The following is a 230,686-nucleotide window of genomic DNA, read 5'->3' as shown; positions in this document are numbered from 1 at the left end:
TTTGTATTGGCGCAATAAGTGCCACTGGCTTAAACCCGCCATCTGCGCCAAATCAGCCAATTGATGCTCTTTTTCAGGTTCTGCAGCCAAAAACTCCTGTATCAGCTGAATTTTTTGCTCCGCCTCAGGTAATGATTTTAAATTTTGTTTTTCCCGCGCATGTTTAGTAAATAAATAGGCCAGTGTAGAAAGGTATAAACTTTGCTTAAATAATGCATTTTTAGGCTGCAGCAATAAGTCAAACAGCATATGCAGCTGCTGCGCCAGCCCCTCATCATGCACCACCGCTTGCGGAAACCATGGGGCAGCGCCAGTTTCTCTAAAAAAACCGACGCTAATTTCCCCCATCATTTCTGGAGTCGGATAAATCGCCCGATAGCGCCAGCCAGTCTCAACAGCTGAAGAGCCGGTATGCACCTCATCCGCATTCACCAGAATAATATCCCCTTTGGGGGCAATATGCTGACTCCCCATGGTTAAAAATGATTGAGCACCTTCATCAATTAAACCAATGCAATAACCTTCATGCGTATGTTTTGAAAACTGAGTTTGCTGATAGGATGCTTTCAGCAATTCCAGTCCGCCCAACTCCTGAACGTGCCAATAATCTGCAAATTCAAGCCTTTTATTCTCTTGCATGACTGCTCCTGTCTGATCAGCACCTAACATAGCTATTTTTCAATGCATGCATAGAACAAAATTGCTTATATTGAGTTTTATCCAATCATGGCAAGATTACTGATAAATTTTCCCATCATGCTTTAGCCAGCCATCCGCATGACGCTGCTGCGGATCATGATGCGTCCAATGTATCACACCGCCCTGCGCTGAATATTCATACTCACCATAGAATTCTACGCGGTCACCTTTTTGTATATTTTCAATACGAGGCGCTAAATCGATATTGTGCGCAACCAATACCGTTTGACCGTTTTGCAGCTGTAAAATAAATTTTTGATGCCGCGAACCTTCATTATCATCCTGCAGCACAGCCTTTACACGTCCACCCGCCTGTACCTGAACATTGCTTTGCTTACGTTCAAAAGCCTGCTGAATAATAGAAACATTATTTTGCGTATCAGAAGCTGCAGGAGTATTTGATTTCTCATCACCCGCATGCTGCTGAAAAGCCTGCTCATGCGGAGCTAAACTTTGTGACGACGGCGGCTGCAGTTTGTCTTGCTGAATATCCAAACCCAGATAAGCCGCTGCTAACAGGATAATGACTGAACCGATACCTATATTTGTTTTATTTGCCATAATCTGTGTATTTATCAATGATCTGAAATTATTGTAGGTGAAAACAATCCGCTGATATTTATATGTTTTGTGATCCTCAAATAACATGAAGCCCAAACCTAATAAATCTCTCAAATACTTCCTAAAAATCAGGTAAAAAAAAAGCCCCAATGAAGGGACTTTTTTTTGCACATAATTTTAGCCTAAAGGCAAAAATTATTGAGCAGCAGCAGCCTGAGCAGCAGCAACTTCATCAGCGAAGCTCATTTCTGCTTTCTTCTCAATACCTTCACCTACTTCGAAGCGAACGAATTGAGCAACTGCAGTACCAGTTGATTTAAGAATTTCAGCTACTTTCTTGTCGTTGTCGATAACGTACATTTGACGCTCAAGAACAACTTCGTTCAAGTATTTCTCTACTGAACCAGTAACCATTTTCTCAACGATGTTTGCTGGCTTGCCAGATTCGATCGCTTTCGCTTCAGCAATTTCTTTCTCTTTCGCGATAAGCTCAGCAGAAACGCCTTCAGCTGTAACAGCAACTGGATTGAACGCAGCAACGTGCATTGCAATACCTTTACCAGTAGCATCGTCACCAGCGTAAGCAACTACAACACCGATTTTTAAACCGTGTTTGTAAACAGCAAGATTTTCGCCTTCAACGATTGTTGCGCGGCGAACTTGGATGTTTTCACCGATTTTTTGAACTAGAGCAATACGCGCTTCTTCAACAGTAGCGCCATCTTCTAATTTAAGTTCAGCAATTTGAGCAGCATCAGTTACGCCAGCAGCAAGAGCAGCAGCAGCAACTTTAGCAGAGAAACCAGCAAAGTTTTCGTCTTTAGCAACGAAGTCAGTTTGGCAGTTAACTTCTAAAAGAAGCGCTTTATTGCCTTCTTTAACAATAGTAATCGCGCCGTCAGCAGCAATATTGCCTGCTTTTTTAGCAGCTTTTGCTTGGCCTGATTTACGAAGGTTGTCAATTGCTAGTTCGATGTCGCCGCCAGCTTCTGTCAACGCTTTTTTGCATTCCATCATTGCCAAACCAGTACGGTCGCGCAGTTCTTTAACCATGCTTGCAGTAATAGCAGTCATGTGAATCTCCTAAATTCGGTAGAAAATGAATTCTTTTTAGAACAGAAACGGCCCAGAGGTATCTCATGGGCCGCCTGCATACATAACGCTTACTTTGCCACCATTACATGGTGCAAAAATGACAAGCTCGCGTCAAACGCATTAAGCCTCAGAAGCAGGAGCTTCTTCGCCTTTAGCTTGTGCATTTGCTTGTGATTGAGCATATTCTTTACCAGCAAGAATCGCGTCAGCCATAGCAGAAGCATAAAGAGTAACTGCACGGATCGCATCGTCGTTACCAGGAATAACGTAGTCCACGTTGTCTGGGTTAGAGTTTGTATCAACGATACCGATTACAGGAATACCAAGGTTTTTAGCTTCTTTAATTGCAATTGCTTCGTGATCAACGTCGATTACGAATAATGCGTCAGGTAAACCACCCATGTTCTTAACGCCGCCAAGAGCGCGTTCAAGTTTTTCCATCTCACGAGTACGCTCTAGAGCTTCACGTTTAGTAAGCTTAGCGAAAGTACCGTCAGTAGATTGAGTTTGAAGGTCTTTTAAACGGCTGATTGACTGACGAAGAGTTTTCCAGTTAGTCAACATACCGCCTAACCAGCGGTGGTCTACATATGGCTGACCAGCGCGTTGAGCTTGTTCACGGATGATTGCAGAAGCTGCACGTTTTGTACCAACGAACAAAACTTTGTTCTTTTTGCTAGCCAAGTTGTTAGCAAAGTTCAAAGCATCATTTAACGCAGGAACAGTGTGCTCAAGGTTGATGATGTGAATTTTGTTGCGCGCGCCAAAGATGTAGTCGCGCATTTTTGGATTCCAAAAACGTGTTTGGTGACCGAAGTGAGCGCCTGCAGTAAGTAGGTCGCGCATGCTTACGTTGTAATCTGCCATTTTCTTTACCTTAAAGTTTGGGTTAGGCCTCCATATATCCGCATTCTCCACCCTTGCGGGCACCCAGAGAAATGTGTCGATATATGTGCGGATTTTATTGCCCCATCGCACAAAGCCCGTGAAAGATATTCACGAAAAAGCATTTGATAAAATGGGCGGCTATTTATACCATAGTCACATACAAATTTCCAAAAGTTTTTAAAGATCATGAACAGTACTTACGAAGCTCCCCGCCGTTTAATTAAAACTCCAGACGAAATTGAAAAAATGCGTGTGGCTGGCCGGCTGGCAGCAGAAGTTTTGGATATGATCAAACCGCATATTGTTCCAGGTGTGACAACCTTAGAGCTTGATACGATTTGTCATGACTATATTGTTAACAAACAGGATGCGATTCCTGCATGTTTAGGTTATGGCGCTGCCCCTGGCCGTCCGGCTTTCCAGCACGTAATCTGCACATCTGTTAACCATGTTGTATGCCACGGCATTCCATCGGAATCTAAAGTACTTAAAAAAGGCGACATCTTAAATATTGATGTGACTGTGATTAAAGACGGTTACCATGGTGACACCAATATGATGTACATCGTTGGCGGTGAAACCTCTATTCTCGCAAATCGTTTATGTAAAGTTGCACAAGAAGCCATGTACCGCGGCATCGAAACTGTTAAACCAGGCTCAACAATTGGCGATATTGGCTATGCAATTCAAAAATATGTTGAATCTGAACGTTTTGGCGTTGTGCGTGAATATTGCGGTCACGGGATTGGCACTGTTTTCCATGACGAACCGCAAGTGCTTCACTATGGTCAAGGCAACTCAGGCATGATTTTAGAAGAAGGCATGACCTTTACCATTGAGCCAATGGTAAACGGCGGCGACTGGAAGACTAAACTGCTTGGCGACAAATGGACAGTAGTGACTAAAGACCATAGCTTGTCTGCACAGTATGAACACACGCTTCTAGTGACAAAAAATGGTGTTGAAGTATTAACTGCACGTCCAGAAGAAGACTTATCACGCTTCCAGCAATAAGCCTTAAGAAAACATTAAAAAAGCTGCCTAAGGCAGCTTTTTTATTCATAAGATTTATTTTATCAAACTCTAAACAATCATCACATTTATAAATATATGCGCAGCCCATCTATCCTTTTTTCCAGCGCAAATAAAGAAAAGCCGCCCTTAAGCTGCGCTTTTTTGAAGATTGGCAGAATTCATTCTCCCCTTTATGCGCCATTTTAGGCTAAAATACTGTGCTTTTTAATTTTTAATCCCTATAAGAAGGAATACTGCCGTGGACGTACGTCTCTCTGATCGTGTAAATGCCATCAAACCGTCCCCAACTCTTGCTGTAACGAACAAAGCAGCTGAATTGAAAGCTGCGGGTAAAAACGTTATTGGTTTGGGCGCTGGCGAACCTGATTTCGACACACCGCAACACATCAAAGATGCAGCAATTGCAGCGATTAACAATGGCTTCACAAAATATACAGCTGTTGACGGTACTCCAGGCCTTAAAAAAGCAATTATCGCGAAATTCAAACGCGACAATAACCTTGACTATGCAGCAAACCAAATCTTGGTTTCTTGCGGTGGTAAGCAGTCATTCTTCAACTTAGCGCTTGCTTTGTTAAACAAAGGCGATGAAGTGATTATTCCTGCTCCTTTCTGGGTAAGCTACCCAGATATGGTGATCATCGCTGAAGGCGTGCCTGTAATCGTGAAATGCGGTGAAGAACAGCGCTTCAAAATTACTCCAGAACAATTAGAAGCAGCAATCACTGACAAAACTCGCTTAGTGGTATTAAACAGCCCGTCTAACCCGACTGGCATGATCTACACTAAAGCTGAATTAGAAGCTTTAGCAGAAGTATTACGCAAATATCCAGAAGTTTATATCGCTTCTGATGATATGTATGAGCCAATCCGCTGGGATGATGAGTTCTACAACATTGCAACTGTTGCTCCAGATCTTTATGACCGCACTATCGTTCTTAACGGCGTGTCTAAAGCATACGCAATGACTGGCTGGCGTATTGGCTATGCAGCGGGTCCTGCTAAGCTTATTGGCGCAATGAAAAAAATTCAGTCTCAATCAACTTCAAACCCAACTTCTATTTCACAAGTTGCTGCTGAAGCTGCATTGAATGGCCCACAAGATGTACTTGAGCCAATGATTGAAGCATTTAAACGCCGTCACGACTTAGTCGTAAAAGGCTTGAATGACATCAACGGCATTACTTGCCTTCCAGCTGACGGCGCATTCTATGCATATGCAAACATCCGTCCATTAATTCGTGCAAAAGGCTTAAAATCTTGTACAGAATTCTCTGCATGGTTATTGGAAGAAACTGGTGTTGCAGTTGTTCCTGGTGATGCATTCGGTCTAGGCGGCTACATGCGTATTTCTTATGCAACTGCTGATGAAGTACTTGTCGATGCACTTGCGCGTATCAAAAAAGCTGCTGACTCAATCGAAGGCGTAGACGCTGCGATTGCTTCAATTGCTGCTGAAAAATAATTTGATTTAAATATCAAATTTAAAAAACCCGCGAAATTCGCGGGTTTTTTATGCATACAGCTTTCATAAGCTGCAATTTTTTATATACGGTCAATATAAATACAGCATAAAAGCATTCAATCAATAAACCAGTTTCTAACATCCTCCTCCTAGCTACAACATACACCAAGCAGTATGTGATGAATTGTGTATCTAATAAAAAATAAGTTTTTCATTTACCTTAAAGAATTGACGCGCAAACATTTTTTTGTTTTATTAATAATCAAGTTCCAAAAAGGAACTCAAAAATATAAAAAGGACAATATCATGAATCCCAAAGAAATGACCGGACTGCAGCTGCTTCAAGCCATGTGCGCTGGGAAAATTCCGCCCGCAAGCATTAGCGAGACTATTCCTATGCAGCCATTTGAAGTATCTGAGGGCAATATCAGCTTTAAGGCCAAAGCAGACCAACGCCATTTGAACCCGCTTGGCGGCGTCCATGGCGGTTTTGCAGCGACAGTGCTGGATTCCGTCACAGGCTGCGCTGTACACAGCATGCTTGAAGCTGGCGTAGGTTATGGCACCATTGATCTAAATATTAAAATGTGCCGCCCCATCCCGCAGAACAAAGAACTTTTAGCTGTGGGCACACTGATTAATATCAGTAAAAATTTAGGTATATCCGAGGGAAAAATTATTGATGAAGATGGCAAGCTATATGCTCATGCGACAGCAACCTGCATGATTATCCGCCCTTAAAAACAGTGCTGCCAGACAGAAGTTTACTGTAAAATTCTGTCTGGCTTCACACTAAAACTTAAATAGATTGCTAAACAACACGCTGCAGCGTATCCAATTTCACCTGCGGGCGATTAAGGCTTTTCCAAATACAATAAAATTGAAACAGTGAATTCACTGAAGTCAATTCTGACTGCGCCGCATCATTCAACCATGCATTTGCTTTATTTTGCCCTGTCAGCAAATTCCCTTCTATCGCAAAAACAAAACGGTTAAATTGAGGCTTTAAATCCGCTTTAGCACGGAAAACTGAATTAATTAATGGTGCCTTTTCAGTATTCACAACCCATTTATCACCCAGCCACAACTGCAATAAATCACCTAAAAATAACTGCTGCGGTGCTGCAGGCCAGATCTGTACATATGCATCAGCCACAGGCGTATAGTAGCGTTCTGGATCATCTAAGATAGAAAGATACTGATCTTGATATAGTTTGAAATTTGAGAACAATTGAGAAATAGTAAGCGTATTCATTCGCTTTCTCCTGTTTAGCCATTTAGTGCTGGCAAGTTGGTTTAAATCCACACTGTTCGGGCTTAAGCCTGAACATTCTGTTGTTAAATTCAGACTATCAAGTGAAATTTCAATTTACAAGGTGCAGCCAAACTAATTTTGCTATTTGACACCTCTTTGTCTAAATAAAAAGCATATAGATTAAAAATGATAGAAACATGACAGTTTTTACTTGACCCTCTTATAAATCCCCTTATAATCAGCTTCAGATTCTCCCATAGCTCAGTCGGTAGAGCGACGGACTGTTAATCCGCAGGTCCCTGGTTCGAGCCCAGGTGGGAGAGCCAAATTTTTTAAAGAACCCGTTCATTATGAAACGGGTTTTTTATTGCCTGAATATTTTATAGCTACCAATAACAAACAGCACAAACTAGGCTTTTGACTTAAAACCCAATCAATCACAACTAAAAGCCAAGGTATATTTTCTACTGACTTGCCGTTCACCTCAAATACCTACGCATCATCCACCTGCTCTCCCAAAACACAACTGCTTAATGCTCCAGCATTAGACCAGTCTGCATCAATAAGACAAGTTTTCATCTTTTGGGATTGAGATAATGCAATTTAAGACCCTAAATACAGTCTCTTATGAAAATGAGCTGTGATAAAAACCTGACACCATAGCCGTATAATTATGAAAAACTTGATAGTGCATTGGTACAGCATAGAAATAATGCGCCAATGAGAACATCGAAATACTGCCTAAAGGACAATGACCGCCGATTAGTTTAAAAATTTCATCTCTCCCCAATAAATAAATTATAAAAATTCATAGCAGCTAGATTACACAATCATATAAATAATTTTTATTCAAAAATCCCACACACTCAACACTCAGCTTCAGCAACATAGGCAAAAAAAATCCCCCTTAACGGAGGATTTTTATACCTAGGCAGCCTGTGCCGGCACACCGCTATGAAAGCGGAATAGCTCATCAGGTGCTAGAATTAAATTTTTCTCTACTTCACGGATATGCTCAATACGCTCCTGAATATCCTCTTTAGGATTTTTCAGCTTAGCCGTTTTCGCCACATCCATCGCCAGCGTCAGATAGTCCTCAAAATGACGAGATTCCGACTTAAGCAGATATCGGTAATAACGGCCCAAATCCTCATCAACAACAGGCGCCAGCGCATAGAAACGTTCACAAGAGCGGGCTTCTACAAAAGCGCCAATGATTAAAATATCAATTAAAGCTTCTGGCTCATAAGTACGCACCTCTTTACGCAGGCCTCCTGCATAACGTCCCGCACTAATTGCAGTCCATTCCTGCCCGCGCTTTTTCATCAACTCCAGCACTTGCTCATAATGCAGCATTTCTTCACGCACAAGCTGTGCCAGCCGAACTTGCAAATCTGCATAGAAGTTGTAGCGAAACATCAGATTCATTGCTGTACTGGCAGCTTTTTTTTCACAATTTGCATGATCCTGCATCAGGATATCCAAGCTGTTTACCGCCTCATCCAGCCATTCTTTAGGTGTCTCACAGCCTAAGAAGCCAATGACTGGCTTCATTAATGCATCATAATCAATATTTGACATAAATTTAAATCACTTAACGGGCAGCTTTAATTACAGCTTTCATTTCTTGCACTGCTTGAGCCAAACCGACAAACACAGCATCTGCAATTAAAGAATGACCAATATTCAGCTCATGAATTTGCGGGATTTTAGCAATCGGGGTCACATTATCCAAATTCAGACCATGGCCGGCATTCACCACCAAGCCTTTCGCTGCCGCATATTCAGCGCCTTTAACAATACGCTCGAGTTCACGCTGCTGCGCTTCAGGTGTATGAGCATCTGCATAAGCGCCAGTATGAATCTCAATGGTCGGCGCACCGCATGCAACCGCAGCATCAATTTGCGCTAAGTCTGCATCAATAAATAAAGAAACATCACAGCCAATTGCTGAAAGTTCTTGTGTGGCCGCCTTGACCGCTTCAAAGTTAGCAACAACATCCAAACCGCCTTCAGTTGTTACTTCTTGACGTTTTTCAGGTACAAAACAAACATGATGCGGCTGAATTTCTTTTGCAAACGCAACCATTTCATCCGTCACCGCCAACTCTAAGTTCATACGGGTTTTTAAAGCTGGGCGCATGCGGCGCACATCATCATCTTGAATATGACGGCGGTCCTCTCGCAAGTGCAGTGTAATACCTTCTGCGCCAGCCTGTTCACAAATTAGCGCCGCGTTTACAGGATCTGGGTAAGCGGTACCACGCGCTTGGCGCAATGTCGCCACATGGTCAATATTTACACCAAGTAAAGCAGCCATAATATATTCCTAACTTACGATTTTGATTGAGAGTTTTGCACCCAAAGCTGACGGCTTTTCAACGACCGCTCACCCAGCAAAGAAGTAATCATTTGCCGGTAAAGCTTCGTGAGCAATTGTAACTGTTCTGGACTAAAATCCATACCCTTTTCATATTCAGACATAGACAGCACCTGCTGTCCAGTCATAGATACCCGACTGGCTTGAATAACAGGCATGAAGCCATCATTCAGTTGAAATTGATAATTTTGCAGCGCCATTATAGGCTCTTGATTTGAGTCCACAGTGAAATCCAAGGGATAGCCCAGCTCCTCAAGCAGCTCATGCTCAAAACGCCTGAGTATTTGCCTTAATTCAACATCTGGCGAAACATGGGAGGCCAGTGACTGCAAATGATGTAAAGTTTCTGCATATTGCGCAAATGTTTGCGGCATCTCAACCTCTGGCGGGCAAAGACGCAGCAAAATTTCATTAAGATAGAAGCCAGAAAAAAAGGCATCACCAAAAAAGAAAATTGGCTGATTGATGATTTCCAGCTTTGTAAAGTTTTTAAGGTCCGACTTACCAGAAGCCTGCAAACAAATAGGCTGATATTGAGGAGGAGGAGTTTGACGCAATATACCATCCACTCGCCCATGTTCCTGCGTAAATAGATGCACAATATGACTGCGTTCACGGTATTTGCGGTGATGGATTAAGTAACCATGCAGAATTTCATTACGCATGAATTAAAACATCAATCCTTATCTTTTTTCTCTTTTTGATCTTCTTCGTCATCGCCATCAGGAATGACTGCACCCACAACTGCTGCCGTGCCCTTCACAACACCCTTTGTGGTTTTATAGGCTACTTTTACAGGAACAGTCACCAGTTTATGTACACAGCCTTGTAAAAACAAAATACAAGCAAGTATTGCTGCCACTTTCAACATGATCTATTCCTATAAAAGTTAGTCTTTTACTGCTGCTTAGATATCGCTATATCCTAAGCTTTTTAATGCGCGCTCATCATCAGACCAGCCGCCTTTCACTTTAACCCAAAGTGTCAGCATGATTTTTTGCTCGAACATTTTTTCCATGTCCACACGCGCATCCATACCGATCTTCTTCAGTTTTGTGCCTTTTTCACCAATCACAATCGCTTTTTGGCCTGGACGGTCGACAAAAATTGTTGCATCAATATAAGTACATGCAGGCTTAGGACGGCCAGTTTTTTCATTAATCGTTGCTTCTTCAGTCTTAAATGACTCAATTTGCACCGTTAAATCATAAGGCAGCTCTTCACCCAGCTGACGCATAATTTTTTCACGGATTACCTCTGACGCTAAGAAGCGCTCAGAACGGTCCGTCAGCTGCTCTAAAGAATATAGCGGCGGCTGGAAAGGAAGATAGTTTTCAATCGTATCGCGCAAGTGATCTAAGTTCGCGCCGCGTAAAGCCGATACAGGAACAATTTCTGCGAAATTCATGAGTTTTGCACGTGACTGAATCAATGGCAATGCATGGTTTTTATTTTCCAGCGTATCAATTTTATTGATCACAAGAATCACCGGCATATCTGCATTTTTCAGCTTCTCCAAAACAAGTTCATCGTTTTGAGTCCACTTATCTGCATCAAGCACAAATAAAACCAAGTTTACGTCACGAAGTGCTGAATGCGCTGCGCGGTTCATCATTTTATTGATAGCGCGCACTTCTTTTTTATGCATCCCTGGCGTATCCACAAATACGGCCTGAGATTTTTCACGCGAATCAATACCCACGATTTTATGACGTGTCGTTTGCGGCTTACGTGAAGTAATCGAAAGTTTTTGTCCTAAAATATGGTTCATCAACGTTGATTTACCAACGTTTGGACGGCCCACAATCGCAACAAAACCGCTCTTATAATCAGAAGGAATGGTTGTTCCTTGTGAACTGAAGAACTGATTAATTAAGTCATTGCCGCTGTCTTGCGGCTCGTGATCAGCATCGATGTGATCGGAATGAGTAGTCATTAAGACTTTTGCTCCAAAATTTTTAAGATATCTGCCGCTACTGCCTGCTCAGCAAAGCGGCGGCTTGATCCCTCACCATAGCATACTGGCAAGCCTGCAACCGTACATTCCACTTTGAAATGCTGATTTGGCGCATCACCTTGAATATCAATCACTTCGTAAACCGGGAGAGGTTTTTTACGCGCTTGAAGATATTCCTGTAAACGTGATTTGGGGTCTTTAAGCTGGTCTGTAGGCTCAATATTATCTAAATATGGCGCATACCATTTAAGTACAACGGGCTCCAGAATTTTTAAATCCTGACAATCGACATAGATTGCGCCAATAATTGATTCTACAGTATCTGCGAGTATAGACTCGCGATGATGACCGCCTGATTTCAACTCACCCGTACTTAAAATTAAGTTTTGGCTGAGCTTTAAATCATTTGCAATTTTACCCAATGCTTCCTGACGCACCAATGTTGCGCGCATACGCGTTAGACGGCCTTCATTTTCATGAGGGTAAGCATGGTATAAATAATTTGCGATAATCATACCTAACAATGAATCGCCTAGATATTCTAGACGCTCATAGTTATGTTTATGGCTCACCGATCGGTGGGTCAAGGCCAGCTGCAGCAGCTCTGGCTGCTTAAACTGATAACCGATACGGCTGGCTAAACGAACTTCATTTAGCTTTGACTGAGCTTTGATCAAAATCTTTCTCGAACTTTAACACAATATCTATATTCAATAAGAATGGCTTTCTTATCTCATAATTTTTTTTGACTTGAAGGCCATCCACATTTAACACCTTCGCAATTTCCTCAAACTTCAAATCACGGACATTATTCATCTCTAAACGCTGCGACATCTGAGAATTAAATTTTTCAGGTGTAATATTTTTCGGACTGCTTTGTATTAACTCTTCAATCTGAGAATCTACAACACGGTCATCCCAATAAGGCCCCCACACTGCAATAAGAACTTTAGCAATAAGCGCTAAACCAATGACTGCAAATAATATCGCGATATACGATGCCCCTTTTTGATTGCGCATTTTTTATTTTCCTAATGATGCATTAATCAATTGTACCGTTACGGCTAAATGACGGCAATTTAAAACCAGGCTCTTTATGCATCCACTTATAGAAAGCACGGCCTGTCAGGTTTTCTTCAGGCACAAATCCCCAGAAACGGCTGTCAGCACTTTGATCACGGTTATCTCCCATCGCGAAGTAATGACCTTCTGGAACTTTGACTTCCCAATATAAACCATTTTCATTAGCATATTTTCCATTTTCAACATAGTTGATAAATGGCGCCTGACGGGCGACATTTACCCCTTCAAGCTCACGCATGGTAAACGTATGTTTGCCTAACGTTTCCTTATGATAAATCGAAGCCGGTGTATCTAAAATATCTTTTTCACGGCTGAATTCAGCTGGAACTTTAGCAACTTTTTGACCATTAATAATCAGCTGCCCATGATCATAAACAATATGATCACCCGGCAAACCTACAATACGCTTAATATAGCTGATTGTCGGCTGCGGCGGGTAACGGAACACTGCAACATCACCGCGCTCAGGCTCACCTGTATCAATAATTTTTGTATTGATGATTGGCAAACGTACACCATATTCAAATTTATTGACCAAAATAAAATCCCCAGTCTCCAAAGTCGGAACCATAGAGTCTGAAGGAATATTAAACGGCTCATACAAAAATGAACGCAGGATTAAAACAACAGCCAATACAGGCCAGAAATCATATGCCCATGCGATAATGACATTTTCATTCCCCTTGCCTTTGGTTTGTCTTTGTCTCCAGACAAGTTTATCCAACAGCCACACAATAAAGAACACCAATGTGACTGGTACAAGGATTAAATTAAAATCAAAATCCATGAGCTAAATGACCTCAGTATTTATTATCTTTCTACTTTCAATACAGCAAGGAACGCTTCTTGCGGGATTTCTACACTGCCCACTTGTTTCATACGTTTCTTACCTTCTTTTTGTTTCGACAGAAGTTTCTTCTTACGAGACACGTCGCCGCCATAACATTTAGCCAATACGTTTTTACGCATTGCTTTAACTGTTGAACGGGCAATAATTTGCGCACCAATTGCTGCCTGAATCGCAACATCAAACATTTGACGCGGAATCAAATCTTTCATTTTCTCTACCAGCGCGATACCGCGATGGCGTGCATCCTGACGGTGGCAGATCATTGCTAGCGCATCCACCTTATCACCATTAATCAGCACATCAACTTTAACTAAAGACGAAGATTCAAAACGGACAAAGTTATAGTCAAGCGATGCAAAACCGCGCGAGCATGACTTCAATTTATCAAAGAAGTCCATGACAACTTCAGCCATTGGGATTTCAAATGTAATTGACACTTGGTTTGCCATGAACTTCATGTCTTTTTGCACACCGCGGCGCTCAACACATAAAGTCATTACATTACCGAGGTATTCCTGAGGAACAAGAATATGGCATTCCGCAATCGGTTCACGCAAATCTTCTACAGTTGAACCGTCTGGCATTTTTGACGGGCTGTCAATGTAAATGGTTTGACCGCTCTTCATTACAGCTTCATAAATAACCGTTGGCGCAGAAGAAATCAGGTCTAAATCGTACTCGCGCTCTAAACGCTCCTGTACGATTTCCATATGCAGCATACCCAAGAAGCCGCAGCGGAAACCAAAACCTAATGCATCTGAGCTTTCTGGTTCAAAAAATAATGCAGAGTCATTAATTTGCAACTTATGAAGCGCTTCACGGAACGGTTCAAAATCACTCGCATCAATTGGGAACAAGCCTGCATAAACTTGCGGTTTCACCTTTTTAAAACCTGGCAATGTCGCAACTTCAGGTGTTGTTGCTAAGGTAATGGTATCACCGACTGGCGCGCCAAAAATATCCTTAATGCCTGCAATGACGAAACCGACTTCACCCGCTTCCAGCATGCCAGTTTCTGTATGTTTCGGATTAAAAATACCCACAGAGGTAATAATGTGCGTTTGGCCTGTTGATTTCATCAACATTTTGTCGCCTTTGCGCACTCGGCCTTGCTTAACGCGCACTAAAGAGACAACGCCTAAATAGTTATCAAACCAAGAGTCGACAATCAAAGCCTGCAATGGCGCATCACGGTCACCTGCAGGTGCAGGAATCACATCAACCAAGCGCTCAAGCACACCCTCAATACCTAAACCTGTTTTTGCTGAACACGTCGGCGCATCAGTCGCTTCAACACCAATGATATCTTCAATTTCTTGAATAACACGTTCTGGCTCAGCCTGCGGCAAGTCAATTTTATTTAGAATAGGTAAAACTTCTAGGCCTTGCTCAATTGCGGTATAGCAGTTCGCAACAGATTGCGCTTCTACGCCCTGTGCGGCATCAACAACCAGTAAAGCGCCTTCACAAGCAGCTAAAGAGCGTGATACTTCATAAGAAAAGTCAACGTGCCCCGGCGTATCAATAAAGTTCAGCTGATACTCTTCACCATTTGGATGCGTGTAGTACAAGGTGACTGAAGTAGCTTTGATAGTAATACCGCGCTCACGCTCCAGCTCCATAGAGTCAAGAACCTGAGCCTGCATTTCACGATCCTGCAAACCGCCGCACGTTTGAATAAAACGGTCAGCTAGTGTCGACTTGCCATGATCGATGTGCGCAATGATCGAAAAGTTACGAATGTTTTTTATATCAACAGATTTTTTAGCTTGCGCCATGGGCTACCTTGAACAAAATAAAGCGTTATGCAAACAAAGAACGATGCACAACAAAAGCCGAATTGAAATTGCTGAGGATTATAGCAGATGGTTTTTTTAAAGTATCGAAAATAATGAACTCCTTTACGGCTTTATTCTTTCGATATTTTCATATGCTATTTCCTCAATAGCATCATGCTTCAACAACGGGATGATATTGACTGAAATCCATAGGATTTTCAGCTGCCGAGATTGGCTGATAGGCCTGCGTAAAACTTGGCGACATGCGTTTAGGGCGGCCCGTTGCAATCTCAACACATGCCCACTGCGTATTTCCCATAAACAATACCGTTTGGTCCTTAAGCCGGTAGAAAACATATTGGCGGTATGAATACAGCGCATTGATGTCGCTCAGCCAAGTCCGCAAGATGATTTCCTCTCCTTCAAAAGCTGCTTTACGGTATTGCACATGATGCTCAACAGCCACCATGGCATGTTTCAGTTCAATATATTGCGCCAACCCTAAACCCAAATGTTCTATATGCGCTGTGGCCACATCCTGCATCCAGCTGACATAGACCACATTATTTACATGTCCCAGCACATCGATATGCTCTGGCTGCACAGTTAGCTTTAAATCAAATACGCTGCTCATTCTTTCCTTGGAAATATCTTTCATATTTGGCTTAGTCTAAGCCAATTTCAGCTCAGGTAAATTGCAAAATCTGAACATTAAATAAAAAACCGCTTCATCTGAAGCGGTTTAATACATTCAAATCCCTTAAACTATTGAATGCGCATACCGACAATTGCACGCTGGCCTTCACGAATAATTGCAACACGGGCAATCGTGCCTTTTTTCAGCTCAGATACTGCCGCAATAAATTCATTCGAATTATTGACAGTTTTATTATTAATTTGCGTAACAATATCGCCCGGTAAAATTTTTGCTTGAGCAGCAATACCGTCACGGCGCACATCTTCAATCAATACACCGCCTTTAATTTCTAAGCGGCTGAGCTCATTTGGGCTCAAATTCCGGATACTTACCCCCAGCACTGGGCCTTTTGCCCCCTGTGCCTGCACCTCTGCTTTTGCTGGAGTATCATCCGGCGCAGTAGACAGCTGAGCGCTGATATTGCGGCGCGCATCATCACGCAGCACTTCCAGCTGAATACTCTGATTAGGTACAGCACGGTTCAAGTAGTTCAACAATTCTGCTGTACGTGAAATCGGCGACCCATTAAATTTCAAAATAACATCACCAGCTTTAAATCCAGCTTTTGCTGCAGGTGAATTCGGCACTACCTGCGTAATGAGTGAGCCTTCTGGCTTAGGCAAATGATATGATTCGGCTAAATTACGGTCGATATCCTGCAAACTCACGCCCAAATATGCACGGGTGACTTTACCCGTCTTTTTCAGCTGATCCGCCACATCCATTGCCACATCAATTGGAATAGAAAATGACAAGCCCATATAACCGCCGGTACCGCTGAAAATGCGCGAGTTCACTCCGACAACCTCACCGCGCTGATTAAACAGCGGTCCGCCAGAGTTGCCCGGATTTAAAGCAACATCGGTTTGAATAAACGGTACGGATGTCTCTCCCATCATATTGCGCATTTTTGCGCTGACAATACCTGCTGAAGCAGAATAGTCAAAACCGAATGGTGAGCCGATCGCCAATACAGGCTCACCGACTTTCAGCTGATCAACATTGCCAGTACGCAGTTCGGGGAAATTGCCGCCTGTCACTTTCAGCAATGCAACATCTGTGCGTTCATCACTGCCCACAACTTTGGCATCAATTTCACGGCGGTCATTCAGCACAATCGTCACTTTTGAAGCATCTTCCACCACATGGTGATTCGTTAGCAAATAACCATCTTTACTAATGAAAAATGCGCTGCCGAACGCCGTTTTTTCCTGCGGCATACGCTGCTGAGGAATAATGACCTGATTGCCAAAAAAGCGTTTTAAAATTTCAGGCACCTGCTGCTGCAGCAATTCTTCCTGAGTCATTTTCTTCACAACATTCACGCTGACCACAGCAGGGCTGACCTGCTCCACCAAATTTGAAAAATCCACTGGAGCAGCTGCATTCACCTGAACTGAAGCTGCTGTAAAAACAGCAGCATATAAACCTTTTTGTAGATATTGATTTTTCATACCAAGTATTTACCCTGATTTTGATATTTTGAAATACGTTAGTTTTTATCACAAAGCTCGTTATTCATGCGTAATAAAATGTTTAATTAATTTCTTATAAACAACAATTTAATTATTCCTTAAAAATACACGGTCTATGAATAATATTCATCATTTAAACATGCACTAAGGCTTGCGTTTTAATTGAAAAACCGCTGTTATTATCAAACTTTTTTCAAATTAGCTCGATGGATATGCCTAATTTAGAAACAACGCATCATTTTGATGTGATTATTGTCGGCAGCGGCGGTGCTGGCCTGAGCTTAGCACTGTCATTGCCAAACCATTTCAACATTGCTGTATTAGCTAAATCCACGCTCACCGATGCCAGCACTTTTTATGCCCAAGGCGGTGTCGCAGCAGTTTTAGATGAAACGGATTCGATTGAACAGCATATCGATGACACGATGATCGCAGGCGCTCATTTATGTGAATTGAGCGCTGTTAAACAAACAGTAGAAGGCGGCAAGCCTTCGGTTGATTTCCTGCTGAATCATGGCGTTCAATTCACACTTGATGAAGATGCTCAGCTGCATTTAACCCGTGAGGGCGGACACTCCCAGCGCCGTATTATTCACGCTGCAGATGCAACAGGCCGCGCCATCTCCACCACCTTAGTACAGCGTGCGCAAGAAAAAGAAAATATTACAATTTTTGAAAATTATATTGCGATCGATCTGATCACATCCCAAAAACTTGGCTTAGATGAAACCAACCGCACCATAGGCCTCTATGCTTTAGATGAGCATACAGATCAAGTCCATACTTTCCTTGCCCCCTTTACCGCACTTGCTTGCGGCGGCGCAATGAAAGCGTATTTATATACATCAAACCCTGACATTGCTACGGGTGACGGCATTGCTATGGCATACCGTGCGGGCTGCCGTGTTGCCAATATGGAATTCAACCAATTCCATCCCACTTGCCTCTACCACCCTCAAGCGCGCTCATTTTTAATTACCGAAGCGATGCGCGGCGAAGGCGCTTATTTACGTTTGCCTGACGGTGAGCGCTTTATGCTGCGTTTTGATGACCGCGCAGAACTTGCACCTCGTGATATTGTGGCCCGCGCAATTGACTATGAAATAAAACGGCTGGGCATTCGTCATGTCTGGCTGGACATCACGCACAAACCTGAAAGCTTTGTTAAAGAGCACTTCCCTACACTTTATGCACGCTTGCTGGAGCTGGGCATCGACATCACCAAAGAAATGATACCTGTCGTACCTGCAGCGCATTATACCTGCGGCGGCGTTGTCGTCGATGAGCACAGCGAAACCGATATTGCCGGCCTGTATGCAATTGGTGAAACCTCCTATACCGGCCTGCATGGCGCAAACCGAATGGCAAGCAACTCACTTTTAGAATGCTTTGTATATGGCATGAGTGCAGCTAAACATATTCAGGACAGCTATCATGCGGACTACTCATCGCCTGCTGTACCTGCATGGGATGATTCGCAAGTAACAAATCCAGATGAGGATGTCGTCATTCTGCAGAACTGGGATGAACTGCGTCAAACCATGTGGAACTATGTGGGGATTGTCCGCACTACAAAACGTTTGCAGCGGGCATTGCACCGCATAGAAATGCTGAAGCGTGAAATTACGGAATATTATCAAGATTATCAGGTCAGTAAGAACCTAATCGAACTGCGCAATTTAGTGCTTGTCTCTGAAATGATTGTCCGCTGCGCCATGGAGCGTAAAGAATCACGCGGCTTACACTTTACTTTAGACTATCCGGACTTAGCTCCTGAACTGCGTAAAACTGTGCTGACACCGCCCGACTTTCAAACACAATGCCCTCTGGTGAATATTGTGGAAATTACAGGCTAAAACCAGCCCAAAATACAAAAAACCGAATCAATATGACTCGGTTTTTTGTATGGCAATCTCTATGAGTCCAAATAATATACCTGTAACGCCGCACGAAAGCTTGAAACATGCAGGCTTACCAAATCATCCAGCTTCTGATAGCCTCCTGCCAATACAAACATCAGCGGTATCTGGCTCCTTTTTGCCAGCTTAAAGACCATCTCCTCACGTTTTTGAATCAATTCACTGCTGAACCAGCTGGAGCCGAATGGATCTGCCTGATGACAATCCATGCCTGCCTGATACACAATTAAATCTGCACCCCAATCTTCTGCTTTTTGAAAAGCCTCATGTACAGCTAAAGTATACTGAGCAAAGTTACCTTTATCTTTATGGATATGCCGTGTGATTGAACGCTCATAGGTCGGACAGCCAAAAGCCAAGCCATAAATGCTGAAGTTGAATAAATTGTCCAGCTGTTTAGTAAATTCCGCTGTGCCATTTCCCCCATGCTGATCACAATCCAAAACAAAAATTTTTTTATCTGGAAAATGCTGCGCAATCAGCGCCAAACCGTTAAAAGTACAAAATGCCCCGCCAAATTCATGCACTGCATGATGAAAGCCTTGCGCAATATTCGCAGATATGCCCTTTTGCCAAGCCAGTTCAGCAGCCAAAATCTGCCCAGCGTTAATCCGCAGCACAGCATCACGCAGCTGTGTATTCCATGGCTTAAAACCAGCAAAAGTTGCCAGTTTCTCAGGTGTACCTGTTAAAAATGCATCGACATAATTTACTGCATGCAGCTGTTTTAAAATATCTATATTCAGCGGTTCAGGTTCATGAAACTGAATTTGACCCAGCTCACTTAAAGCATCAGCAACTGCTTTAAGCTTTTCCATACTATTGGTATGCGTTTTTGCAAAATAGGATGGTGAATAACAAACATCAAGCATAAGGACTAATCCAGTTGTGAAAGCGCGACATTAATCAATTGCTGCATTTCAGTCGTTCCCGGACTGAATAAACCATTTGCAACCTGCTGTTCAAAGTGCGTACTGAAAGCGCGTTTACGGTTTTCAGGTGAGACCGCCAGTGTTGTCAGCCTTAAAAACCAAAAACCGTTAATGGCTGTATGATGCATAACATAACCTTTAAACTCCTTATTTGGCCTTTTATCTGCCACTTCGGCACGGTCATAATTTACAGAAAAAAGCGAACCGACTGGCAAGCGGATACCATTCATAATGAGCGGTTTTAAGCTAATGCAGGAGTGATCATCTCCCATATTCATTTTTTCCATCAGCAAAGGCTGGCCATCATCATCTACAAAAATATTGATTTCACCCTGACGCAGCAATTGGCGATGGGCAATTTTTAAAAAGAAATTTTCCGCCATCGGGCAAGATCCGACTTTGGGCTTGTCACTGATATTATTCAACTCAACCAGTCCCGTATTGGCGGCTGACTTTGGCAATAGAACGTCTTCAATCAGACTGCAAATTAACTTACTTTCTTCTAAAGTCGCTTTTTGGCTTAAATTACGCAGCGCAGCCTGTCTTCGGTATTCTGTATCTAATGCTGTTTTATATTCACCATCATCTGCTACAGCCAAATACGCCTGCACTTGCGTATTTTGATCCAGATTATGCCAATCCGATAAATCTAAATGATGCGTTGCACTGTGCTCTATAATTTTACGCAGCTGCTTCGTTTCCCAGTTTTCAAATAATTTTAAATCTTGAAAATCTTCGCTGTCGCGGGCGCTATTTACATACTCTGCCAATACTCGCGTAGCTTGGGTATAACCGCAGCCGCGGCGTTCCGTCTGATGTGAATAGTGCTCATTCAGCATTTCACTTAGCTTGACTGAAAGCGGCTGGACACTATTTTTTAATAACCCCAAAACTTCATGATCTGCGGATGTCATGACTATTCTCTCTGTATCTCTGTTTTTATTATATTTTTTTATTTATTTTTCGAAGTTTACATTTTGTGACAACACGCTTGCTCTTGCAAAAAAGCTGTCAATAATTTAATAAATAACGACGCAGCGCACATTAAAATCAGACGAAAGGTAAAATGCCGCGCTGCTGAAATATTAGAGAACTGACCGTACGGGAGGAATCGAATAGGTTCCTGTCACATGCGCCACAGGCTCATCCAGATCAACTGAATAAATCCAGACCTCTCCCACAACCAGTACTTTACCCACCTTTATAAGCCGGCACTCACCGCGCAGGTTTTGATTGCCTGAGGGCTTACGTAAAAAATTGATATTCATATTGGTTGTCACCGCTAGGCCCTGCAAACCTATTTCCCCCAATATAGCAACATACATTGCTAAATCTGCCAGCGCCATCATTGTCGGCCCTGAAATTGTGCCTCCTGGACGCAGATCAATGCTGCTGACTTTCCAAAGCATCACTGCGCTTTTATCACTTACTTCAACAATTTCCGCATTTTCTAAGCTTGGCGGAAATGACTGCTGTAAAAATTGAATAATGTCCTGCTTTGAGCTAGGCATAAAAACCATCCCTAATTTAAATATGCATGATTTTTTTAAATCAAATTAACCGCTATAACCATGACTTTATAGACAATTTTTTAAATATTTTTGTTTATATTTACAGCTTTTTAATATAAACAGAACCGCAAACGGCATATCAGCAACAATATTTTCAGACCTAATTCAAAACAAAAACAGAGCTTAAAGCTCTGTTTTTGTTATATAAAAATTCAAAAAAATCAACCAAAACGGCCTGTAATATAAGCCTCAGTCAGCTGATGATCTGGCTGAGTAAAGACTTTTTCAGTTGAATTCACTTCAATCAAATCACCTAAATGGAAGTAAGCTGTACGGTCAGAAACACGCGCCGCCTGCTGCATTGAGTGCGTCACAATCGCAATTGTATATTGCTTTGACAGCTCTGAAATCAGCTCTTCTACTTTTGCTGTTGCAATCGGATCCAGCGCAGAACACGGTTCATCCATCAGAATCACTTCTGGGCTGACTGCAATGGTACGCGCAATACATAGGCGCTGCTGCTGACCGCCTGAAAGACCTGTACCAGGCTGGCTTAAACGGTCTTTCACTTCATCCCACAGACCCGCCTTACGCAGACTGTTTTCTACAATTTCTTCCATGTCATATTTGTCACGCGCTAAACCGTGCAGTTTCGGGCCATAAGCAACGTTGTCAAAAATAGACTTTGGAAATGGGTTCGGCTTTTGGAAGACCATACCCACTTGTGCACGAAGCAATACCACATCCAAGTTCGGATCATAGATATCTTGATTATCCAGCATGACTTTACCTGTCACACGGCATGAATCAATCGTGTCATTCATACGGTTAAGTGTACGCAAGAAGGTTGATTTACCGCAGCCAGACGGGCCAATAAAAGCAATCACTTCATTTTCATAAATGTTCAGATCAATGCCTTTAATGGCCTCTGCTTCGCCATAATACACATGTACATCTGAAGTGCTCAGTTTGACATTTGAAGTTTGCTGATCTTTCTTTGCAGCAGCTTGGGTATCAAACTGCGAAACAAAAGAAGTCGCAGGCTGTGATGCTGTTTGTTCAAACGATGTAAATTGCGTTTCTTTTTGATTCACTGACTTATCCTGATCTAAGGAATTTTCAACAGCTGTATTCATAATCATATCCTCTTACCAGCGAACTTCAAATTTCTTACGTAACCAGATGGCTAAGCTGTTTAAGCCAATCATTAACGCAAGAAGTACAATAATTGCCGCTGCTGTACGCCCTTCAAAGAAGTTGCGCAATTCATTACCCTGCCATAAGAAAATTTGTACAGGCAATGCCGTCGACTGATCCAGCGGCGTCGCAGGTACGCTGGCAACAAAGGCACTCATACCAATTAATAAAAGCGGCGCTGTTTCACCCAGTGCTTGCGCGACGCCAATAATCGCGCCAGTCAAAATACCCGGCAGCGCCAGCGGCAGCACATGATGAAAAACCGTTTGCAAACGAGATGCGCCTAAACCTAAAGCTGCTTGGCGAATAGATGGCGGCACAGCTTTCAGTGATGCACGTGTTGTAATGATGACTGTCGGCAAGGTCATTAAGCTCAGCACTAAACCGCCGACCAATGGTGCAGAAAGCGGCATGTGCATCCAGCCAATAAAAATGGCAGCGCCTAAAAGACCAAATACGATCGATGGAACAGCAGCCAAGTTGTTAATGTTGACTTCAATTACATCTGTCAGCCAGTTCTTTGGCGCAAACTCTTCAAGATAAATGGCAGATGCAACGCCTACAGGGATCGAGATCAAAATCACGATCATCATCATGAAGAGTGAACCCATAAATGCGCCAGCCAAACCTGACGTTGCAGGTGAACTGCGCGAATCCGGGCTTGCAAAAATATTCGTATTGAATGTGCTTTCAATAATACCGTTGGCTTCCAGCTTATCTGCAAGCTGACGCACTTCAGGACTTAACTGCTGCTGCTCATCAGGCAGCGAGCGGTCAATATTGCCTGCCAGCCACACATCAACATTGGCGTCAGCAAGCACTTTAATATCTTTGGTTTTACCAATCAGCGATGGATCTGCAAAGACCATGTCACGCAAACGGTAAGACTCCGAACTGGTATACATCGTACTTAAATCATCACGGTTCGCTTCAAGCGATTTATCTTTAGCTATAATGCCGTTGATAATTAATGCATCCCAGTCCACCATTCCCATATTCATTTGCCATTCAATAAAACGCTGTTCATATTGCGCCGGTGATTCACCTTGACGCTGTACAGGTTTCGCCCCAGCATTAATTATTGAAGGGTCAAAATAAACAGGGACGCTGATGCTGCTTTGCCAAAAAGCAGGCAAGCCTTTCGCTAAAATGCTGCTGAATAACAGCACAACAAAAAGCAAGCCGATGACTACGGAACTAAAGCCAAAAATACGGAATGATTTTTCTTTGCGGTGGCGTTTAGCCAGCGAGCTTTCAATGACTTTCTTACGTTTTTCACGCTGCTCAGCCGCTGCTCGCGGATCTGCTTGAAGATCCAAAGGTGAAGTGTTTGAAGTAGTCATTATTCGTATTGCTCACGATATTTACGCACAATGTAAAGTGCAATAATGTTCAGACCTAATGTAATTACAAACAGCGTTAAACCTAATGCAAATGCCACCAATGCCTGCGGGCTGGCGAAGTCTGTATCACCTGTCAATTGATTCACAATGGTGATGGTAACTGTTGATACCGCTTCTAAAGGGTTAATGTGCAGCAATGGACTGTTGCCGGCAGCCAGCACCACAATCATAGTTTCACCAATCGCACGAGATGCTGCCAATAAGAAAGCGCCGATAATACCCGGCAGCGCCGCAGGTAACACCACTTGGCGGATCGTTTCAGATTTGGTTGCACCCAAGCCCAAAGAGCCGTCACGCAATGCACGAGGAACCTGAGTAATAATGTCATCTGAAAGCGATGATACAAATGGAATGATCATAATGCCCATCACGAAACCAGCTGTTAACGCGCTGGTTGCATTGATGTCTAGACCAATCATAGCGCCTAAATTTTTGGCATAAGGGCCAATGACCATTAAAGCAAATACACCATAAACAATGGTTGGAATACCCGCCAGAACCTCAATGGTCGGCTTTGCCCAAGAGCGGAATTTTGGCGATGCATATTCAGCAAGATAAATTGCAATCATGAGTCCCAGCGGCACCGCAACCAGCAGTGCAATACCGCTGACCATAAGGGTTCCCCACAGCAATGGCAGCAAGCCATAACTGCCTTCAGCTGAGCCTGAAGTGCTGAATCCAGGATTCCACTCTGTTCCCAAAAAGAAGTCGATTGGATTTACAAAGCTAAAGAAACGCATTGCCTCACTAAACATAGACATTACAATGCCAATTGTTGTGAGAATAGCAACACCAGAACATAGCGCTAAGGCGACGTTAATGATTTTTTCAACTTGGTTACGCGCACGGAACTGTGAAGCAATACGTTTTTTCGCAATCACTAAACCTATTAATGCAGCACTGATCACCACCGCCACTTTCGCAAAAGTACCAATCGTCTGTACCTTACTTAACTGCTCCGCTGCCGCAACTTCATAAGCCGCAGGAGTATCTGTTACACCAAAACCTGAAGCAATGGCGCGAACACGGTCCATCAGCACATTAGTGCTTGCTGGATCTAAATGAGAAGCGACATCTGCAGGAACACTGCTTAAAATCAGATGACGTAAAATATTCGGTTCGACCAAGTTCCAAACAATCAAAATTAAAAAAGCAGGGATACCGCACCACAGCGCAACCAACGCTCCGTAATAACCCGGACGTGAGTGCAGCATTGCAGAATTTTGCCCCTTACCTGCTAGGTTGCGGCTCTTGGTTAAGCCAATTTGGTAAGCGACGGCGATAATCGCCAGCAACACACCCAAAAGTAGCAGATTCATGTGTTCTCCACTGTTTTTCCAATTGTCATTGTTTGAAAAAACGATCTATGCAAAAAAGCCGATGGCAAGTTCAACTTGCCACCAGCTGATTCATTCATTTTATTTAACAGCTTTGCCAGCCTTAAAGTTAGCCAGAACTGCAGCACGCTCTTTATCAGATAAAGAGATCAAGCCTGCACGGTCTAATTTTGAACCTTTGCCAGAAACTTTCTTGCTTAAGAAAAATTCTGTGTACTGCTGTAAGCCTTTAATTGATTTAAGGTGCTCACCTTTCACGTAGAAGAACAGCGGACGTGATACAGGGTAAGAACCATTTAAAATCGTTTGCTCAGATGGCGCTACATTATTTACTGTTGCAACACGCAGCTTGTCACGGTTTTGATCATAGAAACCTAAACCGAATACGCCCACTGCATTTGGTGAGGTTTTCAAGCGAGCCAATGTTTCAGTGTAATCACCTGAAATCTCGACAACACGGCCATCTTTACGGAAAGTTGAACATGCTTTTTTCTTCGCATCTTTATCTAAAGACTTAATTGCAGCATAAGTTTCACAGCCTGCATCCACCATTTTCTCCTGGAACACTTCGCGCGTACCATGATTCGAAGCTGGAATTACAAGAGTGATCGCCTCATTCGGCAGTGATTTATCAATTTGACTCCAACGGGTGTACGGGTTTTTTACCATTTTACCGTTAGAAGGTAGCTCTGCAGCCAAAGCAGCAAAGACATGCTGCGGACGCAGTTTATAAGCGGCTTTCGTTGAGTTAGAAGCAAATACAATACCGTCGTAGCCAATTTTAATTTCTAATACTTGGTTTACGCCATTCTTTTTACATTCAGCTAATTCTGTATCTTTAATTTCACGTGAAGAGTTTGCAATATCAATTGTGTTGTCGCCAACACCGTTACAAAATTGCTTTAGGCCGCCTGAAGAACCGCCTGAACCCACTACGGGTGTTTTAAACTGCGGGAATGTATTGCCAAACTCTTCTGCAACAATACTTGCGTATGGAAGCACTGTAGAAGAACCAGCAATTTGTACTGTGTCGCGTGCTGCGTTTGCAGTTGCTGCAGCAGCCGCCCCTGTTAATGCCAATGCAAGTGCAATCTTATTAAAGCGCATTCTGATCTCTCTTAGTTCATGCTTTTTGGAGTACGCCACTTGTTGTTTGAAGTTTTGTACTTATTTCGATAGTTGCATTTTGATTTTAGATTATGACAATCAGGTTACAGCTTTATGACGATTTTATGATGTATGAAAATATCGAAATTAAGAATTATTGTGAAAATATCACAAGCAACCCGCAGAACAAGTTACCCGCCTCGATCATCTCATTTTAAGAAAAATAAGCTCTTTGCCATAGACAGTACATTTTATCGCAAGCTATGGCGTTAGTGACCCTACTTTAACTGTACTTTTCATATAAACAATCAATTAAAAATCAAAAAAAATACTATTCCATAGTTTCCAATTCATAATACTTCAAGCTGCTACACACCCATTTTTCATTGCATTGCGCCAAAACAATAATGTTCCTAAATTAAATAAATGAACATTGCATAGATCCAAATACAAATGTATGAAATACATACATTGTAGGTTTATTCATTCCAAAATTAGATTGCTGAAGAAAATTTTGAGCACAGCTTTATGCAGCAAAGCTTCTTTTCACGATCCTATTTAATAGTGCTTTTTTCTCATTTTAAGAATGATTTTTTCTATTCAGTTCAACGAATATAAATACAATAAAAAAGGAGCTCTAATGAGCTCCTTTTTCTACAACAACAAAATGACGCTTAGTCAATTGCAGGTGTATAGGTACCGTCAGCGATTGGGCCTTTGATACGATCCGCTTCTGCAAGTACAAGAGCAAGCAAATTCTTAACGTTGTCTAAAGTCGCTACTGGGCTTAAAGTCGTCATTTTCAAAGATTGAACCTGGCCTACTTTAGTTACACCAATGTTCGCTTCACCGCGCGCAAACAATTCGTCTGCTACGTTTTGGTTCAATGTATCTAACAATTCAGCTGGGTAGCCTTCAGGGATCACACGGAACAATACTGATGCAAATTGAGGATCAACCAGCATCTCTAAACCGTCAGTCGCAGTAATATATTCAGCGACATCACGTGTTAAAGTTACACCATGGTCAATCATCGAACCGTACAGCTCTTCACCTAGCGCTTCAACCGTCATCCACAATTTCAAAGCATCAAAACGGCGAGTAGTTTGCAGTGACTTAGATACAAGATTAGGTACACCATGCTCTTCATCATACGCAGAGTTTAAGTACTCAGCCTCAAAATGCATGAAACGGTAGTTTGCTTCATCTTTAAGCAAGAATGCGCCGCATGAAATCGTTTGGAAGTAATGCTTATGGAAATCAAGCGTGATTGAATCAGAAAGTTCAATACCGTCTAACATGTCACGGAAATCATTCGATAAAATTAAAGCACCGCCCCATGCTGCATCAATATGCATCCATGCGCCATACTTATTGGTAATTTCACGAACAGTTTTCAACGGATCTATCGCGCCAGCGTCAGTTGTACCTGCCGTCGCAACAACACAAGCAACAATTTTACCTTCAGCTTGAAGGTGAGCCATCATCTTCTCAAGTGCGTCCATATCCATGCGTGCATTCGCATCTACAGGAACAGTCACAACAGACTGGAAGCCCATACCCATCATCGCCATGTTCTTTTGCACAGAGAAATGCGCATTTTCAGAACAAATCACTTTCACGTTACGCATAGCTTCCGCAGGCACGCCATCACGCTGAACAGACCACGGATTGCCGTTTTCATCTTTCCAGTTTTTCGCGATGCACGCATCACGCGCAAGCAAGACACCCATGAGGTTCGACTGCGTACCGCCAGAGGTAAATACACCTGCTTGACCTGCACCATAGCCTACTTTTTGGCGAAGCCAGTCAATTAACTGAACTTCCATCAATGAACCCGCAGGGCTTTGGTCCCATGAGTCCATCGATTGGTTAGTCGCATTGATTAACACTTCCGCGATTTGACTTGTCACCATTGTTGGGCAGTGCAAATGCGCTAAAGAATGCGGATGATGCACTTTTAAGCTTTTATTTAAGAAAAGCTCAACCATGCGGTCCAATGACTTTTGAACGCCCATACCTTCTTTTGAAGGATTGAACGCAATTGCGCCGCGAAGCTCTTTAATGCTTCCGCCAGTATACATTTTGTCATTTTGCAACCATGCAGAAACGGCTTTCACCGCTTCGCCCATTGCTGACTGATAGTCAGCAATGGATTGTGCATCATTGCAGAATAACGCCTTACGGTGTTCTGCAAAATCAACCATTATTAAGCGCCTCGAACAGCTACTAGAGCTTCAGCAATTGCTTTCTTAAAGCGGACAATTACTTCTTCACATTCAGCTTGAGTAATGATCAGCGGGCAAAGCAGACGGATAACAGTACCGTTACGGCCGCCTTTTTCTAACAATAATTTATTGTTAAAGCATGCTGCTTGAATCGCCGCTGCAAGTTGACCGTCAGCAGGTAAAGAACCCATGTGGTCTGCTGCTTTACGCTCATCAACAATTTCAACACCAATCATCAAACCGCGGCCGCGTACGTTGCCGATGCATGGGAATTCTGCAGCTAATTTTTTCATTTCAGCTTGTAAGAAATCACCGCGCTCTTGGGCATTTTGCGCCAAGTTTTGTTCTTTGATTGTTTTGATTGTTGCAAGGCCAGTACCCATAGCTAACTGGTTACCGCGGAAAGTGCCCGTGTGGCCCGCTGGCTGCCATGCATCAAACTTGCGTTTAATACCCAGTACAGCTAGAGGCAGACTGCCGCCAACTGCTTTAGACATAACGACTACGTCCGGTTCAATACCAGCGTGTTCGAATGCGAACATTTTACCTGAACGCGCAAAGCCTGCTTGAACTTCGTCAAGAATCAACACAATGTTATGTTTTTCAGTTACTTCGCGGATTTTCTTTAACCATTTTACAGGTGCAGTAACTACACCGCCTTCGCCTTGAATCGCTTCAAGGATCACAGCTGCAGGCTTAGTTACACCGCTTTCTACATCTTCAATGAAGTTTTCAAAGAAATAAGTTAAAGCGTCAACACCAGCCTCACCGCCTAAGCCTAACGGGCAGCGGTATTCATGCGGGTAAGGCATAAACTGAACGCCTGGCATTAAGCCATTTACAGCATTTTTAGCAGACAAGTTGCCTGTCATTGCTAAAGAACCGTGCGTCATGCCGTGGTAACCGCCAGAAAAGCTGATAACTGAACTTCGGCCAGTATATGTTTTTGCGAGTTTAATTGCTGCTTCTGTACCGTCTGCACCAGATGGACCGCAGAACTGCAGGCAATATTCTTCTTTACCGCCAGGCAATTGCTCTAGCAGCGCTTCAGTGAACGCATCTTTTAATGGAGTTGTTAAATCTAAAGTATGCAATGGCAGACCGCTCGCAAGCGTATCTTGAATACTTTGAATAACAGCAGGATGGTTATGGCCTAGAGCCAATGTGCCCGCCCCAGCTAAACAGTCAAGGTACTCTGTACCTTCAACATCGGTAACCCAGCAGCCTGAAGCTTTTGCTATCGCAAGTGGAAGTTTACGTGGATAGCTACGAACATTGGATTCCATTTGACTTTGGCGAGTTAAATAGTATTCGTTTGTAGACTCAGTGGCAGTGTTTACGGAAGTAACGCTCATATCGAATTACCATCTCTGATATGGGTTGAAAGAAATAAGTCGGGTGACTTTTGGTCCTTTGACTCGGCGCTTTATGAATTTCCAGTTAGCTCTTCAGCTTAATGTATTGGCTAACTAGGAGGCGGATGATACAGATTTTTTCAAGAAAATAAATAACTTTTGTACGCAATTATCCACTTTCATAATTGAAAAAAGGGATCAAACCGACCATTAGAGTGAATTATCATCTTACATTGTGACAAGTGAAAGAAAATAGTCCATTTTGGCAATATATCAAAGTTCAATATCCAATCAAGTAAAGAAACTTTAAAAACACACCTAAGTAAATGTTATTTAAATAATTTAATAAAATTAAATTTTATTCAAAAAACATCTGTTTTTTACAAAGCCGCCACAATTTTTTCTTTAATTACACACGTTTCACCCTTACTATTTTACACAATGTATTTAGATTAAAAAATACTCAAAAAAAGGTTAAACATGCATAAACTCGCCCTTAGCGCTTTACTGGCAAGCGCCGCATTCAGCACAGCAGCTTTTGCGCAAAATAATGAAACGCTCAACTACAACTTGATTAACATTCAAGCCGAGGCGGTCCGCCAAGTCTCCAATGATGAAATGCATGCCGTTTTGTTCATTGAAAAATCACATAAACAGCCCGCAGAACTTGCCAGCCAAATTAACCAGCTGATGAGCCAAGCTGTGACAACAGGACGCAAATATCCAACCGTTAAAGTTGAAACAGGTTCTCAATCAACCTACCCCATTTATGACAACGACAGCCGAAAGCTGAAAGAATGGCGCGGCCGCGCAGAAATCCGCATTGAAAGTACAGACTTTAAAGCTGCCAGCCAGCTGGTCAGTGAACTGCAGCAAAACTTTCAAACCCAATCGATTAACTTTAGCGTATCCGACACACAGCGCAAAAAAGTTGAAAATGAGCTGATGGTTGAAGCCTCGAAAAACTTCCAGCAGCGCGCGCAAACCCTCGCTCAGGCTTGGAATAAAAGCGGCTACAATCTTGTAAACCTGAACTTGAATACCAATAATTATGGCGGCCAGCCTGCTCCGCGTATGGCAATGATGAAAGCAGCTATGGCTGATGCTGTTCCTGAACAGGAAATGGCATCTGGCGAATCTAGAATCTCAGTCAATGCCAATGGCTCAATTCAATTAAAATAAAACCCTCCAAAACAGATAAGGCGTTTAAGCAAATTCAGTTTGCTTAAACGCCTTTTTTATGCAGAAAGCACAGCTGCAATACTATTTTAAATACAGATATTTTCATTTATTTACATTCATTTTTTCTGCTTTTGTTAAATTCACTCACTCACTAAAATTCTTTCTCATACTTATGTCTATTGAGCAGCTGAATTTATCAGCTTTTTATCTTTTAAATGTCCCAGACAATGCTTCAGCTTTCATGATGAATTATGCTATTTTCATTGCTCATGATCTCATTTATATCCTGCTGTTTATATTTATTCTATGCTGGCTGCGCGGCAGCAGCACTACAAAAAAATATATTTTCAAAGCATTTATATTTACATTCTTCTCCCTTTCGATTGGTGAAATTTTATCTTTAGCTTTTAATACACCGCGCCCTTTTGTCATGGATGTAGGCCAAACTTTAATTGCGCACTCACCTACGGGTTCTTTTCCCAGCAACCATATGGCTATTTTCAGCAGTATTGCATTTTCATATTATTTTTCTGCACGGCGGGATATCGGGCGCCTGCTTTTGGCAGTCGCTTGGCTGGTCGCGTGGTCACGGGTATATGTCGGCGTACATTTCCCTATTGATATGTTAGGCGGCTTCTTTATTGCATGGGCGGTCAACTATTCAGGGCTGAATGTCTGGAATAAATATAAAGAACAAATTATGGCTTGGGTGATGGCTATCTACCAAAAAATATTTAGATTATTTATAGAAAAAGGCATTATCAAATAAGCCTTTTGATTGATAACGCCTGCGTTAAGACAGGTTTTACTCACTTATTTTTGCTGGCCCAATTTCAAAATAAATGAACCGCGGCGCCAAAAATTCAACGTTATTGGCAGCTTTATGTTTTGAAACTCCTCTTGCTGTACAAAAAAGGAATAAAAAAACAGCTCCGAAGAGCTGTTTTTTAACTTGAATCAGTAAATTGACATGTGATTGCGGTGAATCATCTCAAGCGAGCGCGCCTCACCCAGCACTTGATGTACCTTATCGGATGCTAAGCCCTTTACAATTTCCGCAGAACGCGAACTGAAATTGACACGCCCCACTGCAACGCGGTGTCCTTGTATGTCCACACATTCAACCACATCACCGCGCTCAAAATGCCCTTCAACGTCTTTTACGCCTACAGGCAATAAGCTGCGGTGATTATCACGAATAGCTTTTACCGCGCCATCATCAATGACTAAACGGCCTGCAGTCTGTAAATGCGCTGCCAGCCATTGCTGGTGCGCTGTTACGCGGTCATTATCTGTAATGAATAATGTTCCCAGCAACTCGCCAGCCATTACACGTGACAGCACATGATCACTGTCACCGCTGGCTATCACTGTCGGACAGCCAGACTTGGCAGCCAGACGCGCTGCGCGCACTTTGGTCAGCATGCCGCCGCGGCCAAACTTGCCGCCGCCGCCTGCCATATCAAACAGTGACTCATCCATTGCACGTACTGTATGGAACAGTTTTGCATTTGGATTATTGCGCGGGTCTGAATCAAACATGCCTTCTTGGTCAGTTAAAATCACCAAAAGGTCTGCATGTACCTGACCTGCCACCATCGCAGCCAACGTATCGTTATCGCCAAAACGGATTTCGTCTGTAGAAACAGTGTCATTTTCATTGATGACAGGAATCACACGCCACTCAATCAAGTTTTGCAAAGCATCACATGAGTTCAAATAACGGCGGCGATCAGCAAGGTCATCATGAGTTAACAGCACTTGTGCTGTGCGGATAGAGCGCTGCTCTAACACACTTGACCAAGTATGAATTAACCCCATTTGACCAATAGCGGCGCAAGCCTGAAGACTTGGCAGATCTGTGGGCCGGCTGTCCAGATTCATTCGAACCATACCTTCAGCTACAGCTCCAGAAGACACGAGAATAATCTCATGTCCTGCATTGTGCAGTTCTGCAATTTGTCCCGCCCAATGCGAGATTGCATCCAGATCTAAACCTTTACCGTTTGCTGTGAGTAATGCAGATCCGATTTTAACAACGATCCTTTTGCAATTCTTAAACTGCCGCTGTCCATCTGCCACTTCTATCATGTTGTCCTCAGTTACTCTTATTCAAGCAATTAACGCACGTAGTACGATTCTGCCTCATCTTCGCCATCGTCATCATCTTCGTCATCGCCCAGCAAACCTGCCAGACGCTGTTGACGGCGCATTTCACGATACGCTTCTTTCGCAGCAAGCGTCTGTTCACGCGTTTCAGCTTCAAGCTGATCACGGAAGGCTTTCATTTCTGCTGCGTATTCTGGATCTTCCTCTTCACGCTGACGCTGTTCATCAATCGTGTCCATGAGGTAGTACACAACATCTTTGGTACCTTCAAAGGTTAAACCAGAAGTCTTAAATACTGGTCCTTTCCACTGAAGCTCATCCAAAATGTGCTGGCACCATTCATCACGCGTATCTTCAGCCAGCTGGTCTACTTTATTCAATACCAATACAACCGGCAACTTCGAAAGCGTTGGGGAAAATTTCAACAGCTCATTTAAAATTGCTTTTGCATTGTATGCTGGGTCTGAACCGTCGATTGGCTGTACATCTACAATGTGCAGCAAAATACGGGTGCGCGCCAAATGCTTTAAGAAACGGATACCTAAACCAGCACCTTCTGCAGCGCCTTCAATTAGGCCTGGAATGTCCGCCATCACAAATGAACGGTAACGGTCAGCATCGACAACGCCTAAATTCGGCACCATCGTTGTGAACGGATAATCCGCAACTTTTGGCTTTGCCGCAGATACAGCACGGATAAAAGTAGATTTACCCGCATTAGGCATACCCAATAAGCCAACATCGGCAAGCACTTTAAGCTCTAGACGGATTTCACGGAACTCACCTTTACTGCCGTGCGTACACTGGCGCGGAGAACGGTTCGTCGATGATTTAAAATGCGTATTGCCCAAGCCGCCGTCGCCGCCTGCAGCAACCAGCACACGCTGACCGCTGGAAATTAAATCGCCAATAATATCGCCAGATTCAGTGTCTACAATCGTTGTGCCCACCGGTACCAAAAGTACAGTATCTGCACCGCCGCGGCCTGAACAGTTCGCACCGTGGCCATTTTTAGCGCGTTCCGCACGGAAACGGCGCGTGTAGCGGTAGTCTACGAGCGTACTTGTATTTTCATCTGCTTGAATATAAACACTGCCGCCACGGCCGCCGTCACCGCCGTCAGGGCCGCCGAACGGTACGAATTTTTCACGGCGAAAACTGGCTACGCCATTGCCACCGTCGCCAGCCTCTACGGTAATGACTGCTTCATCAACAAAGCGCATATTGCCAATCCTCTAAAAACTTTAAAACCGCCTATTCTGCCATATTTTAAAGTATTTCTCGAATAGAATTATTCAGCATTCACTGAGTATTTCTCATTTATATTGCAAAATATGCACTTCTTATTCTCTGCTCTCCTCATTTTTACTCTTTGCTTTTTCAGGCGCTGTACTTATTGCTGCCGTATATGATGTGATCGCTTTATGTTATTTGTTTTAGCTCAAACACCCCGCTATAGTTCAGCCACGCTGCTCTAGGGATATTCGATGCATCAACCGCTTGCAGGCAACGCTCAGCCTGAACTTTCTTCGCAATTTGTCCTGCTCATGGCTTTAGCCTGCGGCTTATGTGCAGGTTCTGCCTATTTTAATCAGCCCTTAATTTATTCTATTCAGCACAGCCTAAGCCTCACAACAGACCAAGCTGGCTTATCTGTCGTGCTGGCGCAAATCGGCTATGGCTTAGGCCTGCTGCTTTTAGTTCCTCTGGGTGATTTACTGAATAAAAGAAAGCTAATTGTTTTTCTGATGGTGTTTGCAGGTTTTTCTCAAATACTGCTTTCATTTAGTTTCAGCCTAATTTGGCTCTACAGTTTTACACTGTGTTCAACTTTTGGCGCAATTTCTGCACAAATTTTAATTCCTTTTGCATCCAGTATCAGCACGCCCGCACAAAGCGCTGCCACTGTGGGAAAACTCATGAGCGGCCTTGTCATGGGCATTATTTTATCGCGCACCTATGCAGGCTTTATTTCAACTTTTTGGTCTTGGAATATGGTGTATTTCAGCAGCGGCATAGCCACGCTTTTATTCGCCCTGCTCATGTGGAATAAGCTGCCTGCAACAAAACCGAATACCGAACTGACTGTTGCAAAGATTTACCGTTCACTGTTTCAGCTGGCAGCAGACGAACCGCATTTAATACGGCGGGCCTGCGCAGGCGCTTTAGGCTTTGCTATTTTATCGATGATTTTCACCTCAATGACTTTTGTTTTAGCCAACCCGCCCTATTACTTTAGCGACTTTCAAATTGGCCTATTCGGCCTATTGGGTGTGATTGGCATTTACTCATCCAGCTGGTCAGGGCGCACCGTCGGCCAAGGTAAAGAAAATAAAGTAGCTATTCTTTGCATCAGCCTCATGCTGCTGTCCTGTATTCCGCTGGCCTTTGCACAGCAGAATATTGCAGCTTATGCCCTTGGCGTGCTGATGAGTTATTTTGGGCTGACGGCTTTTCATGTATTGAATCAAAATCTGGTTTACCGCATTAATCCAACTGCGCGCTCACGCATTAATGCCGTGTATATGACCATTTATTTTTCAGGCGCGGCTTTGGGTTCATTAACTGCTGTTTATGCATGGCAGTACTGGGGCTGGTACGGCTGTGTCAGTTCTGCCCTTGTTTTTGCTTTGGGTATTCTGCTGATTGACCGCTATGATTTTAAAACCATGAAACCAGTATAAAAAATTTAGGGCATATGCATGCAATATGAATCTGCCCTATAACGCTAAATTACTGAGGATTAACAGCTGCAGTTTTATGCTCCAAAATCTCTGGGAGTTTAGTTTCGATCCAAGTAATTAAATAAATCACTTTTTCTGCTGCTTGTGAACCAGTCAATGTCAGCTGATACTCCACTTTAGGCGGTACAACTGGATAGACCGTACGCAAAATAAAACCGTCGTTTTCCAGCATTTTCAGCGTCTGCGCCAGCATTTTCTCACTAATGCCTTCAATTCGCTGCTTCAGCTCACTGAAACGGTGTACACCATCATTTAAGCAGCGTAATACCAATACTGACCATTTATTGGTGAGATGCTCCAAAATTCCTCTAGATGGACACTCACTGGACAAAACTTGACCTAACAATTTACTTGAAGCATAAGCACTCATTAAATCTCACCTCTGGGTAATAAGCTTACTTTTTGGTACGTACTTTCATTTAGTAAGTTAACAGAATATGATTTAGCCATCAAGTTTATTTTTTATACAAATTCACAGAGGGCTTTAAGATGAAAATTGCAATTACTGGCGCAACAGGCCAGCTTGGTCAACTGGTGATCCAAGCATTATTAAAACGGGTACCTGCCGACAAAATTATCGCCTTAATCCGAAATAAAAACAAAGCTGCTGATTTAGCAGCTCAAGGTATTGAACTGCGCCATTTTGACTATGATGCGCCTGAAACTTTAGTCTCAGCACTTGAAGGCATAGACAAACTGCTGCTCATTTCTGCCAATGAAATTGGACGCCGCCTGCCGCAGCATCAAGCCGTCATTCAAGCCGCGCAAACAGCCCGCGTGCCATACATTGCTTATACCAGCTTATTACGCGCAGATACCAATCCATTAGGCTTAGCACAAGAACATCGCGATACAGAGGCCTTAATTCAAGCCAGCGGGCTGAACTACACTCTCTTACGCAACAATTGGTATAGCGAAAACTATTTAGCTGGGCTTGAACAATACATTGCTTCTGGAAAATTATTGAGCGCAGCTAAAAATGGTCAAATCAGTTCTGCTTCACGTGCAGACTATGCAGAAGCTGCTGCTGCAGTACTCACATCTGCAGGTCATGAACAAAAAATCTATGAGCTGGCTGGTTCTGAAAGCTTCAGTAAAGCTGATTTAGCTGCTTTTATTACTCAAGTTTCTGGACAGCCTGTTGAATATCTAGAAATTGGCGGCGCGGCGCTCGCTCAAGGCCTAACAGCAGCAGGATTGCCTGAAGGTTTAGTGAACTTAATTACTGAAGCGGATATAGAAACAGCCAATGGCGTCATGTTCAGTGACAGCAAAGACTTGGAACAGCTGATTGGCCATAAGACCATATCTATCCAGTCTCAAATCAAAAGTTTAGTGCACAGCGCAAATATTGCATCACTCTAATTGAAGGAAAACCCGCTCAAACTGAGCGGGTTTTCTGTTTAAGGATGAATATTCTTTAACGGCACATTCATTTGCATGTCCAAATTCGCTTTGCTGTTACGTTCGGTGTTATACATCGTGGCATGAAAGGCTGCGACTTTACGCATAGTCATCGGATCATTAATATTCAGCTGCGGTGAAATTGCATGACGCACGTGTAAATGTACAGGCTCATTAAAATCAAAATATACAGGGCCATTAAATACAATCTTGACTGGCACGGTATATTGCCGCTGAATACGAAAAGGCACTTCTAAATCAATAGGAATATTCAGCTTCAGCGGAAACTTCGGCAACAGCTTGTTTTGATAAATCAAGTCAGTCGTCGCTTCCAGCGGCATATTTTGCTTAATACGCAGCGGTGTTTCGTAGTCTAAATTTACTGTAATTGGCACTTCCACACTAAAGGCCAAATTGGCTAAATATTTACCCTGCAAAGGCAAACTCAGCTTGCGGTCTAAAGCGATGGATGTATTTAAGCCGCCCTTTGCATGCGTTTCCAAATAATTACCGACATGAATGACCGTAGGCAATGAATGCGACAGCTCTATATCCGCTTGCTGTGCTGATACTTTCAGTGATGCCTGAATATTCAGATACAGCCAAAATAAGACCGCAATTAAAACAGCAGTGCCTGTAAAAGCAATCAGCCAATGCCAGTATGAACGGAAGATCCGCATGATTACTGCCCCGCTTGATGTGCGCTGCGCTGAGAAAGTGACATATCTTTTAATGGAATGATCAATTCACCGCGCTTAATTTTCACAGGCAAAGTATTTTTGACATCTACAGTTGCCTTTAACGCTGTTTTAATTGGCACATTCAGTTTGCCTTCAATGGGAATATTGGTTTTTAACGTTGTTTCCAGCGGTATATGCAGATTTTCTTTCAGCTGTGTACGTACAGGCGCATCAAACTTAAGATGAATTTTTTGTTCCAAAGGCACATCTATTTGAATAGGTACATCCAACTGAATTGGAATCATCCCTTTCAAAGGCAGTGTAATCTCCTTACCCATTACATTAACCTGCACCTTTGTATCAATCGGCATGTTTTGATTGACTTTTAGTGTCTCACGTACAGGTATAACGGTTTTAATCGGCACTTGGTTATCAAAAAATACCCGCGGTGTCAGAGTTTGAGTTAAAGGAATATTTAAATTTTCCCGAATTGGAATTTCTGCATTGACCCGCCCTGTAACATCGACATTCAGCGCGTCATGAATTTTCACCTTTGCTTGCAGCGGTTCCTGCAAATCAATACGGACACTTTGATTTTCCAATGGAATATTAATATTAAAATGCTTAAATACCCAGATTGCGAGCAATACACCACAGATTGCTGCAAACACGATAAAGATCAATCCACCCAGCATATGTTTTATTTGCAAAGTTATTCCTTAACTTCTTTTATCTTTTTTATATTATTTCAAATCCAAGTATTTTAGTCTGCTTAAAATCGTCAACTTTATGTAGCATTTTTTTAAATTATTTCATGTACTTATTTTTAATAATTTAAGCAACAAGCTTTGCTTTAATCACCTAACTGATCGTGCTGGCTAAGCTTCCCTCTGCTGGGCTGAATATTTTGATCCACAGCAGGCAACATGTTAAACATAAAAAAGAGCCTCATATGAGGCTCTTTTTTATTCCGTACTGACTAATTATGCATTAGTTTCAGCAGGGATTTTAGGGTAGCTTACGCCGCCCATTTGTTCAGCAATACGCAATACTTGACAGCTATAGCCAACTTCGTTGTCATACCAAACGTATGCAGTTAAACGATTGCCAGAAGTAATCGTTGCTTGCGCATCAAATACACCTGCAGTGCGTGAACCGATAAAGTCAGACGATACAACTTCAGTAGAGTTTGTATAGCCGATCTGACCTTGAAGGCTTGAGCTGATCGAAATTTGACGAATGTATTCGTTCACTTCTTCACGCTCTACTTCTTTCTCAAGTGTTAAGTTAAGAATAGCAAGAGATACGTTTGGAGTCGGGACACGTACAGAGTTACCAGTCAATTTGCCTTTAAGGCCCGGAAGCGCTTTAGCAACAGCTTTAGCCGCACCAGTTTCAGTAATTACCATGTTCAGTGTCGCAGCACGGCCACGGCGGTCAGCTTTATGGTAGTTGTCAATTAAGTTCTGGTCGTTTGTGAACGAGTGAACCGTTTCAACGTGACCATTTAATACTTTGTATTTGTCATCTAACACTTTAAGTGTTGGAGTGATCGCATTCGTTGTACAGCTTGCAGCAGAGATAATTGCATCTTCATCAAGAATGTCGCCTTGGTTAACACCATAAACAACGTTCTTCATGTCACCTTTACCAGGTGCAGTCAAGATTACACGTGAAGCGCCTGGGCAGTTAAGGTGCTGAGAAAGACCTTCTGCATCACGCCATTTACCCGTGTTATCGATTACAAGCGCATCGCTGATGCCATAAGCTGTGTAGTCAACTTCTGCAGGGCTAGAAGCATAAATAACTTTGATGAATTGACCGTTTGCAATAATTGCTTCGTTTTCTTCATCTACAGAAATTGTACCTGAGAATGAACCATGAATAGAGTCACGGCGAAGTAAAGAAGCACGTTTTTCCAAGTCACCGTCAGATGATTTACGCACAACAATTGCTTTTAGGTTCAGACCGCGGCCTAAACCGGATTGAGCAATCATAAGGCGCGCTAAGATGCGGCCAATACGGCCAAAACCGTAAAGAACAACGTCTTTGCCTTCTACAGCAGTCGGACGGCCTTGTGCTGACTGAACAGATTCAGCAACAAATGCGTCGATATCGCCGCCTTTTGCTTTAAATTCTACAGCAAGTTTGCCTAGGTCAATTTCAGCTGTGCCAATGTTTTCAATTTTCGCCAATGCTTCAAGAATTGGGAAAGTGTTTACAACAGAAAGCTCAACGTCCATCATGCGTGTGAAACGGTGCGCTTTAAGAATTTGGATAACCGAACGGTTAACTAAAGAACGGCCGTAAATAGTCGTTGCGATGTTTTTCTCACGATATAGCTTACCGATCAAAGCAATCATTTGTTCCGCAATTTCTTCACGGTTTTTCCAGCGACCTTGGTGCTCTGCATGTAGGGCGATAATAGTCTCTTTGCTCACAGATACGTCCTCTAATTAATTGTATATCTAGGCATTAAATTCAAAACCCGACAATTGTAATGGAATTATCTAAAATATAGAATCCATAAGCAGATTTTGATGAGACTATTTTCCTATATATTCACTATAAATTAGAAAAATAGTTGTAATTATTTTGATGATTTTATTTTTAAAACATTTAAATATACATTTTACAGCAAAAAAATAATTAATTTTTAATTGCTTATTTATCACGCGCTATTAAGTTCTAAATTCGTCACAGCCTATATCAAATTGTTAAATCAGGTCGAGTAATTCAGTTCATAGCTCATTTTCTCTGCTTTAGATGCTACAGAAAAATTCAAATCAAAATGAATAGACGCATTGAAGTTTTCTACGTCAAAATCAGTATAATTATCTGGCAAGCGCAATAAAATAGGCAAACGTGTCAGGCCATTATCACCGCAAGGAAAAGCATAGTGGCGCTCATTGTCGCTAAAGTTATGCAAGCTTTCAAATTCTAAGAAAACTGAACATCTAGGACTCATCCGCGGCGCCTGCAGAATACTCATAAACATTTTATGTTTCAGCTGCTGCCCTGCTTTCTGCGCTTCCAGCAAATCACGCTCCGCTTGCTGGCCTTTAGTCATGCGCTTTAAGAAAGAGGCTTTTTCTGCACTTTGGCGTTTCAGCTTGTTGGTATAGATGGTCAGTTCACGGAAATCCAGCAAACTTTCCGTAATCACAAAACGGATATCCTGCAGCGGTTTCAGCGAACGCTGATGCATCACATCCCATTCTGCCTGATTCAGCGGCACAAAAGTATCTTGTCTGCGTTTTTCCATCAGCTTTAAAAAGCCAACCAGTTTATATTCAAACTGCTGTACATTCGGATTAAATACCAGCGCAGGCTGTTCTTTAAACTCACGATAATATGCAAGCAATTCAGAATATAAGCGGTGGGCATTTAAATATAAATAATCAAATTCCTCAATATGTGACAAATGGGTTTTAACCGCTTCATGCACAGGTTTGAAAAAGTCACTGGTTAATGCATTTTCAAATTTTTTCAAATGCATCTGCGCAACCACATCAGCATTTTTAGCAACAAATTGAATCGGTTCAATCAGCATTGGAATTAAAGTATTTTCACATACTTCTTCCAGCTGAATGACCAAGTCCATCACATCGACATGAATTTGACTTTGAATGGTCACCATACACTCAATTTGCGCTTTAAAACGATCGATATAATCATTTTCGCCAGCTTGGGCCAAATCCAGCACAATGACATTCAAAAAAACTTGATCTGGTATCGCGCCTTTTTCTTCGGCTAAAAAACGGCGTACAGAATACGGGTTATGTTCGACCTGCATAACAGGCGCTGTCACAAAGATGAACTCTGAGGTTTTAACCAACTCAAAATGGCGGATTTTTTGCTGTTTGCTTAAATAGTATCTGAAAATCGGCAGCTTCATAAACGGTGAATTACGTTTCAGCAATGGCTTGAACCAATACCCCAGCAGCTGCTGCTTTATATACACTTCAATAATAAAACATTTAATTTGCGCTTCGCTCAGCTGACGGACACCCTGCGGCGGCGTAATCTGCATACGGCGGATGACTTTCGCTGCGTTGAGCAAAAATGTACGGCGGATCAGCAGTTTTTCCCGCTGCAGCAGAAAATTTTCGTCCACTTGGATTTGATCAATCTGCTCGATTGCATTTTCTAAATAATCTGCAATTTGAGCGCTGTCATCTAATGTTTTTAAATCTTCAAGCGATTCACTTAGGGTTTTAGCAATTGCGCGCATCCGCTCATTGCTTAAACCATGTTTTAAAATTGCAAGACTGGACTGTGCTTTAAACTCAAAAGTGTTTGTCATTCTGTTCCAGACAATTTCTTTAGATCTTAAAATTTGACTGTCAATTTCTTCACGAAGCGCCATATCTACATCATTAAAAATGGCGGTTAAACGCTCGTTCCAATCCACATCCAGACTAGGTTCTAGCTGTAATAATGCGGCGCGTATTTGATACGGAATACTGCTGTTTTGCATCGTCTAGCCCTCAAAAAATTATTTTTTGAAATATGAATGGTTTTTTTTAATGTTTTGCAAATGTTAAACAGTTATCATTTTTTAATCAATACCGAGAAACCATCTATGAATGAAAAATTACGTTTTTTTTATTTTTTGAGTAAAATCAAAATTCAATTATGAACGATTAATATAAATTTAATGTTTCACATCTCAAATAGCGCTGGAATCACAATTGATCTTCCAGCCTTTTTTGCATACCTTCAATATTTTTAGCCAACGCCTTTTTATGCTTCTGCTGCTTCAGCAAATGCAGTGTCCCTTCTATAACCAAAAGCAGTACAGCCAGCCAAATTGGTATATACGTCAGCCATTCTCCCGCTTCTACACGCTCCCCAAGCATAATCGATGCAAAAGCCAGCAGGACAGGTTCTAAATAGCTGAGCAGGCCAAAAATCACAAAAGGCAGCATACGGCTGGCCAAGATATAGCTTCCAAGCCCTAAAGCGCTTAAAAACCCGAGCCCAATCACGGCCCAAATCAAATGCGGCAATTGCAGAATAAGCGGCATGCTGTCGCTATAGTAAAAGCCTAGATAAATTGCAGCGGGGATAATCAGCATCAAATCCCACCAAAAACCGCCTAAATTGTCCGTTTGAAATACGCGGCGCAAAAAGAAATACAAAGGATATGCCACGGCAACATAAGCTGTTTCCCAAGCAATGCTGCCAATACGCCAGATTTCATGCCCAACACCCAGCACAGCTAAAATAACCGCCGCTATCTGCCAATGCGACAGCTTTTCTTTATAAAGTACGCATCCCACCAGAACCATGACCAAAGGCAATAAAAAATAGCCCAAGGAAACTTGCAGCCCGCGGCCGTTAATCGGCCCCCATAAAAATAGCCACAATTGCGTTGTACAAAGCAAAGAGCTGAAAATCAGCCAAATAAGAAATACTGGCTGACGTACACTGCGCTTAAAAATTTCTGCTGCATGCTTTAAGTCACCCGTAAAATACATAAAAAGAGTGAGGAAAGGCAAAGTTGCCAGCATACGCCAAGCAAAGGTTTGTTCGCTGTCCAGCGGCTGCAGGAACTGCGTATAAAAATACAGCACCCCAAAAGTGACTGATGCCAATACAGACAAAGCAACGCCTTTATACATCATTCACCTCAAGTTGATTAATTAAGCAGCCTCTGCAGCATGCAGAATAAAGCTTTAATATTCTAGCAAATAAAAAACCATGCTTAAGCATGGTTTTTTACATCTGTTATAAATTCAGCATTATTTTCCAGTTTGTTTTGTCCGAATCAAATCGGATAAATCATATCCTACTGATTTTGCATATTCTAAATATTCATGAATGACCTGCTGTTCAGGATGCGGTGTCCGTGAAAGCACCCACATATATTTACGCCTAGGCTCACCCACTAAAACGGTCTGATAGTCATCATCTAATTTGAGTATCCAGTAATTAGCGCGGCCCGCAGGCAGCCAGCGGATCGCATCAGGTAAAAAGCTGACTTTCAATTTGCTGTTAAATGGCGCATTTTCTACAAATGCCTCACCTAAAGACGATGCCGGTGTGCCGTCTTTCATAACACAGCTGTTTTCTACCTGCACATTGCCATTTTCATTCAAGGTATAAACTGCGGTGACATCCCGTGCACATTTATTTTGAAACGACAGCGGTTTGCGGGCTACTTCATACCAAACACCCAAATAGCGGTCTAACTCTACCCGCTCTACGACACTTAAGGGCTTAGTTTGCGCATAAGCCATTGTTACAGCACCCAGCCCCGCCAGTACAGCGCCGCCCGCAAGAATTTTAGCCAGTCTAAAGCCAGCTTTAGGGAGATTATTATTGATCATCAAGTTTTACCTGCATCTTTAAAACCGTATTTCATTCACAATTGCTTATTTACAATAACGCGTAAAACCCATGCCTCTGTCTAGGTTGTGTAAAAATTAATCAATCTCTTATTTCTGACTTACTGCAGCATTTGCGCTTTCAAACGCAGAATTTCATCACGTAAGCGGGCCGCCTGTTCAAATTGAAGCTCCTTCGAAGCTTTCAGCATTTCTTTTTCCAATTTGCTCATATGCTTTGCCAGCAGCTTCGGATCTGACAGCAAATGCATTTCATCTGCGCTTAATGCTTTAGCTTGATCCTCTGCGCCTGCTTCAATTTGGTCATCCGTCAGAACTTCACCGTCATCCAAATCTTTTACGACCTGACGTACTGCGCTGCGCGGCGTAATACCATGCAGCTGGTTAAATTCAAGCTGTTTTAAACGGCGGCGCTCCGTTTCATCCATCGCCTTTTGCATGGAGTCTGTTATACGGTCTGCATATAAAATGGCTTTGCCGTTTAAGTTACGCGCTGCACGGCCAATGGTTTGGATCAGAGAACGTTCAGAACGCAAAAAACCCTCTTTATCGGCATCTAAAATTGCGACCAATGAGACTTCAGGCATGTCTAAGCCTTCACGCAGCAGGTTAATTCCGACCAGAGCATCATAAATACCTGAACGCAGCTCATGAATAATTTTGGTCCGTTCAACCGTATCAATGTCTGAATGCAGATAAGCCACTTTTACGCCATATTCTTTTAAATATGAAGTGAGGTCTTCTGCCATACGTTTGGTCAATGTCGTGATGAGAACACGTTCGTTCAGCTCTTTACGGTTATTAATTTCAGACAGCACATCATCCACTTGTGTCAGTACAGGTCGGATTTCTATTTCCGGATCAACTAAGCCTGTCGGGCGCACCACCTGTTCGACAATCTGTTCGGACTTTTCCAGCTCATAACGTGCTGGCGTTGCGCTGACATATATCGTGGCAGGAACAATACGCTCCCACTCCTCAAATTTCATTGGCCGGTTATCCAGCGCGCTAGGCAGACGGAAACCATAATTCACCAAGTTTTCTTTACGTGAACGGTCACCTTTATACATTGCGCCTATCTGCGGCACAGTCACGTGCGACTCATCAATAATCAGCAGCGCATCATCCGGTATATAGTCAAACAGTGTCGGCGGCGCTTCACCTGCAGGACGGCCTGATAAATGACGTGAATAGTTTTCAATACCGTTGGTATAACCCAGCTGCTGCATCATTTCCAAATCATAGCGGGTACGCTGTTCAATACGCTGCGCTTCCAGCAGCTTGTCATTGGCGCGGAAAAAGCCTAGACGTTCTGCCAGCTCTTCACGGATGGTATCAATTGCACGGCGCAAATTATCTTTCGGCGTCACATAGTGGCTTTTCGGATAAATCGTCACACGGGGCACTTTACGCACCAATTTGCCCGTTAAAGGATCAAACCAGCGGATCGAATCTACTTCATCATCAAACAGCTCAATACGGATTGCATGCTGATCCGATTCGGCAGGGAAAATATCGATAATTTCACCGCGGATACGGTAAGTACCGCGCAAGAACTCTAACTCATTGCGGGTGTACTGCATTTCGACCAAACGGCGGATGATGTCATCACGGTTAATACGGTCACCCTGCACAATATGCAGCAGCATGCTCATATAAGCATTCGGATCACCCAAACCATAAATAGCAGAAACGGATGCAATAATAATGGCGTCTTTACGTTCTAACAGCGCACGCGTAGCGGATAAACGCATTTGATCAATATGATCATTAATGGATGAGTCTTTTTCAATAAAGGTATCTGAAGACGGCACATAGGCTTCAGGCTGATAGTAGTCATAATAACTGACAAAATATTCCACGGCATTGTGCGGGAAAAAAGCTTTGAATTCTCCATACAGCTGCGCTGCCAGTGTTTTGTTATGCGCCATAATAATGGTCGGGCGCTGTGTCTGCGCAATCACATTCGCCATGGTGTAGGTTTTGCCTGAACCCGTAACCCCAAGCAGCAGCTGATCGCGATAGCCTTGCTCCACACCCAGCACAAGCTTTTGAATGGCTTGAGGCTGATCACCCGCTGGCTCAAAGTGGGTGACTAATTCGAAAGGCTGGCTATCACTCATAATATTCGGCTATTTCACGCTATAAATTTCATGTTCAATTATGAGGGCAAATGAAAGCGATACAATGCTTAATCTGCATTTGTTTTAATCTGGCAGCCGCTTTATGACGCAGCGCAATCTTTCATCAGCCTCATGACTTCACTACACCCGCTTGCAGCCCGCTGATTTCAGGCTATTTATAAAATGATGGATAAAAATGCGCTTTAAATCAGAAAAATAAATATGCACATGACTTGACCCAGCGCTCCAGCAATTGCACCATGGATAATAACTCTAAGTTCAAGTGAATCAGCATGACTTATCATTACCATGACGAAAGCATAATCAAAGCCTTACCGGAAGATACTGTCTTTGTATTTGGCAGCAACATGGCTGGCACGCATGCTGGCGGCGCTGCCCGTACCGCAATGGAGCACTTTGGCGCACTTAAAGGTGTTGGACGCGGCTGGTCAGGTCAAAGTTTTGCCATACCAACCATGAATGAACACTTGCAGCAGATGCCGCTGTCGCAAATTCAGCACTATGTCGATGACTTTAAAATTTATACAAAAAATCATCCAAAGCAGCAATACTTTTTAACCTCTATTGGCTGCGGCGTTGCAGGCTACAAAGTTGAAGAAATCGCCCCGATGTTTAAAGGTATTTCCCACAATGTTATTTTTCCTGCCTCTTTTCGGCCTTTTGTGGAAAAGCCGCTGCCAAAACTGACTCAAAAACTGCTTCATACGATTTACCGAGACTCTGTTATTTTCACACCAGTGACAGATGAGCTGATTGATGTCCTGGCCCTGTCTGAAAATGAAAAAAGCCTTGCAAAAATTGTGCTGAATACACAAATGTATCCAACTGACAGCAATGGCCGTGACCGTGAGTTTGAAGTTGCAGATATTTTGCATAATCTAAACGGCAAAATTTTTGAATTCCAAAATAACTCAGAAGGCCCAATGATTTTTGGCGGTGTAATTTTAGCGCTGCTTGAGCTATACGGCATTAATGAAAAAGATTTTGCCGATGTCTGGCTGGGCAACCGCGAAATTCAGCCCCCAAAACCCGCCAATAAAGCCAAAAAATAAATGCTCAAAAAGCCAGTCTGCAAAGATTGGCTTTTTTTATTTTTTTCAGTTATTTTGTGAAATGCAGCACACTTTATAAATATAAGAGCATTTCGCATCTGCATGTGAAATATATACTCTCCCGAGAATAGATCATGATTCAGCTAGACAATCCTGTTTTTAATATGTCCCCTATCCCGCTTTGGCTAGAAGACTTCAGCGCTGTTAAACTGCAGCTGCAAAGCTGGCGTGCGCAAGGCATACAGGATTTACGTGAGTATCTGCAAAATAACCCTTTAGAAGTAGAGCAAAGCGCAAGAAAGATCAATATCTTACAAGTTAACCCGCAAACACTGAAACTATATGAAGCCTCTAACCTAGAAGAACTTAGAGAGAACTTGAAACATATCTTCCGTGAAGACATGCTTCATACGCATGTTGAAGAATTGGTGCATTTATGGGAAGGCAGGACACAATTTACCAACACTGCCGTCAACTATACACTTTCCGGTGAACGGCTGGATATACAGCTGCGATGTGCAATATTGCCTGAGTATCTGCATGATTGGTCACAAGTGCTGATTACGACAGAAAATATTACGCCTTTTCAAAATGCGCGCCGTCTGGAAGAAAAAAACCGCATGCTGGCGGAAGCGCGTTTCGTATATTCGCCTACCTCTTTATGGGTAGAGGATTTCAGCAGCATTAAAAAACGGCTGGATCAGCTGCGCGCGATCGGCATTGAAGATTTCAATACTTTTTTAGACGTGCATCCAGACTTTATCCAGCAATGCATTAAAGACATTGTGATTATCGATGTGAACCAGGCAACCCTTGATTTGTTTGGCGCAGCAGATAAGTCAATCTTGCTGAAAAATACGCATAAAATTTTCAGCAATGAAATGTCACAAACCTTCCGTCAGCAGCTGCTGGACTTATGGGAAGGCAAAACCCGCCATCAGCATGAGGCGGTGAATTATGCTTTAGATGGCAGTATCCGCCATGTTTTGCTTCAATTTACGGTTTTCCCCGGTGCGGAACAAACATGGGATACGGTTCAAGTCGCATTAGTCGATATTACTGCGCGTAAAAAAGCAGAAAATTATTTGGAATATTTAGGCAAGCATGATGCGCTGACCAAACTGTATAACCGTATTTTTTATATCGATGAAGTCAACCGCTTAGAACGCAGCATGCAGCGCCCAGTTTCCTGTATTTTTATTGACTTAAATGGCCTGAAAAATATCAATGACCAATTTGGCCATGATGCAGGTGATGAATTGCTGCGACGTATGGGGCATGTTTTAGAGCAGCTGATTAAAAATACTCAATACAGCGCGTCAAGAATTGGCGGATATGAATTTGTCATCCTGCTGCCAAATGCTGACCTCACTTCACTGAACAATTGCCTGCATAGCCTAAATGAACTCATGCTGATCGATAACCAATTTCATGCTGCGCACCCCATCAGCCTGTCTATTGGTCATGCCTGCTCCCAGCCGAACGAGCGGCTGGAAGACACCTTAAAACGCGCCGATGCGGTTATGTATCATCAGAAAAGAGCATATTACGCAGCGCAGCAATGACATAAAAAAACCTGCAAAAATGCAGGTTTTTTTATTAACGCTTGCCCATTGAGCGGCGTGTACCGCGAGGCGGCATCCACGTGCGGTCTGCATAGCGCTGCGGTTTTGGACGCAAATCTTCCAATACTTCATCTGCAGCATTTTCATCTGCTTTTTTCATTGGAAAAGGCAGCTGAACCAAAGCCTTTTTCTTGGGAGGAGTCTGGGTGCTCATGTGATTCACTCAATAATTTCTGCGCCTATTGTACAAAAAAATCCAACTGCTTGCGAAAATCTTTCATCATCCCGCCAAAACGATCTAAATTTCCATCCAAACTCAGCCCTTACAGCGTAAATCGATGCCGCCCGACACCTGCGAGTCCAAACGGTCACATAGTCGAATATTAAACACGGCACACCTCTTCCAAATGTGTGCAGAAATTTCATAAAATGAGATCCATTCCCGCATTTTAAACTGCATCATTTTGCCAAATGCTTTTAATACGGCGCACCAATTAAGCGCAAAATCAGACAGAAATAAAAAGTAAACTTGACTAAATACAGAAAAATGAACAATATTTACCCAATAACATTTAAATGTAAAACCCTTGTTAAAAAGGTTACATAAATACCCACATAACAACATTTAAATAATACAAAACTTTATAAAATTAACATGAGCACTACTTAATACATTGTTTTTATGAACAATCATTAAGCAGTTTAATTTCCATAATGACAGCCTAGAAAAATTATTAGCTACATTCGGACATGGAGTCCCCAAAATGAAAAAAACTTTACTCTGCGTAGCAGCATCTGTTGCTGCTTTACCTGTACTTAGTCATGCTGATTCACCTTATTTCAGCCTAAAGGACGGGGATGGTTTTAAACGCTTCTCTATTTCTGTAGGCGCATTGCATGTTATGCCTCAAGGGAAAGCACAACCATTTAAAGTGAATACTGCTGTAAAGAATGGCGAGGTTGCTAAAAATGGCGACATTCAAGTTGATACCGTTCTAAATAATTTAAATGACAAAAAGCAGCAAGGTGCTTTGGCCGCTGCGCTTAAGCTTGCAGGTATTTTTACTGGCGGCACATTAGGTTCTGGCCTCAGCGGTTCATCTTCCATATCTGGTCTAGAAAGCTGGGACAACCCCGGTACAGGCTTAGAAGCGGATAATGTCACTACACTGGGCATTATGACCAACTACTTTTTTACAGATAACATTTCATTTGAAATGAAAGCTGGTATTCCGCCAAAAGTAGACTTAAATGGCTCAGGTAAAATTTATGCGCCTTTTGCCGCAATTGCGACACCGCAAATTGGTAAACTTCCGCTAGAGTTTTTAAATATTGATTTAAAAAATGATATTGAAATTACAGACTTAGGCGCTCATGGCGCTGCCGCTTCTGCACGCGCATGGACACCGGCTTTTGAGTTCCAATATCACTTTGGCAAAACTGGAGTAAATAAATTCCGCCCTTATGTGGGTATAGGCATGATGTATGCTTATTTCAATGAGCTTGAGATGAATCCGCGCATTGAACAGGATTTGATTGCTGCAGGCCACATGATTGCCAACATTAAAGAAGGCAATGCAGGCGCTGCGCTAGAGGGTAAAAAGAGTAAAGCGAATCCTCAAGTGGACTTAGAAGCATCTGATGCATTTGCTCCAGTTGTAACTGCCGGCTTCACTTATGACTTTAATGACAAATGGTTTGCTGTCGGTTCAGTTTCCTATGCTCACCTAAGCAATGACACGACCATTACGGTCACAGATGCTACGCATGGTGAACTGATCCGCTCTAAAGCAGATATTGAGATCAACCCAATTCTAGCGTATGCAGGTGTCGGTTACCGCTTCTAATATTCAAATGATTCTTTAAAAAAGACAGCACCTGCTGTCTTTTTTTATTTTTATTAAATTTATGATTGCTGTTACATAACTTAATTTTATCGTTAGGTGAAATTTTATTAATCGTATTCAGCAGCGGCTTGACTTAAAATAACTGTAAATTTCTCGCAGTATGACACTTATGACAGATACCCGCTTCTCCAAACCTCTGATTTATATGTTAATTGGAAGCGCTATTATTTTGGCGCTATCACTGGGTGTCCGTCATGCATTTGGCCTGTATTTAGTACCCATGAGTCATGAGTTTGGCTGGGGGCACAATGTATTCAGCCTTGCAATTGCCATGCAAAACCTAATCTGGGGCGCTGTACAGCCGATTACAGGCGCTTTTGCAGATAAGTACGGCAGTAAAGTTGTCGTTGCTGTTGGCGGCGTTTTATATACTATTGGCCTGCTGCTTATGGCCTTCAGTTCTACAGGATTATTGCTTAATTTAAGCGTTGGCTTAATCTTAGGCCTTGCTCTTTCTGCTACGTCCTTTCCTGTCTTGCTTTCTGCTGTTGGCCGTGCAGCGCATCCTGAAAAACGCAGCCTTGCCATGGGTATTGCCAGCGCAGCAGGTTCATTCGGCCAATTTATTATGCTGCCGTCGACCTTGCTGCTGCTGCAAAATATCGGCTGGTCTGCAGCATTAATTGTCAGCGCCATTTTAGTCGCACTGATTGTGCCTTTAGCTTGGATGCTAAAAGCGCCGATGTATATCAACCCTAATGCTAAAACAGCTTCAAATGCGCCAAGTTTAAGTTTTAAACAAATTTTAGTGATTGTGAAAAACCATAAACCCTTTTGGTTTTTAGCCCTAGGCTTTTTAGTTTGCGGCTTCCAAGTTGTCTTTATCGGCATCCATTTGCCGGGTTATCTCATTGACCATGGCTTTAATGCAACCACTGGAACAATTTTTCTAGCGCTTGTCGGCCTATTTAATATTATTGGCACCTACGGCGCTGGCTGGCTGGGCGGAAAATACTCTAAACCTCACTTGTTGATGCTGCTGTACGGTTTACGCGGCATTGCTATTATTGCTTTCCTTATGCTGCCTTTAAGCACATGGACAATTTACGCTTTTGGGATCAGTATGGGGTTATTATGGCTTTCTACTGTTCCGCTCACTAACGGCATTGTGGCAAATATGTTTGGTGTAAAGTATTTAACGATGCTCAGCGGCATTGTGTTCTTTACCCATCAAATTGGGTCATTCTTTGGCGGATGGCTGGGCGGTGTTAACCACGATATGACTGGCAACTACAATATCATTTGGGGCGTATCTATTGCCTTGAGCGTATTGGGCGTACTGGTACATTTCTGGGTAAATGAGGATAACGTAGTCAATGAATAATTCTATGTTTTGGCTTAAATTTTCCATAGCATTCGGTATTTCTATGCTGCTGTTACTGTCTGCCGTCTTATGGATGCAAACCCCTGCATTATTTAATGATTTTCAGCAGGCTTTTTGCGCCCACTAACGTTGTTGATGCAATACGGTTAAATTGGCTTTTCAATACTGTCATTCACATAAAATATAGCTGAAGAGTGTCAAAACTTTGACAGTTTCCAGTAGGTTTTATGCTTAAACACGCCAAATCAGCCCAAAGAAATCGAATCACACACTTATAAAAAAAAATAAAACAAAAACTTAGCTGATTTCCTTGTTTTCCAGACCTTTCAGCTTAACAGGAGGCCACCCCTTCTAAATCACATACTGTAAAAAGTATTTGAAAACCACAAAAGCATCCTTACGCAAATCAGCACCATGTAAAATTATAACAATATCATCATACCCAGCTCTTAAGCGTGTACGTTATAAATATGCTTATTCAAAGCGCCAACTGACAATTTCACACCCAAATATGTCATTGAGCTGAAACATTTTACAGCTAGAATAAAAAAATCTAATTCATCCATATTTAAACCTAAGCTCCTCATTTCAGTATTCAATAGCAGTTTTTACTATGCACGACTTACCCTCACAACAGCCAAATACTGCAGGGCATGAACTAAGTCTGCTTCATCTATTTATCATATTTTTTCAGCTGGGCTGCACTGCTTTTGGCGGACCTGCTGCTCATTTAGTCATTTTTTATCAATACTTTGTACAGCACAAAAAATGGTTAAGTGAACAGCAATATGCATATTTGCTGTCTTTAGCCCAAGTATTGCCTGGCCCAAGCAGCAGCCAGCTAGGCATAAGCATTGGTTATACACTCAAGGGATATTGGGGAGGCGCAGCAGCATGGTTAGGCTTTACATTGCCATCTGTATTGCTGATGACTTTAACTGCTGTTTTAGGCATTCAGGTATTTGACGCCTTAGATCCTGCTTTTTTCCATGTAATACAGTTGCTGGTACTGTCTGTTGCAGCATGGGCTTTTTGGCAAATGATGCAGAGCTTCTGCCAAAATATTGGCCATTATGCCCTAATGCTCGCTGCGGCCTTGTTTGTTTACATTGTGCAGCTGCCGATCAATCAAATTTTAGTCATTGTACTTGCTGCCTTGTGCGGACTATTCTTTTCAAAAAAACCTGCTTTAGATCAAGAAAAAAATACTCAATATAAATCCCCTGAAAATCCAGCAGCATTGCAAAAAAGTAACCATACACGCTGGGCTTTTATATGGCTCATCCTTTTTGCCCTGCCATTTTTATATTTTGCATTATTTGACACTGAAAGCAGCCCGCTTTTATATGCTGTAGAAAGCTTTTACCGTACCTCTTCTTTAGTATTTGGCGGAGGTCATATTATTCTGCCATTTCTTCATCAGGACTTTGTCTCAAACGGCATGCTTTCTGGCGCAAGCTTTAATGCAGGCTATGCATTTGCTCAGCTCATGCCAGGTCCGCTTTTTAGTTTTGCCAGTTATATTGGCGCTCTATTGCCTATGACACCCTCACTTACATTAAATGCAGCCATTTCTGCTATTGCCATATTTTTGCCGTCATTCCTGCTCCTGTATGGGCTGCTGCCCTATTGGGCTAAGCTTATGCAAAGCCAATTACTGTTTAAAGCAGTCAGTACGATTAATGCTGCGGTTACAGGCTTACTGCTCTGCCTGATTGTTCAAATGGGAGAAAAATACATTGTGCAGTGGCTGGATTGGCTATTTACCGCAGCGGTTATCTTGTTATTAAAAAGCAAATTGCCTGTTTGGTTGAGCCTGATTGCCAGCGGCGCTGCTTACTACTCTTTGCTTCACGCATTAAACTAATGAGCCCATTAGCCACATCCATCCAGCTGAAAAATTTTAAGAACCCCAGCATAATCAAGAACCTTAGCTTAGCATTTAAGTTTAAGCTTTCCAGATACAATAAAAAATTGGCAATAAAAAACCTGCAAGCCTTAGCCTGCAGGTTTTTTATCTAAGCATTTTTAAAACTTAGAACAAACGGTTCATACCATTCAACGTCGCCACGCGGTAAGCTTCCGCCATAGTTGGATAGTTGAATGTTGTTTCCACAAAATACTTAATCGTATTGTTCGGGCTATTCATCACTGCTTGACCAATATGAATAATCTCAGCCGCATTATTACCAAAGCAATGTACGCCCAAAACTTCTAGAGTTTCACGGTGGAATAAAATTTTCAATTCACCTACCGTATCACCTGTAATCTGCGCGCGCGCTAAGTAACGGAAAGATGCCTGACCCACTTCATACGGAATTTTTTCTTCAGTCAGCTGCTGTTCAGTCTTACCAATCGACGAAATTTCCGGAATTGTATAAATACCTGTAGGAATAGACGTTACAGGTTTTAAGCCTTCTTCACCGCTCATATTGCCGCCAGCATTACGCCCTTGGTCATAGGCAGCTGAAGCAAGGGATGGCCAGCCAATCACGTCACCGGCAGCATAGATATTGTCTACTTCTGTCTGGTATTGTTCATTCACCGTCAATTGACCGCGGCTGTTTGGTTTCAAGCCTACATTTTCTAAGCCTAAGCCATCTGTGTTGCCTGAGCGGCCATTACACCACAAAATCGCATCCGCTTTAATTTTCTTGCCGCTTTGCGTATGCATCACAACATGATCATCAAAAGTTTCTAAGAAATCAATTTGCTCGTTATGGCGAATCAATACCCCTTGTTCTCGCAAGTGATAAGACAGCGCGTCAGAAATTTCATCATCCAAATAGCTAAGAAGCTTATGCTGCGTGTTGATCAAATCAACTTTATGGTCTAAACCAATGAAAATAGATGCATATTCACAGCCGATCACACCCGCGCCATAAATAATGATTTTCTTAATTGAGAAATCCAGATCCAAAATTTTGTCTGAATCAAATACACGCGGATGATTAAAATCTAAAATTTCAGGACGGTATGGACGCGAACCTGTTGCAATGACTAACTGCTGAAACACTAATGTTTCAGTCATACCGTCTGCACTGAATACCAAGACTGTATTTTTGTCTTGTACATAAGCGCGGCCATGATAGATATCAATTTTGTTGCGGTCATAAAAACGTGAATGCGTATCTACTTGCAGCTGAATCACTTTATGCGCATTGCGAAGCACTTGCTTCATGGTGAACTGTTTCCATTCACCCACTTTTTGGAACATTGGGTCACGCTGGTAGCGGATAATGCTCGATACCGTTTGACGCAATGCTTTACTTGGAATTGTGCCCACATGCGTACAGTTACCGCCAAGCTGTTCACGCATATCCACAATTGCTACGCGCTTGCCGGATTTTGCCAGCTTCATTGCAGCGCCTTCACCCGCAGGGCCTGAACCGAGAACTACCGCATCGTATTTCACGAAATTCCCACTAACGACCTCTTTCTTACGTGGCATTCAAGGCTCCTTAATAAAATCAGAAATTCAAAATAGCTTTATATGGACTATATTATGACGCAATTATTGCATTTTTGCTGTATTTAGCTCACACATATTGGATGATAACAACATTTTTTAAATGAATACCGTTTTTACCCTATTCCAGCCCAAGTCAGCTATAATAATGCCAGTAATTTTCGTATCTCTCCCCGTCTAAAACAGTGGAAAAGTTGAATATGTCTGAAAACCGTAAACCTGAACAGGGTGTTAAACTTCGTGGCGCAGAAAAAGTCGCTCGTATACCTGTAAAAGTTATCCCTACGGTTGAAACGCCACGTAAACCAGACTGGATCCGTGTAAAAATGTCTGCACCGGAAGAAGTGCAGCGCATTAAAACGACATTGCGTGCACAAAAGCTGCATACCGTATGTGAAGAGGCTGCTTGTCCAAACCTGCCTGAATGCTTTGGCGGCGGTACGGCAACATTCATGATCATGGGCGACATCTGTACTCGCCGCTGCCCATTCTGCGACGTTGCCCACGGCCGCCCAAATGCGCTTGATCCTGATGAGCCTCGCCACATGGCAGAAACCATTTCAAACTTAGGTTTGAAATATGCCGTTATTACGTCTGTAGACCGTGATGACTTGCTTGATGGCGGTGCGCAGCATTTTGTAGACTGTATTAAAGAAACCCGTGAACTGAGCCCCAAAACACTCTTAGAAATTTTGGTGCCGGACTTCCGCGGCCGTATGGATATTGCGCTTCGCATTATGACCGAGTGCCCGCCTGATGTGTTTAACCACAACATCGAAACCGTACCTCGTCTATATAAAGCAATGCGTCCAGGTTCTGACTATCAGCACTCTTTGGACTTGTTAAAAATGTTTAAAGAATACTGCCCAGATGTGCCGACAAAATGCGGTCTCATGGTTGGTATTGGTGAAACTGAAGAAGAAGTGATTGCTCTGCTGGATGACCTTCGCGCACACGATGTTGATTATGTAACAATTGGTCAGTATTTACAGCCTTCAAAAGAACACGCGCCGATTGACCGTTTCGTCACACCTGAAGAATTTGAACGCTATACAGCGCACGGACAAAAGTTAGGCTTTAAGAATATCTGGGCGGCGCCAATGGTTCGTTCAAGTTATTTTGCAGACCGTCAATACTATGGCGAACCTGTACCTGCTGTACGCCGTAAAGCAGATCCTGCGAAAAAAATTGCGGTTCAAACCATTGAAGCTTAAGTCTAAATTGCTTTGAACTGTACAAAAGCCCTCATTAATGAGGGCTTTTTATTTTTGAAGAAAATCCCGTCTTGAGCCGACTTATCACACCTATTTCATCTGAATTCTATACTTACCTAATAAAACATTTCTTAGCTTTATTCAGGTTGTTTTTAGACCAATTATTAATCAATCTAAAGTAAGCTATTTAATTTCTTCATTTTTATCATACATACATTTCACTCGGCACAGGCGCTCATTGCAACATAATAGGGAGCAGCCAACTCCCGTAAAACACCGCAAATTGCTGACATAAAGCCTGTGCTCTCAACACTGGAGCTATCACGAATGCTTTTCATCCTCAGTGTCATTTTACTTATTTTAGCCTTATGGGCTGTATTTTACTTCGAGCTATCTTTATTCGCAGGCGCAGCAGCGCTTATCGCTGTATCTATTGCCCTTGCCTTTCTAAGCCCTTGGTCATTGCTGCTGGGTATTCCGCTGATGCTCATCAGCTTAATTGTGCTCATTGAACCTTTGCGAATGCAGTTTATTAGCAAGCCTGCATACCGCACTTTGGCAAAAGCTATGCCCAGCATGAGCAGTACCGAACGAGAAGCCCTAGATGCCGGCACCAGCTGGTGGGAAAAAGAGCTGTTTATGGGAGCGCCTGACTGGGCAAAGTTTGATGCTTATCCTTATCCGCAGCTAAGCGTAGAAGAGCAAAGTTTCTTGGATAATGAAGTTGAGCAACTATGCAAAATGGTGAATGAATGGGAGATCCACCATAGGCACAAAGACTTACCGCCCGAAGCTTGGCAGTTTATTAAAGACAATGGTTTTTTAGGGCTCATTATTCCCAAAGAGTTTGGCGGACGCGAATTCAGCTCTTTTGCGCAAAGCCGCATCATGAGCAAAATTGCATCCCGTTCGCTCACAACAGCCGTAAGCTGTATGGTGCCAAACTCACTTGGCCCAGGTGAACTGCTGCTCAACTATGGAACAGAAGAACAAAAGACCCGTTATTTACCCGGCTTAGCTAAGGGTGAAGAAATCCCCTGCTTTGGCCTGACTAGCCCTGAAGCTGGCTCAGATGCAGGTGCAATACCTGATACAGGCGTAGTGTGCTATGGCGAATACGAAAGCCAGCAAGTCCTGGGCTTAAACATGAATTTCTCTAAACGCTGGATTACCTTAGCACCAGTAGCCACCGTTATTGGTTTAGCTTTTAAACTGTATGACCCTGAACATTTGCTGGGAGATACGCAGAAAACAGATTACGGCATTACTTGCGCCTTGCTGCCAGCCAGTCATAAGGGTGTGATAACTGGTGCAAGACACAATCCCGGCTCCCCTTTTATGAATGGCACCGTAGAAGGTAAAGATGTATTTATACCGCTGGATTGGATTATCGGCGGGGTAAAAAATGCAGGTAAAGGCTGGCGCATGCTCATGGAATGCCTAGCGGTTGGCCGCGGGATTTCCCTGCCGGCCTTATCGACTGCTGCCAGTGAAATGAGTTATTTAAATGTTGGCGCTTTTGCCAAAGTCCGCCAGCAGTTTAAATTGTCTGTCGGCAAGTTCGAAGGTGTGCAGGAAGCATCCAGCGACATTGCCAGTGATGCCTATATGCTAGAAGCTTTTCGCTACATGGTGACTTGCGGCTTAAACCAAGGCGGCAAACCTGCCGTCATGACCGCTATGGCCAAATACTATGCGACTGAAACCATGCGCCGCGTAGTGAATCATGGCATGGATATTGTTGGCGGCCGCGCTGTACAGCATGGCCCACGCAACTTTCTTGCGCTGAGCTATCAAGCCATACCTGTTTCTATTACCGTAGAAGGCGCAAATATTCTCAGCCGCTCACTGATGATATTTGGACAAGGCTCTATGCGCTGTCATCCTTATTTATATGAAGAACTGCAGCTGCTGCAAGCTGACGATAAATCCTCGGCGCTAAAAACCTTCAATACAATGCTATTTCAGCACCTTGCATATACTTTTAACCGTACTGCTCGCGCCTTTGCTTATGGTTTTACAGGCGGATCAGGGCAAGCTTCTGAATATGCCGACAAGTTCACAGCACCTTATTACAAAATCATTAACCGCTTAAGTGCAGACTTTGCGCTCACAGCAGATATGTGTCTGGGCTTACTGGCAGGTGATATTAAGCGCAAAGAAATGCTCTCTGGACGTTTAGCCGATATACATGCCTATATGTTTATTGCAACTTCAATCTTAAAATTTTATGAACATGGTTCAAAAACAGAAGATGAACAATTACACGCTCAATTGGCTTTAGATAAGGCGCTTTATCAAGCTCAAGAAGCATTTTATGGCTTGTTTAATAATTTTCCGAGCCGCCCAGCCGCTGTACTGGTGAAATTCATTTGCTTCCCCTTTGGCTGCCCGCTGAAAAAACCAAGCGACCAGCTGAAACGTCAAGTTGCCGAATCATTTATGCAGGACAATGCTTTCCGTCAGCAGTTAAAGCAACATGTACACTATTCTGTACAGCCGCATGATGTAAATGGCCGAATGGAAGCAGCATTTTTACAGCTGCTGAACATTGAACCGCTTTGGGACAAATTTAAAAAAGCTGAATCTAAAGGACAATTTAAAGGTTTGAACTTTGAAGAGCACCTTAACGATGCGCTCAATAGCAACTTTATTACCCCTGAAGAAGCCGAACAGCTGAAAAGCTACAACATTCAGCGATATGACAGTATGCTGACTGATATTTTTGATACACAGCTGGAAGATGAATTAGAACTGGACAATCCGCATGCACAGCTTAGTGTTACACAAAATTCTGCTGTAACGCACAAGGATGGTCCTGAAGCATTTCTGAGATTCTAGTCAAACGGTAAGCCTTTCAAATTCAGCAGTCCAAAAGGCTGTTGAATTTGCAGCTGTACGACCTTCAGCCAATAGCGCTGCGCAATGATAGGTATAGGCTATAGCAGAAAAATAAAGTATTGAGGGTAAAAATGTCTCAGCAAGATTATGAAAATGGACTGAAAGTACGAACAGAGGTTATGGGTGAAAGCTTTGTAAAACGCGCACAGGACAATACTGTACCATTTACCCAGCCTTTGCAGGACTGGATTAATGAACATGCTTGGGGTTCGACTTGGCAGCGTGAAGGTGTTTTACCGCGTAAATACCGTTCACTTATTACCATTGCATTTTTAACGGCGCAAAAAAGTCCAACAGAGCTGAAAGGCCATGTCCGCGGCGCATTAAACAATGGCGCAACCGTAGAAGAAATTCAGGAAGTCCTGCTGCACAGCCTACCATACTGCGGCGCGCCTGCAACACAAGAAGCTTTCCGCGCAGCTTTAGAGGTCATTAACGAATACCAAAAAGCAGAATAAAACACTGCTCTAAGAAATAAAAAAACCGCTGCTGACTGCGGTTTTTTTATGAGTTCTTAGATTTTCAAATCTGTAACGTTCATTTAGAAAAAACATGCCTGTTTAAATACTATGTTCCCTTTTAGCTTCAAACTAAAGCAGCTAAATCCAATACACATTAAAACTATAAAAAAATTCATTGACCTCAAAACGCACTTGATAGCCCAGCTGTGTAAGCTCCGCTGAAATCGCTCGAATTTCTTCTAATGGCAAATGCTTTGGCAGCACTGTAAATACAGCAGTATTGCCTTGTTTTGCATTTTGCTCAATTAATTCAGCCAATCTCAACTTATACAGCTCGATATTTAAATTAACATTTGCTGAATATTCTTTGGCTGTTTCTGCTGTTATAAATGTCATCATTTTCTCATTTTCACTTATTTCATTCAGCATATCTGAAACTTAGCGTTAACTTCAGCAGTACATTTGCAGCAAAGCATTAAGAAATCCGTCTACAACCGCTCCTTCAGCATTGCAATTTTTTCACTGCTATTCACCGCCAATAAAAAAGCCCTCAATATTGAAGGCGTTTTTACACATCAAATGAAGCGCTAAGCCCTAACGCGGCAACGGAATAAATTGCGCGTCATTACTATGATTTTGAACCTTACGTTCTGCGACAACAACACTCAGCATCATTGGCTTGCCATTACGCTCAATAGACACATGTACCGTGCTGTTTGGCGCTTGCATCGCAACATAGTTAATCAAATGAGAAGCCGAACTAATCACTTCATTATCTACTTTTAAAACCTTGTCGCCTTTTTGGAAGCCCGCTTTGGCTGCTGGCCCATTAGCCTCAACCTTTGCCACAATTACGCCCTGCTGTTTCGCCTCAAAAATATCATCTTGCGAAACAGGCATCACACTAATGCCCATATAACCGCGCACTACACGGCCATCTTTTAAAATAGCATTCATAATTTGCTGGCAAATTTTTGCAGGAATCGCAAAGCCAATACCTAAGGAACCGCCCGACTGCGAGAAGATCGCGGTATTTACACCGATCAGATTGCCCGCAACATCAATCAGTGCACCGCCCGAGTTTCCAGGATTAATTGCGGCATCCGTTTGAATAAAGTCTTCATAGGTATTAATCCCTAAATCTGAACGCCCAGTAGCAGAAATAATACCCTGAGTCACGGTTTGACCTACGCCAAATGGGTTGCCAATCGCCAAGACCACATCACCGACTTCATTGCCGCTGAGTTTAAATGGCAAAACAGGTAAATTATTCAGCTCAACTTTAATTACCGCCAAATCTGTGTCTGGATCTGTACCAATGACGGCTGCAGAAGCGCGGCGGCCATCGTGCAGCGCGACAATAATCTGATCTGCTTGGGCAATAACGTGGTTATTCGTCAAAATATAACCGTCTGGACGCACAATGACACCAGAACCTAAACTGTTTTCGTTCGGCTCTTGACGCAGCTGATCTGGCACTTGGTTGCCAAAAAATTCACGGAAAGCAGGATCATTTAATAGCGGATGATCCAGCTGTTTCACTTTTTGCGTTGTGAAAATATTGACTACGGCTGGCGCGGCAACTTTAACAGCAGCGCTATAAGACACCACTCCGCCAGTACGTGAAGTATTGATTAAAGGTTCTACTTTTTCAGCAGGCATTTTTACGCCATCTGGCGCAACTGGCGCTTTGGGTTTCTGCAGCTGCTGCCATCCAAGAAATCCTGCAATGACTAAAATAAGTAGTACCCACGGTAACCAGGTAAACGTCCTGCGCACGCTTCATTCCTCTAAAAATATTTTAATTGTCTGATGACTCAGTTATTTATGACATATTGTAATGCAAAACCCTGAATCAGCACGAAAATAAACACAGAGTTTTGTCATGCTTTAGTTACAATTAAAAGCATGTTTAGATATTCATTATCCCTGTTTTACTAAAGAGATCTGTATGGCGCAATTAAATGACATTATTCAGTGGTGCAATCAAACTTTAAAATCACACGAATTTAAAGACTACGCGCCCAATGGCCTGCAAATTGAAGGCAAAACTGAGGTTCGTAGAATTTTGGCTGCCGTGACTGCCTCTCAAGATGCCATTGATGCTGCTATTGCTGCTGGTGCAGATATGCTTTTAGTCCATCATGGATATTTTTGGAAAGGTGAAGCCTACCCAATTACCGGTATGCGCGGAAAACGCATCAAAAGCCTGATTCAGCATGATATTTCACTGGTCGGCTACCACCTCCCGCTAGATAGCCATCCGACACTTGGCAATAATGCAGCCATTGCAGACATTTTAGAATTGCAAAATATTGAAGCGCTTGACCCAACTGAGCGTAACCCAATTGGCAATATTGGTTATCTTGCAGAAGCGATGTCGCCTGAAGCATTTAAAGCACTTTTGTCAGAGCACTTAGGTTTTGATGCCATTCACCTGCCTGCTGACAAAACCAGTATTCAAAAAGTCGGTTTCTGTACGGGCGGCGCGCAAGACTATATTTCTAAAGCTTTTGAGCAAGGCTGTGATGCGTATATTTCAGGTGAAGTCAGTGAACGCACCTTCTATGAAGCCAAAGAGTTAGGTGTGCATTATTATGCCTGCGGCCACCATGCGACAGAGCGTTATGGCGTCCAGCGCCTTGGAAAGGCTATTTCAGAACATTTCAATATTGAGTATAGTTATTTCGAATTAAACAATCCGATTTAATTTTTCAAATAAGCCTGTTTTTGACATTTGGCCTTATACGTTTAATTTCGAGCTTTATTCTGTATTCTTATTTATAAGCAATGCGCAATTTGGCTCGATTATCTATTACAATAAGCGCACTTAATGTCAAAACCCAGCAAAATGCAAGGAATTGAAAACATGACAACGATTACTTTACCAGCGTTACCATACGGTTACGAAGATCTTGCTCCGCACATCAGCAAAGAAACTTTAGAATTCCACCACGACAAGCATCACAACACTTATGTTGTTAACTTGAACAACCTAATTGCTGGTACGGATCTTGAAGGCAAATCTTTAGAAGAAATCATCACAGCTGTAGCTGGCGATGCTTCTAAAGCTGGCGTATTCAACAACGCTGCGCAAGTTTGGAACCACACATTCTACTGGAACTGTATGGCTAAAAACGGCGGCGGTAAAGCTACTGGCGCTTTGGCTGCTAAAATTGACGAAGCTTTCGGTTCTTACGAAAAATTCGCTGAAGAATTTGCAGCTGCTGCTACAACTCAATTCGGTTCAGGCTGGGCTTGGTTAGTTGCTGACGAAGTGAATGGTAACCTATCTATCCTTAAAACTTCAAATGCTGACACGCCGCTTGCTCACGGTAAAGTTGCTGTGTTGACGATTGACGTTTGGGAACACGCTTACTACATCGATTTCCGTAATGCTCGTCCTAAGTACATCTCTACTTTCCTAGAAAGCCTAGTGAACTGGGACTATGCAAATGCTAAATACGCTGGCCAAGCTGCTGGTGTTGAAAAATAAGATCTTCTGATTTTATTTCAGCATAAAAAATCACCCTGAATGGGTGATTTTTTTATGGGTATTCAATTTTAAATTTAGAAAAAGCAATTGACGATACTGTTTTTAGTTTAAAAAAAACATCAAACATAATATGCATATAATTCGTTGAATATGATAAATCCTCAAAAGCTCCAACCACTATAACTTGACTTACAAAAAACCATAAATCCATGATTTAAATATAAAATATTTTATATACGCTGTATTATATAAATCATAGATAGTTTCAAAAAAGAGTAATGCTTAGTGGACGATCAATACAAAGAAATTATGCGAATTAATGATACATACACTGAAGATACTATTTTTTACCATTACTGCTCACCTGAGACATTTTTGGCAATATGTAGTGGTAAAAAATTAAGATTTTCAAGCTTATATCAAATGAATGACCACATGGAAAAACAATGGGGATACAACATTTGGGTTGAAGTTATAAATCAATTAGAGCATGAAAAAAGTATTGATCTTGCGTTTCTAAAAGAAATTACAAAAATTATTTTCCAAGAAAGTTATTTTACTTTAAGTCTAGCCTGCTGCTTTTCTAAGGATGGGGATGTTTTAAGTCAATGGAGAGCTTATGCTCTAGATGCCTCAGGCTATAGTATAGGATTTTCTGCCAAATATTTGAGCAAACTTCCGACTAGATTCATTGAGGTTTGTTACAACAAAGAAGAACAAAAACAGATCGTTGAAAATTTTATTTGGTATATGTACAAGAGAAGAATTGATAATCCGAATGAAAGTAAAGGTCATGACAGTTTTATTGATCTCTGTGTGGATTTTTCAGTTAGGTTATCTGGCTTTAAAAACTCCGCATTCAAAGAAGAACAAGAAATACGGATGGTTCATGTAATTCAAATAGATAGATCAGATTCAAAAAATCCTCGATATACATTTGGTGGCGGGATTGAGAATGGCGAGAAATGCAAAGAATATAAAATCAATTTTCGTATGAATGGATCAACCCCTACGCCTTTCATAGATATAGACTTCTATCATGATATAAATCCAATCAAAGAAATTATTTTAGGCCCTAAAAACAATTCTAGAGAAATTGATGTCTCCCTTGCAATAAACTCACTAGACTTTAAAAATGTTAAGGTTAAAAAATCAGAAGCAAGCTATCGTTAAAGCACAAGTGGTCTCACCACTAAAGATATCTTCGACTAAGTGGTGAGATGTACTTTTATTCACTCTTCCAACCAAAAATATCAATTTCAATCATACCTATAGGTACTTCTGGCGGACTAGTTTTTAAAAGATTTTCTTTTAAGTTTACTTCTTGTGTCCAACCATTAATTTCAAATTCACAACACACATCATCTCCATTAATTGAACGAACAATCATTATTGGAGATGAAAAAGGTGTCTTTAAGACTACTTTATCACCTAACTTCATACAAAACCTCATATCAATAATTAACATATAAAAATAATAATTCATAAGTAATACTAATAACAAGTAGTCTGGTTAAATTTTCTTAAAATAATTTTTCCATTACTTCCTGTTTATGATTCATCCTATATAAGATCAAAAAATTACTTTATTTAAGTTAAAATCTTGCGCATAGAATTTCGGCACGCAGTGCTTTCCGCATGTTTGGAATAGAATAGCAATCTAACGTAACCCAACTCTCAACCCCATCCATCACTCATCTAACTATAAAAGCTGAAGTATTCTGACAACTTTTAACCCTACCAAAAGCCCAAAAGAATCAATTAATAAGCAATAAATCTCACTTTGGATAATAAAAAAACATTTAAGTGCTTAATCTTCCATTTTCACTTGACCGCCTTAGCTTTCATCCCTAAAATGCGCATCAGATTCTCCAATAGCTCAGTCGGTAGAGCGACGGACTGTTAATCCGCAGGTCCCTGGTTCGAGCCCAGGTTGGAGAGCCATCTATTCTTCCATAGCTCAGTCGGTAGAGCGACGGACTGTTAATCCGCAGGTCCCTGGTTCGAGCCCAGGTGGAAGAGCCAAGATTCTAAAAAGCCCAAGCACTATGACTTGGGCTTTTTTTATAGCCGCTGCTTTAACCTCAAGCTCATCTTGCTTTAAAATAATTAAGTTCCGTATAGCACAGTAAAAAACTGGTTTCGCTGCTTAAACTCTATTTATTGCCCTTTTTTAAATCAATTAATAGTAAAAAGTATATTTTTTCCATTCTTATACTTGACCACAACGCTTGAGACACATAGAATGCCTTCCAGATTCTCCCATAGCTCAGTCGGTAGAGCGACGGACTGTTAATCCGCAGGTCCCTGGTTCGAGCCCAGGTGGGAGAGCCAAAATTCTAAAAAAGCCCATGCATTATGACATGGGCTTTTTTTCGTCTATACCCCCCATCCAATCATTTACAACAGCCAGCTAAGCCCCCGCTCTATTCAAAATAATTTACTTACAGTATGTTAAATAAGTTGTGTATTGGTCATAAATAACTGTAAGGAAATAAAAAAAATAGATTGACCATAGCTGAAATATTTAATTTTTTAGATCACTTTAATTTTTGCAGTCTTTATTGCTTTCCAATGTACCTAATAATCTGAAAACACCAGACAAGCTTCACTTATGTGTATGAGCGCCTATTTTAATTCACCTAAAAACACCTATGAACTAGCAAACTCAACGGCATCAGCTGCAAACTAAAGTTAAGGCGTAGCTAAACCCCAAAGCATCCCGCAACAGAACAGCAGAACACTGCACTCAAGCCATTAAGCAGCTGAATCCTAAACATTAACTGGTAAATTTGATTACTTTTAATCCAATCAAACTATTTAATAGTGCTTTAGCGTCTGAACCACTTGACCCGACTGACTTTGCCCCATACAATTCATTCCAGATTCTCCCATAGCTCAGTCGGTAGAGCGACGGACTGTTAATCCGCAGGTCCCTGGTTCGAGCCCAGGTGGGAGAGCCAAAATTCTAAAAAAGCCCACGCATTATGACGTGGGCTTTTTCTTATATTAAGCTTTTTACCGTGTTCAATTTAAGTCAATCCATTTTCTTCATTATTGGCTGTTTGGCCAGCCTTACTCTGCTTTGCCTGCTGTTCCCGCATCTTTTTTATAAAAAGCAAAAGTTCTATCCGCGCCGTGTCATTACCGCTTTCGAAAGCAAAATGTATACACGCCTCCTCAGCGCTTTCCCGCAATATCATGTATTAGCTCAAGTTGCTTTCAGTGCCTTAATTACGAACCACCAATACAAAATACGCAACCTGTTCAACCGTAAAGTCACTGACTTTGTCATTTTAGATCAAGACTTCAATGTAGTCGCAGTTATTGAGCTGGACAACCCCTCACACCTCGGCAAAGAGCAAGAAGATGCTGAACGGGACGCTATGCTGCAAGAAGCAGGATACCGCGTCATCCGCTATACCCACATCCCAAGCATCAGCACACTCAAAAGTGACATCCAATAAAAAAGGCCTATTCAAATAGGCCTTTTACATCATTAAAAGCAGATTAGCTCAAGCGCATTCTGCTTATACCAGCTTTATTTTTCAGCCGCTTCCGATGCTGCAAGCTCGGCTTCACTTGCAGCCTGCTGCTGTGTCAACTGAACATTCTCAGCTTCTTTAGCTTTAATGCGCTCCATCATTTCAGCTTTTTGACGGGCATATTCAGCTTGATTTTTTGCATCGCTTTTAACCGCTAAAAAAGCCATACCTACCAAAAATACAGGAAACATAAGCCCTAAAGTCATTAGGATAATTTTTTTCTTATTGTTTGGCTTTACATCTGGCTGAGTCATTGGCTTTCTCACATCATCTAAGTCAATTTGGCCAAACAATATAGCAAAAAATACAAATGCCTCAAGTTATACTTTTTACAGCTTATATCTTGTTAAAAAATAAAAACCAGCTCTAAAACCGGTTTTTAATATTCAGATACCAAGCAAACAAAGCACACTACCAGTATTCTAAAAAACTAATAAGATTATTACTTTAGAATAAATTCCGCACTGCAATATGCGCTAGATCACCTATATATTACAGCATATTTATTTTTAATGTGGGCATGGGTTACAGCTTTGCACCCGAATATTGACTGAAATTTTTAAATCATGATGTACAGATTATAGAAATAGATTTCGATATTGAGCTGCTAAAACTCTATGCAAGCTATAGGAAAAACTCTAAGCATTAGGCTTTGCATTTAATTTGTAATAAATTGAGAACTGTAGTTCTGAATTAAATAAAGGGTCTAAAGACCCTTTATTTCACTGATAGCAAAGTTAGTTCATCAGTTCATCAACTTCGTCAGAAATTTCTGCAATATTATTCGAGAATGAGGTGCCATGTGTTTCATTCACCTTCGTAATCAAACGTACATCCGTTTTCTGACTTAGCATATAGCTCTCTAACTGCTGTGTGATGAGATACGGAACAGTCGTATCAGCTGTACCTTGGAAAATAACCACTGGCTTATCAAGTTTTACTTTTGCAGGCGTATTCTCCGCAAGATATTTTTTAATATCAGCATCATCTAAGAATTTTGGCTGCAGTGCCTGATATTTCGAGTAATCCCCGCCATTACCCGCCAATGTCGACTGAATATCCCCAGCAAAGATACGTGCCAATTCAGGTGAGCATAAACTTTCTGCTTGACTGGCAATTGAGGTTTTGTCATTTAAGAAGGCCTGATTATAGTTAAATGCAGTATTCCCTGCTTTGATTCCAGAACTTACGATGGCCGCATAAGTATATAGTGTCGCCGCAATTGGCACAGCTTCAGTCAGCCCCTGCGGTCCTGATTGGGCTAAACCTAAGGCATAATCCATCCCATTTTCTAAAGTCGGAGCCAAATACGAAGCAGGAGCAATAGCAACTGCCCCTTTATAATTATATGTTGGCAAAGCACTATGGAACTCTGCTGCCGCCAATGCAGCATGACCACCTTGTGACCAGCCTACAACACTCCAATTTTTAGATAAATTACCATACTTTTTGTTAGCCGCATCTAATGCACCCAAAATAGAAACTGCCGCACTGCTCAAATTCAAATAAGGATGCGCTACTTTTGTATTGCCCAACCCCTCATAGTCTGGCGCAACTACAGCATAACCGCGTGACAGCAGTTCTTTGACTAAATCCTTTTCACCGCCATCCAATGGATTATTTGAAGGCGCACATTTATCCGCTGCCCCTGTAGTACCATGCGCCCAAACTACCACTGGCCAGCCACCTGCTGGTGCAGTGCCTTTCGGAATAAATACTAATGTCGTCGCATCAATATCCGTTTTCAGCACACTTTGCATTTTATAAGTTAAAATTTCATGTTTCCCTGCTAATACCGACACATCTGCATCAACACCATAAGCAGCCACGTCAGACTTTGTATATGTAAAATCACCGCCGTCCCCGCCACAAGCCGTTAAGAATAGTGCCGATGAACACATCGTTGCCAACAAGCTGTTTTTTAAATTTACATTCATATTCCCTATCCTTCTTTTTTGTTATCGCGACTATCTCAACCTGAGATCTTTATTAATTAAGCATAAAAAAAAGCACCCGAATAGGATGCTTTTGATCATTTTAAAATGTTTCAGATCAATGACATTAAACACTCAACGCGGCAAATATACCTGCAAAAACTATAAAACCAATCCAGCGGTTATGTCTAAATGCCCAAAAACACAATTGCGGATCTCGATGACGCGTTTTTCTCCATTGATAAATAAAGTCAACAGCTACAGCAAACAAGGCAATTAAACCGAATGGGAAAAATAGATTTTCGAGATATAAAGCCGAACCAATCAGTACAATACTCAGCAACTGCAGCAATGAAATGATTTGAATATCAAATCGGCCAAATAAAATCGCTGTCGATTTCACACCAATTTTTAAATCATATTCACGGTCTGTAATGGCATATTGCGTATCGTATGCAACCGTCCAAGCCAAATTGCCAAAATAAAGCAGCCAGCACGTCAGATCCAAAGGATGCCCCACAGCAGTATATGCCATAGGAATAGACCATGAAAAAGCCGCGCCTAAAAATACTTGCGGCAAATGCGTATAGCGCTTCATAAATGGATAAATGAAAGCCAAAAACAAAGCTCCGAAAGAGCAGTAAAATGTTTCGATAGGCAGAAAAAATAGCATGCAGGCGCTAGCCGCTACTAAAAAGACAAAAACATAAATTGCCTCTTTAGCGCTGATTACACCCGTTGCCAACGGACGGTTTTTGGTTCTTTCAACCGCGCCATCCACCTTACGGTCTGCAAAATCATTAATTGCACAGCCCGCTGCACGCATAAACACCGTACCCAAAATCATTGGAATAAGAACACCTAACTGCGGTGTACCTTGATTGGCAATCCAAAGCGCCCACATGGTTGGCCAGAACACCAGCTCTGTGCCAATAGGCTTATCAAAACGGCACAAATAATAATATGCTTCTAAACGCTGACGCCAAGAAATTTGCTGCACTGCGGCCATGACAGTCCTTTATTCAATGATGTTTGATCGCTGCTGTAAAAACCGTTCAAAAGCAGGCAAAAAAGTTTCCTGTACAATGAACTTACAGCCATGCCAAGTATAACAGCTCTGACGTGTCCAGCCATCAGCAAGACGCACCACTCGGCGCTCACAAGCAGGGCTTGTCCGTTGAAATAAAAAAAAGCCGATGGGTTTTGTCCGAATATGCCTAAAAATACGTGCACGGCTGTGCAGACTAAGAATAGGAAAAATACTTTTTGCTTTTACCCAAGGCTCAGCTTCACTGCCATATAAACAGCTTTCACGTACCCAAGAAGTATGATGAAAAGGCATATTCATCCACTGCGCATCTTTCCTATTTAAACGCTGAAAATGCTCTGTTACAGGCTGAACTGCAAACTGGCCGCCAGCCAATTCAGTCAATTGCAATGTTAATGAGCCGGAAGCATAAAGCCATTGTTTCAATGCGGATGGAATTTCACTCTCACGTGTTAAACCGTGCTGTTCCTGCATGTTTCTGCTTACCTTAAATAACCCTGCCTAGTTTAACGGACTCAGCTGTATTTTTCATAAATACCTGTTGCTCACCACGTTTTAAATATACTCTCAAAACCATAAATTACATCTCTTACAAATATTCCACACGCATCAATGCTACTATGCTGGCTAAAATAAATAATCTATTTAAAGCAAAATGATCCATTTAAAGACCCAAAAGTTTTTCATCAGCCTTACAGCAATTTTTTGTTCATTTTCAATAAATGCAAAATCGATCGCACTCAGCTTTGATGATGGGTTAAATCCTGCACTCAATGCTCAGGCAGAACACATTAACAGCAAAATTTTACAGCAGCTGAAAGATCAAAATATTCAAACTATTGTATTTCCAAGCCTGATTAAAATTGGCGACGCTCAGGGCAAGCAGCTGATTCGGTCATGGGGCATCAACGGGCATACCATTGGCAATCACAGCGCCTTTCACCAAAATCTAAATAACCCCAATGTCACAGCTGGCAGCTATATTCAAAGTATCCAAATGGCCGATACCGCATTTAGTGATTTACCTCATTATCAACGTATCTACCGCTTCCCCTTTCTAAAAGAAGGCAATACTGCTGAAAAACGGAATGCTGTAAAAAGCTGGCTGCATGAAAACAGCTACCAATTAGGCGCTGTCAGTATTGATGCTAGTGACTGGTTTTATAATCGAAAATATTTAGACTATCTAAAACATGGCGATACCGCAAAATTAGAACGCCTAAAACAAGCTTATATTACCCACCTGCTTGACCGAGCAAATTATTATGATCAACTTGCAATGCTCACATTAAAACGTTCGCCGCAGCATGTTTTGCTTTTGCATGTGAATGCTATTAATGCGGCATTTTTAACGGATGCAGTTAGGTCTTTTCAGCAACATGGCTGGGACTTTATTTCTGCAAAACAAGCCCTCCAAGATCCTCTTTATCAACAAACCAGTCAAAATCTGCCGGCTGGTGAAAGCATTATCTGGTCGATTGCCAAAACTCAAGGCAATACATCACTGCGCTACCCAGCAGAAGATGCGCCTTATGAAACAGACAATTTAGAACGCTTCAATTTAGATTAATGTGCAATAAAATATGTCATCTAAATGATGCATATTTAGGCATTGTCTGTTTTTGCAATCACTTCAAATTTGCCTTGCGGTGTTTTCACTAAAATCAGCCCTTCAGCACTTAAGTAAAAATTTTCAGGATAATCAAAAGCAAGCGCCAGCTCAGGGTTTTTCAGTTCGACAAACTGAGCCTGCTTATACCCCTCTACAGTACGGCCTATTTCTAAATATGTCACTTCTGAAAAGTTAAGTTTAAAACCCTTTGTATGATCTTTAGGATCAATCCAAGGAAAAAAACCAATATGTTTTTTACGCGGTTTAGCCATAACTGCTCTATAAATTTTCAGATACAGCCATCATAACGCAAGACACAAAAAAAGCCCGCGATAAACGCGGGCTTTTTTAAGCTTAAATTCAAGTTCGAATTACAGGCTGTAGTACATATCAAATTCAACTGGGTGAGTCGTCGTATTAAGACGGCGAACTTCTTCAGTTTTAAGTTCGATATAAGCATCAAGCATTTCTTTAGTGAACACGCCGCCTTTAAGCAAGTATTCGTGATCAGCTTCAAGCGCTTCAAGAGCCATATCTAAGCTATGAGCCACTGTAGGGATTTTAGCTTCTTCTTCAGGAGGAAGATCATACAGGTTTTTGTCTGCAGCTTCGCCTGGGTGGATCTTATTTTGAATACCGTCAAGACCAGCCATAAGAAGCGCCGCAAAACCTAAGTACGGGTTCATCATTGGATCTGGGAAACGCGCTTCAATACGTTTGCCTTTAGGGCTAGAAACGTAAGGAATACGGATAGAAGCCGAACGGTTACGCGCTGAGTAAGCAAGCATAATCGGCGCTTCATAATGCGGTACTAAACGCTTGTACGAGTTAGTAGACGGGTTTGTGATTGCATTCAATGAACGGGCATGTTTAATAATACCGCCGATGAAATACAATGCAGTTTCTGAAAGACCCGCATATTCATCACCAGCAAACAAGTTCTTGCCGTCTTTAGAGATCGAAACATGCACGTGCATGCCAGAACCATTATCACCCACCATTGGTTTTGGCATGAAAGTCGCAGTTTTAGCATATTGGTGAGCAACGTTCCAAACAGCATATTTGAACTGCTGCACTTCGTCAGCTTTACGCACCATCGTGTTGAAGCTTACACCAATCTCAAGCTGGCAAGATGCAACTTCGTGGTGGTGTACCTCTACACGGCCTGGGCCCATGATGTCTTCAATACGCGCGCACATATCAGCGCGCATGTCTTGTGAAGAATCAACTGGCGGAACTGGGAAGTAACCGCCTTTTACGCGCGGACGGTGGCCAGAGTTGCCAGCTTCATAATCTTTACCAGTAGACCAAGCAGCTTCTTCAGCGATTAATGTATGGCGTGCGCCAGACATATCGATGTCCCATTTTACTTCGTCAAATACGAAGAATTCTGGTTCTGGACCAAAGAAAGCCGTATCACCAATACCTGTAGATTTCAGGTATTCTTCAGCGCGGCGAGCAATAGAGCGCGGATCACGTTCATAACCTTGGCCAGTTGAAGGTTCGATCACGTCACAAGTCACAACAACTGTAGGCTCAGCAAAGAACGGGTCAATAAAACCAGCTTCACCATCTGGACGTAGGATCATGTCAGATGCTTCAATGCCTTTCCAGCCGGCAATTGAAGAGCCATCAAACATTTTGCCATCTTCAAACGTATCTTCGTCGATTGAATCTGCAGGATAAGTTACGTGTTGTTCTTTACCCTTAGTATCAGTAAAGCGAAAATCGACCCATTTTGCGCCACTTTCTTGGATGAGTTGAAGGACCTTGTTCGCCATGCTCATTTTGCTCCGATGATTTTTTGTTGCACTCGTGATGTGCGTGTTAGTAGTTGGTAGTTGTAAAGCAATTACCGTACCAACTTTTAAAAGCAAAGTTAAAATACTGAAATCCTTATCAGAATTTAAGATTACTTCGCTTTGCTTTGCGCTTATTATACTGACTGCCATAACAAATGCACCATATTCATACGTGTGCGGCGCAAAACTTGCAAAAAAAATGCTTTATGCTCATTTATAGTGCATATTTATTTTATAAAATATCATTCAAATATATTTTTTTTTACAAATTCGCTCAAAGCTTTTATTTATAAGCACTTCAGGACTACAAAACCCAAAATACAAACGATTTCTTATGCACCAAATTGTATCACTGAACAGCATAATCATTCATTTCCGCACACAGCCTAGATAGACTTCAAATCAAAACTGCATATTTAATCGGAAAAATAGCTGCAAAAAAACACAGCTTCAGATCAAAAAATTAGCGCCCTCTTCAGCATGAGTTTTGCGCTTGCTGCCGCTTACGCAACCTCAATTTATCAATAACAAATAACGATAAGCACTTTATATTTTTAAAATGTATTTTTCGGATTTATTGGTATTTTAGGAATGACTGGCACTCAAAAATGAGGCGTAAATTGAAAAGCTCACAAAGAAAGGCTCTGTATATTTGCAATCCTCTGACTGACTATGAATCTTTTAATTTTAAATAACTCAATGAGATCTAAAATGAAATGCATGTATGCGCGTCTAACCAATAAAACCTGTATTTTACTCAATTTAAAAAATACTCAATATTTTTAATACAAAAGATAAAGTCTTAAAAATACTCAAAGGCCCAATACGATCAGCATCTATTTAAGCAGATAAAGTGCTGGCATTTTGATTTCACTCATATTTTTATTTTATTGATATAGCATATTAAAAAATCACATTATTAATAAATAAATCACTTACTTAGAACAATTTAAAGATTTCTTCATTATTTGGCGGAATTTCCTATAAAACGAATAAATACCGCTTAAAAACTGCTATATTAGCCTTCAGCTTAAGCTAAACGCTTTATGTTTAACTTAAGCATCAAAACTGCTTTTTTTGCAGATGCGTCATTCAACACCCATATCAAGAAATTACCGAGATAAATTTCAAAAGGTTACATCTAACATGCTTCTGATGATCGACAACTATGACTCTTTTACCTATAACATCGTCCAATATTTTGGCGAGTTAAATCAGGAAGTAAAAGTAGTACGTAATGATGCCGTCACTTTAGAGGATATTGAACGATGGCAACCGAAGTACTTAGTCATTGGCCCTGGCCCTTGCTCACCTTCCGAAGCTGGCATCTCTATTCCAGCTATACAGCACTTCGCCGGTAAAATACCTTTGCTGGGCGTATGTCTAGGCCACCAGTCTATTGGCCAAGCCTTTGGCGGCAATATTGTGCGTGCAAAAAAAGTCATGCATGGCCGCTTATCTGACATGCACCATAGCAATAAAGGCATTTTCAGCAATTTACCTTCTCCTTTTTCCGCAACGCGCTATCACTCATTAGTGATTGATCAGGCAACTTTGCCGGAATGCCTAGAAGTTACTTGCTGGACAAATGAAGAAGACGGCTCGATGGAAGAGATCATGGGCGTAAAACATAAGACATTGCCTGTCGAAGGCGTGCAGTTTCATCCTGAATCAATTTTGAGTCAGCATGGCCATAAAATTTTCCAGAACTTCCTCGAAATTTACAAATAATTGATGCTATTAAGACTATGAATATTCAGCAAGCTTTAAATAATATTACGAAAAATATTGAACTCACTCAGCCGCAAATGGAAGAAGTGATGCGCACCATCATGAATGGTGACGCAACTGATGCTCAGATTGGCGCTCTTATGATGGGCCTGCGCTTAAAAGGCGAAAGTATTGATGAAATCACTGCGGCTGCACGCGTTATGCGTGAATTAGCCATTAAAATTGATGTCAGTGATTTACCGCATTTGGTCGATATTGTCGGCACTGGCGGTGATGGCCAAAATCTGTTTAACGTTTCAACTGCCTCTGCTTTTGTGATTGCAGCCTCTGGCGCAACCATTGCAAAACACGGCGGCCGCGGTGTGTCATCATCATCAGGCTCTTCAGATCTACTGGAAAAAGCAGGCATTAACCTAGACTTAAACATGGAGCAAACTGAGCGCTGTATCCGCGAGCTTGGCATTGGCTTCCTGTTTGCGCCTAATCACCATAAAGCTATGAAATATGCTGCTGCCCCACGTAAAGAATTGGGTTTCCGCAGTATTTTTAACTTACTCGGCCCGCTTACGAATCCGGCTGGTGTAAAACGCTTTGTCATCGGTGTATTTTCGCCTGAACTTTGCCGCCCTATTGCAGAAGTGCTGAAACAGCTTGGCGCCGAGCACGTGATGGTTGTGCACTCTAAAGACGGCTTAGATGAAATTAGCCTCGCATCCAGCACTTATGTTGCAGAGCTGAAAAATGATGAAATCACGGAATGGCAGATTCAGCCTGAAGATGTTGATATTGAATCACAAACATTAACAGGTCTATCTATTGACAGTTCTGCAGAAAGTTTAGCTTTAATTAAAGATGCTTTAGGCAAGAAAAAATCGGCCAAAGGCGAGAAAGCGGCCAATATGATTGCACTCAATGCAGGCGCAGGTATTTATATCTCTGGTTTAACGCCAACATATAAACTGGGTGTAGCGCTTGCGCATGACATTATTTACGGCGGTCAGGCGCTGGAAAAAATGGATGTGCTGTCTGAATTTACAAAAACAATCAAGCATTACCAAGCTTAAGCCGTCAAGGAAGAAAATCATGGTGGATATCGCAAATACCATTTTGGGTAAAATCGTTGACCGCAAGCAGGAAGAATTTGCTGCCCGCTTAAAGCAAAAAAGCTATAAAGACCTTGAAGAACTGGCGCAGGCGGCAACACCTGTACGCGGTTTCGTGCAATCACTTTTGAGCAAACGTCCGGGTGTCATTGCAGAAATTAAAAAGGCCTCTCCTTCTAAAGGCGTGATCCGTGAAAATTTCAACCCTGCAGAAATTGCACAGCAATATCAAGACGCAGGCGCAGCTTGCCTATCGGTTTTAACCGATGTGGAGTTTTTCCAAGGTGCGGATGAAAATATTCAGATTGCGCGTACGCATTGCGAGCTGCCTGCCCTGCGCAAAGACTTTTTAATTGATCCATATGGTGTGATTGAGGCGCGTGCTTTACATGCGGATTGTATTTTACTGATTGTCGCATGCCTTTCAAATCAGCAGCTGGAAGAAATGTCTAAGACAGCGTTCGAGCATAATTTGGATGTGCTGGTAGAAGTGCATGATGAAGATGAGCTTGAACGAGCGCTCCGTTTAGACGACCGTTGCCTGCTAGGTGTAAATAACCGCAATTTAAAAACCTTTGATGTGGACTTAAACACGTCACTGCGTTTGAAACAGCTGCTTGATCCATCACGCCTGCTCATAACCGAAAGCGGCATTGCAACACCTGCAGATGTCGCAATGATGCAGGACAATGACATTCATGCTTTCTTAGTCGGTGAAAGTTTTATGAAGCAGCCTCGTCCAGATCAGGCATTTACAGAACTATTTGGCACACCTAAATAAGTTCATTTGCTTATTTGATGTAGGGCCAAATTTATTTGGCCCTATTTTTATGCTGAAAAATATATCTTACAGCCAAAATTCCACAGCTGTAAGCGGTATGCCCTCTGCAATCATTACTTGAAGCAAATTGCTTTTTATCCAATGCCCAATGCAGTTCAAATCAATGTCATTTCAGACTATAATTTCACTATATTTTTAAATCCTCCCTCGTTTTTTCATTATGAGTAAACACGATTCTTCGCTGTCTAAAGAACAATACAACTTACTGAATGTATTTAAAAAGCAAATCAGCAAACCTGCGCCCGCGCCAGAACCCGTTGCGCCTATAGAAAAAACACCCGAACAGGAACAGCAGGAAGATTTAAATTTTTTCCGCAAACAAATGCAAGGCGTGCAAAAAATGCAAGCCAGCAATACAGCGCAAATGATTAAAAGTCCAAAGAAAAAGCCTGATGCACAAATTCTAGCAAAACGCGCCTCTGCAACAGGTCCATTGGAAACAGATGACACGCTGCTGTCTGATACCCAAGCCATGCTGAACCCAGTTGCCAGTCAAGCCACATTAAGCTACCGCATTGCAACTTTACAGCACCGTGTTTTTGAAGACTTAAAAGCTGGCAATCTGCGCTGGTTTGAAGCAGTAGACCTGCATGGCTGCACCATTGAAGAAGCGCGTACCGCAGTACTGCAAATCATTCAAATGGCCAAAGACAACAACGAAAATGTTTTGAAAATTGTACATGGCAAAGGCCCAGAAGCGATTTTAAAAACCCATGTCAACAGCTGGCTTCGTCAGCACCGCGACGTATTGGCTTTTGTCAGCGCGCCTGAAAATCAAGGCGGCACAGGTGCTGTTCTGGTACTGTTAAAACGTGCTGAAAAGAACCCAAAGTTTAAACAGTAATCGGATTTTTCCTTAAAAGCGGGCATTGTAACGGTTTTCTGCTACAATGCCGTCCTTGTTGAATCTCTCTGTGTAAGTGAACACATTTATGTCTATGCAGCAATCCTACGCAAACATTCTTACTGCCGTTGGTGAAGATCTGAATCGCCCAGGTCTTAAAGATACGCCTATGCGTGCTGCTAAAGCTTTTTCATACCTGACCTCTGGCTATAGCCAAACTTTGGAAGAAGTGACCAATAATGCGGTTTTCCCTTCTGATAACCGTGAAATGGTTTTAGTGAAGAACATTGAATTCTATTCATTGTGTGAGCACCATCTGCTGCCGTTTTATGGCCGTGTACATATTGCATACCTGCCAGAAGGTAATGTTTTGGGCTTATCTAAATTTGCCCGCATTACAGAAATGTTTGCCCGCCGTTTGCAAATCCAAGAAAATTTAACACAGCAAATTGCAGAAGCCGTAGCAGAAGTGACAAACGCCCGCGGTGTTGCTGTGGTCATTGACTCTGCTCATATGTGCATGATGATGCGCGGTGTAGGCAAGCAAGAGTCAACGACACGCACAGTGTCTTTTGTCGGTGACTTTAAAACCAATAAAGAAGATCGCCGCGAGTTTTTAAGCGCTGTGCCTGAAAGCTGCTGATACCCGATATAAATCAAGCCTCAACACCTGTTGGGGCTTTTTTATCGCTCTAATTGCAAAATAATATGCTCAACAATTGAGGTAATAACCATGTCTAACATTTGGCTTGCAGGTAAAGGACTGACTCAAAGTGAATGCACTATAGACTTTCCGCGCCCAGACCGTCTAGTCAAAGGCAATCCTGAGCGCCATACCTATAGCGCTTATGCGCACCCCAATATGGATTGCGGTATTTGGCAGTGTGAAATTGGCGCATGGAATATTGTTTTTGCAGACAACAAACAGGAATTTTTCACTGTCATTGAAGGTCATGTCTGCCTGCATCACAAACACTCGAATGTTATTGTTGATATTCAGGCTGGTGAAGCAGGCATTATTCCGCCAGGCTTTGAGGGTACATTTGAAGTTGTGCAAAAAGTTAAAAAATATTATGCCGTGGTTGAAGCTTAAATAGTTTTAACAGTGAATGGCGTAACGCCTGAACTATAGGCGCTGCGCTTTATCATTAAGCCATTTTTTGTACTTCAGTCACATAAACACAGTTACGCCCGCGGTTTTTTGCACTGTATAGCGCCAGATCAGCGGAATCCAAGAAACGCTGATAGTCGGGATGACCATCATACTGTGTACAGCCAATACTCACGGTAAAGTTAAAGCTTTCTCCAACAGCCGTCTGCAGCGCAGCATCTTCAATACATTCACGAATACTTTCTGCAATATGCTTCGCACGGCTCAAATCACTGTCCACCAGCAGCAGTAAAAACTCTTCACCGCCAGTACGGAAAGCATAATCACTGCCTTTGGTATATTTTTGCAAAGTCTCTGCAATAAATTTCAATGCAAGATCCCCTGCTGCATGACCAAAGCGGTCGTTAACCGATTTAAAATAGTCTGCATCTAAAGCCAAAAGTGACAAAGCCGTTTTATGCTTACGCGCATAGCCTATTTCGCGGCCAATAATCGTATTTAAATAACGGCGGTTGAGCAGCTGGGTCAGCGCATCATTGCCAGACTCAATATATTCCGTGACCTGGAACAGCTGATCGACCAAATTTTGAATTTCACGGTTAATGCTGCGGATTTTTTGCACCATCAGCATCAGCTCTTCTTTACTTTTCAAGCTCATGCATTCTTCGGTCAGTGCATCTACTTCATAAATACGCGCCGTAATTAAAGAGACCTGTTCTGATCCCGCAAAAGCATAGGAAGCTTTGTGAATGAACCATAATCCAAATTCAGATTTCGAAAACAGCTGCTGGAAAAATTTGCCTTGTCCAGAAAAGATTTTAAACATCAAATCATTTTCCCAATCCAATAAGCTGCCGCGCTGACGGTCTTTATGTACGGCCACGTCCTGCATAGCAGAAAATAAACGGTAGCTGTGTTTCACTTCATGATGTTTCGCCGTTTTATCTTCATAAGTACGGCACATAATTTCCGTAGAAAAACCCATCAGCTGTACAAGATAGCTCATCATCACAAAATGTTTTTCACGTTCATTTTGTGCAATACACTCAGAAGCAGTACGTTCTATTTCACGCACACCGCGCATAATGAGCCAAGATGGAATACCGATCCTTGCATGTACAACACCGACTTTTTGCTGGCGCTTCACTGCATCGGCATAATTGCCAGTTATTGCAACGCTGAAGGTTTCCAGCAGCCATACTTTAAGTGTATCTATTAAGCGTTTCTAAATAATGCCGTCTGAAAAAAAATCAGCTGACTCAGGCTCAACCATCATCTGCTTATAAAATGCAGTGACAAAATGTTCAATATTCTTTTCTATAAATTGAAGTGTAAAAATGTGATCTGCTTCATTATATTGTTCACAAATATTTTTCCAGGTTGCAGAAAGCAAGTCCACGGATTCGGCGCTCATAGTACAATAGCTGTTGGATATGAAAGCAAGAATAATACCGCTGTTTAGTTACAAAAAACAGGTAAATAATATAATGAAATTACACATTATTACGATTGTTAAGTTTTAGTTATATTTCATTTTAAGCAGCGTAATGTACTGCTCTGCACTTTCTGAACAGAGCTATGCACCTAATAGTAATAACTGTAACCGATCTGCCATTGATGCCAATCTTGGGCATTTTGCTCTTGATAGCTGAAACCAGCACGTAACGCATGCTGCGGTGAAACTGCATATTGTACTTGAGTATTTAAACGCAAATTCAACTGTGAGGAATCTGACCAAAATGGCAGTTCTGCACGCAGCGTACTGCTCACCTTTTCACTCCATATATTCTGACAGCCAAACACTGGCCCTGCTCCCGCACGCCAGCCTTGATCTAAAGCTTTACTGCCCTGTATTTGCAGCTGCATTTGGCCATAGCATAAGTGTGTACGCGCTGCATTAGCCCAACTGTAACCGGCCTGCGTATTAAGATATGCCGCGCCATGCTGCTCCCGCTCACTGAATTGCCCATCCTGCTCCAGCGCTTCTTGTTTCCAGCCTAAATCAAAACCCCAAGATAAAGGCGTTTTAAATGGTGTAACGGGATTATAAGCATTTACCGACAGCAGGTTCAGCTCCGTTAATTTCAACTCATCATCTCTGAATTGCACTGAACCGTCTAAAAACAGCAATTGCGTGCCAATACGGTAGCCCTGCTGCGGATCAATTAAATCGTGATAAGCCTGACGGCTGCTCAGCTGCACAACATGCTCACCCTGCACTTCACCTGTATGTACGGCAAGATTTCGCGCACTATGCCCTTGGCTCGGATCAGCCTTCGGAGGGCTTACATCTTCCCGCTGTTTATCCAGCTGAATCTTGCTGCGCAGCATCAGCAGCTGACGCAGCCGCGGCTGTGCAAAAGCTTCCTCGACTTTTCTTGCAATAAAGTGCAAATATAAATCGTCATAGCTCATTTCTAAAATCTTTGCTTGATCAGACACTGAATAAGCAGCTAATTGCTGTGACATCGCTTGCACTTCTGAAAATGCAATTTGATGAGCTGTCTGAGCTAAATACTGTCCGTGCTGCTCAGCCTGAGAAAGCAACTGCGTTTCTAAAGCTGGCCGATAAAAAATATCTTTGACTAAATTCTGTTTTTTTAATGCTTTTAATGTTTCTACAGGAATACTTGTTCTTTTAAATTGATCTTTTAATACTGCATCTGGCCGAACCAAATCAATTAATCCCAATAACCGATAAGCACAATTATCACTGACAAAATAATAAGGGAAACTGACGTGCTGCATTTCCCAAATATGTTTAACTAAAAATGTCGTTTCTTGTTCATTGAAATTAAGTTCATATTCCCATAAATCACGGCTTTCCAAGTCGCCATATTCTTTTACTTTACGGTAATAAGGCAGCAAAGAATATTCCCCGGGATATTGCCCTGTAAGCCCTTTCCAAGCATAAGACCAGTTATCAGTCTGATTTACCGTTGCTGCATAATTAACAGCATAAGAAACCAAATTTAACTGCTTTTGATCTTTCGGGTCTAAACGCAGCAAAGTATGCCCAAACATTGAGCTAGGATTACCCATAAAGTCAGTAGCATAAATCAAAGTCGCTTTATAAGGTTTAATTTCACTTATCCAGCGCTCCAGCTGAGGACATTCGGCTTTGGGTAAAATATGCGGATCAATTTTCAGCTGCTGTATTAGCCACTGGCTGCGCGCAGGAAAACGGCACTGGATGGATTGATCAGCAACAGCTGGCTGAAAAATCGCCTCTATATTTGCGCGTAACTCTGCCTTTAAATTCGTCTGGCCATCTTTGGCAAAGAAATAACCCGAATATGCAACCTCACTCTGATTTTTTCCTTCACTATACATTAACCTTTGCCAAGTCACATCTTGGTCTAACTTGTTTTGCTCTGCAATCGCAATATATTTTTCTAAATGTGCGTCTGCATAAACCATACCGGTCATAGCAAAGCTGATTGAAGCTAAAAAAAATCTAAGCAGCATGATTTAAGTTGTCATATTTTATAAGGGCATAAAAAAGCCCCATCACCAAGATAGGGCTCTCAAATCAATTAAACGTATGCTTTTAGCACTTCATCGTTTGCCATTACAGACTGTAATGTCGCAAGAACTTGAAGTGAGTTTTGATTTTCAGCCGAATAAATTTCAGAGAAGTTCTGCTTAGACACTGCAAAAAAACGTGCTTTGTCTTCTGCTTTAATATTGAGCAATTCTGCTAAAACATTGAGGCTCTCACCTTCGCCAACAGCCATTTCACGCGCTAAAACTTCAGCATTTTCATTTGTAAATGTCACTGCTTGAGCTGTAACAGTACCGCCTTGGTTACAGCCTAAAGTACCAAACGTAATCCCCAATAATTGGTTTGAGAAAATACCATTTGTTGTTCCCGCCAAAATCTTTGGAATAACCCCTTTTTGGCCAGCCCATACTTCTGAACCTACGCCGCAGCCAACATCTGGATCAGCAAATGCCGCTGTCGAACCAATCGCTAAAACTGATGCCAAAACTAGTTTCTTGATCATCGCATATCCTCCTAGGACTTTTCTAATGTTTTAATTATTCAAGATTCAAATAAGTACAATAATGTTGTGTTGTACACTCGAAGATTACCGCTATATGACAGATAACGCAAAGCAAATTTAAGGCAAAAGCTTTCTCTCAAATATACCTGTCTTAATTGAGCAGCCAATTGCCATTGCTCTGTCTGCGGCCTAAAATTTTCAGCACCATCACTAAACTGAGCAGCAGCAGCAAATACCAAGAACCTAATTTACCCCAGCCAACCATATGCCATGCATCCACTTGTGTTGGATACAGCCAAATTTGATAGAAGGTGCTAATATTTTCTGCAATCCAAATGAGGAATGCCAACAGCGCCAAAACAGGCAGCATGGGCAGCCGAATTTGATGCTGATTCAAACGAAAGGTGATTTTAGTTTTCCAGAAAATCACTGCACTCCACACAAACAGCAAAGCTCGGTAATCGGCAATAAAAAATTTGCTCATAAAGTTAATATAAGACAGCACTGCCAAAGCAATCATATTGGCAAAGCTCGGCAGCTTCTCAAAAGAAACCTGATACAGCCTTAAAGAACGTGCAAAAAAGCTGCCTACAGCCGAATACATAAAACCGGCAAACAGCGGCACAGTCCACAGCTTAAAAACTGCTGGCTGCGGGTACTGCCATGATGCAATTTGCGGATGGGTCAGGAAAATTTCCATAACCATTGCCACAATATGAAATAAGGCGATTACTTTCGCTTCTGCCCAAGACTCCATTTTCAGGCACAGCAGGCAAACTTGAATGATTAATGCATAAAACAGCAAATAGTCATAACGGAAAAAGCCATAATACTCATGGCTGCCCATAAACGCGGTCAGCGCAAAGGCAATCAACAGCAGTATCCCAAATAAGGCAGCCGAAGCTGCCTTATATGAGAACTCAAAACATGATTTAAAAATTGCAATCACAAATGAATCCTAATCAATCTCACGGTGCGCTTATAAATACTTCGCGCTGTACTCATGCACAGTATCAATAAATGCGCGCGGATTTTCTGGATCGACCCACTGCGTAATGCCGTGGCCTAAGTTGGCCACATAACCCGTTTTTTCACCATTGGCATAAGCATCATCCAGCATCGCTTTGGTTGCTTTGGCAATAGACGCCGGCGAACCATATAGAGTCGCGGGGTCTAAGTTGCCTTGCAGCGCAGCGCGGCCTGCAGCGGTCTGACGTGCAGTTTGCAAATTGGTTGTCCAGTCTAAGCCAAATGCATCTGCACCCGTTGCAATCATTGGCTCCAGCCACTGACCGCCGCCTTTGGTAAATAAAATTACTGGAATTTTGCGGCCATCTTTTTCACGCTGCAAACCGCTGACGATTCTTTGCATATAGTTCAAAGAGAACTCTATGTATTCACGGTGCGCCAAAGCCCCGCCCCAGCTGTCAAAAATCTGAACGGCTTGAGCGCCTGCATCAATTTGCGCATTTAAATAATCTGTCACTGCATCAGCCAAATGCGCAAGCAGCGCATGCATGACTTCAGGCTGTGCGTACATCATATTTTTAGTAAAGCGGAAATCTTTGCTTGAACCGCCTTCAACCATATAAGTCGCCAGCGTCCAAGGACTGCCTGAAAAGCCAATTAAAGGCACTTGCCCGCCCAATGCTGAACGGATCGCTGTTACGGCGTTCATGACATAGTCCAAATCAGACTTGGCATTAATTTTAGGCAAATTTGCGACGTCTTGTTCTGTACGTACCGTTTTATGGAATTTTGGACCTTCGCCAGTTTCAAAATACAGACCTAAACCTAATGCATCAGGCACCGTCAAAATATCTGAAAAAAGAATCGCAGCATCCAGCTCATAACGGCGCAAAGGCTGTAAAGTTACCTCACATGCAAAATCCTGATTTTTGCACAGTGAAAGGAAATCACCTGCTGCAGCACGTGTTGCGCGGTATTCCGGCAAATATCGCCCAGCCTGACGCATCATCCATACTGGTGTTGTATCAACAGGTTCGCGTAACAAGGCTCGCAGAAAACGATCATTTTTTAAGGTCGTCATGCACTTTCCTAACAGTTTTCGAGATTTCAGCCATCATAACAAAAAGGCTGTGATTTTAGTAACTTCTAAGCTCTTTAAAAAACGATCAGGCTCAATGCTAAAAATGAGAATTACACAAAACAAATACTGCATCGGCTTTTTTTTTCTGTAATACTTGGCAAAGTTTTTTCACATAGTAAATAAATAATTCTTAAGGTTGAATTTTATGTTCGTTCGCACAATGCTCGCTTTGAGTTTAAGTTGCATATTTGCTGGTACAGCTATTGCTGCATCTACCGCTGAACAACCATTAAATCCAAAAGTTATTACGGATGTCGCTGTTCAAGACCCTATTGATCCTTTAGCTGCTGATGCCGCATCTGCGCCAGCTGCCAATATTACAGCACAAGAACAACAAGATCTGAATCAAGCATCTGACACATTGAATAATCTGCAGAATACAGAAGATAAAAATGCGGCTATTGGCGATGCGCCAGCGTCTTCAGCAGCAGCTGCCCCTGCAAATGCCGTAAAAGCAGCATGGGGTTTAAATGATCTGAATAATGCAGCTTGGTATGACAATATTGGCAAAGGCCAATTCCCTGTTTATGCCCGCGCACATATTATGCTGAATAATGCACATGCTTCTCCTGGCGCAATTGACGGCACAAGCGGTAAAAATACATTAAAGGCTATTGCTTCATTTCAGCAAATGAACGGTTTAAAACCGACAGGCACTCTGACTAAAGAAACTTGGGATGCATTAATTGCGAAACAAGGCAGCAAACCTGCATTTATTGAATACACCATTACTGAAGCAGACCTCAAAGGTCCTTATGCACAGTCAATTCCGCGCGACTATGCGCTTCAAGCAAAAATGAAAGGCCTCTATTACACCCGCGTAACTGAAATGCTGGGTGAGAAGTTCCACATGGATGAAGACTTTTTGAAAAAACTGAATCCTAAAGCAACATTCAAAAAAGCTGGCGAAAAAATTATTGTTGCAAATATCCGCAATGAAGTGCCTGAAGACATTCATTTAATTGTGGCGCATAAAGGCGCTAAACAGCTGTATTTATTTAACAGCCGCAATCAAATGATTGGTTCTTTTCCTGCAACCATCGGCAGTGCAAGCACACCGTCTCCAACAGGCACCTATAAAGTGACTGGTGTAGCGCCAAACCCTTGGTACAGTTACTCTCCATCTAACTTTGTACAAGGCAATAACACAAAACCGCTGTCTTTACCGCCTGGTCCAAACGGTCCAGTAGGCAACATCTGGATTGGCTTGAGCAAAAAATCTTTCGGTATCCACGGTACGCCAAACCCGTCTGCAATTTCTAAAACTGCATCACACGGCTGTATCCGTTTGACAAACTGGGATGCCAATGATTTAGGTAAAAAAGTAAAATCTGGCGTTACGGTTAAATTCTTAGAATAATCGCTCAGACACAATTAAAGTGCTTTTCTTTCGGGAAAAGCACTTTTTTTATGCCGCTGCATTTTAAACTGCTGTTATACAGCATGTTTATTAATATCAAAACATCACGATAAAAATCATTTAAGGTTCAATATGAAACCAAGTTTAAAACAGATTTTTTGCACTTTAGGCTTTGCCTCGAGTCTAATTTTTACAGCATTAACTCCAGCGCATGCAGAACTGGATATCGAAGAAAAAAATGTCATTTATATAAATGCCTCGCTAGAAGACGGCGATGACTCGACTTACCCTGAAAACTGGTCAGATGAGAAAAAAATCAGAGATAAAACCTATAATCCTCATACGGACTCATCGCAAAACTATTTACATCATCCGCGCTATTTTGTCATTAACGGCAAAAATGCTGTGTATTACTACCCGCTTTCCGAATCAAAACATCCGGCATTGCTCTATACCCGTTTAGCAGATATGAATTTCTATGCGCTAACACAATCCTACGGCTCATCCAAACAGCCGCTGAACTTAAAGCCTCAATTGCCAAATCAGCTGAAAGATCATCAACTTTTCAGCATTCAGCAGCATGGCAAAAACTTAATCCTGATTTTCCGAAGCCGCTATGTCCTCACACTGGCTGAAAAACAGCACAATGCCTCATTGCATAGTATGTTTGCAGACAATACCTACCGTATCAGCTATGAGCTGATTGAAGTAACAGCACAAGGCAAACTGCTGCACCGCACCTCTTTTATCGCGCCAAACCCTGAAAATGGTATGAGTTTCGGGCCAAAATTGAATGAAAAATCTGCCGATTATGACAACAATATTATTGAATATCAGACCAAAACGCCCGGTGAATATCGCACAATCAAGCCCTATGATATTGAACACCTGTATGACTATCAGCACGGTAAGCTGAGTAAACACACTCAAAAATATATGCTTAGCCCCAGTGAACGCGCGGCTCTAAAAGAAGAATATGAAGCAATTGATGCTGAAAAAATGGAAGACGAGTACCGTGAATCTCAAAGAGGCGAAACGCCTGAGCCAAGTTCCTGTTTAAATGACTTTTGGGTATTTAACGATAAGGCCGCACCTAAAGCTGTACACTGGGGCAATCCTTGGCTGCAGCAGCAAACGGTGCTTTATGCAAAGTTTTTAAAAGAATATGAACAAGGCATCAGCTACAAATGGCCTGCATTTCGACAGCTTTTTTGTAAGTTAAGATAAATGGCGCCGTCTCATTTTCGCAACACAATATCATGTATATGACGCTTTAAAGGTCTAAATAAAACAGTAAAATGAACCCAAGTTAAAAAATATGATAGGAACAACACCATGAATGCGTTCTTACATCCAAGCGAAAACCGCGGTCATGTCAATATTGGCTGGTTAAATTCGAAACACAGCTTTTCATTTGGCAACTGGTATAACCCTAAATACATGGGGATCAGTGCGCTGCGCGTCATTAATGATGATCTGATTGATGGTCATCAAGGTTTTGGCCAGCACCCGCATGACAATATGGAAATTTTGACCTGTGTGCTCAAAGGCACTATTACCCATAAAGACAGCATGGGCAATCATGGCGGCATTTCTGCTGGTGAATGGCAGCTGATGAGTGCTGGTACAGGTATCCGTCACAGTGAAATGAACCAAGGCGATGAACACGTTCATTTACTGCAAATTTGGGTCATACCAAATGAGCGTGATGCGAAACCGAATTATCAGCAGATCCGTTTAAATCCGCACGAAGCGCCAAACCAATGGCATTTGATTTGCGGGCCAAATGAAAACGCGCCGATGCATATCCGTCAAAATGCCGAAATAAAAACAGCTGTACTGACTAAAGGTCAAAAACTGTCTGTAGCGCAAACGCAGTATTTAAACTATGTGCATGTGGTTGAAGGCAAGGTGCAAATTGCGGAGCATACGGTTGAAACTGGCGGCGCAATTGCCTTTCTAGAGCATAGTGAAATTGAAGCTCTGGAAGATACGCAAGTGATCTGGTTCGATCTGCCTGAAAAAGCCGCTTAAGGATGTAAATAAAAAGCCCTGATGATTTAGGGCTTTTTATTTACAGCTTTGCTGCATACGGCTTTTGAAAAATAGGATTTCCCTAAGTTACACAAATTAGTGCTGCAGCACACTTACTTAAGCAATATTACTCAGTACTGAACCAAACTGTTCACGTAAATCCTTTTTCAAAATTTTCCCTGTACCTCCAATTGGCATCGTGTCTACAAAAACAACTCGATCAGGAATTTGCCATTTGGCAATTTTATCTGAATAAAATTCAATAATATCCATTTCAGTCACTTGACTATTTGCCACAGGTTTTACAATTAAAATTGGACGTTCATCCCATTTTTCATGTTGTGCAGCAATAACCGCAGCCACTTCAATATCGGGATGGGCGATGGCAATATTTTCCAACTCCACAGATGAAATCCATTCACCGCCAGACTTAATTAAATCTTTTGAACGATCACAGATGGTGAGATAACCATCTTCATTCAAAGTTGCAATATCCCCTGTATCAAACCAGCCATCTTCAGTTAAGGCATTCTGCTTTTGACCATAATAACTTTCGACAATCCAATGCCCTTTGATCTGTAAATTACCTGCCGTACAACCATCATTCAGTACAGTTTCTGTACCATTTTCCTCAGAAGCCAAGCGTAATTGCACACCAAATGGTGGACGACCTTGAGACAGCCTTAATTTAAATTGCGCTGCTTGGCTCAACTGCGCATGTTTTGCTTTCAATTGATTGGCTGTACCTAATGGACTGGTTTCAGTCATTCCCCAAGCATGAATCGTGTCACACTGAAAATCATGTTTAAAACTTTCAATCATGGATGGCGGACATGCTGAACCACCCACAACATTTCTATTCATACTTGACAGTGTTGAGCCGACCTGTTTTGCAGCCTGCAATAAACCTTGCCAAATGGTTGGAACACCTAAAGCAATACTGACCTGATATTCATCAATTAAACTGACCAGACTTTCTCCATCAAGTTTTGGCCCTGGCAGCACCAATTTTGCCCCAACCATTGCCGCAGCATAAGGTGTGCCCCAAGCATTGACATGGAACATTGGGACGACAGGCAAGACTGCGTCTTGTGCGGATAAATTGAGAGAATCAGGCAGACTGATTGCGTAACTGTGTAAAACGGTAGAACGATGACTATACAACACACCTTTAGGATTGCCTGTTGTCCCTGAGGTATAACACATTGAACTTGCCGATTGTTCATCCAGCTGAGGCCAAACAAAATCTGCTGTTTGTGCATGGATTAAATCATCATAAAACAGGACTTCTGGTAGAGCTTCTACAATGGCTTCATCATAATCATCCAGACAAATAAAATGTTTGACACATGAAATATGTTCTTTAACCCCTGTAATTAAAGGTAAAAATGTCTTATCAAATAGAATCACCTGATCTTGCGCATCATTGATGATGTAAATCAATTGCTCAGGGAATAAACGTGGGTTAATGGTATGGCAGATCAATCCACTGCCTGAAATGGCATACCATGATTCTAAATGACGATGATTATTCCATGCGATGGTTGCGACTTTCTGCCCTTGTTCTACATTTAAATTTTTTAGACATTGTGCAAATTGTTTAGCATGACGAGAAATGTGTTTCCAATCCGTGGTCGTCATAGAACCATCGGTATTTTTGGAGATAATTTCAGTATCACCATGATATTGTTCAGCATGTTCAATTAAACTGCTGATTAATAACGGTTGAAACATCATATTGCCTTGCATAGAGATATCCTTATAACTATGTAAATAATTTTAAAAATTGACGGTTATTTTTCATGACATCAATACATCACATTTAAAAATATGTTTTTATCATTGAGTCACTCAAAATAATCATTTGGTCATATTGAACTCAAATATGAAAAAGCTATTTTTTAATGTGTTGATTCAATTGCGAAAATCAAAGGGCAACCCGTAAGTGCTTGTAATTCTGAAAATGCTAAACCTTTCACCATTTCAGTCACATAAGCTTGTTGGTCTTTAAGTTCGATGGTACATAAATCGGTATAAATACGGTCTACACATTGCTGCCCTGTCACGGGATAACTCAGTTTAGAAACAATCTTGGCAATGCCATTTTTGGTGGTATGTTCCATACATACATAAATCGATTTTGCACCCACTGCCAAATCCATCGCCCCACCCACCGCAGGAACGTCTTTATCCTTGCCTGTATGCCAGTTGGCTAAATCACCATTGATTGCCACTTGATATGCACCTAAAACTGAAACGTCTAGATGCCCGCCACGCATAATGTCAAAAGAATCACCGTGATGCATAAAACAACCACCATCTTTTAAAGTGACCAACTCTTTGCCTGCATTAATCAAATCGGTATCTTCATCTTCTGGCAAAGGTGGCGGACCAAAAGCTAAGATGCCATTTTCAGAATGCAGAATAATTTCTTTGTCTTTCGGTAGATATTGAGCCACTAAAGTGGGTAAACCAATGCCTAAATTGGCATAAGTACCTTCAGGAATATTTTGTGCAATCAATTGGGCAATTTCATGGCGTGATCTTTTTTTATAACTCATACAATATCCTCCACTTTCACCACATGCTGCACAAAAATTCCGGGGGTAATAATCGCTTCAGGATCGAATGTGCCCAGTTCTACAATGTCATTGACCTGTGCAATGGTGGTGCTGACTGCTTTTGCCATGATCGGTCCAAAATTACGTGCAGCTTTGCGATACACGAGATTGCCCCAACGGTCAGCTTGATCGGCATAAATCAAGGCATAGTCAGCACTTAAAGGATATTCTAAAACATAGTTTTTACCATGAATGGTGCGAGTTTCTTTACCTTCCGCCAAGCTTGTGCCATAGCCTGTAGGAGTAAATACTGCGCCTAAACCAGCTCCTGCAGCTTGAATACGACAGGCTAAATTGCCTTGAGGGACAAGTTCGAGTTCAATTTTTCCTGCATGATACAGCTCGCCAAATAAAGTCGAACCTGACGAACGCGGAAATGAACAGACTATTTTTTTGACTAAACCCGACAATAATAATTTGGCAATGCCTCGTTCACTTGAAGACGCATTATTATTAATTAAAGTCAGTTCTCTTGGACCTGCATCAATTAAAGCTTCAATCAGTTCAATCGGTTGCCCTGCCAAACCAAAACCACTGGTCATGATGGTTGCACCATCGGGAATTTGTTTAAGAACAGCTTCAATATCGCCTGTAATTTTATTGATCATTATCCATCAACCTAATTGTCAAAACCTTGATGACTGAAAAAGAGATGAAGTACCCCTCCACCTCTCATCATAAAAATTAAGCTGTTGCGGCTTTAATCATATTCTTGGCAATAATGATTTGCTGAACCTGCGTTGTGCCTTCATACAAACGGAACAAACGCACATCACGGTAAAAACGCTCAATCGCATATTCACTGATATAACCTGCCCCACCATGAATCTGTACGCAACGATCTGCCACTCGTCCACACATTTCCGTGGCAAACATTTTGGCACATGATGCTTCGGTGCTGATATTTTCACCTAAATCACGACGACGAGCTGCGTCTAAAACCATACATTTTGCAGCATAAATTTCGGCTTTTGAGTCGGCTAACATGGCTTGAATCAGTTGGAAATTCGCAATCGGCTGACCGAACTGTTTACGCTCAATCGCATAATTCAAAGCATCTTCCAGCATACGCTCCGCACTGCCTACGCTATACGCAGCGATATGCAAACGCCCCTTATCCAAGACTTTCATGGCAGTTTTAAAGCCTACGCCTTCAACGCCACCAATCAATTGATCTTTATGGACACGGCAATTCTCAAAAATCACATCACAGGTATGCGAACCTTTTTGCCCCATTTTTTGATCAATTTTCCCAAGGCTTAGACCTGCTGTGCCTGCTTCGACCAAAAATGCTGAAATACCTGATGCACCTTTGATTTCTGGATTGGTACGTGCCATCACGGTAAATGTACCTGCACGTGGCGCATTGGTAATAAAACGCTTGGTGCCATTTAAAATATAATAATCACCATCTTTGACTGCTGAAGTTTTTAATGATGCAGCATCCGAACCTGCATCGGGCTCAGTTAAACAGAATGAGCCAATAATTTCACCACTGGCATACTTAGGCAGATATTTCTGTTTTTGCTCATCCGTACCATCAATGATGATTCCACTTGAACCAATGCCGTTATTTGTCCCAATTAAAGAACGAAATGCAGGTGAGGTATGACCCAGCTCAAACGCCACATTGACCTCTTCTTCCATGGTAATGCCCAAACCACCAAACTCTTCAGGAATGGTTAAGCCAAATAAACCAAGTTCTCGCATTTGTTGTACGATGTTTTCAGGAATTTGATCGGTTTCTGCCACTTGATGCTCCAAAGGCACCAGTTCATTTTTGACAAAATCACGAATTGTTCCAAGTAATTGTTCCAGTAAATCCTGATCACGAATCATCACTATCTCCTCATTTTCAATTTTTATGTTTAAGCTGCTCAATTTCAAACTTAAACCAAGTTAATTCCATTTCGTTATTATTAAGTCAAAAAAATATCAAAAAAACAATATTTTTATTAAATTTATTTTGCATTGCGGAATTAAATATTTATTTCAATTATTTTCAATAAGTTAATCAATAAACCAGAGTTTAAAAGGAAAATTTAAGCAATTTAATCTTGAAAATTGATAAAAATTAAGCAATATTAATTTAAATATATTTTGCATTGCGAAACAAAAATGGATTTTACCAACAAAATAAATGATTCAGCATACGTTCAGGTCGATTACAGCATTGCTCAAGTTGCGGTCGTCAAAATTCACCGTCCTGAGGCTAAAAATGCCCTGAATACACAAGTCAGAAAAGAACTGGCGCAGATTTTCAGCACACTGAGTTTTGCTGATGATATTCATGCCATTGTGCTGACTGGCGGCGATCACGTCTTTGCCGCAGGTGCAGATTTAAAAGAAATGGCAACGGCGAGTTCAACTGAGATGATGCTGCGACATACCGAACGCTATTGGAATGCGATTGCACAATGCCCTAAACCTGTGATTGCGGCTGTGAATGGCTATGCCTTAGGCGGTGGCTGTGAACTGGCGATGCATGCCGATATTATTATTGCAGGTAAAAGTGCAATTTTTGGGCAGCCTGAAATTAAGGTGGGCGTGATTCCTGGTGCAGGTGGAACGCAACGATTGTTTAGAGCAGTTGGGAAATTTCATGCCATGCGCATGCTCATGACTGGGGTCATGGTGCCTGCGGATGAAGCCTATCGCATTGGTTTAGTTTCTCAAGTCACTGAAGATGATCAAACCATCGCAACGGCAATCAAGATGGCTGAAAACATAGCCAAACTCCCTCCGATTGCTTTGCAGCAACTCAAAGAAGTGGCTTTGTGGAGTGAGGATGTTCCATTACAAGCAGGGCTTGCCTTAGAACGTAAATCGTTCCAGTTATTATTTTCCACCGAAGACCAAAAAGAAGGGGCGAATGCCTTTCTAGAAAAACGTCGTCCGCACTATTCAGGTAAATAAATTTCCTGATCAATCAACATTTATTTAAACAATTAGCCTTAAAATATAATGAGTAAGATGCAATGACGTATGACATTAAAAAAGTTGCCATTATTGGCACAGGGATTATGGGCAGTGGGATTGCACAACTTTTTGCACAAGCCCATTTTTCTACTGTTTTATATGATGCTCAAGCAGGTGCAACACAACGCGCCAAAGACAAATTGAGTCAAACCTTTGAAAAATTACAGGCAAAAAATAAAATTTCAGAAGTACAATGCCAAACAGCTATTCAACATCTGTCTGTTGCGAGTACATTAGCAGAACTTGCAGATTGTGATTTGATTATCGAAGCGATTGTTGAAAATCTAGCAGTCAAACAACAGCTTTTTCAAGAACTTGAAAGTCTTGTTTCAGCACAAACCATTTTAGCGTCAAATACGTCATCCTTGTCCATTACCAGTATTGCAGCCAAATGTGCCCACCCTGAACGTGTGGCAGGATTACACTTTTTTAATCCTGTACCACTCATGAAAGTTGCTGAAGTGATTGGTGGTTTAAAAACAGACCCTGCCATTGTTCAGCAACTACAGGTGCTCACGGAAAAACTCGGGCATCGAGCTGTGATTGCAAAGGACACACCGGGTTTTATTATTAATCATGCAGGGCGTGCTTATGGCACTGAAGCCTTAAAAATTTTAAATGAAAATGTCAGCACTGTTGAAGATATCGACCGTATTTTAAGAGATGGTGCAGGCTTTAAAATGGGGCCGTTTGAACTGCTTGATTTAACAGGATTGGATGTTTCGCATCCTGTGATGGAGTCGATTTATCATCAATATTATGAAGAGCCACGTTATAAGCCCAATCCTTTAACCCGTCAGATGCTGGAAGCAGGCTCACTCGGACGGAAGACACAGCAAGGGTTTTATACGTATCCAGCTCAGGAATCAGAAGCGACCAACTCGACTGTATCGGCAAATGTGCCATCAAATTTTCCAACGGTCTGGATTGGTGCTGATTTCCTTCAAGATCGTCAAATTTTAGAAAAATATTTAACAGAGTTAAACATTGCCATAGATGCTGCGGAAATTCCAAACCCAGATAGTTTATGTATTTTGGCTTGTTATGGTGAAGACACCACACATGCCTGTCTGCGTTATGCCACTGACCCTGCAAAGAGCGTGGCAATTGACATGCTCTATAATTTTAATAAACACCGCACGCTGATGCCCTCTTTAATCACGTCATCTGAATGTATTGAAATAGCACATGCCATTTTCAGCGCAGATCAAACTTCGCTGACCATTATTCAGGAAAGTATAGGTTTTGTGGCACAGCGAGTTTTAGCCATGATCATTAACCTCGGCTGTGACATTGCCCAACAACAGATTGCAACGGTTACCGATATTAATGACGCTGTGCGGCTAGGTTTAGGTTATCCATTTGGTCCGATTGCATGGGGTGATCATTTAGGTGCGGAAAAAATTTTACTGATCCTAAAACGTATTAACGCTATTACCTCTGACCCACGTTACCGCCCTAGCCCATGGTTGCAACGTCGTGTTGCCCTAAATTTACCGCTTACATTTTCACCAGCTTAAAAGGATTTTTAAACATGTTAAATGCTTATATTTACGATGGCATTCGCTCACCCATTGGTCGTCATGGTGGTGCACTCAGCAGCATTCGTCCTGATGATTTAGCGGGTTTAGTGATTCAGAAACTGATTGAAAAAACTGGACTTTCAGGACATGAAATTGAAGATGTGATTTTAGGCAATACCAATCAGGCAGGTGAAGATTGCCGTAACGTGGCACGTCATGCAGGCTTACTTGCAGGTTTACCCGTCACTATTGCAGGTCAAACAGTGAATCGTTTATGTGCCAGTGGATTGGGTGCAATTATTGATTCTGCACGTGCCATTAGCTGTGGTGAAGGTGATCTATATATCGCAGGTGGTGTGGAAAGTATGACACGTGCACCCTTTGTGATGGCAAAAGCTGAAAGTGCTTTTAGTCGTGATGTCAAAATATTTGATACCACCATTGGCAGCCGCTTCCCCAATCCAAAAATCACCGAACAATATGGTGCACACAGCATGCCTGAAACTGGCGACAATGTTGCGGTTAAATTTGGCATCAGTCGTGAACAAGCCGATAGCTTTGCAGCCCAATCTCAAGCCAAATATCAAAAAGCCAAAGAAGCTGGATTTTTTCATGATGAAATCATGCCGATTGAAGTGGCTCAAGGCAAAAAATTGCCACCCAAATGGGTTCAAGAAGATGAACATCCGCGTCCAAGTTCAACTTTAGAGGCATTGGCTAAACTGAAACCTTTGTTTGCAGGTGGTGTGGTCACCGCAGGTAACGCATCAGGCATTAACGATGGTGCAGCAGCTTTATTGATTGGTTCTGAAGATGCAGGTCAAAAATATGCTTTAAAACCGATGGCAAAAATTTTGTCCGCTGCTGCCGCAGGGATCGAGCCAAGCATTATGGGTGCAGGACCCATTGAAGCGATTAAAAAAGCCATTGCCCGTGCCAATCTTAGCTTAGATGACATGGATATTATTGAGATCAATGAGGCATTTGCCTCTCAAGTATTGTCCTGTTTAAAAGGTCTGAACATTGACTTTGATGATCCTCGTGTTAATCCGAATGGCGGTGCGATTGCTATTGGTCATCCATTGGGTTGTTCAGGCGCACGTTTAGCCTTGACTGTGGCACGTGAACTGCAATGCAGCGGTAAAAAATATGCGGTGATCAGCTTATGTATTGGCGTAGGTCAAGGTTTGGCGATGGTGATTGAAAACGTTGCTGCTTGATACCGTTTTCAATCACTTTATTTAAATGATGATGGCTTAATTTTGCAAAGCAAAATAAGATAGCAATAAATTTCAAAAAGTATGTCCACAGATGAATCAAAACCTTAATCTGGAAGAAATTCGGCTTGACCCAATTTCACATATACATCGGGATAACAATCCGCAATTTATTGCTTCTCTTGCGCGCGGCTTTGAGCTATTACGTTGTTTTTCTGCTGAAAAGCAAGTGCTTGGCAATCAGGAACTTGCTCAGCTTACAGGTTTACCTAAACCTACAATTGCGCGTATTACTTACACCTTAGTTACCTTAGGCTATTTAAAACAATTGCCAGATTCTTCTAAATATATGCTGGATATTGGGGTTTTAGCACTGGGCTATGCTGCGCTTTCCAATATTGTGATTCGTAATTTAGCGCATCCGTTTATGCAGGAAATGAGCCTGCAAGTACAAGCGCCTGTGGCTTTGGCAACCCGTGATCGTTTGAATATGTTGTATTTAGATGTGATTCAAACCAACAGTATGATGCGTCGTCAAATTGGCTCAACCTTATCACTTTATAGTAGTGCAATGGGACGTGCTTGCCTTGCGGCAACTCCTGAAACTGAACGCCAGATTTTGATGACGGCCTTAGAAAAACAGCATCCAAAAAATTGGGATGAGATTCACTTCGGTTTACAAAAAGCCTTTCAGGATTATGAGCAACATGGCTACTGCATATCCTTAGGTGAATGGAAAAAAGATATTAATTCGGTCGCTGTGCCGTTATTAAATTCTAAACATGGTCTATTTGTATTTAACTGTGGCGCACCTAATTTTCAGCTTTCTGCTGAACGAATTGAAAAAGAAATTGGCCCGATGCTCAAGTTTATGGTGAACAACATTCATGAAGCACTATTGGATATCGACTAATAAGCGACACAACAAAATTTACCTATTCAAAGACATCACTCGGGTAACACATGAAATCATGTGGTGATGATTAAATTTACCCACAGATGTAGAACTTTTAGCTCTTCATTTTTTATTTTTTAGGTAATCCTGGTTCCTTCGGGAGCCAGGATTGAAAAGCTTAAGCATGATGATTTACAGAAAGCTTCCGCCACTGTCTAGGTGATACACCGTACCAACGCTTAAATGCACGCGTAAAATTACCTTGTGCCTCATAGCCCAACAAACTCGCTATTTCCAAAACAGACATACTGCTATTTTCCAATAACTGCCCTGCCTTATTCTTTCGCGTCAAATCGAGTAATGATTCAAAGTTAGTGCTTTGTTCATTTAAATAGCGATACAGTGTGAAACGATGTACAGCAAAGTATTCAGCGACTTTTTCTACTGTACAGGTGCCATGAGGCAATAAACTTTCAATCACTTGACACACCTGTGCTTGCAAATCAATTCGTTTATGATGATGCAACTCGCTTAAATGACTACGCAAAAAATCATCAAGCTGATTATCATGCCCTAAACGTTGTTGATCGAGTTCTTTTTGTGGAAATAATAATTCATGCTGAGACTGTCCAAACCATACAGGACAACCGAAAAATTTTTCATAGAGATGTGCTGACTTTGGCTTTGGATATGAAATACGAACCAGAGTTGGATGCCAAGATTTGCCTAACACCATTTCCATAATTGAAACCGTCGCCACTAAATATGCGGTTTGTAATTGTTCTTTATCAGGAGCATCGCCTTCGATACTCATTTGAATGCCAGCATATCCCTGATCTTCTTTCAAAGACAGATATAGACCTTTATACCAAAGCCGACCATAATCAAATAGACTTTCTAAAGCATCACGTAAAGTTGCTGCATTCAGCACTAAAAAACGCAATGGACCTGTATTGGTCAGGCTTGCCCTTTTTCCCAATAATAGCCCTATGTGATCACATTGAAGTAATTCTCGAGCAAGTTGAAGAATTTTACCGTGCAACTGCAACGGTAAAGGTTTCAGGTTGTTTTTGAAATCATTCTCTTCAATGCCAAATTGGCTGAAGAACGCCCATGGGTCTACACCATTTTCTAAGAGAATTTTAGGTAATGCGGCCAATGCACCTAAAGGAATTGATTTTTCTTGTATTGTGGTATTGATCTTTTTCATACAAAAAACCTCTTATCTACACAGTGCCTAGCAAATGCAGAAAACCATTGTGATACATATCTGTGCGCCAAGGGCCATCTTTATCTCAGCTTAAAAATACCCATCCATGCGCAATATTGACTCATTCATACTCATCGAATTGTTCATTTTATTTTCATGAGATATAGCATAGTTTTTAATGATTGAAAGCGATATTCACTAAAGTATAAACATCACTTTCACTTGAATCCTCTAGTTATTCATCCTCAGACTTGTATGACCCATATACCTTCACAATTTCTTAAAGCAGGCTTAAAAAGCCTCCCACAATCATTAATTGAAGCGTTAAAACAAATGCTAAAAGTATGGGTTTTAAACCCGCCTTTCTCAAATCAACAATACGTACACTCACGCCTAAAGCAACCATCGCTGTTGCTAAAGCCAAGTCATCAGCAAGAATAATAACGGCATGAATATATTCAGGAATATTCACCAAAGAATTAAATAACATGCATGCGATAAAGCCAAAAACAAATATCGGAAGCGCAATCGGTCCAGCTGACTGGTTCGAAGAAGAGTTTCGTGTCAGCCAATAGCATAACAATAGTAAAAATGGAGCCAATAACAAAACACGGATCAACTTTGTCACGACTGCTGCCTCTGCTGCTTGAGGTGTCATGGCTTGACCAGCAGCAACGACTTGCGCGACTTCATGCAGTGTAGCGCCCGTAAAAATACCAAATATACGGTCCGTAACAAAAGCATGTGAGACATACTGGTAGATCCATGGATATACAAACATGCCAATGGTGCCAAATAACACAATACAGCTGACTGCAACAGCCACTTGTTCATTTTTTGCTTTCACAATGCTTGAGGTTGCTAAAATGGCTGCAGCACCACAAATAGCATGCCCTGCACCAATCAAAATACTGGTTTCTTTGTCTAATTTAAGCAGTTTAATGCCCATCCACACAGCCAATCCCATTGTCGTCACAATTAGAATGACATCTATCAAAAAGGCTTGGGCGCCCAAAGCTTGAATCTGCTGGACGCTAAGTCGAAAACCATAAAAGGCAACTGCAATGCGCAACAGCCTTTGCTTACAAAAAACCATGCCGTCTTCCAACAGTGCATGCATTTTATATGGCATGACATTACCAAATAGCAGACCAATTAACATTGAGATCGTCAGCAGACCCAAACCAAGACTTTTCAGATATTCAATTTGTGCCAAATAAAAAGCAGAAACTGAAAGTACAAAAAAGAACGTGATGCTGACAAATCGCTCTGAAAGCTGATATTTTTTTTGGATTTGATAAAGCATGACCTATTTACCTAGCTTATTTTGAAATATACGGCGCTTACCCGCCTGAATGCTCAGACAAGTGCAATACATATTTTTTGAAAAAATTTGGGCAGTTCAGCCAATAAAACTAAAATATCCTTCAGCTGAACTGCAGCGAGTTAGAGTTGAATGTGATTTTAGAAATTCATCTTAAACACCAAGGATGCGTAATCTCGGTCATCTATGGTGCTGAAATCGTTCGAGCCAAAGAAGTTGTTATACGCAAGCTCTGCAGAATATTTCTTTTGATAGGTCGCAGAGATCCCGACACCAACCGCCATTTGACCTTCCTGAAAATTAGGCCCATAACCTGTCACATCATGTCTAAAGGTCACGCTTGGACTCACCACCGTTTCAGTTAATAAATTTGGATAAGTCAAAGCACCTCGTAAGCGATAACCCGCTGACCATTCACTAAAAAAGCCATCTTTGGCATTACAAAACTGTGTATTGAGATTGGCAATTTCTTCCGCTGATAAATTCCCTGAATTGGCAGAAATACAGGCATTCGCTCCAGTCACAGGGTCATATGCTCCTGTGGACAATTCACTACGTCCAAAAGCACTGCTACGCCCAAAACGTTGTCCATCAATATCACCAATATGATTCACGGCAAATTCAGCCGACCAAGCCAAGCTCTTTGCACCAAATACATTTTGCATTGTATCTGCTGCGCCAAATGACCATTGCGAAACAGGCAAACGCGCATAACCATCCACATGTGCACCAAATTCAGGTCTTATTCCAGCTTCTGTAAAGGGTGAATTGGGTGCAAGAATCTGAAACTGAACCAAATCTGTGCCGTTAAAACCTAAAGGCTGATTCGGTTTATGATTTAACTCGCTAAAAACGGTTGTCGTGCCCACTTTCCCACTTAAACTTGCGCCAAACATACGCACATCTTCGGGATAAACAGCATAATAGCTTGCTGTATTAAAATACTTCGCCCCTAAACCTGTGGCTGCTTTGCCTTCAAATGCAGAAAAACGACTATGATAATTGGCATAATACAGCCCCAATTCCATGTTATTTAAACTTGGAAAGGTTTGTTTCAATGCAATACCATATTGCCCGCCATCTTTTGGAGATTGTGTTTCACCACGGGGAATGTAACTACCACTTTGTATCGCTGTTTCCGTGGTACGATCACCCACGACAGCAATGGTAATCGGGCCACAGCTTTCAGGGGTAAAATCTGAAATCTGAAAAAATGTGCCACAGCCATCCAAAACAGATGGTCTAAATTTATATTGATAAAAACCTTCTACTTGCAGATTTTTATTTAAGCCTAAATTAAATGACAACATCTCCACAGGAATCACACGTTCTTTAGGATCAACTCCCGGACGGTTCATTGCTGCGACATCAATCGCATTTACCGAGTTAATTCCGTTCTGGAAAAAGCGGGATTTCCCCCAATTTAAAGCGTGTTTACCGAGCTTAATTTCCAAAGGCTGACCATTTGGCAATGCCATTTTTTTCCAAAGATAAGCATCCCACAACTCAATGCCTTTAAATTTGGCAAGGTCAGGCCATTTACTGTCATCAAAAGCCTCAAAATCGCCTTGACCTGTTTCATAAGCATGGTCATACCAGTATTTTGCACTGACGACAGCGCCTTGTTGACCATCACTTAAACTGACTTCAGTCAGACCTTTTGCCACTTGCGAGATGACATCATGACGACTAAAGTTTTGTCGTCCATTGTCACCATTGGCATCAATACTATGCCCATTTTTGCCAATCTGCTGAGCATCAGGCGCATATAGCAAAGATGCTGACGGTGTCTGCATGCTCCAGCTGGTTCCCATACTGAGTGTGGTATGGCTTTTAAGTTTCCAGTCTTCATACACATCAAAACTTGCTGCATGCACGCTATTAATCTGAGCAATCGACACTGCCAAAACACTTGCGATTAAACATTGACGATGATTCAGCTTGCGGTTCATTCCATTAAAATTTACGAATTTATTCACCATATCAGCTCCATTTAGATATGACTGTCCTCAGCCCCCTTTTTTTAAGGGAGCGCTTTTTTGTTTTTCAGTTGGATTGTTTAAGAAGGATTACGCTTTATGTTCACGTAATAAACGCGCAGGGATACCCAGTAAGAGTGTGATCGCACCAATGACCAACAGTACTGCAATCACTGAAAATGCCATATAAATACTGCCTGATTGAGTTTTAATTGCGCCCACCAGAATCGGACTAAGTACGGCTGCCATGCCGCCCAAAGTACTTACTAACGCAATCCCTGCTGCAGCTGCGGTACTGGATAAATAAGCAGGTGGAATCGTCCAAAACAATGGTACAGCCGATAAACATGCAGCCGCGCCAATCGTGATTAAGCCCACAGACATGCCAATTTGATCTTGGAAGAAGCCAAGCAAGCAGAAACTGATTGCACCCACCAACATTGTGATTGCTAAATGCCAACGACGTTCTAAAAATTTATCTGAACTGCGGCCTAAGATATACATTGCGACTAAAGCAGTGATATATGGCAAACTTGAGATTAAACCAATTTGACGAATATCTTGAATACCAAATTCTTTGATTAAGGTCGGCATCCAATACGCCACGGTATTTGTACCTGAATAAATACAGAAGAATACAAAACCTGCCATCAATACACGTGGGTCACATAACAGTTGTTTCAACGGTACATGCGTTTTCGCCACAGTTTTATTTTCGGCAGCCAAACTGTTTTGTATAATTAACTTTTCACGTGCATTCAACCACTTTGCTTTTGCAGGCTGATCAACCAGCCAAAACCACGCAATAATACCCAATATGACTGCTGGGATACCTTCAAGTACGAACAGCGCTTGCCAATCTTTTAAGCCCATCCAACCATGAAAACTGCTCATGATCCAGCCCGCAAGCGGTCCACTGACAATACCTGCAATAATGCCTGCCATAAAAAAGACTGATGTGATTCGACCACGTAATGATCCAGGGAACCAATACGTCAAATAAAGAATAACTCCAGGGAAAAAACCTGCTTCAGCCACACCGAGCAAGAAACGCAATACATAAAAACTGGTTGCACTTTCGACGGTACTCATGAGTATGGTAACAATGCCCCATAAAATCATGATACGAGTCAATGTGGCACGTGTTCCCACTTTTTGCATATACATATTGCTTGGAATTTCAAACATCAGATAGCCGACAAAAAATGCTGCCGCGCCAATCCCATAAGCGGCATCACTTAACAGTAAGTCTTCTGACATTCTTAACTTAGCAAAAGAAATATTAATACGGTCAATCGCATTAATGGCATAAGCTAAAAATAGAAATGGCAATAATCTGAATGCAACTTTACGAAACGTTTTCTTTTGTTCGTCCTGCGTGATATTTAAACTTTCAATCGATATTCCTTCATTGACAGAGTTCACGTGTATTCTCCTAATCTTTTTAATATCCCTATTTGTTCCCTGCGTTCATTTCTAAAAATCCAATTTAAAGAAGCATGAACTCACTCTATGTCTTTCAAAATTTCATCAAGCATTGGGACTGCCATTTCACAAGCTTCAATTCCTTGTAGGCTGACAATTTTCAAAACTTCTAAAATTTGCTCACGGCTTGCACCTAAAGCCAATGCTGCTTCAATATGACGCTGTGTGCCATGTGCCCACATATGCGTTACGGTTGCATCACCTGCAATACACAAAAATTCGATCCATAATGGCGGTAAAATGCCGTCTTTCCACAGACCAAAACCCATTTTTAGGAAGTTTTCCAAATACACAGGATCCCAACGATAAATGGTTTCCCACAATAGATTAAACATGCCTTGCGCTCGAACCGCATCACACACAGGGGTTGCAGGTGCTTGCACCGCATCATCCGCCAAACCTGCATCTGCCAATTCTTTTTCTAAAATAGGCACACCCAATGCACAGGCATGAATACCGACCACACTGGCAAGTTTAAACACTTCTAAAATTTCTGCACGAGTTGCACCTAAACGTAATGCTTCACGGATATGGCGCTGTACGCCTGGAGCGTATAAATGTGTTGCTGTCACATCAATATTTAAACGAATCAATGCAACGAGTTTGGGATCAAGCACATTATTGAGCTGTGTATCCTGCACTAATGCCATAAACTTTTCAGTCCATTCTGGCGACCATTCTGCCATTGCATCAAGGGATTCATCAAAAATGCCTGCGGCACGTAAAGCATTATAATTTGGAGTTTGATTCATAATTTTTTCCACGTTTAAATCACACCGCCGCCATTTGGGCTAATGACTTGTCCAACAAGATAATGCTCACCGCTTAAATACAGCACCGTGCCTGCATATTCTTCAACTGTGCCAAAACGTCCCAAAGGAATGCCTTGCCACAAACGATTACAGGCTTCTTCGCCAATATGATCGAGATATTCATTAAAACGAGGTGTTGCAACGCCACCCGGTGCCATGGCATTGACAAAAATATTTGAACCTGCCACTTCATAAGCAATCGATTTGGTCAATGAAATGACAGCACCTTTGGTCGCACAATAATGTGGGCTATGTGCGCTTTTACTTGAAAGTCCTGCAATCGAAGCAATATTGACAATTTTACCTGAGCGCTTTGGCTCCATAATTTTCAAAGCTTCACGGGTACAATAAAACACGCCATGCACATTTACCCCCCAATAGCGATGCCATTCGTCATCGCTGATAGAGCTAGTAAAACCTAATGATTCTCTTGGCTCAGGCGTAGACATATAACGATAAAGTTTGTTACGACGCTGAGTATCCAGTTCAGAATTTGGCGTAATTGCCGCATTATTAACCAGCACATCCAAAGTCCCAAAACGCTGAACCAATTGTTCAAACATCTCTGCCACTGCTACGCTTGACGATACATCACATTGCACGGCAAGGCATTCAGCCCCATATTTTTCAACGCTTTTTTGCGTCTCTTGTAACGTGTCTGGGTTGACATCACATATGACCAATTTTGCACCTGATTGAGCAAAAGCCTCCGCACAGGCTTTTCCAAGCCCCGGACCGACACCCGTCACGAGTACAACTTTATTATTAAAATCCATTTTTGAATCCATGTGTAATATTCATATGGTTCATCGCTGTTTTCACAACAAGCGATGAACCCAGTGTTATTGATCTTTTTTAAACACTCAAAGAGAGATTACAGTCCCGGTACAGTAAAACCACGTTGTCCCGGTTTACGATTTGGTGCCATACCTAATTGACGAATTGTTTCATCTGCACTGTCGTAGGTCTGACCAATCTTATAAATCTCACGAGCTTCTTTGCCTGTTGCAATATCACGATTCAATTCACGGGCAATACGAACCGTTTGTTCAATTTGCTCCACTGAAGTCATGCGTTCGCCTTTACGTCCCCATAAAGTATCTTCAATTCCTACACGCACATGCATACCGAGAGCAATAGCAATCGTATTAATTGGCAATACCGCACGCATTGCACTTTCATAAGTCAGGATCGAACCCGCTGGTGAACGTTTAGTGAATTCGATTAAATCGGAAGGATCAAGCCCTGCTGCACCGCCGCCAATCGCAACGTAGTTCAAGTTTAATGGACCTGTATATAAACCTTTACGAATTAAGCGTTCTACTGTTTCAAGTTGATGTACATGACCCAACATAAAATGCGGCTGAATTTGTGCTGCCTGCAAACGCTTTAAATGCTCAATAAAGAAAGACGGACGCGCATCTGACACCATTTCTGAATAGGCATTAAAATATTCAGGCTTTTCTAAAATTGTTCCAACGACATCATCAGGGGTCAGCATTTCACAAATATTCATCTGACTGGTATTAATGGCAATCGTGACTTGATCAGGTTTTGGATTTAATTCAGCTAACATATGACGTGTGTCATAGTCTAACCATTGTGCTGCTTCACCTTCAGACTCAGGAGCAAAAGAAATTGATCCACCAACTTGAAGTACCATATCAGGCACAGCTTGGCGTAATAATCCTAACATTTCATTAAACTTACTGAGTTTTTTCGAGCCTTTACCATCTTCTTCACGGACATGGACATGCAGAACCGTGGCACCTGCGTTATAACAATCAATCGCCTTTTGAATTTGTGCATCCATGGTGACTGCAATATCATCTGAATCGGTTGGTAACCATTGCGGACCATAAGGTGCAACCTGAATTACCAATTTTTCTTGATTTTCAGGGAATAGGCTATCATCGAGGAAGTTCATTTGTATTTGCTCCATACTGAGTCATTGTTATAGAGCCATCCATTGACTCTTCACTCATAGCAAAATACAAATTAAATAATGTTTGAATTTATCACTATGTCACATAAATTTATCATTAAGTCATTTTTGATTAATTTAAAAGCATCTTTTAGACAGCTTTATTGCCCAAAAATTTAAAAATCAAAGCCACCCTAATGACTCAAATTTAGGCTGCAGCTGAGGTGAAAAATCAAATATCTGCACTATTTTATATCCCAAATTTGATGTGGAGTAATACTGCAGGCAAGAAAAAAGCCCTTGTAATAACAAGGGCTTTTTCGAATTTGGCGGAAGCGGTGAGATTCGAACTCACGGAGGGGTATAAGCCCTCGTCGGTTTTCAAGACCGGTGCATTAAACCGCTCTGCCACGCTTCCATGGCCGAAATAATATAAACAAATTGAATGCTTGGCAAATATTTTTATACCCATACAGCACTGCTTGTTCAAATTACAGCCGAAAATAGGTATATCCGCATAAATTTTATAAAATTTCAGCTAATCACAAATAAAGCATCAAAAAATTTAAACCATAATAAAACGATCTATCTTGAACGAAGATATAAGATTTTGCATGATTCTAATATAATCAGCATACGGACTCGATGACACTTCGGTTTAAACCTACTCATTTAAAAATTATACGGTTAAAAAGCTTTCAATAATCCATTTGTACAATAAAACCTCAAACCAAACACATGAAGCACCCTTATAAACTTCCACGGAATAACTGAAAGCACATGAATAGCTGAGTTAAAGTTAGCATCACGTCAAATTCCATCTATAATATGCGCCATTCAGGATTGCTCCATGTAAAACCGCAGTGTTTTACATCTAAGCATCCGCCCATATTATTAAGCCAATGTCTATCTCTCGTTTCGGCTTAAACCATTTTTACTGCTTATTTGTCCGTGACGACAACTAAGAATTTAGGTGCTTCCTCATGGAAATCAAAGTTAATTATCTCGATAATCTTCGACAAGAAGCCAAGTTCGATGACTTCACGGTAATTGCCGACCAGCCAATTCGCTATAAAGGTGACGGTTCAGCGCCGGGCCCATTTGATTATTTCCTCGCTTCATCTGCACTTTGCGCAGCTTACTTTGTCAAAGTTTACTGCTTAGCGCGTGACATTCCGACGGACAATATTCGCCTGTCTCAGAACAATATTGTTGACCCAGAAAACCGTTATAAGCAAATTTTTAAAATCCAAGTAGAGTTGCCGGCAGATATTTCAGAAAAAGACCGCCAAGGCATTTTGCGTTCGATTGACCGCTGCACAGTTAAAAAAGTCATTCAAACCGGCCCTGAATTTATTATTGAAGAAGTAGAAAGCATCGACGCAGATGCTCAAGCTCTATTAATGCCAAACTTGGCTCAAGGCAACTTAACCCGCATTGCAGGCAAAGATCTTCCTCTGGAAGAAACTATTGCCAATATGTCTGCAATATTAGCGGGCTTAGGTATGAAAATTGAGATTGCATCTTGGCGTAATATTGTGCCAAATGTCTGGTCTTTGCATATTCGTGATGCTCAGTCACCAATGTGTTTTACCAACGGTAAAGGCTCAACCAAAGAAAGCGCTTTGGCCTCTGCATTAGGCGAATTTATTGAACGCCTCAACTGCAATTTCTTCTATAACGACCAATTCTGGGGTGAAGACATTGCCAATGCTGAGTTTGTGCATTACCCAGATGAAAAATGGTTCCAGCCGGGGCCTGAAGGTGAACTGCCAGAAGAAATTTTGGATGAATATACACTGGCTGTTTATAACCCAGATGATGAACTGCTCGGCACTCACCTGTATGACACCAATTCAGGCAATACTGAGCGCGGCATTTGCTCATTGCCGTTTGTCCGTCAGTCCGATGGTGAAACCGTTTACTTCCCTTCAAACCTCATTGAAAACTTATACCTTTCAAATGGGATGAGCGCTGGCAATACTTTAGCAGAAGCACAAGTACAATGCTTATCTGAGATTTTTGAACGTGCTGTAAAACGTGAAATTTTAGAAGGCGAAGTTACCCTTCCAGATGTGCCTGCAGAAGTTCTAGCCAAGTATCCAAGTATTGTTGAAGGCATTAAAGGCCTAGAAGAGCAAGGCTTCCCTGTTTTAGTAAAAGATGCATCACTGGGCGGCCAATATCCTGTGATGTGCGTCACCCTAATGAACCCGCGCACAGGCGGTGTATTTGCATCATTTGGCGCACATCCAAAACTTGAAGTTGCACTTGAACGCAGTTTAACCGAATTACTGCAAGGCCGCAGTTTTGAAGGCTTAAATGATCTGCCTAAGCCGACATTCAGCACCAATGCAGTAACAGAACCAAATAACTTTGTAGAGCACTTCATTGACTCAAGCGGTTTAGTCTCATGGCATTTCTTCAGCGCAAAGTCCAACTATGATTTTGTTGAATGGGACTTTACTGCCAAAGGTGAAAATGCCAATGCTGTAGAAGCTGCTGCCATGTTCGACATTTTGAAAAATATGGACAAAGAAGTCTATATGGCGGTGTATGAACACTTGGGCGCAACAGCTTGCCGCATATTGGTTCCTGGTTATTCGGAAGTCTATTTGGTTGAAGATCTAGTTTGGGACAATACCAATAAAGCGCTCGGCTTCCGTGAAGACATTTTAAACATTCACCGTCTGGATGAAGAGCAGCTGGCAGATTTAGCTGAACGTCTTGAGGAAATTGAATCGGATGACTATACCGAAATTGCAACTCTGATTGGCGTTGAGTTTGATGACAATACTGTCTGGGGCCAATTGACTATTCTAGAACTTAAACTTCTCATTTACATTGCGCTGCAAGAATTTGAAGAAGCAAAAGAACTCGTTGAAACCTTCCTTCAGTACAATACCAATACTGTTGAACGCGGCCTGTTCTACCAGTGTATGAATGTTGTGCTTGAAGTTGAATTAGACGAAGAACTCGACTTAGATGACTTTGAACCGAACTTCCGCCGCATGTTTGGTGATGAGCGCATGGATGCTGTCATTGGTTCTATGGATGGCAGTATCCGCTTCTACGGCCTCACCGAAACCAATATGAAGCTGAAAGGCTTAGACCGTCATTTACGTTTAATTGACAGCTATAAAAAGCTGCATGCAGCCCGCGCAAAGTTTGCGGCTAAAAACAGCTAATCCCTCAAGCAAAAAGAAAAACTCCCGCAAGGGAGTTTTTTTATGAATACATTATGATGGCTTGCTGCTTCGTCAATCAACCTTAAAACGTGGTCAGAATATCTTTTACTGGTCAACTGCCTAATAAATTTTAAATTAGGCGCTTAACATGAATGCAAAAAAATGCGAGCCCGCCTGAGCAAGGCTCTTGTGCTGAATTTTTATACAAAAATTATTTTAATCACTTTATTAGCATTAAAACTTACATACAAACCAGCGATCAGACTGAAGATGGTACTATCCCGTCATTACATGACTTTAGATAGCTTCAGCCCAAAGCTTTATGCGGCTTACCTGTAAATTTCAAAGTCTCTCGACTGCCTTAAATTAAGCAAATGCTGTGCCATGTTTTAGCCTAATGACTGCATTTTTTGTATTTTGTTCAATATTTGCCGCATAGGCAGTACCAGCTTACATATTAATGGCCTTTGCAAATTTATTAACCTGCTAAAAAATACACAATGTGCCCTATTCCAGCACCTGCTGATGCATTACAGTGCAGTCTAAAAAAGAACATCTCGATATTCTAATAAAATAAATTACGATTTATTTTGCTGCTCCAAACTCAAAATATACAGATCAATACTGCGTGCCATATCTGGCAGCGCTTTTTTTAAAAACTGACTATAGCTGACAGCTTCATTCACCGTTACGGCACCCGCTTGCACCAGAGCCTGCTGACGCTGCAGCAAAACATCCACCTCTCTTTCATTCACCGCCTGCCCATGACTCAGCTGCTCGCTAACCGCTGCAAAAGCCAAATAAACAGCTTCCCGCTCTTGCAAAATGTCTGCACTCAATGGTTTTGGACTAAGTTTTAAGCCCGATGGCGTATTCAGTGGCTCTGGCTGCGCTTTAGGCACATCAGACTGCACTGTCATCAGCTTTATATTTTCAGGCTGCAGATGAGGTTCAGTCTTTGGCTGCATAAATTTCACTGCCAAAAATGCCAGCAGCATGCTCAAAACAATCAATCCTGCATATTGCATTGCGTTATTCATCCCCCATCCCTGTTTTATTATTCTCAAATTACACAATGGAATCTGCCTGCAGCAGCCAAAACCCATTCACTGGAGCAGGCATTCAAAGCACTGTACCCAAATAAAAAACGAAAAATTATTTTAGTCAGTTGACCATCCAGCTGGCGCAAATCCTATGCGCACACGCTGCGGATGATTCCCTACAGGCACACTGAACTGCTTTTCACCCGTCTCAAAACTGATCACAGTCACAACATCATTGGCACTTTCAGAAATCACACAGCTTTTACCATCAGGACTTCGGGTTGCCCAATATGGCTTCCCTGCAGAAATGAGTTTCCCTGCAGCAAGCGTACTGCGGTTTACAATGGTCGCATAATCATCCATGGTTCCTGCAACACAAAGTTTTTCACCGTCTGCGCTGATGGACAAACCATGATGGCGTGAGTCATTGACCCACTTAGTGCGGTCAGAAGGAATACTGCTGCTGCCCGGCAACTGGCCAATACGCAAGATTTTGTCCTGATTCAAATCATACTCAATCAAGCCGTTAAAAAATGACACTTGCGCATAGATTTTGCTTTCATCTTTACTCAACACCATAGGCCGCACAGAGTCAGATAAATCTTTACGCCCAAATGCATCTAATGCAGGTCTAAAATCAATATTTTTCAATATTTTATAACTTTTCGCATCCGCTATAGTGAGATAACGCTTACCCTTGGTAAAATCTTGCCACTGCGCATCCATCGCAGTTTCAACATTGCCAATTGCAGAATTAAGAATTTTGCTGCCGCCAGCAAAGTAAATATTTTCATGCGGTTTATCACCCGTTGCAAAGCGGCCCAGCTCCTTACCTGTATTGATGTCCAAGACATGCACAACATTTCCCGAAGATGCAGAAACAGCCACTTGCTGCCCGTCTGGCGAAACCGCCATATGATCAGCACGGAATCCCTCCACAGGTGTGCGCCAATTGATTTTTCCTGTTGCAATATCAATGGACACCACATCTGCATAACTCGGACGCGATGCAACGACCGATTTACCGTCAGGCGTAGAATACATATCATCCACCAGCTGATCATTGCCTTCACCAGCAGTATTTCTGATATAGCTATAAGCAACCAGTTTCACTGGGTTTAAATAAATTTCTTTTAAGCGCTCCTTACGGTCGGGCACCATATTGATCACACCAATTTTGCCGTAATTGCCTGATGAGCGGATGACCGTTACTGTGCCATCCCAGTTATTGCCGACAAAGAATACCTGCTGGCTATTTGGCGGCGCTGCCATGCTGCTGCCTGCCGTACATAAAACGGCACACAGCCCCAGCAATTTTCCTGCTTTTCTTATCGTTCCTTTCATTTTTTACTCCGGCAATCTGCCATCTTTTCTTGTTTTATACTGTCCTTGCAGCAGACTTAATACATAAACACCCAAGCACAGCCTATATAAAATATACAAATGCAAATTAAACCGTCAAACTGCATTCCGACCAAATGCTGCTAAAAACGGCTGCCGCTTATGTGCTTTGCAACTGGAAAACAAAGCTTTAGACTGTAATGCAAACTAAGCCAGCAAACCTGCGACATGACTCTCTCAGCGCTTGAACTCACACAACTTCGTAAAAGCCTGCGCAAACAGCGCCGTCAAATTTCACGCTTTCAGCAGTGCCAATCAGAACAGGCCGTACTCAATCGGCTGATCCGCTTGCCGGAGTTTCAGCATGCACAGTATATTGGCCTTTATTTACATGCTTTTGGTGAAATACACACGGCAAAAATAATCCAGCGCTGCTTTGCCCTCGGTAAAACCGTTTATTTGCCCATGATCTGCAATATGAATCAGCGTCTGGTTTGGGCTGTGATTTCACCGCATCAATACCGCAGCAAACGGTTTGCACACCACCGTTTAGGCATGAAAGAACCCATGCATAACCGCGGCCTGCATGTCACAAAATTGGACCTGCTGCTGATGCCGCTCTTAGCCTGTGACCATCATGGCACCCGTTTAGGCATGGGCGGCGGCTACTATGACAAAACGCTTGCTTCAGCGCCGCAGCAGCCTTTCCGGCTAGGTCTTGCACACCAATTGCAGCTGCTTAAAGAAAAACTGCCGCGCCAGACTTGGGATCAGCCCTTGGATGCGCTGCTGACACCTCAGCAATATCTGCGTTTTAAGCGCTAAGTATTCTTTTTATGTAAATCGTAAATACCTTAAAAAATGTATTTACTCATTTTTCATACAATTTGTCTTGGCCTGCCCTTGTAATTTAAAAAATACCCATCACTATAAAAAATATGGCAACACCGTTGTCACTCATTAGGAGTGCCCATGTCTGAACTTATTATGAATGAAGAAAGCTTAGAACTTGAAGTTCCTAGCGTTTTACCGCTTTTAGCGCTGCGCGACGTGGTCGTTTACCCGCATATGCAAATTGCATTATTTGTTGGCCGCGAAAAATCCATCAATGCAGTAAATGTAGCTCGTAACAGTGACAATCTCGTATTTGTCGTTGCACAAAAAGATTCGCTTACAGAAGAAATTGATCACGAAAATTTATATCAATACGGTACTGTCGCGAAGATTGTGCAAGTTGTAAATCACGAAAATGATGAGAACTGCATTAAAGTCTTAATTGAAGGCTTGCACCGCTCTAAACTGGAAAAAATCATTGATGACAATGACTATTTAACCGCTGAGCACAGCTTAAGCCCAATGACAATCGACGCGGACGCAGATACACAGCAAAGCCGTGTTGAGGAACTGCGCACGCTGTTTGCTCAATATGCTGAGGCTAAACTGCGCAATGCACGTGAACTGATTGCAGCTGCCAATAAAATTGATGACTTGCTGCAATTATTGTTCTTTGTTGCGACACGTGTGCCGCTGAACATTGACGTGAAACAAAAATTCTTAGAGCACGATGCCTTTGAAGCGCATTTGCAAGAATTAATGACTTATTTATTGCAGCAGTCTGAAGAACAGCAGATTGAACAAACACTGCATGATTCTGTAAAACGTCAAATGGAAAAAAATCAGCGCGAATACTTCCTCAATGAAAAGATGAAGGTGATTCAGCGTGAACTTTCTGACATGAATGGCGGCGCAGAAGATGACGTTGCAGAAATTGAAAAGCGTTTGGCTGAAGCAGACTTGCCTGAACACGTCCGCAAGAAAGCTGAGAACGAGTTCCGTAAATTAAAAGCAATGCAGCCTGCGTCAAGCGAAGCTGCTGTTGTTCGCAACTATTTAGAGGTGATTTTAGATACACCTTGGAATAAAGCCAGCAAAGTCAGCATTAACTTGACCAAAGCGCAAGAGATTTTAGATGCAGACCACTACGGCCTAGACGATGTTAAAGACCGCATTGTGGAATACCTTGCAGTGCAGTCACGCGTGAAAAAATTACGCGGTCCGATTCTATGCTTAGTGGGTCCTCCAGGTGTTGGTAAAACCTCACTGGGTGAATCTGTAGCAAAAGCAACAGGCCGTGAGTTCGTCCGTATGGCGCTTGGCGGCGTGCGCGATGAAGCGGAAATCCGCGGTCACCGCCGTACATACATTGGTGCGATGCCAGGTAAAATTGTGCAGTCGTTGACAAAAGTCGGCGTGAAGAACCCATTGTTCTTACTCGACGAAATTGACAAAATGGCGCAAGACTACCGCGGCGACCCTGCTTCTGCACTGCTTGAAGTACTCGATCCATCACAGAACAACAAGTTTAATGATCATTATTTAGATCTTGATTTGGACTTATCTGAAGTGATGTTCATCTGTACAGCGAACAGCATGAATATTCCTGAAGCATTGCTGGACCGTATGGAAGTGATCCGTCTGCCGGGTTATACCGAAGATGAAAAAGTGAATATTGCTGAGCGTTACCTTGTTCCTAAAGCAATGAAGAACAATGGCCTGCGTGCAAAAGAGCTGACTGTTCATGAAGAAGCGATTCGCGACATCGTACAGCGTTATACACGTGAAGCCGGTGTGCGCAGCCTAGAGCGTGAAGTGTCTAAAATTGCACGTAAAGTGGTGAAAGAAGCGGTCAGCAAAAAAGCGAAGAACCTTCAGCTTGAAGTGACATCAAGCAACTTGCCTGACTACTTAGGCCCGCACAAATTTGATTTCGGCATGGCTGAAGAAGAAGCGCAAGTAGGCCGTGTAAATGGCTTGGCTTGGACTTCTGTCGGCGGTGAATTGCTGACCATTGAAGTTGCAGCTGTACCGGGTAAAGGTAAATTCATTACTACAGGTTCACTTGGCGATGTCATGAAAGAGTCAATCACAGCAGCAATGACTGTGGTGCGTACTCGTGCAGATGAGCTGGGTATTGAGGCATCCCGCTTTGAAGAAACCGATGTACACGTGCATTTGCCTGAAGGCGCGACACCAAAAGATGGCCCATCTGCAGGTTTAGCATTAACGTTAGCGCTGGTTTCTGCTTTCACTGAAATTGCCATTCGTCCTGACGTTGCTATGACAGGTGAAACAAGTTTAAGCGGCCGGGCAATGCGTATTGGCGGATTAAAAGAAAAACTTCTTGCAGCTCACCGCGGCGGCATTAAGCTGGTTTTCATTCCGCAAGACAACGTACGCGACTTGTCTGAAATTCCAGACAACGTGAAAGAAGGCTTAGAAATTAAAGCTGTGAAATCAATTGATGAAATTTTGCAGCTGGCTTTAACTTCACAACCAAAACCGCTTGTAAAAGCGCCAATTGTAAAAACTGCTGAAGAAGGTAAGGCCGCGCGTCACTAAGCGCCATCTTTAACCAATAAAAGAAGCCCTGTTTTTAAACAGGGCTTCTTTACAGCTGAAAAATACACGCTCAAATAAACACAATAATCATCAAACACTTTTAATATTCCTTCTCCTTTTCAAGGATGAGCGTTATTACGCGCAAGAGGGAGAAGTTTATATGAAAAAATTTCCTTCATTCTCTTGCGGAGCATGCTCCTCATCCCAGAGAGAAGGGACTTTCAGTATTCATATTAATACGAATTAATGACCATTTTTCGACCTACAAACAATATCTATTTGTACAGCTTCTCTCAATCTTTTAAAAAATCTAAGCATATGAAAATAAATATTTATTTTTAATAAAAATACACTATTTAAGAAAAATGGCGTATTTACTCTAAAAAAAACTTGAAATACACTGCATATCCCCCATATATAAATAGAGAATACATACGCGCTGTATGTTTCTTTTTCACTGGATTATTAATCCAAATGGTTTCCTGCATCTCCAGGCGGGGAACCTTTTACCGCAGTCCAAAGGCTTTCAGGACTGCGTTTTTTATTTTGAACCTGAACCAAACTAAAGCAGTTACCGCATTAATTGGTGAATAACACGTCTACCAAACCATTCACTGCCTGCCCCATTTTCACTGTATCTAAAAAGTCCAAACTGTCCTGACCTGTTTCAATCCGCTTATTTCGGTACGCGCCTGTATCTGTAATCGTGATTGCCGGAATGTCATATTTCCAATAATGCATATGATCTGAAAAATCCAGCTCCTGTACAAAACTCGGTGCAATAATTCTTTCGCATTGCAGCTGATTTTGTTTCCGTATCGCCATGCAATAGGCATAGGTCAAATCACGTGACTGTAAATTGCCGACAGCCGCAATAAAATTGCCATGTGCTGGATAAATCCATTTCAGCCCAGAAGGATACTGCTGCACTTCATTTTGGTCATAATAGCCAATCATATCCATGATATATACAGCGGCAATATTTACTTTTTGCTTAGATAGCCCTTTTGCATGTATAAAACTGCCCATATTTTCAGTACCTAAGTACGGCGGCGCTGCCAATGTATAAAATACAAAATCAATATTGCGCTTTAAGCTGGCTTTATCCATAGCAGCGATACGGGCCGTTTCAATTACCCCAGCCGCGCCAGATGCATTGCTGTCAGCGCCTGTACTGCCTTTTTCAGCATCATAATGCGCCCCGACAATCACCCGCTCTTTATGCCCTGTATTTAGAGAACAGACTACATTTCTATATGGCAGATTATTAACGCTAAAGTTTTGATAATGGCATGGCACACCAAAAAGACGCATTTGTTCACGTATCCATGCAGATACACGGTTCAGCTCCTGTATATTTTCCGCATGCCTTCCTGCGCCAGCGCCAATCAGCTGCTCCATATAAATCATCAGATTTTTACTGTCTGCAGGCGCTGCTGCCTGAATGCTACAAACACTGCCTGCGGCAAAGCATATCGTGAAAATTTTCATCATGCTTTGGCTCAAAGCAGCTGGTCTTATTGTCATTGTTATTTGCCCGCCCATATATTCGCTGCAGTTGTTATATGGATATTAAATCAACAATGGCGGAATCAATTCAATTGCAAATTGTGTCCAAAATTAGCAATGTTCAGTTTCATCGCTATAATAATGCTTTCCTGTTGTTGCGCTGTTTGTTATGAAAATTCGTATTCTGACCATTGGTCAAAAAATGCCGGCTTGGGTACTGACTGGTTTTGAAGATTATTTCAAACGTATTCAACCTTTTGTCCAAACGCAAATCATTGAATTGCCAATGGCGAAACGCGGAAAGAACGACTCAGAAGCAGATATTTTGAAATACCGCCAAGTTGAAGGCGACAGTATTTTAAATGCGATGAAGCAAAATGAAGTACTCATTGCGCTGGAAGTTGGCGGTAAAGAATTCAGTACTGAAAAATTGGCTGAAACGATGAAAGGCTGGATGCTGGAAGGCAATGATATTGTACTTGCAATTGGCGGCCCAGACGGCCACTCTGAAGCCGTCCGTAAAGCTGCGGCTTGGCATTGGTCTTTATCTAAACTGACTCTGCCGCATCCTATGGTTCGCGTGATGCTGATTGAACAGCTGTACCGCGCAATGAGTATTAACAACAACCATCCCTACCATCGTGCAGGCTGATGACTAACAGTAAGGGACGATATTTACTGTCCCTTAGAACTCTCCCTTTTTTTAGTTAAATTCAGGTTTATACATGACTGCCGCACTGCAAACTCTCCCGGGCCTCTTTATCTCTCATGGTTCCCCCATGCTAGCGATAAACCCTGAGCAAATTGGTCCTGCATTGCTGCGTCTTGCAGCAAACCTGCCGACCCCCAAAGCAATTATCGTAATGTCCGCACACTGGGAAAGCCATGCGCTTGAAGTTAATACTGGAACGCGTCCAGAAACTTGGCATGACTTCCGCGGCTTTCCCCAAGAACTTTATGACATTCGCTACCCTGCACCAGGCCACCCTGAATTGGCAGAGAATATTTTACAGCGCCTTGCCAATGCTGGATTCAGTGCTCATGCCAATAGCAACCGACCGCATGATCATGGTGTTTGGATGCCTTTGCTTCATATGTATCCTGATGCAGATATTCCTGTGATCGATATTTCTTTGCCCATGAATATGAGCGCTGAAGAGATTTATAAAATTGGTGAAGCGCTTGCGCCTTTACGCGCTGAACAAATTCTATTGATCGGCTCTGGCAGCATTACCCACAACCTGCGTGAAATTCAATGGCATGCTGCCAACACTCCAGTACCTAAATGGTGTTCAAGCTTCCGTAATTATGTGGTCAGCAAATTGCATCATAATGACTTTGATGCGGTTTTAGACTGGGAAAACATTCCTCATGTAACACGTAACCATCCAACGCTGGAACATTTTGCGCCGCTGTTTTTCGCAATGGGCACAGGCCCGCGTTTCAACATTGTGCACCATAGTTATTCCATGGGCGCTTTAGGCCGCGATATTTACCGTTTTGATTAAACTCCGCTTTGCCCCTCATCTTTATTTTGTATACAGTCTAGAGTTCAAGCTGAAAAAGGGTGAAGTCATCATTTGAAAGATTTCACTCTCAAAATCAAGCGCCTGCACAGCAGACAGAACGGCTTCAGTTCTGCATGGAAGCCTAAAGATTAAATTTCCGCCAAGCAAATCAGCTAATGCATAATTTATATTCATATAACAGCAAATAAGTATCTATAGATACATATTGATACCGAATAGCGCTGAATGTATTCATTATTTTAGCAAGTGAATGCGTTATTCTAGTAACTGTTATCGACTATCAGCTATTTGACGAATCAGAACATGAAATTAAAATTTTTAGCAATTGCCCTTTTCCCTCTTGCTCTTGGCGCTTGTCAATCAAATGATATTCAAAAGGCAGGAGACATTGCCGTGTCTATTTTACAGCAGCAAAACCCATCTAAAACTTTAGCATCTTATACATGGAGCACAGATACTGGCGCGCCAAAACCGCTTGTTTTGAACTTTGATGCAAATGGCAATATTCACGTATCTACAAGCTGTAACGGTATGAACAGCTCATGGAAAGCCAATTCAAATCTTCTGGAAACAGGCAGCTTTGCCATGACCATGATGGCTTGCTCAGAAAATGCGATGCAGCAAGAAAATGTTGCTAAGTCTATTTTTCTTTCAGGCAAAACACCTTTTGTGCTGAATCTCGACAATCCAGATGCACCGACGTTAACATTAACGGCAAGTGATGCTAAGCAATATATATTTACAGGCAAAATGACGCCAGAAAATAAATACCAAACTGAAGGTGAAACGATTTTCCTAGAAATTTCACCTCAAACTAAACAATGCACAGGCGTAGCCCCGCAAACATGCTTACAGGTACGCGAAATTAAATATGCTGAAAATGGCGTAAAAACTCAAGTTGATAAAGATTGGACTTTATTCTACAGCGGCATTGAAGGCTTTACACACAACCCGGCAGAACGTCAAGTTGTGCGCATTAAGCGTTATGAAATTAAAAATCCAGCTGCAGATCAGTCAAAATATGCTTATGTACAGGATATGATTATTGAACGTGAAACCGTTAAATAAAATTGTATTCCAATAAAAAACCGAGGCTATAGCCTCGGTTTTTTATTTACTCTAATTTTACTTAGAATACACCTTGAGCACGCATTGCATCAGCAACTTTTACGAAGCCAGCAATGTTTGCGCCATTTACGTAATTTACAGTACCGTCTTCTTGTGTACCGTATTTCACGCAGTTGCGGTGAATTTCTTTCATAATCGCATGCAAACGCTCATCAACTTCTTCAAACGTCCAGCCTAAACGGATTGCGTTTTGAGACATTTCAAGACCAGAAGTTGCAACACCGCCAGCATTTGACGCTTTACCTGGCGCATAAAGGATTTTTGCTTCAATGAATTTTTCAACAGCATCTAAAGTAGATGGCATGTTTGCGCCTTCAGCTACGCAGATTACGCCATTGGCAATAAGCGTTGCTGCATCATCGCCATTTAACTCATTTTGAGTTGCGCATGGTAATGCGATATCACATTTGATACCCCAAGGGCACTTGCCTTCTAAATATTCAAAACCATGTTTAGAAGCAAACTCTGAAATACGGCCGCGTTTTACATTTTTAAGTTCCATCACTTCACATAGAAGTTCAGTAGTGAAACCGTCTTTCACGTAAACTGTGCCATTCGAGTCAGAAAGTGAAACTACTTTCGCACCCAAATACATTGCTTTTTCAGCAGCAAATTGAGCAACGTTGCCAGAACCGGAAATTGTCACAACTTTGTCTTTGAAGCTCTCACCGCGGGTCTTGAGCATTTCCTCAGCGAAATACACAGTACCGAAGCCAGTCGCTTCTGGACGCGCTAAAGAGCCGCCAAAAGATAAGCCTTTGCCCGTAAATACACTTGAAGTGTCATTACTAAGCTTCTTCATCATGCCAGCCATATAGCCAACTTCACGGCCGCCTACACCAATATCTCCAGCAGGGATGTCAGTGTTAGAGCCTAAGTGACGGTACAGCTCAATCATTAACGCTTGGCAGAAACGCATGATTTCACCTTCAGATTTGCCTTTAGGGTCAAAATCCGAACCGCCTTTACCGCCGCCCATAGGCAGCGTTGTTAAGGCATTTTTAAAAGTCTGTTCGAAACCTAAGAATTTAAGAATTGAAAGGTTTACAGATGGATGGAAACGCATACCGCCTTTGAAAGGACCAATTGCCGAGTTGTATTGAACACGGAAAGCGCGGTTTACGTGAGTTTGACCTTTGTCATCTACCCATGAAACACGGAATTGAATCGCACGTTCTGGCTCGACTAGACGTTCTAGCAAACCATGGTCAGCATATTGCGGGTTCTTTTCAATGAATGGCCAAAGGCTGGTCATTACTTCTTCAACAGCTTGAAGAAATTCTGGTTGATGAGCATCACGTGATTTTACGTAATCTAGGAAGTCGTTAAGGCTGTTGTATTTCAACGCTTAATCCTCAGCAGAAATGGATCAAAATTGGTCAAAATTTCAATCAATGATATATTTTGGCGCAAAACATTAAATATCTTTTGTAACTATTCAGCAATAGTTTTTTAAAAAAACTTTAATATTTAATGATAAACAAGGATTTATTTTAACTTCTTAGTCTTTTTTGTTATAAATAAAATAACTTTTAATAATAAATCAATGTCAGTTTTTGCCCATTTTTAATGCGTATTTAGGTTCATTTTTGCGCACAGGAAATCCAAATAAAAACATGCTAATATGCTGCATTCTGATCTATTGCTTCAGCTGTCCTTTCAGTTCCCTCGGTTATACATGAATATTCAAATTTCCCTAATCCAAAAAATTGACGCTTTATTGCCGCAGACACAATGCGGACTATGCGGGCACCGCGACGGCTGCTTGCCCTATGCGAAGTCAATTGCGGAAGGTGAAGAGGCCAATAAATGCGTGCCAGGCGGACAGCCCGTAGCTGACGCTCTAGCAGAGCTGCTGAACCGCTCAAAGCTGCCTGCCGAAGAAAGCGTCTGGCCCATTCAAAATGATGGCCGCCCGCAGCGCATGAAAGCCATCATCCGTGAAGATGAATGTATCGGCTGCACTAAATGCATCAGCGCCTGCCCTGTCGATGCGATTATCGGATCAGGCAAATTGATGCATACCATTTTGACTGATCTTTGCACGGGCTGTGAGCTTTGCATACCGCCTTGTCCAGTAGACTGTATTGACTTAGTTGAAGACCTGCAGGCCATTCCTGATCAACAAGCGCGGATTGATGAACAGGATGACTTGCGTTCACGTTACTATGCACATATTCAGCGTGAAGAAAAGCGCCGTGTTCACCGCAAAGGGCCTATCGTCCGCGCTGAAATCGATACCGAATTATTCGCACAGTTTGCATCTCAAACAGACAACGTTCCCGATATTCAGCTCATGCATAAAGAGGCCCCGCCTGTACTAGATGCAAAGACAACCATTGAACTGGCAAAACTTCGGGTGCAGATTAAAAAACTAGAAAAACAGCTGTCCGTCCGAGAAGATGAGAAAAAGCGTCTGCTGCTGGAACAGCTCAGCCTGCAGCTCATACAGCTGCAAGGAGCTTAAGCATGGCCGTTAAAAATATGACTAAAAAGCAAATCCAAACGTTTTTTGAGCGTTTGCGTGAGCAGCGTCCAAACCCAAAAACAGAGCTGAACTACGCCAGTCCTTTTGAACTGCTGGTTGCTGTTACCCTGTCTGCTCAAGCAACCGACGTTAGCGTCAATAAAGCCACAGATAAGCTGTTCCCTGTTGCCAACACTCCTGAAGCGATTTATGCGCTGGGCGTAGACGGCTTAAAAGAATATATTAAGACCATTGGGTTATATAATTCAAAAGCAGAAAATGTTATTAAAGCCTGCAAGATGCTTATAGAGAAGCACAACAGTATCGTTCCAAATAACCGTGCAGATTTGGAAGCCTTACCCGGTGTCGGCCGCAAAACTGCAAATGTGGTGCTTAATACCGCTTTTGGCCAGCCGACCATGGCCGTCGATACGCATATCTTCCGCTTAGGCAACCGCACTGGACTTGCAGTAGGTAAAAACGTGCTGGAAGTCGAACACCGTCTCGTAAAAGTTATTCCTAAAGAGTTTATCGTTGACTCTCACCACTGGCTTATCCTGCATGGCCGTTACTGCTGTATTGCACGCAAACCTAAGTGCAATGAATGCATTGTATCTGATGTATGCAACTGGCCAGACCGTTTTGAGTTTGGCGCACCGCGCAGCATTCCTGTAAAAAATTTAGAGGCCTAGGCCTCTATTTTGCAGCATCACTGCAATTAATCCTCTTTAGCATCATCCTTTTGCTGTTGCTGCAGCTTCGGATGCAGGCGATATTCAGGTTTTTGACGCTGTTTATTTTCCTGCTCCATAGAAGTCCTTAACAGCTTATAGCTCATCCATAGCAAGCCCAGCAGCAATGCAGCTGCTGCCAGCATGGCTAAAATCACCAAAATCGGCTGCATATCATTTCCTTCATTCAGGCACATAAAAAAAGAGCCCTAATATGACTTAGGGCCCTTTGATTGTCAAAACTCACAAAAGCTGTTTATTTTGACTGATCTAAAATTGCAAACAAATCTGCTTGAACTTCTTCGATTGGACGCAAGCCATTCAGCTTGTTATACGTTGGCGCATTTTCACCAGAAGCCGCACGGCCTTGGTAGAAACCGACCAATTGCTCAGTTTCAGTGTGGTAAGAACCTAGACGCTTACGGATCGTTGCTTCTTCGTCATCTGGGCGCTGAACAAGGTCTTCACCCGTTTCATCATCTTTACCTTCCACTTTTGGCGGATTGTAAACAATGTGGTAAACACGGCCAGATGCAGGATGCTGGCGGCGGCCAGAAAGGCGCTGAACGATTTCTTCATCAGCAACATCAATTTCAATTACGTGATCAATGTTGATGCCTTCCGCTTCCAAAGCTTCTGCTTGAGGAATCGTGCGCGGGAAGCCGTCAAAAATACAGCCATTTACGCAGTCAGGCTGAGCAATACGCTCTTTCACTAGACCAATGATTAATTCATCAGAAACCAAACCGCCGCTTTCCATGACGCTCTTAGCTTTAAGACCTAATTCAGTTCCTTCACGAATTGCAGCACGGAGCATATCACCGGTTGAAATTTGTGGGACATTGTAGCGCTTACAGATCAGCTGAGCTTGTGTACCTTTACCTGCTCCAGGTGGTCCGAGTAAAATAATGCGCATAAATAAACATCCTCATTTAAAACAATTTGTATGACGCCACGACCACAGTAATTGACTGTGTCCCCCGGCATCTCATTATAAGAAAGCCACGAACAAATGTATTGTACCAGCAAAGAAACCCGTGACGCCGCCCAGTACAATCAGAATCCATTCGTCTTCCTGAAATGCAGGACGTAACAGATTTTGAAATTCTTTAGGCGTTAACTCACGAATACGATCTTTGAACATTTGAAAGATTTTCTGTGCACGGCTCGCATTAAAAGCAGGGTCGCATACAGGCACCATCGTAATTTCTATTGAGCGGTCAATCAAGTCCGTCTTGAGTTTTGCGTACTCTTTTGGCCCTAAAGAAAGCTGTAATGACGTTCGAACCAGCGGTGTTTCCATAATTTCATTAATATGGCGCTTCACAATACGGCGGGTTTTTTCCTTTTTGGTGCCGTACATCATTTCCGTCATAATAGATTTCAATGTGATCAGCTCTTCAGTCACTACACTGGCAAATACATCTGAAACCTCTTCCTGACGTTTCATAAATGCGCCCTGAATATTATAGGTGCCAATGCGCGGAATAACCGGTTTAACCCATGGAAATTTACGGTCTTGCGTCAAGGCAAAAAACTGCGGATAGCGTATATAGTGCGGTTCTACAGGGTTAAAGACCATCCAGATCGCAATCCAGTTTGTGAGGAAGCCCCAAATGGCTGCCCAAAACGGAACGGTCCAGTGCCAAGGCACTAAGAACCAAACGATCATTTGGAAAATACCGAAGAACATGCCGATCAGCGCGCTGATATGCCAAATAAAATTGATCTCTTTTTGACCAACCTTTAGAAACATCCGCACCATGAGACGGCGGTCACCTTCCATTTGACGCACTACCATTTCACGCATGTTCACCAGTGACTCTACATTCATGGTCAGTTCGGTCACGAGTTCCTTTAAAATACCCGGCAATTGCTTATGCGCTTGGGCATAAATACGGCGTTTAATCGAATATGGCAGGTTTTCCCACAGCACGGCATTGCGGTCAATCATCACCTCATCAATTAAATGCTCCAGCTCAAAACCGACCTGCTCGCCGATAATACACGCCATATCCTCAGGATCCATTGCATTTAAGAACTCTTGCAAAGAACCCAATTTAGATAATGTATTGTCAGTAATAATGCCCGAAATGCGCCCTGCTTTACGCGGCACAATACCTTGCCAGCCTACCGGCAGCGGACCCAAATGGAAGCCCCAAAAGTTAATTGGGTAAAACACCATTTTCAGCGCCATCCATACATGCGCCCATGTTACGAATGCTGTAACCGGAATAATGCTCAGCACGGCCCAAAAATCTGGTCGCAGTGTAAAAGTTAGCCATAATCCGCTCACGTACTCAAGCATGCATAATTTCCATATTTAATTTTATTCAATGAATTCTAAAGAGATCACTTGGAAGGATTGTCACTATAAACCAATACTTAAAGTATAGGAGAATTGTAGCTGCGGTTCGGTTTCTTCTGCAATCGTGCCGTCACGATGTTTCAGCTCTTCACCTGCGCCAAGGCCAATACTGAATGTGCTGATCCGCTCACGGCTCATCATGACATATGATAAATCAACACCGCCGCCTAAACGGCTTTCATATTCGCCATCTACAGATTTGCTGTCCAAATGCCCTGCATAAACGCCAATGTAATAGCCATTTTTATCTTTGCCTGTGAAATGCACAGGATAACGAAAACCAAGCTGCCCGCCCGGCGTATGGTCGCCATTTAAAAATACACCGCCCTTTACATAGGCAATGCCATAGGGATTTACCCATTCAGCATTTAAATGCACCATTTTTTGAGTGAAACCGGCCCCTAAATTCCAAGCTGATGCTTGGTTATCTGTCAGCTTTGCTTCTGGCAAATAGCCGCTGTCTTGCGCATAAGCTGCATTCGCTGCAATTACACACAACATAAAAGAACAAAATTTGTTCATTATTTTCACCATCTTCCTTAATTATATTTTTAGAACGGCCCTATTTTTATGTGTTTTTGACTTTATCAGAATTATTCAGCTGCATATATACTGCACTGAGGTTTTTTATTGTCTGTAAAGTCAAAGTTTAAACGGACTCTGTCAAAGCGTGAGTTTTTGTTTATCTAAAAAATGACTTTTGCGTTAGAATGTTGCTCTTAATTTCCGTCCAGATTTTCAGTAAAGCCTATCGCGTATGAAGCAGCACTTTCCTCTAAAAAATGTTCAGCAAGAAAAGCGCATTTACCGCAATCGAGTTCTTATCTCTATAGGTATTGTGACGTTCTTTATGCTGCTGCTGGTTTCGCGCTATGCCTATCTGCAAATTACCAGTTTTGAAGAGTTTTCTACAGCATCTGACCAAAACCGCATACGCCTGCAGCCTTTAGCGCCGGCTCGCGGCTATATCTATGACCGCAACGGCGTGCTGCTAGCAGATAACTATCCAGTATTTTCTGCCACCATGAGCCGTGCAGATATTGAAGACATCGATGATACTGTGGAACGCCTGATTCCAGTTTTAAGTTTGGCTGACGAAGATATCGAACGTTTTAAAAGCCGTATTAAAACATCTAAAAAAACTGAACGCGTTGCTTTAAAGCTGAATCTGAACGAAACGGAAATTGCTAAGTTCAGTGAAGTTAAATACCAATTCCCTGGCGTGAACATTGAAACGCAAATGACGCGCTATTATCCCCACGGTGAACTGTTTGCGCATGTAATTGGCTATGTTGGCCGTATTAATGACAAAGAATTAAAAAGCATTGATAAAGACTTATACGCTGGCACAAACCTGATTGGTAAAATCGGGGTTGAAAAGTCTTATGAAGAGCTGCTGCATGGTTCTCCCGGCAATGAGTCTGTGGAAGCAGATGCGCATGGCAATGTTTTGCGTCATTTAGGCCGTAAAGATCCTATTCGCGGCAATGATTTGTTTCTGTCTTTAGATTATGGCTTGCAAACCGTGGCTTCGGAACAGCTGGCAGGCCGCCGCGGCGCTATTATTGCCATGGACCCGCGTACGGGTGAAATTCTATCTTTGGTATCTAGCCCCAGCTTTAATCCTAACCTTTTTGTTACCGGCATCAGCACTAAAAACTATAGTGCTCTGCGTGACAATTTAGATCAGCCTTTATATAACCGTGCAGTACAAGGTTCTTATCCGCCAGGTTCAACCATTAAGCCCATGTTTGGCTTGGGCGGCATTCATCATGGTCTAGTCGATTGGGGAACAGCGATTTCTGATCCCGGCTATTTTACCCTGCCAGGCGACAGCCACCGCTTCCGTGACCATAAAAAGTCTGGCCATGGCGCAGTGAATATGCATAAAGCCCAAATCGTTTCATGTGATACATATTTTTATGTTCTGTCTTACCGCATGGGTATTGAACGTATGAATACATGGATGCGCCAATTTGGTTTTGGTTCAAAAACTGGCGTAGATTTACCAAGTGAAAGCGAAGGCCTCTATCCTAGTCCTGAATGGAAAATGCGTACCCGAAATACCAAATGGCTCAAAGGTGAAACAATTTCTGTGAGTATTGGACAAGGCGCATTTACCGCTACACCGCTGCAGCTGGCTCTAGCCACAGCTATTACGGCAAACTTTGGTGACCATGTTACACCGCACGTACTGCGTGACAGTAAAGGCGCGAAAGTCCACACGGTACACAATGCGCCTGACGGTAAAATTGAATTTAACGGAAAGCAGGAAGACTGGGTCAAAATGCGCGACGCAATGGTTGATGTCGTTGAATCTGGTACAGGCCGCGGCATACGAACCCCGCTTTACCATATTGCAGGTAAAACAGGTACTGCACAGGTTAAAAGTATTGCTCAAGGCAAACGTTATAATGAAGCTTTACTGACTGACCGCCAGCTGGATCATGGTTTATTTGTTGGCTTTGCGCCTGCAGAGAATCCTGAAATTGTCATCGCTGTTGTCTGGGAAAACGGCCGTCATGGCGGTTCTGCCGCACAGCTTGCCCGCCCTATTTTTGACTATTGGCTGCTGCAGCGTAAGAAAAATCCAATCCGTCCAGCAAACCATCAAATCAGCGGCGGTTTAATGACTGCAGGCATCAAGCCCGGTGAGCTGCCAAGCGGCAGCAGCATACTGTCTGCAGACCCAAATGCCAATCCAAACACCGCTGCAACAGCAGCTCAGCCAGTAAATAGAACAGCCCAAGCACCGGCTGCCAATACCAGCGAAGAATGAGAGCAACCATGAAAAATCAACTGCGTATTATTGGCGGAGAATGGAAACGCCGTCAGCTGCCATTTGCATCGATTGACGGTTTGCGTCCAACGCCAGACCGTGTCAGAGAAACTTTATTTAACTGGCTGATGTGGGATGTACAGAATGCCGATGTTCTAGATCTTTGCACAGGTTCAGGCGCTCTGTCATTTGAAGCGCTGTCCCGCGGCGCAAAAAGTGTCGTTATGATTGAACCTGACCGCAATCAAGTACAATTTTTGACACAGAACTTAGAGCTTTTACGTGTGACCAAATCTCAAGCGCAGCTTAAAGCCTCTACCGCACAGCAAGTATTGCCCACGCTGAAACAGCAATTTGATTTAGTCTTTTTAGATCCGCCCTACAGCTTAGATTTATGGCAAGACTTAGCCGCATCGGCTGATCCTCTGATTAAAGATCAAGGACTGATTTATGTAGAGGCAGACCGCGATTTAAGTCAGCTCAATTTGCCTGCATCATGGGAGCAGATTAAAGAAACTAAAGCAGGTACTGTCCGTGCAGGTTTATATAAAAAATCGGCATAACAGTTCTACACAGCTGCTCAATCACTCAATAAAAGGCACCTCATGTGTCTTTTATTTTTCCAATCATAGCCGTTATTCAATATTTAAGACTTATCTCTGTACTTTAAAATAAATACAGCAGAAGAAAGTGCCCGCAGCTCACATGAGTTGTCTAAAATACGGCAACTCTGCTTTTTTCTGACATATGACGACTTGGCTCATTTTTATACTTGGCGCGATGGCTGCAGGTTTTGTACAAGGCCTGACAGGTTTTGCTTTCGCACTCATTGCAATGTCCTTCTGGGTATGGGTCTTACCCCCGCAATTGGCGGCGCCGCTGGTGGTCTTTGCCTCTGTATGGAGTCATATGATTTCTTTAGCAAATGAACAAAAACACCGGCTGTCAAAAAAACTTGTTCTTCCTTATATTATTGCGGGTCTGATTGGTGTACCGCTCGGAACATATTTGCTTCAAATGATTCAGCCCGATACGTTTAAAATCATACTTGGAGTTTTTCTCATATTATGGTGCCCAGTCCTGCTGTTCAGCCCGCAGCTGCAGCGTGTTCAACAGTCTGGAAAATGGGCTGACAGCACGATTGGATTTTTAGGCGGGATTTTGGGCGGCTTAGGCGGATTTTGCGGCGCTTTACCTTCGGCATGGGTGATGCTAAAAAACCTTAGCAAATCTGAACAGCGCTATATTTTACGGCATTTTAATTTTGCCATTCAGCTTTTTACCCTCATGGCTTATTTTGCTCAATCTACAATAAAAACAGTGCATTTGCCCTATATGGGCGTATTGCTGCTGTCCGTCAGCCTGCCTGCGATACTGGGAGCAAAGCTGTTTTATAAAATTTCAGAGCGCCAATTTAAACATGGTGTTTTAAGCCTATTATTTATATCAGGCTGTTTGATCTTAGCAACAGCCCTGCTGTAGCGCTCAGCTGATCATCATGCGTTTCTGCCATTATGTGCACTACAATATTACTAATAAATGCTTATTCCGTCATATCCAAAGCAATGAGAAGGTTTTATTTTACATTTGGTAAACATACTGTGAATATTCACATTTTTATTTATACAATATCACTCCCCCCAATATTGTGCAGTCCTACCTGATGAGAAACCTTGCGATTTTAAGCCTAACCGCCCTTTTGAGCGGCTGCATATTTGGCAGTTCTGGTGAAATACGCAAAGCAGAAAAGCTTTTAGCTCAGTTTAAATGCGCCAATATTGAAAGTTCTCAAATGTCTCATAGTTCAATCACCAGCTTTCATGAACAAAAATTAAGCTCAAGTAAACAAAAAGCATTATCTTATATAGAAAGCTATAAAGCTGGCGATGCCTTATTTGACCTTCCGCTAGACCAAGTCATAGAACAGCAATTTAATATTTATAAAGCATCCTGCCAAAATCTGGGCGGCATTCCGCGCTCAGAAACTGCCGAATAAATACAGCCTTATCTCAACCTTAGTTTAAGCCCCAAAAAAAACAGGATGAGAATCCTGTTTTTTAAACTTAACCGTTATAGCGTAAATCTACACTGAACTGTTCAGGAAATTTTGCACTGATACTTGCATAAAAGGCCATAATTTCAGCCATATCTTTTTCATAGTCCCCTGTAGGATATACAATTTTTCCTACACCCGTTTTTTTCTTCGCATAATCCATATATGCCAATGCAATAGGCACACCTGCTGTAACAGCAACGTGGTAGAACCCAGTTTTCCATTTTTCCTGTTTGGCGCGCGTACCTTCAGGCGTAACCAGCATAACCAGTTTATCATGCGTCTTAAATAAATCTGACATGACTTGAACCATGCTTAAACGCTCTTCGCTTGCCTGTTTGGGTCTGCGGTCAATTCCAATTCCCCCCATTGCACGGACAAATGGGCCAAAAGGAAGTTTCATATAACTGTCTTTAATTGTAATTCGGACATTTACACCTAAAGCTTTTAACGCTAAACGCGCATACAGTGCATCCCAGTTACTGGTATGAGGCGCTGCAATCATCACGCATTGATCTAAATCTAATGGCCAATGATTATCAATTTCCCAACCCATTGCATGCAAACTGCTTTCTGCTAATTTTTCAAACACGTTAAACGCTCAACCCATTTTGTGAGGCATTGATTGTACTGATGTTGCCAAAATTAGAAAGCCGAACTTGATTAATAAAACACCAATTAAAAGACAACCGTTAAACCTCTCTGATTATTTTTCATTTATGCCCTTGAGCTTCAAGATCACCATATATGTTCTGAAATTGATCTATTATTTTTAAGCTAAATTCTTACAGCGGTACACCATATGAAAAAAATAATCGTTCTCACAGCGATGTCTGTTTTAGCCTTAAGCGCCTGCAGTAAAAATAATCCAGCACCTGAAACTGAAAATTCTCCTGTATCAGCCGCGCCAGCCTCATCGGCTCAAGAAACAGCACAGCCCACTGGCGATACAGCAGAATCTTCTTTAGATTGGGCAGGTGAATATGAAGGTATTTTCCCTTGCGCTGACTGCGAAGGCATTGAAGTTGAATTAAAGTTAAAACCTGACTATAGCTATGAATTATCAGAAAAATATTTAGGGAAAGGCTCTGAAAACAAGTTTAAAACAACTGGCTCATTCAGTTTTGATACCCATAACTCCTCTGTGATTACACTCGATCAAAATGCTGAAAAACGTAAATTCTTTATTGGTGAAAACTTTGCAGAAGCTCGTGATAAAGAAACAGGCCAAGCAATTGAAACCACTTTAAATTACAAGCTGTCCAAGTCTATTGACTAATAGCTTAAGCTCTTCATTCAATACAAAACATCCCCGCATTTGCAGGGATTTTTTGTTGAGTTCAAATATCTCAGCACTGCATTATTTAGCGCTCAACACATCAAAAAAACTTGCGTGTCAGCCTGCAGCACAGCGCTGCGCTTATAAAATCCCGCGCTCCAGCAGCATCTCAAGCCCGCTCACTTTCCTCATATAATTAAAGCGTTCTTGCTCCCATTTCAGCTGTTCTTTTAACGCTGCCGCTTCTGTATCAATAACCTGATATACATCTTTCACCTGCATATTTTTAGGTTTGGGGTTTTCACTCCAATGTAAAGTATCGGTAATATCGTTTATCTGGCTGGCTAAATTTTGGCTTTGAGATTCAAGCGCCATTTTATAAAACTTGATATGCTCATCTGTTAATGCTTTAGGAGTTTTACCTTTATTGGTGTCCAGCTGTAACTGCAATTTCAGTAAATAAAATAAATCCTGCTGCTGATAAGCTTGATTCACAACTTGCAGCAGCTCATTTTTCTCTGCTTTTTTAGTTTCATCAAGTTCACGGTCTGGGTGAATCGCTGCTGTAATTTTTAAATATACCGTTTTCAGCGACTGCTCTGCTTGCTTCTGCGCTTGTTCACGCTTTTGCTGTAACCGTTTACGTTGATGCGCAGCTTTTTGTGCTTGAAATTGTTCGCTGTCCCATTCCTCATATTCAGTTTGAGTTTTATCTTCTGGTTCTATCCGTTCCTGAGTTAAATCATCCGCTGCTTGCGGCTGACTGAATGCAGCAGACTTTGCTTTTTTACGCTGATGAGCATAATGCTGCAGATAAAAAGCGGTGACTTCACCGACTAAAACCTGCTGCGGCTGATTTAAATTTTTAGACTTCTTTAAAGTTTGCGCAAGTTTATACAGCTTATAATCTATTGACTGCATATCCGCTTTAGAAAAGCTTTGCTGCTGCAAATGCGTCCAAAGCTGTTCAAGCTGCTGAAACCAAATGAGATATAACTGCGCGTAAATTGGTATAAGTTTAAACTGAATATAACTTTGAATATCTGTTTGAGCATTTTTCCAAAGCTGTAAATTTTGTTTTTGCTGCTCAATACACTCAATCAACTGATTTAACTTTTTATGCTGCGCAGATAATCCATCCTTTGCCGATGCAGGGAGTAAACTTATTTTTAAATCAAAAGACATAGCGGCGATAAGAAATTAAATTTCTGAAAGTTTAGCAACTTTTCGTACATAAAGTACTTTTCTCTAATTTAAGCATGAAAAGCTTTTTCAAACTTAAATCATAAAAACGGGCGACACAGCTCGTAAGCCTATCTTAAATGTTCGATTCAGCCTAGACTGCATCTTATACAGTGAACTCAACTCATGATAAAAATAGAGTAAAAATATGCCTTTAACAGAAGCCAATTTAATTTTTAATCAAGAGCTCGCAGCATGGGTACAAGCCGTTGGCTCAGTGATTGCAATTTTTGTTGCTGTGGCCATTCCGCTTTATTTTGATCGTAAACAGCGCTTAAATGCCTTGCAGGCAGAAGAAAATCAGCGCCAAAAGTTTTTGATTACTTTACTGCCAACCTTGTACCGGCTGCGTGACAGCACCTGCCATTTTTTACATGAATTTCAACAGCAAACTCAGCAAGAAATGAATGCAATTCAAAGTCTGGAATCAGACTATTTAAAACTGGTTCCAGTTTTTGCCAAAGAATTACATATTTTTGTCCATAGCAATATTTATGACGAGCAGCTGAATCAGCTTGCATTTGAGCTTTTTCATTCCGAAGAAATTATTTCCAGTTATTTAAAAAAACATTCCCAGCAGCTATGGCCTGATTTACAAAAGAAACTCACTCAACATGCCGCGCGTATTGAACAGCTCACAACCTGTATTATTCATAAGACAGAACAGCACTATTCTGCATGATGACTAAATTGACAATAAAAAACCTTTAAAAAAAGAATCCTCGATTTATTTATTCCTTGGAAGCCACAACCCTATTTCGGCCCTGCTCTTTCGCCCGATATAAATTTTGATCTGCACGGCGGATAGCCTCATTTGCAGTCTGATCCGCCGGCAATACCGCGCTGACACCGATACTCACTGTAATTGCATAATGCTCAATAATTTTTTCATTTTCGATACGGCAGCGAATTTTTTCGGCCAGCAGTAATGCGCCATCCAGTGCTGTCACTGGCAGCAGTACAATAAATTCTTCACCGCCAAAACGCGCTACAAAATCTGTAGAACGCACTTCCGCTGCCAATAGGCTGGCAACACTTTGCAGCACATGGTCGCCCATTTCATGCCCAAAACTGTCATTCACTTTTTTAAAAAAATCGACATCCATAAGCAGGATTGCATAAGGCTGCTGCTGGCGCTGAAACTGTTCAAATAAATAAGCCTGATAATCATTGAATGCACGGCGGTTATGCAAACCTGTCAACCCATCATAATGCGCTAATTTTTCCAGCTCTAAATTGGCTTCTTTAAGCGCTGCTGTACGCTCCTGTACTTTTTGCTCCAGTGTCGTATTAGCTTCTTGCAGCTGATGTTTCTGGGACAGCAGTGTAGTGGTCATGCTGTTCAACGACCGCGACAGTCCTTGAATCTCTCTGATACTGGTCTTTGCTTCAAAATGAACATCATCTTGACCTCTTTCCACCGAATAAGCGCGCTGAGCAAGCTCTTCAATCGGACGGCTAAAACGGTTTGCTAAACGGTAAGTAATAATCAGCATAAATAAAGCCACGACAAAACCAATCAGAGCGATTTGCTTCTGTGTCGCGCGAACATTGGCCAAAGCCGCAGATACTGGCTGACGGATAATCACGTGCCAGCCTAAACTCATTTTCGTATCAGATATAACAGGAACATCCGTCGTTAAATAGTCTACGCCTTCATGCCAATCATCGATGAAATAGGTTTTTGATGCGGTTTTATTTTCAGGCAATGTGACCTGACCAATACTTTTATATGGATATAAAATTTCGCTTTTGCTGTTTGCAATAAAGACTTCTATGCCTTTTTCAGCTGCATCTTCCGGCAATGCGCTTTGCATGACTTGACTTGCCCAGCTCCAGTCTGCATGAGCAGCTAAAACGCCTCGCAATTGTTTACTTTTCGCGTCATAAATTGGCGTTGCAAAATCAATAAAGCGCATAGGTTCATTCGGGTTAATCGCTTTAAGTTTTTTCGCCAGCAGCACAGCTTCATGCACATCGCCCAAATAAACCCGCTTTAAGCCTTCCTTAAACCACGGCCGTGAAGAAACATCTGCGCCCTGGAGCATGCCGTCTGCGGCCACAGTGACCTCTCCCTGAGGATTGGCAATGCCTAGCCATGCATAATATTTATAGGACTGCTTCACCTGATCCAGCTTTAACTGTATTTGCTCATCTTTAAAATCAGTTTCCATAAAAAATGGCGACTCACTCAGCAGCAGCATTTCCCGTTCACGTTCAGTCAGCGAATTTGCCAATGTCGTACTGATGCCTTTCGCCACTAAATTCAATGTTTGAGCGCTGGCTGCAGTCATTTGTGCAGAAGCCTTATAGCCGATATAGAGTGTGATGCATAAGCCCAGAATAAACGCCAAGCCCGCAAATAAAATAAGTAAGCGGTTGCGGAAACTATCAATGTTCAGCATTCTGAGCAGCTCCTGCACTCAAGTAATTGATTTTAGTTTAACAATATAGCAGAAATCGAAAAATTAACGTGCTTGCGCTCTTTCACTTATCTGCTTTACATCCTTTCTGACCTTATAAATAATTCATGAGGAAAAGACTAAATCCTAATACTTTGGTCTAGATAAATTCCCCTGCTGCATGCATGTACAGCCAATACTGCAGCGCTAAAAATTTAAAAATAAATCATTATTTCTCATCTATTTTATTCATATTTTCACTATTTTTTCGCTGTTATAAACCGCTGCAGACTGATATTCCAGAACATTATAAATTGTATTCCCAAATTTACGTTTTTTCTAATTGGCATATTTATTGCTCTGCTCCCCGCTCACATTTTTTTTCAAAAATATCTTAAATCCTAAAGAGTTACTGTTAACAATTCCGTAAACAATTCTGCTTGAGCTGATGCTCAAATCTCGCTTAAGATGATTTACAGTATGTTTTACATACATAAGAAAACAGCAGCATTTACAAAAAAACGGATTTAGATAGCTTTATCAAAACTGCAGCAAACAATACATCATATAAAAAGGAGTTTTACACATGACACAAAAACGTACGCTGACAGCACTCTTCTGCGCAAGTTCAATCATGCTTGGCCTAACTGCCTGCGGCGGCAACAAAGCGCCATCTGCTGAACAAAGCGCCAGCAGCGATACATCTGCTTCTAGCTCGGGCACTTTAGATAAAATTAAAAAGTCAGGCACAGTCGTACTTGGCTACCGCGATTCTTCTATTCCATTTTCATATATTGCAGACAATCCCAATCAGCCTGTTGGCTATGCGCATGACTTGCAAATGAAAGTGGTTGAAGCATTGAAAAAAGAGCTGAATATGCCGGATTTAAAAGTCCGTTATAACTTAGTCACCAGTCAAAACCGTATTCCGCTCGTGTCCAACGGCACAGTAGACTTGGAATGCGGTTCGACAACCAACAATAAAGAACGTCAGCAGCAAGTGGACTTCTCTGTCGGTTTCTTTGAGGTTGGTTCACGCTTATTAACCGCAAAAGACTCTGGCATTAAAGATTTTGCCGACCTTAAAGGCAAAAAGCTGGTAACCACTGCCGGTACGACCTCTGAACGCTATATCCGCCAGCATGAAAAAGAGCTGGGTATTGGTGAAATTATTTCTGCAAAAGACCATGCCGAATCATTCCTGATGCTGCAGAACGGCCGTGCCGCTGCATTTATGATGGATGACATTCTGCTTGCTGGAGAAAAATCAAAAGCCAATGATCAAAACAAATGGGAAATTGTTGGGACAGCGCCTATTCATGAGATCTATGGCTGCATGATGCGCAAAGGCGACACTGGCTTTAAACAAGTGGTCGACAATGCCATTAAAACAACTTACAGCTCTGGTGACATCAATGCCATTTATGACAAATGGTTTAAAGCGCCTATTCCGCCTAAAAATATTAACTTGAACTTTGAAATGTCTGACCAGCTGAAACAGCTGATCAGCAACCCGCATGACCGCGATGCATAAACCCTAAACACCCTGAACTTGCCTCTGTGCCAGTCTTATAGGGCTGGCACTTTTAAGGAGTCATTATGAATTATAGCTGGAATTGGGGTGTACTCTTTCAGTCCACAGGTATTGGTGATACGACCTATTTAAATTGGGTGATTACAGGTTTGGGCTGGCTGTTTGTGATTGCAATTATTGCATGGAGCATCGCAATGGTGCTGGGCAGTATTTTAGGCATTATGCGTACTCTGCCAAGCCCTGCAGCACGCGGCATTGCCACTGCATACGTGACCATTTTTCGAAATATCCCTTTACTGATCCAACTTTTTATTTGGTTCTATGTCGTGCCCAACTTCCTGCCTGCTGCAATTAAAAGCTGGTGGATGAATGACTTAGGCGCAAATACGACAGCATTAATTTCAGCAAGTATTGGGCTAGGACTGTTTACTGCTGCCCGTGTTTGCGAGCAGGTGCGTACAGGTATTGAAGCTGTTCCTGCAGGACAGATCAATGCAGGCTATGCCATGGGTTTTTCTATCACACAGCTGTACCGTTATGTCATTTTGCCGCAGTCATTCCGTACCATTTTGCCGCCGCTCAGTTCTGAGCTGACCAACTGTGTCAAAAATACTTCTGTTGCCTCATTGGTCGGTGTTGCAGAAATTATCTCGCAAATGAAAACCATCAGTGAGTACACGCAAAATACCATTGAAATTTATACTTACGTCACACTGGCTTTTATTTTAATCAATATCTGCCTGATCGCTTTTATGAACTTCCTTGAAAAGCGCTTCCGTGTTCCGGGTTTAATCGCAGGAGATAAATAATGGAATGGCTCACTGCGTTTATCCAAGACTTGCAGCTGTCTGGACCGGCCTTATGGCATGGTTTCAGTATTACTTTAAAAGTCGTGATTACGGCCACAATCGGCGGCGTGATCATCGGTACTTTATTGGCGCTGATGCGCTTATCGTCTATTAAAGTTTTAAACTGGTTTGCCAAAGGTTATGTCAATTTATTCCGCTCAATTCCGCTGCTGCTGGTGCTGATGTGGTTCTATTTTGCCGTGCCTTTTATCTACACTGGCATTACTGGCAATTATTTGACCATCGATACAGCACTGGTTTCCAGTATGGTCGCATTCATGCTGTTCGAAGCCGCCTACTTTTCTGAAATTGTCCGTGCAGGTATTCAGTCAATTCCTAAAGGGCAAACTGCAGCTGCTTATGCGCTGGGCATGACCTATCCGCAAACTATGCGCCTCATTGTGCTGCCGCAGGCTTTTCGTAAAATGACGCCTTTGCTGCTGCAGCAAACGATTATTTTATTTCAAGATTCCACCATGGTTTATGCCATTGGGCTATTGGACTTTTTCCGTACCAGCTACGTCAGAGGTGACCTGATGTCACTGCTGACCCAATACATTTTCTTTGCTGGTTTGGTGTACTTCACCGTCAGTATTATCGCAACCTATGCAGTGAAAAAATTACAACGGAGGTTAACTGTATGAGTGAACAAAAAGTAATGATCGACCTCCAAAATGTCAGTAAATGGTATAAAGATTTTCAAGTGCTGACTGACTGCAGCACACAAATCAGCCAAGGCGAAGTTGTCGTTGTTTGCGGCCCTTCTGGTTCTGGCAAATCAACCTTGATTAAAACCGTCAATGGCTTAGAACCTTTTCAGCAAGGACAAATTTGGGTTGACGGCATTGCAATTAATGACTCGAAAACCGATCTAAGCAAATTACGCAGCCGTGTCGGCATGGTTTTTCAGCATTTTGAGCTGTTTCCGCATTTATCCATTACGGAAAATTTAACCATTGCGCAAGTTAAAGTACTCGGCCGCTCTGAAGCCGAAGCGAAGAAAAAAGGACTTGCTTATTTAGACCGTGTCGGCCTGAGCGCCCAGGCAGCTAAATTTCCAGCACAGCTGTCTGGCGGACAGCAGCAGCGTGTCGCCATAGCCCGCGCTTTAAGTATGGACCCGATAGCAATGCTGTTTGACGAGCCTACATCTGCCCTCGACCCCGAAATGATTAATGAAGTGCTGGATGTCATGGTCGGTTTAGCCAAAGAAGGAATGACCATGATGTGCGTAACGCATGAAATGGGCTTTGCCCGTTCCGTCGCGAACCGTATTATATTTATGGATCAGGGCAAAATCGTTGAAGACTGCACCAAAGATGAGTTTTTCAACACACCGCGCGGAGAACGCGCACAGCAATTCTTAGATAAGATTCTGCATTAAACAGCTGTGCCTTGAACACATAAAAAAAGCAGATCATTTGATCTGCTTTTTTACTTGAGCCTTCGTGAAAAACTCAATATGTATTGCTCAGCTGTATGCTGCAGCCAAAAAATAAAGCCTGAATATTTGCATATCAAAGCATCAGACCATAGAACAAAAACTCAAACTGTACTGTTGAAGTGCAAAATCTGCCGAACCCGCCCGATATTGATTTCTATTTTTTTAAGCTCCTGCCCTTTTCAAAATTGGCAACATTCTCGCACCTTTACAAATCATATATTTTTTTAATCATATTAATAAACATATATATTTGAAAAATATCAACTTTATAAAAACATTGAATATTCAATTTAGCACCATTTCAGTGCATTTTTATTGTATTTGCTTTATATCGAGTCTTGATGATTTTTGCTATTTTTCAATCAAAATTTCCCTTGCCTCATCCCCTAGCCGAAATCAAGCGCCTAGATATACTGATCTTCTTTTTGTGACATAACGCACTATATTGGAGCGCACAATGCAAAATATAGACTTATTATTTCTCCTCCTCGGTGCAATTTTAGTGCTGGCTATGCACGCAGGCTTTGCCTTTTTAGAACTGGGCACGGTCAGACATAAAAACCAAGTCAATGCGCTCAGTAAAATTTTAACGGACTTTTCGTTTTCTGCTATGGCTTACTTTTTTGTCGGCTACTACATTTCTTATGGGCAGCATTTCTTCCATGCAGGCGCTGTACTGGCAGATGATCATGGCTATAACCTGATGCGCTGCTTCTTTTTGCTGACCTTTGCAGCAGCGATTCCAGCCATAATTTCCGGCGGAATCGCAGAACGCGCAAAAATGCGCTCTCAAGCTATTGCAACACTGCTGCTGGTTGCCCTGATTTATCCATTTTTTGAAGGCATGGCTTGGAATGGCAACTTTGGCCTGCAAGCTTGGCTCGAACGCCAGTTTGGGGCTAGTTTCCATGACTTTGCCGGTTCGGTTGTGGTTCATGCCATGGGCGGCTGGATTGCATTTGCTGCCGTGCTCTTATTAGGCCCGCGCCATGGCCGCTATAAAAAAGACGGCCGCATCAGCGCACATCCACCTTCATCGATCCCATTTCTCGCACTGGGCTCATGGATTTTAATTGTCGGCTGGTTTGGCTTTAACGTCATGAGCGCACAGCGGCTGGATGCTATTTCTGGTTTAGTGGCTATCAACTCACTTATGGCAATGGTCGGCGGCACAATTGCAGCCAAAATTGCAGGTCAAGACGACCCGGGCTTCTTACACAACGGCCCGCTGGCTGGACTTGTCGCTATTTGCGCAGGTTCCGACATTGTGCATCCGTTCGGCGCACTAATGATTGGTGCAATTGCGGGCCTGATTTTTGTCAAACTATTCACTTATACACAGAACAAATTGAAAATTGATGATGTGCTGGGCGTTTGGCCATTGCACGGCGTTTGCGGCGCATTTGGCGGTATTGCTGTCGGTTTATTTGGTCAGCAGCGGCTAGGCGGTTTGGGCGGCGTATCAATGATCTCGCAAGTCCTTGGTACGCTATTTGCAATCATCATTGCACTGGCAGGCGGCTTCGCAGTATACGGCTTGCTTAAAGCAGCAATTGGCATACGTTTAACGCAAGAAGAAGAATACCGCGGCGCGGATTTATCGATTCACCGTATTTCTGCAAATTCGGATGAACAAATGTTCTGATACCGTTTGCAACCAGTTTCCTCTTGACAGCTTGGCGGTGCACTATACGCCAAGCTTTTTTTATATTTCTTAGATTAGCATTTGAAAATAGACTGATTCATTCAATGTCATCTGTTCGTCCATAGTCAGAGGATAAATACTTCCAGAGCTGATCCAGCTTTTGTATGCGCTTAGTGTTTACAGCATGTTCTTTATCTGCATGAAAACCATCCAGCAGCACCGCCTGCATACCTGCGCCCAAAGCACCCTGCACATCATTGATTGGATGATCTCCAATAAACAAACATTCTTCTGGCTCTAAACCTAAACGCTCACTGGCATATAAAAATATTTCAGGCTTAGGCTTACTGACTCCTGCAGATTCAGAGCTGATAATTGCATCAAAGAAGTGACTGAAACCCAAACCCTGCAATATATTTAACCGTGTGGCATGGCTGCCATTAGACACAATGGCCAGCTTATATTGCGCTTGCTTTAAGTGACGCAATAATTCTAATGCTCCTGTCATCGCCACTGCATGGCTGCCGAAATGGCGAAACCAGAACTGTGTCAGCTCTTCAAAATCTGGCTGTTCATGCCAGCTCAGCTCCTGCAGCAGCGCATAAGCCACAGAAGCCCCAATACTTGGATGTGTCAGCAGTTGAATATCGGGATAACCGCCATTATCAATCCGATTCACAATACACTTTATCTGCTGCGGATCTGCTTCAAAAAGAAGCGGCTGATAATACGCTGCTAAATAGTGTGAATATGCCCAAATACTTTGATCACGGTGCGTCAATGTATTGTCTAAATCGAATAAAACTGCACGGATGAGCATGAAAAAATTCCGAATATATTCCTCACACTCTAGCATGGCGACTCTGTCCACTTTTGCAGGATCTTGGCTATGCATAGCGTTTTAAATGTTAAAGAGATGAAAGCGCTGCATTCTTAAGTTTTAGTTAAGCTAGTTTTGGCTTAATAACCTAAAATTATTGCGTTTCAATCTTATGCAAGATCAGCCTAAATTCATCTTATTCCTGCTTGGCAGTTCCATGCTGAGTTTTGTCATCTTGCAGTCGATCTTTCCCATTGGCGGCGATATTGACCTGCTGCTGATTCATCCCTTTATTTCAGAGTCCGGCAGCTTTACGCTGCGCAATAATTGGTATTTGGCAGAACTGAATCACCGCTATGTAAAAGATCTGCTGACTGCTGTATATCTCATTATCTTTAGCGCATGGCTCATGTCTTTTAAAGTCTCGTCTCTGAAAACACGCCGCTTTGAATTTGGCTATCTGTTTTGGGTCTCTATGCTCTGCACCAGCACAGTCGGCTTATTAAAGTCCCAGTCACAGCATGCATGCCCTTGGAATATGACACTGCCAGATCAAACGGGATTCTTTTGGGACTTTTCTGCATATGCGGGCCACTGTTTCCCCGGCGGCCATGCATCTTTAGGCTTTGCGCTCATTACAGGGTATTTTTACTACCGCCAAACCAATACATCCCGCGCACGGTTTTATTTTACTGCCGGCACGATATTAGGTTTTACTATGGGCTGGGCACAAATGATGCGAGGCGCCCACTTTCTCAGCCATAATTTATGGAGCTTTTGGCTTTGCTGGTTTATCAATGCCGTCATCTATGCCAGTTTCTATTTTAAGAAAAAAATGCAGCTGTTCGCAGTCATGCCCCCCAACAGTAATATCATTTAAGCCTTGATGATCAAGAAGCTATTGAGCCTTCACTTCTGCCCAATCATTCAGCTGCACGGACAGCATGATCATACATAACTGTATTTTGTGAGTCATTTTAGATATTCACACAATTCAACTTACTCAGCTTACACATTTGCCTAAAACAAAAAAAAAGAGGCCTAAACGCCGCTGCTTTGCTGTAAACTCATGAAAAGTTAAACAATCATTTATTATAAAAATATAATTTAAAATCAAATAACGGCTATTCATCAATACTGACTTATTTGCTTCTGTTCATGCCAATTTAAATCAATTCTAATGATGTTTTGAGAATCAGCCAGCTCCAGAACTTCTTAATTAAAGCCTCTTTTAACCGCAAGCCGAAACTGCAAGAAATTTAAGCTGACGGTTTTAAAGGTATAATGACAGTCACTTTCAATCCGCCTAAACTTTCACTTGCAGCAAAACTCAGCTGCCCATTAATCCGCTGCACTGCCTTGTCCACAATAGATAGGCCTAAACCGCTGCCGGCCTCTTGGTGGTGATAAACACGGTAAAAACGTTTTAAAATCTGCTCATGCAGCTGCGGATCAATCCCTGGCCCTGAGTCTTCTACAAGAATGACAGCCTTTTGTTCCTGTTCAAAGACAGAGACATTGATGACCCCATTTTCGGGCGTATATTTAATTGCATTATCAATTAAATTATAAATGATCGAATGCACTGCAGACTCTCGGCTCTGCACCATCAACTCCTCTTGACGCTCCATGCCCAAATCTAAATTTTTCTGCATTGCCAAATGAATCAGCTGCTCTACACAGCTGACTGCTGTTGCCGCAATATTAAAATCTTTCAAATGCTGAATGTCCTCCAGTAAAGCATCTTGCTTGGCTAAGTTCAGAAGCTGAGTCACCAAATGCTGTGTACGCACCAAACCAAGATTTAAACGCTGTAAAGCCTCATGCTCAGGATATTCCTGCAGCAGTACCTGCATTTGCAGCCCTAAAGCAGTAATAGGGGTGCGCAGCTCATGCGCTGCATCCGCTATAAATTGACGCTGCTCCTGCTGCGAAAGCTCAATACGCTCAAGCAGCTGATTCATTTCTTCAATGGTTGGAATAATTTCCAGCGGATACTCTTGTACAGATATCGGCTTCAAGTCCCTAGAGCTTCGCTGCGCCAGTTCATCCCGAAAATCATCCAGCGGCTGCAAAATACGGCTGATCATCCAGCTTAAGCCCCAAATCACGAAAGGCATCAGCAGCAAGTACGGAATCAGCATACTGCCTGCAAGCTCCAGCGCTAAATTTTGCCTGACTGACTGCTGCTGGCTAATTTGAATTTGATAATCTTTATAAGGCAAAATATAGGTATACCAAATGCCGTCCAAAGTTTTATGGGTATAAAAACCCGCTTTAGGCACAGTGGGCACCAGCAGGCCATCGGAACGCTTTGCCGCTGCAGCGTCATATGCCCACACATCTACAAATAAGTCTTCTTCGTGATAATGTCTTGCTGGAGTATATTGGCTTTGCACTGGCTGCACACCATGATGCGCAACACGCTCAGCTAAGTTTTTCATCTGCGCATCTAATATTTCATTGGTTTCCTCTAATGCAATACGGTATGCCGACATCATCAGTCCGCAGGCAACCACCAAACTGAAAAATGAAATATATAGAATCAGTTTGCGTTTTAAAGAATTGCCTGCGGCGGCCTGCAGCACGCTCATCTATAACTGGCCTAGCCGGTAACCCAAGCCGCGAATCGTACGGATAAAATCCTTACCCAATTTGCTTCTTAAGTGATGCACATAAACTTCAATGGTATTGCTGCTGATTTCACTATCAAAATCATAGAGTTTATCTTCTAAATTTGACTTAGAAAAAATCTTATTGGGATGGGTGACCAATGGAATTAAAATGGCCCATTCACGGTTGGATAAATCGACATACTGGCCTTTGAATTTTGCCAAATGCTGTTCTACATCCAGTACTAAATCACCATAAACCAGCACATTTTGCTGCTGACTGATCTGCTCTTTGCCGCTGCGGCGCAACAAGGCATGAATCCGTGCAATCAGTTCATCAAACTCATAAGGTTTTATTAAATAATCGTCTGCTCCCTGATTCAGACCGTCAACACGCTGCTGCAGCTGATCTCGCGCTGAAATAATCAGGACTGGCAATGCTGGAAAAATCTGCCTGATTTGCTTCAGCACCTGCATGCCATCCATCATTGGCAGTCCCAAATCCAGAAGCACAATATCAAAGACGGACTGCTGCAGCATTTTCAGACCGTCTATGCCGTTATTCACCCACTCGACATCAAAGCCTTGATACTTCAGTAAAGTCTGAGTCGACTCCGCAATCATGAAGTCATCTTCAATGATTAAAATTTTTGTCATGAATTCAGCTCTCTTAAATTTGGCCTTTACATTTATTCAGCATATCATTTTCAGGATCAATTACTTGTGTCTGAATATCCAACAAACTCAGCATGCTTGGAAATAAATTATCCTGACTCAATTCTTGGCTTTTTTGCTGTTCCAAGCAAGTGATTTGTTCTGGCTGCGCCGCTTTCCAGTCCGCAGAAAACCACATAATCATCGGCACATGGGTTTGCTGTGACGGCGCCATGCCATAAGGCGCGCCATGCAAGTACATCCCGTATTCACCAGTTGACTCCCCATGGTCCGATAAATACCAGAACCCAGTTTTATATTTTGAATTGCCTTGCAGTGTCTTGATCACTGCACTTAACACATGATCTGTATACACAATAGAATTATCATAAGTATTTATTAACGCTTGCTGTGTACAGCCTTGAATCGCATTAGTATCACAAGTTGGTTTAAACTTTTGGAATGGCGCAGCTGAACGCGCATAGTATGCTGGCCCATGGCTGCCCATTTGATGCAGCACAATGAAGCGCGGCGTATAGTCATCTGCTGGAATGTTTGCAATATATTGATTTAATGCATCATTTAAAATGCCGTCATAACATTCACCCCCAAGCCTACACCATTTATCTTTCAGCTCTTGTGAAATTTTGACTTGCTCAATGCGGCTGCATACGCCTTTACAGCCCGAATTATTATCAATCCAAACAACTTTATAGCCTGCACGCTGCACGATATCCAGCAAACCTTCCCTGTGTCCCGCCAACTGTTCATCGTAGTCTTTTCGCGGCATGCCAGAGAACATGCAAGGGACTGAAACCGCAGTTGCTGTACCGCAAGAACTGACCTGACTGAAATTTAAAGTATCCAGTTTGGAAAGTTCCGGATTGGTATTTTTTGCATAACCATTTAAAAAGAAACTTTCAGCACGGGCTGTTTCACCTACAACTAAGACCATCAGTTTAGGTTTAGACGCCTTAGAAACATCCACAAGCTGATGCGCATCTTCCCCATATTTTAAAAGCGGCAGGTTTTCTTTGGGCGCTTTTTTATGAAAATAAGAAACCGCAGATGCAATCGTATTCTGCGGTGAAATCATGCCTTTTAAATCACGGTGCTCACGACAAACAGCAGCAAAATCGACATAAAAAACAAATAACATCAAACCGATCAGGACCGTTGAACCTAAAACATGAAGGCCTTTTTTCATTAAAGAGGCAGACACCTTTTCAGGCTGTATTCCTAAGCAGCCAAAAAACAGCATAGGCAGCAGCACCATAACCGCAGCCCATAAAACCAAACGTACAGAAAAAAGATCTCTCACTTCCTGCGAGTCTGTCTGCATGGCATTTTGCACTTGGTCAACAGTAATTGAGACACCTAAACTATTGACAAAATAGGCACTCAAACCGCCCGCAAATAACAGCAGCAGCGTCACTATTTTGGCATTCCAGCGCCATTGCATTAACTGCAGCAGCACATTGTACATTGCTGTAACAACCGCTGCAGAGGCGGCTAAAAACAGCCATGACTTAATGCCCTGATAAGGTGTCAGCTCATGCAATTTACGGTAGAAGCCAATATTTAAAGCCAATGCCAGCCAAAGGCTGACACTGAGGTTATACCATCCCAAAGTCAGCTTTGGCGCACGCCGAAAAACCTGCTGTATAGAACTTAACATCTTAAGAATCTTAAACTTCTCTAAGTAAGCAAACCTTAAATTTACGAACTTAACTCAGACTTAAGAAGCTTAAAGCAGTCTTAAAAAACATTTAAAAATGCATAAATTCAATGCTTTTTGCATCATTACCATTTCAAACATAAAATATAAGTCTGCTGAAAAACCTCATCAGCACCTCAGCATTGCAGAAAAACTTATGACGGCGGCATGCGCAGACTATGCCTCCTCCAGCGATAAATTGGCGCCAAGCATACAATTGCAATGCCGCAAATGATGCTTAAATAATTTCCATATCCCAGCCAATCTGCACACAGGCCGCTTAAGCTATATAAAATCCCGCTCACGGTTGCCATCAGCGCCACCTGAAAAGTAAAATCTGTGGCTGCCTGCGCCTGACGGCTGTATTGCATAATTAAAGTCAGCATCACCACCAGCAGCATTGCAGAAATCATATCTTCAGCAGCATTAATCAAATAAATCAGCCACGGCTGTACAGCTTGCTGCAGCTCATATTGCCAAGCCAGCCATGCATAGGCTGTTAAGCTGAATACTTTTAGAATGGAAAACACCAGCAGTGCATGAAAACGGCTGAAAAACTTCAAACTTAAGCCCGCTAAGCCTGCACCCGCCAATGCAGCGGCTACGCCAAGCATGGTGATATACACGCCAATTTGGGTATAACTCAGTCCCATATCGACCATTAACGGTTTTAACAGCGGTCCAGATAAACCATCTGCCACTTTAAAGCTCAGCAGCACAGCCAGCCAACGCACCATTTGGGGTGTCTGTACAAAGTAACTCAAATAGGCTTTTATCGCCTGCCAATCAATTTTGACAGGCCGTTTTTCCTGCTGCTCATGCAACACTGGTTCTTTATAAAATAAAACTGGAAGGCTATTCAGCAGTACCAGCCCTGCTAAAAACAAAAATGTGGTTTGCCACTGCAGCCAATCCAGCGCCCATAGCATTGCCCCGCCGCCAACAATAAACCCAAGCCGAGATCCGGCGACCTGAAAGGTGTTGCCCCAATGCTGCTGTTCAGTCTTTAAAATGCGTACAGCCAAACCATCGGTTGCAATATCCTGCGTAGCTCCGACCAAATTCATGCTCAGCAGCGCACCAAACAGCGCCAGCAAATAAGCAGGCTCATTTAAAGCAGCAATAGGCAAAAAGGACAGCATCATCAAAATTGCCGCGCTCATCAGCTGCAGCGGTAAAATCCACGAGCGGTAATGCCCCATTGACGTATGGCCCAAACGGTCAACCCATGGCGCCCAAAATACTTTAATCGACCATGGCAGCATCAGCAGTCCAAATCCGCCAATATGCGCCAGTGACACGCCATGTGTGCGTAAAATGACGGGAAGCGCATGCGTCATAAAGCCTACCGGCAAACCTTGTGCCCAATACAGAGAAAATAGCAGCACATAAATATTGCGCATTTGCAGCATGAACATTCCAATTTAAATAAATGGCAAATTATCTGACCAGGTTGACTTGAAACTGCTTATTTTTGCCAATGCCGACAAACTGCCTTAGTTTTATATTAATGATATTGTTGGATTCAAATTTATAAATCAATATGCCTCAATCATTTCCAACGCTGCCAGAACAAGTTCCTTCCCGCGGCTCAGCTCTTAGCAAAGCATTTTTTAAACGGCTGTTCCTTGCACAGGGCTGGCGTTTTGAAGGTGAATTCCCTAATTTGCCTAAAGCCGTTGCTATTGTGTCTCCGCATACTTCCAATATTGATGCATGGCACGGTTTTGTTGCACTGCTGGGTTTGGGCATACGTATTACCATTTTTGGCAAACATACTTTATTTAATACGCCGCTCAAACCGCTCTTAGAATGGATTGGCGTTATTCCTGTGGAACGCAATTCAGCCAAAGGCCTAACCCAGCAAATCCGCAGTATAGTACATGCTCAAGATAAAATATGGATTGGCATGGCGCCTGAAGGTACACGAAAACAGGCTGAAACCATCAAAAGCGGTTTCTATTACATTGCTTTAGAGGCGCAAATTCCAATTGTGATGTTTGCATTTGATTATGAAAATAAAATTATCCGCTGTTTAGGTATTTTTAAACCGACTGGCAATTTTGAGCAGGATTTAGAACAGATTTTAGCATGCTACACAGGCCAATTTTCACCCAAAAATCCTGCATGGCTGGCAAAGCCGTTACAAAAGCATTGGAAAAAACGCTAGTAAAGCTGCGCATTTTTTGGTGATATGTCGCACAGCATATTTCCACTTTTGTTCATTTTATAGATTATTTTCTGCACACCATGAAACTATTGCATTATTCCCTGCTTAGTGTTTTAGCGCTGAGCTTTGCAGGCTGTGACAAAGTCACGCAAACGCCTGTTAAAACCACACCGATTAAACCGCGTGAGCCAGTAATAGCTGTAGCTTTAGGCGGCGGCGGAGCCAAAGGTTTTGCGCATATTGGTATTTTAAAAGTACTCGAATCTCATGGCATAAAACCTAAAATCGTCACTGGCACCAGCGCGGGCAGTTTTGTCGGAAGCCTCTATGCCAGCGGCAAAACCCCATATCAGCTGCAGCAGCTGGCTTTAGGTTTTAAAGAATCTGACATCCGTGATTTAACCTTAAACCGCCAAGGTTTTCTGCTGGGTCAAAAACTGCAGGACTATGTCAATAAAAGCATCGGCGGCAAACCAATTGAACAATTTCCTATCCGCTTTGCTGCCGTTGCAACACGTTTAGACAATGGACGTAAAGCTGAATTTATTAAAGGCAATGCAGGACAAGCAGTCCGTGCATCATGCAGTATTCCAAATGTCTTTGTCCCAGCAGCAATTGGCGGCCTGAAATATGTCGATGGCGGCCTAGTCAGCCCAATTCCAGTCAAAACTGCACAAAGCATGGGAGCAGATATCGTCATCGCCGTGGATATTTCTGCACGTCCCGATGGCAGCAAAGCCATGAATATGCTCGGCGTACTGGATCAAACCATTAACATTATGGGTCAGCAAAGCATTAATGAAGAGCTGAATCAGGCCGATGTTGTCATTCAGCCCAAGGTTGGCCATATTGGCACTTTAGATTTGAAAGCCAGCAATGAAACTATTTTAGAAGGTGAAAAAGCTGCACAGCTGAAAATCAGATCTATTCAAAAGGCCATTACAGACTTTAAAGCCTCACCCGCTGCTTTAAAACCTGCGCCTGCTCCAAAATTTTAAAACCAAGATCTTTAAAAAGATCTAAAATTAAAAAAAGACTGAGCCATGCTTGGTCTTTTTTATGTCCCCAATCCAAACATGCCGCCAACTCAAAAAATTGCCGAACTTGCATATGCCGCAATGCTGAAAAAGCAGGCTATTCAAACCCATTTAAAAATTGATTTTTTTCATACTCAAATACTTATTCATCTGCTACATTGATATAGATATTCGCCCATTTTTATCAATGACCACTATATGAGCAGCATTATGGAATTTGTTCTTGAACCTTGGCACTGGTTTGTTTTAGGCATTTTACTGATTCTTTCTGAACTCCTGCTCCCCGCATTTGCGGCGCTCTGGTTTGGCGTTGGCGCGATTATGGTCGGTATTTTGTATTTCCTATTCCCCATGATGGGACCTACCGTACAGCTGACGACATGGATTGTGCTTTCAATTTTATGCACAGTCGCATGGTTTAAAGTGATTAAACCGCTGTCTGTCGATAAAACCAAAGCCGGTTTATCACGTGAAGCAACCATTGGCCAAGTGGGCATGGTTATTCAAACCAACATGGAACTGAACCAAATTAAAGTGCGTTTCCCAATTCCTGTATTGGGCAATGCAGAATGGATTTGCCGTTCTCAGTCAGAAGTTCAAGTTGGAGACCGTGTCCGTGTCATTGACATCATGGGTAATGATCTGATTGTGCAGGCGCACAGTTATAACGATAATGAAAAAGCGAGTAAATAAATGAGCGGAGCTACGATCGTTGTTTTAGCCATATTGGCCTTTGTTGCCATCACTATTTTTAAAGGCGTACGTATTGTCCCACAAGGCTATAAATGGATTGTGCAGCGTCTGGGTAAATATCATACCGTGCTGGAACCGGGCCTGAATTTTGTCATCCCTTATATTGATGAAGTGGCATACAAAGTGACAACCAAAGACATTGTTTTAGATATTCCTTCACAAGAAGTAATTACCCGTGACAATGCCGTACTGCTGATGAATGCGGTAGCCTACATTAACATCACCACGCCAGTGAATGCTGTTTACGGGATTGAAAACTACACTTGGGCTATTCAAAATCTTGTACAGACCTCACTGCGCTCAATCGTCGGTGAAATGGACTTAGATGATGCGCTGTCTTCACGTGACCATATTAAAGCGCGTTTAAAAGCCAGTATTTCGGATGATATTTCCGACTGGGGCATCACACTTAAAACCGTTGAAATTCAAGACATTAAACCGTCTCACACCATGCAGGCTGCGATGGAAGAACAGGCTGCAGCAGAACGCCAGCGCCGTGCGACCGTGACCAAAGCAGATGGTGAAAAACAAGCTGCCATTTTAGAAGCAGATGGCCGCCTCGAAGCGTCACGCCGTGATGCAGAAGCGCAAGTTGTTCTAGCAGAAGCCTCACAAAAAGCCATTGAAATGGTGACATCTGCTGTAGGCGATAAAGAAATTCCTGTTGCTTACCTGCTGGGCGAACAATATGTGAAAGCGATGCAGGATATGTCGAAATCCAGCAATGCTAAAACTGTCGTTCTTCCTGCCGATATCATGAACACCATTCGCGGTGTTATGGGACGCGGCAGCTAAGCCATTTCACTCGAAAAAATAGACAGCCATTGTGCTGTCTATTTTTTTAGATTTAAGAAAACTCTGCACGTTTTGTTAATTTGTGCTTAAATTTCACATAATTTTTGAAATTTTATGCATAGGCAGCTGGAATAACCAAGTGCAGCTTTTGCCTTTTCATATTTCGCTCTGCTACGCAACTCGACAACGGATATCGTATGAGCTCCCTCAACCCCACCCTAATTACGTTTCTCTTTTATATTGTCGCCATGGTTGTGATAGGCCTCATCGCTTATCGCGCCACAAGCAACTTTTCTGACTATATCTTAGGGGGCCGCCGTTTAGGCAGCTTTGTAACTGCACTTTCTGCAGGCGCATCAGACATGAGCGGATGGCTGCTCATGGGTTTGCCGGGCGCAATTTATCTTTCAGGCTTATCTGAAGCATGGATTGCCATCGGTTTGATTATTGGCGCATGGCTCAACTGGCTGCTGGTTGCCGGACGTTTACGTGTACATACTGAAGTACAAAACAATGCATTGACCCTGCCTGATTATTTTTCCAACCGCTTTAATGACCAAAAGAAAATTTTGCGTATTGTTTCTGCCTTTGTCATTTTAATCTTCTTTGCTATTTACTGCGCCTCTGGCATGGTTGCTGGCGCACGCCTGTTTGAAAGCATGTTCGGCCTGTCATATAGCACAGCGCTTTGGATCAGTGCGATTGCAACAATCAGCTATGTCTTCATCGGCGGCTTTTTAGCGGTCAGCTGGACAGATACTATTCAAGCGGCCCTGATGATTTTTGCCCTGCTGCTGACACCCGTTGTTGTGATTTTATCATTCTCTGACTTAAGCCAAGTGTCATTAGCGCTTGAAGCTGCCCGTCCGCAAGCCATGGATATGATCGGCGATTTGAGCTGGGTCGCAATTTTATCACTCCTGGCTTGGGGCCTAGGCTACTTTGGCCAGCCGCATATTCTTGTACGTTTCATGGCGGCAGATTCGGTTAAATCTATTCCTAATGCACGCCGTATTGGCATGACGTGGATGATTCTTTGCTTAGGCGGCGCGGTAGCAGCCGGTTTCTTCGGTATTGCTTACTTCCATCAGCACCCTGAATTGGCTGCTGCGGTGAATTCCAATCCAGAAACGGTATTTATGGAATTAACTAAAATTCTATTTAACCCGTGGATTGCAGGCATCATTTTAGCTGCCATTTTAGCTGCTGTTATGAGTACGCTCAGCTGCCAGCTGCTGGTTTGCTCAAGCACATTAACTGAAGATTTCTACAAATCATTCCTGCGCAAAAACGCGACACAAAAAGAATTAGTTTGGGTTGGACGTTTTATGGTTTTAGCAATTGCTGTGCTCGCAATTGTCATGGCTGGCAATCCTGAATCAAAAGTGCTTGGTCTTGTGGCTTATGCATGGGCAGGTTTTGGCGCTGCATTTGGCCCGCTGATCATCCTTTCACTGTTCTGGAAACGCATGACACTGAATGGTGCGCTTGCAGGCATGATCATTGGTGCGGTTATAGTTATTCTTTGGAAAAATGTATGGGCTGACACAGGTGTTTATGAAATTATTCCTGGCTTCATCTGCTCGTTCATTGCCATTATTGCGGTGAGCTTAATGGGCAAAGCGCCTTCTAAAGACGTGACTGACCGCTTTGATCAAGCAGATCAAATTTACAAAGAAAGTATCTAATTTAAAGTGACGGCAGTGTCTTCAGCACTGCTCTGACCGCCATAAAAAAGAGGAGCATCTGCTCCTCTTTTTTATGCAATTTAATTAACTTTTACGCGACAGTAAAAATTGCACAATATTCAGCAGCTCAGCTGCCTGCTCCGCTTCAAAATAACTCAATGCATTCAGCGCTTGATCATGCAGCTCTTTGGCATAAGCTTGCGCATTTTCTAAGCCCATCAAAGCAGGATAGGTCGATTTATCTGCCTGCTGATCTTTACCAGCTGTTTTACCCAGCATCGCCGTATCTGAAATAATATCTAAAATGTCATCCTGTACTTGGAAAGCCAAACCAATCGCTAAACCAAATTCACGCAGTTTTGGAATTGCAGCATCCGTACCGTCAAAAATAGTGACAGCAGCCATCATAATGGCTGCAGAAATTAATGCGCCAGTCTTATTGCGGTGAATATTTTCTAAGGCCTCCTGATCTACATGCTTGCCTTCAGCCTGAATATCCAGTACCTGACCATTCACCATTTTAGAAGATGCCGTCGCTAAAATTTGCATTTGCTTCAGCACAATTGAGGAATCAACTGCTGGGCCCTGATCAAACAGACGGCTGCCTAATATTTCAAAGGCCATCGACTGTAAAATATCACCAGCAAGCAAAGCGGTGTCTTCACCAAATGCTGCATGGCATGTCGGCTGACCGCGGCGCAGCAGATCATTATCCATACACGGCAAGTCATCATGTGCAAGTGAATAGCAATGAATAAACTCTACTGCAACTGCTGCCCGGCGCACAGCTGCATAATTGGTATTAGGCTTTAATGCAGCTGCTGCATAGCTCAATGCAGGACGGACACGCTTGCCGCCCAACATCACAGCATGATACACAGCGCCTTTTAAAGGCTCTGGAATATAGAACGCATCTAAAGCCGTTAATAAATCTTGAGAAATGCGCTGCTGCGCCTCTGTCAGTGCATGCGCTTGTACGTCAGTTAGGGATGACACACTCACCTCGAATACATGATTAAGCTTAAATTTCGGTTTAAATATCTCTGCTCAGCAAACGGAATGCTCAGCAGAGATATTTATCTGGCTAGCTGCATGATACTGTTTTCTGTCTGCTTTCTCTATGCAGAAAACAAATTCAATGCCGTGAAATTTCAATAGATTTACAGCAATGTGCGAAATACCTGCATTTTGCCTTGCTGATAAAAACCTGTGCAGTTTTTATCATTATTTTTTGCAAAATATAGCGCTTGATCTGCCTGCTGCAAAACCTCATTCAAGCGCTGATGCTGCATATAAGATGCGACTCCGCATGACAGCGTCAGCTGAAAAATGCCCGTTAAATGACTTGAAGATGCCGCGACAGCATCACAGCAGCGCTGGCCCAGAATACAAGCCTGCTCTAAATTTTTATGCGGCAGTACGATAGCAAACTCTTCACCGCCTATACGGAAAAGCAGGCTGTCACTATAACTATACATTTTCAGCACATCACACAGCAGCATTGCGGTTAAACGCAATACCCTATCACCGGCAGCATGACCATATTCATCATTAATCCGTTTGAAATTATCTAAATCCAGCATAATTACACTGCATTGCTGCAATTCTCCATCATCCAGCCGATGCTGCCATTCTGGTAAATGCAAATCAAAACTGCGCTTGTTATACACACCTGTCAAATGGTCAATTTCAACCATTTTTTGCAATTCCTGATTATGCCGCAGCAGATACTGCTCCTTGATGCGCAAATGCGTAATATCAGTCCCGCAAACCAAAATACTTTGTGTATGTCCTTCTGGATTGACATGCACTTTCAAGGTAAGTAAAAAATGCTTATCTTGTTCCGTATATCCAAATGGTTCCAGCTCTATATTTTCTGCATTGTTTTCTTGCAGCTTTTGCAGAATAAGAGCGCTCAAATCCTGCTGTATATTTTCTGCATACAGCTGATTTGCATACAGTATTTCCCCTGTTGCTAAAAAACAGGCAGCAGGCATAGGCCATACATCCAATAAAGTATAATTTGCAGGGAAAAAGTCTTTTGCCTTCAAAGCATTTTCAAACATAATCAGCCACTTTTTTCAGGATGAAGCTTCGCGAAATGCTATCAAATATTAATATTCAATTATCACACAACACTTCTAATAATAACTGCAGTCCTTATTATATTTTAATATATATTATTTTTAGGATTACTTATCTTTTTTACACATATAAATTCCAACCCATAAAAAAGCCCCTTCAGATGAAGAGGCTTTTTTGATGGAACTGAATTTACTGCAGTGTATCGGCAGGTACGCGAACCCATCCTTCCATCAGTACGCGGGCGCTGCGGCTCATCACCGCTTTTTTTACAATCCATTGGCCATTTTCTTGTACAGCCTGAGCACCCACGCGCAATGTCCCAGACGGATGTCCAAAACGTACAGCCTCACGTTCACCGCCGCCAGCGGCCAAATTCACTAGAGTGCCTGGAATTGCCGCTGCAGTGCCAATGGCAACTGCTGCTGTTCCCATCATAGCATGGTGAAGCTTACCCATAGACAAAGCGCGCACCAGCAAATCGGTATCAGCATTACCAATTTCTTTACCGCTGGAGGCGGTGTAGCTTTGCGGTGCAGAAACAAATGCAATTTTCGGGGTATGCTGGCGCTGTGCAGATTCGGATACATCCTGAATCAAGCCCATAAACTTTGCGCCATAAGCGCGGATTTTTTCAAATCGAGCCAATGCTTGAGCATCACTGTTAATATCATCTTGCAGCTCTGTGCCTTTATAGCCCAACGCGTCTGCCTCAATAAAAATGGTGGGAATTCCTGCATTAATAAAGGTCGCATCAAATGTGCCAATATCAGGAACTTCAAACTGGTCAACTACATTGCCTGTAGGGAACATTGCACCGCCATCTTCCCCATCATCTGCCGGATCTAAAAACTCAATTTGAACTTCAGCTGCCGGAAAAGTTACACCGTCCAGCTCAAAGTCACCCATCTCTTGTACTTGTCCATTTGCCATGGGAACGTGCGCAATAATGGTTTTTTGAATATTTGCCTGCCAGATACGTACAGTGCAGAGGCCATTTTCAGGGATCTGCGCATCGTCAACCAAACCATTAGAAATAGCAAATGCGCCTACAGCTGCAGTTAAATTGCCGCAGTTGCCGCTCCAGTCTACAAATGCTTTATCAATAGACACTTGGCCAAACAAATAGTCGACATCATGTTCAGGCTGTGTACTCTTAGACAAAATGACTGTTTTACTGGTACTTGAAGTTGCGCCGCCCATACCGTCAATTTGCTTGCCATATGGATCTGGGCTGCCAATGACCCGCAGCAAAATTTGATCGCGGATGCGGCCAGGCTGCTGTGCTCCCTGCGGCAAATCATCTAATTTAAAAAATACGCCTTTGCTTGTGCCGCCGCGCATATAAGTAGCGGGAATTTTTATTTGGGGCGCAAAACTCATTTTTATCGAATCCTTGGTCATTATCATTGTTTCAAATCAAATATACTGATTTCAGCGATAGGGATAATACCTTTTTTTACTGATGTTTTATCAATCACATGACTTTAGTATAAAAAAACAACACTTGTATGCCTAAAATCCATTGAATTAATTAAAAAAACATAGATTAGATAAAACTAATCTGTTGATTCATATTATTTTTAATTACAAAAGAAATTAAAAATATTTTTATATATTAAATAAAAAAAAATCATGATTTTTGAGCTACTAGGCTATTTCCTTTCGATCCTTTACAATCAGAAACACATATTCGTTGTCGGGCTGAAATAACTTGAATAAAGAGAATTCTCAACTTCAGCGTGGCTTAAAAAACCGTCATATTCAATTGATTGCCATGGGTGGTGCAATTGGTACTGGCTTATTTTTAGGTTCCGCACATGTGATTGAATCTGCCGGTCCATCTATTATTTTGGGCTATGCAATTGGCGGTTTAATTGCGTTTTTAATTATGCGCCAATTAGGCGAAATGATTGTGCATGAGCCTGTTGCCGGTTCATTTAGTCACTTTGCAAATAAGTATTGGGGCAAATTCCCCGGCTTTCTAGCTGGCTGGAACTACTGGATTCTATATATTCTTGTAGCCATGACCGAGTTAACAGCAGTTGCAAAATACATTAATTATTGGTGGCCTCATATTCCAGCATGGGCATCTGTATTAACGTTCTTTGTCATTATTACACTCGTCAACCTTGGCAATGTTAAGTTTTATGGCGAATCAGAATTTTGGCTGTCTATTATTAAAGTAACAGCAGTCGTTTCCATGATTCTGTTTGGTATTTACTTACTGATGACCGCTGGCGCCGACTCTACAGCATCATTCAGCAACTTATGGACACATGGCGGCTTCTTCCCGCATGGTTTTGAAGGCTTATTCTTCATGCTGGCTTTCTTGATGTTTGCTTTCGGCGGCATCGAACTGATCGGCATGGCTGCTGCAGAAGCAGAAAATCCGCAAAAAACAATTCCTAAAGCCATCAACCAAGTCGTTTTCCGTATTCTGATTTTCTATGTCGGCTCACTAACGATTTTGCTATCGTTAGTGCCTTGGAATCAACTGGAACTCGGCGGCTTAGACAAGAGCCCATTTGTCATGATCTTCAGCCAAATGGGTATTGGCTGGGCGGCGCATTTGCTTAACTTTATTATTTTAACTGCAGCCCTTTCTGTTTATAACAGCGGCATGTATGCCAACAGCCGCATGCTGTTTGGTCTGGCTAAACAAGGCAATGCACCTAAAATTTTTGAAAAAACCAATAAGCAAGGCGTTCCAATTCCTGCAGTATTGTTCTCTGCAGTGCTGATTTTTGGCTGTGTGGTACTGAACTATGTTGCGCCAGAAGATGCTTTAAGCAACCTGATTTACATCGTAGTTGGCGCTTTAGTATTAAACTGGGCAATGATTGCGCTGACTCATTTACAGTTCATGAAAGCGATGAAAGCGGAAGGCGCTATTTCTAAATTCCCGGCACTTTGGGCGCCAGCCAGCAACTATTTAGTTCTTGCATTTATTGCGACTGTACTTTACATCATGTGGACGCAAGGCCTAAGCGGTGCTGTGATTATGATTCCTGTGTGGATTACGCTTATGTTTATATTATTTAAGCTGCTGTACAAAAAAGCTTAAAATAAATGCAAATGAAAAAGTTATTGTTTAGGCAGTAACTTTTTTTTTGTCTAAAATTAGAGTACATTAGCCGCAATTGCGCTCTTAGCTTAACTGGATAGAGCAGTTGCCTCCTAAGCGACCGGCGTGGGTTCGAGTCCCGCAGAGCGCACCATACTTCAAAATTTATTGTACTTCTAATGCTATTTACATCTCTGCTGCCCCCAAAATCATAAATTTTGATGTTCTGCTGTACTCAGCACTCATTCCATTTTAAACAAATCTAAGAATATAAAATGTCAAAATTTTTAATGCTAATTTCAGATTTAAGCTTTTAATAGCTGATATAAACATTAGGGACCGTAACCCGCGCTGTCTAAAGCAATTTTAAAAAACGTGAAAAGTATCACATTTTAAATATTGCAACTTAAATCCACATCTTAAAACTTTAAAAGTAAACCATTGTATTTTATTTAAATAATTTCAACAAAAACACAAATACACACAAAACACACCCAAATTAACAGTAAACTTCATCTTTATCCGTATATTGCAAAACTGTACTGATTAGTACACTTGTATGATAAAGGAAATAGATTATGAAATTAGCTCAATTAATGTTTGCTGGCTTAGTGATGACTGCTGCGGCTCAAACTTTCGCTGCTGAACAAACTGCGCCTGCTGCAGACACTGCTGCTCCTGCATCAGAAGCTATTGCAACCGAAGCTCCTGCATCATCTGAAGCTGCTGCTTCTGAAGCGAAGTAATTTGCTTTTGAAACTATGGCCTAGACCGTCATAGTTTCCCCCCCCAACAAAATATATGTCTTAGTATTTTTTCATACCCGCCATTTTCCTTTAAATCAATCCATCAGCATATGCAAGCCAGCAGTTGTATATTCAGCGCTCTATCGCTTAGAATGTAGTTAATATATTAATTAAAAGCAGACTTTGCTGTGGCTGTAAGCACCCTGTTCCATTCTCTAATTTATCCCAATTTCCGCAACTATTTTATTGGGCATTCATTATCTACTTTAGGAACATGGATTCAGCAGGTCACTTTGGCTTGGATCATTTATGAACTGACCCATTCTACTGCCTTACTTGGTATTGTCGGATTCTGCGCGCTCATTCCCCAGCTCCTCGTCAGTCCGATTGCAGGAGCATGGATCGATAAAGTTGATAAACGCAAAACACTGATCGTCATTCAGTTTTTATTATTTATCCAAGCAATTGCTTTAGGTGTGTTTTACCATTTTCAGCTGCTTAATTCTGCAATCCTAATTGGCTTATCTCTCTTGCTGGGCATTCTGAGCGCTATAGATACTCCGCTTCGCCAGTCCTTACTCAGCCTGATTATTGATGATAAAAAAGCGCTGCCGAATGCGCTTGCATTAAATGCAATGATTTTTAATGCTTCACGTTTTATTGGCCCGCCCATTGCCGGCTTGCTGATTGCGCTTATCGGTCCTGAAAATTGCTTTTATTTAAATGCAATGTCATACCTAAGTTTAGCGCTTGGCGTACTGCTGATGAAAAATGTTCAATCTACTATCGTCACAGGCAAAATGAAAAGTGTCATGCGCGAAGGCTTTGATTATGTTTATCAGCATGAAACGTTTAAATATCTCATGATTACCGTGGTGATTTTAAATATTACCGCTTCCAGTTATGTTGCTCTGCTGCCCGTATATGCGAAAGATATTTTACAAGGTGATGAAAAAACCTTAGGTATTCTTTGGGGGGCAGCTGGTATTGGATCTCTCATTTCTTCTATGCTTTTGGCAGGCCAAAAAAGTTTTCAGCAAGTTCACCGTAAAATTTTATTGAATATATTGGCTTGTGCCATTGGCCTGCTCTTGCTGGCCGTAGGTCATGGCTATACTGCTTTTCTTATTGCCATGTTTTTATTAGGTTTCGGCATTTCAACCACAAATATTTCAACCAATATAATTTTACAGCAAGAAACGCCCGAATCTTTCCGTGGCCGTGTGGTCTCTATTTACACCTCTACACGCTTTGGTTTTGATGCTTTGGGCGGGCTGTTTGCCGGCTTATTGGCCAGCCTGATTGCGCCATCAAATGTCATGCTGATTTTTGCAGTCTGCCTATGCACGTATACCGTTTATCATTGGCTAAAAATTTACCCCAAACTGCTCTCAAATAAAAAAAGCGCCTAAATGTTTAAGCGCTTCTGGGCTCTCAAAATATGCCATCAATCTTGTTTTAAGGTTTGGATCTCTTTTAACAGCACCATCAGCTGCTGCATTTTTTCCTCACCAAAACGATCTTGAATATGCTGATAACGCGCCTCCATACGGCCTCGCATAACACTGAACGTATTTTGGCCTTCTTCACTCAATGAAATAAATGAAAAGCGTTGATCCGTGTCGGAGCGGCGGCGCACAATTAATCCTGTCTCTAACATACGGTTAATAATACCTGTTAAGCTCGGCTTCAAAATACAAGCTTTCTCTGCCAGACTGGTGCTGTCCAACTCTTGATACTGCGCCAAAGTGCGGATAATACGCCATTGCTGTTCTGTTAAGCCGATCTCATTGAGTTCAGGTCTAAAATGTGTCATTAACGCTTCACGGGCTTCTAAAAGAGCAAGCGTTAATGATGGTCTAATGTTTTTCATATGGCAAAGGGCTAATATATTAACATATTAACTATTCTACCAATTTTTCATAAAATTAAAATGATCATGGGTACCCGATGATGACTCTCAATTCATCTATATCATTATAACGATAGTCTTTAGCCGCCCGATGAGTGGCCTGCCGAAGCTTGATATCCATTTCTTTGGCAAGCCCAGCTGGAATTTTATATGCCAGCTGTAAATTACGCTCTCAATGCTTATTATCTAAATATTCGGTCATAAATAAAGCGTTTGGTGTAATATGGATTTCGGCTCTGCGAGTTGTCCATATTCCAACCAGATAAATTGCCGAATACCCGTTGCATCATCCGTGCTGAAATAATTCAAATCATGTATCAAATCCAACGGATTCACACTGTAAAAATAGCCCGCATTCACGACAAAATTATCTCGTGTTTTATCTTGCCGTGAAATACCCGCACTGGCTGTAATCGGCAACTGATACCACAACTCAAATAAAAAATTAATATATTAATCAATATAAATTAAGACACTTTCTTATTTTTGCACAATTATTTAAGACCAATATTTTTGGATAAGATCAGTATTTGTTCAGACACATAATTTTTTAATTGCTCCTGCTGCCGCAGCAAGGTTTCACGATGATGGAAAAGCGTAATGACAAATTGTATTTCTTCAGAAATACTGAATACGGGCATGCTGATCGAACTTAAACCGCAGCTTGGCTGATTGTCCATCAGCGTTAACAAAATGTCCTGCCGCGCTTGTATCTGCTGTATAAAATCCGCACGATCTTTAAGACTGAGTTTTTGTCCTGAATACCGGATTGCATCTATCTCTAAAGCTTGCTTTAAAACATGCTCCGGTAAAAACTTGGCAAAAGTATTGCCTATTGAACTATTGACCAGCGACATCACTGAACCCGCATGAATTTGTGAATATATACTCGCAGGCTCATAAGTTCTGATCACGGTTGGACCCAACGATCCCCAAATGCTTACCGCAGCGCCATAACCGGTTTCATGGTAAATTCTTCGCGCTGTCTGGCTTGCTTCTTCTATAGGATCTAATCGGTTTAAAGCTTTGAATGATAAATCTAAAGCTAAATCCCCAACTTCATATTCATGATTTGCTGTTTTTTGCAATAAACCTATTCGCGTTAGGCTGACCAAATAACGGAAAATTTTTGCAGGGCTTTCATTTAATTGCTGTGCAATTTTTTTCAGGCTTAACCTTGTCCGCTGCTGACAAAAAAGTTCCAATATTTGCGCAGTATAATCAATACTCTGAATACCCGCATTTTGATTTAGATTTTCCACCTCACATCCCCTTCAGTACGCCAGCAATTGCCGTTAAATCCTCTAAAATCATTGAGATTTTATCTGCATCAACACTTTGAGTTTCTGCAAATACAGTCATGGCCAATACCATTTGATTATCATGATTGAAAACTGGAACAGCATAACTGCAGATATCAGGCGTATCGATTAATACAGAATAGCCTTGCTGGCGAATGCGATTTAAATCATGTAAAAAACGGGCATCACTGAATTGCTGCGCATCGGCATAAGGTTTTAGCAATATGGCCTGTGCAAGATTTTCAGCATGGTATGCTGCAAACAAACGTCCTGTTGCCGTACTCAGCGCTAAATTTTCCCCCAAACGGAAACCGAGGTTAAAAAAACTAGAAAACTCACGGTAAAATACGACGGTAGGGCCATTTATATTCGACCATAAAGAGCTAAAGACATTCACCTCATATTTTTCTGCAATTTGAGCTAAAGCCTGACGTGACTGTACCACTATGCCGTCGCGGTTAATTTTAGATAGGCCTAACCGCAGGCTCAGTGAGCCTGCTTCAAACTCTAAAGTGCTTTCATTTCGTTTAAGCAGTCCCGTACGCTGCAAACTCACTAAATATTTATAAGCAGAACCGGAAGCAAGATTAAGCATTGCTGCAATTTCACTCAAGGAAAATGACTTTTTTGAAGCACATACCAACTTTAATATTTCACCAGCTAATTCAACTGTTTGAATTCCGCGTTGTTGACCAGCCATCCTAGCTCCTATAATTTTAAAATCAATCAATGCACTATGCCAAACAGATCAGCAATCAATTGAAACAGGCTTACACTGCCAAATAACCGCCACATTTAAATCCAATAATTTAGCAGTTATTGCGGATGCCATGCCTGATGCGCCTAAATCTACCACCAGCACATCACATTCGATATTTTTTCCACGTCCACTCCTGCAGCTTTGGTACATAAACGCTACTCAAGGGTTTTTAATTAATATATTAATAACAATCAGCTTATTGGAAAGTGTTTTGCCTTGGGTTCATTGAAATAAAAAAACTGCCGAAGCAGCTTTTTTATTAATAATTAGATAGTTAAACCCCAATTAATTCTTTCAGCATTTTTTGAAATAACGCCTTATCTTCTGCAGAGTAATGCCCAAATACATCCTGCTGATGATTTTCACCAATTTCATACAGCATTTGTGCAGATTGGTCACCTTGTTCTGTCAGCTCATAAGAGTGACCTGTATCCACCAGCAAACCTTTGCGTACAAGTATTTCAGCAGCTTGTTCTACTTCACGTAAAGGCATGGCGACTTCACGCAGCAAATCATCCTTACATGTCGCTGTTTTACTTTCCAATACCAATAGCATACGCGCTTCGCTGGTTCTGAAGCCTGATGCCAATTGTTTTGGCTGATAGTCATTGGTATATGCGCGTACTGCCTGAGTCAATAAATAGTACATGTTGTCATATAAACGGCCCGGGAAAATTTCCGCAGGCGACGCTGCTTTAATATTTAAGCTCGGATGAGGCAGTACTGAAGAATACGCGCCTTGGTGATAAAGCAATGGTGAACGGCCATTGTCTTGGAAGTTAACCACTCGGCCTAAAATGATCCAGTGGTCTCCGCCTTCTAAAATGTCATAACGCTCACACTCAAAGACGGCAGAGCACTCTTTCAATACTGGCGCATTGCCCGCGCCAAGATCAAATTCAACATTGGCATATTTGTCATCTTTAGAGCGTGCAAATTTATTCGATAAATCAATTTGATCTGCAGACAAAATATTCACAGCAAAATGAGTTGCCTCAGCAAAAACCGCATAGCTTGACGAGCGCTTACCAATACTCCACAAAATCAAAGCAGGATCTAGAGACACCGAATTAAAGCTGTTTGCGGTAACCCCAACCTTTTCACCTTGTGCATTTTGTGCCGTCATAATCGTCACGCCAGTGGCAAAATTACCTAAAGCACGGCGAAACGCTTTTGAATCAAAACCAACCTCAGGCTGAATATTTAATGAGTTCATATTTTTCTCCTCATTAAACCATGGTTGGATCTGGATCTAGACCCATCAATTCACGGCCTAAAATTTGTGCGCATACGTCATAATCGGTATATGCATGAGCGCCAGTCATATGTGAATCACGGAATAAACGCTGTAATTCCTGACCGTCCAGCCAGCTTGTTGCGCCCGCTGCTGCAAATAAACGGTCTACTGCCTCAATACACATTTTTACTGCATAGGCTTGGTTAGTACGCCAAAATGCCAAAGTTTCTTGAGATGGATAAACTTTATTTACGCCATGCAGACGGTGGTCTTCCCACGTTTTTTCCAAGAATGCGCGTGCCGCTGCAACTTGGTGTGTCGATTCAGCTAAACGCATCAGTGCCGGTGTAGATGCACCTAAGTTTGCACCGGTATAAGCGCGGATACGTGTTTTTTGCTTCGCTTTAAATGCTTCAAGCATACGTTCAGCAATACCAAGGCTAACCGCAGAGAAACCGCTGGCAAAGTAAGGACGGTATGGTGAGTAGAAAATCTGACTGTCAGGATATAGACCAAAACCTGCAGACTTGCCTTCCATCATATCTTTGGCTTTTTGAATTTGACATTCGGGAATAAATAAATCACGGATTTGCAATTGCTTAGAGCCGCTGCCCTTGATTGCACCCGCAAACCAGTTGTCATGAATCACATAATCTTTACGCGGAATCACACCAAATGAATAAATTTTATTGCCTTCAGCATCGAAACGGTTAAAACCGACAATGGCATATTCCGCATGGTCACAGCCGCTGCTCCAGCCATAGTCGCCAGACAGCTTAACACCGCCTTCAACCTCTTCAACTTTACCAAATGGCGCAATAGAACTGCTGGCCGTTGCATCTGGATTTGACAGCCAGATTTCGTCCTGTAATTGTTTAGGGAACATCGCAATTTGATGGCTGTGTGTGCACAGCAGGCTAAATGCCCAAGCTGTACCTGCACACGCGCCTGCAAGCGTCACGATACAGTTGGCAAATTCAGGCAGGCTCATTTCTAAGCCGCCATATACTTTCGGCTGAAATGCGCGGTGAAAACCCAGTTGCTTTAATAAATCAATATTTTCATCTGGCACATGGCGAAGCTGTTCAGCCTTTTCTGCATTGGCTGCAATTTGCGGCAAAATTTCTTTAATTTTTTCCAGCATGCTGCACTCTTGCACAGTATTTTGCGGTGCTTTGGCTTCAACATAAGTCATTTTAAAATCACCAGCCATATAATCATCCTGAACGTCTGATGCATGATTTACATTCAAATCAATGGTATTTTCCATTCTATATATCCTTCGTTTATAGTGCCTTTCAGCATAAAGGCACTCATCGGCACAATTCCCTAGATAGCAGGCCATTCTGCTGTATTGAATCCATTATTCAGTATTATTTGGCAAAGCTTAATGTATTTTCCCGACTTAAAATTGCACTTTTCAAATTACCTAAAAAGCAAATATTTTCAGATGAATTAATTGTGTAATTTTTATTTAAAAGCTTAGATATAAAACCCAAACATCTGCGCTCAGCGGCATCCTATTGTCTGCCGTACGAATAAACGCCATAAAAAAAGCTGGGATAAACCCAGCTCTTAATACTGCACATCAATGCTTCAATCTTTATTCACTATAAACATGCTTGCTTTTTTCTTTGCTGAATGTAAAGGCAGACTCATTTTGCAATGCCTCATGATCTGGGCCAAGAGGAATACCGGAACGGTCTTTCAGCAATATCGCTGCAACTAGGCCTACAATCGTCATTCCTGCCAAATAGTATGCTACAGAGTCAGTTGAACCTGTAGAGCTGACCAGCCATGAGGCAATTAATGGCGAAAATGCACCGCCCAAAATAGCGCCTAAAGCATAAGAAATAGACACCCCAGAGAAACGGATCGATGCAGGGAACAGTTCTGAATAAAATGCTGACTGAGCGCCATAAGTCATTCCAATACCGACAGCCAAGAAACATAGACCTAAAGATACCGACCAAATTTCGCCAATATTGACCAATGGAAATAATGCAAGAACACCGAATAATTGCACGATAAAACCATAAATGTAAGTCTGACGGCGGCCAATTTTGTCTGATAAACCGCCCGAGAACCATGTAAACAACAGCCAAATTGCAGCAGAAACGGTCACGCTGATTAAAATTGGAGTACGCGGCAATGCCAGAGGCCCTTCAGGATTTGTCGTGTAATTTTGAATAAAACCGCCTGTGGTCATATAACCGATCGCGCTATTTCCAGCAAAGACCAAAGCAGCCACGATAACTAAAGCCGCGTGATTTTTAAATAAGTCTCTAATTGGTGTTTTAGATGCAGATTTACGTTCTTTAATTTCTTCAAATACAGGACTTTCCTCTACAGACTTACGCAGCCAATGCCCCAAAAACAGCAGGACGATACTGAATAGAAAAGGAATGCGCCATCCCCACTCCATAAATGCATCTCCTGGAGCAATCACACCGCTCATCAGCGCAAACATGCCCGAAGCCAGCAATAATCCTAACGGCACACCAATTTGAGGGAATGAGCCAAAACGGCCGCGCTTATGCACAGGTGCATGTTCCACCGCCATCAATACCGCCCCGCCCCATTCGCCGCCTGCAGACAAGCCCTGTAAAATACGCAGAAGCAAAAGTAAAATAGGCGCCCAAATACCAATTGTTTCATAGGTAGGCAATAATCCAATTAAAGCTGTTGACAGCCCCATCACCACAAGAGTTGCAACCAAAACAGCACGTCGGCCATAAATGTCACCAAAGTAACCTGCAAGAAATGCGCCCAAAGGACGGAATAAAAAGCTCAAACCCACTGTCGCAAATGCCAGCATTGTGCCTAAAGTTGAGCCTGCCGGTGAGAAGAATAATGTTTTAAAAACAAGACCTGCTGCAGCAGCGTAAATAAAAAAATCATACCACTCTACGGTTGTACCGATAATTGTTGCAAAAGCAACTTTACGGTCATTGGCAGACATTTTATTTCTATCTTGGGCAGCATAAGGTGCTGTAGACATGAGATGTCCCTCTCTAAAAACGATAAAACTTGGGGATGAGAATGCCCGTCCGGCAGACTATAGCCTGCTGGCATATAAAAATTAGAAATGGAATTAACGCGGAAAAAAGGGGAATATCCCCTTTATATTCACTGGTGCTCAGCGGCCTTTAAACTGTGAATGAATCCACTGCAGAACAGCCTTAAAAAAACTGATATCTGAATGTTTCACAGCATCCGGTTCGTCTGAATAGATTTGCTGAAGCAGCTCTGGAGTAAGCGCTTCGTGCAGCCCTATCAACATTATAGTGTCAACATCCGTTGTATTGCGCTCCATCTTCGAATCCTTACGTCATCCGTGGATAACCTTATCCATCGTTTATTTTTAAAACATCTTTAATGTGCAAGAAAGGTACTAAATTCAGTTTAATTTGCACTTTCCAAGCATGGCGTAAAATCCATTGCATATCAACTATTTAACTTATTAACTAACTTCATACTTTAGTCTTAATTATAAAAAAACAATCATACAGCTAATTGAATTTAAGAGAAAAAGTAAAGCCGTGACAACGCTCCCAAAAAATTAAAATTAACTATTTAGACGAAATTTACTCTTTATATAAAATAAATACTGGTACAAAACACTGGAAATTGCATAGAAAATGCATTTATTCTCAGCATGATCTAAAGGCTGCTGTACAGCGTTGCGGCAAATACATTGAGCACACATTTTCAGCCTTCGCTCAACAGAAAATAGCTCAACTACACCCGCGCAGCCATATCTTTTCAATACATATTTAAATACTGATTCTTATATACAAAAAATAAGGATCCGAAGATCCTTATTTTGGCAGCCTGAATATCTTAAATACCCATGCACATATATTTAATTTCCATATAGTCTTCAATGCCGTACTTCGAGCCTTCACGGCCAGAGCCAGATTCCTTAATGCCGCCAAATGGCGCGACTTCTGTGGAAATTAAACCTTCATTAATGCCGACCATACCGTATTCAAGCGCTTCACCCACCGTCCAAGCGCGGCTGAGGCTTTCTGTATAAATATAAGAAGCCAAACCAAATTCTGTGTCATTCGCCATTTGAACTGCTTCCGCGTCGGTACTGAATTTAAATACAGGCGCTAAGGGGGCAAAAGTTTCATCTTTGGCCACCAGCATGTCTTGTGTTACACCTGACAAAACGGTGGGTTCAAAGAAGGTATGGCCTAAAGCATGACGCTTACCGCCAGCAACAATTTTTGCGCCTTTTGCGACAGCGTCTGCAATATGCTCTTCAATTTTTTCTACTGATTTTTCATTGATCAGCGGACCTTGTTCTGCACCTGGCTCAAATGCCGGCGCAACTTTCAGCTTGTTTACTTCAGCGGTTAATTTTTCAAGGAAAGCATCATGAATATTTTCATGTACTAAAACACGGTTGGTACATACACATGTTTGGCCGCTGTTACGGAATTTAGATGCAATCGCGCCCTGAACCGCTTTGTCTAAATCAGCATCTTCAAACACGATGAACGGCGCATTTCCGCCCAATTCCATGCTGACTTTTTTCATTGTAGATGAACACTGTTCCATCAACAATTTGCCAACACCTGTTGAACCTGTGAAAGATACTTTTTTCACTGCAGGGTGTTTGGTTAAAACACCGCCGATTTCGCGCGAACTGCCTGTTACAACATTCACCACGCCTTTAGGAATGCCTGCCTGTTCTGCAAGAGCCGCCAATGCCAACGCTGAAAGCGGCGTTTCAGACGCAGGCTTAATAATCACAGTACAGCCAGCAGCCAATGCAGGACCTACTTTACGTGTGATCATGGCATTTGGAAAATTCCACGGCGTAATAGCAGCAACAACACCTACAGGCTGCTTAATCACCACTAAACGGCGGCCTTGTTTGTCATGAGGAATGATATCGCCATAAGTACGTTTTGCTTCTTCAGCAAACCATTCGATAAAGCTTGCGCCATACAGAATTTCACCGCGGCTTTCTGCTAATGGCTTGCCTTGTTCTGTACTTAAAATCACAGCAAGGTCTTCTTGATTTTCAACAATCAAGTTAAACCATTTACGCAGCAAGCTTGAACGCTCTTTTGCTGTTGTCAGCTTCCAAGAAGCCAATGCCGTTTCAGCAGCTTCAACCGCTTCTTCAACTTGTGCTGCAGTTACACTTGGAACACGGGCGATTTCGTCACCCGTTGCAGGGTTCGTCACAGCAAAATCTTTGCCATCTGCTGCATTGGTCCATGCACCGTTAATATAAACTTGTGTTTTAAGCAGTTCAGAATTTTTAAGCTGCATCTATATTCTCCTTAATAGACGCTCGGCGCTGCATTTTCTACAGGCGCCGCGCCTTCTTTAAATTTTGCCAGCAGCTGATTCATCGACTTCATCAGCAAGCTCGTATCCACACCCACTGCAACAAATTCAGTGCCAATCGATAAATAATGTTTTGCCAGCTTTTCATCGGCAGACAAAATACCTGCTGCTTTACCTGCAGCACGGATTTTTCCAATGCTTGAAAGAATAATTTCCTGCACGTCCGGATGACCTGGGTTGCCGCGGTGACCTAAGGCAGCAGATAAATCTGCAGGGCCGATAAATACACCGTCAACACCGTCAACCTGCAAAATTGCATCTAAATTTTCCAAGCCCTTTTTCGACTCGATTTGCACGATGACACAGATTTGCTCATCTGCATCATTTAAATAAGTTGTTAAATTGTTCCAGCGTGAAGCGCGCGCCAAAGCAGAACCCACTCCGCGGATGCCTTCTGGCGGATAACGGGTCGCACTGACCATCAGCTCAGCTTGTTCTGCTGACTCCACCATTGGAATCAATAAAGTTTGCGCGCCAATGTCCAGCAGCTGCTTAATCAATCCTACATCACCCGTTACAGGACGGACAACCGCTTGGCTTGGATACGCCGCAATGGACTGCAATTGATGCAAAATAGTACGCAAATCATTTGGTGCATGTTCACCATCGATCAATAACCAGTCAAAACCTGCATTAGCTGCAATTTCTGCTGCATAGCCATCCGCCATGCCCAGCCACATACCCAGCTGCTGCTGAGTTTTCAGTTTTTGCTTAAAGTAGTTTGTGGTATCTAACATTGCTGCACCTTAAACAAAACGGAACGCAATTGAACCCAGCTGATCATAATCAACATGGAACGTATCACCCGGACGGGCAGCCACTGGGCGGGTGAATGAACCGCCTAAAATCACTTGGCCTGCTTTTAAAGTCACACCATGCGGGTGTAATTTATTGGCAAGCCACGCGACACCTTTTACAGGGTTATTCAGCACTGCAGCAGATACACCCGACTCTTCAATCACACCATTACGGTACAAAATGGCAGAAATACGGCGCAAATCCAGCTCATGCGGTTTGATTGGACGGCCGCCTAAAACAATACCTGCGTTGGCAGCGTTATCAGAAATCGTATCAAAAACTTTACGGGTAATCCCTGTTTCAGGGTCTACGTTATGCAAACGCGCATCAATGATTTCAATGGCTGGAATAATATAATCCGTTGCATCGAGTACATCGAAAATGGTGCAGTTTGGGCCTGTTAGGTCTTTACCTAAAATGAAAGCCAGTTCCACTTCCACACGCGGCACAATAAAGCGCTCAAATGGAATATCTGAACCTTCTTCAAACACCATGTCATCCAGCAAAGCGCCATAATCTGGCTCTGTAATATTTGATGACACTTGCATCGCACGCGACGTTAGGCCAATTTTATGACCAATCAGCTTGCGGCCTTCGGCAATTTTATGCGCTACCCACTCTTTTTGAATAGCATATGCATCTTCAATGGTCATTTCAGGGTATTGCAAAGAGAATTGACGCATTTGCGTGCGGGTCTTCTCGCCTTGGTCTAACTCGAGTGCAAGCGCTTTAATTTTTTCTTGATCTAGCATATGTATAAATCCTTTTATTTCTGTGCATTCAAAAATTGATGGATATTGTTAGATTTGTAATTCAATACCGGATCAAGTTCTGTCATTTCAAAAGAGACCGCCAGCAGACGTTTGTCTTTTAAAGGCTTAAAGTATGCGTCGATCAGCGCGAAGAGTTCTTCTGCTACACGCTGCCGCGTTTCCAAATCTCGACCAGCCCCAACCTTTAAGGTCATATGGATAAATGCATAATCGTGCTTGGCATCGGCAATCACATAGTCATCCATACGGATTGCGCGGCTGCGGATGCCGCCTAAGGGGAATACGCCTGTTGCACCCAAGAAAGTATTTACCTTATTAAAGAAGTCCTGAAAGTCGATGTCATCTTTAATATTGGCGCTGTATTCGGCTGTAAAATGAGGCATGATCTGGACTCCTGTTATTCCACTGGGAAAATCGCGTTAATTTGACCTGTGCCTGAGCTTGGGAAAGCTGGCGTTACGATTTCAACAGGCTTGCTGTAGCTATCCCAGCCCAATAAGCCCAATAGCATTGCGGTGTCATGCATACCGCCTTCGCCATAACAGTACTCTGCATATTCAGGCAGCATGTCTGTGAATTCTTTCCACTCAGCGCGTTCCCACATGCCGACCACGTGTTTATCGACTTGACGGTCCCACTCACGGGTATAAGAGTCCATACCGCGATGCGCTTCACGGTCCCAAATAAAGCGATGTGACAATGAACCGCTGGCAAATACTGCAACTGTACCGTCGTATTTTTCAATCGCGTTTAACAAGCCTTCGCCAAATTTACGGCTGTCTTGCAGTTCATGCGACGTGAGGAACGCAGAGACAGAAACCACTTTAAATTTTTTGTCTTGGTTCATATAACGCATTGGAACCAATGTACCGTATTCAAGATGCAAGCTTTCGATGTTATGCGCTTGAACACGAATACCGGTTTTTGCAATTTCTTCTTGCATCAATTGACCGAATTCAGGGTTGCCGTCGTAATCGAATTCCATATTTTTAATGAAGTGCGGCAGTTCATTACTGGTATACACGCCTTCGAAATGCGCGCCGCAGTTAATATGAAAAGCACTGTTCACCAGCCAATGGCTGTCAAAAACCACAATAGTATCTACACCCAGTTCACGGCAGCGGCGGCCAATTTCAATATGACCGTCAATCGCGGCTTGACGGCAGCCATTTTGCGGGCCCGGCAGTTCAGACAAATACATCGATGGCACATGCGTAATTTTTGCAGCTAAAGCGAGCTTACCCATATTCTTTCTTCCTGAAATTTTAAAATGCTTTATTCATTTCCCGAAGGGAGCGTTTACACGCCCCACTTTGGAATATGGTGTGAACCCATTGAGATACATACGTTTTTCAGCTCAGTGAACACTTCTAAGCTGTACTCACCGCCTTCACGGCCTGTACCAGAACCTTTAATGCCGCCAAATGGCTGACGCAAGTCACGCACGTTTTGGCTGTTAATGAACACCATGCCTGCTTCAATGCCTGCAGCAATACGGTGCGCCTTACCAATGTCTTGAGTCCAGATATAAGATGCTAGACCATATTCAGTGTCATTTGCCAAACGAAGCGCTTCAGCTTCATCTTTGAACTTGATCAAACATACCACTGGGCCAAAGATTTCTTCTTGCGCGATACGCATACGGTTGTCAACGTCAGCAAATACAGTTGGCTGAATGAAGTGACCGTTTTTCAAATGATCTGCAAGACCTGCTGGGCGCTCTAAACCGCCTGCAACTAAGTTCGCGCCTTCTTCCATACCAATTTTGATATAGCCCGTTACTTTGTCGTAATGCGCTTTGGTAATCATTGAACCGACTTGAGTCTTCAGATCCTGCGGATCGCCTACCAAAATGTTTTTCGCGCGGCGCGCAAATTCTTTAACAAACTCGTCATATACCGATTCTTGAATGAAAATACGACTGCCTGCAGTACAACGTTCACCGTTCAAAGAGAAGATGGTGAACAGTGCAGCATCAAGTGCGCGCTCTAGATCTGCATCTTCAAAAATCAGCACTGGAGACTTACCGCCAAGTTCCATTGAGTATTTTTTTAAGCCCGCGCCAGCCATGATTTTACGGCCAGTTGCTGTACCGCCTGTGAATGAAATTGCGCGTACATCAGGGTGTTTCACCAGTGCATCACCTGCATTTGCGCCATAACCTTGAACCACGTTAAATACGCCTTCTGGAATACCCGCTTCCAGCGCTAAACGGCCCAGCTCATTTGCTGTTAACGGCGAAAGCTCAGACATTTTAAGTACAGCCGTGTTACCTAATGCTAAACATGGCGCAGTTTTCCACGTCGCGGTCATGAACGGTACGTTCCAAGGAGAAACCAAACCGCATACCCCCACTGGCTGGTGCAGTGTGTAGTTCAGCATTTGGTCATCTACTGGATAAGTATGACCATTTAGACGTGTACATACTTCAGCGAAGAAGTTGAAGTTATGTGATGCACGAGGAATCAAAACATTCTTGGTTTGGTGAATCGGCAAACCCGTATCTAAAGTTTCCAGTTCCGCAATTTTCGCTACGTTTTGGTCAATTAAGTCGCCCAAGTTACGCATTAAACGCGCGCGTTCTTTGGCTGGTGTTTTTGCCCAGCCCGGTGCAGCGCGTTTTGCAGCAGCAACCGCTAAGTTAATTTCTTCCTGACCGCCGCTGGCCACTTCACCAATCGCTTGGTTGGTTGCAGGGTTATAGTTGGTAAACGTTTCTTTGCTTTCGACTTCTTTGCCGTCAATCCAATGCTTAATCATGCTGTTAATCCTTTAACCTTATGCTGTTTTAAAAAATTCTGATTCTGAAACAATGAAGTTGCGCAGCTTACCCACGCCCTCAATTTCAACGACAACTTCGTCACCCGGAACGACATCAGATAAGCCTTCTGGTGTACCCGTTGCGATCATGTCGCCCGGCTGTAAAGTCATAAATGATGAGATGTATTCAATTAAGAATGGCACATCAAAAATCATGTCTGAGGTTGTACCTTCTTGACGAAGCTCACCATTCACCCAAGTTTTTAATACAAGGTTATTTGGCGATGGAACCAATGATTTATCAATAATGTAAGGACCTACTGGCGTCGTCGAATGACGGTTCTTCACACGTAAATTCGGACGGTAGTAGTTTTCTAAAAAGTCACGGATTGCGTAGTCGTTACATAGTGTGTAACCTGCAACGTAATCCAACGCATCTTCACGTTTTACATTTTTCGCCGTTTTGCCAATCACAGCAACCAGCTCACACTCATAGTGCATGTATTCAACATTGTCCGGACGCCAAGTATTTTCGTTATGGCCTGTATATGTGTTTGGCGCTTTAATGAAAATCAACGGCTCTTTAGGCGGTTCAAATGCCAACTCACGTGCATGGTCTGCATAATTCAGGCCTAGCGCAAACATAGTGCCGTTTGCAGGCGGCAGCCATTCAACTGCTTTTTCTTCTACAACTTCACCATTTGGAAGGGTCACTTGAAGCTCATCATTGACCTGAACTTCTAAAATTTCATTGTTATAGCGAATGCGTGCAGTTTTCATGTCTTAGTTCCCTTCTTCCTGAATTGTATTTGTCACTGAGCCGAGCTGATCGATTTCCACACGAACTTCATCACCTGCATTTAAGTCCACACGGCCAAACGGTGTGCCAGTTAAAATAATGTCGCCTTCATTCAGCGGCATATATTCAGAAATTTCTTCAATAATTTGCGCAGGTGTACGAATCCAATTGGCTGTGTTGCCTTCTTGCTTTAACTCACCATTGACATAAACACGCAGCGTCAAATTATTCAGATCTGTCACTGCATCTGCAGCGACTGGTGTACCCAGTACACAGAAACCATCTTGGCATTTGGCTTTAATGGCTGGACGGTAGTAGCTGTCTTCCGGAAGACTCAGTTCATTGACAGTCACAAAACCCGCTACATGTGCTAAAGCATCATTTTCCGCAACACGGCTGGTACTTTTGCCGATCACGATGCCAAGCGCAGGGCCTGCTTGCAAAATCTCGCCTTTTTTCTTAATGACAATATTTCCAGATGCATTTCGCGTATTTGGTGTTTTAATAAATAGAACCGGCTTTTTCGGCTCATTCACATAAGGCTTCTCATTGAACTGCGCCTGAAGTTTTTCATATAAGCATTTGTAATTCAATGTGATACCAAAAATATTACCATCCATGCTGATGCTTTTTAACTCACTCATTTGAGACTCTCTACTGATGATCTGGTCAATATTTGACTAGACATTTTGAAATTTAATTAATATATTAACTTTATAATTAACATATTAACTTTTTTCAAGTCCTTTTTACAGGTAAAGTTGAAAAATTATACTTTTCATGGACTCGAAGGTATGAATCAGATGCAAATCCCCAACATCAAATTAGGCGAGGTTTATGACCAGCGCTACATGAATTCAGAAATTCATTACGACTCGCAAGGGAAGCTGGCGGATTTCTTTGGCGTGAACATGCCAGCCCACCGTCATGACGGCTTTTTTCAAATTCACTATTTCACCAAAGGGTCTATCCGCATCTTTTTAGATGATGTGAAATACGTCTGCAATGCGCCAGTCTGTTTTCTCACTCCGCCTTCCGTAGCGCACTCATTTATTACCGATCCAATGTGTGAAGGCCATGTGCTCACGGTTCAGCAAAATTTAGTCTGGCCTTTACTGCAAGTAGACTTAAAGGTGCAAAATATCGTGCCCTTGTGTATCTCAATCGACAGCCTTAAAAAAGAAAATGCCGACGACCTGATTCAGCTCGAACGTTACTTTATTGATTTACAAAAAGAGTTCCAAACCAATAAAGCCAACCGTCAGCCTGCTCTGCGTAATCTGGTCTCTTTGATTTTTATTCAAATGATCCGCTTGGGTGATGTAACTGCGCCGCGTATTAACAGCTGCAGCGGGGATCTTGCAACTTTCCGCGCATTTAACGAACTGATTGAAAATCACTTTCTGGAACATTGGCCGCTCAGTGAATATGCCAAACAGCTGAACGTCACTGAAACGCGTTTAAATGACATTTGCCGCCGCGTGGCTGACATTTCTTCCAAAAAATTGATCTTTGACCGCCAAATGCAAGAAGCAAAACGCCAGCTTATTTTCTCCGATGCCACAATCAATACGGTGTGCTATCAATTGGGTTTTAAAGATCCTGCCTATTTCAGCCGTTTCTTTACCCGTCATGCAGGCCTGCGCCCCTCAGATTACCGCAACCAGCACCTCAACACAGCCCGAACCTTAAATTATGATTGATTCCCGCCGCACCCCGCCCAAGTCACTGATTGTTTTATTGGGCGCATTAGTGGCTTTTGGGCCGCTTTCTATTGATATGTATCTTCCAAGCCTCCCATTCATTGCTTCGGATTTAAATACCCATGTTAGCCAAGTGCAAAAGACCATCACTATTTTTTTGATCGGCTTTAGTATTGGCATGCTGATCTATGGCCCGCTGTCTGACCGTTATGGCCGTAAAAAGCTGTTAATAATGGGTATGCTGATTTATATTTTTGCGACCTTAGGCTGCGCTTTTGCACAGCAAATCGAGCAGCTGCAATGGTTTAGGCTATTACAGGCCATTGGCGGCGCAAGCGCTTCTGTATTATCCCGCGCCTTGGTGCGTGATCTTTTCAACAATGATGAAATTCCTAAAATTTTATCGCTTATGCATATTATCACCATGATTGCGACTCTTATTGCCCCAGTATTTGGCGCGTGGATTGCAACCCAATGGAGCTGGCATGGCATTTTTATTTTCCTGCTGGTGTACTCTGTCATTTGTTTAATGTGGACCAAATTCAGTATTGAAGCGCGGCTGCCCGCACCCAATCCAGCCAGCCTGTTGACCAACTATACGGCCGTACTGAAAAACCGTTTCGCAATTGGCTTAATTTTATGCAACAGCTTTTCATTTGGCGGCATGTTTGCCTATATCACAGCCTCATCCTTTGTATTTATTCATTATTATGGCTTCAGCCCGCAGCAATATGCCCTGCTGTTTGGCTTCAACATTTTCAGCATCATTATTTTTACCAGTATAAATAGCCGTGCATTAAAATATTATTCGGCTTATCAGCTGCTGAAGATTATGGCTGCCATTTCTTGCCTAGCAGGCCTATATTTAGCCGTGATTACCGTGCTACAGCTTGAATCACCTGTATGGCTGATTGCTGGCCTTGCTGTATTTGTCGGTGTCACTGGTTCTATTGGCGCCAACTCATTGGCCAATCTATTAAAACTTTTACCGCAGCAAGCAGGCACTGCATCTGGTCTTGCGGTTTCAACCCAATTTGCAATTGGGGCATGCATGAGCGGATTAGTCAGTATATTTTTCACTAACAATCATCCTGCAACCATGAACCTTGTGGTCTGTTTAGGCGCTTGTTTATGCTTAATAAGCTTAATGCTTACTCATGGTATGAAACACGACTAATCTGACTGTAGCCTCTTCCGTGGCAGCCACTGCCACGGCCTTGCATCTGGCCATTCTTCCAATATTGACATAGCCAAACCCAGCGCTGCAAAAAAGGCGCTTAGCAGTGGAAAATAAAAAGTCCCGCTTGTCCGACAGAAACCGGCAAGACAATACCGCCATTAAAGCAACGATAATTCTCTAGATCTAAAAAAACTGGCTAGATTCCCTCAATGTCACTTTTGGAGAAAAGCGCCGAATGGAAGGGCTTATCTCTGAGTGATATACGCAGTCAAAGCTTGAGCCGTTTCTTTTAAAGCTTTGACCTTTTCATTTTCAAAGTCTATAGGCAGGCACCATTCACTTCCCAATGCAGCTATACAAAATTCAATCTCGCCATGCGCATTGAAAATTGGTACACAGAACGAGTTCACTCCTGCCAGCATATCGCCCGAAACAGTTGCAGCGCCTTTTTCAACAATGCTTTGTTTCATTTCCTGAAACTCAGTCCAATTGGCTGGATAAACCGGCTGTCCTTGCATTTGTTTCAGTGCCCACTCCTGCTCCAGCAATGGCCGAATAATGCTTTCATTCATAAATGCAGCATATGCACGGCCTGTAGCAGAATTCAGCAGCGGCATAATCGAACCCACTCGTGTAATAACAGAAACCGGTTGATTCGGTTCAATCCATTGCACAATCAGCGGTCCTTGTGATGACCATTTACTAATTTGCAACCCGCATTCAATACTTCGGTGCAATTCATAAATCATCGGCTGAGCAGCCTGTATAGCATCTGTTCGCTGAATACAGCTCAATCCCAGACGCCATGCCTGATCACCAAGCGCATAACGCCCATCATCAAGCTGTTTTGCATAGCTCATACGCACTAAGCTCACAACATAACGATGGACTTTTGCAGGGTGCATCGACAATTTTTCAGCCAGTTCTTTCAGCATCATGGGCATTTGGTGCGCAATCAGAGCATCAAGTACAGTTAAGCCAACTTCTAAGGACTGCACGCCGCCTTGTATTTTTTCTTCAGACATTTGTCCTAACTCTCACTTCTTTGATCAGCATTCTACTCGAAGCACGCTGATTGCAAAGCGTCAAACACAAGAAAATGATCGCAATGAATACGAAGCGTGTCCTTGCTGCTGACAATCTAAAATCAAACATAATTACGAAATTCATAATTAAATTACATATTGTGTAATTTATAAAAATAAGTATGATGAGATTAATTGCAAAATGCAACGTCTCTTAGACGCGAGTCTTAAAATGACTCAAATCAAACATAAACAATTGTTTTAAAAATTATTTTTAGCAACAAACACCATTTATGAGCACTAAACTCTTATAAAAATTGCCGAATTTGATGAATAAAGCACTGAAATGCAAAAACGTCACTTTGACATAAGGAACATGGAAATGACTAGCCAATTGAAATCATTTATTGAAATTGCACAAAACTCGGACTTCCCTATTCAGAATTTGCCATACGGCATATTCAGCGAGACACCTGCAGGCACACGCCGCGCAGCTGTGGCTTTAGGTGAATGGGCCGTAGACCTTGCTGCCTTAGAAGCAAATGGCTTTTTAAACCTCCAAGCTGGCGAAACATATTTCAATCAAGCAACACTCAACAAATTCATTGAGTCAGGCAAAGCCAACTGGTCTAAAGTCCGCACTGAATTGCAAACATTGCTTTCAGCAGATCACCCAGAACTGCGTGACAACAGTGAATTACGTCAAAAAGTATTTTTTAAACAATCAGAAGTAACATTGCATTTACCGGTCCATGTTCCTGGCTATACAGATTTTTACTCATCAAAAGAACATGCAACAAATGTTGGCTCTATGTTCCGCGACCCTAAAAATGCACTTTTAGCCAACTGGTCTGAACTGCCTGTAGGCTATAACGGACGTGCAAGCTCAGTCATTGTGAGCGGCACAGACATTGTTCGCCCATCGGGTCAAATTAAATTGCCAACTGCAGAGCGTCCCGAGTTTTCAGCTTGCCGCAAGCTCGACTTTGAATTAGAAACAGGTTTCATTATTGGCAAACCCAACAAATTAGGCGAGCCGATCAGCATTGAAAATGCTTGGGATCATATCTTTGGCATGGTGCTGTTCAATGACTGGTCTGCACGTGACTTGCAGCAGTGGGAATACGTTCCGCTAGGCCCATTCAATGCAAAAACATTCGCATCTTCAATCTCGCCTTGGATTGTCACTTTAGATGCGCTTGAACCCTTTAAAACACATTCTCCAGTCCAAGACCCTCAGCCGCTGGCCTATCTTCGTGAAGACCATAGCCGCAATAGCTATGACATTAACCTGTCTGTAGAAATTCAAGCAGATGGCGCAGCTCAAGCAGATGTGATTTGTGAAACCAACTTCAAATATATGTACTGGTCAATGGCGCAGCAATTAGCGCATCACACCATTGCCGGCTGCAATGTACAAGTCGGTGACCTTATGGGGTCAGGCACGATTTCAGGCCCAACACCAAACTCTTATGGCTCACTGCTTGAAATCACATGGAATACGACCAAACCGCTTACATTAGCAAATGGTGAACAGCGTACATTTATTCAAGATGGCGATACGCTAACCATGAAAGGCTACTGTGAAAAAGATGGTTTACGTGTCGGTTTTGGTGAGGTTTCTGGCAGAGTCCTTCCAGCTGTTCAATTTAACTTTACTGAATAAAATTTAGGACAGCTTAAATGAAACTGTATACCTATTTTCGCAGCTCAGCGGCCTACCGTGTCCGCATTGCACTGAATTTGAAAGGCTTAGAGGCAGAGCAAATTCCTGTGCACTTGCTCAACAATGGCGGTGAGCAGCATAGCGAAGCGTATCGCCAAATCAACGCGAGTGCACTTGTACCTGCATTAACAGATGAGCATTTCACGCTGACTCAATCATTAGGCATGATCGAGTACCTCGATGAAAAATATCCCAATACGGCGCTGCTTCCGCAAGACATCGAACAGCGCGCTTTGATTCGCGCATTCAGCTTAAGTATCGCCTGCGATATCCACCCGCTGAACAATCTGCGGGTTTTGCAATACCTAAAAACTGTGTTCAACATCAGCGATGAACAAAAGTCAGCATGGTATGCACATTGGGTTAAAACAGGCTTTGCTGCCCTTGAAGCACAGCTGATTCATTCAAATGGACAGTTTTGTTTTGGTCAACAAGCGACTTTAGCCGATTGCTGCCTGATTCCTCAGGTTTATAACGCCAAACGCTTCAATATTGATTTATCTGCATATCCGAAAATTGAAGCCATTTACGCACATTGCAGCACATTAAAGACATTTCAGCAGGCAGCTCCAGAAGCCCAGCCTGAAGCCGCTTAAACTTTTATAAGGACATAAATTATGGCGATTCAAATCGAAAAAATTCACCATGTGGCTTACCGCTGTAAAGATGCAAAAGAAACCGTGGAATGGTACAAAAAAAATCTGAATATGGATTTTATTTTAGCGTTTGCTGAAGACTATGTACCGTCAACCAAAGCTTTCGATCCTTATATGCATTTATTCTTAGATGCAGGCAACGGCAATGTTTTAGCTTTTTTTGAGCTGCCTGCACAGCCTGAAATGGGCCGTGACGAAAATACGCCCAAATGGGTGCAGCATATTGCGCTTAAAGTGAAAGACCGCACAGCGCTTGCAGAAGCAAAAGCGCATTTAGAAGCAAATGGTGTAAATGTTTTAGGAATTACCAACCACGGTATTTTCCATTCAATTTACTTCTTCGACCCAAATGGCCACCGCTTAGAATTAGCATATGACGATGAAAAAGCGCAGCAAAAAATTGCCATGATTACCGAGGAAATGAAGTACGAAATGCTTGAAGAATGGTCTAAAAATAAACGTGCGCCGCACCATACTCACTTTTTGCATGCAGATGAGTTAGACAATAACTCCGCTGATGCCAAAGCTAATGCTTAAATTCAGGGACAATCAGACTCATGAATAAATTAGCGGCAAATACTGAACTTGCTTTGGCCTCAGCCGTTGCCAGTAATTAAACTTTAACAGTAGACGTGAAACTCATTACGAAAGTGCTGGATGCTGCTTAAGTAACCAAAACATTCTCTTCAAAGCAGCTTGGGCTGCTTTGTTTGCAGGCATGTTATTATGCCGGTATTCCTATGGCCGCAATGTCTAGTATTTTTAGCCAATATTTTCAAATCTGACAAAAAAGTTCAGCTATTTTATTACTTTGCACGCTTTCCAATATTTTTACTATGACAGAAGTGATTACTTTGCTTCAGCCCTAAAGTCTTGCCCGCTGGCAGAAAGACTCTGTCACACGTTTCAATTGAAATAAAAATCAATTGCCTAATTTATCTTAGACATAAAATTACTTTTTGCTTTGATAAACAGTTCTAAATCCAACATGGCTCATGGCAAGATTTGCTTCTTGTGACTGCCGTGCAGCTGCGCGGTACCTCGCACAATAATTGTCAGCACACAAATATGAACCGCCTTTAATGGTGTAATGGTTATAGGCAGGCTGCGATTTTTTCAGCTGTTGATGATTTCCCAAATGATCATCATGGCTGCCTGTAAACGGTGAGCGTGTATACTCCCAAATATTGCCAATCATATCGTATAAACCAAAAGGATTGGCCTCATAGCAGCCTACTGGCGCAACATCCTCAAAGCCATCTTCGACTGCATTTTGATAAGGAAATTGGCCTTGCCAAACATTAGCATTGATATGGCTGCCATGATTCATTGCTTGCACATCACGCTGCTGAGCAAATGCTTTAGCAGCGTATTCCCATTGCTCTTCTGTTGGCAGTTCATGCCCTAACCAGTCTGCATATGCCAGCGCATCCTTTAAAGTGACGATCCTCACAGGCTCATTCGGTAAAGTTTTTCTCTGTGAATGTGCACCCCACGGCTGTTTCCAAGTGGCATTTTTTTCCAATTTCCACCAGCCTAATTCACTGACTGCCTGTTTCGGCTGTACAAAAATAGCTGCTTCACCTTGCTGTTCTGCCTCCGTTACATACTGTGTTGCTTTCACAAAGGCTTCAAACTGCGCATTGGTTACTTCCGTCTGATCCATATAAAAAGATTCAACCGTGCGCTGGCTATTCATAAGAGACTTTTCTTCTGGATAAGCCTCATTATTGCCTATTTCATAACTTCCGCCCTCAATATTCACCATTCCTGCAGTCTTATGCTTTAACCAACCCTGGGGAACACCAGAATACTGCCGGCATAACTCAGCTTTTATTTTATTTGGAGCAGATGCTTCATCAGATTGGTTTGGCTGTTCCTTCGGCTGACTGCAGCCCATAAAAAATAAAGGGCTAAAGCAGAGTACCGCCCAAATCTTTTTCATCAACTTTCACTCTCAATTTGATGATCTTACAATGCCGTCAGCTTTTAGGCTTAACTCAATTTCCCCCTAAAAGCTAATGCTTGAAAACGTTGTACTTTTAGAATATCTGAACTGGTTTATTTTTCAGCCTCACCTATGCATTTGCCATAAAAGCAAAGCTTTTGTGCATAGTTATAACGGGCAGGCGCTTTCACGACATCTACATGTTTGGCATATTGCTGCCACTGTTTAATCATTTTTTTGACTTGTTTCGGGTGCTGTTCAGCCACATCTGCTTTCATGGAGGGATCTGATGCTCGGTCAAACAATTGCCATTTGGCATTACCATAAGGCGCTGCCTGCTCTAATAACAACCAGTCTTTATCCCTCACAGCTTTACGGTTGTTAAACTCCCAATTGAGCGCACGATCCTGCAATTTTTTACCATTAAAAACAGAAGAAAATGACACCCCTTCAAATTTTAAAGCCGCCTTTTTATCTTGTTTAATTCCTGCATAATCAAGCACGGTAGGTACAAAATCCATAACATGCAAATTGCTATTATTTATTGTGCCGGCAGGAATTCTTTTCGGATAACTCATTAAAGCAGGTACATGAATTCCGCCATCAGAAAGGAAACCTTTAGCATGCGGATACGGTGTTGCAGAGACTTGAGCCCACTGTGGTCCTAACGCAATATATGAACCCTTGCGCCCCATATTTTCAAGGGAGTTATCAAAGGCCGAATTTACCCAATCCATAAAACCATCATTTTCGTCCAAACCTTCAATATCGGCTGCTTCTGGTCCATTATCAGAGATAAATAATACGATGGTGTCATCCAGCTCACCTGTACTTTGTAAATAATCCATGACTCGGCCAATATTGACATCCATATTGTCGAGCATGCCTGCATAAACTTGCATTGCTTTGCTTTCACGAGCTTGCTGTTCTGGAGTTAATTCATGCCATGGTGTCAATTTATCTGCAAAAGGATTATTCACAGCCGTATTTGGAGCGACCACACCCAATTGCTTCAATGTCGTCAGGCGCTGTTCACGAACAGCATCGTATCCTTGTTTATAAGCATCTTTATATTTGGCAATATATTGATCTGGCGCCTGTAAAGGCCAGTGTGCCGAAGTTAATGCTAAATAGGCAAAGAATGGCTTATTCTGATCGCGAGAATTTTTTAAATAACCTAACATGCGGTCAGTATAATAATCTGTCGAATAAAAATTTTCTGGCAATTTCACTTTTTTGCCATCATCCAGATAAATTGGATCATAGTTCAACAGCAGCGGTGTTTCATCAAAATGCCCTGCACCGCCTTGCAATAAAACAAAAGATTTTTCAAAACCGCGTGCAGAAGGCACCAAATCAGGCTTTTTACCCAAATGCCATTTACCGCTCATAAAGGTTTGATAACCGCTTTGCTTTAAAATTTCAGCAAGTGTAGACGCCTTATTTGTGAGCACACCTTGATAGCCTTCATGACCTTCATGCTCGGGCTGCAACAATTCTGCCATTGTGCCCATGCCAACCTGATGATTGTCTTGACCAGTCAACAGCATTGAACGCGTCACTGAACACGTTGGACCAGAATAAAAATTAGATAATGTTGCCCCTTGTTTGGCCAAACGCTGTAAGTTTGGCGTTGGAATTTCACTGCCAAAAGGCTGAATATCAGAAAAACCTACATCGTCAGCAACAATAAGCAATACATTCGGCTGCTTTGCATTTGCAAAAGATGAACACATCCACATCGAAAGCAATAATGTTCCATATTTTTTGATTTTCATCGTCCACTCCTGTGTATATATCCTGACTTAAAATTTAAATTGTGTTGTAACGCTAATATAGTTATTGGTTTTCCCGCCCATCTCTTTGAGTGCCTGACCTGCATCAACATTAGAAAATAAAACATTGAAATTTAAATTACGGCTGTAATCATAATTCAATTCAAGCTCTGTGATATTGGCAATATCTTTAGAACTGGTTTGATAATGATCATTCCATGACACACCTGAAGGGGCATGATAAATCGAATCATTTTTAGTCTGCTTTTGTAAAACAGCATAAGATGCAGTTAAATTAACTTTTGGCAGCAGATTTAAACTTAAACTTGGCTTTATAAATAAAGCATTCATCAGGCCAAATTCAGCTGCACCGCTAAATAATGCTGTTCTTGAAAAAGGCGACTCAAATGTTTTTAATTTTTGATCATTTAAATCATTATCACCGCTAAAAAGCATACTCTGCAAAGCGATATATGGATTAAATTTTTGATCAATTTGATAACCAAATTTTGAAAATACAGCATAAGCTTGAATATCCTTTTCACCAAAATCTCCAAATTGATGAACATATTCAAAATCATAGTCAATATTATTTTTCTGACCATATAGCCGTGCACCTATGCTATTCCTATTCTGTTTTCCAAACTGGTCCGTAAATATTTTTCGATCATGGTTCATATCAAAAAAATATAAATCAAAATTTGCTTTGTCTATATTTTCATCAGACATACTAGCGGTTAAATAAATACCTTTGAATTCTCTGCTATTATCAGCTTGATCATCAAATGATCCGCGCTTAAATTTAACTGGCTTAACATTAAAAACATCAACTTTTAAATTATCTTGATAATTTAGCCAAGCCCTTAAACCATCATAATTATATTGCAAGTTACTGCCATCACGTGTGGACACAAGTATTTTGCTGCCTAAAGGCATAACAAAACGCCCTGGTCTAAAACCAACCTGCATATTTTCATTTAGCTTAAATTGATAATCAAAAAATGCCTGTTGAATATCAACTGCATCATAATTCGCTGGTGTAGGCACTTCGGCATCATATGCCCAGTTATCACCAAGTTCTAAAAATAATCGAAAATTTTTATTTAAATGTAAATCACCAAACAATCTCAGCCGCTGCGCAACAGATTCATTCCGGTCATTCGGTTCAAAATTTGCCGAGGCATGATTTAAATACTCATACATCCAGCGGCCTTCACCTCCTACTGTTAAATACGTTTCAGGGTTCTGACTTAATGGAATGTAATTTAAACCTTCAGCCCAATATCCTGTTCTATTATCAGAATTACCCAAATACTGATAATCATTATTCCACGCAATAAACCTAGGACCACCTAAATCACTTGGGACATTTTCCTGCGCATAAACACCTTGCACACCCATAAAAAAACTTACAGCAAGTATTATCCTTTTCACTTTCATGTGACAACTCCCTGTCATTTCCATATTATTATATTTAACATGTTAATTAATAAAAAACAAATAAGCAAACAATTATTTAAAAACCAAATTAAAAACACAAACAAAAAAACCAATATATTGATTTTAAAACCCAAAACCCCAACTTAAAAACAACAGCAAAAACAAATTAAAATCCACATGCACACCTTACTGCCTGCACTTTTAAATCAATCACTGTTGTTTAAAATATCCATTTCTATCTAAATTTCCCTGATCTTTTTAATGACATCAAACTCATATATCAACAACCATAAATAAAAGTTTACTTTAATTGAAATTTGCAAAGAGACTTGATAAATCCATATACTATTATTAAACAGCCCGCCTAGTTTTTATAAAAAGAAGAAAAACTGTGTCCATTAAAATCACCATACTCACTGTACACAATATTTTTTTCATGCTGTTATTCTGAATATAAAAAAGGACCAGCATACTGCTGATCCTCTTTAAAATAAATTAATGCTTATGCTGGTCCTTTTTTACTTTTTGATCATCGCCGCTATTCAATGTCGGCGTGCTGTCAAAGAAGTTCCATGGTTTCAACATGGTATAAACCCACTCTGTCGGCATAATTGGCCATTCTTCTGCTCGAGCCACGTGAGTCGTACCAGTCGTCATCCATACCACAAGATCTTTGTTTTCAATATTGTCATTGTTTGCAACAAATTCACCTAAACCAGTGTCTTTTACAGAACGGTTTGAATATTTGCCCTCAGGGAATAACTCATTTACATCACGCTTGGTCACCCAAATTTGCTTGTCCATAAAGTTCAAACGCTTAAATAGCCATTCATCTGGAGAAAAGTTTGCGCCTTTAGCAATTGGGTGCGTACCGCCTGCAAATGGAATCATTTGGTAGGACACTGGATTCCCCATACGGTTGTCTTTATTCATGTTCGAGATCAAACGAATTGTCGATGGATCAAACTTCTGCGCGGCTTCCTGCTCTGTGCTGACAATACGCTCTTTCACTTCCATTGCGCTGCTGCGCGGACCGCCGCGGGTATTTTTAGCAATCACTGGGTCGACTTCCATAAAGCTGTTATTACCGCCATCTACATCCATATCTAAACGAAAGTTATAAATATGCTGATGCGTTGTACCCACAATATTATGGTCAATTAAAGTGCCAAAACGTGTATCTTCTTTCGCTGTTGCATCACGCATGGTGCGGGCTTTCACACCTTTAACCGCTTCGATGCCTGTTGCGCCGGCATTAATGCCGATAATGCCGTTGTTATTAAATACCCAGTCAAATATATAGTCATAGTTGCCTACCGTACTAATCCAGCGTACAACCAATTCACGGCGTTCAGAGCTGATATTCGGCTGATTCATCTCTTGATGCTTAAATTCAGGACCTGCATAACGCTCAAAAATAGCAATCGCATTTGGAATCACACGCGGCTGCCCCGTGTAGTCTGCGATCACAGCATCAAGCAAAACAGCATTATCTGGCGCATCAATGCCTTTTTCAATTGAAGAGGTCAATGTACCCATACCGTATTCACCCGAGTCTAAATACGACTTGAAGTACCAGCCCATATCCGGGTCACCATACGGTACAACCATACCGCCTAAATTCCCTTCATACATGACCTTACGCTTTTCACCCTTATCCTTATAAGTGGCTGTTGAAATTTTTAGACCGACACGTGAGTCTAAACCCACATGGAAACACCATGGTCCCCAATGAATTGTTTGCCCTGTAATCGAAAAGTTTTTGCCTTCAGGTTCAACGACATTTAATGGCTTAAATTGAGACTTATCATTTTTATTAACAATTGAATTTGGCGACATCGGAACTGGAATAATCGCGCCTTCCTCTAGTTTCACAATTTTCTTATTGTCCAAATCAACTACTGCAACCAAGTTTTCAATTGGATGTGCCCAATAATTGCCGTCACCTGTATCTAAATAAGATACAACTTTTAAAACATTCAGCTCACGGTCTAAACCGTCTTTACCGCCAAAATAACCCACTGTTAAAGGTGTAGTTACAACTTTAGTGACATCTTTTACACCGCGTTTAGCTAAGGCTTTAATGTAGTTTTTGTCTTTCGTCACGATTTCCTGAACAGCAACCATGTCGTCATACAGCACCATACCGTGCGTATTGTCTAAAACTTTCCACTGCGTCACTTTAGATGTTTGAAGATCAACCAAACCTTCAATCACTTGCTTGCCTTTTAATAAAGTAAACTCAGCAACACGGTCACCTTTAAAATCTTTATGCTGAATAAAAGCATCCCATACTTGCTCTTTCTCAGGATCTTTCAATTTAATTTCTGAAAAACGCATATTTGGATAAGCATATTCAGACTTGCTGATCACATCGAAAGTCTGAGAAATTTCTTGAGACGTTAAACCATTTAATGGGTGCGCAACAGATTCAACTTTAAAGGTTTGATCTAAACCTGATTGAAAAATTTCAGCAGCAAACTCTTTACTAACAATAGCTTTACCATTTTTTTCAACCAGCGGCACACTGACTTTCAAAGGCTTGCCATTAACCAATACCGTATCTGAATTCGCCTTAGCGCGAACAACCAATGAACCTTTTGAAATGGTATAGACATTACTGAAGTCATCTTTTTTAACGTCAGCGCCAAAATCACTCATGTTTTGGTATAAAGGCACCATCTCTGCAGCTTGACCGTGTGCCAATACATTTTGATGTGCGCCTAAAGCAAATGCTGCAACAGCAATATTTAATGCTGTCAATTTTTTTAATGATTGTGTAATTTGATTAAACTTCATTGTTCCAAAATCCATAATAAACACGGCTATGGCTGTAAATTAATGTAATTCAATCGATAAAAAATCCACCCAAAGGATGATTTTTCACTTTAAAAACTTAATCATAATTTCTTGACGGCTATTTAGATTGGTTTTTTGAAATATATGCTGAACATGCGTTTTAACTGTTGCTAAACTGCAATTTAAATGAACTGAAATGGCTTGATTACTAAACCCCTGCAAAATCAGCTCAAGCACCAGCGTTTCTTTTTTAGTAAATTGAAAACTGCGATATACATCAGTTATTTCAAGCGAGTCTGTCTGAGTGAAAAAATACCGCTTTGACAGTTCACAAAAAGCCTCCAGCACAGTTTTTTCTTGCTCATTAAAAAGCGCGCTATCGCCTTCACGAACAATACTTAAGCCTAATGCTGGCTCACCATTACGCTTCCTAAAAAAGATTTCTGCCGTATCCTGCACTTTCCAGCGCTGCATAAAATCATCATAATCCTCATCACAGCAATGTTGGCTCAGTAATTCAACACAGTGATCTTTTTCATTAAAATATTTTTTAAATGACACAGGATCATTTTCAACTTTATAGTTTAAATATTCTGTTAAAGACTTATTTGAGATATTAAAACCCTGATAATCATAAGCATGATTTATATTATCTATCGAATACACCAAATAACTATCAAAACTTAAAACTCGATTGACCTGTTCAATAAAATTTTGACTGAACTCATTTACAAATTGATGATTAAACATTATTTCCACCTATCCTGTTCGGAAATATAATTAGCAATATATGCGCCCAAAAACCCTTTGCTTCCTGCAAAGGGCTAAATATAGTTATGGCGTAATATGAACAGCTTGTTTATGCGTAAATAATAACAAACCGTCCAAACCAAATGAGTAACCTAAACCTGACATTTTCCAGCCGCCAAATGCCGCTGCTGGAGACAAGTCTGAATGACTATTAATCCAAACTGTACCAGTTTCCATTCTGCCGGCAATTTGCTCTGCACGTTCTAAATTTTTGCTCCACACTGAACCGCCTAGACCAAATTCAGTTGCATTGCTGCGCTGTAAGACTTCATCTACAGTACTAAACTTCAAAACAGGCAAAACTGGGCCAAACTGCTCCTCATCCACCACAGCAATTCCTTCTTGAACATTTGCGATAATCGTCGGTGCAATATAGTAACCAGATTCAGGCAGCCGTTTTGATGCTGTCATAATTTGACCGCCCTGCGCTGCTGCATCCGCAATAAGCGCTTTGACTTTTTCATACTGCATTTTATTTTGCACAGGTCCAAAACTCACTTGAGCATCCATGCCATCACCCACAACTTGAGCATCTGCAATAGCAGCTAATTTGGCAGTCAAAACATCATAAATACTTTCATGCACATACAAACGCTTAAGCGCAGCGCATGTTTGACCCGCATTTAAAAAAGCTGAGCCAAAAATCTTTTCTGCCGCTGCATCAATATCAGCATCTTCCAATACAATCCCAGCATCATTCCCGCCCAACTCCAGCACAACACTTTTAAGCGAAGTCACAGAGTGACTCAAAATGCTTTGCCCTGTACGGGTAGAGCCCGTAAATGCAACTTTATTTACAGCAGGATGTTCTGTTAAAGCCTGACCGATATTCCCCTTACCCAAAACAATATTACATACGCCTTGCGGCACATGGCGGTTAATAATTTCAACCAGTTTAATTGTACTCAGCGGTGTATATTCAGAAGGTTTATTCACCACACAGTTCTTGGTTTTTAACGCTGGGAAAATATGCCAAACCGCAATCATAAATGGCCAATTCCATGGCGTTACAGATGCAACCACTCCCAAAGGACGATTATAAACCTTAATGGTTTTACCGCTCGGGTCTGCAATTGTTTCGACAGGAATTTCTAAACTGGTTAGATATTCAATCCAGCCCGCGCCTGCCTCAACTTCAAATTGCGCCATCGGCAAAGTTTTACCTTGTTCTAAAGTAATCAGCTTCGCAATTTCATCTTTGGCAGCGCGTATATCTGCAGCAATTTTTAAGAAAAGTTCATTCACTGAATCATCAGTCGTATTTTTCCATAACTTAAAGGCTTCAGCAGCAGAGTCAATCGCTTGATTGACTTGTGCCATACTAGCGCCAGCCACCTTTGCCAGCACCGCTTCATTTGCAGGGTTAATCACTGAAAATACTGGCGCTTCACCCTGAATAGCCTGACCATGAATAATTAAATCTGTGTTCATTATCATTTCCCTATTTATTTAGTCGGATTAAACGCATTTTAGCGATGAATCCAAATAACGAACTCATCCTAAAGGATGAACTTTCAAGATGACCTGATGAAAATATCACCTTACTGCAATCAGCAGCTCCACTCCGTTTTCTGCAGCCGCAATAGCCAGCACATTAGTATTACCGCTTGGAATAAAGGAAATATAGAACAATCAATCACGCTCAGCTGCGAAATACCATGTACTGGCAAGCTTAAATCTCCTGCTGAATCCTGAATATTTTTCCCATACGGCATGTTCATACAAGAGTGAATTCTTAAGAATCCCAAACTTAAATTTAATTAATATATTAATCAAACAACTATTTTTCAACTTAATTTGCTTGATGATTACACCAAAAAAAATTAATCTTTTAAAATCAGCAAACTCTCTTTATCCCATCACTTGTCAAAGCCGATGGTACCGAGTATGACGCGGTAAAATGGCCGCATGCCACTCCAATCACCAGCACATTTAAATGACCAATTAAAATCACATTTTTTATTGATAATAGCAGCTTCAAGCATTGCTATCGTATCGAACTTTCCTATTCAAGCAGAGAATAACTCCAGCACCTAAAAAAGCCAGAGCATTAAGTTATGCCTATTTCTAAAGGGATTTTACAGCAAGAAACCATTGTTTTTTTTGTTCCCATAACTAAATATCATTTCGCAATCTGTGTGGTTCATTTAGGCGCAATCAATCAAGAAAAAATACTTAACCTCTAACACGGACAGTGCAAAATTTCATTCAAATCAGAGCCCTCTCAATGCCTATTATAAAAGAGTAAATACAGCTGTTTTATATTCTAAAAAGAAGGCAAATAGATCATAACCCTCGATCTGCTAGACACGAAATACTGCTCATTTTCCCCCCATGCGGCTAAACATCTGTTTAAAATTAGAACACAAGTCCAGTATTCGTCTTTTTTTTTAAAATAAAAAACTTTTATTAATAAATAACAAAACCTTACTTGTATCAATTAGGAAAAAAATAGGCTTATTACTCTATTTTAAGTGCAAGTTTTTAATTTTTTTACCTATAGAGCATTTACTCTTATTTTTTTTGTGATATTTTTGTCACATGGCGTAACAAATAAACCTATTGGAAATGCATTAGCCAGTATTCGCTTAACTCAAAATAAAATGCAGTAAGTTCAATTTGCACACTAAGGAAAGACAAAGAATGAAATTAAAAAAGCTCACTACAGCCTTAATTCTTGCAACATTGCCAGCGACTGGTGTATTTGCAGCAGCGCTAGATCGTTCTGGTCAATCAATCTCAGCTTTTTTACAGCCTGGCAACTACTTTGAAGCAGGCATTTCTGTTTTAGATCCAAATGTTTCAGGTCACTTTAAAGCAGCACCAAGTGTAAGTACTGGTGAAATGGCTGATGACTATCAATTTTATAATGTTGCATTAAAACTTCAACCAACGTCTAATTTCTCATTTGGTCTTATTTATGACCAGCCTTTTGGAGCAGCTGCAACCTACTCTCCAACTGCTCTAAATGTATTTAATAATGCAGCAGGCGAATCAACAGAAGTTGAAGTTGAAACACAAAACCTTTCATTTATTTTTGGATACCAGCCGACTGAAAATTTCAATTTTTATGCTGGCCCTGTTTATCAAACAGTAAAAGGTAATGTTCAATTACGTGGCGCAGCATACGGTGGAGCAACAGCATTCGGTGCTTATAATGCTAACATCGGTGAAGATTCTGCAGTCGGCTGGCTAGCTGGTTTTGCATATCAAATTCCTGAAATTGCATTAAAAGCTTCTGTAACTTATCGTTCAGAAATTGAACATGAAGTAAATGTAAAAGAACAGTCAACAGGTGCTGGACCTATCACTACAATTATTAACAACCCTGCTGATACTGGTTCTACTGATATTACAACACCTCAATCAGTTAACCTTGATTTGCAAACTGGCATCATGGCAAACACAGTTGCTTTCGCAAATGTGCGCTGGGTAAATTGGAAAGATTTCTCCATCCGTCCATATAAATTTGGCAAAGGTTCAGAGGCTGCATCAGCTGCAGCAACTGGCGGTCTTTATACAAAAGGCTTCAATTTAGTTGATTATTCTGATGACCAAATTTCTGCGACAGTCGGTGTAGGCCGTAAATTTACTGATCATTGGGCTGGTAATGTCTCTGTAGGTTACGACACTGGCGCGGGTAATCCCGTATCCACACTTGGCCCAACTGAAGGCTACTGGAGTGTTGGATTAGGTGCACAGTTTAGCCCCGCTCCAAACTATTTCATTGCGGCTGGTGTTAAGTACTTAATGCTAGGCGATGCTACAGCACACTCAGGCACTTATTCAATTCCAGGTAATGCTGTTGCCGCACAAGTTGCAGAATTTGAAGACAACGATGCTTGGGCTTATGGCTTGAAAATCGGTTACAAGTTCTAATTTAGCTGCATAGCCAAAAAGACCATAGTTCGCTATGGTCTTTTGCTTTCTAAACCGTTTGCTTTAAAAACAGTCATTTAACTTTTAACTCACTAAAACATCTTTTAAAACATTTACTCTATTTTTTTACTTATAAATCATAAAGATACAAACAACATTTAGATCTTTTACTCTATTCAAGCCTTTTTTTTGTATTATCCAGTTCATTTCTAGAGCAGAGCTGAGTATTTACTCCTTTTTTGAATGTGTTACTTTGCCCCGCATTGATCTCTCATCAAAACCTACAACAGGGAAAAGTATGAAACTCAGCCGCTTAAGTACCGCTATTTTATTTACTGCATTGCCAGCTTCTTCAATATTTGCTGCTGGCCTAGACCGTTCAGGCCAATCTATCGCTGCATTTTTACAGCCAGACAACTATGCAGAAGCCTCTTTCACAGTCCTTGATCCAACAGTAGAAGGTTCATCGCATTTGGACAAAAAATCTCTAAGCGATATGGGTGATGATTACTACTTCCCTACTGCTGCAGTAAAAGTGCAAGCAACTGATAAAATTTCTTTAGGCCTTTTGTATGATCAGCCCTTTGGCGCTGACGCAACTTACGGTATTGACACTGGCACTTTCGACAACAGCCAAGAAGGCACAAAAGTAAAAGTACGCACCAATAACTTAACCGCTTTAATCGGTTATCAACCCACTGAAAACTGGAATATCTACGCAGGTCCAGTATGGCAAACCGTCAAAGCGGATATTTCTTTACGCGGTAATGCATACGGAGGCCCCGCTCCCACTGGTTTAAGCGGTTACAATATTAAAGTCGATCAAGAAGATGCCTATGGCTGGGCAGCGGGCTTTGCATACCAAATTCCTGAAATTGCTTTAAAAGCTGCTGTGACCTATCGCTCTGAAATTAAACACAAGGCTAAAGCTACAGAAACAATGACAACACCAATTGGTACATTGCAATTATTAACTTCAGACTTAGATGCAATTACACCTCAATCAGTGAATATTGATTTACAAACAGGGATTGCGGTAAACACTCTGGTATTTGCTAATTTACGCTGGGTACATTGGGACCAATTTGTTGTTAGTCCTAAATTTCTTGCAACTAAAGGTCAAGACCTGATTAATTATTCAGATGATCAATACTCCGTAACAGCAGGTTTATCGCGCAAATTTAATGATCAATGGGCTGGTACAGCTGCAATCGGCTGGGATTCAGGCGCTGGCAACCCCGTGACTACACTTGGCCCGACTGAAGGCTATTGGAGTATCGGCCTAGGCGGTCAATATAGCCCTGCCGCAAATTATTTTATTCAAGCTGGTATAAAATATTTCTGGCTGGGTGATGCAGAAGCTCAGACTGGAGGTGACGTCAAAGCATCTTTTGCAGATAATTATGCTCTCGGCTATGGCATGAAAATCGGTTACCGCTTCTAATAGAAATCATTTAAATAAAAAAGGCGCTTAATGCGCCTTTTTTATGGTCCAAATACTTAGTTTGGAATATCGCGTACTGACGCTTCACGAATCGCTTGTTTCAATGCTTCATAGCCATGAATAGGCGGGAACTGCGGAAATTGAGCAATCACATTTTCTGGCGCATCAAATAAGAAACCCTTGTCTGCTTCACCGAGCATTGTGGTGTCGTTATAAGAATCGCCTGCAGCAATTACACGGAAATTTAAACCATGCAGCGCTTGTACCGCTTTACGCTTTTGATCAGGCTGACGTAATTTATACGCAGTAATCATGCCTTTTTCATCAGTTTCCAACTTGTGGCAGAAAATTGTCGGCCAGCCGAGCTGCTTCATCAGCGGGTGCGCAAACTCATAAAAAGTGTCAGATAAAATGATTAATTGGAAATGCGTACGCACCCACTCTACAAATTCTTTAGCGCCTTCAAAAGGCCCCATATCAGCAATAACGTCTTGAATATCGTTCAGGCCTAAACCATGTTCTTTCAAAATATTCAAACGCTGTGTCATCAGCACATCGTAGTCTGGAATATCACGTGTGGTTGCCTCAAGCGCTTTAATGCCAGTTTTTTTTGCAAAGTTAATCCAAATTTCTGGAACTAACACGCCCTCAAGATCTAGACATACGATTTCCATGGGTTCTCCCAATGTCACTATTGTAAAAAGTTATTAAAAGTTATATCTATCATATCCGAAGTTTATATATAAAGGCTCGGTTTTATTAATTCTATTTTTTTCATATCAATCTAATTTTTATTAATAAGTCGGCTTTTGCTTTTCTATTAAAATAGATATGAAATAAATTAATATGGGTTTGAAGTTTCCAAGCCTATTGCCAGGATACACATGACGACTATTCCGACTATTGATATTGTGGATGCTCTGGCATCTGAATATACCAACAAATCTCCAAACGAAATTTTAGAACTTGCGCTGAGCCAAGAAGGTGAACTTGCGATTTCATTTTCAGGTGCAGAAGATGTAGTGCTGATTGATATGGCATCACACTTAGGCAAGCCTTTTCGTGTATTCAGCCTAGATACGGGCCGTTTGCATGCAGAGACTTATCAATTTATCGAACAAGTGCGCAAACACTATAATATTGACATTGAAATTTGTTTCCCTGAAACAGAAGCTATGCAAAAGTTGGTGACAGAAAAAGGCTTTTTCAGCTTCTACGAAGATGACCATAAGGAATGCTGCGGCATCCGAAAAGTACAGCCTCTACGCAAAAAACTGGCAACTTTAGATGGCTGGATTACGGGTCAGCGTAAAGACCAAAGCCCCGGCACACGTAATGAAATCCCTGTCGTACAGGCAGATCCTGGTTTTTCAGGCCCCGGCAAGCAGCTGATTAAATACAATCCGCTGGCAAACTGGTCGAGTGCAGATGTTTGGAACTATATCCGCCTGATGGAAATTCCATACAATCCACTGCATGAGCGCGGTTTTACGTCTATTGGCTGCGAACCTTGCACCCGTCCTGTTTTGCCAAATCAGCATGAGCGCGAAGGCCGTTGGTGGTGGGAAGATGCCACCCATAAAGAGTGCGGCCTGCATGCAGGAAATCTTAAAAAGTAAAGTAAAAAACCACTGCTGCCGCAGTGGTTTTTTAACCTGATAATCCATATAAAACCAATGCCAAGCAGTATGAAAACCGTTATACTGCCAAGGAAATCATATAATTCTAACAAGGCAGCTTATACAAGAGCTCCCATAGATATTGCAGTGAGGCAATCCCCCCTATGCGTCCATTACATCCAATTGACTTTATTTTCCTTTCTTTGGAAAAACGGCAACAGCCTATGCATGTCGGCGGCTTATTCTTATTTCAAATCCCTGACAATGCGCCTGCAAGCTTTATTCAAGACCTTGTTACCGATATCCGCAATTCAAAATCTATTCCTATCCCGCCTTTTAATAACAAGCTGAACGGTTTTTTTTGGGATGAAGACGAAGAGTTTGACCTTGACCACCATTTCCGTCATATCGCTTTGCCGCAGCCCGGCCGCATCCGTGAATTGCTCACTTACATTTCACAAGAACACAGCGCGCTGATTGACCGCGCTAAACCGCTTTGGACTTGCCATATTATTGAAGGCATTGAAGGCAACCGTTTTGCGATGTACTTCAAAATTCATCATGCCATGGTCGATGGCATTGCCGGTATGCGTCTTGTGCAAAAGTCTCTTGCGCATGATCCAGACACCAAAAGCATTGTACCGCCTTGGTGTGTAGAAGGCCCGCGAGCTAAACGCCTCAAACAGCCTAAAGTCAGCCGCGCCAAAAGCATTTTAAACGGTTTAAAAAGCCAAATTCAGGCTACACCGCGTGTCGCTTATGAATTGTCTCAAACCGTGATGAAAGACATGGGGCGCAACCCAGATTATGTATCCAGCTTCCAAGCGCCGAGTTCTATTTTAAACCAGCGTGTCAGCTCTTCACGCCGTTTTGCAGCGCAGTCATTTGAATTTTCACGTCTTCGCAGCATTGCCAACGCGCTTGGTGTAACCATTAATGATATTGTGCTGGCAATTTGCTCTGGGGCTTTACGTGAATATCTAATTCACCAAAATGCGCTGCCAAAAAAACCGCTGATTGCTATGGTGCCTGCATCTATCAGAGATGATGACTCCGATACATCCAACCGTATTACCATGATTTTAGCCAACCTTGGCACGCATAAAGAAGATCCGCTGGAGCGTTTAAAAATTGTCCGCCGCAGCGTACTGAATGCTAAACAGCGTTTTAAACGAATGAATGCAAATCAGATTCTGAACTACAGCGCGTTTATCTATGGCGCTGCAGGCATTAACATTGCATCTGGCCTAATGCCAAAACGCCAAGCGTTCAATCTGGTGATTTCTAATGTTCCAGGACCTCAAGATCCGCTGTATTGGAATGGCGCACGTCTAGAAGCGCTCTACCCTGCATCTATTATTTTAGATGGCCAAGCGCTCAACATTACTATGACCAGTTATTTAGATAAACTTGAAGTTGGATTAACAGCTTGCCGCAATGCATTGCCAAAAATGCAAAATTTACTGCAGCATTTAGAAGATGAAATTCAGCGTTTCGAAGAAATTGTGGATACTGACCACCCAAAGCTTCAAGCGGTGAGCTAACCGCGGATTAAGCTCAAATTATTATTTCAACAAATAGATTAGTAATAAAAAAATTAAGGGGCTTTTAAAAGCCCCTTAATTTTTAATATTTCGGCATTGTTTTAATAATTGATAGCATGCTGAACGGACCATAGATGCAGTAATCTGAACTTCATTGCCGCGATCGTCAACGATATAGCCTGAATGCATTGTCTTGACATCCAGCATATGTTTTAAACCTGTATTTACTACCGCTTTACTGACACCCATACTCACCTCACTTTGCTAAACCATGTTCCGATTTTCTTGCTCAGAAATGGCTTTGGCTATTCGATGTGTCTAGTATCAAAAATTACAGTTCAAAAGTAAAATTTCAGATGTAACAACTGTTTAACGATATTCTGTTACAATTTTAGCTCAGAATGATATCGTATTGCTCTTGCGTATATAAATTTTCCACTTGGAACTTGATCACACGGCTGATAAAGTGCTCTAAATCAGCCACTGCTGGCGCTTCGGCTGTTAACAATCGGTCAATCACAGAAGGATGCGCAACCACCGTAAATCCGCTTTGCGATTCAAAAGCGCGCGCATATCTTAAAATTTCTCGAAATATTTCATAGCAAATTGTCTCTGCGGTCTTTACAAAACCGCGCCCCTGACACGTTGGGCAAGACTCACACAGCAAATGTTCCAGCGACTCACGTGTACGCTTGCGGGTCATTTCGACCAAACCCAGCTCAGACACCTGTGTAATTTTGGTTTTCGCATGATCACGTTCCAGCATTTTTTCAAACTGGGACATCACTTGCTCACGGTGCTGCGCTTCCTGCATATCAATGAAGTCAATAATGATGATGCCGCCCAAATTACGCAGACGAAGCTGACGCGCAATAATTTGAGTTGCTTCCATATTGGTTTTAAATACGGTGTCTTCCAGCGAACGGCCGCCCACATATGAGCCTGTATTGACGTCTATCGTGGTCATCGCCTCAGTCTGGTCAATCATCAGATAACCGCCAGATTTCAGCGCAACGCGTGTTTGCAGCGCTTTTTGAATATCTTCTTCAACATTGTACAAATCAAAAATTGGACGCTCACCTGGATAATGAATCAGGCAGTCCTGCATTTTAGGTACAAAAACTTCAACAAACTCTTTTAATTTGCCATGAATCTCACGCGAATCGACTTGAATCTTCGCGGTATTTTCATTGGCTAAATCGCGAATCACACGCTGCGGCAGCGGCAATTCTTCAAAAATAAGAGACGGCACAGCAATGCCAGTCTGCTTGCGCTGAATGAATCCCCAAAGCTTAGCTAAATACGCCATATCCTGCGCAATAGCCGCTTCTTCAATACCATCCGCTGCAGTACGCACAATCACTGAACCCGGAAGTTTATGCTCCGCTTGGACACGCTCAATAATACCGCGCAAACGGTCACGCTCTTCTTCAGACTCAATACGCTGTGAAACACCAGTATGGCTGCCATAAGGCATCAGCACCAAATAGCGTGAAGGAATAGAAAGATCTGTACTTAGACGCGCGCCCTTCGTGCCGAGCATGTCTTTCATCACTTGAACCGTGAGGATTTGACCCGGCTGCAGCAATTCAAATACATTCGGAGTTGGCTGATTGCGCGGCCAAACCATATCGTTGATATGTAAAAAAGCAGTACGCGACAGGCCAATATCAACAAAAGCAGCCTGCATGCCCGGAAGCACCCGCACCACTTTACCCTTATAAATATTACCGACTAACCCGCGTTTTACCGTACGCTCAACAAACAGCTCGTTGACGGTGCCATTTTCAATTAACGCGACACGACATTCCATCGGTGTGACGTTAATCAATAATTCGTCAGACATAACAAAACTCAAAACATTATAAAAATTCTTGCTTCAGCAGTTAATTTAATGCCTTAACTGTCTGTAATAACTGTACGGTTTCATGCAAAGGCAAACCCACCACATTGGAATAACTGCCTTCAATTCGAGGGATATAGCGCGCAGCAATACCCTGTATAGCATAGGCTCCCGCCTTGCCTATAGGTTCACCCGTGGCCCAGTAGCTTTCCATATCCTGAACGGTGAGCGTTTGAAATTCAACCTGTGTACGCACTACTATACTGTAAATTTGCGTCTTTGTACGCACACAAACACCTGAAAATACATCATGTTTTCGGCCAGAAATCTGCTGCCACATTTCAAATGCGTGCTGCTTGGATTCTGGCTTGCCTAAAATCAGACCATCGACACCCAAGCTGGTATCAGCAGCAACAATAATCGATTCAGGATAGCACAGCTGTACAGCCTCGGCCTTAGCGCGGGCTAACCGTTCAACATAAGCAGAAGCTGACTCAGAGGCAATCGTCGATTCATCTATATCTGGACTGAAAATATCGAATTGAAGGCCCAGCTGCGCCAGCAATTCGCGGCGCCGAGGTGAGCTGGAAGCAAGAACTAAATGCGCCATTTTTTAAGCAAATAATAAATAACTGGCCAGAATAGAATACTGGTCAGCAGCGGCTGCCAGTGGCGGGCAAAAGAAAAATGCACACCGCTCATCACTTGTCCAAGCCAAACTACAATTAAATGCGCCAGTACAGCTAGAGTGCTAATAATCCAAAGATTGCTGAATGTTAAAATACGGCGCTCACGCGTTAGGAAGCGTGCAGTAAACGTAATAAGAACAAAACTTAGCGCGTTCATTCCCAAAGGTGTGCCAATCAGCAAGTCTGTAAAGAGGCCTGTCCCAAAGGCAAACCAAATGCCGCACCATGTCGGCTGGCACAGCACCCAAAACAGCATGACCAGCAGCATAGCCAGCGGACGCCAGCCTGAAATATCATATGACAGCGGATACACCAGCAGCACCGATGCAAAGATGACTGACAAAATAATCGCAAACAGCGGATCACGCGGAGTTTTCTGATTCAGCTTAGCGGCTAACATTTGGCTGCTCCATCGCTAATGAATCAGAGAACAGCACCACCACATGATGCCCGCCAGCCAGCTGCGCTGCAGGGATAACATCAATTTTAGCGAACTCACCTGAAGTATGGCGGCTGACTTTAGATACTGTTCCCACTAAATAGCCTGCCGGGAAATGTGCGCCCAAGCCCGAGCTGTACACCTTTTCACCCACTTTAATATTTGCGCTGGTTGGCACATATTCCATTTTTAAATGGCCTAAATCGCCCGTACCTGAAACAATTGCGCGCATGCCTGTATGCTCTAAACGCACAGATAGCGAATGCTCTTTATCAGACAGCAGCATTATACGGCTGCTATGCGGGTAGACATTGATAATCTGCCCCATGATGCCCTTGTCATCCAGTACGGTTTGACCGACACGGAGCTGACTGTTTGAACCGCGGTTAATGACAATAATATGACGCAGCGGGTCTGCATCAGTGCCAATCACTTCGGCAATTTCCATACGCCCATCAATAATCAATGGCGTGTCTAAAAGACCGCGCAGACGGGTATTTTCAGCAGAAAGTTCAGAAAGTTTTTGCAAACGGACCTGAGCCTGTAAAAGTTCAGCCTGCATCGCGGTATTTTCGCGGCGCAATTGAGTTTCAGACTTGGTTTGCTGGTTTAGCCATTCTCGCGATAACACTGGATAGCTTGCTACGGCATATATAGGATTATATGCCGCATACAAGACGTCTCTTGCCGGCTGAATCACATGAGGCATGCGCCAATCAAAGAAAAGCACCACCAAACATGCGATCGCCGCAATGATAAATGAGCGAAAAGATGGCGGTTGTCTAGAAAACAGTTGAGTTTGCACCCGCCCAGTCCTTTTCTTAGCCTACAAACAGCATGTCATGATTTGGATTATCGAAGAATTCGAGAACCTTACCGCCGCCGCGTGTTACACATGATAGCGGATCTTCTGCAACCACGACAGGAAGGCCTGTTTCTTTTGCTAGAAGCTTATCTAAGTTGCGAAGCAATGCACCGCCGCCAGTCAGCACAATACCGCGCTCTGCGATATCTGAAGACAATTCTGGCGGTGTTTGTTCAAGTGCAGATTTGACTGCTGAAACGATGCTTTGCAGCGGGTCTGAAATCGCTTGTGTCACCTCATCAGAAGTCACAGTAATTGCGCGAGGCACACCTTCAGCCAAGTTGCGGCCGCGTACTTCAATCTCCAGCGCTTTAGCGCCTTCATCTGGAAGCGCCATACCGACTTCTTTCTTAATATTTTCAGCTGTGGTTTCACCAATCACACAGCCATGCGCTTTACGCACATAGTTAATGATCTGCTCATCAAATACATCACCGCCAATGCGCAGCGAGTCTGCATAGACACAGCCCTGCAATGAAATGATTGCAATTTCAGTTGTGCCGCCGCCCACATCTACAACCATTGAACCGCATGCCTGTTCAACCGGCATGCCTGCACCAATTGCAGCTGCCATCGGCTCTTCAATTAAACGCACATCACGTGCGCCAGCATTGTAAACCGCTTCACGAATCGCACGGCGCTCAACCAAAGTTGATTTGCACGGCACACACACCACAACACGCGGCGCTGGCGGGAACAGACGTTTTTCATGCACTTTGCCAATAAATTGGTTCAGCATGGTTTCCGTCACTTCAAAGTCCGCAATCACACCGTCTTTCATTGGGCGGATCGCAGAGATATTTGCAGGTGTACGACCTAGCATTTGTTTCGCGTCAAGACCTACTGCGGCAACGATTTTTTGTGAACCGCTATGGCGAATCGCCACAACCGTCGGTTCATTTAATATAATGCCTCGTCCTGGCGCATAAATAAGTGTATTTGCAGTGCCTAAATCAATGGCAAGATCCGGCGAAAACAAGCCAATTAGTCGTTTTAGAATCACGGGGACGTTCTCAGTTAAACTTTTATATGGACGCAAGGTGGCAACTTTAACTAAATGTGATGATTTGGACAAGTCAATCGCTTATCATAAGCCACGATATTTTGAATTTTTTTAATACTGATTAGGTAATGTTATGTCTACATCGGATGCACAGCATTCTGCAGATCTAAATGCACAAACAGTTTCAGCGATTGCTCATCTAGCACGTTTATCGCTAAATGAGACGCAATCTGCTGACTATGCTCAAAGTTTAAATAAAATTTTAGGCATGATGGAAACCTTGAAAGGCATCAATACTGACGGTGTTGAACCGCTGAAAAGCCCATTTGATCATCCGCAGCCCTTACGTGAAGACGCGGTTTCTGAATCCAATCACCGTGAAGAATATCAGGCTGCCGCGCCTGCCGTACAAGATGGCTTGTACCTTGTTCCTCGCGTAATTGAGTGATTTTTATTCAGTTAAAACCTTTTTCAAATTAAACGTAAAGAAATATTTCTTATGACAGATTTACATCGCTTATCCGTTCGTGAACTGACTGAAGGTTTGGCTGGCGCTAAATTTTCTTCACGCGAATTGACTGAACACTATTTAAAACGCATTGAAAAAATCGATGCTCAAGTCAAGTCATACGTGACCGTGACGGCTGAGCAAGCACTTGCGCAAGCAGATGCTGCCGACGCAGCCATTAAAGCTGACAATGCAACAGCGTTGACGGGTGTTCCCATTGCGCACAAAGACATTTTCTGTACCCAAGGCATTAAAACCACTGCTGGTTCTAAAATGCTGGACAATTTTATCTCTCCTTACGACGCGACCGTTGTAGCGAAAGCTAAAGCTGCGGGCCTTGTCACTTTAGGTAAAGTGAACATGGATGAATTCGCCATGGGTTCAACCTCTGAAAATTCATTTTATGGCGCAACGGCGAATCCTTGGAATTTATCGCATGTTCCGGGCGGTTCTTCAGGCGGTTCTGCGGCAGCAGTAGCAGCTGACCTTGCTCCATTTGCAACAGGTACAGATACAGGCGGTTCTATCCGTCAGCCTGCGTCTTTCTGCGGTTTGACTGGTCTTAAACCGACGTATGGCCGTGTTTCACGCTTCGGTATGATTGCATACGCATCATCTTTAGACCAAGGCGGCCCAATGGCGCGTTCGGCTGAAGACTGTGCTTACCTCATGAACGTGATGGCAGGTCATGACGCGAAAGATTCAACCTCAGTTGAAAAAGACGTAGACAACTATGTGGCTAACCTCAACGGCACTTCTGTAAAAGGCTTACGCATTGGTATTCCTAAGCAATACTTTAACGTTGCCGGCTTAGACGCTGACGTAAAAGCACGTGTTGAAGAATCTCTGAAAAAGCTTGAAGAAATGGGCGCAATCTTAGTTGAGATTGACCTGAACATGACAGAAAGCTACGTGCCTACTTACTACTTGATCGCACCTGCTGAAGCTTCTTCAAACCTTTCTCGTTATGACGGCGTGCGTTATGGCTACCGTGCCGAGAATCCAGTGGATTTGATGGATCTTTACAAGCGTTCACGTTCTGAAGGTTTTGGTAAAGAAGTTCAGCAGCGTATCTTGATTGGTACATACGCGCTTTCTGCGGGTTACTACGATGCTTATTATGTGAAAGCACAAAAAGTACGCCGTTTAATCCAACAGGATTTCTTAAAAGCATTTGAATCTGTAGACGTGATTGCTGCTCCTGCTGCACCTACAACTGCTTATAAGATTGGTGCAAACCTATCTCCAGTTGAAATGTACTTGGGTGACATCTACACGATTGCAGTGAACTTGGCTGGTCTACCTGCGATTAATGCGCCTGTTGGTTTTGATAAAGACAATTTACCGGTTGGCTTACAGCTGATTGGTAACTACTGGTCAGAATCTCAATTGTTGTCTGTAGTGCATCAGTACCAACAAGCAACGGATTGGCATACACAACGCGCTGCAATTGCTGAGGAGAATGCATAATGGCTAAGAACGCTGCTAAACCAAAATCTAACCTGATTGACGGTTGGGAAGTGGTCATTGGTATCGAGATTCATACTCAGCTTGCAACCAATACGAAGATTTTCTCAGGTTCTTCAACTACGTTCGGTCAAGACCCAAATACTCAAGCCAGCCTTGTCGATTTGGCCATGCCGGGTGTATTGCCTGTATTGAACAAAGAAGTGGTTGATCTCGCGATCCGCTTTGGTTTGGGTATTGATGCTTACATCGACCAAGCTTCTGTCTTTGCACGTAAAAACTATTTCTATCCAGATTCGCCTAAAGGCTACCAAATCAGCCAAATGGATAACCCGATTGTGGGCTTGGGTCATATCGACATCCAACTTGAAGATGGCACGGTTAAACGCATTGGCGTAACCCGTGCGCACCTTGAGGAAGATGCAGGTAAATCAATCCATGACCAATTTGAAGGCATGTCAGGCATCGACCTCAACCGTGCAGGCACACCACTGCTTGAAATCGTATCTGAACCGGATATGCGTTCAGTTGAAGAAGCGTTGGCTTATATTAAGTCGATTCACACCCTAGTGCGTTGGTTAGGTATTTCTGACGGTAACATGGCAGAAGGTTCATTCCGTGCGGACTGTAACGTGTCTTTACGCCGTCCGGGTCAACCATTTGGTACACGTTGTGAGTTGAAAAACCTCAACTCTTTCCGCTTCATTGAACAAGCGATTAACGTTGAAATTGAACGTCAAATGGAAATCCTAGAATGGGATGGCACCATCGACCAAGAAACGCGTTTATTCGACCCTGTGAAGATGGAAACGCGTTCAATGCGTTCGAAAGAAGAAGCGAACGATTACCGCTACTTCCCAGATCCTGACTTGTTACCTGTTGTGATTGCAGATGCGCAAATTGAAGCAGCTCGCGCTGCCCTGCCTGAGTTGCCTGCTGCACGTCGTGCACGTTTCGTAGCGGACTTTGGTGTGACTGAGTATGATGCGCACGTATTGACGCTTACTCGTGAAATGTCAGAGTTTTATGAAGCGGTTGTAAACGCTGCGGGCGGCGCTGCTCAAGGTAAAGTGGCTGCAAACTGGGTGATGGGTGAATTCTCTGGTGCTTTAAACAAAGCGAGCCTAGAACTTGCTGACTCTCCTGTAACAGCAGAAAAACTTGGTGGCATGATTGCACGTATTGTGGACAACACAATCAACGGTAAGATCGCGAAGCAAGTGTTCGGATTTATGTGGGAAGAAGGCAAAACTGCAGACGAAATTATTGCGGAAAAAGGCTTGAAACAGGAAACTGATACAGGCGCAATTGAAGCGATTATTAAAGACGTGCTTGCTGCGAACGAGAAGATGGTTGAAGAGTATAAGTCTGGTAAAGAGAAAGCTTTCAATGGTCTTGTTGGTCAAGTGATGAAAGCAGCGAAAGGTAAAGCCAACCCTGCGCAAGTGAATGAATTGATGAAGAAATTGATTGGTTAATACCAATTGATTTTGAAATAAAAATACCCGCTTTAGAGCGGGTTTTTTTCTAAATCCTGAAAACCTTCTTCATCTACACTTTGGGCTTTTCTACAAAAATGAATAAAAGTTGTTCTTAATAAAAAATACCAAGCATAGAAAAAACTAACCTGATTGTAATTATTAGAGCTTACCAAACCATGAGCCACATCATTTCTAATATTAAAACCACTTGGATGAGTAAATATTGTTTTTAACTCAATTATCAAAGCTTCATTGAATACTTTTTTTATCTCTTCTTTTTTCAATAATGCATTAAGGCTTAGCTCTGTTTCAATACCATCTTCAATCATGATAGTTTTTATATCTGAATTCTTCAGATGATATCGAACAATATGCTCAATCTGAGGCGCTAACAAATGAAGTGAAGTAAAAAAATCACCATCATAACCATAATATAAACCTCTAGCCATATCTCTAGATCTGTCTTCTGGAATAAAAGGAGAAAACTGTGTTAAATGAAAAAAATCCTCCAATCTAAGATTATGTTCTCTTTGTAAAATCTTAAATCCTTCTATCAATGCTGATCTTGTCCATAAATCTGCATCAACTTTACATTCTAAAATCAATTGTTCTTCTAATTGATCATCATCTAAATCATCAGTACCAATTGCTGATGACCTCTTAATTACTCTTGCATCCCCTGAAAAATGCTTTTCCCCAAAAAAGTTAGATAAAAATCTATCTTTATTTTTTTCAATTACTGTCTTTTTTAAATCATCAAGTTTTATGAAAGGTTTTATAGATAAGAATTTATGCAAAGCTATTGGAAATTCTTTTTCACTAATTTCATCGTTTAGCCAGTCAATTATATCTTTGATATCGATCTTGTTTGTAATTGAAGGCATTGTTTCTATAGCTAAATGTGCAGCTTCATGCATTTTATTATATAGACTTTGCTCCACCTGAGCATACTGGAATTTTCTTCTAAACCGTCTTTGTATCGTAGCTAAAATTTGCAATGCTTTTTCATATGAATTCTGAGCTAATACAGCCCCTATCTCTGTTTTTCTTAAATGCTCATCTCCTTCTTTTTCATAGAGTTTGACACGTTTCACAATAATTTTAGAAGTTTCCTCAAACTTTTCAAGTTGGTTATATAAATCTATCGTCGCTTTCAAATAGCCATCAGCAAGTAAAATACTTTTTTCACAACATAATTCAGCTAATTCGAGATATTTCGCAATCAATTGGGTTTCATAATTTTCAATTAAACTATACCTAGCTAAGAGCTCACCTACTTTTAAAATAACAAAATTTTCAGGTTTATTTTCACTAAAAATTATTGCTAATTTATTGGCTCTCATTTTTTCTATATCAATAGTAACTCTAGGATTCCTCCCAAATTTAGCCACTAAAAAAAATGCCCGTTCGTGACAAATAGCTACATCCTTAGACCAGTTTTCTTTAGTTGCTTTAATTGATAAATAACTATCAATTGCTGTTTGTATCCATTCAATATTTTTAGGTTTTTTTAACAGCCATAATATTTCTGCTACACGAGCTTTTAACCATGAATTAGTTAAAACCTCATAGGTACTTTCTAATTTTTCAATCTCTACTTCAGTCAAATCTTCTGGTCTTGTGCTCCGACCATGTTCAAAGAGATTTAGCCTTTCTTTCAAGGGTTCATTCATACTCGTTGGTATTAACATCATGAAACAAATTTTTGAATAGAGTTTTAATTCTTCTTTTAGGTTTCCATCTTCTAAAGTTTTAGCTTTTTCATCAAACCAACCACTTATACTTGAATATCCATAAAAATTATTTTGTTCATAAAAAAGAGCTAGTTCTTCTTCAATCTTGACCCATTCAGACATTAAATTCTCGCTTAATACTTTGGAATATCTATTTTTAATAAAGTAAAAATTACATTAACATTAATAAAAATACTATCCCATAGAGTTCAAGACTTAATAATCTTTAAAAGTCATTTTTTATGCGTGACTTCTGAATATACCTCATCCCCGCCTTCTCCCACTGGGAGAAGGCGCTTTCATTGTAAATTTGATAGCACCATATATTTAATAATGAATGTTCCCTCTCCTTTTTAAGGAGAGAGCTAGGGAGAGGTATTTAAAAATTCAAAACTCTGCTTCGTATAGCTAAAATTACCTATCTAATTCCCGAAAAACCACTACACTAAACTAATTCTAATACTTTAAAACAGTCAGCATTTTCAAAATACCAAAGGACAAAAATGAAAACAGCTATCCTCACACTTTCTACGCTTGCCTTCCTCGGCACCACCACATTTGCAGAAACCAAACCCAATATTCCAGCTAAAGAAGCCAGCCAAATCTTTAAAGCCGCAGGCTTTTCAAAAACAAAACATGGCTGGGAAGGCAGCTGTGACACAGGTGAAATCACTACATACAAAGACTTCAATGGTGACGGTCTAAAAGATGCAGTCATTTCAGACTACAGCACCATGTGCTATGGCAACACAGGTGTTGGTTACCACATTGTTGCTCAGCAAAAAACTGGAAATTGGAAGCTCATTTTTGAAAACATGGGGGTCCCTACTTTTCTAAAAACCAAAGGAAAAGATGGCTGGCCAGATATTGAAAATGGTGGCCCCGGATTTTGTTTTACTATTTACCGCTGGAATGGTCAAAAATATGATGTCAACCGTTATGAATATAACGGCAAAGCCTGCACATTAAACGATTAATACCTCAGCATAGAAAATTCCATATCACTGAATATGTAAACGGATTGATTTAACAAACTTTTACGGGCAGTTAAAACGCCTCAATTGATTGGGGCTTTTTTATAAAAATGACCTCAGCTATACAACTAAAGAATTTACAGTCTGCTTAAAACTGTCATTTCAATATGCTAAGGTAAATGAAAAATTGATATAAATCATATTTCAACAGAGGGTTAGATCATGTCAAAACAAATTCTTATGCTCGTGGGCGACTATGCTGAAGACTACGAAACAATGGTACCTTTTCAATTTTTAGTTGGTCTTGGTTATACCGTTCATGCCGTTTGTCCTGACAAAAAAGCTGGCGACAGCATTGCCACAGCCATTCATGATTTTGAAGGTGAACAAACTTATAGCGAAAAACGCGGTCATAACTTTGCGATTAACTATGACTTTGATGCAGTTAACTCAGAAAACTATGTCGGCTTAGTGATCCCGGGCGGTCGTGCGCCTGAATATTTACGTATGAATACACGTGTGATTGAAATCGTACGCGAATTTGACGCGGCGAAAAAACCTATTGCAGCGGTTTGTCATGGGGCGCAAATTTTGGCAGCAGCCAATGTACTGAAAGGCCGTACATGTTCCGCTTATCCTGCATGTGCCGCCGAAGTTAAACTGGCTGGTGGTCAATATGCAGATATTGCAGTCACGGATGCAGTGACCGATGGTCATTTAGTTACTGCACCTGCATGGCCTGCTCATCCTGCATGGATGGCCCAGTTTGTTAAAGCATTAGGCGCAACGATTACGATTTAATGCTCGAGTCGCCAAACTAAAGCAAATTGGATCATCATCCATTTAAGTTGAATCCATAAAAATGCTCCTTGTATAAAAGGAGCATTTTCAAATCCACTGAACAATAAAATTAACGGACCACACCCAACTTATTCCAAAGCTCTGGCGTTAAAAATGTGGTGACTAATTTATTTAAATCCACATAGCGCAGTACACCCTGTAACTGTTGTTTGATTTCAGGTTTTTTTAAAATTTCATCGCCTGTAATACTGCCAAGTTCTTGAAAACTTTCCCCTACCGCTTGCATGCCTTCAGCTTGAATCACGGCTTTGGTTTGTGCCGAGCATTGTTCCGTTAAAATCCGCTGTAAAGTCTGTGCCAATTTTTTATCTAAAGTCATTTTCTGTTCAGCACTGATATTACTGAACTGTTTTAATTCAGGATGCTGCGCCAATGCAGTAAATGTCCATTGCAGCACCGCTGTTTTATCCGCCGCCGTGGTTGATTTCACCAAACAGTCACTGAGCTGATCTACAGCAGGTCCAGCCGTAGCCAAAGGCGCAGCGCCGCAAAGCGCCACTGCCAGCATTGCAGGTTTAGCAAAACGTGAATGAGAAATAAAATTTAAAACTGGAAATGAAAAACGCAGTGACATAGAGCAAGCTCCAAAAGTATATGCCCCTTTTTACCATAGGCTTAAACGCCTGCGCTGTATTACTGTGTAGAACATTTGTCTGCCGTACGGCAAACTGTAAAAAATGCTTTAGCCCAGCTGCTTCAGCATATGCTTTGCGCCAGAGTGATTATAGTTAACCGCTAAGTTTTGCAGTATGCGTTTCGCTTGGCCTTTCGCATTTGGAAAACGGCTGCTGTATGTAGAAATACTGGTCAAACAGCGCGCAACCAGCATTCCAGATTCGGTATAAACACGTGTACCATCCGTGCCCTGCAATTTGCCATAATTATAAGCGCGCTGTGCATTGTTACAGGCATTATTTAAATTTTTGCCGTTATTAATGTCTCTGCGCGCAGACACATAAAGTTCCATTTGTTTTTGCTGCGGTGTATCTGCCGCTGCACGTACAGACTGAGCTGCAGGCTGCTCTTTTTTGTCCTCAGCTGCTTTTTGTTCTTTGGTATTTTGTGTTTTTACAGCAGTTTTCGCTGCAGGAACAGCCGCCGATTTTTTCACTGCTGCAGATGCTGCCGCGTTTTTGTACAGCTGCTTTGCTTCATATGCAGACATGAGTTCTACATTCATACGTACTGCACGGGCATCATGATCTTGCGGAGACTTCAGCTCTGCTGTCGGCTCAATAGAAACCACCCACAATTGCTGTTTCTGCTTTACACACTGATATGAACCGGCAGCTTGAGTAATATTGCGGTTCGCTGCCAGTGTATTTTTTATTTTACTGCTTTTAATCAAAGGCAAATTGCTCTTTTGATACAGTGAAAAACTGCCGCCATTGGCATGACAATATTTTGCCAATTGAGCGCGAGGCATCATCGTCTGAGGTTCGTTTTGCTTACTCTTTGCACCCCATGCATAAATATAGGTTTGGTTATGCAGCTGCTGCTCTGCAATTAGGCTTTGCACAGAACTGTATTTTGTCATCGGATCTGCACCTAAATGGCCCAAACTGGCACAGCCATGCAGCATTAATACTGAACTGGCCAATAAGCCCAAACACTTCATATTCACGCACATCTACCCAATCAAACCAAGTCAATAACGTTAGCCGAATTAGCCGTAAAGCTCAAACTCAAAGCATTGTTTTAAATATTATTTTTATATGAACCACGCTTTAATTATCTTATAAAATGCCAAACAGCGAGCTTTTCATTTTATAAAACTTGAACTGCATAACCTTTAAAATTGCATGAAAAACAGCCCATCAAATTTCCATAAACCTTAGAGCGCGACGGCCAAAGGCCAAAGCTCTATAAACACAGAGCGCAGCGCATAAAAAAAGCCCGAATCAATCGGGCTGAAATGCAGATAAAACTATTGATCCAAGGTCGACTCAAAAGCTCTTAAACGCTTATAAATAGAAAGCAGTTCAATAATGGTTGGCCACGATGCAATTAAATACTGAAAAGACTCGCGGACTTTGCCGAACACGTTGCCAATCTGCATCATTAAACCCAAAGTAATCGCACCTGCTGCAATGCTTGGGAACAATACAAATATGCCAAACAGATTATCCAGCTGCAAATACCAGATACGCACTAAATTAAAATATGCATAGTGAAAATATAGGCGGAAATAGTTAAAACGGACTTGAGAAAAAAGTTCTTTTAAGCTTAATGGATCTGCACGCTCTGCGTGATCTTCACCATAGACCAATTCTTTGCGGTAAGCCGCTTCCACTTTTTGATTATTAAATTCTAAACCTGGCAGCTTATAGCCTACCAGCATCAGTATAGCCGTGCCCAATACAGACCAGCTGATGGCAGCCCAAACCAGCGCCTGAGGAATTTCCCCTACAATCGGCAGCGCTTTCACATGCGATGACAGCGTAAATAATACCGGTAAAAATGCAATTAATGTCATCAGCGCTTCAACCAAGCTGACACCTAAGCTTTCCATGGTCTTAGCAAAGCGCATTGTATCTTCCTGAATACGCTGTGATGCCCCTTCAATATGACGCAGCTGCTCCCAATGGGCTGTGTAAAAGTCATTCATTGCGGTACGCCAGCGGAAAACATAGTGGCTGACAAAAAATAAGTTAAACACTGCTGTCGTGACATAAATCATTAAAACCCACATAATTTCCATGAGCTGAAAATAGAGCAAATTAATGTCACCGCCGTTATTGCTGAGCATTTTCTGAATCAGGTCATAAAATGGGTTATACCATGCATTAATCAGCAGGCTGACCTGTACGCTAAACCAGATATTAAACAAGATAAAAGCTGAACCCCAAACCGACCATGCCTGCCAAGGATTATTCGACTTCCATTTCCAGAACAGCGCGAACAGCACAGTGGCTGCAAAGAACCATATATAAAACCATAGAAAAGATGGCGCCCAAAAGCGGCTCACATCAATCGGCAGTTCCGCTTTGGCATAGCCTTCGGTAAATCCAATCCATGTGCCCCAGCCTGATCCTCCGCTATACCACAGCGCTAAATTTATAATGAACCAAATGACCAGCGAACCGAAAAACCATTTTGGATTCGGAAAGAAAGATTTAAACATACTGTTGCTCATGTCCTTTTATTATTGCTTTCAGCATACGCGCCGATCATAAAACGTAAATACACATTTTTGTTATGAAAATTTAACTTTTTTAAAGCTTTTTTATAAAACTAAGCTTCATTTCAGCTTCAGCGTTTTTTTTATGAAACCAAACATCTGCAAATGCCGTTTTATCCATGCACAGCCAGCCGGTTTTCTTTTCAAAAAGACAAATGCAGTGTACTGACAAGCAGTATAAACTTGCGGTTAATACTCAGCCATTTAAATGCAGCGGCATAGAAGACATTAACATTTTCGCCCAAAAATAACGGTATTAATTTATTATTTCTTATATTTTAATGAACCATCACTCAATATTGATAAAAATGGTTAATTATTCAAAATTATGTTATGCTCATTAAAAATACAATGCCATCTAGGGGAGGTGTAAAATGGAAAGACCGATTGTTGAACTGCTTAAGCCAGTAACACTAAGAAAAGAGAATTGCACCCCAAAGATCTTTGAAACAGGTACTGTACTGAAAGTGATTATGCAAACACCTGAAGGGTTATTGGTGAGTGATGACTCCAACTTCAACTTCACTATTTCACTCAAAGACCAAAACAGTGTTTGGCGTGAAATTTAAATTTCCTATATTTCAAAATGTTCCTGTTAAACACATGCTATGCGTCCATAGAAACGCATAGCTCTATGTTCTTAATCTGCTCATACCCGCTATCATGACATCCTTTTTATGTCTGTCTAAACAGATATGTTGAGAACAGCCCTTATACAGTTTTCTTGCTTAGCGCCTTGATCTTCGTCTATTAAAATCCCAAAAATCAGTGATAGACAATCGAACCGCCTCCATTTTAAAGTTTAAAACTTATACCTGAATTATATAATACCCATCTAGATATTAGATTATCCGCTCGACCTCCACATTAAATGATTTTAAATTTTTGAATTATAAAATCAGATTTCTGCATTTATTTTTTTGTAATATTATGCCAATCAAACCCATATTACCCATTGCTGACTTCAGTTTTATAAATAGCCAAAGGCATTAAGTTCTGCTGTTTATTTTATAATACAGCTGCTTCTTATTAACCGTAAAATAGCGCTGCATCCCCAGTATTTTTCAAATTTAAAATATGGATATTATGATGTGAAAAGCCCTATTTCCAATGTAGAGCGGCCGTTTACAATCCGCTGAAAAATACTGCATAAATTGCCGCTCACGAACAGCGCCTGCAGCAAAAAATAGGAAAATATCACCCGCAGTTTAGCGTGCTTATTACTGCATTCAACTCGGTAAAAAAAGCCGCCTTCGATGAGGAATATTTTATTTCAACATTAGAACAAGCCATTAGATTTGCTGCAGCGCAGCATCAAGGTCAAAAAGATAAAGCGGGACAGCCCTATATCACCCATCCGTTACGAGTGATGCAAAATGTCTCCAGCAATGATGCCAAAATGGCAGCCGTTATGCATGATTTACTGGAAGACACCAATACAAAAGTGCATGACTTAGCTGCACTTGGTTTTTCACAAACCGTCCTAAATGCCGTCATCGCGCTCACGAAGCTTGAACATGACAGCCGCTTCAGCGCCGCACAGCGCACTGTTAAAAATGCGATTGCCTGCCAAGTCAAATTGGCAGATTTGACAGACAACATGGATCTGTCACGTTTGCAAAAAATTACCGTAAAAGATTTAGCCCGGCTCAAGCAATACCAGCACGTATATACCGTCATTCTAGAAGCAGATCAGATTCATCGGCTGATTCAGCGCTGCCAGCCGCCTCGTGATTATCCGCTGTTTGAATATTCAAGCCGCCAAGAAAATTATCTATTTATCCTGAACCTGATGCAGGATGTTCGGCATCCCTGCAGCAGGCTGAAGATAGGCTCTGCTCAAACATACGCTATACTTTTTAAAGACTGCGCCGCATATTTCAGCTGGTGTAAACGTCAAAGCCAGCAGGTAAATTTAAGCTATGCACAGCAGCTGATTTACCGCGCAGATCAGCTGCTTTTTAACCGCTATTTTTCAGATGCTTTGAGCCGAAATATAATTAAGAAAATTTTGCAGGACTTTCAAAAAGCATTACTTTAGTTTTAACAGCTGAAAAAACATGTTCTAAAGCCGCTGCCTTTCGTCCAATGCCTGAATAAGAGTGCGCTATGAGAAAAAAAGCCGATACAGCTAAACCCGCGATGACCCGTTCTGAAAACATGGCGGCTATCCACTCCAAAAACACCCGTCCAGAACTTAAAATCCGTAAGGCGCTGCATCAAGCAGGATACCGCTTCCGTCTGCATCAAAAAGATTTAGCTGGCAAGCCTGATCTAGTATTGAAAAAATATAATGCTGTCATTTTTGTACATGGCTGCTTTTGGCATAAGCACGATTGCAAATATTTTCACTGGCCTAAAAGCAATTTAGATTATTGGCAGCCTAAAATTTTAAAAAATGCCGAACGGGATAGTGCTCACTGTTTGGCCTTGCAGCAAGCGGGATGGAGAGTTTGTATTTGGTGGGAGTGCTCTACCCGATCTGCAGATGATTTTGCATGGAGTCTGCAGCATTGCATTGAATGGCTGCCGCAAACTGACAACCCCTACTTAGAAATATAAAAACCTTCATAAACAAAAGTTTAAAATTAGAAAAACCCTACTGAACAGCATATTTTGAGATTTAAAATAATTACAAAAATTTACAATAAGAAATTCAGCTGTAAAAACCTCCGTCTAAGCACTTTTTATTATTCATTTCATTACTTTATGTTATAAAATATATAACCAATTTCACTAATTACGTAATACATAATTCAATTATGTATTGAATAATTTTTTTAGCCAGATATGATGAACAAATATATTATTTTTATCGAACCGATATCTCCAGCCGCCGCTGGCGTATCTTCGGAAAATTATACTAGGGCAAATGGATTTGTCTTAACAGCAGTGCAGGATTTCAGAATCATGCGCGAAGGCTGCTTCATTTGCTCATAACAATAATTTGAAAATCAAGCAATTGGATTGCTGAAAAAATGAGGACGTTATATGAATGAGTTAGCAAACCCTTTAGAACTCCGCGGCTTTGAATTTATTGAGTTTGTATCTCAAGACGGTGAACTTGACGATATTTTCTCGACCATCGGATTCACTAAAGTTGCTAAACATAAATCAAAAAATGTGTATTTATGGCGTCAAGGTCAAATCAACATTATTTTAAATTACCAGCCCGAATCCTCAGCTGCTTTTTTCTATAAAGAACATGGCCCCTCTGCATGTGCTATGGGCTTTCGCACCAAAGACGCAGCTAAAGCTTTTCACAAAGCAGTAGAACTGGGCGCAGAACCGATTTACAGCAAAATTGGCCCAATGGAACTGAATATTCCTGCCATTAAAGGGATTGGCGGCTCGCCTATTTTCTTGGTTGACCGCGATATTTATTCAAGCGATTTTATTTTTATTGAAGGCCAAGACCCAAATCCTGCAGGTACTGGCTTAAATGAAATTGACCACTTGACTCATAACGTCTACAAAGGCCGCATGGAATATTGGGCAAACTTCTATGAAAAAATCTTCAATTTCCAAGAAATCCGCTACTTTGATATCAAAGGCGAATACACAGGCCTCACTTCAAAAGCCTTAACTGCTCCAGACGGTAAAATCCGTATTCCGCTGAACGAAGACTCAGACAAGGGCAATGGTCAAATTGCCGAGTTCTTAAATGACTTTAACGGTGAAGGTATTCAGCATATTGCCTTTATTACCGATGATCTAATTAGCACTTGGGATAAGCTAAAAGCCCTAGGCGCGAAGTTTATGACACCGCCGCCAAACACTTATTATGACATGCTGCCTGAACGTTTGCCGGAACACGGCGAACCGACTGAAGAACTGCAAAAACGCGGTATTTTGCTTGACGGCAATACCAAAAATGGTGAGAAGCGCTTATTGCTTCAAATTTTCTCTGAAAACATGCTGGGCCCCGTATTCTTTGAGTTTATTCAGCGTAAAGATGATGACGGCTTTGGCGAAGGCAACTTTAAAGCCCTGTTTGAATCGATTGAACGTGATCAAATCAAACGCGGTGTGCTGGATATCTCAAACGCCTGAAGACACAGTTGACTTACTCTATTTTTATTCCAGATTTTTTATATATGCGCCAGTCCGCTGGCGCACGATTCCCCTGCTTTGCACACGATTTTCATAAACTCATGATTCTGCCCGCATGTACAGGCAAAACAATAATCCACTGTCATAGCTCCGGCGCAGAACTCGACCAAGGACGATGTTAGAAAATGCAGCAAACCCAACAAGGAAACCTCAAAAAAGGTTTAAGCAACCGCCATATCCAATTGATTGCCCTAGGCGGATCAATTGGTACAGGCCTATTTTTAGGTATTTCACAAACCATTAAACTGGCAGGCCCATCTGTGATTTTAGGCTATGCCATAGCAGGCCTGATTGCATTTCTCATGATGCGCCAATTGGGTGAGATGATTGTGGAGGAACCCGTCAGCGGCTCTTTCAGCCATTTTGCCTATAAATATTGGGGCAAATTTGCAGGCTTTATGTCTGGCTGGAATTACTGGGTACTGAATATTTTAGTCTGTATGGCTGAGCTGAGCGCTATTGGCCTCTATATTCACTACTGGTGGCCTGAAATTCCGACATGGATCTCTGCCTTAGGCTTCTTTATTTTTATCAATGTCATTAACCTGCTGAATGTCAAACTGTTTGGCGAAATGGAATTTTGGCTGGCAATTATTAAAGTCATTGCGATTATTGCCATGATTGCTTTTGGCAGTTATCTGCTGGCCAGCGGCAATGCGGCTGCAACATCCAGCTTAAGCAATTTATGGGAGCTCGGCGGCTTCTTCCCAAATGGCGCAATGGGCTTGGTTATGGCCATGGCGATGATCATGTTTGCCTTTGGAGGTATTGAACTGGTCGGTATTGCCGCGGCTGAAACGGAGAATCCTAAAAAGACCCTGCCTAAAGCCATTAACCAAATCGTTTACCGCGTACTGCTGTTCTACATTTTAAGCTTAGTGATTATTTTATCGCTTTATCCTTGGAACCAAATGGCGCAAGGCGGCAGCCCTTTTGTCATGATTTTTGATGCTTTGGGCAGCCAGACTGCTGCAACTGTACTGAACTTTGTGGTGCTGACCGCTGCAGTTTCTGTCTATAACAGTACAAACTACTGTACTAGCCGCATGCTGTTAGGACTTGCAGAACAAGGCAATGCACCGAAGCTGTTCAGCAAAATTAATGCACGCGGCATTCCAGTCAATGCTGTCATGGCTTCTGCCTTCTTCACCATGATCTGTGTGCTGATTAACTATTTATTCCCTGAAAAAGCCTTCAGCCTGCTGATGATGCTGGTGGTGGCTGCAATTGTCATTAACTGGGTGGTCATCTCATATACCCATATCAAATTTAAAAAGCATATGCTGCAGACTCAAACGGCGACACTGTTTCCAAGTATTGCCTACCCTTTTAGCAATTATTTATGTATCGTCTTTATGTGCGGTATCTTATGGATTATGAGCCAGTCAGACATGCGTATTGCTGTGTGGATGATTCCATGCTGGATTTCTATTTTGACAGCCGCTTATCTCTTTAAACAGAAAAAAGCGGCCAGCCAAACACTGCTGAGTAAAGATGAAGTCCGTCTGTCTTAAGGGCGGCTTCCAAATTTTGAAAAATAAGGTTTAATCATGTTTCAACACGTAGATGCCTATGCAGGCGACCCGATTCTTTCATTGATGGAAGAATTTGTAAAAGATCAGCGCAGCCAAAAAGTAAATTTAAGCATTGGCCTGTATTACAACGAAGAAAATATCGTGCCTCAGCTAAACTGTGTACAGGCTGCCTGTAAAAATATTGCTGCAGACAATAATAAAGTGAAACTGTACTTGCCTATGGATGGCTTAAAAGCCTATAACCAAGCAACTCAGGCGCTGCTGCTGGGTGCTGACAGCCCTGCCCGCAATGCAGGACGCGCAGTGACCATTCAAACATTGGGCGGCTCTGGCGCTTTAAAAGTCGGCGCAGACTTTCTGAAAAAGTACTTTCCAGAATCTGAGGTTTGGGTCAGCCAGCCGACATGGGAAAATCATATTGCCATTTTTAACGGCGCTGGCATTGCATCAAATTTTTATCCATATTTCGATGCAAAAACCAATGGTGTCAATATTGAGGCCATGCTGGACACGCTGCGCACTTTGCCGGCAAAAAGTATTGTTTTGCTGCATCCTTGCTGCCATAACCCGACTGGTGCAGATTTAACGGCAAATGAATGGGACCGTGTCATTGACGTCTTAAAACAAAATGACCTGATTCCATTTTTGGACATTGCTTACCAAGGCTTTGCTCAAGGTCTGGAACAGGATGCTTATGCGATCCGCGCACTGGATCAGGCTGGTATGAACTTTATTGTCAGCAATTCTTTTTCTAAAATTTTCTCACTGTACGGCGAACGTGTCGGCAGCCTGACTTTTGTCTGTGACGATGCTGCAACGGCTCAAACCGTATTAGGGCAATTAAAAGCGACTGTTCGCCGCATTTACTCTAGCCCAGCAACAACAGGCGCACTGCTGGTCGACAATGTACTGAACACACCTGAATTGAACAGCCAATGGCAAGCTGAACTGAATGAAATGCGTGAACGTATTTTAAAAATGCGCCAGCTGCTGAGCACTAAACTCAGCCAAGCATTGCCAGATCAGGATTTTGGCTATTTGGTGAAACAGCAAGGCATGTTCAGTTATACAGGCTTAAGCGCAGCGCAAGTTGACCGTTTAAAAGAAGAGTTTGGCATTTATATGGTTCGTTCAGGCCGTATGTGTGTTGCAGGTCTGAATTTAAACAATATTGACTATGTTGCCGATGCGATGGCTAAAGTGATTGAAACTGCTGCTTAAGCACTCCTAAAACAAACACTTCATATCTGCCGCCTATATCCTGTTTTACAGGGTATAGGCGGCTTTATTTTGGCCGTTGAAATATAAATGTGCCGGGACGCTTTTCATCGAACCAAGCTAAGCTTATTTAAATTTTTCCCCTTGATCCGTTTGACTGCCTGTACATATACGCCTTGTCTAAGTAAACAAAACACGCTAAAAAGAAATTTTCATTTTTAAGATTCAACATGACCTATGACGGCAGCTGGATATGGATTCCATTGGGCTTATTAAATGAAATGCCTGACATAAAAAACCGTTTGCATTTTTGTATGGGCTCTAAAGTTGCATGGGTAATGACGAATCAGGCAAATCAAAGTTATGAGACACTGCCTAATACAGAGAAACTTTTTGCATATTTTAAAGAGTAAAATCATCATTGTACTGACTCAGCAGCACAACATTTGCGCAGCCTGAAAATTAAGCCCTCATAATTTGTATATTTAAGCGCCAATAAGCCCATAAGAGAGGCTGAGCAACTGTTCATTTTTTTTAGAATGGTTAGAATTGCGGGTTCGATCTCGTCCGTTTAACGATATGCAGCCCAGAATACACCATCTTGTTCAATCTATTTTCCCCAAACAAGATTCAAAAGTTTTAGAAATCAGATTTGATCTCAGCAGTTATAGCGATATTGAACTGATCAAAAAAGTTAAACTCTCCGAATGCCAAAACACTAAAGATGCCGTTTGCAGTATTTTACATGACCGCGGCTATACGCCAGCTGAAATTGCAATACTCACCAATTAATGCTTAGCATCAATCTGGCCTAAGTATTTTCCCTTAGGCCTCACAAGAAAAACTTTGTTTAAGCTAAAAGACTTAAATACCCCTGCAGCACAAAATAACTGCCGATAACAGCCAAGAGTACAGCAAAACACTTTTTAAGTGCCGCTGGTGAAAGCGCATGGGCAGTTTTCGCACCATATTGAGCAGTGAAGAAGCTCATCACACTAATACCTAAAAAGGCATAGATATGAATAAAGCCTATGGTATTTGGAGTTTCAACATGCTGCTGCATGCCAAAAAACATAAAACCTAATGCGCCAGCAATGGCAATGGGTAAACCGCAAGCTGCCGATGTGCCCACCGCTTTTTGCATGACTACGCCATAACGGTTTAAATAAGGCACTGTAATACTGCCGCCGCCAATCCCAAAAATTGCAGATGCAAAGCCAATGACCGAACCCGCTGCAATCTGCTGGCCTGCAGGCGGCAATGTTTTATTTGGGCCGGCTGACTTTGCTGCCCCCTTAAACATGGTATAAGCCACCCAAACTAAAAAGACACCTACAACCAGCTGCAGCTGTACAGCATTCATCAAGCCAGCAATACCTGCGCCGGCAAAACAGCCAATCGCCATAGGCGGGGCTAAATTTTTAAATACAGGCCAAATCACAGCGCCATTTTTATGATGCGCCATTAAAGAACTGATTGATGTGACAATAATAGTGGCTAATGATGTACCGAGAGCCAAATGCATAATGACATCTGGGCTGTAGCCCATTTGGGTAAAAACAATAAACAGCAACGGCACAATGATGGTTCCGCCGCCGACGCCAAACAGCCCTGCAGCAAAACCGGCAAATGCGCCAATGCTTAAGAAAATAATGAGTTCCACGAAATAAATACTTTTAAAGAGCTGATAGAAGAAAGAGAAATACGTTTAAGCCAGTTCAAGCTGACCAACAGCATGATAAGCCCGATTGAAATACACCAGACTTTCTTCCTGCTGATTTTGCCGAATAGCAACAACACGGCACATAAAGACGCTATGCGTTCCCACTTCTTGAATCTGTTCAATCTGACAGTCAAAACTGACCAAAGCATCTTTTAAAACGGGTGAACCAGTTTGCAAAGCTACCCAAGAACCCAATTTAAAACGCTCTTCAGAATTGAATTTGCTTGAAGCAAATGCATTAGAAATTTGCTCATGCTGTGAGCCCAAAACATTCACAGACAACACTTTATTTTCCAGAAAATGCGCATGAGAACGAGAGGATTGATTCATACAGACCAGCAAAGTTGGCGGCGTATCAGTCACACTGCATACGGCCGATGCTGTAAATCCATGCATGCCTGCTTCGCCTTCAGTCGTAATCACGTTGACTGCCGTTGTCAATAAAGACATTGCATTTCTAAAATCAGTTGCTTCAATCATCTCTTCAATCTCAATGGTCTAGTTGGCTTAACTCAACATCATGCAAGGCAATAAAAAAATGTAGATTCTCTTTGTCCATGCATAATATTGAGCCAGCTTGCATTTATGCGGTCAATTCTTGACGGACAATAGCCGCGCCTGCGCTTAAAGCATTCAGCTTGCCTTGCGCTACTTGGCGTGACAAAGGCGCCATACCGCAGTTTGTTGAAGGATACAGCTTATCGGCATCTACAAATTGAAGCGCTTTGCGTAAGGTATTCGCCACTTCTTCTGCCGTTTCAACCTGATTCGTCGCCACATCAATGGCGCCAACCATCACTTTTTTACCGCGGATGAGTTCGATTAAATCCATGGGTACGCGAGAATTTTGGCACTCAAGTGAGATAATATCTAACTTCGATTGCTGCAGTTTCGGGAATGATTCCTCATATTGGCGCCACTCATTACCCAAGGTCTGTTTCCAATCTGTATTGGCTTTAATGCCATAACCATAGCAAATGTGAACAGCTGTTTCGCATTTCAAACCTTCAAGCGCGCGCTCTAAGGTCGCAATCCCCCAGTCATTGACTTCATCAAAAAATACGTTAAATGCAGGCTCATCAAATTGAATGATGTCCACGCCTGCCGCTTCCAGCTCAAGCGCTTCTTGGTTGAGGATTTTAGCAAATTCCCAAGCCAATTTTTCACGGCTCTTATAATGCCCATCATACAAGGTATCAATCATCGTCATCGGGCCAGGCAGCGCCCATTTGATCGGCTGATTAGTTTGGCTGCGCAGGAATTTCGCATCATCAACAAACACTGCTTTCTTACGCGATACTTCACCCACCACAGACGGTACACTTGCATCGTAACGATTTCGGATACGCATCGTTTCACGTTTTTCGAAATCCACACCTTCAAGATGTTCAATAAACGTGGTCACAAAATGCTGACGGGTTTGTTCGCCATCGCTGACAATATCAATGCCTGCATGGATTTGTTCATGCAAAGATAATTTCAACGCATCACGTTTTGCATCTAATAATGCTTCGCCTTCAAGTTTCCATGCAGACCACAGTTTTTCAGGTTCAGCCAGCCAAGAAGGTTTAGGTAAGCTGCCGGCAGTTGACGTTGGGAGTAACTGTTTATGTGTTAAATGGGCCATATTCGATCTTCTATCTCTATTTTTTTAAAACGGGTGTTTAACTCACCCGTGTTTCATCTATTTGTGTGATTTAAAATTAAGCTGCGCCTGCATTTTCAATACTAAAATTGGCCGCCCACTCATTCAGAATATCTTTATATGGCTGGATAAAGTTCTCTTCTGTCCATTTGCCCTGTTTAACTGCTAACTGACCACGTTCAACACGGTCATACACAATACGGGTTAATGAGTAATCTCCGAAGCTTAAGCTTGGCTGATACACCAAACCAGCTGCCGCATTGGTGTTATAAATTTCAGGACGATAGATTTTTTGGAAGCTTTCCATGGTGCTGATCGCGCTGATCAACTCGAAATCTGTATAGCCGCTCAGCAAGTTATTTGCTGAATAGAATGCCAATGGCGCAGTCGCATTTTCAGGTTTGAAGTAACGAACGCTTAAGCCCATTTTTGCAAAATAGTCATCGGTACGTGAATAGTCATCATTGGTGTATTCCACACCTAAGATCGGATGCACATTTGCAGTACGGTAATAGGTTTTTGTAGTTGAAACACTTAAACAAATGACAGGCTGTTTTTTAAATTCAGCTTTGAATACGTCTGAATTGATCAAATGTTGATACAGCTTGCCATGTAAATCGCCAAAATCTTCAGGTTTTTCATTGAACTTGCAACCGAGTGCTGGCAATACTACGCTGAAGTCATAATCACGCACATAAGATGAAAAACTGTTGCCAATCATACCTTCAATGCGTTCATTGGTTTTGTGGTCAGTAATTGTGCTTTTCAGCATTTCAATGAATGGGAACGTTTGGCCGTTGCCTTCAACATCCAGTTCAGCAGAGATAATGTCAATTTCAAGTGAATAACGGTCTGCATTTGGGTTATCACAGCTTGCCAACGTATTGAAACGGTTATTAATCATTGCCAATGTACGGCGCAGGTTTTCTTCACGGTGTTCACCGCGGGCCAAATTGGCAAAGTTTGTCGTTAAACGCGTGCTGTCTGCTGGCGCGTAATTTTCATCAAAACGGATACGTTTAATTGTGCATGCAAATTTATTGCTCATGGAAATTCACTGCCCTAAGATAATCAAAATTTCTGTCTGAGTGCATTTATACGTGAAACCAAAGATGAATAAAAATGATTTAGACTCAATGAAAGATGAATAAAATTCACCTAAAAAATTTACTTACATAAGTTTTTTAAAAATACAGCCGTCCTAAGTGAAATATCAATAAAGAGAGAAAAGCAATACTTCTATATAAAACATTAAATAACAATGACTTAAAACAATAAAATTTTTCTGTAAAAAATTATGCTATTTCAGATGTATAGAAAAATAGTCGTTATCATGAAATACGGCAGAAATAGAAATCAGCAGATGAAACAATCACAATGAATTTTCCTCATCTTAATATGAAAAAAGATCAGCCTGCTCACTTTCTATTTATCAGTTGAATTATTTCATAAATAATCAGCAGCTATAGCCCAATGCACGGGTAAACATCAGTCATGATCTGCTGTTATTCCAATGTACAATGTATTGAAAGCGCTGTTATGCAGCTTCGGCTTAAAACGCTGCAGTAAATTTATATCAATCATGTTCATCATATAATGCTGTACACAGCCCAAATATCTTCTTATATGTAATCTGCCCCCTTCACGATGGCCATTTAGAAAAAAAATCCGCCGCTGCACATCGTACAGCGGCGGATTCATTTCAACCTAATGAGATCAATACGCCCATTGAATAAGCATGCGGAATAGGCCGGCGACTATGGCTAAACTCAATACACCTCCCAGCCATAAAACAATAAACCAGCCCGCTTGATTCAGCTTCATCTTAGAACTCCTTAATGATAACCGTCATCACCCACACGCACTTTGTCTCTAAATACCCAATACGACAGCGCTGTGTAGAACAAAATAATCGGAATCAAAATCAATGCGCCAATCAATGCAAATAACTGGCTGCTTTGCGGCGCTGCCGCCTGCCAAATGGTTACAGATGGCGGAATAATATAAGGCCATAAACTAATCAAGAAACCTGTATAAGCCAGCATGACCAAAGCCAATGTATAAATAAACGGCGCAAATTCTTGACGGCGTTTACATGCGCGTAAGGCTAAAACACCGAAAATCACCACTAAAATCGGCACAGGGCTAAAATAATACAGTTGCGGCAAGCTAAACCAGCGCGCTGCAATTTGAGTATGAACCATTGGCGTATAAATACTGACCGCAGCAAAAATGAATAATAACGCAATGATGAGCTTTGGCATCAAACGATACATATGATCCTGCACCCGCGCATCTGTTTTAAAGATGAGCCAGCCGCAGCCTAAAGTTGCATACAGCACGACCACAGCCAAACCTGTGAACAAAGAAAATGAAGTTAACCAATCTAAACCGCCGCCTGCATACACGCCATTGACTGTTTTAATTCCTTGAATATATGCGCCTAAAATGACGCCTTGGAAGAATGAGGCAAAAATGGAGCCCCAAATAAATGCCTGATCCCATAAATGCTTTGTTCGATTGGCTTTAAAACGAAACTCAAAAGCAACGCCGCGGAAAATAAGCGCAATGACCATTAAGATAATCGGCAGATAAAGTGCGGACAGCACTGTTGAGTAAACCAACGGAAATGCCGCAAATAATCCTGCGCCGCCAAGCACCATCCACGTCTCATTGCCATCCCAAACAGGCGCGACTGTATTCATCATCACATCCCGTTCCTGTCGATCTCCTACAAATGGAAATAAAATACCGATGCCTAAATCAAAACCGTCCAAGACAACATAAATCAGCACACCCACGGCAATGATTACCACCCAAATTAAGGATAAATCAATCATGGTTTTTCTCCTGAGACTGTGAATCAGTCTGTTCTAGCGCCTCATCAATTGTACTCATTGGCCGATGCGATGCGCGGATCACCTCACCGTCGCTATGCGCTTGGGTATGTACGAACTGCGGTCCTTTGATCATCATTTTCAGCATGTAATAGATACCGATCCCGAAAACAATGCAGTAAACAACCACAAATATAATCAGGGTTAGACCAACCTGTTCTGCAGACACAGGAGATAAAGCATCTTTGGTACGCATCACGCCATAGATAATCCACGGCTGACGGCCAACTTCAGTCGTAAACCAGCCAGCAAGCAGCGCAATAAATCCAGACGGCCCCATCAAAAGAGCAAATTTATGCAGCAATCGAGAGTCATAAAATTTGCCTGTTTTACGCAGCCAAGCTCCCATAAGCGCTAAAAGAATCATCAGCACCCCCATGCCGACCATAATGCGGAAGCTCCAAAAAACCACCAAGGAGTTCGGACGGTCTTCTGGTGCAAATTCTTTTAGGCCTTTCACTTCGCCATTCATGCTGTGCGTCATGATCAAACTGCCTAAATGAGGAATCCCGACTGCATATTTGGTTTCTTCTGCCTCCATATCTGGAATACCAAATAAATAAAGCGGCATGCCATGGTCTTTATTGGTTTCCCAGTGCCCTTCTATGGCAGCTAATTTTGCAGGCTGATGCTCTAAAGTATTTAAGCCATGTATATCGCCAACAAACATTTGAAGCGGCGCCAAAGCTAAAATCATCCACATCGCCATAGAAAAGGACTTTTTGACCAATGCATCACGGCGCCCTTTCAAGAGGTGCAAGGCAGCAGTTGCCGCAACCAATAAGCCTGAAACTAAAAAGGCAGCCAAAGCCATATGAGCTAGACGGTATGGGAACGATGGATTAAATACGATAGCAAACCAGTCTTGCGGCACAATAATGCCATTTTCAAACGCAAACCCTTGCGGTGTCTGCATCCAGCTGTTGGATGATAAAATCCAGAACATTGAAATACACGTTCCGATTGCAACCATAAGTGTGGCGAAGAAATGCGTCTTCGGTCCAACACGCCCCCAGCCAAACAGCATAATGCCAAGGAAGCCAGCTTCTAAGAAAAATGCGCTTAACACTTCATAACTGAGCAGCGGTCCTGTCACACTGCCTGCAATGCGGGAAAACTCACTCCAATTGGTCCCGAATTGATAACTCATGACAACGCCAGAAACAACGCCCATCCCGAATGATAAGGCAAAGATTTTGATCCAAAATTGGAATAAGTCTCTGTAAACAGGGTCATTCGTTCTAAGCCAGCGCCATTCCAATACGGCTAAAAAACTCGCCAATCCAATTGAAATTGCAGGAAAAATAATATGAAACGAAACAGTGAATGCGAATTGAATACGCGCCAATTCCAGCGCTGTTAAACCTAAATCCATGACTATCACCTTATTGTTGAATTATGCGGTGAACCACAAACAACACCAATTTCAGACGCTGTTTAAGAAAACATAGAACACTCTTAAATGCGGCGCTGTAATGAATGTGTAAGGGCTTAATCAATAATTTGATCATTTTTTTGCAGACGAATTGATCTAATTCGCAGCCGCTGCACGGCGCAAAACGAATATGCATAATAAAAACTCTTTAAATACCTAAATAAACCAACAGTCAAAAAGACCATCAGCAGCAATGGGATTAAAAAGTCAAAGGCGGGGCCCTGCCTTGGGGCAGCAAATAAAGTTTCTGAAGGGAGAAGTAGACATGCCTAAAGGCATTTTGATAAAAACTGAGACGAACCTGAATTTTATCGATAATTTCACGCACACCAAAGTCAAAAGGCAGGACTACATCACCATACACAGTACAGTATTGGCATTGATGATTATGGCTGCTGTGATCTTGATACTCATGGTCATGGCTAAGATGATGCACTAAATCATGATAGCCTTCATGTACGTGCTGATGTTTTTCAGGCGAGAGTAAATTATGCGTCATCGACAAACATACCGGAGCAATTTGATAATTCTCCGGTAACAGTGGCCTTAAATATACTGCAATTTGCAACAGCAATACTGCTAATGCAAGACACAGCCCACTCCGTCTTAGCACAATACTCTCTAAAATTTAAACCCATTAGAAATGTAAAATTGACCAGCAAGCGCCACACAATTCCGAGCTGCTCACTCAACTTTACTCTTTCCACTATAGCTTAAGGAATGGGACAATAAAAGCCTTTTATGCTGTAAAATTCATATGCTTATTCAATTTAAAGATATAAGGTCTTACCCTTAACGCGCACATCTTGCTGATCTATTTTTCACTCTAGTGTCATTAATATTCTCTAATATATTTTTATAAGGCTATATTTTTAATTTTACTTTTAAATAATTTCATGTGTAAAATACATCAAAATAAAATGTGATGCAGTCTATGTTTTTGCTTTTGGATTAGCAATAATACATCAAAACAGCTATATAATTCATATAAAAGTACGGCTTAGAAGCATAAAAGCATCACAAAACAACAGTAATGTACTGTTCCTGTACATCAATCCATTTTGAAATAAGGCTCATTTTTGGAAAAGATAATTGATAAAAGAACAGCATGATCCGCGAAGCAAAGATTGAAGATATTCCTGCAATATTAAAGATGGTGCATGAGAGCATCCGCTCTTGTGTGCAAGATCACAACCGCAACGAAAGTGAAATCCAAATTTGGCTGGAAAAATTTAATCAATCAAATTTAATGCTTTTGATGCTGTATAACGACAGCTGGGTATATATTGAGCAAAACCATATAGCTGGATTTCTGCTGGTTAATGATGCCGGTAAAATTCTGCTGAACTATATTGCTCCCGAAATGCAGCAGCAAGGTATCGGCACTGCTTTGCTGGTGAATATCTGTGAAAAACTCAAAGACAAAAATGTGCAGCAAATGACCCTGAGAAGTACACATACCGCTTTGCCTTTTTACCAGAAGCAAGGTTTTGAACTCGCTCAAAAGGATGAAGCCGATCAGGTCAATTTAATAAAATACTTAGCTTAAGTCAGCGCCGCTTTTTATAAAACATAACTGCCTGCCCAATGCCTTTCCGTTTTAATGCTTGCATACTTTGATCTGATCACGGCCAGCCTGCTTAGCCGCATATAACTCTACATCAGCAGCTTTCATCAATTCATGAATATCTGGATAGCTTGAGCTGCGGCTCTTATATGCCATGCCTAAACTTAAGGTGATATACCCTTTTAGATCTGGCCGATTAGCATGTTCAAAACGCTGCTGCCGCACTGCATCCTGCACCCGCTGCATATATTGTTCTGCAATCGTTATTGGCACGTTATGCATTACAATTGCAAACTCCTCACCGCCATAACGCGCCAAATATGCTGAATTCGGCATACTGCTCTGAATCACTTTGACCAAGTTTTGCAAAATGGCATCACCTTTCAAGTGTCCATAATGATCATTATAATTTTTAAAGAAATCGACATCCATCATGACAAAAATTAAAGTGTTGTCAGAGTTCTCAGGGGTAAGGTCGAATAAACGCTGAATTTCCTCATTTAATGCTCTGCGGTTAAATGCGCCTGTCAGCGCATCAATTTGAACTTGATATTCCAGCTTGTCATTCAGTCTATGCAGTTCCTCTGTCCGCAGCTTGACTTTATAATCCAGCGAGTTATTCAAATCGACCAAACGGCTGTTCAGCAGCTCTGTATGATAAGTATAGTAAGCATAGTTTCTAGACTGCTGGAACATAATCAGCAGCGCATACAAACTCGTAGAGACAAAAGACAAATATACCGTATCCAGCACATTGGCCATGAGTAAAAAGTCATTTAAAAAGCTCAGACCCAGAAAAATCACGGCACATAAATTCAGTTTTGAATACGGTTCGCCCAATTTCACTGTTTGATAAAAGCCATATATAAAGTTGCCAAGCACAGGCAAACTAAAGACCGCACTATATAATGCTAAACG

The 230,686-nt window shown here is 42.0% G+C and carries 206 protein-coding genes, 7 tRNA genes and 2 pseudogenes (2 of these 215 only partly in view); 90 read left to right on the top strand and 125 right to left on the bottom strand.

Annotated elements, in window-relative coordinates; translation table 11 throughout:
- The 4 genes from D7V32_RS01345 to rpsB form a co-directional block, all read right to left on the bottom strand.
- Positions 1-639 carry the 5' portion of an AraC family transcriptional regulator gene (locus tag D7V32_RS01345; RefSeq protein ID WP_120401147.1) on the bottom strand. The gene continues 201 nt to the left of window position 1, outside the view, so only the first 639 of its 840 coding nucleotides appear in the window; it begins with the start codon at positions 637-639; the stop codon falls past the left edge of the window.
- 96 nt (positions 640-735) lie between these two features.
- Positions 736-1,260: a DUF3465 domain-containing protein gene (locus D7V32_RS01340; RefSeq protein ID WP_120401146.1), complete on the bottom strand. Its 525-nt coding sequence runs from the start codon at positions 1,258-1,260 to the stop codon at positions 736-738.
- Between the two features lie 195 nt (positions 1,261-1,455).
- The gene (gene tsf / locus D7V32_RS01335; RefSeq protein ID WP_120401109.1) at positions 1,456-2,334 is read right to left on the bottom strand and encodes a translation elongation factor Ts; all 879 of its coding nucleotides are present in this window, start codon (positions 2,332-2,334) and stop codon (positions 1,456-1,458) included.
- Between the two features lie 141 nt (positions 2,335-2,475).
- Positions 2,476-3,222: a 30S ribosomal protein S2 gene (rpsB, locus tag D7V32_RS01330; protein ID WP_120401108.1), complete on the bottom strand. Its 747-nt coding sequence runs from the start codon at positions 3,220-3,222 to the stop codon at positions 2,476-2,478.
- Positions 3,223-3,429: 207 nt separating this feature from the next.
- Between rpsB and map the strand changes: the two genes are divergently transcribed.
- The 3 genes from map to D7V32_RS01315 all read left to right on the top strand — a co-directional run bounded on the left by map (position 3,430) and on the right by D7V32_RS01315 (position 6,484).
- Positions 3,430-4,257 (top strand): type I methionyl aminopeptidase, encoded by an 828-nt coding sequence (gene map, locus D7V32_RS01325; protein WP_120401107.1) that lies wholly within the window; start codon positions 3,430-3,432, stop codon positions 4,255-4,257.
- A gap of 259 nt (positions 4,258-4,516) precedes the next feature.
- A complete protein-coding gene (locus tag D7V32_RS01320; RefSeq protein ID WP_120401106.1) occupies positions 4,517-5,743 on the top strand; it encodes a pyridoxal phosphate-dependent aminotransferase in 1,227 nt (408 codons plus the stop codon).
- 303 nt (positions 5,744-6,046) lie between these two features.
- Positions 6,047-6,484: a PaaI family thioesterase gene (locus D7V32_RS01315; RefSeq protein WP_171407548.1), complete on the top strand. Its 438-nt coding sequence runs from the start codon at positions 6,047-6,049 to the stop codon at positions 6,482-6,484.
- Positions 6,485-6,554: 70 nt separating this feature from the next.
- On the opposite strand, the gene D7V32_RS01310 is transcribed toward D7V32_RS01315, so the two are convergent.
- Positions 6,555-6,998, bottom strand: coding sequence for a hypothetical protein (locus D7V32_RS01310; protein ID WP_120401104.1), 444 nt, complete (start codon positions 6,996-6,998; stop codon positions 6,555-6,557).
- A 250-nt stretch (positions 6,999-7,248) separates the two neighbouring features.
- Between D7V32_RS01310 and D7V32_RS01305 the strand changes: the two genes are divergently transcribed.
- Positions 7,249-7,324, top strand: a tRNA-Asn gene (locus D7V32_RS01305).
- Between the two features lie 601 nt (positions 7,325-7,925).
- On the opposite strand, the gene miaE is transcribed toward D7V32_RS01305, so the two are convergent.
- From miaE to D7V32_RS01250, 11 genes are all read right to left on the bottom strand, one after another.
- Positions 7,926-8,579: a tRNA-(ms[2]io[6]A)-hydroxylase gene (gene miaE / locus D7V32_RS01300; RefSeq protein ID WP_120401103.1), complete on the bottom strand. Its 654-nt coding sequence runs from the start codon at positions 8,577-8,579 to the stop codon at positions 7,926-7,928.
- Positions 8,580-8,592: 13 nt separating this feature from the next.
- Positions 8,593-9,318: a pyridoxine 5'-phosphate synthase gene (gene pdxJ, locus D7V32_RS01295; RefSeq protein ID WP_120401102.1), complete on the bottom strand. Its 726-nt coding sequence runs from the start codon at positions 9,316-9,318 to the stop codon at positions 8,593-8,595.
- Between the two features lie 14 nt (positions 9,319-9,332).
- Positions 9,333-10,043: a DNA repair protein RecO gene (gene recO / locus D7V32_RS01290; protein WP_120401101.1), complete on the bottom strand. Its 711-nt coding sequence runs from the start codon at positions 10,041-10,043 to the stop codon at positions 9,333-9,335.
- Between the two features lie 11 nt (positions 10,044-10,054).
- The gene (locus D7V32_RS01285; protein ID WP_120401100.1) at positions 10,055-10,249 is read right to left on the bottom strand and encodes an NF038104 family lipoprotein; all 195 of its coding nucleotides are present in this window, start codon (positions 10,247-10,249) and stop codon (positions 10,055-10,057) included.
- A gap of 36 nt (positions 10,250-10,285) precedes the next feature.
- Positions 10,286-11,314 (bottom strand): GTPase Era, encoded by a 1,029-nt coding sequence (gene era / locus D7V32_RS01280; protein ID WP_120401099.1) that lies wholly within the window; start codon positions 11,312-11,314, stop codon positions 10,286-10,288.
- On the bottom strand, positions 11,314-12,012 hold the full coding sequence (gene rnc / locus D7V32_RS01275; RefSeq protein WP_120401098.1) for a ribonuclease III: 699 nt from the start codon (positions 12,010-12,012) through the stop codon (positions 11,314-11,316). Before rnc ends, era begins: the two co-directional genes overlap by 1 nt.
- Complete coding sequence (locus tag D7V32_RS01270; protein ID WP_120401097.1) at positions 11,984-12,355, bottom strand: DUF4845 domain-containing protein; 372 nt, start codon at positions 12,353-12,355, stop codon at positions 11,984-11,986. Before D7V32_RS01270 ends, rnc begins: the two co-directional genes overlap by 29 nt.
- Positions 12,356-12,377: 22 nt before the next feature.
- Positions 12,378-13,205: a signal peptidase I gene (lepB, locus tag D7V32_RS01265; RefSeq protein WP_120401096.1), complete on the bottom strand. Its 828-nt coding sequence runs from the start codon at positions 13,203-13,205 to the stop codon at positions 12,378-12,380.
- A gap of 23 nt (positions 13,206-13,228) precedes the next feature.
- Positions 13,229-15,046: a translation elongation factor 4 gene (lepA, locus tag D7V32_RS01260; RefSeq protein WP_120401095.1), complete on the bottom strand. Its 1,818-nt coding sequence runs from the start codon at positions 15,044-15,046 to the stop codon at positions 13,229-13,231.
- A 172-nt stretch (positions 15,047-15,218) separates the two neighbouring features.
- Entirely contained in the window at positions 15,219-15,680 is a 462-nt protein-coding gene (locus D7V32_RS01255; protein ID WP_171407534.1) for an acyl-CoA thioesterase, read from the bottom strand.
- A 131-nt stretch (positions 15,681-15,811) separates the two neighbouring features.
- Positions 15,812-17,197, bottom strand: a complete 1,386-nt coding sequence (locus D7V32_RS01250; protein WP_120401093.1) for a Do family serine endopeptidase — start codon at positions 17,195-17,197, stop codon at positions 15,812-15,814.
- A 227-nt stretch (positions 17,198-17,424) separates the two neighbouring features.
- Between D7V32_RS01250 and nadB the strand changes: the two genes are divergently transcribed.
- Positions 17,425-19,074, top strand: coding sequence for an L-aspartate oxidase (gene nadB, locus D7V32_RS01245; RefSeq protein ID WP_171407533.1), 1,650 nt, complete (start codon positions 17,425-17,427; stop codon positions 19,072-19,074).
- Positions 19,075-19,133: 59 nt separating this feature from the next.
- Here nadB and D7V32_RS01240 read toward each other — a convergent pair whose 3' ends face one another.
- The 9 genes from D7V32_RS01240 to D7V32_RS01200 all read right to left on the bottom strand — a co-directional run bounded on the left by D7V32_RS01240 (position 19,134) and on the right by D7V32_RS01200 (position 30,207).
- On the bottom strand, positions 19,134-20,009 hold the full coding sequence (locus D7V32_RS01240) for an arginase family protein (RefSeq protein WP_120401091.1): 876 nt from the start codon (positions 20,007-20,009) through the stop codon (positions 19,134-19,136).
- A gap of 5 nt (positions 20,010-20,014) precedes the next feature.
- Entirely contained in the window at positions 20,015-20,983 is a 969-nt protein-coding gene (locus D7V32_RS01235) for a hypothetical protein (RefSeq protein WP_120401090.1), read from the bottom strand.
- Between the two features lie 171 nt (positions 20,984-21,154).
- Positions 21,155-21,580 carry a PaaI family thioesterase gene (locus D7V32_RS01230; protein ID WP_120401089.1) on the bottom strand — a complete coding sequence of 142 codons (426 nt, stop codon included), beginning with the start codon at positions 21,578-21,580 and terminating at the stop codon, positions 21,155-21,157.
- 221 nt (positions 21,581-21,801) lie between these two features.
- A complete protein-coding gene (pstB, locus tag D7V32_RS01225; protein ID WP_120401088.1) occupies positions 21,802-22,716 on the bottom strand; it encodes a phosphate ABC transporter ATP-binding protein PstB in 915 nt (304 codons plus the stop codon).
- Positions 22,717-22,728: 12 nt separating this feature from the next.
- On the bottom strand, positions 22,729-24,120 hold the full coding sequence (gene pstA / locus D7V32_RS01220) for a phosphate ABC transporter permease PstA (protein WP_120401087.1): 1,392 nt from the start codon (positions 24,118-24,120) through the stop codon (positions 22,729-22,731).
- The gene (pstC, locus tag D7V32_RS01215) at positions 24,120-25,499 is read right to left on the bottom strand and encodes a phosphate ABC transporter permease subunit PstC (RefSeq protein ID WP_120401086.1); all 1,380 of its coding nucleotides are present in this window, start codon (positions 25,497-25,499) and stop codon (positions 24,120-24,122) included. Before pstC ends, pstA begins: the two co-directional genes overlap by 1 nt.
- A 99-nt stretch (positions 25,500-25,598) precedes the next feature.
- Positions 25,599-26,624, bottom strand: coding sequence for a substrate-binding domain-containing protein (locus D7V32_RS01210; RefSeq protein ID WP_120401085.1), 1,026 nt, complete (start codon positions 26,622-26,624; stop codon positions 25,599-25,601).
- 674 nt (positions 26,625-27,298) lie between these two features.
- Positions 27,299-28,831 carry a pyridoxal phosphate-dependent decarboxylase family protein gene (locus D7V32_RS01205; RefSeq protein WP_120401084.1) on the bottom strand — a complete coding sequence of 511 codons (1,533 nt, stop codon included), beginning with the start codon at positions 28,829-28,831 and terminating at the stop codon, positions 27,299-27,301.
- 2 nt (positions 28,832-28,833) lie between these two features.
- The gene (locus tag D7V32_RS01200; RefSeq protein WP_120401083.1) at positions 28,834-30,207 is read right to left on the bottom strand and encodes a diaminobutyrate--2-oxoglutarate transaminase; all 1,374 of its coding nucleotides are present in this window, start codon (positions 30,205-30,207) and stop codon (positions 28,834-28,836) included.
- 480 nt (positions 30,208-30,687) lie between these two features.
- Here D7V32_RS01200 and D7V32_RS01195 point away from each other — a divergent pair, with 480 nt between their 5' ends.
- On the top strand, positions 30,688-31,389 hold the full coding sequence (locus D7V32_RS01195) for an SIMPL domain-containing protein (RefSeq protein WP_120401082.1): 702 nt from the start codon (positions 30,688-30,690) through the stop codon (positions 31,387-31,389).
- Between the two features lie 172 nt (positions 31,390-31,561).
- Positions 31,562-32,158, top strand: a complete 597-nt coding sequence (locus D7V32_RS01190; protein ID WP_120401145.1) for a phosphatase PAP2 family protein — start codon at positions 31,562-31,564, stop codon at positions 32,156-32,158.
- A 188-nt stretch (positions 32,159-32,346) separates the two neighbouring features.
- On the opposite strand, the gene proB is transcribed toward D7V32_RS01190, so the two are convergent.
- Both proB and cgtA read right to left on the bottom strand, forming a co-directional pair.
- Positions 32,347-33,480, bottom strand: coding sequence for a glutamate 5-kinase (gene proB, locus D7V32_RS01185; protein WP_120401081.1), 1,134 nt, complete (start codon positions 33,478-33,480; stop codon positions 32,347-32,349).
- Between the two features lie 29 nt (positions 33,481-33,509).
- On the bottom strand, positions 33,510-34,721 hold the full coding sequence (cgtA, locus tag D7V32_RS01180) for an Obg family GTPase CgtA (RefSeq protein ID WP_120401080.1): 1,212 nt from the start codon (positions 34,719-34,721) through the stop codon (positions 33,510-33,512).
- 264 nt (positions 34,722-34,985) lie between these two features.
- Here cgtA and D7V32_RS01175 point away from each other — a divergent pair, with 264 nt between their 5' ends.
- A complete protein-coding gene (locus tag D7V32_RS01175) occupies positions 34,986-36,182 on the top strand; it encodes an MFS transporter (RefSeq protein WP_120401079.1) in 1,197 nt (398 codons plus the stop codon).
- Between the two features lie 49 nt (positions 36,183-36,231).
- On the opposite strand, the gene D7V32_RS01170 is transcribed toward D7V32_RS01175, so the two are convergent.
- Positions 36,232-36,612: a winged helix-turn-helix transcriptional regulator gene (locus D7V32_RS01170; protein WP_120401078.1), complete on the bottom strand. Its 381-nt coding sequence runs from the start codon at positions 36,610-36,612 to the stop codon at positions 36,232-36,234.
- A 119-nt stretch (positions 36,613-36,731) separates the two neighbouring features.
- Here D7V32_RS01170 and D7V32_RS01165 point away from each other — a divergent pair, with 119 nt between their 5' ends.
- Positions 36,732-37,607, top strand: coding sequence for an SDR family oxidoreductase (locus D7V32_RS01165; RefSeq protein WP_120401077.1), 876 nt, complete (start codon positions 36,732-36,734; stop codon positions 37,605-37,607).
- Positions 37,608-37,645: 38 nt separating this feature from the next.
- Here the strand turns inward: D7V32_RS01165 and D7V32_RS01160 are convergent, their stop codons facing one another.
- The 7 genes from D7V32_RS01160 to uvrB form a co-directional block, all read right to left on the bottom strand.
- On the bottom strand, positions 37,646-38,326 hold the full coding sequence (locus tag D7V32_RS01160) for a hypothetical protein (protein WP_120401076.1): 681 nt from the start codon (positions 38,324-38,326) through the stop codon (positions 37,646-37,648).
- Between the two features lie 2 nt (positions 38,327-38,328).
- A complete protein-coding gene (locus tag D7V32_RS01155) occupies positions 38,329-39,021 on the bottom strand; it encodes an MFS transporter (protein ID WP_171407545.1) in 693 nt (230 codons plus the stop codon).
- A gap of 288 nt (positions 39,022-39,309) precedes the next feature.
- Complete coding sequence (locus D7V32_RS01150) at positions 39,310-40,767, bottom strand: glyceraldehyde-3-phosphate dehydrogenase (RefSeq protein ID WP_120401074.1); 1,458 nt, start codon at positions 40,765-40,767, stop codon at positions 39,310-39,312.
- Positions 40,768-41,048: 281 nt separating this feature from the next.
- A complete protein-coding gene (locus tag D7V32_RS01145) occupies positions 41,049-42,806 on the bottom strand; it encodes a hypothetical protein (protein WP_120401073.1) in 1,758 nt (585 codons plus the stop codon).
- A gap of 208 nt (positions 42,807-43,014) precedes the next feature.
- Positions 43,015-43,953, bottom strand: coding sequence for an EamA family transporter RarD (gene rarD, locus D7V32_RS01140; RefSeq protein WP_120401072.1), 939 nt, complete (start codon positions 43,951-43,953; stop codon positions 43,015-43,017).
- Between the two features lie 120 nt (positions 43,954-44,073).
- The gene (locus D7V32_RS01135; RefSeq protein WP_120401071.1) at positions 44,074-44,661 is read right to left on the bottom strand and encodes a lipocalin family protein; all 588 of its coding nucleotides are present in this window, start codon (positions 44,659-44,661) and stop codon (positions 44,074-44,076) included.
- Positions 44,662-44,780: 119 nt separating this feature from the next.
- Complete coding sequence (uvrB, locus tag D7V32_RS01130) at positions 44,781-46,802, bottom strand: excinuclease ABC subunit UvrB (protein ID WP_120401070.1); 2,022 nt, start codon at positions 46,800-46,802, stop codon at positions 44,781-44,783.
- A gap of 293 nt (positions 46,803-47,095) precedes the next feature.
- Between uvrB and D7V32_RS01125 the strand changes: the two genes are divergently transcribed.
- Entirely contained in the window at positions 47,096-47,875 is a 780-nt protein-coding gene (locus D7V32_RS01125) for an A1S_2505 family phage non-structural protein (protein ID WP_120401069.1), read from the top strand.
- Between the two features lie 134 nt (positions 47,876-48,009).
- A complete protein-coding gene (locus D7V32_RS01120) occupies positions 48,010-49,440 on the top strand; it encodes a sensor domain-containing diguanylate cyclase (RefSeq protein ID WP_120401068.1) in 1,431 nt (476 codons plus the stop codon).
- A gap of 34 nt (positions 49,441-49,474) precedes the next feature.
- Here D7V32_RS01120 and D7V32_RS01115 read toward each other — a convergent pair whose 3' ends face one another.
- Entirely contained in the window at positions 49,475-49,654 is a 180-nt protein-coding gene (locus tag D7V32_RS01115) for a hypothetical protein (RefSeq protein WP_120401067.1), read from the bottom strand.
- Between the two features lie 550 nt (positions 49,655-50,204).
- On the opposite strand from D7V32_RS01115, the gene D7V32_RS01105 reads away from it, so the two are divergent.
- The 3 genes from D7V32_RS01105 (at position 50,205) to chrA (ending at position 54,538) form a co-directional block, all read left to right on the top strand.
- Positions 50,205-51,287 carry an OmpW/AlkL family protein gene (locus D7V32_RS01105; RefSeq protein WP_120401065.1) on the top strand — a complete coding sequence of 361 codons (1,083 nt, stop codon included), beginning with the start codon at positions 50,205-50,207 and terminating at the stop codon, positions 51,285-51,287.
- A gap of 169 nt (positions 51,288-51,456) precedes the next feature.
- Complete coding sequence (locus D7V32_RS01100; RefSeq protein ID WP_120401144.1) at positions 51,457-52,671, top strand: MFS transporter; 1,215 nt, start codon at positions 51,457-51,459, stop codon at positions 52,669-52,671.
- A gap of 613 nt (positions 52,672-53,284) precedes the next feature.
- Positions 53,285-54,538 (top strand): chromate efflux transporter, encoded by a 1,254-nt coding sequence (gene chrA, locus D7V32_RS01095; RefSeq protein WP_120401064.1) that lies wholly within the window; start codon positions 53,285-53,287, stop codon positions 54,536-54,538.
- 168 nt (positions 54,539-54,706) lie between these two features.
- Here chrA and sthA read toward each other — a convergent pair whose 3' ends face one another.
- Positions 54,707-56,122 carry a Si-specific NAD(P)(+) transhydrogenase gene (gene sthA / locus D7V32_RS01090; RefSeq protein ID WP_120401063.1) on the bottom strand — a complete coding sequence of 472 codons (1,416 nt, stop codon included), beginning with the start codon at positions 56,120-56,122 and terminating at the stop codon, positions 54,707-54,709.
- A 218-nt stretch (positions 56,123-56,340) separates the two neighbouring features.
- Between sthA and lipA the strand changes: the two genes are divergently transcribed.
- The 3 genes from lipA to D7V32_RS01075 all read left to right on the top strand — a co-directional run bounded on the left by lipA (position 56,341) and on the right by D7V32_RS01075 (position 60,713).
- Positions 56,341-57,354: a lipoyl synthase gene (gene lipA / locus D7V32_RS01085; protein ID WP_120401062.1), complete on the top strand. Its 1,014-nt coding sequence runs from the start codon at positions 56,341-56,343 to the stop codon at positions 57,352-57,354.
- A 327-nt stretch (positions 57,355-57,681) separates the two neighbouring features.
- A complete protein-coding gene (locus D7V32_RS01080; protein WP_120401061.1) occupies positions 57,682-60,195 on the top strand; it encodes an acyl-CoA dehydrogenase in 2,514 nt (837 codons plus the stop codon).
- A 131-nt stretch (positions 60,196-60,326) separates the two neighbouring features.
- Positions 60,327-60,713 (top strand): carboxymuconolactone decarboxylase family protein, encoded by a 387-nt coding sequence (locus D7V32_RS01075; RefSeq protein ID WP_068975262.1) that lies wholly within the window; start codon positions 60,327-60,329, stop codon positions 60,711-60,713.
- A 141-nt stretch (positions 60,714-60,854) separates the two neighbouring features.
- Here D7V32_RS01075 and D7V32_RS01070 read toward each other — a convergent pair whose 3' ends face one another.
- Entirely contained in the window at positions 60,855-61,112 is a 258-nt protein-coding gene (locus D7V32_RS01070; protein ID WP_171407544.1) for a hypothetical protein, read from the bottom strand.
- Between the two features lie 198 nt (positions 61,113-61,310).
- A complete protein-coding gene (locus tag D7V32_RS01065) occupies positions 61,311-62,495 on the bottom strand; it encodes a S1C family serine protease (protein ID WP_120401060.1) in 1,185 nt (394 codons plus the stop codon).
- Between the two features lie 172 nt (positions 62,496-62,667).
- On the opposite strand from D7V32_RS01065, the gene D7V32_RS01060 reads away from it, so the two are divergent.
- The 3 genes from D7V32_RS01060 to D7V32_RS01050 all read left to right on the top strand — a co-directional run bounded on the left by D7V32_RS01060 (position 62,668) and on the right by D7V32_RS01050 (position 65,385).
- Positions 62,668-63,426, top strand: a complete 759-nt coding sequence (locus D7V32_RS01060) for a Nif3-like dinuclear metal center hexameric protein (RefSeq protein WP_120401059.1) — start codon at positions 62,668-62,670, stop codon at positions 63,424-63,426.
- A gap of 159 nt (positions 63,427-63,585) precedes the next feature.
- Positions 63,586-64,212 carry a superoxide dismutase gene (locus D7V32_RS01055; RefSeq protein WP_117007287.1) on the top strand — a complete coding sequence of 209 codons (627 nt, stop codon included), beginning with the start codon at positions 63,586-63,588 and terminating at the stop codon, positions 64,210-64,212.
- A gap of 285 nt (positions 64,213-64,497) precedes the next feature.
- Positions 64,498-65,385 carry a DUF2971 domain-containing protein gene (locus D7V32_RS01050; protein ID WP_120401058.1) on the top strand — a complete coding sequence of 296 codons (888 nt, stop codon included), beginning with the start codon at positions 64,498-64,500 and terminating at the stop codon, positions 65,383-65,385.
- A 55-nt stretch (positions 65,386-65,440) separates the two neighbouring features.
- On the opposite strand, the gene D7V32_RS01045 is transcribed toward D7V32_RS01050, so the two are convergent.
- A complete protein-coding gene (locus D7V32_RS01045; protein ID WP_147394204.1) occupies positions 65,441-65,653 on the bottom strand; it encodes a hypothetical protein in 213 nt (70 codons plus the stop codon).
- Between the two features lie 427 nt (positions 65,654-66,080).
- Here D7V32_RS01045 and D7V32_RS01040 point away from each other — a divergent pair.
- From D7V32_RS01040 to D7V32_RS01020, 5 genes are all read left to right on the top strand, one after another.
- Positions 66,081-66,156, top strand: a tRNA-Asn gene (locus D7V32_RS01040).
- Positions 66,157-66,161: 5 nt separating this feature from the next.
- Positions 66,162-66,237: transfer RNA gene (locus D7V32_RS01035), tRNA-Asn, on the top strand.
- A gap of 233 nt (positions 66,238-66,470) precedes the next feature.
- Positions 66,471-66,546 (top strand) — tRNA-Asn (locus D7V32_RS01030).
- A gap of 553 nt (positions 66,547-67,099) precedes the next feature.
- Positions 67,100-67,175 (top strand) — tRNA-Asn (locus tag D7V32_RS01025).
- Between the two features lie 60 nt (positions 67,176-67,235).
- Positions 67,236-67,679 (top strand): DUF2726 domain-containing protein, encoded by a 444-nt coding sequence (locus D7V32_RS01020; protein WP_120401142.1) that lies wholly within the window; start codon positions 67,236-67,238, stop codon positions 67,677-67,679.
- A gap of 74 nt (positions 67,680-67,753) precedes the next feature.
- On the opposite strand, the gene D7V32_RS01015 is transcribed toward D7V32_RS01020, so the two are convergent.
- From D7V32_RS01015 to D7V32_RS01000, 4 genes are all read right to left on the bottom strand, one after another.
- On the bottom strand, positions 67,754-68,011 hold the full coding sequence (locus tag D7V32_RS01015) for a hypothetical protein (protein WP_120401141.1): 258 nt from the start codon (positions 68,009-68,011) through the stop codon (positions 67,754-67,756).
- Positions 68,012-68,494: 483 nt separating this feature from the next.
- Complete coding sequence (locus D7V32_RS01010; RefSeq protein ID WP_120401056.1) at positions 68,495-69,694, bottom strand: alpha/beta hydrolase family protein; 1,200 nt, start codon at positions 69,692-69,694, stop codon at positions 68,495-68,497.
- Positions 69,695-69,818: 124 nt separating this feature from the next.
- The gene (gene ubiA / locus D7V32_RS01005; RefSeq protein ID WP_120401055.1) at positions 69,819-70,700 is read right to left on the bottom strand and encodes a 4-hydroxybenzoate octaprenyltransferase; all 882 of its coding nucleotides are present in this window, start codon (positions 70,698-70,700) and stop codon (positions 69,819-69,821) included.
- 9 nt (positions 70,701-70,709) lie between these two features.
- Positions 70,710-71,213 (bottom strand): chorismate--pyruvate lyase family protein, encoded by a 504-nt coding sequence (locus D7V32_RS01000; protein WP_120401054.1) that lies wholly within the window; start codon positions 71,211-71,213, stop codon positions 70,710-70,712.
- A 181-nt stretch (positions 71,214-71,394) separates the two neighbouring features.
- Between D7V32_RS01000 and D7V32_RS00995 the strand changes: the two genes are divergently transcribed.
- Positions 71,395-72,309: a polysaccharide deacetylase family protein gene (locus tag D7V32_RS00995; RefSeq protein ID WP_120401053.1), complete on the top strand. Its 915-nt coding sequence runs from the start codon at positions 71,395-71,397 to the stop codon at positions 72,307-72,309.
- A 35-nt stretch (positions 72,310-72,344) separates the two neighbouring features.
- Here D7V32_RS00995 and D7V32_RS00990 read toward each other — a convergent pair whose 3' ends face one another.
- Both D7V32_RS00990 and glnA read right to left on the bottom strand, forming a co-directional pair.
- A complete protein-coding gene (locus tag D7V32_RS00990) occupies positions 72,345-72,623 on the bottom strand; it encodes a hypothetical protein (RefSeq protein ID WP_120401052.1) in 279 nt (92 codons plus the stop codon).
- A 99-nt stretch (positions 72,624-72,722) separates the two neighbouring features.
- Positions 72,723-74,138: a type I glutamate--ammonia ligase gene (glnA, locus tag D7V32_RS00985; RefSeq protein ID WP_171407531.1), complete on the bottom strand. Its 1,416-nt coding sequence runs from the start codon at positions 74,136-74,138 to the stop codon at positions 72,723-72,725.
- Between the two features lie 1,161 nt (positions 74,139-75,299).
- On the opposite strand from glnA, the gene D7V32_RS00980 reads away from it, so the two are divergent.
- From D7V32_RS00980 to D7V32_RS00955, 6 genes are all read left to right on the top strand, one after another.
- Positions 75,300-75,884: an anthranilate synthase component II gene (locus D7V32_RS00980; RefSeq protein ID WP_120401051.1), complete on the top strand. Its 585-nt coding sequence runs from the start codon at positions 75,300-75,302 to the stop codon at positions 75,882-75,884.
- Positions 75,885-75,901: 17 nt separating this feature from the next.
- On the top strand, positions 75,902-76,948 hold the full coding sequence (gene trpD, locus D7V32_RS00975; RefSeq protein ID WP_120401050.1) for an anthranilate phosphoribosyltransferase: 1,047 nt from the start codon (positions 75,902-75,904) through the stop codon (positions 76,946-76,948).
- Positions 76,949-76,967: 19 nt separating this feature from the next.
- Positions 76,968-77,768 (top strand): indole-3-glycerol phosphate synthase TrpC, encoded by an 801-nt coding sequence (gene trpC, locus D7V32_RS00970; protein WP_120401049.1) that lies wholly within the window; start codon positions 76,968-76,970, stop codon positions 77,766-77,768.
- Positions 77,769-77,988: 220 nt separating this feature from the next.
- On the top strand, positions 77,989-78,672 hold the full coding sequence (locus D7V32_RS00965; protein WP_120401048.1) for a Smr/MutS family protein: 684 nt from the start codon (positions 77,989-77,991) through the stop codon (positions 78,670-78,672).
- A 94-nt stretch (positions 78,673-78,766) separates the two neighbouring features.
- Positions 78,767-79,315: a GTP cyclohydrolase I FolE gene (gene folE / locus D7V32_RS00960; RefSeq protein WP_171407542.1), complete on the top strand. Its 549-nt coding sequence runs from the start codon at positions 78,767-78,769 to the stop codon at positions 79,313-79,315.
- Between the two features lie 90 nt (positions 79,316-79,405).
- Positions 79,406-79,765, top strand: a complete 360-nt coding sequence (locus D7V32_RS00955) for a cupin domain-containing protein (protein ID WP_120401046.1) — start codon at positions 79,406-79,408, stop codon at positions 79,763-79,765.
- 55 nt (positions 79,766-79,820) lie between these two features.
- Here the strand turns inward: D7V32_RS00955 and D7V32_RS00950 are convergent.
- The 5 genes and pseudogenes from D7V32_RS00950 to hemE all read right to left on the bottom strand — a co-directional run bounded on the left by D7V32_RS00950 (position 79,821) and on the right by hemE (position 85,840).
- Positions 79,821-81,197: pseudogene (locus D7V32_RS00950) on the bottom strand (GGDEF domain-containing protein).
- 170 nt (positions 81,198-81,367) lie between these two features.
- Positions 81,368-83,212, bottom strand: coding sequence for an Lnb N-terminal periplasmic domain-containing protein (locus D7V32_RS00945; RefSeq protein WP_228200149.1), 1,845 nt, complete (start codon positions 83,210-83,212; stop codon positions 81,368-81,370).
- A 107-nt stretch (positions 83,213-83,319) separates the two neighbouring features.
- A complete protein-coding gene (locus D7V32_RS00940) occupies positions 83,320-83,790 on the bottom strand; it encodes a DUF3015 family protein (protein ID WP_120401044.1) in 471 nt (156 codons plus the stop codon).
- A 151-nt stretch (positions 83,791-83,941) separates the two neighbouring features.
- Positions 83,942-84,736 carry a DUF817 domain-containing protein gene (locus D7V32_RS00935; protein ID WP_228200155.1) on the bottom strand — a complete coding sequence of 265 codons (795 nt, stop codon included), beginning with the start codon at positions 84,734-84,736 and terminating at the stop codon, positions 83,942-83,944.
- A 33-nt stretch (positions 84,737-84,769) separates the two neighbouring features.
- On the bottom strand, positions 84,770-85,840 hold the full coding sequence (hemE, locus tag D7V32_RS00930) for a uroporphyrinogen decarboxylase (protein WP_120401042.1): 1,071 nt from the start codon (positions 85,838-85,840) through the stop codon (positions 84,770-84,772).
- 205 nt (positions 85,841-86,045) lie between these two features.
- On the opposite strand from hemE, the gene D7V32_RS00925 reads away from it, so the two are divergent.
- The 3 genes from D7V32_RS00925 to D7V32_RS00915 all read left to right on the top strand — a co-directional run bounded on the left by D7V32_RS00925 (position 86,046) and on the right by D7V32_RS00915 (position 89,294).
- A complete protein-coding gene (locus D7V32_RS00925) occupies positions 86,046-87,260 on the top strand; it encodes a L,D-transpeptidase family protein (protein ID WP_120401041.1) in 1,215 nt (404 codons plus the stop codon).
- A 132-nt stretch (positions 87,261-87,392) separates the two neighbouring features.
- Positions 87,393-88,487, top strand: a complete 1,095-nt coding sequence (locus D7V32_RS00920; protein ID WP_120401040.1) for a hypothetical protein — start codon at positions 87,393-87,395, stop codon at positions 88,485-88,487.
- 108 nt (positions 88,488-88,595) lie between these two features.
- The gene (locus D7V32_RS00915) at positions 88,596-89,294 is read left to right on the top strand and encodes a pirin family protein (RefSeq protein ID WP_120401039.1); all 699 of its coding nucleotides are present in this window, start codon (positions 88,596-88,598) and stop codon (positions 89,292-89,294) included.
- Positions 89,295-89,411: 117 nt separating this feature from the next.
- Here D7V32_RS00915 and D7V32_RS00910 read toward each other — a convergent pair whose 3' ends face one another.
- The 4 genes from D7V32_RS00910 to D7V32_RS00895 form a co-directional block, all read right to left on the bottom strand.
- Entirely contained in the window at positions 89,412-91,043 is a 1,632-nt protein-coding gene (locus D7V32_RS00910; RefSeq protein WP_120401038.1) for a long-chain fatty acid--CoA ligase, read from the bottom strand.
- Positions 91,044-91,195: 152 nt separating this feature from the next.
- Positions 91,196-91,855 (bottom strand): 3-oxoacid CoA-transferase subunit B, encoded by a 660-nt coding sequence (locus D7V32_RS00905; protein WP_120401037.1) that lies wholly within the window; start codon positions 91,853-91,855, stop codon positions 91,196-91,198.
- Positions 91,852-92,523, bottom strand: a complete 672-nt coding sequence (locus D7V32_RS00900; protein WP_120401036.1) for a 3-oxoacid CoA-transferase subunit A — start codon at positions 92,521-92,523, stop codon at positions 91,852-91,854. The genes D7V32_RS00905 and D7V32_RS00900 overlap by 4 nt, the downstream gene beginning before the upstream one ends.
- A 76-nt stretch (positions 92,524-92,599) precedes the next feature.
- The gene (locus D7V32_RS00895; protein ID WP_120401035.1) at positions 92,600-93,754 is read right to left on the bottom strand and encodes an acyl-CoA dehydrogenase family protein; all 1,155 of its coding nucleotides are present in this window, start codon (positions 93,752-93,754) and stop codon (positions 92,600-92,602) included.
- 279 nt (positions 93,755-94,033) lie between these two features.
- Here D7V32_RS00895 and D7V32_RS00890 point away from each other — a divergent pair, with 279 nt between their 5' ends.
- The 4 genes from D7V32_RS00890 (at position 94,034) to D7V32_RS00875 (ending at position 98,547) form a co-directional block, all read left to right on the top strand.
- The gene (locus tag D7V32_RS00890) at positions 94,034-94,831 is read left to right on the top strand and encodes an enoyl-CoA hydratase (protein ID WP_120401034.1); all 798 of its coding nucleotides are present in this window, start codon (positions 94,034-94,036) and stop codon (positions 94,829-94,831) included.
- Between the two features lie 62 nt (positions 94,832-94,893).
- Entirely contained in the window at positions 94,894-96,414 is a 1,521-nt protein-coding gene (locus D7V32_RS00885) for a 3-hydroxyacyl-CoA dehydrogenase (protein WP_120401033.1), read from the top strand.
- Positions 96,415-96,428: 14 nt separating this feature from the next.
- Positions 96,429-97,637 carry a 3-oxoadipyl-CoA thiolase gene (locus D7V32_RS00880; RefSeq protein WP_120401032.1) on the top strand — a complete coding sequence of 403 codons (1,209 nt, stop codon included), beginning with the start codon at positions 96,429-96,431 and terminating at the stop codon, positions 97,635-97,637.
- A 91-nt stretch (positions 97,638-97,728) separates the two neighbouring features.
- Positions 97,729-98,547, top strand: a complete 819-nt coding sequence (locus D7V32_RS00875; protein ID WP_120401031.1) for an IclR family transcriptional regulator — start codon at positions 97,729-97,731, stop codon at positions 98,545-98,547.
- 160 nt (positions 98,548-98,707) lie between these two features.
- On the opposite strand, the gene D7V32_RS00870 is transcribed toward D7V32_RS00875, so the two are convergent.
- From D7V32_RS00870 to D7V32_RS00835, 8 genes are all read right to left on the bottom strand, one after another.
- Complete coding sequence (locus D7V32_RS00870; protein WP_120401030.1) at positions 98,708-99,739, bottom strand: AraC family transcriptional regulator; 1,032 nt, start codon at positions 99,737-99,739, stop codon at positions 98,708-98,710.
- 280 nt (positions 99,740-100,019) lie between these two features.
- Positions 100,020-101,045 carry a YeiH family protein gene (locus D7V32_RS00865; RefSeq protein WP_120401029.1) on the bottom strand — a complete coding sequence of 342 codons (1,026 nt, stop codon included), beginning with the start codon at positions 101,043-101,045 and terminating at the stop codon, positions 100,020-100,022.
- A 158-nt stretch (positions 101,046-101,203) separates the two neighbouring features.
- Positions 101,204-103,045: a DUF1302 domain-containing protein gene (locus D7V32_RS00860; RefSeq protein ID WP_120401028.1), complete on the bottom strand. Its 1,842-nt coding sequence runs from the start codon at positions 103,043-103,045 to the stop codon at positions 101,204-101,206.
- Between the two features lie 87 nt (positions 103,046-103,132).
- Positions 103,133-104,467, bottom strand: coding sequence for an MFS transporter (locus D7V32_RS00855; protein WP_228200148.1), 1,335 nt, complete (start codon positions 104,465-104,467; stop codon positions 103,133-103,135).
- Positions 104,468-104,547: 80 nt separating this feature from the next.
- Entirely contained in the window at positions 104,548-105,279 is a 732-nt protein-coding gene (locus D7V32_RS00850; protein ID WP_120401138.1) for a carboxymuconolactone decarboxylase family protein, read from the bottom strand.
- A gap of 14 nt (positions 105,280-105,293) precedes the next feature.
- Positions 105,294-106,115 carry an SDR family NAD(P)-dependent oxidoreductase gene (locus tag D7V32_RS00845; RefSeq protein ID WP_120401137.1) on the bottom strand — a complete coding sequence of 274 codons (822 nt, stop codon included), beginning with the start codon at positions 106,113-106,115 and terminating at the stop codon, positions 105,294-105,296.
- 98 nt (positions 106,116-106,213) lie between these two features.
- Positions 106,214-107,266 (bottom strand): BKACE family enzyme, encoded by a 1,053-nt coding sequence (locus D7V32_RS00840; protein WP_120401136.1) that lies wholly within the window; start codon positions 107,264-107,266, stop codon positions 106,214-106,216.
- A gap of 324 nt (positions 107,267-107,590) precedes the next feature.
- A tRNA-Ser gene (locus D7V32_RS00835) sits at positions 107,591-107,681 on the bottom strand.
- Positions 107,682-108,246: 565 nt separating this feature from the next.
- Between D7V32_RS00835 and D7V32_RS00830 the strand changes: the two genes are divergently transcribed.
- Entirely contained in the window at positions 108,247-110,451 is a 2,205-nt protein-coding gene (locus D7V32_RS00830) for an OsmC domain/YcaO domain-containing protein (protein WP_120401027.1), read from the top strand.
- Positions 110,452-111,029: 578 nt separating this feature from the next.
- Here D7V32_RS00830 and D7V32_RS00825 read toward each other — a convergent pair.
- Positions 111,030-111,491, bottom strand: a complete 462-nt coding sequence (locus D7V32_RS00825; protein WP_120401026.1) for a hypothetical protein — start codon at positions 111,489-111,491, stop codon at positions 111,030-111,032.
- 120 nt (positions 111,492-111,611) lie between these two features.
- Positions 111,612-112,838 (bottom strand): YncE family protein, encoded by a 1,227-nt coding sequence (locus D7V32_RS00820; RefSeq protein ID WP_120401025.1) that lies wholly within the window; start codon positions 112,836-112,838, stop codon positions 111,612-111,614.
- Between the two features lie 225 nt (positions 112,839-113,063).
- Here D7V32_RS00820 and D7V32_RS00815 point away from each other — a divergent pair, with 225 nt between their 5' ends.
- Together D7V32_RS00815 and lon are read left to right on the top strand one after the other, a co-directional pair.
- Positions 113,064-113,660, top strand: coding sequence for a 5-formyltetrahydrofolate cyclo-ligase (locus tag D7V32_RS00815; protein WP_120401024.1), 597 nt, complete (start codon positions 113,064-113,066; stop codon positions 113,658-113,660).
- Positions 113,661-113,807: 147 nt separating this feature from the next.
- On the top strand, positions 113,808-116,234 hold the full coding sequence (lon, locus tag D7V32_RS00810) for an endopeptidase La (protein ID WP_120401023.1): 2,427 nt from the start codon (positions 113,808-113,810) through the stop codon (positions 116,232-116,234).
- A gap of 579 nt (positions 116,235-116,813) precedes the next feature.
- On the opposite strand, the gene D7V32_RS00805 is transcribed toward lon, so the two are convergent.
- The gene (locus tag D7V32_RS00805) at positions 116,814-117,728 is read right to left on the bottom strand and encodes a M28 family peptidase (protein WP_228200147.1); all 915 of its coding nucleotides are present in this window, start codon (positions 117,726-117,728) and stop codon (positions 116,814-116,816) included.
- Positions 117,729-117,912: 184 nt separating this feature from the next.
- Between D7V32_RS00805 and rlmH the strand changes: the two genes are divergently transcribed.
- The 3 genes from rlmH to D7V32_RS00790 all read left to right on the top strand — a co-directional run bounded on the left by rlmH (position 117,913) and on the right by D7V32_RS00790 (position 120,340).
- Positions 117,913-118,395 (top strand): 23S rRNA (pseudouridine(1915)-N(3))-methyltransferase RlmH, encoded by a 483-nt coding sequence (rlmH, locus tag D7V32_RS00800; protein WP_120401022.1) that lies wholly within the window; start codon positions 117,913-117,915, stop codon positions 118,393-118,395.
- A 73-nt stretch (positions 118,396-118,468) separates the two neighbouring features.
- A complete protein-coding gene (locus tag D7V32_RS00795; protein WP_120401021.1) occupies positions 118,469-119,251 on the top strand; it encodes a dioxygenase family protein in 783 nt (260 codons plus the stop codon).
- Positions 119,252-119,575: 324 nt separating this feature from the next.
- A complete protein-coding gene (locus D7V32_RS00790) occupies positions 119,576-120,340 on the top strand; it encodes an META and DUF4377 domain-containing protein (protein WP_120401020.1) in 765 nt (254 codons plus the stop codon).
- A gap of 61 nt (positions 120,341-120,401) precedes the next feature.
- On the opposite strand, the gene gdhA is transcribed toward D7V32_RS00790, so the two are convergent.
- Positions 120,402-121,745, bottom strand: a complete 1,344-nt coding sequence (gene gdhA, locus D7V32_RS00785) for an NADP-specific glutamate dehydrogenase (RefSeq protein WP_120401019.1) — start codon at positions 121,743-121,745, stop codon at positions 120,402-120,404.
- 333 nt (positions 121,746-122,078) lie between these two features.
- Here gdhA and D7V32_RS00780 point away from each other — a divergent pair, with 333 nt between their 5' ends.
- The gene (locus tag D7V32_RS00780) at positions 122,079-122,867 is read left to right on the top strand and encodes an RnfABCDGE type electron transport complex subunit B (protein ID WP_120401018.1); all 789 of its coding nucleotides are present in this window, start codon (positions 122,079-122,081) and stop codon (positions 122,865-122,867) included.
- Positions 122,868-122,869: 2 nt separating this feature from the next.
- Positions 122,870-123,559, top strand: a complete 690-nt coding sequence (gene nth / locus D7V32_RS00775; protein ID WP_120401017.1) for an endonuclease III — start codon at positions 122,870-122,872, stop codon at positions 123,557-123,559.
- A 26-nt stretch (positions 123,560-123,585) separates the two neighbouring features.
- Here nth and D7V32_RS00770 read toward each other — a convergent pair whose 3' ends face one another.
- The 4 genes from D7V32_RS00770 to D7V32_RS00755 all read right to left on the bottom strand — a co-directional run bounded on the left by D7V32_RS00770 (position 123,586) and on the right by D7V32_RS00755 (position 126,488).
- Complete coding sequence (locus D7V32_RS00770; protein WP_147394203.1) at positions 123,586-123,771, bottom strand: hypothetical protein; 186 nt, start codon at positions 123,769-123,771, stop codon at positions 123,586-123,588.
- Positions 123,772-123,854: 83 nt separating this feature from the next.
- Complete coding sequence (gene adk / locus D7V32_RS00765; protein ID WP_120401015.1) at positions 123,855-124,514, bottom strand: adenylate kinase; 660 nt, start codon at positions 124,512-124,514, stop codon at positions 123,855-123,857.
- A gap of 75 nt (positions 124,515-124,589) precedes the next feature.
- Positions 124,590-125,906: a hypothetical protein gene (locus tag D7V32_RS00760; RefSeq protein WP_120401014.1), complete on the bottom strand. Its 1,317-nt coding sequence runs from the start codon at positions 125,904-125,906 to the stop codon at positions 124,590-124,592.
- 63 nt (positions 125,907-125,969) lie between these two features.
- A complete protein-coding gene (locus tag D7V32_RS00755; RefSeq protein ID WP_120401013.1) occupies positions 125,970-126,488 on the bottom strand; it encodes a hypothetical protein in 519 nt (172 codons plus the stop codon).
- 235 nt (positions 126,489-126,723) lie between these two features.
- Between D7V32_RS00755 and mrdA the strand changes: the two genes are divergently transcribed.
- From mrdA to D7V32_RS00735, 4 genes are all read left to right on the top strand, one after another.
- Positions 126,724-128,745 (top strand): penicillin-binding protein 2, encoded by a 2,022-nt coding sequence (gene mrdA / locus D7V32_RS00750; protein WP_120401012.1) that lies wholly within the window; start codon positions 126,724-126,726, stop codon positions 128,743-128,745.
- 8 nt (positions 128,746-128,753) lie between these two features.
- Positions 128,754-129,308, top strand: coding sequence for a 16S rRNA (guanine(966)-N(2))-methyltransferase RsmD (gene rsmD / locus D7V32_RS00745; RefSeq protein WP_120401134.1), 555 nt, complete (start codon positions 128,754-128,756; stop codon positions 129,306-129,308).
- A 184-nt stretch (positions 129,309-129,492) separates the two neighbouring features.
- On the top strand, positions 129,493-130,227 hold the full coding sequence (locus D7V32_RS00740; protein WP_228200146.1) for a sulfite exporter TauE/SafE family protein: 735 nt from the start codon (positions 129,493-129,495) through the stop codon (positions 130,225-130,227).
- Between the two features lie 181 nt (positions 130,228-130,408).
- Positions 130,409-130,741, top strand: a complete 333-nt coding sequence (locus D7V32_RS00735) for a hypothetical protein (RefSeq protein ID WP_120401011.1) — start codon at positions 130,409-130,411, stop codon at positions 130,739-130,741.
- Between the two features lie 67 nt (positions 130,742-130,808).
- On the opposite strand, the gene D7V32_RS00730 is transcribed toward D7V32_RS00735, so the two are convergent.
- A complete protein-coding gene (locus D7V32_RS00730) occupies positions 130,809-131,390 on the bottom strand; it encodes a 1-acyl-sn-glycerol-3-phosphate acyltransferase (RefSeq protein WP_171407530.1) in 582 nt (193 codons plus the stop codon).
- A gap of 210 nt (positions 131,391-131,600) precedes the next feature.
- Here D7V32_RS00730 and D7V32_RS00725 point away from each other — a divergent pair, with 210 nt between their 5' ends.
- Complete coding sequence (locus D7V32_RS00725) at positions 131,601-132,077, top strand: copper resistance protein NlpE (RefSeq protein WP_120401010.1); 477 nt, start codon at positions 131,601-131,603, stop codon at positions 132,075-132,077.
- 141 nt (positions 132,078-132,218) lie between these two features.
- Here the strand turns inward: D7V32_RS00725 and D7V32_RS00720 are convergent, their stop codons facing one another.
- Positions 132,219-133,262, bottom strand: coding sequence for a molecular chaperone DnaJ (locus D7V32_RS00720; RefSeq protein WP_120401009.1), 1,044 nt, complete (start codon positions 133,260-133,262; stop codon positions 132,219-132,221).
- 205 nt (positions 133,263-133,467) lie between these two features.
- On the opposite strand from D7V32_RS00720, the gene D7V32_RS00715 reads away from it, so the two are divergent.
- On the top strand, positions 133,468-134,001 hold the full coding sequence (locus D7V32_RS00715) for a hypothetical protein (protein WP_120401008.1): 534 nt from the start codon (positions 133,468-133,470) through the stop codon (positions 133,999-134,001).
- A gap of 49 nt (positions 134,002-134,050) precedes the next feature.
- Here the strand turns inward: D7V32_RS00715 and D7V32_RS00710 are convergent, their stop codons facing one another.
- Positions 134,051-135,724 (bottom strand): sensor domain-containing diguanylate cyclase, encoded by a 1,674-nt coding sequence (locus D7V32_RS00710; protein ID WP_120401007.1) that lies wholly within the window; start codon positions 135,722-135,724, stop codon positions 134,051-134,053.
- Between the two features lie 583 nt (positions 135,725-136,307).
- Between D7V32_RS00710 and D7V32_RS00705 the strand changes: the two genes are divergently transcribed.
- The 5 genes from D7V32_RS00705 to D7V32_RS00685 all read left to right on the top strand — a co-directional run bounded on the left by D7V32_RS00705 (position 136,308) and on the right by D7V32_RS00685 (position 141,192).
- Positions 136,308-137,255: a transporter substrate-binding domain-containing protein gene (locus tag D7V32_RS00705; RefSeq protein WP_120401006.1), complete on the top strand. Its 948-nt coding sequence runs from the start codon at positions 136,308-136,310 to the stop codon at positions 137,253-137,255.
- Between the two features lie 65 nt (positions 137,256-137,320).
- Positions 137,321-138,064, top strand: coding sequence for an amino acid ABC transporter permease (locus D7V32_RS00700; protein WP_120401005.1), 744 nt, complete (start codon positions 137,321-137,323; stop codon positions 138,062-138,064).
- The gene (locus tag D7V32_RS00695) at positions 138,064-138,747 is read left to right on the top strand and encodes an ABC transporter permease subunit (RefSeq protein ID WP_120401004.1); all 684 of its coding nucleotides are present in this window, start codon (positions 138,064-138,066) and stop codon (positions 138,745-138,747) included. Before D7V32_RS00700 ends, D7V32_RS00695 begins: the two co-directional genes overlap by 1 nt.
- A gap of 14 nt (positions 138,748-138,761) precedes the next feature.
- Entirely contained in the window at positions 138,762-139,487 is a 726-nt protein-coding gene (locus D7V32_RS00690) for an amino acid ABC transporter ATP-binding protein (RefSeq protein ID WP_171407539.1), read from the top strand.
- Positions 139,488-140,004: 517 nt separating this feature from the next.
- Positions 140,005-141,192 carry an ammonium transporter gene (locus tag D7V32_RS00685; RefSeq protein ID WP_120401002.1) on the top strand — a complete coding sequence of 396 codons (1,188 nt, stop codon included), beginning with the start codon at positions 140,005-140,007 and terminating at the stop codon, positions 141,190-141,192.
- A 97-nt stretch (positions 141,193-141,289) separates the two neighbouring features.
- Here D7V32_RS00685 and D7V32_RS00680 read toward each other — a convergent pair whose 3' ends face one another.
- Positions 141,290-142,012 (bottom strand): HAD family hydrolase, encoded by a 723-nt coding sequence (locus D7V32_RS00680; RefSeq protein ID WP_120401001.1) that lies wholly within the window; start codon positions 142,010-142,012, stop codon positions 141,290-141,292.
- Between the two features lie 172 nt (positions 142,013-142,184).
- Here D7V32_RS00680 and D7V32_RS00675 point away from each other — a divergent pair, with 172 nt between their 5' ends.
- Complete coding sequence (locus D7V32_RS00675) at positions 142,185-142,892, top strand: phosphatase PAP2 family protein (RefSeq protein ID WP_120401000.1); 708 nt, start codon at positions 142,185-142,187, stop codon at positions 142,890-142,892.
- 379 nt (positions 142,893-143,271) lie between these two features.
- Here D7V32_RS00675 and D7V32_RS00670 read toward each other — a convergent pair whose 3' ends face one another.
- The 4 genes from D7V32_RS00670 to D7V32_RS00655 form a co-directional block, all read right to left on the bottom strand.
- Positions 143,272-144,606, bottom strand: coding sequence for a sensor histidine kinase (locus D7V32_RS00670; protein WP_120400999.1), 1,335 nt, complete (start codon positions 144,604-144,606; stop codon positions 143,272-143,274).
- The gene (locus D7V32_RS00665) at positions 144,607-145,281 is read right to left on the bottom strand and encodes a response regulator transcription factor (RefSeq protein ID WP_120400998.1); all 675 of its coding nucleotides are present in this window, start codon (positions 145,279-145,281) and stop codon (positions 144,607-144,609) included.
- A gap of 13 nt (positions 145,282-145,294) precedes the next feature.
- Positions 145,295-146,956, bottom strand: a complete 1,662-nt coding sequence (locus D7V32_RS00660) for a phosphoethanolamine transferase (RefSeq protein ID WP_120400997.1) — start codon at positions 146,954-146,956, stop codon at positions 145,295-145,297.
- 194 nt (positions 146,957-147,150) lie between these two features.
- Complete coding sequence (locus D7V32_RS00655; RefSeq protein WP_120400996.1) at positions 147,151-148,407, bottom strand: MFS transporter; 1,257 nt, start codon at positions 148,405-148,407, stop codon at positions 147,151-147,153.
- 131 nt (positions 148,408-148,538) lie between these two features.
- Here D7V32_RS00655 and D7V32_RS00650 point away from each other — a divergent pair, with 131 nt between their 5' ends.
- The 5 genes from D7V32_RS00650 (at position 148,539) to putP (ending at position 153,438) form a co-directional block, all read left to right on the top strand.
- Complete coding sequence (locus tag D7V32_RS00650) at positions 148,539-149,165, top strand: 1-acyl-sn-glycerol-3-phosphate acyltransferase (RefSeq protein WP_120400995.1); 627 nt, start codon at positions 148,539-148,541, stop codon at positions 149,163-149,165.
- 80 nt (positions 149,166-149,245) lie between these two features.
- Positions 149,246-150,163 (top strand): patatin-like phospholipase family protein, encoded by a 918-nt coding sequence (locus D7V32_RS00645; RefSeq protein WP_120400994.1) that lies wholly within the window; start codon positions 149,246-149,248, stop codon positions 150,161-150,163.
- Positions 150,164-150,412: 249 nt separating this feature from the next.
- Positions 150,413-150,895, top strand: a complete 483-nt coding sequence (locus D7V32_RS00640; protein WP_120401131.1) for an NfeD family protein — start codon at positions 150,413-150,415, stop codon at positions 150,893-150,895.
- Complete coding sequence (locus D7V32_RS00635) at positions 150,896-151,750, top strand: SPFH domain-containing protein (protein WP_120400993.1); 855 nt, start codon at positions 150,896-150,898, stop codon at positions 151,748-151,750.
- A 197-nt stretch (positions 151,751-151,947) separates the two neighbouring features.
- A complete protein-coding gene (gene putP / locus D7V32_RS00630) occupies positions 151,948-153,438 on the top strand; it encodes a sodium/proline symporter PutP (protein WP_120400992.1) in 1,491 nt (496 codons plus the stop codon).
- An 84-nt stretch (positions 153,439-153,522) separates the two neighbouring features.
- Here the strand turns inward: putP and D7V32_RS00625 are convergent, their stop codons facing one another.
- The 3 genes from D7V32_RS00625 to prpF form a co-directional block, all read right to left on the bottom strand.
- Positions 153,523-154,434 carry a polyprenyl synthetase family protein gene (locus D7V32_RS00625; RefSeq protein ID WP_120400991.1) on the bottom strand — a complete coding sequence of 304 codons (912 nt, stop codon included), beginning with the start codon at positions 154,432-154,434 and terminating at the stop codon, positions 153,523-153,525.
- A gap of 164 nt (positions 154,435-154,598) precedes the next feature.
- Positions 154,599-155,504 carry a GGDEF domain-containing protein gene (locus D7V32_RS00620; protein WP_120400990.1) on the bottom strand — a complete coding sequence of 302 codons (906 nt, stop codon included), beginning with the start codon at positions 155,502-155,504 and terminating at the stop codon, positions 154,599-154,601.
- A gap of 208 nt (positions 155,505-155,712) precedes the next feature.
- Positions 155,713-156,903: a 2-methylaconitate cis-trans isomerase PrpF gene (gene prpF, locus D7V32_RS00615; RefSeq protein ID WP_120400989.1), complete on the bottom strand. Its 1,191-nt coding sequence runs from the start codon at positions 156,901-156,903 to the stop codon at positions 155,713-155,715.
- Positions 156,904-157,234: 331 nt separating this feature from the next.
- On the opposite strand from prpF, the gene D7V32_RS00610 reads away from it, so the two are divergent.
- The 4 genes from D7V32_RS00610 (at position 157,235) to D7V32_RS00600 (ending at position 160,745) form a co-directional block, all read left to right on the top strand.
- Positions 157,235-158,587: an amino acid permease gene (locus tag D7V32_RS00610; RefSeq protein WP_120400988.1), complete on the top strand. Its 1,353-nt coding sequence runs from the start codon at positions 157,235-157,237 to the stop codon at positions 158,585-158,587.
- Positions 158,588-158,665: 78 nt separating this feature from the next.
- Positions 158,666-158,741: transfer RNA gene (locus tag D7V32_RS00605), tRNA-Arg, on the top strand.
- 424 nt (positions 158,742-159,165) lie between these two features.
- The gene (locus tag D7V32_RS17175) at positions 159,166-159,333 is read left to right on the top strand and encodes a hypothetical protein (protein WP_171407529.1); all 168 of its coding nucleotides are present in this window, start codon (positions 159,166-159,168) and stop codon (positions 159,331-159,333) included.
- A gap of 188 nt (positions 159,334-159,521) precedes the next feature.
- The gene (locus D7V32_RS00600) at positions 159,522-160,745 is read left to right on the top strand and encodes an MFS transporter (RefSeq protein WP_228200145.1); all 1,224 of its coding nucleotides are present in this window, start codon (positions 159,522-159,524) and stop codon (positions 160,743-160,745) included.
- A gap of 35 nt (positions 160,746-160,780) precedes the next feature.
- Here D7V32_RS00600 and hpaR read toward each other — a convergent pair whose 3' ends face one another.
- The 16 genes from hpaR to D7V32_RS00525 form a co-directional block, all read right to left on the bottom strand.
- A complete protein-coding gene (gene hpaR / locus D7V32_RS00595) occupies positions 160,781-161,206 on the bottom strand; it encodes a homoprotocatechuate degradation operon regulator HpaR (protein ID WP_120400987.1) in 426 nt (141 codons plus the stop codon).
- A gap of 64 nt (positions 161,207-161,270) precedes the next feature.
- A complete protein-coding gene (locus D7V32_RS17515) occupies positions 161,271-161,366 on the bottom strand; it encodes a hypothetical protein (protein WP_265936378.1) in 96 nt (31 codons plus the stop codon).
- 373 nt (positions 161,367-161,739) lie between these two features.
- Positions 161,740-162,507, bottom strand: coding sequence for a helix-turn-helix domain-containing protein (locus tag D7V32_RS00585; RefSeq protein ID WP_120400986.1), 768 nt, complete (start codon positions 162,505-162,507; stop codon positions 161,740-161,742).
- Between the two features lies 1 nt (position 162,508).
- Positions 162,509-163,246: an IclR family transcriptional regulator gene (locus D7V32_RS00580; protein WP_120400985.1), complete on the bottom strand. Its 738-nt coding sequence runs from the start codon at positions 163,244-163,246 to the stop codon at positions 162,509-162,511.
- Between the two features lie 334 nt (positions 163,247-163,580).
- A complete protein-coding gene (locus D7V32_RS00575; RefSeq protein WP_120400984.1) occupies positions 163,581-164,522 on the bottom strand; it encodes a p-hydroxyphenylacetate 3-hydroxylase reductase component in 942 nt (313 codons plus the stop codon).
- A gap of 13 nt (positions 164,523-164,535) precedes the next feature.
- The gene (locus tag D7V32_RS00570; protein WP_120400983.1) at positions 164,536-165,813 is read right to left on the bottom strand and encodes a p-hydroxyphenylacetate 3-hydroxylase oxygenase component; all 1,278 of its coding nucleotides are present in this window, start codon (positions 165,811-165,813) and stop codon (positions 164,536-164,538) included.
- Between the two features lie 333 nt (positions 165,814-166,146).
- The gene (locus D7V32_RS00565) at positions 166,147-167,544 is read right to left on the bottom strand and encodes an MFS transporter (RefSeq protein ID WP_120400982.1); all 1,398 of its coding nucleotides are present in this window, start codon (positions 167,542-167,544) and stop codon (positions 166,147-166,149) included.
- Between the two features lie 138 nt (positions 167,545-167,682).
- Positions 167,683-167,859, bottom strand: a complete 177-nt coding sequence (locus D7V32_RS17170) for a hypothetical protein (protein ID WP_171407528.1) — start codon at positions 167,857-167,859, stop codon at positions 167,683-167,685.
- Between the two features lie 527 nt (positions 167,860-168,386).
- Positions 168,387-169,835 carry an NAD-dependent succinate-semialdehyde dehydrogenase gene (locus D7V32_RS00560; protein WP_120400981.1) on the bottom strand — a complete coding sequence of 483 codons (1,449 nt, stop codon included), beginning with the start codon at positions 169,833-169,835 and terminating at the stop codon, positions 168,387-168,389.
- Between the two features lie 11 nt (positions 169,836-169,846).
- Entirely contained in the window at positions 169,847-170,650 is an 804-nt protein-coding gene (gene hpaI, locus D7V32_RS00555; RefSeq protein WP_120400980.1) for a 4-hydroxy-2-oxoheptanedioate aldolase, read from the bottom strand.
- Between the two features lie 9 nt (positions 170,651-170,659).
- Positions 170,660-171,463 carry a 2-oxo-hept-4-ene-1,7-dioate hydratase gene (hpaH, locus tag D7V32_RS00550; protein WP_120400979.1) on the bottom strand — a complete coding sequence of 268 codons (804 nt, stop codon included), beginning with the start codon at positions 171,461-171,463 and terminating at the stop codon, positions 170,660-170,662.
- Positions 171,464-171,477: 14 nt separating this feature from the next.
- Positions 171,478-171,867, bottom strand: coding sequence for a 5-carboxymethyl-2-hydroxymuconate Delta-isomerase (locus D7V32_RS00545; RefSeq protein ID WP_120400978.1), 390 nt, complete (start codon positions 171,865-171,867; stop codon positions 171,478-171,480).
- A 14-nt stretch (positions 171,868-171,881) separates the two neighbouring features.
- Positions 171,882-172,730: a 3,4-dihydroxyphenylacetate 2,3-dioxygenase gene (gene hpaD, locus D7V32_RS00540; RefSeq protein ID WP_120400977.1), complete on the bottom strand. Its 849-nt coding sequence runs from the start codon at positions 172,728-172,730 to the stop codon at positions 171,882-171,884.
- A 53-nt stretch (positions 172,731-172,783) separates the two neighbouring features.
- Positions 172,784-174,244: a 5-carboxymethyl-2-hydroxymuconate semialdehyde dehydrogenase gene (gene hpaE / locus D7V32_RS00535; RefSeq protein ID WP_120400976.1), complete on the bottom strand. Its 1,461-nt coding sequence runs from the start codon at positions 174,242-174,244 to the stop codon at positions 172,784-172,786.
- Positions 174,245-174,262: 18 nt separating this feature from the next.
- Positions 174,263-175,024, bottom strand: a complete 762-nt coding sequence (locus D7V32_RS00530; RefSeq protein ID WP_120400975.1) for a fumarylacetoacetate hydrolase family protein — start codon at positions 175,022-175,024, stop codon at positions 174,263-174,265.
- A gap of 3 nt (positions 175,025-175,027) precedes the next feature.
- Positions 175,028-175,687 carry a fumarylacetoacetate hydrolase family protein gene (locus D7V32_RS00525; protein ID WP_120400974.1) on the bottom strand — a complete coding sequence of 220 codons (660 nt, stop codon included), beginning with the start codon at positions 175,685-175,687 and terminating at the stop codon, positions 175,028-175,030.
- Positions 175,688-175,837: 150 nt separating this feature from the next.
- Between D7V32_RS00525 and hpaA the strand changes: the two genes are divergently transcribed.
- A complete protein-coding gene (gene hpaA, locus D7V32_RS00520) occupies positions 175,838-176,746 on the top strand; it encodes a 4-hydroxyphenylacetate catabolism regulatory protein HpaA (protein WP_120400973.1) in 909 nt (302 codons plus the stop codon).
- Positions 176,739-177,923, top strand: coding sequence for a Bcr/CflA family multidrug efflux MFS transporter (locus D7V32_RS00515; RefSeq protein WP_120400972.1), 1,185 nt, complete (start codon positions 176,739-176,741; stop codon positions 177,921-177,923). The genes hpaA and D7V32_RS00515 overlap by 8 nt, the downstream gene beginning before the upstream one ends.
- 248 nt (positions 177,924-178,171) lie before the next feature.
- Here D7V32_RS00515 and D7V32_RS00510 read toward each other — a convergent pair whose 3' ends face one another.
- Complete coding sequence (locus D7V32_RS00510) at positions 178,172-178,951, bottom strand: IclR family transcriptional regulator (protein WP_120400971.1); 780 nt, start codon at positions 178,949-178,951, stop codon at positions 178,172-178,174.
- Between the two features lie 382 nt (positions 178,952-179,333).
- Between D7V32_RS00510 and fahA the strand changes: the two genes are divergently transcribed.
- From fahA to D7V32_RS00495, 3 genes are read left to right on the top strand one after another with little or no spacing between them, the layout of a single operon-like run.
- A complete protein-coding gene (gene fahA, locus D7V32_RS00505; protein WP_120400970.1) occupies positions 179,334-180,617 on the top strand; it encodes a fumarylacetoacetase in 1,284 nt (427 codons plus the stop codon).
- Positions 180,618-180,634: 17 nt separating this feature from the next.
- Positions 180,635-181,273: a maleylacetoacetate isomerase gene (gene maiA / locus D7V32_RS00500; RefSeq protein ID WP_120400969.1), complete on the top strand. Its 639-nt coding sequence runs from the start codon at positions 180,635-180,637 to the stop codon at positions 181,271-181,273.
- A gap of 21 nt (positions 181,274-181,294) precedes the next feature.
- Positions 181,295-181,870 carry a VOC family protein gene (locus D7V32_RS00495; RefSeq protein ID WP_120400968.1) on the top strand — a complete coding sequence of 192 codons (576 nt, stop codon included), beginning with the start codon at positions 181,295-181,297 and terminating at the stop codon, positions 181,868-181,870.
- A 415-nt stretch (positions 181,871-182,285) separates the two neighbouring features.
- On the opposite strand, the gene D7V32_RS00490 is transcribed toward D7V32_RS00495, so the two are convergent.
- From D7V32_RS00490 to D7V32_RS00465, 6 genes are all read right to left on the bottom strand, one after another.
- Positions 182,286-183,278 (bottom strand): SUMF1/EgtB/PvdO family nonheme iron enzyme, encoded by a 993-nt coding sequence (locus D7V32_RS00490; protein ID WP_120400967.1) that lies wholly within the window; start codon positions 183,276-183,278, stop codon positions 182,286-182,288.
- A 116-nt stretch (positions 183,279-183,394) separates the two neighbouring features.
- Positions 183,395-185,059 (bottom strand): arylsulfatase, encoded by a 1,665-nt coding sequence (locus D7V32_RS00485; RefSeq protein WP_120400966.1) that lies wholly within the window; start codon positions 185,057-185,059, stop codon positions 183,395-183,397.
- 27 nt (positions 185,060-185,086) lie between these two features.
- Positions 185,087-186,496 (bottom strand): alginate export family protein, encoded by a 1,410-nt coding sequence (locus D7V32_RS00480; RefSeq protein ID WP_171407527.1) that lies wholly within the window; start codon positions 186,494-186,496, stop codon positions 185,087-185,089.
- Positions 186,497-186,991: 495 nt separating this feature from the next.
- Complete coding sequence (tynA, locus tag D7V32_RS00475; protein WP_120401129.1) at positions 186,992-189,295, bottom strand: primary-amine oxidase; 2,304 nt, start codon at positions 189,293-189,295, stop codon at positions 186,992-186,994.
- An 84-nt stretch (positions 189,296-189,379) separates the two neighbouring features.
- A complete protein-coding gene (locus tag D7V32_RS00470) occupies positions 189,380-190,045 on the bottom strand; it encodes a helix-turn-helix transcriptional regulator (RefSeq protein WP_120400964.1) in 666 nt (221 codons plus the stop codon).
- 84 nt (positions 190,046-190,129) lie between these two features.
- A complete protein-coding gene (locus tag D7V32_RS00465) occupies positions 190,130-191,536 on the bottom strand; it encodes an aldehyde dehydrogenase family protein (protein WP_120400963.1) in 1,407 nt (468 codons plus the stop codon).
- Between the two features lie 1,212 nt (positions 191,537-192,748).
- On the opposite strand from D7V32_RS00465, the gene D7V32_RS00460 reads away from it, so the two are divergent.
- Together D7V32_RS00460 and D7V32_RS00455 are read left to right on the top strand one after the other, a co-directional pair.
- Positions 192,749-193,984: an OmpP1/FadL family transporter gene (locus D7V32_RS00460; protein WP_120400962.1), complete on the top strand. Its 1,236-nt coding sequence runs from the start codon at positions 192,749-192,751 to the stop codon at positions 193,982-193,984.
- Positions 193,985-194,282: 298 nt separating this feature from the next.
- Positions 194,283-195,428: an OmpP1/FadL family transporter gene (locus tag D7V32_RS00455; RefSeq protein ID WP_120400961.1), complete on the top strand. Its 1,146-nt coding sequence runs from the start codon at positions 194,283-194,285 to the stop codon at positions 195,426-195,428.
- 56 nt (positions 195,429-195,484) lie between these two features.
- Here D7V32_RS00455 and thrH read toward each other — a convergent pair whose 3' ends face one another.
- Positions 195,485-196,102, bottom strand: coding sequence for a bifunctional phosphoserine phosphatase/homoserine phosphotransferase ThrH (thrH, locus tag D7V32_RS00450; RefSeq protein ID WP_120400960.1), 618 nt, complete (start codon positions 196,100-196,102; stop codon positions 195,485-195,487).
- 210 nt (positions 196,103-196,312) lie between these two features.
- Here thrH and D7V32_RS00445 point away from each other — a divergent pair, with 210 nt between their 5' ends.
- The gene (locus D7V32_RS00445) at positions 196,313-197,047 is read left to right on the top strand and encodes a phosphoadenylyl-sulfate reductase (protein WP_120400959.1); all 735 of its coding nucleotides are present in this window, start codon (positions 196,313-196,315) and stop codon (positions 197,045-197,047) included.
- A 164-nt stretch (positions 197,048-197,211) separates the two neighbouring features.
- On the top strand, positions 197,212-198,591 hold the full coding sequence (locus D7V32_RS00440) for a WS/DGAT/MGAT family O-acyltransferase (protein ID WP_120400958.1): 1,380 nt from the start codon (positions 197,212-197,214) through the stop codon (positions 198,589-198,591).
- 75 nt (positions 198,592-198,666) lie between these two features.
- Here the strand turns inward: D7V32_RS00440 and D7V32_RS17165 are convergent, their stop codons facing one another.
- The 6 genes from D7V32_RS17165 to D7V32_RS00415 all read right to left on the bottom strand — a co-directional run bounded on the left by D7V32_RS17165 (position 198,667) and on the right by D7V32_RS00415 (position 203,430).
- Positions 198,667-198,840: a PA1571 family protein gene (locus tag D7V32_RS17165; RefSeq protein ID WP_171407526.1), complete on the bottom strand. Its 174-nt coding sequence runs from the start codon at positions 198,838-198,840 to the stop codon at positions 198,667-198,669.
- A 142-nt stretch (positions 198,841-198,982) separates the two neighbouring features.
- Complete coding sequence (gene rng, locus D7V32_RS00435) at positions 198,983-200,437, bottom strand: ribonuclease G (RefSeq protein WP_120400957.1); 1,455 nt, start codon at positions 200,435-200,437, stop codon at positions 198,983-198,985.
- Between the two features lie 40 nt (positions 200,438-200,477).
- Positions 200,478-201,044: a Maf family nucleotide pyrophosphatase gene (locus tag D7V32_RS00430; RefSeq protein WP_120400956.1), complete on the bottom strand. Its 567-nt coding sequence runs from the start codon at positions 201,042-201,044 to the stop codon at positions 200,478-200,480.
- Positions 201,032-201,523: a rod shape-determining protein MreD gene (gene mreD / locus D7V32_RS00425; protein WP_120400955.1), complete on the bottom strand. Its 492-nt coding sequence runs from the start codon at positions 201,521-201,523 to the stop codon at positions 201,032-201,034. The genes D7V32_RS00430 and mreD overlap by 13 nt, the downstream gene beginning before the upstream one ends.
- Positions 201,510-202,367: a rod shape-determining protein MreC gene (gene mreC / locus D7V32_RS00420; RefSeq protein WP_120400954.1), complete on the bottom strand. Its 858-nt coding sequence runs from the start codon at positions 202,365-202,367 to the stop codon at positions 201,510-201,512. The genes mreD and mreC overlap by 14 nt, the downstream gene beginning before the upstream one ends.
- A 16-nt stretch (positions 202,368-202,383) precedes the next feature.
- A complete protein-coding gene (locus tag D7V32_RS00415; RefSeq protein ID WP_120400953.1) occupies positions 202,384-203,430 on the bottom strand; it encodes a rod shape-determining protein in 1,047 nt (348 codons plus the stop codon).
- Positions 203,431-203,563: 133 nt separating this feature from the next.
- On the opposite strand from D7V32_RS00415, the gene gatC reads away from it, so the two are divergent.
- From gatC to gatB, 3 genes are read left to right on the top strand one after another with little or no spacing between them, the layout of a single operon-like run.
- Positions 203,564-203,878 carry an Asp-tRNA(Asn)/Glu-tRNA(Gln) amidotransferase subunit GatC gene (gene gatC, locus D7V32_RS00410; protein ID WP_120400952.1) on the top strand — a complete coding sequence of 105 codons (315 nt, stop codon included), beginning with the start codon at positions 203,564-203,566 and terminating at the stop codon, positions 203,876-203,878.
- A gap of 51 nt (positions 203,879-203,929) precedes the next feature.
- Entirely contained in the window at positions 203,930-205,408 is a 1,479-nt protein-coding gene (gene gatA, locus D7V32_RS00405) for an Asp-tRNA(Asn)/Glu-tRNA(Gln) amidotransferase subunit GatA (RefSeq protein WP_120400951.1), read from the top strand.
- The gene (gene gatB / locus D7V32_RS00400; RefSeq protein WP_120400950.1) at positions 205,408-206,883 is read left to right on the top strand and encodes an Asp-tRNA(Asn)/Glu-tRNA(Gln) amidotransferase subunit GatB; all 1,476 of its coding nucleotides are present in this window, start codon (positions 205,408-205,410) and stop codon (positions 206,881-206,883) included. The genes gatA and gatB overlap by 1 nt, the downstream gene beginning before the upstream one ends.
- A gap of 32 nt (positions 206,884-206,915) precedes the next feature.
- Here gatB and D7V32_RS00395 read toward each other — a convergent pair whose 3' ends face one another.
- A complete protein-coding gene (locus D7V32_RS00395) occupies positions 206,916-208,742 on the bottom strand; it encodes a DUF4209 domain-containing protein (protein ID WP_120400949.1) in 1,827 nt (608 codons plus the stop codon).
- A 380-nt stretch (positions 208,743-209,122) separates the two neighbouring features.
- On the opposite strand from D7V32_RS00395, the gene D7V32_RS00390 reads away from it, so the two are divergent.
- Positions 209,123-209,596: a hypothetical protein gene (locus tag D7V32_RS00390; RefSeq protein ID WP_120400948.1), complete on the top strand. Its 474-nt coding sequence runs from the start codon at positions 209,123-209,125 to the stop codon at positions 209,594-209,596.
- Between the two features lie 219 nt (positions 209,597-209,815).
- Positions 209,816-210,394: a DJ-1/PfpI family protein gene (locus D7V32_RS00385; protein WP_120400947.1), complete on the top strand. Its 579-nt coding sequence runs from the start codon at positions 209,816-209,818 to the stop codon at positions 210,392-210,394.
- Positions 210,395-210,503: 109 nt separating this feature from the next.
- Here D7V32_RS00385 and D7V32_RS00380 read toward each other — a convergent pair whose 3' ends face one another.
- From D7V32_RS00380 to sbmA, 3 genes are all read right to left on the bottom strand, one after another.
- The gene (locus tag D7V32_RS00380; RefSeq protein WP_120401128.1) at positions 210,504-210,962 is read right to left on the bottom strand and encodes a hypothetical protein; all 459 of its coding nucleotides are present in this window, start codon (positions 210,960-210,962) and stop codon (positions 210,504-210,506) included.
- 174 nt (positions 210,963-211,136) lie between these two features.
- On the bottom strand, positions 211,137-212,072 hold the full coding sequence (locus tag D7V32_RS00375; RefSeq protein ID WP_228200151.1) for a hypothetical protein: 936 nt from the start codon (positions 212,070-212,072) through the stop codon (positions 211,137-211,139).
- A 309-nt stretch (positions 212,073-212,381) separates the two neighbouring features.
- A complete protein-coding gene (gene sbmA / locus D7V32_RS00370; protein WP_120400946.1) occupies positions 212,382-213,578 on the bottom strand; it encodes a peptide antibiotic transporter SbmA in 1,197 nt (398 codons plus the stop codon).
- A gap of 431 nt (positions 213,579-214,009) precedes the next feature.
- Here sbmA and D7V32_RS00365 point away from each other — a divergent pair, with 431 nt between their 5' ends.
- From D7V32_RS00365 to D7V32_RS00330, 7 genes and pseudogenes are all read left to right on the top strand, one after another.
- On the top strand, positions 214,010-214,204 hold the full coding sequence (locus D7V32_RS00365; protein WP_120400945.1) for a hypothetical protein: 195 nt from the start codon (positions 214,010-214,012) through the stop codon (positions 214,202-214,204).
- 701 nt (positions 214,205-214,905) lie between these two features.
- A pseudogene (locus D7V32_RS17510) lies at positions 214,906-215,319 on the top strand (HD domain-containing protein); the annotation flags it as partial.
- Positions 215,320-215,744: 425 nt separating this feature from the next.
- On the top strand, positions 215,745-216,197 hold the full coding sequence (locus tag D7V32_RS00355) for a very short patch repair endonuclease (protein ID WP_120400944.1): 453 nt from the start codon (positions 215,745-215,747) through the stop codon (positions 216,195-216,197).
- 429 nt (positions 216,198-216,626) lie between these two features.
- Positions 216,627-217,688 (top strand): 4-hydroxyphenylpyruvate dioxygenase, encoded by a 1,062-nt coding sequence (hppD, locus tag D7V32_RS00350; protein WP_120400943.1) that lies wholly within the window; start codon positions 216,627-216,629, stop codon positions 217,686-217,688.
- 185 nt (positions 217,689-217,873) lie between these two features.
- Entirely contained in the window at positions 217,874-219,262 is a 1,389-nt protein-coding gene (locus tag D7V32_RS00345) for an amino acid permease (RefSeq protein ID WP_120400942.1), read from the top strand.
- A gap of 36 nt (positions 219,263-219,298) precedes the next feature.
- The gene (locus D7V32_RS00340) at positions 219,299-220,504 is read left to right on the top strand and encodes an amino acid aminotransferase (RefSeq protein ID WP_120400941.1); all 1,206 of its coding nucleotides are present in this window, start codon (positions 219,299-219,301) and stop codon (positions 220,502-220,504) included.
- A 576-nt stretch (positions 220,505-221,080) separates the two neighbouring features.
- The gene (locus D7V32_RS00330; RefSeq protein WP_120400939.1) at positions 221,081-221,293 is read left to right on the top strand and encodes a hypothetical protein; all 213 of its coding nucleotides are present in this window, start codon (positions 221,081-221,083) and stop codon (positions 221,291-221,293) included.
- A 58-nt stretch (positions 221,294-221,351) separates the two neighbouring features.
- Here D7V32_RS00330 and D7V32_RS00325 read toward each other — a convergent pair whose 3' ends face one another.
- The 8 genes from D7V32_RS00325 to D7V32_RS00285 all read right to left on the bottom strand — a co-directional run bounded on the left by D7V32_RS00325 (position 221,352) and on the right by D7V32_RS00285 (position 228,814).
- Positions 221,352-222,164, bottom strand: coding sequence for a sulfite exporter TauE/SafE family protein (locus tag D7V32_RS00325; protein WP_120400938.1), 813 nt, complete (start codon positions 222,162-222,164; stop codon positions 221,352-221,354).
- A 45-nt stretch (positions 222,165-222,209) separates the two neighbouring features.
- Positions 222,210-222,704: a flavin reductase gene (locus tag D7V32_RS00320; protein WP_120400937.1), complete on the bottom strand. Its 495-nt coding sequence runs from the start codon at positions 222,702-222,704 to the stop codon at positions 222,210-222,212.
- 103 nt (positions 222,705-222,807) lie between these two features.
- Positions 222,808-223,851, bottom strand: coding sequence for a methionine synthase (locus tag D7V32_RS00315; protein WP_120400936.1), 1,044 nt, complete (start codon positions 223,849-223,851; stop codon positions 222,808-222,810).
- A gap of 76 nt (positions 223,852-223,927) precedes the next feature.
- Positions 223,928-224,917: a putative oxygenase MesX gene (locus tag D7V32_RS00310; RefSeq protein ID WP_120400935.1), complete on the bottom strand. Its 990-nt coding sequence runs from the start codon at positions 224,915-224,917 to the stop codon at positions 223,928-223,930.
- A 668-nt stretch (positions 224,918-225,585) separates the two neighbouring features.
- Positions 225,586-225,693, bottom strand: a complete 108-nt coding sequence (locus tag D7V32_RS00305; RefSeq protein WP_120400934.1) for a DUF2474 family protein — start codon at positions 225,691-225,693, stop codon at positions 225,586-225,588.
- A gap of 11 nt (positions 225,694-225,704) precedes the next feature.
- Positions 225,705-226,709: a cytochrome d ubiquinol oxidase subunit II gene (cydB, locus tag D7V32_RS00300; protein ID WP_120400933.1), complete on the bottom strand. Its 1,005-nt coding sequence runs from the start codon at positions 226,707-226,709 to the stop codon at positions 225,705-225,707.
- Positions 226,702-228,141, bottom strand: coding sequence for a cytochrome ubiquinol oxidase subunit I (locus D7V32_RS00295; RefSeq protein WP_120400932.1), 1,440 nt, complete (start codon positions 228,139-228,141; stop codon positions 226,702-226,704). Before D7V32_RS00295 ends, cydB begins: the two co-directional genes overlap by 8 nt.
- Before the next feature lie 259 nt (positions 228,142-228,400).
- Entirely contained in the window at positions 228,401-228,814 is a 414-nt protein-coding gene (locus D7V32_RS00285) for a DUF2946 domain-containing protein (protein ID WP_120400930.1), read from the bottom strand.
- A 495-nt stretch (positions 228,815-229,309) separates the two neighbouring features.
- On the opposite strand from D7V32_RS00285, the gene D7V32_RS00280 reads away from it, so the two are divergent.
- A complete protein-coding gene (locus D7V32_RS00280) occupies positions 229,310-229,750 on the top strand; it encodes a GNAT family N-acetyltransferase (protein WP_120400929.1) in 441 nt (146 codons plus the stop codon).
- Between the two features lie 51 nt (positions 229,751-229,801).
- Here the strand turns inward: D7V32_RS00280 and D7V32_RS00275 are convergent, their stop codons facing one another.
- A protein-coding gene (locus D7V32_RS00275) for a sensor domain-containing diguanylate cyclase (RefSeq protein WP_407641521.1) crosses the window boundary here: on the bottom strand, positions 229,802-230,686 show its 3' portion. The gene runs 993 nt beyond the window's last position; only the last 885 of its 1,878 coding nucleotides appear in the window; the start codon falls outside the window, past its right edge; its stop codon occupies positions 229,802-229,804.

It is taken from the genome of Acinetobacter tianfuensis (genome assembly GCF_003611465.1).
GTDB classification, from domain to species: Bacteria; Pseudomonadota; Gammaproteobacteria; order Pseudomonadales; family Moraxellaceae; genus Acinetobacter; species Acinetobacter tianfuensis.
Note: the sequence above shows the minus strand (reverse complement) of the source record. Positions and strands in the feature narration are given on the sequence as shown.

Coding starts and splice junctions, on each gene's coding strand:
- D7V32_RS01340 (WP_120401146.1), bottom strand. CDS start 1,260: ATGGCAAATAAAACAAATATAGGTATCGGTTCAGTCATTATCCTGTTA.
- tsf (WP_120401109.1), bottom strand. CDS start 2,334: ATGACTGCTATTACTGCAAGCATGGTTAAAGAACTGCGCGACCGTACT.
- rpsB (WP_120401108.1), bottom strand. CDS start 3,222: ATGGCAGATTACAACGTAAGCATGCGCGACCTACTTACTGCAGGCGCT.
- map (WP_120401107.1), top strand. CDS start 3,430: ATGAACAGTACTTACGAAGCTCCCCGCCGTTTAATTAAAACTCCAGAC.
- D7V32_RS01310 (WP_120401104.1), bottom strand. CDS start 6,998: ATGAATACGCTTACTATTTCTCAATTGTTCTCAAATTTCAAACTATAT.
- miaE (WP_120401103.1), bottom strand. CDS start 8,579: ATGTCAAATATTGATTATGATGCATTAATGAAGCCAGTCATTGGCTTC.
- pdxJ (WP_120401102.1), bottom strand. CDS start 9,318: ATGGCTGCTTTACTTGGTGTAAATATTGACCATGTGGCGACATTGCGC.
- recO (WP_120401101.1), bottom strand. CDS start 10,043: ATGCGTAATGAAATTCTGCATGGTTACTTAATCCATCACCGCAAATAC.
- D7V32_RS01285 (WP_120401100.1), bottom strand. CDS start 10,249: ATGTTGAAAGTGGCAGCAATACTTGCTTGTATTTTGTTTTTACAAGGC.
- era (WP_120401099.1), bottom strand. CDS start 11,314: ATGACTACTCATTCCGATCACATCGATGCTGATCACGAGCCGCAAGAC.
- D7V32_RS01270 (WP_120401097.1), bottom strand. CDS start 12,355: ATGCGCAATCAAAAAGGGGCATCGTATATCGCGATATTATTTGCAGTC.
- lepB (WP_120401096.1), bottom strand. CDS start 13,205: ATGGATTTTGATTTTAATTTAATCCTTGTACCAGTCACATTGGTGTTC.
- lepA (WP_120401095.1), bottom strand. CDS start 15,046: ATGGCGCAAGCTAAAAAATCTGTTGATATAAAAAACATTCGTAACTTT.
- D7V32_RS01255 (WP_171407534.1), bottom strand. CDS start 15,680: ATGAGCAGCGTATTTGATTTAAAGCTAACTGTGCAGCCAGAGCATATC.
- D7V32_RS01250 (WP_120401093.1), bottom strand. CDS start 17,197: ATGAAAAATCAATATCTACAAAAAGGTTTATATGCTGCTGTTTTTACA.
- nadB (WP_171407533.1), top strand. CDS start 17,425: ATGGATATGCCTAATTTAGAAACAACGCATCATTTTGATGTGATTATT.
- D7V32_RS01240 (WP_120401091.1), bottom strand. CDS start 20,009: ATGCTTGATGTTTGTTATTCACCATCCTATTTTGCAAAAACGCATACC.
- D7V32_RS01235 (WP_120401090.1), bottom strand. CDS start 20,983: ATGACATCCGCAGATCATGAAGTTTTGGGGTTATTAAAAAATAGTGTC.
- D7V32_RS01230 (WP_120401089.1), bottom strand. CDS start 21,580: ATGCCTAGCTCAAAGCAGGACATTATTCAATTTTTACAGCAGTCATTT.
- pstB (WP_120401088.1), bottom strand. CDS start 22,716: ATGAATACAGCTGTTGAAAATTCCTTAGATCAGGATAAGTCAGTGAAT.
- pstA (WP_120401087.1), bottom strand. CDS start 24,120: ATGACTACTTCAAACACTTCACCTTTGGATCTTCAAGCAGATCCGCGA.
- pstC (WP_120401086.1), bottom strand. CDS start 25,499: ATGAATCTGCTACTTTTGGGTGTGTTGCTGGCGATTATCGCCGTCGCT.
- D7V32_RS01210 (WP_120401085.1), bottom strand. CDS start 26,624: ATGCGCTTTAATAAGATTGCACTTGCATTGGCATTAACAGGGGCGGCT.
- D7V32_RS01205 (WP_120401084.1), bottom strand. CDS start 28,831: ATGGTTGATTTTGCAGAACACCGTAAGGCGTTATTCTGCAATGATGCA.
- D7V32_RS01200 (WP_120401083.1), bottom strand. CDS start 30,207: ATGAGCGTTACTTCCGTAAACACTGCCACTGAGTCTACAAACGAATAC.
- D7V32_RS01195 (WP_120401082.1), top strand. CDS start 30,688: ATGCATAAACTCGCCCTTAGCGCTTTACTGGCAAGCGCCGCATTCAGC.
- D7V32_RS01190 (WP_120401145.1), top strand. CDS start 31,562: ATGTCTATTGAGCAGCTGAATTTATCAGCTTTTTATCTTTTAAATGTC.
- proB (WP_120401081.1), bottom strand. CDS start 33,480: ATGATAGAAGTGGCAGATGGACAGCGGCAGTTTAAGAATTGCAAAAGG.
- cgtA (WP_120401080.1), bottom strand. CDS start 34,721: ATGCGCTTTGTTGATGAAGCAGTCATTACCGTAGAGGCTGGCGACGGT.
- D7V32_RS01175 (WP_120401079.1), top strand. CDS start 34,986: ATGCATCAACCGCTTGCAGGCAACGCTCAGCCTGAACTTTCTTCGCAA.
- D7V32_RS01170 (WP_120401078.1), bottom strand. CDS start 36,612: ATGAGTGCTTATGCTTCAAGTAAATTGTTAGGTCAAGTTTTGTCCAGT.
- D7V32_RS01165 (WP_120401077.1), top strand. CDS start 36,732: ATGAAAATTGCAATTACTGGCGCAACAGGCCAGCTTGGTCAACTGGTG.
- D7V32_RS01160 (WP_120401076.1), bottom strand. CDS start 38,326: ATGCGGATCTTCCGTTCATACTGGCATTGGCTGATTGCTTTTACAGGC.
- D7V32_RS01155 (WP_171407545.1), bottom strand. CDS start 39,021: ATGCTGGGTGGATTGATCTTTATCGTGTTTGCAGCAATCTGTGGTGTA.
- D7V32_RS01145 (WP_120401073.1), bottom strand. CDS start 42,806: ATGCAAAACAGCAGTATTCCGTATCAAATACGCGCCGCATTATTACAG.
- rarD (WP_120401072.1), bottom strand. CDS start 43,953: ATGTATAAAGGCGTTGCTTTGTCTGTATTGGCATCAGTCACTTTTGGG.
- D7V32_RS01135 (WP_120401071.1), bottom strand. CDS start 44,661: ATGATCAATAATAATCTCCCTAAAGCTGGCTTTAGACTGGCTAAAATT.
- uvrB (WP_120401070.1), bottom strand. CDS start 46,802: ATGAGTGATAGCCAGCCTTTCGAATTAGTCACCCACTTTGAGCCAGCG.
- D7V32_RS01125 (WP_120401069.1), top strand. CDS start 47,096: ATGACTTATCATTACCATGACGAAAGCATAATCAAAGCCTTACCGGAA.
- D7V32_RS01120 (WP_120401068.1), top strand. CDS start 48,010: ATGATTCAGCTAGACAATCCTGTTTTTAATATGTCCCCTATCCCGCTT.
- D7V32_RS01115 (WP_120401067.1), bottom strand. CDS start 49,654: ATGAGCACCCAGACTCCTCCCAAGAAAAAGGCTTTGGTTCAGCTGCCT.
- D7V32_RS01105 (WP_120401065.1), top strand. CDS start 50,205: ATGAAAAAAACTTTACTCTGCGTAGCAGCATCTGTTGCTGCTTTACCT.
- D7V32_RS01100 (WP_120401144.1), top strand. CDS start 51,457: ATGACAGATACCCGCTTCTCCAAACCTCTGATTTATATGTTAATTGGA.
- chrA (WP_120401064.1), top strand. CDS start 53,285: ATGCACGACTTACCCTCACAACAGCCAAATACTGCAGGGCATGAACTA.
- sthA (WP_120401063.1), bottom strand. CDS start 56,122: ATGCCACGTAAGAAAGAGGTCGTTAGTGGGAATTTCGTGAAATACGAT.
- lipA (WP_120401062.1), top strand. CDS start 56,341: ATGTCTGAAAACCGTAAACCTGAACAGGGTGTTAAACTTCGTGGCGCA.
- D7V32_RS01080 (WP_120401061.1), top strand. CDS start 57,682: ATGCTTTTCATCCTCAGTGTCATTTTACTTATTTTAGCCTTATGGGCT.
- D7V32_RS01075 (WP_068975262.1), top strand. CDS start 60,327: ATGTCTCAGCAAGATTATGAAAATGGACTGAAAGTACGAACAGAGGTT.
- D7V32_RS01070 (WP_171407544.1), bottom strand. CDS start 61,112: ATGACATTTATAACAGCAGAAACAGCCAAAGAATATTCAGCAAATGTT.
- D7V32_RS01060 (WP_120401059.1), top strand. CDS start 62,668: ATGGCGCAATTAAATGACATTATTCAGTGGTGCAATCAAACTTTAAAA.
- D7V32_RS01055 (WP_117007287.1), top strand. CDS start 63,586: ATGACAACGATTACTTTACCAGCGTTACCATACGGTTACGAAGATCTT.
- D7V32_RS01045 (WP_147394204.1), bottom strand. CDS start 65,653: ATGAAGTTAGGTGATAAAGTAGTCTTAAAGACACCTTTTTCATCTCCA.
- D7V32_RS01015 (WP_120401141.1), bottom strand. CDS start 68,011: ATGACTCAGCCAGATGTAAAGCCAAACAATAAGAAAAAAATTATCCTA.
- D7V32_RS01010 (WP_120401056.1), bottom strand. CDS start 69,694: ATGAATGTAAATTTAAAAAACAGCTTGTTGGCAACGATGTGTTCATCG.
- ubiA (WP_120401055.1), bottom strand. CDS start 70,700: ATGGCCGCAGTGCAGCAAATTTCTTGGCGTCAGCGTTTAGAAGCATAT.
- D7V32_RS01000 (WP_120401054.1), bottom strand. CDS start 71,213: ATGCAGGAACAGCACGGTTTAACACGTGAGAGTGAAATTCCATCCGCA.
- D7V32_RS00995 (WP_120401053.1), top strand. CDS start 71,395: ATGATCCATTTAAAGACCCAAAAGTTTTTCATCAGCCTTACAGCAATT.
- D7V32_RS00990 (WP_120401052.1), bottom strand. CDS start 72,623: ATGGCTAAACCGCGTAAAAAACATATTGGTTTTTTTCCTTGGATTGAT.
- glnA (WP_171407531.1), bottom strand. CDS start 74,138: ATGAGCATGGCGAACAAGGTCCTTCAACTCATCCAAGAAAGTGGCGCA.
- D7V32_RS00980 (WP_120401051.1), top strand. CDS start 75,300: ATGCTTCTGATGATCGACAACTATGACTCTTTTACCTATAACATCGTC.
- trpD (WP_120401050.1), top strand. CDS start 75,902: ATGAATATTCAGCAAGCTTTAAATAATATTACGAAAAATATTGAACTC.
- trpC (WP_120401049.1), top strand. CDS start 76,968: ATGGTGGATATCGCAAATACCATTTTGGGTAAAATCGTTGACCGCAAG.
- D7V32_RS00965 (WP_120401048.1), top strand. CDS start 77,989: ATGAGTAAACACGATTCTTCGCTGTCTAAAGAACAATACAACTTACTG.
- folE (WP_171407542.1), top strand. CDS start 78,767: ATGCAGCAATCCTACGCAAACATTCTTACTGCCGTTGGTGAAGATCTG.
- D7V32_RS00955 (WP_120401046.1), top strand. CDS start 79,406: ATGTCTAACATTTGGCTTGCAGGTAAAGGACTGACTCAAAGTGAATGC.
- D7V32_RS00945 (WP_228200149.1), bottom strand. CDS start 83,212: ATGACCGGTATGGTTTATGCAGACGCACATTTAGAAAAATATATTGCG.
- D7V32_RS00940 (WP_120401044.1), bottom strand. CDS start 83,790: ATGATCAAGAAACTAGTTTTGGCATCAGTTTTAGCGATTGGTTCGACA.
- hemE (WP_120401042.1), bottom strand. CDS start 85,840: ATGACGACCTTAAAAAATGATCGTTTTCTGCGAGCCTTGTTACGCGAA.
- D7V32_RS00925 (WP_120401041.1), top strand. CDS start 86,046: ATGTTCGTTCGCACAATGCTCGCTTTGAGTTTAAGTTGCATATTTGCT.
- D7V32_RS00920 (WP_120401040.1), top strand. CDS start 87,393: ATGAAACCAAGTTTAAAACAGATTTTTTGCACTTTAGGCTTTGCCTCG.
- D7V32_RS00915 (WP_120401039.1), top strand. CDS start 88,596: ATGAATGCGTTCTTACATCCAAGCGAAAACCGCGGTCATGTCAATATT.
- D7V32_RS00910 (WP_120401038.1), bottom strand. CDS start 91,043: ATGCAAGGCAATATGATGTTTCAACCGTTATTAATCAGCAGTTTAATT.
- D7V32_RS00905 (WP_120401037.1), bottom strand. CDS start 91,855: ATGAGTTATAAAAAAAGATCACGCCATGAAATTGCCCAATTGATTGCA.
- D7V32_RS00900 (WP_120401036.1), bottom strand. CDS start 92,523: ATGATCAATAAAATTACAGGCGATATTGAAGCTGTTCTTAAACAAATT.
- D7V32_RS00895 (WP_120401035.1), bottom strand. CDS start 93,754: ATGATTCGTGATCAGGATTTACTGGAACAATTACTTGGAACAATTCGT.
- D7V32_RS00890 (WP_120401034.1), top strand. CDS start 94,034: ATGGATTTTACCAACAAAATAAATGATTCAGCATACGTTCAGGTCGAT.
- D7V32_RS00885 (WP_120401033.1), top strand. CDS start 94,894: ATGACGTATGACATTAAAAAAGTTGCCATTATTGGCACAGGGATTATG.
- D7V32_RS00880 (WP_120401032.1), top strand. CDS start 96,429: ATGTTAAATGCTTATATTTACGATGGCATTCGCTCACCCATTGGTCGT.
- D7V32_RS00875 (WP_120401031.1), top strand. CDS start 97,729: ATGAATCAAAACCTTAATCTGGAAGAAATTCGGCTTGACCCAATTTCA.
- D7V32_RS00870 (WP_120401030.1), bottom strand. CDS start 99,739: ATGAAAAAGATCAATACCACAATACAAGAAAAATCAATTCCTTTAGGT.
- D7V32_RS00865 (WP_120401029.1), bottom strand. CDS start 101,045: ATGCTTTATCAAATCCAAAAAAAATATCAGCTTTCAGAGCGATTTGTC.
- D7V32_RS00860 (WP_120401028.1), bottom strand. CDS start 103,045: ATGGTGAATAAATTCGTAAATTTTAATGGAATGAACCGCAAGCTGAAT.
- D7V32_RS00850 (WP_120401138.1), bottom strand. CDS start 105,279: ATGAATCAAACTCCAAATTATAATGCTTTACGTGCCGCAGGCATTTTT.
- D7V32_RS00845 (WP_120401137.1), bottom strand. CDS start 106,115: ATGGATTTTAATAATAAAGTTGTACTCGTGACGGGTGTCGGTCCGGGG.
- D7V32_RS00840 (WP_120401136.1), bottom strand. CDS start 107,266: ATGAACTTCCTCGATGATAGCCTATTCCCTGAAAATCAAGAAAAATTG.
- D7V32_RS00830 (WP_120401027.1), top strand. CDS start 108,247: ATGGAAATCAAAGTTAATTATCTCGATAATCTTCGACAAGAAGCCAAG.
- D7V32_RS00825 (WP_120401026.1), bottom strand. CDS start 111,491: ATGAATAACGCAATGCAATATGCAGGATTGATTGTTTTGAGCATGCTG.
- D7V32_RS00820 (WP_120401025.1), bottom strand. CDS start 112,838: ATGAAAGGAACGATAAGAAAAGCAGGAAAATTGCTGGGGCTGTGTGCC.
- D7V32_RS00815 (WP_120401024.1), top strand. CDS start 113,064: ATGACTCTCTCAGCGCTTGAACTCACACAACTTCGTAAAAGCCTGCGC.
- lon (WP_120401023.1), top strand. CDS start 113,808: ATGTCTGAACTTATTATGAATGAAGAAAGCTTAGAACTTGAAGTTCCT.
- D7V32_RS00805 (WP_228200147.1), bottom strand. CDS start 117,728: ATGATGAAAATTTTCACGATATGCTTTGCCGCAGGCAGTGTTTGTAGC.
- rlmH (WP_120401022.1), top strand. CDS start 117,913: ATGAAAATTCGTATTCTGACCATTGGTCAAAAAATGCCGGCTTGGGTA.
- D7V32_RS00795 (WP_120401021.1), top strand. CDS start 118,469: ATGACTGCCGCACTGCAAACTCTCCCGGGCCTCTTTATCTCTCATGGT.
- D7V32_RS00790 (WP_120401020.1), top strand. CDS start 119,576: ATGAAATTAAAATTTTTAGCAATTGCCCTTTTCCCTCTTGCTCTTGGC.
- D7V32_RS00780 (WP_120401018.1), top strand. CDS start 122,079: ATGAATATTCAAATTTCCCTAATCCAAAAAATTGACGCTTTATTGCCG.
- nth (WP_120401017.1), top strand. CDS start 122,870: ATGGCCGTTAAAAATATGACTAAAAAGCAAATCCAAACGTTTTTTGAG.
- D7V32_RS00770 (WP_147394203.1), bottom strand. CDS start 123,771: ATGCAGCCGATTTTGGTGATTTTAGCCATGCTGGCAGCAGCTGCATTG.
- adk (WP_120401015.1), bottom strand. CDS start 124,514: ATGCGCATTATTTTACTCGGACCACCTGGAGCAGGTAAAGGTACACAA.
- D7V32_RS00760 (WP_120401014.1), bottom strand. CDS start 125,906: ATGCTTGAGTACGTGAGCGGATTATGGCTAACTTTTACACTGCGACCA.
- D7V32_RS00755 (WP_120401013.1), bottom strand. CDS start 126,488: ATGAACAAATTTTGTTCTTTTATGTTGTGTGTAATTGCAGCGAATGCA.
- mrdA (WP_120401012.1), top strand. CDS start 126,724: ATGAAGCAGCACTTTCCTCTAAAAAATGTTCAGCAAGAAAAGCGCATT.
- rsmD (WP_120401134.1), top strand. CDS start 128,754: ATGAAAAATCAACTGCGTATTATTGGCGGAGAATGGAAACGCCGTCAG.
- D7V32_RS00740 (WP_228200146.1), top strand. CDS start 129,493: ATGACGACTTGGCTCATTTTTATACTTGGCGCGATGGCTGCAGGTTTT.
- D7V32_RS00735 (WP_120401011.1), top strand. CDS start 130,409: ATGAGAAACCTTGCGATTTTAAGCCTAACCGCCCTTTTGAGCGGCTGC.
- D7V32_RS00725 (WP_120401010.1), top strand. CDS start 131,601: ATGAAAAAAATAATCGTTCTCACAGCGATGTCTGTTTTAGCCTTAAGC.
- D7V32_RS00720 (WP_120401009.1), bottom strand. CDS start 133,262: ATGTCTTTTGATTTAAAAATAAGTTTACTCCCTGCATCGGCAAAGGAT.
- D7V32_RS00715 (WP_120401008.1), top strand. CDS start 133,468: ATGCCTTTAACAGAAGCCAATTTAATTTTTAATCAAGAGCTCGCAGCA.
- D7V32_RS00710 (WP_120401007.1), bottom strand. CDS start 135,724: ATGCTGAACATTGATAGTTTCCGCAACCGCTTACTTATTTTATTTGCG.
- D7V32_RS00705 (WP_120401006.1), top strand. CDS start 136,308: ATGACACAAAAACGTACGCTGACAGCACTCTTCTGCGCAAGTTCAATC.
- D7V32_RS00700 (WP_120401005.1), top strand. CDS start 137,321: ATGAATTATAGCTGGAATTGGGGTGTACTCTTTCAGTCCACAGGTATT.
- D7V32_RS00695 (WP_120401004.1), top strand. CDS start 138,064: ATGGAATGGCTCACTGCGTTTATCCAAGACTTGCAGCTGTCTGGACCG.
- D7V32_RS00690 (WP_171407539.1), top strand. CDS start 138,762: ATGATCGACCTCCAAAATGTCAGTAAATGGTATAAAGATTTTCAAGTG.
- D7V32_RS00685 (WP_120401002.1), top strand. CDS start 140,005: ATGCAAAATATAGACTTATTATTTCTCCTCCTCGGTGCAATTTTAGTG.
- D7V32_RS00680 (WP_120401001.1), bottom strand. CDS start 142,012: ATGCTCATCCGTGCAGTTTTATTCGATTTAGACAATACATTGACGCAC.
- D7V32_RS00675 (WP_120401000.1), top strand. CDS start 142,185: ATGCAAGATCAGCCTAAATTCATCTTATTCCTGCTTGGCAGTTCCATG.
- D7V32_RS00670 (WP_120400999.1), bottom strand. CDS start 144,606: ATGAGCGTGCTGCAGGCCGCCGCAGGCAATTCTTTAAAACGCAAACTG.
- D7V32_RS00665 (WP_120400998.1), bottom strand. CDS start 145,281: ATGACAAAAATTTTAATCATTGAAGATGACTTCATGATTGCGGAGTCG.
- D7V32_RS00660 (WP_120400997.1), bottom strand. CDS start 146,956: ATGTTAAGTTCTATACAGCAGGTTTTTCGGCGTGCGCCAAAGCTGACT.
- D7V32_RS00655 (WP_120400996.1), bottom strand. CDS start 148,407: ATGCTGCAAATGCGCAATATTTATGTGCTGCTATTTTCTCTGTATTGG.
- D7V32_RS00650 (WP_120400995.1), top strand. CDS start 148,539: ATGCCTCAATCATTTCCAACGCTGCCAGAACAAGTTCCTTCCCGCGGC.
- D7V32_RS00645 (WP_120400994.1), top strand. CDS start 149,246: ATGAAACTATTGCATTATTCCCTGCTTAGTGTTTTAGCGCTGAGCTTT.
- D7V32_RS00640 (WP_120401131.1), top strand. CDS start 150,413: ATGGAATTTGTTCTTGAACCTTGGCACTGGTTTGTTTTAGGCATTTTA.
- D7V32_RS00635 (WP_120400993.1), top strand. CDS start 150,896: ATGAGCGGAGCTACGATCGTTGTTTTAGCCATATTGGCCTTTGTTGCC.
- putP (WP_120400992.1), top strand. CDS start 151,948: ATGAGCTCCCTCAACCCCACCCTAATTACGTTTCTCTTTTATATTGTC.
- D7V32_RS00620 (WP_120400990.1), bottom strand. CDS start 155,504: ATGTTTGAAAATGCTTTGAAGGCAAAAGACTTTTTCCCTGCAAATTAT.
- prpF (WP_120400989.1), bottom strand. CDS start 156,903: ATGAGTTTTGCGCCCCAAATAAAAATTCCCGCTACTTATATGCGCGGC.
- D7V32_RS17175 (WP_171407529.1), top strand. CDS start 159,166: ATGAAATTAGCTCAATTAATGTTTGCTGGCTTAGTGATGACTGCTGCG.
- hpaR (WP_120400987.1), bottom strand. CDS start 161,206: ATGAAAAACATTAGACCATCATTAACGCTTGCTCTTTTAGAAGCCCGT.
- D7V32_RS17515 (WP_265936378.1), bottom strand. CDS start 161,366: ATGGATATCAAGCTTCGGCAGGCCACTCATCGGGCGGCTAAAGACTAT.
- D7V32_RS00580 (WP_120400985.1), bottom strand. CDS start 163,246: ATGGCTGGTCAACAACGCGGAATTCAAACAGTTGAATTAGCTGGTGAA.
- D7V32_RS00575 (WP_120400984.1), bottom strand. CDS start 164,522: ATGAACTCATTAAATATTCAGCCTGAGGTTGGTTTTGATTCAAAAGCG.
- D7V32_RS00570 (WP_120400983.1), bottom strand. CDS start 165,813: ATGGAAAATACCATTGATTTGAATGTAAATCATGCATCAGACGTTCAG.
- D7V32_RS00565 (WP_120400982.1), bottom strand. CDS start 167,544: ATGTCTACAGCACCTTATGCTGCCCAAGATAGAAATAAAATGTCTGCC.
- D7V32_RS17170 (WP_171407528.1), bottom strand. CDS start 167,859: ATGGAGCGCAATACAACGGATGTTGACACTATAATGTTGATAGGGCTG.
- D7V32_RS00560 (WP_120400981.1), bottom strand. CDS start 169,835: ATGCAGCTTAAAAATTCTGAACTGCTTAAAACACAAGTTTATATTAAC.
- hpaI (WP_120400980.1), bottom strand. CDS start 170,650: ATGTTAGATACCACAAACTACTTTAAGCAAAAACTGAAAACTCAGCAG.
- hpaH (WP_120400979.1), bottom strand. CDS start 171,463: ATGCTAGATCAAGAAAAAATTAAAGCGCTTGCACTCGAGTTAGACCAA.
- D7V32_RS00545 (WP_120400978.1), bottom strand. CDS start 171,867: ATGCCTCATTTTACAGCCGAATACAGCGCCAATATTAAAGATGACATC.
- hpaD (WP_120400977.1), bottom strand. CDS start 172,730: ATGGGTAAGCTCGCTTTAGCTGCAAAAATTACGCATGTGCCATCGATG.
- hpaE (WP_120400976.1), bottom strand. CDS start 174,244: ATGATTAAGCATTGGATTGACGGCAAAGAAGTCGAAAGCAAAGAAACG.
- D7V32_RS00530 (WP_120400975.1), bottom strand. CDS start 175,024: ATGAAAACTGCACGCATTCGCTATAACAATGAAATTTTAGAAGTTCAG.
- D7V32_RS00525 (WP_120400974.1), bottom strand. CDS start 175,687: ATGAGTGAGTTAAAAAGCATCAGCATGGATGGTAATATTTTTGGTATC.
- hpaA (WP_120400973.1), top strand. CDS start 175,838: ATGAATCAGATGCAAATCCCCAACATCAAATTAGGCGAGGTTTATGAC.
- D7V32_RS00515 (WP_120400972.1), top strand. CDS start 176,739: ATGATTGATTCCCGCCGCACCCCGCCCAAGTCACTGATTGTTTTATTG.
- D7V32_RS00510 (WP_120400971.1), bottom strand. CDS start 178,951: ATGTCTGAAGAAAAAATACAAGGCGGCGTGCAGTCCTTAGAAGTTGGC.
- fahA (WP_120400970.1), top strand. CDS start 179,334: ATGACTAGCCAATTGAAATCATTTATTGAAATTGCACAAAACTCGGAC.
- maiA (WP_120400969.1), top strand. CDS start 180,635: ATGAAACTGTATACCTATTTTCGCAGCTCAGCGGCCTACCGTGTCCGC.
- D7V32_RS00495 (WP_120400968.1), top strand. CDS start 181,295: ATGGCGATTCAAATCGAAAAAATTCACCATGTGGCTTACCGCTGTAAA.
- D7V32_RS00490 (WP_120400967.1), bottom strand. CDS start 183,278: ATGAAAAAGATTTGGGCGGTACTCTGCTTTAGCCCTTTATTTTTTATG.
- D7V32_RS00485 (WP_120400966.1), bottom strand. CDS start 185,059: ATGAAAATCAAAAAATATGGAACATTATTGCTTTCGATGTGGATGTGT.
- D7V32_RS00480 (WP_171407527.1), bottom strand. CDS start 186,496: ATGAAAGTGAAAAGGATAATACTTGCTGTAAGTTTTTTTATGGGTGTG.
- tynA (WP_120401129.1), bottom strand. CDS start 189,295: ATGAAGTTTAATCAAATTACACAATCATTAAAAAAATTGACAGCATTA.
- D7V32_RS00470 (WP_120400964.1), bottom strand. CDS start 190,045: ATGTTTAATCATCAATTTGTAAATGAGTTCAGTCAAAATTTTATTGAA.
- D7V32_RS00465 (WP_120400963.1), bottom strand. CDS start 191,536: ATGAACACAGATTTAATTATTCATGGTCAGGCTATTCAGGGTGAAGCG.
- D7V32_RS00460 (WP_120400962.1), top strand. CDS start 192,749: ATGAAATTAAAAAAGCTCACTACAGCCTTAATTCTTGCAACATTGCCA.
- D7V32_RS00455 (WP_120400961.1), top strand. CDS start 194,283: ATGAAACTCAGCCGCTTAAGTACCGCTATTTTATTTACTGCATTGCCA.
- thrH (WP_120400960.1), bottom strand. CDS start 196,102: ATGGAAATCGTATGTCTAGATCTTGAGGGCGTGTTAGTTCCAGAAATT.
- D7V32_RS00445 (WP_120400959.1), top strand. CDS start 196,313: ATGACGACTATTCCGACTATTGATATTGTGGATGCTCTGGCATCTGAA.
- D7V32_RS00440 (WP_120400958.1), top strand. CDS start 197,212: ATGCGTCCATTACATCCAATTGACTTTATTTTCCTTTCTTTGGAAAAA.
- D7V32_RS17165 (WP_171407526.1), bottom strand. CDS start 198,840: ATGGGTGTCAGTAAAGCGGTAGTAAATACAGGTTTAAAACATATGCTG.
- rng (WP_120400957.1), bottom strand. CDS start 200,437: ATGTCTGACGAATTATTGATTAACGTCACACCGATGGAATGTCGTGTC.
- D7V32_RS00430 (WP_120400956.1), bottom strand. CDS start 201,044: ATGGCGCATTTAGTTCTTGCTTCCAGCTCACCTCGGCGCCGCGAATTG.
- mreD (WP_120400955.1), bottom strand. CDS start 201,523: ATGTTAGCCGCTAAGCTGAATCAGAAAACTCCGCGTGATCCGCTGTTT.
- gatC (WP_120400952.1), top strand. CDS start 203,564: ATGTCTACATCGGATGCACAGCATTCTGCAGATCTAAATGCACAAACA.
- gatA (WP_120400951.1), top strand. CDS start 203,930: ATGACAGATTTACATCGCTTATCCGTTCGTGAACTGACTGAAGGTTTG.
- gatB (WP_120400950.1), top strand. CDS start 205,408: ATGGCTAAGAACGCTGCTAAACCAAAATCTAACCTGATTGACGGTTGG.
- D7V32_RS00395 (WP_120400949.1), bottom strand. CDS start 208,742: ATGTCTGAATGGGTCAAGATTGAAGAAGAACTAGCTCTTTTTTATGAA.
- D7V32_RS00390 (WP_120400948.1), top strand. CDS start 209,123: ATGAAAACAGCTATCCTCACACTTTCTACGCTTGCCTTCCTCGGCACC.
- D7V32_RS00385 (WP_120400947.1), top strand. CDS start 209,816: ATGTCAAAACAAATTCTTATGCTCGTGGGCGACTATGCTGAAGACTAC.
- D7V32_RS00380 (WP_120401128.1), bottom strand. CDS start 210,962: ATGCTGGCAGTGGCGCTTTGCGGCGCTGCGCCTTTGGCTACGGCTGGA.
- D7V32_RS00375 (WP_228200151.1), bottom strand. CDS start 212,072: ATGAAGTGTTTGGGCTTATTGGCCAGTTCAGTATTAATGCTGCATGGC.
- sbmA (WP_120400946.1), bottom strand. CDS start 213,578: ATGTTTAAATCTTTCTTTCCGAATCCAAAATGGTTTTTCGGTTCGCTG.
- D7V32_RS00365 (WP_120400945.1), top strand. CDS start 214,010: ATGGAAAGACCGATTGTTGAACTGCTTAAGCCAGTAACACTAAGAAAA.
- D7V32_RS00355 (WP_120400944.1), top strand. CDS start 215,745: ATGAGAAAAAAAGCCGATACAGCTAAACCCGCGATGACCCGTTCTGAA.
- hppD (WP_120400943.1), top strand. CDS start 216,627: ATGAATGAGTTAGCAAACCCTTTAGAACTCCGCGGCTTTGAATTTATT.
- D7V32_RS00345 (WP_120400942.1), top strand. CDS start 217,874: ATGCAGCAAACCCAACAAGGAAACCTCAAAAAAGGTTTAAGCAACCGC.
- D7V32_RS00340 (WP_120400941.1), top strand. CDS start 219,299: ATGTTTCAACACGTAGATGCCTATGCAGGCGACCCGATTCTTTCATTG.
- D7V32_RS00330 (WP_120400939.1), top strand. CDS start 221,081: ATGCAGCCCAGAATACACCATCTTGTTCAATCTATTTTCCCCAAACAA.
- D7V32_RS00320 (WP_120400937.1), bottom strand. CDS start 222,704: ATGATTGAAGCAACTGATTTTAGAAATGCAATGTCTTTATTGACAACG.
- D7V32_RS00315 (WP_120400936.1), bottom strand. CDS start 223,851: ATGGCCCATTTAACACATAAACAGTTACTCCCAACGTCAACTGCCGGC.
- D7V32_RS00310 (WP_120400935.1), bottom strand. CDS start 224,917: ATGAGCAATAAATTTGCATGCACAATTAAACGTATCCGTTTTGATGAA.
- D7V32_RS00305 (WP_120400934.1), bottom strand. CDS start 225,693: ATGAAGCTGAATCAAGCGGGCTGGTTTATTGTTTTATGGCTGGGAGGT.
- cydB (WP_120400933.1), bottom strand. CDS start 226,709: ATGATTGATTTATCCTTAATTTGGGTGGTAATCATTGCCGTGGGTGTG.
- D7V32_RS00295 (WP_120400932.1), bottom strand. CDS start 228,141: ATGGATTTAGGTTTAACAGCGCTGGAATTGGCGCGTATTCAATTCGCA.
- D7V32_RS00280 (WP_120400929.1), top strand. CDS start 229,310: ATGATCCGCGAAGCAAAGATTGAAGATATTCCTGCAATATTAAAGATG.